The sequence below is a fragment of the Prevotella sp. HCN-7019 genome (assembly GCF_037890215.1).
Lineage (GTDB): Bacteria > Bacteroidota > Bacteroidia > Bacteroidales > Bacteroidaceae > Prevotella.
Genome location: NZ_JBBKBO010000001.1, coordinates 576716 through 807401 on the forward strand (window position 1 = coordinate 576716; position 230686 = coordinate 807401).

143 protein-coding genes and 1 tRNA gene (2 of these 144 cut by a window edge) are annotated in these 230686 nt (G+C 50.0%); 69 read left to right on the forward strand and 75 right to left on the reverse strand.

What is annotated here, in order from left to right; genetic code table 11:
• The 6 genes from WKT13_RS02025 to WKT13_RS02050 all read right to left on the reverse strand — a co-directional run.
• Positions 1-1518, reverse strand: partial view of a GH92 family glycosyl hydrolase gene (locus WKT13_RS02025; protein ID WP_340322605.1) — the start only. Its footprint begins 1650 nt before the window's first position; the window shows 1518 of its 3168 coding nt (coding positions 1-1518); the start codon lies at positions 1516-1518; its stop codon lies off the left edge, out of view.
• A gap of 361 nt (positions 1519-1879) precedes the next feature.
• On the reverse strand, positions 1880-3733 hold the full coding sequence (locus tag WKT13_RS02030; protein WP_340322606.1) for a 4-hydroxy-3-methylbut-2-en-1-yl diphosphate synthase: 1854 nt from the start codon (positions 3731-3733) through the stop codon (positions 1880-1882).
• Between the two features lie 84 nt (positions 3734-3817).
• Positions 3818-4324 (reverse strand): 5-(carboxyamino)imidazole ribonucleotide mutase, encoded by a 507-nt coding sequence (purE, locus tag WKT13_RS02035; protein ID WP_298619025.1) that lies wholly within the window; start codon positions 4322-4324, stop codon positions 3818-3820.
• An 86-nt stretch (positions 4325-4410) separates the two neighbouring features.
• On the reverse strand, positions 4411-5028 hold the full coding sequence (locus WKT13_RS02040; protein WP_340322607.1) for a phosphatase PAP2 family protein: 618 nt from the start codon (positions 5026-5028) through the stop codon (positions 4411-4413).
• A 49-nt stretch (positions 5029-5077) separates the two neighbouring features.
• Positions 5078-6583 (reverse strand): RNA polymerase factor sigma-54, encoded by a 1506-nt coding sequence (gene rpoN / locus WKT13_RS02045; RefSeq protein ID WP_340322608.1) that lies wholly within the window; start codon positions 6581-6583, stop codon positions 5078-5080.
• Positions 6584-6823: 240 nt separating this feature from the next.
• Positions 6824-7468, reverse strand: coding sequence for a hypothetical protein (locus WKT13_RS02050; protein ID WP_340322609.1), 645 nt, complete (start codon positions 7466-7468; stop codon positions 6824-6826).
• Between the two features lie 1341 nt (positions 7469-8809).
• Between WKT13_RS02050 and WKT13_RS02055 the strand changes: the two genes are divergently transcribed.
• The 4 genes from WKT13_RS02055 (at position 8810) to WKT13_RS02070 (ending at position 14311) form a co-directional block, all read left to right on the forward strand.
• Positions 8810-9466: a tetratricopeptide repeat protein gene (locus WKT13_RS02055; RefSeq protein WP_340322610.1), complete on the forward strand. Its 657-nt coding sequence runs from the start codon at positions 8810-8812 to the stop codon at positions 9464-9466.
• Between the two features lie 130 nt (positions 9467-9596).
• On the forward strand, positions 9597-12236 hold the full coding sequence (gene mutS / locus WKT13_RS02060; protein WP_298619014.1) for a DNA mismatch repair protein MutS: 2640 nt from the start codon (positions 9597-9599) through the stop codon (positions 12234-12236).
• Positions 12237-12392: 156 nt separating this feature from the next.
• Entirely contained in the window at positions 12393-13733 is a 1341-nt protein-coding gene (locus WKT13_RS02065; protein ID WP_340322611.1) for a cytidylate kinase family protein, read from the forward strand.
• A gap of 92 nt (positions 13734-13825) precedes the next feature.
• Entirely contained in the window at positions 13826-14311 is a 486-nt protein-coding gene (locus WKT13_RS02070; RefSeq protein ID WP_340322612.1) for a GNAT family N-acetyltransferase, read from the forward strand.
• A gap of 103 nt (positions 14312-14414) precedes the next feature.
• Here WKT13_RS02070 and WKT13_RS02075 read toward each other — a convergent pair whose 3' ends face one another.
• On the reverse strand, positions 14415-16895 hold the full coding sequence (locus WKT13_RS02075) for a glycoside hydrolase family 127 protein (RefSeq protein ID WP_340322613.1): 2481 nt from the start codon (positions 16893-16895) through the stop codon (positions 14415-14417).
• 147 nt (positions 16896-17042) lie between these two features.
• Here WKT13_RS02075 and WKT13_RS02080 point away from each other — a divergent pair, with 147 nt between their 5' ends.
• Positions 17043-19148, forward strand: coding sequence for a M6 family metalloprotease domain-containing protein (locus WKT13_RS02080; protein WP_340322614.1), 2106 nt, complete (start codon positions 17043-17045; stop codon positions 19146-19148).
• Positions 19149-20153: 1005 nt separating this feature from the next.
• Here WKT13_RS02080 and WKT13_RS02085 read toward each other — a convergent pair.
• From WKT13_RS02085 to polA, 5 genes are all read right to left on the reverse strand, one after another.
• Complete coding sequence (locus WKT13_RS02085; RefSeq protein ID WP_340322615.1) at positions 20154-22892, reverse strand: GEVED domain-containing protein; 2739 nt, start codon at positions 22890-22892, stop codon at positions 20154-20156.
• Positions 22893-23479: 587 nt separating this feature from the next.
• A complete protein-coding gene (gene lgt, locus WKT13_RS02090) occupies positions 23480-24331 on the reverse strand; it encodes a prolipoprotein diacylglyceryl transferase (RefSeq protein WP_340322616.1) in 852 nt (283 codons plus the stop codon).
• Positions 24332-24415: 84 nt separating this feature from the next.
• A complete protein-coding gene (gene ychF / locus WKT13_RS02095) occupies positions 24416-25522 on the reverse strand; it encodes a redox-regulated ATPase YchF (protein ID WP_298619002.1) in 1107 nt (368 codons plus the stop codon).
• A gap of 129 nt (positions 25523-25651) precedes the next feature.
• Positions 25652-26821 carry a hypothetical protein gene (locus tag WKT13_RS02100; protein WP_340322617.1) on the reverse strand — a complete coding sequence of 390 codons (1170 nt, stop codon included), beginning with the start codon at positions 26819-26821 and terminating at the stop codon, positions 25652-25654.
• Between the two features lie 365 nt (positions 26822-27186).
• Entirely contained in the window at positions 27187-29949 is a 2763-nt protein-coding gene (gene polA, locus WKT13_RS02105) for a DNA polymerase I (protein WP_340322618.1), read from the reverse strand.
• A gap of 201 nt (positions 29950-30150) precedes the next feature.
• On the opposite strand from polA, the gene WKT13_RS02110 reads away from it, so the two are divergent.
• A complete protein-coding gene (locus WKT13_RS02110; protein WP_340322619.1) occupies positions 30151-31128 on the forward strand; it encodes a polyprenyl synthetase family protein in 978 nt (325 codons plus the stop codon).
• A 347-nt stretch (positions 31129-31475) separates the two neighbouring features.
• On the opposite strand, the gene deoC is transcribed toward WKT13_RS02110, so the two are convergent.
• The 6 genes from deoC to mnmG form a co-directional block, all read right to left on the reverse strand.
• A complete protein-coding gene (gene deoC, locus WKT13_RS02115) occupies positions 31476-32408 on the reverse strand; it encodes a deoxyribose-phosphate aldolase (protein ID WP_298618994.1) in 933 nt (310 codons plus the stop codon).
• Between the two features lie 109 nt (positions 32409-32517).
• A complete protein-coding gene (locus WKT13_RS02120; RefSeq protein WP_298619209.1) occupies positions 32518-32838 on the reverse strand; it encodes a nucleotide pyrophosphohydrolase in 321 nt (106 codons plus the stop codon).
• Between the two features lie 59 nt (positions 32839-32897).
• Positions 32898-33350, reverse strand: a complete 453-nt coding sequence (gene dtd / locus WKT13_RS02125; RefSeq protein ID WP_340322620.1) for a D-aminoacyl-tRNA deacylase — start codon at positions 33348-33350, stop codon at positions 32898-32900.
• A 1143-nt stretch (positions 33351-34493) separates the two neighbouring features.
• Positions 34494-36329: an excinuclease ABC subunit UvrC gene (gene uvrC / locus WKT13_RS02130; RefSeq protein WP_298618991.1), complete on the reverse strand. Its 1836-nt coding sequence runs from the start codon at positions 36327-36329 to the stop codon at positions 34494-34496.
• A gap of 620 nt (positions 36330-36949) precedes the next feature.
• The gene (locus tag WKT13_RS02135; RefSeq protein WP_340322621.1) at positions 36950-37480 is read right to left on the reverse strand and encodes an adenine phosphoribosyltransferase; all 531 of its coding nucleotides are present in this window, start codon (positions 37478-37480) and stop codon (positions 36950-36952) included.
• Between the two features lie 48 nt (positions 37481-37528).
• Complete coding sequence (gene mnmG / locus WKT13_RS02140; RefSeq protein WP_340322622.1) at positions 37529-39400, reverse strand: tRNA uridine-5-carboxymethylaminomethyl(34) synthesis enzyme MnmG; 1872 nt, start codon at positions 39398-39400, stop codon at positions 37529-37531.
• Positions 39401-39611: 211 nt separating this feature from the next.
• Between mnmG and WKT13_RS02145 the strand changes: the two genes are divergently transcribed.
• The 5 genes from WKT13_RS02145 to WKT13_RS02165 all read left to right on the forward strand — a co-directional run bounded on the left by WKT13_RS02145 (position 39612) and on the right by WKT13_RS02165 (position 46721).
• The gene (locus WKT13_RS02145; protein WP_298618985.1) at positions 39612-40298 is read left to right on the forward strand and encodes a succinate dehydrogenase/fumarate reductase cytochrome b subunit; all 687 of its coding nucleotides are present in this window, start codon (positions 39612-39614) and stop codon (positions 40296-40298) included.
• A 37-nt stretch (positions 40299-40335) separates the two neighbouring features.
• Positions 40336-42318 carry a fumarate reductase/succinate dehydrogenase flavoprotein subunit gene (locus WKT13_RS02150; RefSeq protein WP_298618983.1) on the forward strand — a complete coding sequence of 661 codons (1983 nt, stop codon included), beginning with the start codon at positions 40336-40338 and terminating at the stop codon, positions 42316-42318.
• A gap of 24 nt (positions 42319-42342) precedes the next feature.
• Complete coding sequence (locus WKT13_RS02155; protein ID WP_298618981.1) at positions 42343-43098, forward strand: succinate dehydrogenase/fumarate reductase iron-sulfur subunit; 756 nt, start codon at positions 42343-42345, stop codon at positions 43096-43098.
• A gap of 751 nt (positions 43099-43849) precedes the next feature.
• Positions 43850-44392, forward strand: coding sequence for an outer membrane beta-barrel protein (locus tag WKT13_RS02160; protein WP_340322623.1), 543 nt, complete (start codon positions 43850-43852; stop codon positions 44390-44392).
• A 1414-nt stretch (positions 44393-45806) separates the two neighbouring features.
• Positions 45807-46721: an energy transducer TonB gene (locus tag WKT13_RS02165; protein ID WP_340322624.1), complete on the forward strand. Its 915-nt coding sequence runs from the start codon at positions 45807-45809 to the stop codon at positions 46719-46721.
• Between the two features lie 663 nt (positions 46722-47384).
• Here WKT13_RS02165 and buk read toward each other — a convergent pair.
• The gene (gene buk, locus WKT13_RS02170) at positions 47385-48446 is read right to left on the reverse strand and encodes a butyrate kinase (RefSeq protein WP_340322625.1); all 1062 of its coding nucleotides are present in this window, start codon (positions 48444-48446) and stop codon (positions 47385-47387) included.
• A gap of 84 nt (positions 48447-48530) precedes the next feature.
• Positions 48531-49445, reverse strand: a complete 915-nt coding sequence (locus tag WKT13_RS02175) for a phosphate acyltransferase (protein ID WP_340322626.1) — start codon at positions 49443-49445, stop codon at positions 48531-48533.
• A 248-nt stretch (positions 49446-49693) separates the two neighbouring features.
• Between WKT13_RS02175 and WKT13_RS02180 the strand changes: the two genes are divergently transcribed.
• On the forward strand, positions 49694-50368 hold the full coding sequence (locus WKT13_RS02180) for a M15 family metallopeptidase (protein ID WP_340322627.1): 675 nt from the start codon (positions 49694-49696) through the stop codon (positions 50366-50368).
• Positions 50369-50626: 258 nt separating this feature from the next.
• The gene (locus WKT13_RS02185) at positions 50627-52843 is read left to right on the forward strand and encodes a hypothetical protein (RefSeq protein ID WP_340322628.1); all 2217 of its coding nucleotides are present in this window, start codon (positions 50627-50629) and stop codon (positions 52841-52843) included.
• 482 nt (positions 52844-53325) lie between these two features.
• Here WKT13_RS02185 and WKT13_RS02190 read toward each other — a convergent pair whose 3' ends face one another.
• The 5 genes from WKT13_RS02190 to coaD form a co-directional block, all read right to left on the reverse strand.
• Entirely contained in the window at positions 53326-53733 is a 408-nt protein-coding gene (locus WKT13_RS02190) for a DUF4878 domain-containing protein (protein WP_340322629.1), read from the reverse strand.
• A gap of 36 nt (positions 53734-53769) precedes the next feature.
• Positions 53770-54378: a YiiX/YebB-like N1pC/P60 family cysteine hydrolase gene (locus tag WKT13_RS02195; RefSeq protein WP_340322630.1), complete on the reverse strand. Its 609-nt coding sequence runs from the start codon at positions 54376-54378 to the stop codon at positions 53770-53772.
• 276 nt (positions 54379-54654) lie between these two features.
• On the reverse strand, positions 54655-56535 hold the full coding sequence (locus tag WKT13_RS02200) for a glycoside hydrolase family 13 protein (RefSeq protein WP_340322631.1): 1881 nt from the start codon (positions 56533-56535) through the stop codon (positions 54655-54657).
• Between the two features lie 185 nt (positions 56536-56720).
• A complete protein-coding gene (gene ybeY / locus WKT13_RS02205; RefSeq protein ID WP_298618964.1) occupies positions 56721-57134 on the reverse strand; it encodes an rRNA maturation RNase YbeY in 414 nt (137 codons plus the stop codon).
• 61 nt (positions 57135-57195) lie between these two features.
• Positions 57196-57654 (reverse strand): pantetheine-phosphate adenylyltransferase, encoded by a 459-nt coding sequence (coaD, locus tag WKT13_RS02210; protein ID WP_298618963.1) that lies wholly within the window; start codon positions 57652-57654, stop codon positions 57196-57198.
• 210 nt (positions 57655-57864) lie between these two features.
• Between coaD and ruvB the strand changes: the two genes are divergently transcribed.
• Positions 57865-58899 (forward strand): Holliday junction branch migration DNA helicase RuvB, encoded by a 1035-nt coding sequence (ruvB, locus tag WKT13_RS02215; protein WP_340322632.1) that lies wholly within the window; start codon positions 57865-57867, stop codon positions 58897-58899.
• A 154-nt stretch (positions 58900-59053) separates the two neighbouring features.
• On the opposite strand, the gene WKT13_RS02220 is transcribed toward ruvB, so the two are convergent.
• Positions 59054-59941, reverse strand: coding sequence for a helix-turn-helix domain-containing protein (locus WKT13_RS02220; RefSeq protein ID WP_340322633.1), 888 nt, complete (start codon positions 59939-59941; stop codon positions 59054-59056).
• Positions 59942-60201: 260 nt separating this feature from the next.
• On the opposite strand from WKT13_RS02220, the gene WKT13_RS02225 reads away from it, so the two are divergent.
• Genes WKT13_RS02225 through WKT13_RS02235 form a run of 3 tightly spaced genes read left to right on the forward strand, consistent with a single transcriptional unit; the run spans position 60202 to position 65841 of the window.
• On the forward strand, positions 60202-61314 hold the full coding sequence (locus WKT13_RS02225; protein ID WP_340322634.1) for an efflux RND transporter periplasmic adaptor subunit: 1113 nt from the start codon (positions 60202-60204) through the stop codon (positions 61312-61314).
• 7 nt (positions 61315-61321) lie between these two features.
• Positions 61322-64462 (forward strand): efflux RND transporter permease subunit, encoded by a 3141-nt coding sequence (locus WKT13_RS02230; RefSeq protein ID WP_340322635.1) that lies wholly within the window; start codon positions 61322-61324, stop codon positions 64460-64462.
• A complete protein-coding gene (locus WKT13_RS02235; RefSeq protein WP_340322636.1) occupies positions 64459-65841 on the forward strand; it encodes an efflux transporter outer membrane subunit in 1383 nt (460 codons plus the stop codon). The genes WKT13_RS02230 and WKT13_RS02235 overlap by 4 nt, the downstream gene beginning before the upstream one ends.
• 107 nt (positions 65842-65948) lie before the next feature.
• Here WKT13_RS02235 and WKT13_RS02240 read toward each other — a convergent pair whose 3' ends face one another.
• The 9 genes from WKT13_RS02240 to WKT13_RS02280 form a co-directional block, all read right to left on the reverse strand.
• A complete protein-coding gene (locus WKT13_RS02240; protein ID WP_340322637.1) occupies positions 65949-67652 on the reverse strand; it encodes a phosphoethanolamine transferase in 1704 nt (567 codons plus the stop codon).
• The gene (locus WKT13_RS02245) at positions 67639-68820 is read right to left on the reverse strand and encodes a BamA/TamA family outer membrane protein (protein WP_340322638.1); all 1182 of its coding nucleotides are present in this window, start codon (positions 68818-68820) and stop codon (positions 67639-67641) included. Before WKT13_RS02245 ends, WKT13_RS02240 begins: the two co-directional genes overlap by 14 nt.
• Positions 68821-68852: 32 nt before the next feature.
• Complete coding sequence (locus tag WKT13_RS02250; RefSeq protein ID WP_340322760.1) at positions 68853-69821, reverse strand: PCMD domain-containing protein; 969 nt, start codon at positions 69819-69821, stop codon at positions 68853-68855.
• A 194-nt stretch (positions 69822-70015) separates the two neighbouring features.
• Entirely contained in the window at positions 70016-71029 is a 1014-nt protein-coding gene (locus WKT13_RS02255; protein WP_340322639.1) for a hypothetical protein, read from the reverse strand.
• Between the two features lie 35 nt (positions 71030-71064).
• Positions 71065-72039, reverse strand: coding sequence for a T9SS type A sorting domain-containing protein (locus tag WKT13_RS02260; RefSeq protein ID WP_340322640.1), 975 nt, complete (start codon positions 72037-72039; stop codon positions 71065-71067).
• 32 nt (positions 72040-72071) lie between these two features.
• Positions 72072-74621, reverse strand: coding sequence for a TIM-barrel domain-containing protein (locus WKT13_RS02265; protein WP_340322641.1), 2550 nt, complete (start codon positions 74619-74621; stop codon positions 72072-72074).
• A 208-nt stretch (positions 74622-74829) separates the two neighbouring features.
• Positions 74830-76356, reverse strand: coding sequence for a S41 family peptidase (locus WKT13_RS02270; RefSeq protein WP_298619204.1), 1527 nt, complete (start codon positions 76354-76356; stop codon positions 74830-74832).
• A gap of 135 nt (positions 76357-76491) precedes the next feature.
• The gene (locus WKT13_RS02275; RefSeq protein ID WP_340322642.1) at positions 76492-78447 is read right to left on the reverse strand and encodes a DNA topoisomerase IV subunit B; all 1956 of its coding nucleotides are present in this window, start codon (positions 78445-78447) and stop codon (positions 76492-76494) included.
• Positions 78448-78483: 36 nt separating this feature from the next.
• Positions 78484-79632: an N-acetyltransferase gene (locus WKT13_RS02280; RefSeq protein WP_298618939.1), complete on the reverse strand. Its 1149-nt coding sequence runs from the start codon at positions 79630-79632 to the stop codon at positions 78484-78486.
• Between WKT13_RS02280 and WKT13_RS02285 the strand changes: the two genes are divergently transcribed.
• Complete coding sequence (locus tag WKT13_RS02285) at positions 79626-79958, forward strand: hypothetical protein (protein ID WP_340322643.1); 333 nt, start codon at positions 79626-79628, stop codon at positions 79956-79958. The two genes, WKT13_RS02280 and WKT13_RS02285, sit on opposite strands and share 7 nt — an antisense overlap.
• Before the next feature lie 791 nt (positions 79959-80749).
• Here the strand turns inward: WKT13_RS02285 and WKT13_RS02290 are convergent.
• From WKT13_RS02290 to WKT13_RS02300, 3 genes are all read right to left on the reverse strand, one after another.
• Complete coding sequence (locus tag WKT13_RS02290) at positions 80750-81763, reverse strand: leucine-rich repeat domain-containing protein (RefSeq protein ID WP_340322644.1); 1014 nt, start codon at positions 81761-81763, stop codon at positions 80750-80752.
• 511 nt (positions 81764-82274) lie between these two features.
• Complete coding sequence (locus WKT13_RS02295; protein ID WP_340322645.1) at positions 82275-84281, reverse strand: hypothetical protein; 2007 nt, start codon at positions 84279-84281, stop codon at positions 82275-82277.
• Positions 84282-84334: 53 nt separating this feature from the next.
• Positions 84335-85597: a THUMP-like domain-containing protein gene (locus WKT13_RS02300; RefSeq protein ID WP_340322646.1), complete on the reverse strand. Its 1263-nt coding sequence runs from the start codon at positions 85595-85597 to the stop codon at positions 84335-84337.
• 382 nt (positions 85598-85979) lie between these two features.
• Here WKT13_RS02300 and WKT13_RS02305 point away from each other — a divergent pair, with 382 nt between their 5' ends.
• The 6 genes from WKT13_RS02305 (at position 85980) to WKT13_RS02330 (ending at position 94349) form a co-directional block, all read left to right on the forward strand.
• A complete protein-coding gene (locus tag WKT13_RS02305; protein ID WP_340322647.1) occupies positions 85980-86666 on the forward strand; it encodes a response regulator transcription factor in 687 nt (228 codons plus the stop codon).
• Positions 86663-88033 (forward strand): HAMP domain-containing sensor histidine kinase, encoded by a 1371-nt coding sequence (locus WKT13_RS02310; RefSeq protein WP_340322648.1) that lies wholly within the window; start codon positions 86663-86665, stop codon positions 88031-88033. Before WKT13_RS02305 ends, WKT13_RS02310 begins: the two co-directional genes overlap by 4 nt.
• A gap of 170 nt (positions 88034-88203) precedes the next feature.
• Positions 88204-90852 (forward strand): magnesium-translocating P-type ATPase, encoded by a 2649-nt coding sequence (mgtA, locus tag WKT13_RS02315; RefSeq protein ID WP_340322649.1) that lies wholly within the window; start codon positions 88204-88206, stop codon positions 90850-90852.
• Between the two features lie 16 nt (positions 90853-90868).
• Positions 90869-91912, forward strand: a complete 1044-nt coding sequence (locus WKT13_RS02320) for a carbohydrate porin (protein ID WP_340322650.1) — start codon at positions 90869-90871, stop codon at positions 91910-91912.
• A gap of 64 nt (positions 91913-91976) precedes the next feature.
• Positions 91977-93839, forward strand: coding sequence for a heavy metal translocating P-type ATPase (locus WKT13_RS02325; RefSeq protein WP_340322651.1), 1863 nt, complete (start codon positions 91977-91979; stop codon positions 93837-93839).
• 81 nt (positions 93840-93920) lie between these two features.
• The gene (locus WKT13_RS02330; RefSeq protein ID WP_340322652.1) at positions 93921-94349 is read left to right on the forward strand and encodes a Fur family transcriptional regulator; all 429 of its coding nucleotides are present in this window, start codon (positions 93921-93923) and stop codon (positions 94347-94349) included.
• A gap of 671 nt (positions 94350-95020) precedes the next feature.
• On the opposite strand, the gene WKT13_RS02335 is transcribed toward WKT13_RS02330, so the two are convergent.
• The 8 genes from WKT13_RS02335 to WKT13_RS02370 form a co-directional block, all read right to left on the reverse strand.
• Positions 95021-96217 (reverse strand): esterase, encoded by a 1197-nt coding sequence (locus WKT13_RS02335; protein WP_340322653.1) that lies wholly within the window; start codon positions 96215-96217, stop codon positions 95021-95023.
• 52 nt (positions 96218-96269) lie between these two features.
• Positions 96270-97259, reverse strand: coding sequence for a tRNA dihydrouridine synthase DusB (gene dusB, locus WKT13_RS02340; RefSeq protein ID WP_340322654.1), 990 nt, complete (start codon positions 97257-97259; stop codon positions 96270-96272).
• 11 nt (positions 97260-97270) lie between these two features.
• Positions 97271-98401, reverse strand: a complete 1131-nt coding sequence (gene dprA, locus WKT13_RS02345; RefSeq protein WP_340322655.1) for a DNA-processing protein DprA — start codon at positions 98399-98401, stop codon at positions 97271-97273.
• A gap of 65 nt (positions 98402-98466) precedes the next feature.
• Positions 98467-98865 (reverse strand): acyl-CoA thioesterase, encoded by a 399-nt coding sequence (locus tag WKT13_RS02350; protein WP_294459004.1) that lies wholly within the window; start codon positions 98863-98865, stop codon positions 98467-98469.
• Complete coding sequence (locus WKT13_RS02355) at positions 98849-100207, reverse strand: DUF2851 family protein (protein WP_340322656.1); 1359 nt, start codon at positions 100205-100207, stop codon at positions 98849-98851. The genes WKT13_RS02350 and WKT13_RS02355 overlap by 17 nt, the downstream gene beginning before the upstream one ends.
• Positions 100208-100305: 98 nt before the next feature.
• Positions 100306-101904, reverse strand: a complete 1599-nt coding sequence (locus WKT13_RS02360; protein WP_340322657.1) for a calycin-like domain-containing protein — start codon at positions 101902-101904, stop codon at positions 100306-100308.
• 16 nt (positions 101905-101920) lie between these two features.
• Complete coding sequence (locus WKT13_RS02365) at positions 101921-102679, reverse strand: porin family protein (RefSeq protein ID WP_340322658.1); 759 nt, start codon at positions 102677-102679, stop codon at positions 101921-101923.
• Between the two features lie 14 nt (positions 102680-102693).
• Entirely contained in the window at positions 102694-103854 is a 1161-nt protein-coding gene (locus tag WKT13_RS02370) for a PCMD domain-containing protein (RefSeq protein WP_340322659.1), read from the reverse strand.
• A gap of 157 nt (positions 103855-104011) precedes the next feature.
• Here WKT13_RS02370 and dapB point away from each other — a divergent pair, with 157 nt between their 5' ends.
• From dapB to WKT13_RS02390, 4 genes are all read left to right on the forward strand, one after another.
• Positions 104012-104767 carry a 4-hydroxy-tetrahydrodipicolinate reductase gene (dapB, locus tag WKT13_RS02375; RefSeq protein WP_340322660.1) on the forward strand — a complete coding sequence of 252 codons (756 nt, stop codon included), beginning with the start codon at positions 104012-104014 and terminating at the stop codon, positions 104765-104767.
• Positions 104768-104823: 56 nt separating this feature from the next.
• Entirely contained in the window at positions 104824-106272 is a 1449-nt protein-coding gene (gene lepB, locus WKT13_RS02380; protein ID WP_340322661.1) for a signal peptidase I, read from the forward strand.
• Positions 106273-106304: 32 nt separating this feature from the next.
• On the forward strand, positions 106305-106919 hold the full coding sequence (locus WKT13_RS02385; protein ID WP_340322662.1) for a WbqC family protein: 615 nt from the start codon (positions 106305-106307) through the stop codon (positions 106917-106919).
• Positions 106920-107052: 133 nt separating this feature from the next.
• A complete protein-coding gene (locus tag WKT13_RS02390) occupies positions 107053-107604 on the forward strand; it encodes a DUF3332 domain-containing protein (RefSeq protein ID WP_298618907.1) in 552 nt (183 codons plus the stop codon).
• A gap of 162 nt (positions 107605-107766) precedes the next feature.
• On the opposite strand, the gene WKT13_RS02395 is transcribed toward WKT13_RS02390, so the two are convergent.
• Positions 107767-109635, reverse strand: a complete 1869-nt coding sequence (locus tag WKT13_RS02395) for a DEAD/DEAH box helicase (RefSeq protein ID WP_298618905.1) — start codon at positions 109633-109635, stop codon at positions 107767-107769.
• A gap of 224 nt (positions 109636-109859) precedes the next feature.
• Between WKT13_RS02395 and WKT13_RS02400 the strand changes: the two genes are divergently transcribed.
• Both WKT13_RS02400 and WKT13_RS02405 read left to right on the forward strand, forming a co-directional pair.
• Positions 109860-110399, forward strand: a complete 540-nt coding sequence (locus tag WKT13_RS02400) for an LOG family protein (RefSeq protein ID WP_340322663.1) — start codon at positions 109860-109862, stop codon at positions 110397-110399.
• 48 nt (positions 110400-110447) lie between these two features.
• Positions 110448-111143: an SIMPL domain-containing protein gene (locus tag WKT13_RS02405; protein ID WP_340322664.1), complete on the forward strand. Its 696-nt coding sequence runs from the start codon at positions 110448-110450 to the stop codon at positions 111141-111143.
• A gap of 751 nt (positions 111144-111894) precedes the next feature.
• Here WKT13_RS02405 and WKT13_RS02410 read toward each other — a convergent pair.
• A complete protein-coding gene (locus WKT13_RS02410; protein WP_340322665.1) occupies positions 111895-112125 on the reverse strand; it encodes a hypothetical protein in 231 nt (76 codons plus the stop codon).
• Between the two features lie 304 nt (positions 112126-112429).
• Here WKT13_RS02410 and WKT13_RS02415 point away from each other — a divergent pair, with 304 nt between their 5' ends.
• The 8 genes from WKT13_RS02415 to WKT13_RS02450 all read left to right on the forward strand — a co-directional run bounded on the left by WKT13_RS02415 (position 112430) and on the right by WKT13_RS02450 (position 129032).
• Positions 112430-115603 carry a SusC/RagA family TonB-linked outer membrane protein gene (locus tag WKT13_RS02415; protein ID WP_298618899.1) on the forward strand — a complete coding sequence of 1058 codons (3174 nt, stop codon included), beginning with the start codon at positions 112430-112432 and terminating at the stop codon, positions 115601-115603.
• Positions 115604-115704: 101 nt separating this feature from the next.
• On the forward strand, positions 115705-117243 hold the full coding sequence (locus tag WKT13_RS02420; protein WP_340322666.1) for a RagB/SusD family nutrient uptake outer membrane protein: 1539 nt from the start codon (positions 115705-115707) through the stop codon (positions 117241-117243).
• A 23-nt stretch (positions 117244-117266) separates the two neighbouring features.
• Complete coding sequence (locus WKT13_RS02425) at positions 117267-119135, forward strand: hypothetical protein (RefSeq protein ID WP_340322667.1); 1869 nt, start codon at positions 117267-117269, stop codon at positions 119133-119135.
• 202 nt (positions 119136-119337) lie between these two features.
• Complete coding sequence (locus WKT13_RS02430; protein ID WP_340322668.1) at positions 119338-120420, forward strand: family 16 glycosylhydrolase; 1083 nt, start codon at positions 119338-119340, stop codon at positions 120418-120420.
• A 132-nt stretch (positions 120421-120552) separates the two neighbouring features.
• Positions 120553-121752 carry a glycoside hydrolase family 5 protein gene (locus tag WKT13_RS02435; RefSeq protein ID WP_340322761.1) on the forward strand — a complete coding sequence of 400 codons (1200 nt, stop codon included), beginning with the start codon at positions 120553-120555 and terminating at the stop codon, positions 121750-121752.
• Between the two features lie 63 nt (positions 121753-121815).
• Complete coding sequence (locus tag WKT13_RS02440; RefSeq protein ID WP_340322669.1) at positions 121816-124047, forward strand: glycoside hydrolase family 3 C-terminal domain-containing protein; 2232 nt, start codon at positions 121816-121818, stop codon at positions 124045-124047.
• A 76-nt stretch (positions 124048-124123) separates the two neighbouring features.
• Entirely contained in the window at positions 124124-126385 is a 2262-nt protein-coding gene (gene bglX, locus WKT13_RS02445) for a beta-glucosidase BglX (RefSeq protein WP_445323550.1), read from the forward strand.
• 958 nt (positions 126386-127343) lie between these two features.
• Positions 127344-129032, forward strand: coding sequence for a DUF6377 domain-containing protein (locus WKT13_RS02450; RefSeq protein ID WP_340322670.1), 1689 nt, complete (start codon positions 127344-127346; stop codon positions 129030-129032).
• Between the two features lie 197 nt (positions 129033-129229).
• Here the strand turns inward: WKT13_RS02450 and WKT13_RS02455 are convergent, their stop codons facing one another.
• The 4 genes from WKT13_RS02455 to WKT13_RS02470 form a co-directional block, all read right to left on the reverse strand.
• Positions 129230-130405, reverse strand: coding sequence for a dicarboxylate/amino acid:cation symporter (locus WKT13_RS02455; RefSeq protein ID WP_340322671.1), 1176 nt, complete (start codon positions 130403-130405; stop codon positions 129230-129232).
• Between the two features lie 135 nt (positions 130406-130540).
• Positions 130541-131734 carry an FprA family A-type flavoprotein gene (locus WKT13_RS02460; protein WP_298618885.1) on the reverse strand — a complete coding sequence of 398 codons (1194 nt, stop codon included), beginning with the start codon at positions 131732-131734 and terminating at the stop codon, positions 130541-130543.
• 21 nt (positions 131735-131755) lie between these two features.
• Positions 131756-132730 (reverse strand): carbohydrate kinase family protein, encoded by a 975-nt coding sequence (locus WKT13_RS02465; RefSeq protein WP_340322672.1) that lies wholly within the window; start codon positions 132728-132730, stop codon positions 131756-131758.
• 776 nt (positions 132731-133506) lie between these two features.
• Complete coding sequence (locus tag WKT13_RS02470) at positions 133507-134745, reverse strand: M16 family metallopeptidase (protein WP_340322673.1); 1239 nt, start codon at positions 134743-134745, stop codon at positions 133507-133509.
• A gap of 139 nt (positions 134746-134884) precedes the next feature.
• Between WKT13_RS02470 and WKT13_RS02475 the strand changes: the two genes are divergently transcribed.
• From WKT13_RS02475 to WKT13_RS02495, 5 genes are all read left to right on the forward strand, one after another.
• On the forward strand, positions 134885-136741 hold the full coding sequence (locus WKT13_RS02475; protein ID WP_340322674.1) for a GH116 family glycosyl hydrolase: 1857 nt from the start codon (positions 134885-134887) through the stop codon (positions 136739-136741).
• A 179-nt stretch (positions 136742-136920) separates the two neighbouring features.
• The gene (locus tag WKT13_RS02480; protein ID WP_340322675.1) at positions 136921-138408 is read left to right on the forward strand and encodes a helix-turn-helix domain-containing protein; all 1488 of its coding nucleotides are present in this window, start codon (positions 136921-136923) and stop codon (positions 138406-138408) included.
• Positions 138409-138519: 111 nt separating this feature from the next.
• Positions 138520-140898, forward strand: coding sequence for a thiol protease/hemagglutinin PrtT (locus WKT13_RS02485; RefSeq protein ID WP_340322676.1), 2379 nt, complete (start codon positions 138520-138522; stop codon positions 140896-140898).
• A gap of 32 nt (positions 140899-140930) precedes the next feature.
• Positions 140931-145067 (forward strand): choice-of-anchor J domain-containing protein, encoded by a 4137-nt coding sequence (locus WKT13_RS02490; RefSeq protein ID WP_340322677.1) that lies wholly within the window; start codon positions 140931-140933, stop codon positions 145065-145067.
• A gap of 22 nt (positions 145068-145089) precedes the next feature.
• A complete protein-coding gene (locus WKT13_RS02495) occupies positions 145090-145260 on the forward strand; it encodes a hypothetical protein (protein ID WP_340322678.1) in 171 nt (56 codons plus the stop codon).
• A gap of 965 nt (positions 145261-146225) precedes the next feature.
• On the opposite strand, the gene WKT13_RS02500 is transcribed toward WKT13_RS02495, so the two are convergent.
• The 8 genes from WKT13_RS02500 to WKT13_RS02535 all read right to left on the reverse strand — a co-directional run bounded on the left by WKT13_RS02500 (position 146226) and on the right by WKT13_RS02535 (position 162159).
• Positions 146226-147422 (reverse strand): MFS transporter, encoded by a 1197-nt coding sequence (locus WKT13_RS02500; protein WP_340322679.1) that lies wholly within the window; start codon positions 147420-147422, stop codon positions 146226-146228.
• A 142-nt stretch (positions 147423-147564) separates the two neighbouring features.
• Positions 147565-151455, reverse strand: a complete 3891-nt coding sequence (locus tag WKT13_RS02505; RefSeq protein ID WP_340322680.1) for a glycosyl hydrolase 115 family protein — start codon at positions 151453-151455, stop codon at positions 147565-147567.
• Between the two features lie 91 nt (positions 151456-151546).
• The gene (locus tag WKT13_RS02510) at positions 151547-153991 is read right to left on the reverse strand and encodes a DUF4982 domain-containing protein (protein ID WP_340322681.1); all 2445 of its coding nucleotides are present in this window, start codon (positions 153989-153991) and stop codon (positions 151547-151549) included.
• Positions 153992-155365: 1374 nt separating this feature from the next.
• Positions 155366-156538, reverse strand: a complete 1173-nt coding sequence (locus tag WKT13_RS02515; RefSeq protein ID WP_340322682.1) for an FN3 domain-containing metallophosphoesterase family protein — start codon at positions 156536-156538, stop codon at positions 155366-155368.
• A 73-nt stretch (positions 156539-156611) separates the two neighbouring features.
• Complete coding sequence (locus tag WKT13_RS02520; protein WP_298618865.1) at positions 156612-158729, reverse strand: S46 family peptidase; 2118 nt, start codon at positions 158727-158729, stop codon at positions 156612-156614.
• 41 nt (positions 158730-158770) lie between these two features.
• The gene (locus WKT13_RS02525; RefSeq protein ID WP_340322683.1) at positions 158771-160279 is read right to left on the reverse strand and encodes a lipopolysaccharide biosynthesis protein; all 1509 of its coding nucleotides are present in this window, start codon (positions 160277-160279) and stop codon (positions 158771-158773) included.
• A gap of 90 nt (positions 160280-160369) precedes the next feature.
• The gene (locus tag WKT13_RS02530) at positions 160370-160741 is read right to left on the reverse strand and encodes a four helix bundle protein (protein WP_340322684.1); all 372 of its coding nucleotides are present in this window, start codon (positions 160739-160741) and stop codon (positions 160370-160372) included.
• Positions 160742-160929: 188 nt separating this feature from the next.
• A complete protein-coding gene (locus WKT13_RS02535; protein WP_298618859.1) occupies positions 160930-162159 on the reverse strand; it encodes a nucleoside recognition domain-containing protein in 1230 nt (409 codons plus the stop codon).
• 871 nt (positions 162160-163030) lie between these two features.
• On the opposite strand from WKT13_RS02535, the gene WKT13_RS02540 reads away from it, so the two are divergent.
• The 7 genes from WKT13_RS02540 to WKT13_RS02570 all read left to right on the forward strand — a co-directional run bounded on the left by WKT13_RS02540 (position 163031) and on the right by WKT13_RS02570 (position 176384).
• Positions 163031-165292 carry a glycoside hydrolase family 95 protein gene (locus tag WKT13_RS02540; RefSeq protein WP_340322685.1) on the forward strand — a complete coding sequence of 754 codons (2262 nt, stop codon included), beginning with the start codon at positions 163031-163033 and terminating at the stop codon, positions 165290-165292.
• A gap of 172 nt (positions 165293-165464) precedes the next feature.
• A complete protein-coding gene (locus tag WKT13_RS02545; RefSeq protein WP_340322686.1) occupies positions 165465-166808 on the forward strand; it encodes an IPT/TIG domain-containing protein in 1344 nt (447 codons plus the stop codon).
• Positions 166809-166844: 36 nt separating this feature from the next.
• Entirely contained in the window at positions 166845-169934 is a 3090-nt protein-coding gene (locus WKT13_RS02550) for a SusC/RagA family TonB-linked outer membrane protein (RefSeq protein WP_340322687.1), read from the forward strand.
• A gap of 13 nt (positions 169935-169947) precedes the next feature.
• Positions 169948-171918, forward strand: coding sequence for a RagB/SusD family nutrient uptake outer membrane protein (locus WKT13_RS02555; protein WP_340322688.1), 1971 nt, complete (start codon positions 169948-169950; stop codon positions 171916-171918).
• A gap of 22 nt (positions 171919-171940) precedes the next feature.
• Complete coding sequence (locus tag WKT13_RS02560) at positions 171941-172918, forward strand: BT_3044 domain-containing protein (RefSeq protein ID WP_340322689.1); 978 nt, start codon at positions 171941-171943, stop codon at positions 172916-172918.
• A 247-nt stretch (positions 172919-173165) separates the two neighbouring features.
• Entirely contained in the window at positions 173166-175439 is a 2274-nt protein-coding gene (locus tag WKT13_RS02565) for a GH92 family glycosyl hydrolase (protein WP_340322690.1), read from the forward strand.
• 21 nt (positions 175440-175460) lie between these two features.
• A complete protein-coding gene (locus WKT13_RS02570; RefSeq protein ID WP_340322691.1) occupies positions 175461-176384 on the forward strand; it encodes an endonuclease/exonuclease/phosphatase family protein in 924 nt (307 codons plus the stop codon).
• Positions 176385-177367: 983 nt separating this feature from the next.
• Here WKT13_RS02570 and WKT13_RS02575 read toward each other — a convergent pair.
• Entirely contained in the window at positions 177368-177586 is a 219-nt protein-coding gene (locus tag WKT13_RS02575; RefSeq protein WP_340322692.1) for a hypothetical protein, read from the reverse strand.
• Positions 177587-177699: 113 nt separating this feature from the next.
• Positions 177700-178260: an RNA polymerase sigma-70 factor gene (locus WKT13_RS02580; RefSeq protein ID WP_294459050.1), complete on the reverse strand. Its 561-nt coding sequence runs from the start codon at positions 178258-178260 to the stop codon at positions 177700-177702.
• Between the two features lie 678 nt (positions 178261-178938).
• Between WKT13_RS02580 and WKT13_RS02585 the strand changes: the two genes are divergently transcribed.
• Both WKT13_RS02585 and WKT13_RS02590 read left to right on the forward strand, forming a co-directional pair.
• Entirely contained in the window at positions 178939-181293 is a 2355-nt protein-coding gene (locus WKT13_RS02585; protein WP_340322693.1) for a GH92 family glycosyl hydrolase, read from the forward strand.
• A 67-nt stretch (positions 181294-181360) separates the two neighbouring features.
• Positions 181361-184012: a family 78 glycoside hydrolase catalytic domain gene (locus WKT13_RS02590; protein WP_445323554.1), complete on the forward strand. Its 2652-nt coding sequence runs from the start codon at positions 181361-181363 to the stop codon at positions 184010-184012.
• An 18-nt stretch (positions 184013-184030) separates the two neighbouring features.
• On the opposite strand, the gene WKT13_RS02595 is transcribed toward WKT13_RS02590, so the two are convergent.
• The gene (locus WKT13_RS02595; RefSeq protein WP_340322695.1) at positions 184031-184273 is read right to left on the reverse strand and encodes a hypothetical protein; all 243 of its coding nucleotides are present in this window, start codon (positions 184271-184273) and stop codon (positions 184031-184033) included.
• Between the two features lie 344 nt (positions 184274-184617).
• Here WKT13_RS02595 and WKT13_RS02600 point away from each other — a divergent pair, with 344 nt between their 5' ends.
• From WKT13_RS02600 to WKT13_RS02620, 5 genes are all read left to right on the forward strand, one after another.
• A complete protein-coding gene (locus tag WKT13_RS02600; RefSeq protein ID WP_340322696.1) occupies positions 184618-185196 on the forward strand; it encodes an RNA polymerase sigma-70 factor in 579 nt (192 codons plus the stop codon).
• 60 nt (positions 185197-185256) lie between these two features.
• A complete protein-coding gene (locus tag WKT13_RS02605; RefSeq protein WP_298621295.1) occupies positions 185257-186246 on the forward strand; it encodes a FecR family protein in 990 nt (329 codons plus the stop codon).
• Positions 186247-187259: 1013 nt separating this feature from the next.
• Entirely contained in the window at positions 187260-190733 is a 3474-nt protein-coding gene (locus WKT13_RS02610) for a SusC/RagA family TonB-linked outer membrane protein (RefSeq protein WP_340322697.1), read from the forward strand.
• A gap of 88 nt (positions 190734-190821) precedes the next feature.
• Positions 190822-192693: a SusD/RagB family nutrient-binding outer membrane lipoprotein gene (locus tag WKT13_RS02615; RefSeq protein ID WP_298621301.1), complete on the forward strand. Its 1872-nt coding sequence runs from the start codon at positions 190822-190824 to the stop codon at positions 192691-192693.
• A gap of 317 nt (positions 192694-193010) precedes the next feature.
• The gene (locus WKT13_RS02620) at positions 193011-197246 is read left to right on the forward strand and encodes an endo-beta-N-acetylglucosaminidase (protein ID WP_340322698.1); all 4236 of its coding nucleotides are present in this window, start codon (positions 193011-193013) and stop codon (positions 197244-197246) included.
• Between the two features lie 552 nt (positions 197247-197798).
• On the opposite strand, the gene WKT13_RS02625 is transcribed toward WKT13_RS02620, so the two are convergent.
• Positions 197799-197999 (reverse strand): hypothetical protein, encoded by a 201-nt coding sequence (locus WKT13_RS02625; RefSeq protein WP_340322699.1) that lies wholly within the window; start codon positions 197997-197999, stop codon positions 197799-197801.
• Positions 198000-198120: 121 nt separating this feature from the next.
• On the opposite strand from WKT13_RS02625, the gene WKT13_RS02630 reads away from it, so the two are divergent.
• The 3 genes from WKT13_RS02630 (at position 198121) to WKT13_RS02640 (ending at position 202142) form a co-directional block, all read left to right on the forward strand.
• Positions 198121-199323: a transglutaminase domain-containing protein gene (locus WKT13_RS02630; protein ID WP_340322700.1), complete on the forward strand. Its 1203-nt coding sequence runs from the start codon at positions 198121-198123 to the stop codon at positions 199321-199323.
• A 141-nt stretch (positions 199324-199464) separates the two neighbouring features.
• The gene (locus WKT13_RS02635) at positions 199465-200679 is read left to right on the forward strand and encodes a transglutaminase domain-containing protein (RefSeq protein ID WP_340322701.1); all 1215 of its coding nucleotides are present in this window, start codon (positions 199465-199467) and stop codon (positions 200677-200679) included.
• An 83-nt stretch (positions 200680-200762) separates the two neighbouring features.
• Positions 200763-202142 (forward strand): SGNH/GDSL hydrolase family protein, encoded by a 1380-nt coding sequence (locus WKT13_RS02640; RefSeq protein WP_340322702.1) that lies wholly within the window; start codon positions 200763-200765, stop codon positions 202140-202142.
• Between the two features lie 91 nt (positions 202143-202233).
• Here WKT13_RS02640 and WKT13_RS02645 read toward each other — a convergent pair whose 3' ends face one another.
• Both WKT13_RS02645 and WKT13_RS02650 read right to left on the reverse strand, forming a co-directional pair.
• Positions 202234-202584: a cupin domain-containing protein gene (locus tag WKT13_RS02645; RefSeq protein WP_340322703.1), complete on the reverse strand. Its 351-nt coding sequence runs from the start codon at positions 202582-202584 to the stop codon at positions 202234-202236.
• Positions 202585-202737: 153 nt separating this feature from the next.
• A complete protein-coding gene (locus WKT13_RS02650; protein WP_340322704.1) occupies positions 202738-203127 on the reverse strand; it encodes a winged helix-turn-helix transcriptional regulator in 390 nt (129 codons plus the stop codon).
• A 299-nt stretch (positions 203128-203426) separates the two neighbouring features.
• Between WKT13_RS02650 and WKT13_RS02655 the strand changes: the two genes are divergently transcribed.
• Positions 203427-205595: a GH92 family glycosyl hydrolase gene (locus WKT13_RS02655; protein ID WP_340322705.1), complete on the forward strand. Its 2169-nt coding sequence runs from the start codon at positions 203427-203429 to the stop codon at positions 205593-205595.
• Positions 205596-205667: 72 nt separating this feature from the next.
• Positions 205668-207656 carry a glucosamine-6-phosphate deaminase gene (locus tag WKT13_RS02660; RefSeq protein WP_298621320.1) on the forward strand — a complete coding sequence of 663 codons (1989 nt, stop codon included), beginning with the start codon at positions 205668-205670 and terminating at the stop codon, positions 207654-207656.
• Positions 207657-208729: 1073 nt separating this feature from the next.
• Here the strand turns inward: WKT13_RS02660 and WKT13_RS02665 are convergent.
• Positions 208730-210661 (reverse strand): exo-alpha-sialidase, encoded by a 1932-nt coding sequence (locus tag WKT13_RS02665; protein ID WP_340322706.1) that lies wholly within the window; start codon positions 210659-210661, stop codon positions 208730-208732.
• Positions 210662-211817: 1156 nt separating this feature from the next.
• On the opposite strand from WKT13_RS02665, the gene topA reads away from it, so the two are divergent.
• The 6 genes from topA (at position 211818) to WKT13_RS02695 (ending at position 218695) form a co-directional block, all read left to right on the forward strand.
• Complete coding sequence (topA, locus tag WKT13_RS02670; protein WP_298621325.1) at positions 211818-214154, forward strand: type I DNA topoisomerase; 2337 nt, start codon at positions 211818-211820, stop codon at positions 214152-214154.
• Complete coding sequence (locus WKT13_RS02675) at positions 214151-214681, forward strand: shikimate kinase (RefSeq protein WP_340322707.1); 531 nt, start codon at positions 214151-214153, stop codon at positions 214679-214681. The genes topA and WKT13_RS02675 overlap by 4 nt, the downstream gene beginning before the upstream one ends.
• A 98-nt stretch (positions 214682-214779) precedes the next feature.
• On the forward strand, positions 214780-216672 hold the full coding sequence (speA, locus tag WKT13_RS02680; RefSeq protein WP_298621330.1) for a biosynthetic arginine decarboxylase: 1893 nt from the start codon (positions 214780-214782) through the stop codon (positions 216670-216672).
• A 111-nt stretch (positions 216673-216783) separates the two neighbouring features.
• Positions 216784-217557: an acetylglutamate kinase gene (gene argB, locus WKT13_RS02685; RefSeq protein WP_340322708.1), complete on the forward strand. Its 774-nt coding sequence runs from the start codon at positions 216784-216786 to the stop codon at positions 217555-217557.
• A 156-nt stretch (positions 217558-217713) separates the two neighbouring features.
• Positions 217714-218226 (forward strand): RNA polymerase sigma factor, encoded by a 513-nt coding sequence (locus WKT13_RS02690; protein ID WP_298621332.1) that lies wholly within the window; start codon positions 217714-217716, stop codon positions 218224-218226.
• Positions 218216-218695 carry a pyruvate ferredoxin oxidoreductase gene (locus tag WKT13_RS02695; protein WP_340322709.1) on the forward strand — a complete coding sequence of 160 codons (480 nt, stop codon included), beginning with the start codon at positions 218216-218218 and terminating at the stop codon, positions 218693-218695. The genes WKT13_RS02690 and WKT13_RS02695 overlap by 11 nt, the downstream gene beginning before the upstream one ends.
• A gap of 947 nt (positions 218696-219642) precedes the next feature.
• Here WKT13_RS02695 and WKT13_RS02700 read toward each other — a convergent pair.
• The 7 genes from WKT13_RS02700 to WKT13_RS02730 form a co-directional block, all read right to left on the reverse strand.
• Entirely contained in the window at positions 219643-220422 is a 780-nt protein-coding gene (locus WKT13_RS02700) for a CPBP family intramembrane glutamic endopeptidase (RefSeq protein ID WP_340322710.1), read from the reverse strand.
• Complete coding sequence (locus WKT13_RS02705; RefSeq protein ID WP_340322711.1) at positions 220419-221363, reverse strand: bifunctional riboflavin kinase/FAD synthetase; 945 nt, start codon at positions 221361-221363, stop codon at positions 220419-220421. The genes WKT13_RS02700 and WKT13_RS02705 overlap by 4 nt, the downstream gene beginning before the upstream one ends.
• Positions 221364-221404: 41 nt before the next feature.
• Positions 221405-223993 (reverse strand): calcium-translocating P-type ATPase, PMCA-type, encoded by a 2589-nt coding sequence (locus WKT13_RS02710; protein WP_340322712.1) that lies wholly within the window; start codon positions 223991-223993, stop codon positions 221405-221407.
• Between the two features lie 282 nt (positions 223994-224275).
• Positions 224276-226315, reverse strand: coding sequence for a DUF5686 family protein (locus tag WKT13_RS02715; protein WP_340322713.1), 2040 nt, complete (start codon positions 226313-226315; stop codon positions 224276-224278).
• 77 nt (positions 226316-226392) lie between these two features.
• Positions 226393-226466: transfer RNA gene (locus WKT13_RS02720), tRNA-Ile, on the reverse strand.
• A gap of 687 nt (positions 226467-227153) precedes the next feature.
• Positions 227154-228377 carry a hypothetical protein gene (locus WKT13_RS02725; RefSeq protein ID WP_340322714.1) on the reverse strand — a complete coding sequence of 408 codons (1224 nt, stop codon included), beginning with the start codon at positions 228375-228377 and terminating at the stop codon, positions 227154-227156.
• Positions 228378-228428: 51 nt separating this feature from the next.
• Complete coding sequence (locus WKT13_RS02730; RefSeq protein ID WP_340322715.1) at positions 228429-228965, reverse strand: NUDIX hydrolase; 537 nt, start codon at positions 228963-228965, stop codon at positions 228429-228431.
• Between the two features lie 129 nt (positions 228966-229094).
• On the opposite strand from WKT13_RS02730, the gene WKT13_RS02735 reads away from it, so the two are divergent.
• Positions 229095-229919, forward strand: a complete 825-nt coding sequence (locus WKT13_RS02735; RefSeq protein WP_340322716.1) for an alpha/beta hydrolase — start codon at positions 229095-229097, stop codon at positions 229917-229919.
• Between the two features lie 113 nt (positions 229920-230032).
• Here the strand turns inward: WKT13_RS02735 and WKT13_RS02740 are convergent, their stop codons facing one another.
• A protein-coding gene (locus tag WKT13_RS02740; RefSeq protein ID WP_340322717.1) for a TlpA disulfide reductase family protein crosses the window boundary here: on the reverse strand, positions 230033-230686 show its 3' portion. Its footprint extends 522 nt past the window's final position; the window shows 654 of its 1176 coding nt (coding positions 523-1176); its start codon lies beyond the right edge, outside the window; the stop codon is at positions 230033-230035.

Here is a 230686-nt window from a genome sequence, read left to right on the forward strand (position 1 = left end):
GCTGTCGTTTGTCCATCCGTTCATGGACTCGAACGGTTTGCTGAACTGCAGTACGAAATACAACGTGTATTCCTGCTCCAGCGAATAGCCAGTGAATGCGTTGTAATAGGTTGCATATCCGTATATCTCGCTGTCGCTTTGCTTTGTTACAACGGCTTCCTTCAGGTTGTGAGGATATTCGTTGGGTGCGAACAGGTCAATCAATATACGTGAGTCGTCTCTTTCAGGGAACGTATAGCGCTGCATGGCGGCGCGGCGGGTGGATGTTATTTCTGCCTTAATATGTGTGTCGGTCATGTAAACAGAGTATTTGCCCACCCTGGCATCCTCTGTTGCTTTGTCTATACGCGAGCGATAGCCTTCGTCCGGGAAGTCCTCTCTGCCGGGATTCACCTGGAGCTGACCGCATGTCGGCTGCATGATAAAGCCGGTCATGGTCCAGTCGCAGAAATGATTGAAGCCCATGATATTCTCTATGCTGTATTCGTAGCCGGCCTTCCATATCTCGTCTTGGTTGTCGGGAGCTATCTGCACCATGGCCAGCGGCAATGTTGGCGACGGCTTGAACATCCATCTTGAGTTTCCTGTTCCCATCAGCAGGTCAACATAATCCGCATACGTATGAAGCGGTTGATGGCTCCGTTCTATCTTTCCTGTGAATATAACCTCATTGTCTGCTTTGATTCGGAATGTCTGTGTACGTTTTCCTTTTACGGCCGGAAGCAGTATTTCCTGTATGCTTTCTCCCGGTTCTATTTTTCTCGTACAGCTTTTCATTCCCTTGGTCTCAAATGTAAGCGTCCGTGCTTTGTCATATTGTATCATGTCCACCAGTACCGGCTGATAGTATTTTCCGTCGCGTTTGTATTCGAACGGAGCTGCCTTTACGGATCGGATCAGACTTGATGTCGCTTTCTTCAGACGGCATTTGTCGGGCGTGTTCAGTTTTATCTGGTCAAACACACACCAGTATCCTTTTATAATACCCAGCTGTATGCGGTTCATTCCTTGCTTCAACCATCCGACGGGGAATTCTATTGTCCATTCTTCCGGTGCGGCTTTTTCTTCTCCCTTGAGCATTTTGGCCGATGAACGCCCTTTGAAGTCTTTTTCAAATCTGTGTCCGTTTATCTCTACACGCCATCGTGTTGTGGAAATGTTGTTTATTCCGGCGAACGAGATTACAAGACTGCAATTTCCTTCCTGTGCCAGTTTCTCCAGTTCAAACTGTATCACCGGGAAATGCCTTGGATGATAACCGGACCAGTAACCGCCGCCTCCCCATCCGTCCTGTGGTCCCGGAAAGGCGTATGGCCAGTCTTTTCCTGCATCGGAATATCCTATGTAGTATGTTTTCACACCACTGTTTTTCATCAGAAATTTCTTGTATTGGTCCGGTGCCAGTGCAAACTCCGAGGCAGCCCCGTCTTTCTTTCCTATTTCAAACAAAACATGGTTGGCTGCAGTGGCATTCATGCTTAGCAGCAGAAAAGCTACGATACTTAATATCTGTTTCATGTTGTGTTGCTGTTGGTACGAATCAACACCGGTCACTTCAGCGGCTGATTCACGGTTTGAAGTTATTGACTTTTTAGATTTATAATGCGGTTTACAGGTTTTTTCTGTGTCTGTTTATGCAGAGTATGATATTCTTGTGTGAATTGTATGTATTCATGAAGAATATGTATGTGGAGGTTTTTTAAATCATTCAGCCTGTCAAATGGGTGTTTAACAGGCTGAATGATAACCCTTAATACGGTTGTATTTCGGTTGTTCCGGATTTGATGAAGCGACAGACACACATTGTTTCTGCTGATTGTCAGGTAGTCTTTCAGACAGTGTTTCTGTGGTCTGTCCTTTCGGTTTATTTATTTTCCGTCTATTGTTGTGCCTTGCGGTCGCTGTAGATGAGTGCGAGCAGATGCTCCACAGCCTCTTCCTCCAGAATGTTTTTCTCCACACACTCCTTGCGGCGGTAGAGCGAAACCTTCCCCACTCCGGCTCCCACGTATCCGTAGTCGGCATCGGCCATTTCGCCCGGACCGTTTACAATGCACCCCATAATGCCTATTTTCAGTCCGCGCAGATGTGCCGTTGCGGCTTTTATGCGTGCTATGGTGGTGCGCAGATCGTACAATGTGCGTCCGCATCCCGGACAGCTTATGTATTCGGTCTTCGATGTGCGGAGTCGTGCGGCCTGCAGAATGGCGAATGCAGTGTCGGCAATGTCGCGCAGTGCAATGTCGCCGTTGTTCATCAGCCACAGTCCGTCGGTCAGTCCGTCGGCCATGAGGGCGCCCATGTCGGCGGCCGCCTCAAGCTGCAGGTCTGCCTTTTCGGCTGCGCTGTGGTTATACATCTGTGCAAAGACAACGGGATTCTTCACTCCTGCACACATCATTTCGTGAACCAGTGCGCGCTGTTCGCCCGTACGGTTCTGGTGGTTGCTCATGCATACGGCCACCACTTCCGGGTGAGCCTTCAGACATGCCGTGTATTCCTCAACAGGTGTACCGAACTGCAGCACGAGGAACTTCAGCGGAGCTTTCACGAGCGATATGAACGGTATGGCGTTCGAAGGGAACACCGGGAATACGTTCTCGCTGCCGTCGTAAGCACCGAAATCCACAATGTATCTCATGCCTTCTATGCGGTGTTCGGGCAGAGTGGCGCCACAGTATATGTAGTCTGGTGTAGTGTCCGTGCCGAAGCTGTCTGCCGTTTCGTTGCCTGTTCCGTTCACAATCACTACAGGCACGCGGTCGCCTCCCACGTTTCCGACTGCGGTTGTGGCGCGGCGTTCCGGATGCAGCCAGTCGAATGACGGTGCTGCGGTGCCCGGTATGAGCATGTGTCCGGCGCGTTGTGTCATGTAATCTACCAGATGTTTTGCTACCGGAATCTCGGCTTCGGGTTCTTCGCTGAGCGAGACACGTATGGTGTCGCCTATTCCGTCGGCCAGCAGAGCACCCATTCCTACGGCGCTTTTTATGCGTCCGTCCTCACCCTCGCCTGCTTCGGTCACACCGAGATGCAGCGGATAGTGCATGTCCTCTTCGTCCATGCGGCTGACGAGCAGGCGCACCGAGCGCACCATAACCATGGTATTGGACGCCTTTATGGATATCACCACGTCGTCGAACTTCTCGCGTTTGCATATACGCAGAAACTCCATGCAGCTTTCCACGATGCCTTCGGGCGTGTCGCCATATCGCGACATGATGCGGTCGGAAAGAGAACCGTGGTTCACTCCTATGCGCACAGCCGTGTGGTTTTCGCGGCATATATTGAGGAACGGAACGAAGCGCGCCTCTATCTTCTTCAATTCGGCGGCGTACTCTTCGTCGGTGTACTCCAGCTTCTTGAATGTTCTAGCCGGATCGACATAGTTGCCCGGATTCACGCGCACCTTTTCTGCGTAGAGCGCAGCCACGTCGGCCACGTTAGGATTGAAGTGTACGTCGGCCACGAGTGGCGTGTCATAGCCTTTGGCACGCAGTCCGGCGTTGATGTTCTTCAGGTTCTCTGCCTCGCGCGTACCCTGTGTGGTGAGTCTCACGAGTTCGCCTCCGGCCTTTATTATGCGTTCTGCCTGAAGCACGCATGCCTCGGTGTCGTTGGTGTTTGTTGTCGTCATCGACTGTACTCGTATCGGGTTGTCGCCGCCTATTGCGACGCATCCGGCCTGTGCCACGGTCGATTCGCGACGTTTATAGTTGAACAAGTCTGTCATTCCGTATTTCCTCCTGTATCTTTGTTGTGGATTGTCTTGTGCCGCTTTGGGCCATCATTCGGCTGCCGCCTGTGTGTGCGGTTGTCAGTTTGTCTTGAAGTCGTACTTCACTTCGGCCAGTTCCTTGTTGGCCTTCTCTATCTTTGCGCCCAGTCCTGCCTTGTAGTCAGCCAGACGTGCAGCCACTTCCTCGTCGGCCAGAGCTATCATCTCCACGGCCAGTATGGCAGCGTTCATAGCACCGTTCACACCTACTGTCGCTACAGGAATTCCCGGTGGCATTTGTATTATGCTGAGCATTGCGTCCAGTCCGTCGAGCATACCCTTGATAGGCACGCCTATAACGGGCAGTGTTGTCATTGCTGCTATCACTCCGGGCAGTGCGGCTGCCATTCCCGCACCTGCTATTATCACTTTTATGCCGCGTCCCTTTGCTTCCTTTGCAAACTGCTCCACGGCCTGCGGAGTGCGGTGTGCAGAGAGTGCGTTCACTTCGAAGGGAATCTGCATGTCGTTCAGAAACTTGCATGCTTTCTCCATTACGGGCATGTCGCTTGTGCTGCCCATGATGATACTTACTAATGGTTTCATGTGTCGTTATGTTTTTATGTTGTGTTATTTTATTCTTATTAAGAGTGTGCCTGTGCTGTTTTCGGGGCGTGTCCCCTGCCCTGCCGCTAAACTATGAGCACTGTCCAGTAGGCCAGGAACCATCCTGTGACAAATCCCGTGACCACCTGTGCGAGTGTGTGCTGACGCAGAATCATGCGGCTTGTGCCCACTGCTCCGGCCAGTACGAGCACGAGGCAGAGCCACCATATGGGGTTGAACATGAAGATGAAGGCGAAAGCCATGAGTGCGCCCGCCACTCCGCCTATGGCCGCTGTATGGGTGGATATCTTCCACCATGTGTTGATGAGCGCGCACACAATCTGTATGAGCAGTGCCGCTATGAGTATGCTTATCATGAAATGCGGTATGTGGAACAGCGCCATTACGTAGCAGCATGCGAAGTAACACACGATGGATATGACGTAAGGCACGGCGCGCCGCTCCTTCACTCCAAGCTGATGCAGAGTCCATCCGCGGTTGCGTCGGTAGACACGGATGAGCAGTGTGGGCGCGAGAATGGTGAAAATGTAAACCAGCGCGAGCACCGTGAGTTTGTATTGCCATGGCAGCAGACTTAGATAACTGAACGTGAAAAGAGCTATCAGTCCTACCAACGACAGATAGAACGGTGTGAAAATGATGCTCATTATCCTTGCTGCCAGAATTATTGTTTTTCCTTCCATTTGTCTATTGCTTGTGTCACAGTTGTTGCCGTCTTGCTTTTGCGGGCCGTCATTTGCGCAGGCGTGCCACCGGTATGCCCAGCTGCTCGCGGTATTTTGCCACGGTGCGCCGTGCTATGGGATAGCCCAGTGCGGCCATTTCCTTTGTTATGGCGTCGTCGCTCTTGGGTTTGCTCTTGTCTTCCTTGGCAATGATGTCCTTGAGAGCCATCTTTATCTTGCGCGTGGACATCTCTTCGCCGTCACCCGTGGTGTAGCCGTCGGAGAAGAAGAAGCGCAGAGGGAACGTGCCCCAGTTGGTCTGCACGTACTTCACGTTGCTCACACGCGATATCGTAGAGATGTCGAGTCCCGTCTTGTCTGATATGTTTTTCAGAATCATCGGGCGCAGGTCGGCCTCGTCGCCGTCGAGGAAGAACTTGCGCTGCCAGTCTATTATGGCCTGCATGGTGATGCGCAGAGTGTGCTGACGCTGCTTCACTGCCTCGATGAATCCCTGCGCACGGCTCACCTTCTCCTTGGCATAGAGCAACGCTTCCTTGTCGCGGCGTGTCATGTTCGCCTTGTTGTTGCGGTAGGTATCCACGAGTTCGGCAAACGATGGCGACACCTTCAGCTCGGGTACGTTGCCCGTGTTTAGTGTGAATGTTATGTCGCCGGCGTCGCTTGTATCCACAATGAAGTCGGGAGTTATCTGCTGCAGGTTGCTGCCCTGCGTCTCGCCGAGCGACGCTCCCGGCTTGGGATTGAGGCGTCGCAGCTCGTCCTGCAGACGCTGAGTTGTGGTATCGTTTATGTCGAGTGCGGCCTGTATCTTGTTCCAGTGTTTCTTCGTGAACTCGTCGAAGTGGTTTTCCACCACCTCCCTCATCAGTCTTTTTGTCTCGCTGTCGGGTCTGCGCTCTATCTGAAGCAGCAGACACTCCTGCAAAGAGTGCGCTCCTATGCCCGCCGGATCGAATGTTTGCAGTATGGCTACTATGCGGTCCACCTCTTCGGGCGTCACGTCGATGTTGTAGTATATGGTCAGCTCGTCGCTGATGCTCTCCGAATCCTTGCGCAGCAGACCGTCGTCGTCGAGCGAACCGATGATGTATTCCATCACCTCGGTGCTCTTTTCGTCGAGGTCGGTCTCACCCATCTGTTCCTTCAGTTTGTCATAGAATGATGTGGTGTCGCCGTATACCTTCTCCTCATACTCCGCTCCGTTGTTCTCTTCGCGGTTATACAGCGCCGGCATCTCGTCGTCGCGGCCTATGTTCTCCAGCGCGTTGTTGAGCGCATCGTCGCGTTCTTCGCGTTCCTGCATGGTGTCGAAGTCGCCTTCCGAGGCATCGCTGTCGTCGTGGTCGTCGCCTGTGTCGGCCATTGCGGCAGCCGAATCGTCGTGCGGCAGTGCTTCGAGTGCGGGGTTGTCGTCAATCTCCGCGTTGATGTTCTCCTCAAGCTCGGCCAACGGCATTTCGAGAAGTCTCACCTGCAACATCTGTTGCTGCGAGAGCTTCTGCACCTGCTGCAGTTTCTGTTCCTGTGACTGTATGAGTTTCTGAGCCATGTATACGTGAAATTGATGTTTGTAAAAAGACAGTGCCGGCCTGCCCTGTGCGGATCTGTTTCCTTATTGTCGGGCGCAGACTGTCTTTTGCAAAGTTATAAAAATTATTGTGGCTCATCAAAGAAAATAATGAAAATAATGTTTAAGCAAGGCGGAAGGCGCGGCGGCACTGGATGCGATGGCTTTCCGGCTATGGCTGGTTGCCGTGTGAGGACGGCCAAAAGGCGGGGCAGGGGTGCGTCATTTGAAATAGGTACGCATCTGTGCCGCCGTGGCTGCGAGCTCTTCGGGCTCTTTCGATATATACCTGCGCCATATCTCAAGACACGGTTTGTAGAGTGGCAACGACGTGTCGCTGTGCTTCATGCAGGGGTCGCACACAAGGAAATTGTGCATCACTTCTACCACAAGCTGTGGCGATATGCGCATCAGACGCGCCAGTTCGTCCACCTCGGGCGTCTCCGCCACCATGGTGATGGGTGTCAGACGGAAATACAGGTCGAGTATCATTGTCAGCATCATGGGCGTGAGCCGTTGGTCGGCTTCTATCGGCCGGTAGTCGGTTTCGAACGAATCTACTGTTTCCACACCCTCATAGAAAGCACCCGCCGTGCCGAATCCGTTCATCTGGCGCAGCCGCTTCACGTCGCGCGACAGCTTGCGCGGGTTTGCCGAATAGCTCTGCCACAGGTGTTGCAGCGACGGCGTGTCAGGCCGGCGCAGTCTGAACATCTGCGCGTATAGATGTTGCGGCTCGATGTGAAGTTCGAGACTCAGCTGTATGAGTGGTCGCGAGTAGAGTGGTTTCACGCCTTCGGGCTTTTTCAGATAAAGCTGCATCAGCGGCAGCCACATATCGTCGGACCATAGAGGATGTTGTGTCATGATGCGTCGTGGTGTTGTTTGGTTCAGTATGTATGTCGTGTTTAGGGGTGCGCCTGTGGTGGTTCCGGTTGTGTGCGTGCCGTGTTCGGAGCCATGCCGCGCGGCGTAACAGCGGTGCTAATATAGCAAATAATTTTCAAAAACGGGCGGTTGCGGTAGTGTTTTTTGAAACAGTGGTGGCTGCGGGACGCCTTTGCGGCTTTTTATTGTGCCGGCCGTTGAAATATTGAATGCTGAAAGTGGTGAACGGTACTTTATGTTTTCGTCTCTTTATGAGTGGTGGAGTAGAATTTCAGAAAGAAAGGGTTTTGATAAAAGAGGGTGGTTTCGGTTACGTATAAGCGATGTCTTCGTATGCTGAAACGAATGTAATATGGGCGACTTTCAATTTATAACCGGATTTTGATTTTTCCCTCCGGGTTTCCGGTTCTACCCCGTTTATTTTTCGCGTATTTGCGGACTGACTCTCGCACGGACGCAAATACGCGAATTATTAGAGGTTTTTATAAGACACTGAATGTCAATAGCTTATGTCTGAGGGATATTCCTCTGCCCTGCGATAAGCACCATTCCGGCATGCGATATAGCCTATATCAGGGGCTGAAACGGTCCAAACCACGCCCTGATATGAACTTAATCAGACCATAAAATGGGCATTATCGGAGTGTCGTTTGAACTTTCCGGTACCACGTTGCAGGGGATATGACATTGCCGTACAGTCTGAAATGGCCTTTATAGTGCCGGATTGGATGTTCCCGTACTTCTATTTTGAGATTTTATTTTGTCAAAATAAAGTCAAGAAAAATCGTAAGTTGGCTCCGCGGGTTTTCTTTAAAAACGCCGATATCAGGCGTGGGAAAAGGCACCGGAAATATGAGTCCGGCGTGCGGTGACGGTTTATTGGTTTTGGTAACAGGAATTTATTGTCATGCAGGCAAATGTGTTGTCATGTTTATTATCACTGTTTGTTATCATAAAAAATTCCGGTGTTCGATGTCATTTCATTAATAAAACCGCTTCGCGCAGTATTCCTGTTTAGTCCGACGACACTTTTTTCTGATGACTGTTTAATGAATATTTTCTGATGATTCTGTGTAATTGCTCCTGTCAGACAAAACACGCAGACTATCAGCAGGCATACGATAAGCATTACATAACTATCGCAGGACGGTAAAAAACATTTCTGCCGCTTGACTTGTATGGTTTTATTTTATAAATTTGAAGCCGTTTCATGGCGGCATATATCTTCGGAGCGGTCGGGAAATAATAGCGCTTATCGGCTCTGTGTACGATTGAAACAGCGTATGCCCCGTATGTATGAATAAATCTAAACCGTTGATTATGAATAAAATTCAAGGGATATTTGGCGTGCTGTTGGCCTTGCTTTTGATAATGTGCAAGGTCGGTTGCGCAGACAGACACAAGCAGGCGATAGAGTTGAACAACGAGGCTGTGGACATGATGAATACGTTTCACCGCGACTCAATGAACATGGCACTTGCGCTATTGGATAAAGCCATTGCCCTTGATTCTTCCTATGTGATGGCTTATTCCAACAAAGCAAAATGTCTGACGTATCTCGGTCAGAGAAAGCAGGCCGTGGAGACATACGCCAGATATAGGGATGTGACGGATGTCAGTTTGGATAAAATGAGATGTTGGACGGCCATGGGCGTGAACTACGATGTTATGGGTTACAGCGCGAGAGCCGACTTCTGCTATCGTAAGGCCATAAGTCTTGAACCTGACATAAAGAAGGAAGGTAAGTACGATATGAACGCGAAAGTAGATCTGTTGTTTGTTAAAAACCTTCTTGGTATGAAACGTGAAGTGGACAAAGAGTGGGAGACGTTTCGTAAAGGAAATACATACAAGCTGGACTCTTATGCGTTAAACTTTTACCATGAGTTTATAAAGATGGACCGTCGGCAGATGATTGAGAAGGAACGTAAGAAAGATGAGTCAATCAAACAGATAATAGATTATCGTACTCATTGACCCCCTGACGCTCTGTTTCTTTCGTTCCGCAGACGTATTTTGTCGTCAGTCAGATGTTTAATGTGAGCCGAATGTTGTCTTTTTTCGCTGATTTTGTGTAATTTTGCGTGTTGAAAATCAATACACTGACATGTCTGCAAAAAAGAAAGATGACGGCCTCACGCCGATGATGAAACAGTTTTTCGACCTCAAAGCGAAGCATCCCGACGCGCTGCTGCTGTTCCGCTGCGGCGACTTCTACGAGACTTATTGCGAGGATGCCATTGCTTCGTCGAAGATACTGGGCATCACTCTCACGCGGCGCAGCAACGGACGCTCGCGCGAGACGGGGCAGGCTACGGAGATGGCAGGCTTTCCTTACCATGCGCTCGACACCTATCTGCCCAAGCTCATAAGGGCGGGCAGACGCGTGGCTATATGCGACCAGCTGGAGGATCCCAAGCTTACGAAGACTCTCGTGAAGCGCGGTATCACCGAACTGGTGACTCCCGGCGTGGCAATGGGCGACAATGTGCTGAACTATAAGGAGAACAACTTCCTGGCGGCCGTGCACTTCGGACGGTCGGCATGCGGTGTAGCGTTTCTCGATATATCCACCGGCGAGTTCCTCACCGGCGAGGGTACGGCCGACTATGTGGAGAAACTGCTTGGCAGTTTCCAGCCCAAGGAGGTGCTCTACGAGAAGTCGTGCCGTCAGGAGTTCGAACAACGGTTCGGCTCCCGATGGTGTGTGTTCGAGCTGGACGAATGGATGTTCACCGAGCAGAGCGCACGACAGAAGCTGCTGCGCCACTTCGGCACACACTCGCTGAAGGGTTTCGGCGTGGAGCATCTGCGCAGTGGAGTGATTGCCTCGGGCGTCATCCTGCAATATCTCGAGATGACCCAGCACACGCACATCTCTCACATTACTTCGCTCGCACGCATAGAGGAAGAGAGGTATGTGCGGCTCGACAAGTTCACCATACGCTCGCTCGAGCTTCTTCATTCCATGCAGGAGGACGGAGCGTCGCTTCTTGACGTCATCGACCGCACCGTAACACCGATGGGCGGACGCATGCTGAAGCGCTGGATGGTGTTCCCGTTGAAGGACGTAAGGCAGATAGAAGACCGTCTGGACGTGGTGGAGCACTTCTTCCGCAAGCCGGACTTCCGTCAGATGGCCGACGAGCAGCTCCACCGCATGGGCGACATCGAGCGCATCATATCCAAGGTGGCGGTGGGAAGAGTGTCGCCGCGCGAGCTCGTTCAGCTCAGGGTGGCTCTTCAGGCAATGGTGCCGCTGAAGTCGGCGTGCTGCCATTCGGGCAACAGGATACTTGAGAACATAGGCGCGCAGATGAATCTTTGCGAGAACCTGCGCGACAGAATAGAGCGCGAGATTCAGCCCGACCCGCCGCAGCTCGTGAGCAAGGGTGGGGTAATAGCCGACGGTTTTTCGCCCGAACTCGACGAACTCAGGGCCATATCGCGCGGCGGACGCGACTACCTTATGCAGATACAGGAGCGCGAGACCGAACAGACGGGCATAGCGTCGCTGAAGGTAGGCTACAACAATGTGTTCGGTTACTACCTCGAGGTGCGCAATACATACAAGGACAAGGTGCCGTCAGACTGGGTGAGAAAGCAGACACTGGCAAACGCCGAACGCTACATCACGCAGGAGCTGAAGGAATATGAGGAGAAGATAATGGGCGCGGACGAGAAGATTCTCGCCCTTGAGACGCGCCTGTTCAACGAACTCGTCATGGCCGCCGGCGAATATATACCGCAGATTCAGATAAATGCCAACATCGTGGCGCGCCTCGACTGTCTGCTCTCGTTCGCCAAGACGGCGGAGGAGAACAACTATGTCAGACCGGTGGTTGCCGACGACGACGTACTGGAGATAAAGGGCGGACGCCATCCGGTGATAGAGACACAGCTGCCGGTGGGCGAGCGTTATGTGCCCAACGACATAGAACTGGACACCGAACGCCAGCAGATTGTTATAATAACAGGTCCCAATATGGCCGGTAAGTCGGCTCTACTGCGTCAGACTGCGCTCATAGTGCTGTTGGCCCAGACGGGTTGTTTCGTGCCGGCAGAGAGCGCGAGGATAGGTCTGGTGGACAAGATATTCACCCGTGTGGGCGCATCGGACAACATATCGTTGGGCGAATCGACATTCATGGTGGAGATGACCGAGGCGGCTAACATACTGAACAACGTAACGCCGCGCTCGCTGGTGCTCTTCGACGAGCTGGGACGCGGCACATCGACATACGACGGCATCTCCATAGCATGGGCCATCGTGGAATATCTGCACGAACAGCCCAAGGCGCGGGCACGCACGCTTTTCGCCACACACTACCATGAACTGAACGAGATGGAGAAGAACTTCTCACGTATAAAGAACTACAACGTGAGTGTGAAGGAGGTCGATGGAAAGGTTATCTTCCTGCGCAAGCTCATGCGCGGAGGCTCCGAACACTCGTTCGGTATACACGTGGCGGAGATTGCCGGCATGCCGCGCAGCATCGTGAAGCGTGCAGGAGTGATACTGAAGGAGCTCGAAGCGGACAACTCTCAGGTAGGACGCGTGGGCAAACCTTCGGCAGACAAGATAAACATGACGCGTGAGGGAATGCAGCTCAGCTTCTTCCAACTGGACGATCCTGTGCTGTGTCAGATACGCGACGAGATACTCGGACTCGACATAAACAACCTTACACCTGTTGAGGCTCTCAACAAACTCAACGAGATAAAGAAGATTGTGACAGGTAAGTGACGCGGTTGCGTCGCTGCAAATGTTTGTTTTCCGTTTTTATTCACATGCGGCAGGACACGGCGTCCTGCCACAGCAATACGGGCGCATGGCGTCCTCAGACTCTGTATAACATAAAACCGGCAGCGTGCCGGACCGACAATAATAAATCATTAAATCATGCAGACATCAAAGAAATATCTAACACGACGCTATCTTCTCTTCCTTTTTTCAGTATTTGTTAATGCTTACGGTATAGCATTTATCACACGGGCGCTGCTCGGTACGTCGCCCATCACGAGTGTGAACTACGTGTTCAGCATGTTCACTCCGCTCACCATGGGCCAGTGGACCATTATTGTGAACATCCTGTTCATGCTCATGGAGCTGCCGCTTATGAACCGCCGGCAGTTGCGTTCGGACCTCCGCATGTATCTGCTGCAGCTTCCCATAACGCTGTGTTTCGGTACTTTCATCGACATTTCCATGTCGTCGCTGTCGTGGCTTGTGCCCGACAACTACTTTTTCCAGCTGATGAGCATGTTGGCCGGATGCGTTATTCTTGCCATAGGCATAACACTTGAAGTGAAGGCCGACATAGCAATGGTGGCCGGCGAGTTCTTTGTAAGGGCGCTGGCACGCCGTTTCAAGGGCGACTTCGGCTACGTGAAGCTGGGCTTCGACATATCCAACGTGGCCCTGGCGTGCGGTTTCTCATGGTTCTTCCTGGGCAACATAAGCGGTGTGCGCGAGGGAACGGTGGCCGCGGCGGTGCTCGTAGGGCCTATCGTTCATTTTCTTACGCCTTTCACGCGCGTTCTCGACCGTGCGCTGGGATATACCGGCAGATCCGTTGCTGAGGCCGTAGAGAGCCGCAGACACACTGTTGTGACCATTGCGCGTGAGTATGGAAGTGGTGGCCACAGACTGGGAGAGATGTTGTCGGCAAAGCTTGGTATAAAGCTCTACGACAGCGAATTCATCACCATGGCGGCGCAGGACAGTGGCATGGACGAGGAATACATCCGTAAGAACGAGCAGAACATACCGTCTTTCTGGCTCAAGTGTATGCTTTCGCAGGGTTATGGAACGCAGGCCGGACGCGGACTTTCCGACGACGATGTGCTGTTTCTTGCCGAGAGTAAGATAGTGGACACGCTGGCGGAGAAGGAGCCGTGTGTCATCGTCGGGCGCTGTGCCGACTTCGTGCTGAGAGAACATCGTGGAGTGGTGCGTGTGTTCTGCTGCTCCGATGAGCCTGATGCAGTGGAACGTTGTATGGAGGAATACAACATGGACAGGACAAAGGCGGAGAACGAAGTAAGGCGTGTGAACCGTGCCAGAGCGACACACTACGAGTACTATACGGGCCAGAAGTGGGATGATCCGCATCATTACGACATAATGATAAACACTGCGTGCATAAGTCTTGAGGATGCCTGCGACATGATAGCAGGTATGTACAGAAAGGCCGAACGCACTCTGCAGGCGGACGGAAAGACAGCTCCGGCGCAGGCATAATGGCGTGGCGGACCGGCCGTTGGAGCGTTATGATAATTCTGCGACGCTCTTATGGATGATGTGTGACCGCATAGTGAAACAACAGAAATATTATGATAAGATTTGTAGAAGACCGGGATGTAAGGCGGATCACCGAAATATACAACCGCTACATCACCGAAGGCGTGGAGACGTTTGAGACGGAACCGCTCACCGAAGAGCGGATGGCGCAGCGTGTGAAGGACATTGCCGCCACGTGTCCTTATCTCGTCTATGAGGAGAATGGGGTGGTGGAAGGCTATTGCTACGCCCATCCGTGGAAGGAGCGTGCGGCTTTTGCCAATACGTTCGAGACCACGGTGTATGTTGCCCACGGCTCAGGCGGGCGCGGTATCGGCTCGTCGCTCATGCGCAGACTGATAGAGGAGTGCCGCCGCAAGGGCTGCAGGGTACTCGTGGCATGCATCACCGGCTGCAACGAACCGAGCATAGCGCTCCATAAGAAATTGGGTTTCGTGCAGGCGTCCCACTTCCACAACGTGGGCTACAAGTTCGGACGGTGGCTCGATGTGGTGGATCTTGAAATGCAGCTTGGCTGACGTGCTGAGGCGTTGAGGCCGGAATGGGAAAAAGAAATGTCCGCGACGGTGTGTATGAAACCCGTTGCGGACATTTCTTTTTATGCTTTTCTGTGCAGTGTTTTTACTTCACTTCCTCTATCTGCACGCTCAGAATACCTGCCGCAGCGTCGGCTTTCGGCACGATGTGCAGTCTGAATGCCTCGGCCATGATGTCCTCGCCGGGGTGTACCATGTTGTACTGGTCTTTCAGTACACGGTATTCGTCTGTGACGTAGATTGGGAACTTCTTCCACTCTCCGTTCTCCTTGTATTCCAGAGTCCATGACTCCGGCACCTGTACTCCGCCTTTGTCGTCGTACCAGTATACCGAAAGGCTCTGCAGCTTGAGCGGACGTTTGAGTGTCAGTTCCACGGTCTGTTCCTTTCCTTTCTGCGGCCAGCTTGTCCAGCGCGGTATGGAAGTGTCGAACGAACTTGCCGGATATCCGTTTGTTACCATGGCGAGCACATCGTCCTGATCGAATGTGTGTGTTGCCTTGACATCTGAGATGTATTCCGGTATGGTTGGTATGGATGCCTTTGCCAGTTCGTCGTTGTCGGCCATCCACACTATCATGGCGTCGTCGCCGCGGTTGTCCCATGCGTAGTATGGCACCATGGTGAGGCTGCCGTTGCCTTCCTCCTGGACAGAACGCGCCTTAACCGTCACGAAGTCTATGCCGCGCATGATTCCGCTGTCGGCTTTCTTCACGCTCGTTCCGGCCTCAGGTGAGAGCACATAGCTTGCCGGCATGGCAGTGTTGTCCACAGCTTCGGCACAATAGACGAGCGGTCCTCTTGTGACACAGAGGCGTCCTCTGTCTGCCTCAACCTGCGGCAGTGCCTTGTTGAAATGTACGTCCATGGGCAGACGCAGCTCCACGCGGTCGCCCTGTTTCCATGTGCGGTCGATGGTGACGAATCCTTTCTCGGGTGTGGCTTCCACTTCCTCGCCGTTCACCAACAGCTTCCAGTCGGCCGGGCGGGCGTTGACATACGAGTAGAGTTTGCCCGGAACGAACTGTGTACCGGCCCATGTCGGGATGCGCAGATGCATTGCGAACTTCTGGCTTTTGCCTTCTGGATTTATCTCGAAACGTATTGTCTCGTCGAAAGGATATTCGGTCTGCTGTGTCACACTGACCTTTCCTTTCTTCAGTGGCACCACAGTGGATGTGCCGGCGTAGAATGTGCAGTATATCTCATCGTCGGTGTAAGCGTACATCATGCCCGGAATCTGCGGTATGAGTCGTGCTATGTTCGACGGACAGCAGGCTGTGCCGAACCACGGGGAGCGTCCTTTCACACCCTGGTTGAACGCCTGACGGCTGTCGGTCTCGAGCGGATTGACGTAGAAGAATCTGTTACCTTCGAGATTGACGCCCGCGAGCACGTTGTTGTAGAGCGCCACTTCGGCCACGTCGATGTACTTGGCGTCCTTCTCAGCCATGAACATGCGGTAGTTGAACATCACGTTTCCTACTGCCGCGCACGTTTCGTTGTAGGCGTCCTTGTTTGGCAGCAGATACTCCGGACCGAATCCTTCGATGCCGTGTACGGCACCCAGTCCTCCGGTGATGTGCATGCGTGTGTCAACGATGTTGGCCCAGATGCTGTCGAGTGCCGGGCGCAGTGTCTGGTCGCCTGTCTGTGCCATGACATCCGCCATGCCAGAATACAGGTATGTGGCGCGCACGGCGTGGCCCACAGCCTTGGTCTGCTGGCGTACCGGCAGGTGCTGTTGCGCGTAGCTCGGGCTCATCACTCCGTCGCCCTCCGGCTTGTATGTCACTCCTCGTATGTCGATGAACCGCTTCGCCATGTTAAGATACAGCGAGTCGCCTGCGGCATGGAAAAGCTTTACAAGCGCCAGTTCTATCTCCTCATGTCCCGGAGCCTGGTTCACGGGTTTGCCTCCGTTGTATTTCGGATCGCCTTCGAAGAACACGTGGTTGATGTGTCTTGCGTTCTTCTCGGCTATCTTCAGCCACTTGTCTTTGCCCGTTGCCTGATAGTAGGCCACGGCACCTTCGTACATGTGTCCCATGTTGTAGAGCTCGTGGCTGTGCACCACCCATGAGTAAGGTTTGTCTCCCATGCCGGCTCCGCCCCAGTGTTCGTGGTTGGCCGACACTCCTGTCGTGTGCGACTCATACAGATAACCGTCGGCTTCCTGTGCACGTCCGATGAGGTCGATGATGCTGTCCATTGTATGTTCGAGCGCCGGATCCTTCTCCAGCGTGAGCAGATATGCCGCGCCTTCCATCACCTTGTAAAGGTCGGAAGCCACGAAACGGTGAGGGAACGGCAGCTCGTCCTTCACTCCGTTGAGATAGTTGCCGGTCTTGCGCAGGTTGTCCATGGCGGGACGCACCTTGTCGAGTGCGAATGGCACGAGCACCTCTTTCTGCGTTTTGAGGCGCGGCAGCCAGAAGTTGTCCTGCAGAGTGACCTTCTGGAACGGGATAGACTGGAGCACCTCGTCGCTTGAGTTGTTGCGGTTGGAGCACCCGACAAGCATCAAAGCGCCGATTACCGGCATGATAATTTTATAAGTTTTCATTTCAAATGATTTTGTATTTAGATTGTTGAGTGAGCAAAATTACAAAAAAAGACGCTAATTTGTTAGCTTTTTTCATTATATAGTAAATATTTTGTAGCTTTGTGGCGACTTTTCTGATAGACTTAATTATTCAAAGCATTTGTATATATGAAAAAACTTTTTATCTGTTCTGTTCTGCTCTCTTTGGCATTGGGCGTGTCTGCCGTACCTGCCAAACGGGGGCTGTGGAAAACTCTTCGTCTGGCCGACGGGCAGGAAGTACGTGCCCAGCTTGCGGGAGACGACATAGTGCATTATTATCAGTCGGAAAGCGGTGAGTGCTATGTAGCTGATGCAAACGGTGTGTTCAATAAGGTGGACAGAGCCGTGCTGGCAGCTCATGCCAAGGCTCGCCGTGCAGTATTCGACAAAGCCAACCGTGCAAGAGCGCGCAAACTTACCGGAGGAAATGGTAGAGTTTTCGAAGGCAAAAAGAAGGGATTGATAGTGCTTGTTGAGTTCAGTGACAAGAAATTCAAAACTGATCACGACCTGGAGTTCTATAAGAAAGTTGCAAACGAACCGGGTTTCACCACAGAGGACGGTTTTAACGGCAGTGTGAGAGACTATTTCAAGGCTCAGAGCAATGGTGTGTTCGATGTGGAATTCGACGTTGTAGGTCCTGTTGCCATGCCTAACGGATATGCATATTATGGCAGGAATGCTGGTCTGGGTGGAGATGCTCATGCCGGCGAAATGGTGGCCGAGGCATGCAAGGCTATCGACGGCGAGGTGAATTTCGCAGATTATGACTGGGACGGCGACGGCGAGGTGGATCAGGTATTCGCACTTTACGCCGGAATGGGCGAGGCAGCCGGAGGATCAGCCAATACAATATGGCCTCACAAATGGACATTGTCAGACAGTGACTACGGTCAGATGCTGAAGCTCGACAATGTGAACATAAACACTTATGCATGCAGCTGCGAGATGACTCTCGACAACGAGAATGGCTACAAGGAAACTGTGGATGGCATCGGAACAATATGTCATGAGTTCTCGCACTGTCTGGGTTATGCCGACGTGTATGACACTTCGATGTATGGTGCAAGCAATTTCGGAATGAACGTATGGGACTTGATGGACTACGGAAGCTACAACAACGGTGGATTCACACCTTCTGGTTACACAGCATATGAGAAATGGGTGGCAGGATGGATAACACCTGTGGAGCTGACTGAAGATACGGAGGTGAGCGCTCTTGAGCCTACAAGCAAGGGAGGCAACGCATACATAATATACAACAGCGGCAATAAGGATGAATTCATACTGCTGGAGAACCGTCAGCAGAGCGGATGGGACGCAGCTCAGCCTGCATCAGGACTTATGGCCATGCATGTGGATTATGATGAAGCTGTGTGGAACAGCAACACTGTGAACAATGACGAGGATCGTCAGCGTTACACAATATTCCATGCCGACAATTCTGACGGACTGGATCAGGATGACCTTGCCGGCGACCTTTATCCGTTCGAAGGAAACGACTGTCTGAACAGTATCTCGTTCCCGAAACCGCTGTGGTACACAGACAATGCAGACGGACACAGAAGTCTTGGCAAGTCTGTCACAGACATAACTCTCAATGACGATGGCACCGTATCGTTCAAATTCACAGCCACTCCGGTGGAACGTGAAAACTATCTGCTGCTCGAAACATTCGATGACAACTCGAGCCAGGGTGGCAACGACGGCATATGGAGCGGTCTGGGAGGTTCTGCTCTGAAGAGTGACCTTGAAGGATGGACAGGCGTGAAGCATTATGCAGGCGCACAGTGTGCACGTTTCGGCACAAAGAGCACACCGGGATCGCTCACCTCACCTGAGTTTGAGGCTAAGGAAGGAGCTGTGCTCACATGTCTCGTTGGTCCGTGGACTGGTGAAAAGAGCACCATGACTGTTTACTTCGTGGACAGCCAGACGGGCACGGAAACAGAACTCGGAAAGTTTGATATAGTTGAGGAGAAATGGACAGAGTGTGAGATGACGATTAATGTGAGCGGCAAGGGACACCTGAAGTTCGCATCATCCATGCGTCAGTTCCTCGACGAAGTGAGAGTATCTGTGCCTGTTACAGACGGCATTGAGGACATCACCGGCGACCAGAAAGTTTCAGACAAGCGTGTGTACAGCATCGACGGACGCTATCTTGGCGACGATATAGACAGCATGGGACGCGGTCTGTATATCGTAGGTGGAAAGAAAATACTTAAATAAAACGCAATAGAGGCGTTCTCCCGCGTTTATATGCACCATGCGGTGTAGTTGACGGGAGGACGCCTTTTCTCTGCTTATACGGCAAATATATGCCTTTTCTGCGACTTTCAGAACGTAAAGGCTTGGTGCGACGGCCGTAACTGCAAGCACCTACATTGATTTTGCGCGTACGGAATACATTTGTTTCATATCCGTAGCATGTTTCCTTAATCTTATCCAAAGCATAATTTCCGTGGCTGTTATCACACGCTGATATCAGCGTTTTTAAAGGAAACCCGCAGGACCGACTTACGATTTTTCTTGACTTTATTTTGACAAAATAAAATTGCAAAACAGAAGTACGGGAATGTCCAATCCGGCACTATAAAGGCCATTTCAGACTTTACGGCAATGTCATATACCCTGCGATGTAGTACCGGAAAGTTCAAACAACACTCCGATAATGCCCATTTTGTGGTCCGATTCAGTTCATATCATTGCGTGGTTTGGACCGTTTCAGTTCCTGATATGGCCTTAATCGCATGCCAGAATGGTGCTTATCGCAGGACGGAAGAATACACCTCAAATATAAGTTATTGACATTCAGTGTTTTATAAAAACTTCTCATAATTCGCGTATTTGCGTCCAAGAGAGAGTCAGTCCGCAAATACTCGAAAAATAAACGGGGTAGAACCGGAAACCCGGAGGGAAAAATCAGAATCCGGTTATAAATTGAAAGTTGCCCATATTACATTCATCTCTGCATACAGAAACAATGCTTATCCGTGACTGAATCCGAGGGCTTTTTTATTGTAACGGTTCCCACTGGATTTCTGCTAATTCTGAATATTCACTTCCGGTTGGCGTAATTGATAGGGGAGTACATGATAAGAGAAATTGTATTTGGGCAAAAAAGAAAATGGAGAGTCCGCCGGATGCGGGCTCTCCATTGATGTTTCATATCATCGTGTCGTGTCTGAGTGGCGGTTGACGTATGGTCCGCCACACAGAACATGACGTGGTGTATTACTTCAGTACAGGCACCTTGACAGATACTGATTTGCCGTCGGTGTAAGTAGCAGTGATGATATATACACCCTTGCCGAGCGAACCGAGGTTCACTGTAGTCTCTTCAGAGTTGACTTTGGCTGTCATCACGCTGCGGCCGGACAGGTCGCTTACGTTTACTACGGCGATGGTCTTGTCGCTCTTTATTGTTACTGTAGAGCCGTTGAGTGTAACGCCGAGATTGTCTTTCTCTACAGAACCGATGGCAGTCAGTTCGCCGTTGAGCATATATACAGGTATTCTGGTGAACGAGTTGAGCGGATCGTTGGTGCTTATTTCAAGGTAAGCCTCGTACAGTCCGTCCTTCAGGCCCTGCGGAGTGAAGTTCACGTTCAGTTTGCCTTCTGTTCCTGCAGCTACCTCAAAGCTCTTCTTGTCTGTGCTGAGCCAGTTGATTGCTGCTGTGCGGTTGCCGGTAACGTTGGCGCGGATACAGTAGTTGTAGTTCAGACCGAGGTCAGCCATTGACCACCATGTATCGCCACCGATGTTCACGATGTCGCCGAAGCCTACTACGGCCGGTCCTTCGTCTGCACCAATGTAGTAGCCGCTTGCATTGATGTTGTTCATCTTAACTCCGATCCAGAGGTCAGTTGTTCCGATTTCCACTGGCTGGTCGAGTACGATGCGGTTCCATGACTGCTCTTTTGGAGTGAATGCCTTTTCAGCGATGAGGTCACCGCATACGGTCTGTTTGTTCTGTCCGTAGATAACGATGCTTGCGCTCTTAGGTACATCACCCACATATACGTCAACGCTGCTTATCTTCATGCCTTCGAGGCTTGAGAGCATGGCTCCAGGATAGAGACTTGCGAATATGGCGCTTTCTGCGTTTCCGATACCGATGCAGTCGCGCATGTCGCTGTCATATTTCAGCACATACTGTGTGTTGGCGTCGGTTTCAGGAGCTTTCTGCTTGCCTGCATTCATACGTGCAGCCTTGATCTGTCCTTTGAATTCGCTCTTCGGTGCTGTCTTAGCAGCATAGTTGCTTGTCGGAGCGTTTGGCAGAACATACTTGATGTCGATGTCGGCATTGAGAGTTCCGTTTCCGTTGTTGGCTACAGTGAGTTCGCTTGTAGCGTCCTTGCCGTCTGTCTCCTGTTCGATGACGGTCTTGTCTACTGTAGCAATCGGATCTTCCGGAGAAGCCTCTACCACGATGGTGTAGTCTTCTACTTCACCTGTGTAGTATTCGCCGGTCGGTTCTGGAGTGTTGTAGTAAGCCAAAGCCACCAGACGCATGCGGTGTTCGCCCAGCTTGGCATTTTCCGGTACGCTTATTGTGGCTACAGCCTTGCCACTGTTATCATCTGATTCGTATGAGTCGAATTTCACAGCTTCGTCACTGCTGAATGCGTAGTCGCCGTTCCAGTCGATGAATACACCGAGTGACGGTTCGTAATCTACAGTATTTATTGTGACGTTAAGAGTCTGTTTGTCTCCAAGATGGAATGTAGTCTTCTGTGATGTGAAGTCGCTGTATGTAGATCCTTCGCTTGTATTGTTTATTTCGCCCAGTGATACATTTGTGATGTTTATAACATTAGGAACGTTTACAATACAGTCTGGATATTCGCCTGCTGCTGCAGATTCTACAGTCTTTGTTATGCTCTGGTAAGACTTGTTTTCGTCGCCCGGAGTCACATTCTTCACGGTAATATCGTGCTTGCCGCCTGAGCAGTCAACACGTGTGTTGAATGTGTATTTGTAGCTTTCGAACGATTCAATTGTTGTATTTACATCCTCTACAGCCACGAGTTTACCGTCAACATAGAGTTCGAGTTTTGCATCGTTTATTGCGTTCTTACCGATATTGACGAGCTCTACCTGTACTTTCTCGTATTTTCCTGAAGCTGATGCCATCGGAGTCATGAAGCGCTGGATCTGCAGTGCCTTGTTGGCATTGTAGCTTCCGTCGCCGTAGAGGCAGAATGCGCATGCGTTCTGTCCTGTGTACTCTTCATTTATGACGTCCTTCTGGTAAGCAAAGGTGTTGCCGCCTATAGTGAATATAGCAAACCAGCATGAAGGATTGTCGCCCATGTCTTTGGCATTGATCTGTATGAAACCGTGTTCAAGATTGATTGTCTGACCAAGTGGTGCGCTGAATTCGTATATGTTGGTGCTTCCTGCATCACCGTATCCTTCAAGCACAACATTTGTCTTTTCTCCGATTAACTCGATGTCCTTCTGCATTACGCATTTTCCAGGCAGACCATCTTCACCCTCTTCGTAAACGCCGATTGTGAATGTGACGGGTTTTGTCATGTCAAAGTTCTCGTCCATTTCACCACGCTCATGACAGTATACCCATTCGTAGAGATCAGGATTCCAGTAGTTGAAGAATCCGAGGAAACGTACTTCATTGAAGGTGTAGAAGCAGTCGTCGAAGTGCTGATAATACTCCATCCCCATTTCCGGACGTCCCGCATCAGCACATGCAGATCCTGTCCATGCGGTCTGTTCTGTGTACTCATTGCCGAAAACAGAGCCTTCCTTACATGAAAGAATGTCATAGACACTTTCTTCTTCCATTGGCTTTATTTTTCCGTCACTCACTTTGTAGAGATGTCCTTTGCTTTCAACAGTGAAGCCATACTTGTTTGAAAGCTCGGCCGGTGGTGTGAAACCACGCTGTGCGAATGCTGTGGCCGCAAATGTTGCAGCCATGGCCAAAATGTAGAGTTTTTTCATAATAAGCTGTTTTTCCGCGTTGATGTAGGTTTTTAAAAATTTGTTTTCTGATTGAGAAACCTTCCCGTATGACGGATACCGCGGATATAACCGATGTTTACGGGTTGATTTCGAAATTTGCCCGCAAAGGTAATGAATTTTGTAGTATAAGACAAATTGTTATGTTTATTTCTTTAAAAACTTACAAATTAAACGAATATAGACGTCAAATGTTTTAATTGTAAAGATATTGATTCCCCGTTGGCCGGCTATTCTGGGATATTCCGAGTATATCTGAGAAAGTGCAGATATGTAGTGTGGAAAACATGAATGTAAAGATAAATTCTCAGAATAATTCCTGGTGTATATGATTTGTCCGTATGGTCTATAATTTTATCTGTGCATCAATAATAAAGGGAGGAATATAAGGGATGATATGATTGTTGTTTTGGTGAATAGTGATGAACAGAGTGTTTTTATATTATTGATGGAAAACGGAAACATATATAAACGGAAAATAGAGGAACGTTTCCGAAAAGTTCCTCTATTTTCTCTTATTTCTCTTTGTGTGTTCCTGTTCTGGTGGTGTTGCCGGACAGTTCTTTCCGTCACTTCTCCGCACCCAACCGCTTCATCCATTTGCCTCCCACCATGCAGGCGATGCCTATGGCTATGAACGGCAGACTAAGAATCTGACCCATGTTGATGGGCAGTGCGGCTTCGAAGGGTTCCTGTATCTCCTTGGTGAACTCTATGAGGAAGCGTGCCGTGAAGATGTATGTCAGGCATAGTCCGAAGAAGTAGCCTGTGCCCACACGCTGCGGACGGCGGCGGTAGATGGTCCATCCGATGAACATAAGTACGGCGTAGGCCAGTGCTTCGTAGAGTTGTCCGGGATGGCGCGGCAGCATATCGACCTGCTCGAAGATGAACGCCCATGGTACATCGGTGGGTTTGCCTATTATCTCGGAGTTCATAAGGTTACCTATACGGATGAAGAACGCCGTGGTGGGTGTGGCTATCGCTATGTTGTCGAGCACGCGCCAGATGTTCAGTTTGGTCTTTTTTACATACAGCCAGAGGGCGAGCATCAGTCCGAATGTACCGCCGTGAGAAGCCAGACCGCGGTAGCCGGTGAAGTGCCAGTCGCCGTTGCCGTTGAACTCTATGGGCAGAATCATCTCCACGAAGTGCTGCCACGACGAGAGATATACGTCGGGCTGATAGAACAGACAGTGGCCCAGACGTGCTCCGACGAGTATTCCGATGAAACAATAGAGGAACAGCGGGTCGAACAGTTCGTCCTTTATCTTCTGCTCTTTATAAAGCCTTCTTACGATGAGATAGGCCAGGACGAGGCCGATGAGCCAGCAGAGTGAATACCAGTGCATGGCGAAACTGCCTATGCGGAGCGCTGTGTCGTCCGGATTCCACAGTATGTATGATAGGTTTGCGTTCATAATTTGCTGTTTGTGTGGTTGGTTTTCTTATGTTCAGTCTGCGTGAGGCTCATGGCCTTGCGTATGCTGCGGTTGTGCGACGACTCAGACGTTGAAGCGGAAGTGCATTATGTCACCGTCCTGTACCTCGTATTCCTTGCCTTCGATAGACAGTTTTCCGGCTTCGCGCACGGCTGCTTCTGAACCGTATTTGATGTAGTCTTCGTACTTGATTACCTCTGCACGGATGAATCCTTTTTCGAAGTCGGTGTGTATCACTCCGGCACACTGCGGAGCCTTCCAACCCTTGTGATAAGTCCATGCCTTCACTTCCATTTCGCCGGCAGTGATGAATGTCTCAAGGTTGAGCAGCGCGTAGGCTTTCTTTATCAGACGGTTTACGCCACTCTCTTCCAGTCCGAGCTCCTCGAGGAACATCTGCTTGTCCTCATAGGTGTCGAGTCCGGCGATGTCTTCCTCGGTCTTGGCTGCTATGACGAGCATTTCGGCGCCTTCTGTCTTGGCCACTTCGGCCACTGCATCTGAATATTTGTTACCGGTCTTTGCGCTTGCTTCGTCTACGTTGCACACGTAGAGTACGGGCTTGGCAGTGAGCAGGAACAGGTCGTGAGCTACTTTCTGCTCCTCCTTGCTTTCGAAAGTCACGGTGCGTGCATTAAGACCTTTGTCGAGAGCTGCCTTGTAGGCTTCGAGCACACCGACGGCTATCTTGGCGTCCTTGTTGCCACCAACGGCTGCCTGTTTCTGCTGTTTGGCGAGTTGGCCTTCGATGGTTTCGAGGTCCTTGAGCTGCAGCTCTGTGTCTATTATCTCCTTGTCTTCCAGCGGATTGACGGCGGCACCGCCCTCGCGTACGATGTTGTCGTCGTCAAAGCAGCGCAGCACGTGTATTATGGCGTCGGTCTCACGGATATTGCCCAGGAACTTGTTGCCCAGTCCTTCGCCCTTGCTTGCGCCCTTCACCAGTCCGGCTATGTCCACAATTTCGCAGGTTGCGGGCACGATGCGTCCCGGATGTACTATCTCGGCGAGGCGTGTGAGCCTCTCGTCGGGCACTGTTATCACGCCCACGTTGGGCTCTATGGTGCAGAAAGGAAAGTTGGCTGCCTGTGCCTTAGCGTTCGACAGACAGTTGAAAAGAGTCGATTTGCCCACATTAGGCAATCCGACGATACCACATTTTAATGACATTTCTTAAATACGTATTTAATTGAATTCGGGTGCGAAGTTACTACTTTTTTCCGATATGGGGGCAATGGCGCGTGCTAATAATGCGTGAAATTGTTGTTGCAGTGATGTTTATGGATGCGCAATAAGGGCTTATGCGTGTTGTTGTATGGCCGAGTTTGCGGTGTCGAGCATGCGGCGCATCGTGCAGATGTCGGCCTCCACCTCGCCAAGCATTATGTAGCGGTCACGGTTGTTTTTAAGGTTTTGCAGTATGGTTTCGGCCTTCTGGCGGTCGTGCTCCAGACATAGCGCCACGGCGCAGAGCAGGCGCGGTTTGGATGAGGAGTAGGACGAGGTGTGGCGTATGTAGGCGCGCAGGCTGTCGGTGAGCAGCCGGTCGGCTTCGTCGTTGAGGCCGAGCATGAGCGAGGTGAACGCAATCTCGCAGTCTATCTCCTTGTCGTACATGTCGGGAAGGGTGGGGCGGCGGTTGCGTATGGCCAGAAGCATGTCACGGGCTCGGCTGTAATCGCCCTTGTCAATCTCACTTGCTATGGCCAGCATGTCTGTGACGGCGTTCATCAGACCGTATCCGCTGTCGTGACTAAGGCCTTCGAACCATGACTGTGGAAAGTCTTTCGGACGCATACCGTTCTGACACAGGGCGTGCAAACGCAGCTGTAGGATGAAGTGGCGGCGCGCTTCCGGCTCGCGATACATAAGTCGTATGTTGCCCGCATCGTTGCACATGCCGTTTATTTTCAGCGGAATACCGTTTAGCAGTGCCGTCCACAGACCGGCAATGGCTGTGAAAAGCGTGAGCAGGAAAAAGAATATGCCGCTGTCGTCAATGTATATGAAAAAGAGCGTGGCGGTTACAATGGTGAGCAGTATGTTGGCAGCTACACCTGCGGCATTGTATATCACGAACGGCACATCGGCTGCGTCGCCATCCGGCGGCAGCATGATGCACTGTCCGCCTGTGCCGGGTATGTTGAAGCGGCGCACTATGAAGCGGCCGTCGCGGCGCAGGAGTGTGAGGGTGAATATTCTGAACGACACGAAGCGGTAGCCCGTGAGAAGACCTCCCACGAGATGTCCGCCCTCGTGGACTATTATCTGCAACACGAAGGCTATGAAGAGTGCTGCGAACGACAACAGGCAGTTGGCTATAACAGGCATGAATCCTTTGTTTGCCAGAGAGTTGAGAAACTGCATCGGACTGATGTCGGTGAAGAGCAGACAGCCGATCATCACCAGTGCGAAACCTGCCAGCGAGCCGATTATAATGGCTTTCAGAAAGTTGAATATCTTTTTCATGTTATTGGGTTTACAATGCAAATGTAATGAATTATTTCTGATTTCATGGCTATGGCGTGCGTGTATGTGGATGTAGGAAAGATGTTATGCCGACGGATTTTTCCTTATATGGCAGGTCGTTGTGCCGTGAATGAGTTGATTATCATGGCTTTAACGACAAACGAAAAAGCAGAAAATGACAGATTGTGACAGTGAAAAATAAACATGGGACTGCGCTTTTTATCGTGCAGTCCCATGCCTGTTGTTTGTCGTGAAAGTGTGATTCTTTTTATAAGAAAGACACTCCGCTGTTGTTGTTTCCTTGTGGTGTGGTGTCGGAAAGACACTGTTTTGTGACAACCGGCGGTTCTGTTGAAAACCGGAAATCAGTGTGCCTCCAGCCAGTTGGCGCCCCATCCGCAGTCGGCCACGAGCGGAACACTGAGCGGATAGGCGTTCTGCATCTCCTCGAGAACTATGCGTTCCACCTTCTCCTTCTCTTCCGGCAGCACGCTGAAGTTGAGTTCGTCGTGCACCTGAAGTATCATCTTCGACTTTATTCCTTCGGCTTTGAACCTCCGGCTGATGCGTATCATGGCTATCTTTATGATGTCTGCGGCCGAGCCCTGTATCGGGGCGTTGATGGCGTTGCGCTCGGCGAAGTTGCGCACGGTGGCATTGTGCGAGTTGATGTCGGGCAGATAGCGGCGGCGATGGAAGAATGTCTCGGCGTAGCCCTTGGCTCTTGCAGTCTCCTTGCTCTGCTCCATGTATTGTGCCACCTTGGGGAACGAGGCGAAGTAGTCGTCTATCAGCTGCGACGCTTCCGCACGGCTTATGTCCAGACGCTCGGCAAGTCCGAAGACGGTTATGCCGTAGATGATGCCGAAGTTGGCGCGTTTGGCCTTGGTGCGCTGGTCGCGCGTCACGTTGTCGATGTCCTCCTTGTATATCTTCGCGGCCGTTGCGGCGTGTATGTCGTGGCCCAGACGGAACGCCTCCGCCATGTTCTCGTCGCCGCTGAGGTGTGCCATGACGCGCAGTTCTATCTGTGAGTAGTCGGCAGAGAAGAACAGACAGCCTTCCTCGGGGATGAAACAGCGGCGTATCTCCTTGCCGTCCTCGCCGCGCACAGGGATGTTCTGCAGGTTGGGATCGCTCGAGGAGAGACGTCCGGTGGACGTAACTGCCTGATTGAACGACGTGTGTATGTGTCCAGTACGGCTGTTTATCAGTTTGGGAAGTGCGTCGATGTATGTGCCGAGAAGCTTTTTCAGTCCGCGGTGGGCGAGTATGTCGTCCACGATGGGGTTCTTGTGGCGCAGCTGTTGCAGTACTTCCTCCGACGTGACATACTGTCCCGTCTTGGTTTTCTTGGGTTTGTCGACAATCTTCATCTTTCCGAACAGGATTTCGCCCACCTGCTTCGGCGAGGCGATGTTGAACTGTTCGCCCGCAGCCTCGTATATCTGTGTCTCAAGCTGATGCATGCGTGAGGTGAGGATGGACGACGTCTCGGCGAGCGATGCCGTGTCGATGCGGATGCCGTTGAGCTCCATCTCGGCCAGCACAGGCATGAGAGGCATCTCTATTTCGTAGAACAACTGTTCGGCGCCGGCCTCTTTCAGTTTCGGACTCAGCACGTTGTAGAGTCGCAGGGTGATGTCGGCGTCTTCGGCGGCATACTCATACACTTCGGCCGGAGACAGGTCGCGCATGTTGCGCTGGTTCTTGCCGCGCTCGCCGATGAGCTGCTCTATGTGTATGGTGCGGTAGTTGAGGAGAGTCTCGGCCATGTAGTCCATGTTGTGACGAAGTTCGGGTTGGATGAGGTAGTGGGCTATCATCGTGTCGAACATCGGTCCCGCCAGATGAACGTCATATTTGTAGAGCACCTCGAGGTCGTATTTCAGATTCTGTCCTATTTTCAGAATTTCGGGGTTCTCATACAGCGGTTTAAATATATTTACAATTTTTTGCGCTTCTTCACGATTGGCCGGCACAGCCACATAAAACGCCTTTTTTTCTTCGACAGAGAAGCTCAGACCCACCAATTCTGCGTCGATTGGGCTCGTTGAAGTTGTCTCCGTGTCTAGACTGAGAATTTTTTTTGTCAAAAAAAAGTCAAGAATTTTTCGTGCATCGTCCTCATTTTCAATAAGTTGGTATTCGTGAGGTGTCGTCTGAAGTGCCTCAAAACTCGCGAATTTTGAATCTTCCGGCTTATCGGTCGGAAATTCTGCAAAGAAATCGAGTTGTTGATTAGCGCTTTTTTGCTTATTTTTTGATTTGTTAAGAAGCTTGTCTGCGAGCGTCTTAAACTCGAGTTCGTTGAATATTTCGCGCAGTTTCTGCTCGTCGGGTTCGGCGAGCTTCATGCTGTCGAGGTCGAGCTCGATCGGAACATCGGTGCGGATGGTGGCGAGAAACTTCGACATGCGTATGTCGTCGACGGCGGCCTCCACTTTCTCGCGCAGCTTGCCTTTGATGTCGGCAGTGTGGCTGAGCATGTTCTCCACGTCGCCGAACTGGTCTATGAGTTTCGCCGCCGTTTTCTCACCCACGCCCGGACAGCCCGGGAAGTTGTCGGCCGAGTCGCCCATGAGAGCCAGAAGGTCGATGACGCGGAGTGGGGAGTCGATGGCATACTTGGCGCACACCTCCGCCGGTCCCATCTTCTCGTAACCGCCTCCGTGGCGCGGACGGAAGATGAATACGTTGTCGCGCACGAGCTGTCCGTAGTCCTTGTCGGGCGTGAGCATGTAGGTCTCCACACCTTCGGCACCCGCTTTGGTGGCCAGTGTGCCTATGACGTCGTCGGCCTCGAAGCCGTCGGCCTGCACGGCAGGTATGTGCATGGCGGCTATGATGTCCTTTATCACCGGGACGGAGCGGCGTATGTCTTCAGGCGTCTCCTCGCGCTGGGCCTTGTACTGAGGGAAAGCCTCGTCGCGGAAGGTCTTGCCGTGGTCGAAGGCTACGGCTATGTGGGTGGGCTGTTCCTTGGTCATTATCTCGTTGAGCGTATTGACAAAGCCCATTACGGCCGACGTGTTGAAGCCTTTGGAGTTGATGCGCGGATTCTTTATCAGCGCATAATAAGAGCGGTATATCAATGCGTAGGCATCGATGAGAAACAGTTTGTTCATAACGGTTGATGTTTTATAAAGGGACGTGAGGCCTGGTGCGTTGTGCCGCAGGGCTGTCGCGGCCGTTGCGGCGGGCGGGCGTATAAATGGCGGAGAGTGGCCGCCGGTGCTGCCTCACGGTTGCTTTTTGCCGTAAAATTACTAAAAATATGGTACTAATCCCGATAAAATAATTAATTTTGTGTCAAATTTTGGATTAGTATGGATTACCTGTCAGTCATAAAACAACCGGTGCAGGCAGAACTGGCCGATTTCATTGAACTTTTCAACCGTTCGCTAACCCACGAGGACGGCATGCTCGGAAGCGCGCTCGAACACATCAGACGGCGTGCAGGAAAGCGCATGCGGCCTATGCTCATACTGCTTATGGCGAAGTCGTACGGACACGTGACGGACGTGACGCAGAACGCCGCTGTGGGCCTCGAACTGCTCCACACGGCATCGCTCGTGCACGACGACGTGGTGGACGAGAGCGGTGAGCGTCGCGGACAGGCCTCGGTGAACGCCACTTACGACAACAAAGTGGCTGTGCTGGTGGGCGACTACATACTCTCCACGGCTCTGCTGCACGTGTCGTTCACCCATTCGGAGGACATCGTGCGCTATCTGGCCGAGCTGGGACGCACTCTGTCTGACGGCGAGATATTGCAGCTGTCGAACATCGGACGCCGCGAGATTTCGGAGGAGGTTTACTACGAAGTGATACGCCAGAAGACTGCCGCGCTCTTCGAGGCATGCGCCGGAATAGGCGTTCTGTCGGCCGGAGCGACGGGCGACGACTTCGAGAAGGCACGCACGTTCGGCTGTAATCTCGGTATAATATTCCAGATAAGAGACGATATTTTCGACTATTACGACTCGCCGGAGATAGGCAAACCCACCGGCAACGACATGCTGGAAGGCAAGCTGACGCTGCCGGCCATATACGCAGTGAACAACGGTGGCGACAAGGCCATGCTCGAACTGGCATACAAGGTGAAGGAGCAGAGCGTGACGCAGGAGGAGATAGACACTCTGGTGGAGTATACCAAGAGCCACGGAGGTATAGAATATGCCGAGCAGCGCATGGAGGAACTGCGCCTCAAATGTATGGAATACATAGAAAACGCTGTGAAGGACGAGGAGATAAAACGCGCTTTGACGGCTTATCTCGACTTCGTTATACAGCGCACGGTATAGACGCGCGAAAGCCGCAGACTACGGAAATCCTGAAGCATCATGGTGTGTTTCAGGATTGTTTTTTATCCGTTGTCTGCGGCTTTCTTATTTTGTCTGATGCGGGTATGTTACCGACCGCTTTGCGATAAAGCCCGAAATGTGTTGCGAAAGAGCCCGTTTCAGGCTCCGAAATGGCCCATATCATCGTGCGAAACGGCCTATATCAGCACACGAAACGGCCCGTTTCAGAAGCCGGAATGGTGCATATTGAAACGGGCCGGATATGATACTGGCATATGTAGTAGATATAACGGCCATATCGTATTCTTACGGCCGTCTGTCAGACCCACATTGTTTGTCCGATAAGTTTAGAAGAACTTGGTCTCTTCGCCCACAAGTTCGCTCAGCAACAGGTTGGCCAGACGGCTTGTACCTATGCGGAACCACTTGTTGGTGAGCCATTTCTCGCCCAGAACTTCTTTCACGATGGTGTAGTAGATCACTGCGTCCATCACCGTGTTGATGCCTCCGGCGGGCTTGAATCCTATCTGAATGCCCGTCTCGTCGTAGTATTCCTTGATGGCCTGGCACATCACGTAGGCAGCCTCCGGCGTGGCCGATATTTTCTCCTTTCCGGTGGATGTCTTGATGTAGTCGGCTCCGGCGTACATTGCCAGGATGGAGGCCTTCTTTATGTTGGATGCGGTGCCCAGGTCGCCTGTCTCGAGTATCACCTTCATGGCGTGCTCGCCGCACACCTGCTTCAGCTCACCTATCTCGTCGCTCACGCCCTCATAGTCGCCGCTGAGGAACTTGCCCACGGGCATAACGATGTCAATTTCGGTGGCGCCGTCCTTTATGGCAAGGGCTGTCTCGGCCACTTTTACCTCCAGCAGGGCCTGTGACGAAGGGAAACTGCCTGATACGCAGGCTATCTCCACGCCGTCAACCTCGAGCGACTGGCTCACTACGCTTGCAAAGCACGGATAGACGCAGAGAGTGGCGAAGTGGGGCAGGTCGGGGAATCGGTTGTCATACTCGTTCACACGTTCGGTGAATGCCAGTACGCTCGTCTCCGAATCGGTGGTCTTGAGTGTTGTCAGCTCGATGCTTCCCATGAGGAATCGCTTCACCTCCGGGGTGTCGTTCTCGTGCACTTTTTCGGCTATTATATTGCGCACTGCCTCGCTTACGGCTGCGTCGTCGATGTCGAGGTTGTATTTGCTCATAGCCTCTTCGTATTTGTTTTGTTTCGGAGCGTCATGATGATGATGCTCGCAGTGTGAGTTTGTTGTAGCCATAATTTATTGATGTTTAGAGTGTTTCGTTGTTGTAGGGGTGTTTGTGCGGTGTCTTTCCGTGTGTCTGCTGGCAGCTATGTGCTTCATCCGGCAGCCTTCCTTCCGCGCGTCAGAGCTTGGGATTGTTGCGGTGGCGGTCCTTGTCGCGCTGGGTCTTCTTCTCGATGTTGCGGCGCAGTTCTTCGGTGAGGTCTATGCCCGTCTGGTTGGCAATGCAGAGAAGCACCCACAATACGTCGGCCATCTCGTCGCCGAGCGAGTCTTTCTCACCCTTTTTGAAGCTCTGGTCGCCGTATTTGCGCGCCATTATGCGCGCCATTTCGCCCACTTCCTCGGTCAGTACGGCCATGTTGGTGAGCTCGCTGAAGTAGCGCACGCCGTAGGTGTGTATCCATTCGTCCACGAGCTGTTGCGCCTGGCGCAGTGTTATGTCGTTTTCTGTCATATCAGTGTCTTTTTTTTATGTTGCAGACAAGTGCTATAAGGCATTTATTCGCGGTTGCGGCTGTCCATACAAATGGTCACAGGACCGTCGTTGAGCAGTTCCACCTTCATGTCGGCGCCGAACTCACCGGTGCCCACAGGTTTGCCTATCGCCTCGCTCAGACGGGCACAGAACTCCTCGTAGAGCGGTATTGCTATGGAGTGGGGAGCGGCGTGTATCCACGAAGGGCGGTTGCCTTTCTTGTATGATGCCATGAGGGTGAACTGGCTGATGACCAGTATCTCGCCGTCAATGGCCGTTATAGGGAGGTTCATCACGCCCTGTTCGTCGTCGAAAACGCGCAGTGCGGCGGTCTTTTTTACGAGCCATTCCATGTCTTCGCGGGTGTCGTCGGAGGCTATGCCGAGCAGTATCATAAAGCCGCGGCCTATGGCTGACTTCACCTTACCGTCTATTGTGACAGATGCGTGGCTCACACGCTGTATGACTATTTTCATTTGTCTGTTTCTTATGTGGCGCTTGTCGCGCCTTGGTTATTGTAATTCAGGATAGTGCAAACGGGCGGAAAGAAAATGAATTTTATGTTTTCCGCGTGCCGCCTATCTTATTGCAAAGATAGTGCAAACGAGTGGAAAGAAAATGAATTTTCAATTTCCAGAGTGCTGCCTATCTTATTGCAAAGATAGTGGAAAATGGTTTTAACTCAAAATAAAAACACCTTTTTGTTATAATGCGGAAACAATGGTATGTGCAGAGAGATTGATGTCGGAAACATGTTGATATTTACGGTGTTTTCATTGCTTTGGCGGTGATACACAGCACTTTGCACTTTTATGTTGTTTTACGTCGTCGGGATGAACGGGAAACGGCGCAATAATGTCCTTGTTTAAAGGGTGTAGAGATGCATAATATTGCGTTTCGCGGGCGTTGTGGGCCGTTCTTCGTGTGTGTTTAGAGATTATTCGTTGATTGTATTTATCGTCCGTTATACGCAATATTTTGAGCTTTTACATGTGTTTGAGTCGTTGGTCTTTTCTTAGGTCTTGTATTTCTGTGTTATGTATGTCTGATGTTGGATATATAAGGTTTTGGACGCCACGTGAAAGATTGCGTTACGGGGGGATGAAATAATTCACAAATTATGCGGCTTTGTTATGTTGTTTATGTCTCAGAAACATCAGTGTTTCGTAGTATTTTTAACTTAAAAATCGGTTGTATTCAGTCTGTAAAAATTTTGATTTTTGCGCGTAATGCGCTGTTTTATTGCATGTGGATAAATGTAAGTCGATGGTTGTGAAAACCCGTGAGAGGCCTTTAAATTAGCTGAAACGGCCTTTTGAGGCATAAGCCTGCATTGTCTGTACAACGGAATGGTGGTTTTAGTCGCATCAGAAAAGCTCTTTGAGCGTGCGAAAAGCCCTTTTCTGTGATGCGAAACAGGCTTTATCGGAAGGGTGTAAAGCGGATGTTGAAAGGCAGAAAATGCTAAACGGTTAGTTATCAGATGGTTAGCATAATGCCTTATTCCTGCGTTATTTGTGGCCGAAGACAAGTCCGACCGCAAATACGCGGATTTTTAGGGCATGAAATTTAATAAATAAGGGTTTATAATTGCTTTGTGGCAACCATCAAACAAGTGTTTAGAGGGCACCGTCGAAATGGTGTCTAACTATCTCGGCACGTGCTTTTCCTACCACCTCGGCTATGTCTTCGAGACTGGCTTCGCGTATTCGTTTTACGCTCTTGAAGTGGCGTAGCAGTGCCTCTGCGCTTTTTGGACCTATGCCGCTGATGTTGTCGAGCTCGCTGTGCAAGGCGTGGCGCGAGCGCTTGTCGCGGTGGAAGGTGATGGCGTAGCGGTGAACCTCATCCTGAATCTTCGTCAGAGCGTGGAAAAGTTCGCTGTCGGTCTTCAGCGCTACTACCTGTGGCGGAAAGCCATAGAGCAGTTCGTTGGTGCGGTGACGGTCGTCTTTTGCCAGTCCGGCGATGGGTATGGATAGTCCGAGCTCGTCTTCCACAACCTTGCGCACCACTTCCATCTGGCCGCGTCCGCCGTCGGTTATGATGAGGTCGGGCAGGGGTTCTCCCTCTTCGCTCATGCGTCCGTAACGGCGGCGCACAACTTCCTGCATGGATGCATAGTCGTCGGGCCCGCATACGGTGCGTATATTGTATTTTCGATAGTCTTTTTTCGAAGGTTTCATTGCCTTGAACACTACGCATCCTGCCACTGCGTCGGTGCCTGAAATGTTGGAGTTGTCGAAACATTCTATGTGGTATGGCAGCTTCTCCATTTGCAGTTTTTGCTGCAATTCCTTCATCAGACGGGTCTGTTTTTGCTCCGGATTGAGCTTTTCTGCCTGTTTCAGACGGTCGAACTTGTATTGCTTACAGTTCATTTCGGACAGTTCGAGCAGATGTTTTTTGTCGCCGCGCTGCGGCACTATGAAAGCTGCCTCACGCAGTTTCCAGCTCATCTCGAAGGGGACAATTATCTCCGTGGCCTTGCTTCCGAAGCGTTCGCGTATCTCCGGAATGGCTGTTAGGAGCAGTTCTTCGTCTGTTTCGTCGAGTTTTCGTTTGTATTCGAAGGTGAAACTCTGGTTTATGGCGCCGTTCTTCACGTGTATGAAGTTGATGAATGCGTTGCGGCGGCTGTCGTCATCAGCTATGCTGAATACGTCTATATCTGTGATGGTGTGGCTCACCACTTCGCTTTTGGCGCAGAAATTCTCTATGAGCATATACTTCTGTTTGAGTGCTTCGGCCTCCTCGAACTTCATTTCGGCTGCTTTCTGCATCATTTCGTCGTATATGGCACGGCTTATCTCGCGCGTGTTACCTTTTAATATTTCCTTCGCCTGGTTTATGTTGGCACGGTAGTCTTCCCATGTCTGGCATCCTGTGCAGGGAGCGTTACAGTTGTGTATGTGGTATTCCAGACAGGGTTTGTACTTGTTTTGCTCTATTCCTTCCTTGGTTATCGGCATGCGGCATGTGCGTGGCTTGTATAACTTCTTTATAAGATCAAGTATCGCATACATGCTTGCCAGATGACTGTATGGACCGTAGAATGTGCCGAACTTGCGGTTTATCTGTCGTGTTTTGAATATTCTCGGCAGATATTCGTTGGTTATGCATATACTGGGGTAGGTCTTGCCGTCTTTCAGCAGAACGTTGTAGCGTGGGTTGTATTTCTTTATCAGACTGTTTTCCAGAAGCAGTGCGTCTTCCTCTGTGTTCACTACGGTGTAGCTGATATCACGTATCTTGGAGACGAGCACCTTTGTTTTGAATCGGTCAACCTCCTTATGGAAATAAGAGGATACGCGTTTCTTTAGACTCTTGGCCTTGCCTACGTATATTATAGTGTGGCTTTCGTCGTAGAACTGATAGCTTCCCGGCTTGTCTGGCATGCTCTGCACGATAGCCTTTAGCTTGTCTGTTATCTGCTGTTTTTCGTCTTTGTTCATGATGCGTAACTTGTTTATATAGAGCGTATTTAAGTGTTAAAGTTTCACGTGAAACCCTAAGCGTACATTTACTGTTCCACGTTCACTGTCCGTCGGTAGCTCTGTCTCCAGACGACAAAGTTATGGGTGTACTGCGTTCGGACTGTCGTGCCTTCGTGCAGGATGTGTAAGCGGGTGGTGAGAGGTCTGTATGGCACTCTTGGTCACGATGCCTGAGGACGGATTTCTTCTGTTCGTTTTTGTATGACGTCTGATGTCCCTGTTTGCTGATCTTGCATGTCGTTGTTATTATTGACGACACTTTTCGCTTTTGCAGGCAATGTATCTCTTTTGACTCTCTTTTCTTTCAGTTTCCTTACAGTAGTGGGTCTTTGTTCTGAAAATTATATGTTTTGTTGGAAATAGTGGTGAATCGTTCTGGAGGATACTTTTTTCTTGCTGCTAATACAGAACTTTTGTTTATTGATGATGCAGTATGCCGATTGCTTGATATTTATTCCTGTTTTCTCGTGAAATCGATGTTTTCGCTGCATAAAAGCGAAAACCGGTCGGCTGACGCAGGTATGACAACACTTATGTGTGTCCGTTCTGCATTTCAGCTGACCGGTTTTGTGAAATACTTAAATCTGTATGAGTGATGTTACTTCGATGTCTTTATCAAATGCATCACGACCGTTCAGATCTTCATTTACGAGCTCTATGATAAAGTTGCAGTATACTTTCTTTGGATTGAACTTCTTTACCAGATCGCATGCTGCCTTCATTGTGCCGCCGGTAGCCAGCAGATCGTCGTGTAGAAGAACTACGTCGTTTTCATCGATTGCATCTTTGTGTATTTCGATGGTATCGGTTCCATATTCTTTTGAATACTCCTGCTGTACGGTGTCGCAGGGTAGTTTGCCCGGCTTACGGCACAATACAATTCCTGCACCAAGGCGCAACGCGATGGCGGAAGACATGACGAAACCGCGTGATTCGATTCCTACAATTTTGGTGATACCTTTGTCTTTATAAAGGTCATACATTTCGTCGTTGATTATCTTCAGGCACTCCGGGTTCTTGAACAGGGTGGTGACGTCTCTGAAGTTAACTCCTTTCTTTGGCCAATCCTTAATACAGCGGAGATTGTCCAGCAATAGTTTGTTGTTCATTTTCAATAAGTTATAGTGTGTTTGTTATTTATTTTGTTTCACGTGGAACTATCTATGCATAAGCACGAGCAGTACATTGATGTCGCTCGGTGATACTCCGGGTATGCGACCTGCCTGTGCCAAAGTCTCCGGATTTATTCTTTCGAGCTTTTGTCTTGCTTCTGTGGATAGCTCGTGCAATTCAGAATAATTGAAGTGCCCCCTTATTTTGATGTTTTCCAGACGATGCATTTTGTCTGCAATCAGACGTTCACGTTCTATATATCCTTTATATTTGATACAGATTTCTGCGGCTTCTGTTGTTTCTTCTTTGCGTACGTCTATCGAAGAAATCATCTCTTTCAGCGATGGAATGATCTCGCTGAGATTGTTCATCGTTATTTGTGGACGTGATATAAGATCTGCAATACTGCATCCCATACGGAGAGGTGCGGTACCAAGATGTTCGAGTGCGTCGTTTATTTCGCGCGGTTTCACCGATGTATGATTGCAGAAATCAATGATTTTATCGATGTTTGCTTTTTTCTTTGTCCATACATCGTAACGTGGTCTTTTTACTATGCCGAGGTCGTAACCCATCTGTGTGAGTCTGGCGTCAGCGTTGTCCTGGCGCAACAATATGCGGTATTCGGCGCGTGAAGTGAACATCCGATAAGGTTCATCCACTCCTTTGGTCGTAAGGTCGTCGATTAGTACACCTATGTATGCCTCGTCGCGTTTGAGTACTATCGGATCGCTGCCTGTACATGCCAGTGCAGCGTTGATGCCTGCCATCAGTCCCTGACCTCCGGCTTCCTCGTATCCGGTGGTGCCGTTTACCTGACCAGCCATATAAAGACCTTTTATTATTTTCGATTCAAGCGAAGGATAAAGCTGTGTCGGATCGAAGTAGTCGTACTCTATGGCGTATCCGGCGCGATAAACCTTCACGTCGCGCAGTGCGGGGATTTTGCGCAGAGCTTCTATTTGCACATCCATGGGCATGCTCGACGAAAATCCGTTGAGATACATTTCGTTGGTATCTTCGCCTTCCGGTTCGAGAAAGAGAGGATGCTGGTCTTTGTCCGGGAATGTCACAAGCTTTGTTTCGATGGACGGACAATAGCGTGGACCGGTGCTTTGTATCTGTCCGTTGAAAAGGGGAGAGTCGGCCAAACCTGATTTGAGGGTGTCGTGCACTTCCTTGTTGGTATAACATGTCCAGCAGGGAAGCTGCTTCAGAGGTCTCCGCTCGCTTATGTAACTAAAACTATGATGATCGTTCTCGCCGGGTTGCTCGTCCATATCTTCAAAGTGTACGCTGCGCTTGTCTATGCGTACGGGTGTGCCTGTCTTCATACGCATGGAACTTATGCCGTGACGGGTGATGCTTTCGGTGAGGTTGAACACTGCTGGTTCGGAGCAACGTCCGCCCGGAACCTTGTGGCGTCCTATGTGCATCAGACCGTTGAGGAAAGTTCCTGCCGTAATTATAACACAGCGGGCGTGCAGTTCAACGCCCCATATGGTGCGTACACCTTCGGTATGTCCGTCCTTGACAAGCAGTTCTTCGGCCTGGTCCTGCCAGATGTCGAGATTATCTACTGAGTCGAGCACGTGTCTCCATTCCCAAATAAACTTCTCCCGGTCGCATTGTGCCCTGGGACTCCATACGGCCGGACCTTTGCCTCGGTTGAGCATTCTGAATTGTATTGAGGCCGCATCGGTCACCAGGCCCATGTATCCTCCGAGCGCGTCAATCTCGCGCACGATCTGTCCTTTTGCAATTCCTCCTACGGCGGGGTTGCAGCTCATCTGTGCGATTTTGTTCATGTCCATTGTCACAAGACATGTTTTCGCTCCCATGCCGGCCGCAGCGGCTGCTGCCTCGCATCCCGCGTGGCCGCCTCCGATTACGAGTACGTCATAAAATAAATTCATTATTTGCTGGAAAATTTGATGTCGCAAAATTAAGAATAAAAATCGATTTTTGCTTTAAAATAGTTTGATTTATCATTAAAATATAGTATTTTTGCATTCTGTATGGGGCAGCTGTTACCTATAAAAAGGTAACGGGGCGCGTGTGCTTAACTGCTATATTATGAAGAATCCAAATAAATCTAACAGTTAAATAATTAAATTTCAATCATTTATGTGGTTAATCAATTCTTCTATTGGTAGAAAAGTTGTGATGTCGGTAACCGGTGTCGCGCTTATTCTATTCTTGACATTCCACATGTCAATGAACATTGCGGCTCTCTTCTCAGGAGAAGCCTACAACATGATTTGTGAGTTCCTGGGTGCCAACTGGTATGCCTTAGTGGCAACACTCGGTCTGGCTTTCCTGGCAGTGGTGCACATCGTTTACGCTTTCTGGCTTACGATGCAGAACCGTGCTGCACGCGGTAGCGAGCGCTACACGGTGACAGTACGTTCCAAGAAAGTGGAGTGGGCGTCTCAGAACATGCTTGTGCTGGGTATCATCGTACTGCTCGGACTTTGCCTCCACATGTTCAACTTCTGGTACAACATGATGTTTGCAGAGCTCACCGGTATCACAGTGGCACACGATCCTGCTGACGGCTTCGCCTACATTCAGGACACATTCGCCAATCCGGTTTATGTAGTGCTCTACATCGTTTGGCTTGCTGCTATCTGGTTCCACCTTTCTCATGGTTTCTGGAGCGCAATGCAGACATTCGGCTGGAACGGTAAGGTGTGGTTCAACCGTTGGAAGGTTATCGGCATTGTTTACACAACTCTTCTGATGCTCGGTTTCCTCGTTGTAGTACTGGCTTTTGCTTTCAATCTTGCTCCGAGCCTGAACTGCTGCTACTAATTCATTCATAAAAAATAACTCATAATTCATAAAAGTTATGGCAAAACAACTTGATTCGAAGATTCCTGCCGGCCCCGTGGCTGAGAAATGGACAAATTATAAGGCTCACCAGCGTCTGGTGAACCCCAAGAACAAACTGAAGCTCGATGTTATTGTTGTCGGCACCGGACTTGCCGGAGCCAGTGCAGCTGCCTCTCTCGGCGAAATGGGCTTCAATGTCCTGAACTTCTGTATTCAGGATTCACCGCGCCGTGCTCACTCTATCGCAGCACAGGGTGGTATCAATGCTGCAAAGAACTATCAGAACGACGGTGACTCAGTATATCGCCTGTTCTATGATACAGTGAAAGGTGGCGACTATCGTGCACGCGAAGCCAACGTATATCGTCTGGCTGAAGTGTCAAACAACATCATCGACCAGTGCGTTGCACAGGGTGTTCCTTTTGCACGTGAGTACGGCGGTATGCTTGCCAACCGTTCGTTCGGTGGTGCTCAGGTTTCACGTACATTCTATGCAAAGGGTCAGACAGGCCAGCAGCTGCTGCTCGGTGCTTACTCTGCACTCAGCTGCCAGATACATGCAGGACGTGTGAAACTCTACACACGCTACGAGATGGAGGATGTTGTAATCGTTGACGGACGTGCACGCGGTATCATTGCAAAGAACCTCGTGACAGGTAAGCTGGAGCGTTTCTCTGCAAATGCAGTGGTTATAGGTACCGGTGGTTACGGTAACACATACTTCCTTTCTACAAACGCTATGGGTTGTAACTGTACAGCAGCTATGGCTTGTTACCGTAAGGGAGCTTACTTCGCTAATCCTTCTTATGTTCAGATCCACCCGACATGTATTCCTGTTCACGGTGACAAGCAGTCTAAACTGACTCTTATGTCTGAGTCACTGCGTAACGACGGACGTATCTGGGTTCCGAAGAAACTTGAGGATGCAAAGGCTCTGCAGGCCGGAACCAAGAAAGGAAGCGACATTCCTGAGGAAGACCGCGACTATTATCTGGAGCGCCGCTATCCGGCATTCGGTAACCTCGTTCCGCGCGACGTTGCCAGCCGTGCAGCAAAAGAGCGTTGCGATAAGGGCTACGGCGTAAACAACACAGGTCTGGCCGTATTCCTCGACTTCTCTGAAAGTATCGAGCGTCTGGGTATCGACGTTGTTCTGCAGCGTTACGGTAACCTCTTCGACATGTACGAGGAAATCACTGACGTAAATCCGGGCGAACTTGCCAACGAGATAAACGGAGTGAAGTATTACAACCCGATGATGATCTTCCCGGCTGTACACTATACAATGGGTGGTATCTGGGTTGACTATGAATTGATGACAACAATCAAGGGACTCTTCGCTATCGGTGAGTGCAACTTCTCAGATCACGGTGCAAACCGTCTGGGTGCGTCTGCGCTGATGCAGGGTCTGGCCGACGGATACTTCGTTCTGCCTTATACAATCCAGAACTATCTTGCCGATCAGTCTATCTGGCCGCGCATCTCAACAGATCTGCCTGAGTTCGAAGAGGCAGAGAAGGGTGTTCAGGCTGAGATCGACCGCCTGATGAACATCAAGGGTAAGCGCTCTGTTGATTCAATACACAAGGAACTCGGACACATCATGTGGGAGCATGTAGGTATGGGTCGTACTGCAGAGGGCCTGAAAGAAGGTCTTGAGCTTATCAAGAAAGTACGCAAGGAATTCGAGACAAACCTCTTCATCCCAGGATCAAAAGAAGGTCTTAATGTCGAGCTTGACAAGGCCATCCACCTCCGCGACTTCATCACAATGGGCGAGCTCATCGCTTACGACGCACTTTCCCGTAACGAGTCTTGCGGTGGACACTTCCGTGAGGAGTATCAGACTGAGGACGGCGAGGCTAAGCGCGACGATGAAAACTACTTCTACGTAGGTTGCTGGGAGTACCAGGGCGATGACACCAAAGCACCTGAACTTATCAAGGAACCGCTTGAGTATGAAGCTATTAAGGTTCAGACACGTAACTACAAGAATTAATAAACAACCACAGAACATACAATTATGGACAAAAATATAAGTTTCACACTTAAAGTTTGGCGTCAGAACGGTCCCAAGGCAAAAGGCCATTTTGATACCTTCGAGATGAAAGATATTCCAGGTGATACTTCTTTCCTCGAAATGCTTGACATTCTCAACGAGCAGCTGATCGAAGACGGCAAGGAACCTTTCGTGTTCGACCACGACTGTCGTGAGGGCATCTGCGGCATGTGCTCGCTCTACATCAACGGTCATCCACACGGACCGGCTACCGGAGCAACAACATGTCAGCTCTATATGCGTCGTTTCAACGACGGCGACGTGATCACAGTTGAGCCGTGGCGTTCAGCAGCATTCCCTATCATCAAGGACTGCATGGTTGACCGTGGCGCATTCGACAAGATCATCCAGGCCGGCGGATATGTCACAGTACGTACAGGTCAGCCGCAGGACGCCAACGCAATCCTCATCCCGAAAGAGGACGCCGATGAGGCAATGGACTGCGCTACATGTATCGGCTGCGGTGCTTGCGTTGCTGCATGTAAGAACGGTTCTGCAATGCTCTTCGTATCATCAAAGGTTTCTCAGCTCGCACTTCTGCCGCAGGGACGTCCTGAGGCTGCAAAGCGTGCCAAGGCAATGATCATGAAGATGGAAGAGCTCGGCTTCGGTAACTGTACCAACACCCGCGCCTGCGAGGCTGAGTGCCCGAAGAACGAGAGCATCGCCAACATCGCCCGCCTGAACCGCGAGTTCATCAAGGCTAAGCTGGCTGATTAATAAGAATTATCATTCTATAGCTAATCACAGGGCGGAGATTTCGGTCTCCGCCCTGTTTTTTTATTCTTTCATGCCGTAATTGTGGCTTTTTCTTGCGTCAGACGGCTTTTCTCCGTTGCGGCGGATGATTGTCCCATCAGTCCGTTTTGTGCGCTTAGAACGGACTGAAAGGTTGTTTTACAGCATTTATATGATGCCGACAGCCTGCGTATCATATAATTTTGTATATTGATGTTAAGTTCTTAAATCTTCATATGCTGCTGCGGACAGTGTGCAGTGAAGCGGTATGTGGATATGCCACTGATTATGATTCGCTGGTGCAGACATAGATGGCGCATATTCCGGCAGACCTTTTCCGTATAGAAATACTTCAGACAACAGCAGCCCAGGTTATAGGAAAGTATCATAATGAGCATGCATTCATCCTTTGATATGGTCGAGGCACGGTGATATAAGCGTTTTTATTGCGTGTCTAAGAATATATTTTTATACCATAGTACCAAAAACTTGTAAGACTGAAAATCAGCGTAGCCAAATCATCTCCCATACAAAATAATTCTATAATTTTGCTTTAGCCGATTATGGCGATTATTGTTTGTAATCTTTTGTAAATCAGTATAATAAAGTTATAATAATTTTCTTTGATTACCAAATTTACAAGAACTTACAATTATTAAAGCTCACGTTCAAATAGGGATATTAATGATATTATGCGTTATTGTAATAAATCATTGATTATAATAACTGTTTTATGAAGATTATCTATTTATTTTCTATCAGCTCACTGCTTATGATAGCAGGGATAAAAGCGAGTGCTCAGGAAGTAAAATCTGTGAAACCGTTTGAAGTTGAGATATCGGCAGGTGGTACTTACGGTATTGACAAGTATGTAGGCAAAAAACGGGTAGGTCCTGCTTTTGCCATTGAAGGCAGATATAATTTCCCACAAAATCCAATGGACTTAGGTTTGGAAATATATGCCGGAAGTACAACAAGAAAGTATGAAGGTTCAAACCTGTCAAACAGAATTATATCACTATCTGCTTATTCAGACTATAATTTTAATAGAGGAAAGAATTTTTCACCATTTATCGGAGTAGGTGTTGGTGTTGCATCTTGTAAGGTAGTCCAAGGTTATTATGGAAACGATGCGGTTAAAGCAATATTTACGCCACGTATTGGTATTGAAATGTTTAATCATTTTAGACTAACAGCCTATTCTAAATTAGGTTACAGAGGTTATAATAATTTTGGAATATCTGTAGGATACGCATTTGGTGGTGGCAGAAAATAGATTCATTCATAATGACAGATGACCTTAAAATTACGTGACTCCGGTATAAGAAAACGCATATAGAAATTGGTGATCTTACAAATATTTATACATTCTTATTGCTGAAAATCAAATAATTACAAACAACATAAGTGATGATTACCAAGGACATAGTTACGGAATTTTCTGTACCCTTGATGAATCTGATAAGAAAATCTGCATCTGCTATCACCGGCCAATGCCTGCATTCTTTTGAAAGGTGATGCCGGAATACTTTCCTGAAGAATACAGTATGGGCAACTTTAAAATTGTAACCGGATTCTGATTTTCAGGTCTGAGTTTTCAGTTCTACCCCGAAAAATAAGCGAGAATTTGCGGCCTGACTCTCCTTCGATCGCAAATCCGCGAATTATGAGAGGCTGATATAAAATATTGAATATCAATAACTTGTGTTTAAGAGCGATTCTATCGCCCTGCGATAAGCACCGTTTCAGCATGCGATAAAGCCCGTTTCTGGGGCTGAAATGCACCAAACCACACCATGATATAGGCTGAATCAGACCATGAAACGGGCATTATCGGAATGTCATTTGAACTGTCCGGCACTACATTACAGGGTATATGACACTGCCGTACAGTCTGAAACAGCCTTTATAACCCTTGATTTAACATTTCTTTACATCTCTTTCGCGAATTTATTTTGTCAAAAAAAAGTCAAGAAAATCTGTAAGTACGCCGCCTGAGTTTTCTTTAAAAGAGTTGATATCATTCTTAAAATGCAGACATGTTTTTCCTTAATAATTCCGGTATGAGGCGCGGGGCAATACACGTGGAACATGTGTCTTGCCTCCGATGATGTTTTTCCGGTTGTGCCCGTGCGTAATGGCTAATGCCTGTCGTGGGCTGCATCATACCGCGATGTCAGGGCGTTTTCCGCTGTTCTGTGACACTTCATTGACATAACCTGTTCCCACGGTTCTCCTCAAAACCGCTTTTTCTTGCGCCAGACGGCCTTTCTCCTCCGTGGCGGAGAGTTATGCCGTTGCCTCGCTTTGTGCATTCAGAACGGGCAGAAAAGGCCTTTCTGCCGCATTTCTGTGCCATGGACAGTTTGCCGGCCGCATAATATTTGTATCTTTGTATAAGATAGTATGCGGCTCGGCGAAGCCAAGACTTGTTAAACTATGTTTTTCGTTCTTGTCGTTGCTCTCGTCTTTCACTATATTTGCGGTGTGTTCATGCGTCTTCATCGGCTGTGGACCGTATGTCGGGAAGCACTGTGTGGAGATTCTGATTATGATCCGGTGTGCGCAGACATAAACTTTCGGACATGTCGTCATGCCTCTGAATGGACGGTGTATCCCTGCTGTCAGCCGGAATGTGTTATTGTGAAAAGGATAAAATGCTTTTATAGCAGGACGAAAATTCAAGCATTATGGTATATCGCAAATCATTATTGATAACAGTGTTCGCGGTTGCAGGCGCTCTTGTGTCCGTCTTTGCCGGTGGAGTGGAGTATTCCCGGCTTATGGACAGCCGACGCACAACCGGTGAATGCATCACCACCTGCGGTTCTCTTTCTGCCGATACTCTTTCGCAGATGTGTTTTCTTGCCGACAGTCTTGCGCCCGGCGATGTGCCTCCGGCCTTTCCCGGCGGCGACGAAGCCTTACGCAAATATGTCAACGAGCACCTCATCTATCCTACAATTGCGCATGAAAACGGCATCGAAGGCTGCATTCCGGTGCTTTTCACCGTCATGTCCGACGGTAGCGTGAGCGACATACGTCTTCTCCGCACCATCGATCCGTCGCTCGACCGTGAGGCTCTCCGTTTCATGAAAGCCATGCCCCACTGGACTCCGGGCCGCAGACATGCCGGCGGCGGCAAGCCCGCTGCCATGCGTTGCGTTATCATGCTTACGTTCGGACAGCCAAATCATACGGGGCTTTCACGCACCGTTTCATACACACCTCTTTCCACCGACGCATTCTCGCAGATGTTCTCGCTTACAGACGAGCTCGCTCCCGGCGATGTGGCACCGTGTTTCCCCGGCGGCGAAAACGGACTGCGGCAGTATATCAGCGACAATCTCGTCTATCCTACCATTGCACGTGAGAATGGTATCGAAGGCAAGGTTCCGGTGGCTTTTACCGTCATGCCCGACGGCACTCTGGCCGATATACAGCTTGTCCACGCCATCGATCCGTCGCTCGACCGTGAGGCCCGCCGTCTTGTGCGCGCCATGCCGCTGTGGACTCCGGGACGCAGACATGCCGCAGGCGGCAAACCTGTTGCCATGCGTTGCGTGGTTGTGGTGACGTTCAAACTGGCAGATGAGGAACCCTGAATCTCTATATGCTGCGGCGCATGGCCATAACTTCGGACCATGCGCCGTTGTTTTTATTTCCCTGTATCGGGGATGACAGTTTAAGGAACGTGCCTTTGGTGTTACGGTTAAGGCCGTTCCGCTTTATGATAAAAGCTTTATGGTGCAGCGAAACAGGCTGTTTCTATACGTCATAAGCACCGTTCCGGCATGCAGAAAAGGCTTTCCCGTGAGCAAGGGGAGAGGGAGATGAATAAAAGGTTATGACTGTATGCCAGATATGCCGCACATAATGAAAGACATGCTGCATATCATGAAAAATACAAAACTGTGTATAATTATGGCCGGAAGGCCGGACAATGTGATGGCGCGCGGCCGGAATGTCATCTTACGTCTGTGGCGGATATTAAAAGTCCGTGATTATTTCGCATGACGTCACGTGCTGAACTGCGGTCTTTCTTTGTGCGGCCGGCGGTCTTTTGTGCATGTTCGTGCGTCGTATCACGCGAAATATCACGGACTGGTTATGAAAAAGTGTTCTGTGTGTATAGTGCAAATCAACATCCGCCGCCGCTGTTGTTGTATGTATTTTCCTTTCAGATGCGCTTCTTTTTCCGTCTGTGTGCGTTTCTTGCCGTGCGTGCCCGATTGTGCCGCCGCGGCTTTTTCGCCCGTCAGAAGGCTTTATTTGTACTCCTGCACGGGCAGTTCGCCGTTGAGTGCTCCCAGCGCGTTGTAGGCCAGCGACTCCATCTCTCCCTCGCCGGGCATCACTATCACCGGCGCGAGATAGTCGGTCTGTCTCTTCAGCTCGTTCACGCAGTATGTGCTGTAGGCTATTCCTCCCGTCAGGATAATGGCGTCCGCTTTTCCTTCGAGCGCCACATACATTGCGCCAATCTGCTTTGCCACGGTGTAGAGCATGCCCTCGAGCACCGAGTGCCACGGCTCTTCGCCGTCCTCAGCCTTGCGCGACACGGTTATCATGTCGTTCGTCCCGAGGTGGGCCACAAGTCCTCCCTGTCCGCTGAGCATGGCCCTTATCTGTTTCTTGCTGTACTCTCCGCTGAAACACATCTCCACAAGCTGGCTTGCGGGCAGCGTTCCTGCGCGTTCGGGCGAGAACGGACCTTCGCCGTCGAGCGCGTTGTTCACGTCTATCACCTGTCCCTTGCGGTGTGCGCCTACGGATATGCCGCCTCCCAGATGAGCCACTATGAGATTCATGTCCTCATACTTCCTTCCCACCGACGCGGCGTATTTGCGCGACACCGCCTTGCTGTTCAGTGCGTGGAATATTGATTTCCGCTCTATGCCCGGCAGTCCGGTGAGCCTTGCCTGCGGCTGCATCTCGTCCACCACCACGGGATCTGCGATGAACGCCGGGCAATGACACTGCGCCGCAATCTCGTCGGCTATGAGCGCACCTAGATTGCACACATGCTCGTGCTGTGCATGACGGAGGTCGTATTTCATCTGCTCGTTCACGGCATACACACCTCCGTGCAGCGGTTTCAGCAGTCCTCCGCGGCCTATCACCGCGTCGAAATCCATCTCAATGCCCGCTTCCCTGAGGTTGCGCAGGATGTAGTTGCGGCGATACTCGTACTGGTCGTTCACACAGCGGAATGCTGCCGTCTCGGCGGCAGGGTGGTGTCCTCCCGACATCCATACCACTTTCTCGTCTTCGAATACAGCGGTTTTGGTGGACGTCGAGCCCGGGTTTATAACGAAAATCCTTTTCATTGTGTTGAGGATATGGAATATATGTCAGTTTCTTTCTTGATTAATGTTTTATGTCCTTCTGTCCGTATCATGCCGTACGGTATGTCATGCCATGTTGCACGCCAGGAGCAGGCTGCCCATCTTGGCCTCTGTCGAGTCGGCCCTCGATGCAATCACCACCGGCGCCACGGCTCCGCAGAGCATTCCTGCGGTTGTCGCTCCGGCGAAGAGTGTTATGGTCTTGTAGAACGTGTTGGCTGCTTCTATGTTCGGGAATATCAGTATGTCGGCCTTTCCCGTCACGTCCGAGGTCAGACCTTTTATGCGTGCGCTCTCGCTGTCGCATGCCGTCTTCACGTCCATCGGGCCGTCTATGGCCATGCGTCCGTATCGTCCTTCCGCCGCACGGCGTTTCAGTTCGGCGTAGCTCAGCGTGTGCGGGAACTTATCGCTCGTCTTTTCCGTACAGTGTATGAGTGCCACGCGCGGTGTGCATTCATATCCGTTGAGACGTCTGAACACGTTGAGCGCATATTTAAGTATGGCGTCAAACTGCTCGGTGTCGGGGCGGGGAATTACCGCCGCGTCGGCAAACAGCACCAGCTTCTCGTATTGCGGAATGTGTGCCGCCGTGATATGGCTCAGTGTGTGGCCGGGTATGAGCAGTCCGTTCTCCTTGTCGAGCACGGCGCGGAGCAGCACGTCGGTGTTCAGCGTGCCCTTCATCAGCACGTCGGCACGTCCTTCTCTCACCGCAGTCACAGCCATGCGTGCCGCCTCTTCGGGCGTATCCACCATCACTGTTTCGGCATGTCCCGGGCTGATTGCGGCCAGCTCTTCCGCTCTTCCGGCCTTCTCACGGCGCGCGAAGAGCACGAAGTCGGCCATGCCTTCCCTCAGACATCTGCTTATCACCTCACCCGTGTGTTCGTCCTCGGGTGCCGCCACGGCCACTCTTTTGCGTCTGTCGTCCTGGAGCAGCCTTTTTGCCATAGCTTCAAAATCAAGTCTTTCTTTCATAAATATCCGACTTTTTTACAAAAATAGTGTATTTTTCCGAATCCATATCCGCCGCAATAAGAATTTTATTGTAAGTTTGCAGTTAAAGAATCTTTATCGACCAGAAATGAGGAAACAACGGATACTTTCCACAGCATTGTTTTCTCTGTCTGCGGCATGCGTTTCCGCGAAAGTGCGGTCGGTGCGAGATAGATTTCTTATACCGTCGTTACGGTGTGTGAAAATGATTTATATTTCATAATGAAAAAATGAGAAACATATTATTGCTTTTAGCATTCGCCGCGTCTGTACTGACCGCGACGACCGACGACCGTCTGAGCGCCACGGCTCTTTCGCTCGAGAAGCGCGGTTACGTGAACGTGAAGAAGGCCGACCCTTCCATATTCGTGTCGCTCATGTATAGCCGAGCCGACAACTTTACGGGTGAGGTGCTTTATACCGACCTGCGCGAAGCCTATCTTCATCCCAAAGCCGCCGCTGCGCTTGTCAAGGCACAGAAACGGCTGAAGCAGTTGCGTCCCGACCTCAGTCTGAAAGTATACGACGCTGCGCGTCCCATGTCAATCCAGCAGAAAATGTGGGACAAGGTGAAGAACACGCCGCAGTATTTCTATGTCAGCAATCCTGCTCGCGGTGGCGGACTCCACAATTACGGTATGGCCGTTGACCTTACCCTCTGCACGCTCAAGGGCGACACCATACCTATGGGCACCAAGATCGACTACATGGGCGCTGCCGCCCATATAGACAATGAGGCTTCGCTCGTCGCCTCCGGCCGCATATCCAAGGAGGCACTGGCCAACCGCCGGCTGTTGCGCGAGGTGATGCAGTACGCCGGATTCAAAGCGCTGCGCACGGAGTGGTGGCATTTCAACTATGTGTCGCGTGCTACAGCGAAAAAGTATTACAAGGTAATAAAGTGACGGCATCCTGCTTTTTCAGCCGTCACATCGGTTATATCAAGGCTCTGGAACCATATTTTTGCGTTCCGGAGTCTTTTTTATGGATAAATGGACTTTAATGTCATTTTAATGACTGAAAGTCAGTCGGTTCCAAATATAATGTTTATCTTTGCGGACGTATGCGTGACGAAGCGTGAGACGTATATCTCAAAACAGATTTCAAAACCGTAAATCAATATTTTTTTATACACATCTATTCAATAATCAAACTTAATTCTTATGAGAAAACTTTTACTTTCATGCATGATCTTGCTCTCCGCCGGTATGTCTGCGCAGGGCATAAAGTTCGGCAAGCACTACATGGAACGAAGTCAGAATGCACGCAAGGCGGTTGTTGCTTCCGAAGAAAAAGCCGGGATGCGCACACAACGCAAAGGCGGTGTCATGCTCGACGAGGCATCCGAGATTCAGGGCGATTACTGTTTCCGCTTTGTCTATGCATACAACAAAGACAAAGAACGTTCTTCCGAAACCATCTACATGCGCGAGAAGATTGATGGAAAATGGAGTGACGAAAAACTCTATGATGTCGGCAGATACACTTACGAGTACGACTCTGACGGTCGTGTCACAGTAAAAGACGTGGTTTACGACGATGGCACCGGATGGTTTGCCAACTATCGTGTTATGGTGGAGTATGGAGATGGAGTGACATCATACACCAAGTATGAGAACTACAATGACGGCGAAGGCTATCAGATTGTGGAAGGCTGGAGCTACTATGACAACGGTCAGATGGCTTCACATACATATTACGAAACCAAAACCGGTCATATTGAGCAGGAAATGCGTTTCACTCCTGAAGGCTATATCTCCGGCATACAGAAGGATATGTACAAGCACACTTACACAGGTTCTGTAAACGACTCAACAATCGTTTCATACAATAGTGAATATAGTGAGGATAAAGGATATTATTTCACAGATCCGTGTATGACCGAGCATTATAAATATGACAGCACCGGCAAATTGTTGGAGTACTGTCGTTATGAAATGAACGGATATGAAAGTTATGAAGACGATTGCAAGTATGTTTATTCGTACGATTCATTAGGACGTATTGCAAAGATAACCAAATACAACTTAGGTGACGAAAACTCTGGTGTTGTAGCCAGCCGTGCAGCCGGAGAGCCGGAGTGGGTTGAGGATTATACAGAGACTTACACATACTTCAATGATGATGTGTACGGTATAGGAAATTCATGGCATGACGTGTTCGACTTCGACGGTCCGCTCACCAGCATGATCGTAAAAGGATCTGATTACAGTTCTGAGATGAAGGCAACACGTGATGCGTCAGGTAAAATAACGGCCATAAGTTTCAAGGAAGCTCCATCCTACGGTAGCTCGCCGGTGCATGAATTCACTATTGATGCGGCCGGTCATATCACAAAATACACCAGCGTCACTACAAACGATTGGGACCCCGATTATCGCAATGAATTCGTGCGTGACTACACATGGTCTGGAGAAAACCTGGTGAGAGGAGAATATCTGGATAAGACAACGGACAAAGCCGGGTCATACGAAAGTTCCTGGACTGCTGACTACAGCTATGGACCAAATTCTTTCACAATTATCGAGACCAACCATTATGGTACCAGCAAAACATACATGGAGCAGAAAGGCAACCGTTTCTATGCGTATCTGGACGATTCTGAAAATGCTCTGCGTGAGGACCGATGGGTGAACATACGCGAGGTGCAGACCGAGGACGTGAAATTCGTGCGTCCTAATGTGATGAAGGATTACGACGGATTCTCTACCGACAGCACTATCATTGTTTCAGTGGCAGGACGTGTGGTTTGTCTCAATGCAAATGACATTAATTATGATGGAGGCTATGGCTTCACAATGGGTATTGACAACAAGGACATGTTTTCCAACATTGTTCCGGAGGCTTACTTCTCTGTCAGCCACGATGGCGACAAGACTGTGTGCAAGGATATGGAGGATCGTCCGGTGTACATACTGGAGGGCGACCGTCTGATAAAGGAATACATATATTTTGAACCTTCCTATGAAGTACAGCCGGGAGAACCAAACGAGGTGAAGGGTAGTGCTGCCAATACCGCCGCTCGTTCTGAAACCGACCCGCAGACATTGTATGAGGAGGTGACATATCACTACGCCGACAACGGCCTGCCTACAGGACGTACTGTTGTTGCTGTGGACGAGAACGGCAGCCGCACAGAGGAGATCAGCATAGAATACAAATATGATCCGACCAGCGGTATCAATGCTCCAGAGTTCTCTGCAACACAGGGCGCATCACTCAACGGCCGTACTCTTGGCATTGCCGACGGTGGAGTGTTCTGCGTTTACGATGTACAGGGTCGTCTGCTTGCAGCCAACACAACATCATACACATTCGCTACAGCCGGCGTTTATGTAATAACAGTGAACGGAAACAGCTTTAAGATGAGCGTGAAATAAATAGAGAACGTGTCTTTTGAGGACACATCCTGGAATATCCTGGCGCGGGACGGAACGTGGTTCTGTCCCGCGCTTTGCGTATGCAGTTGCATGTATAAATATGCAATTCCTGTTTTCTTTATGCATAAGTCTTTCATCTAAACTTCTCGAGAGTGTCCGCGCTTTGCGTTGATGCATTGTTTTTCTTGTATTCCTATTGTATTTTCATGCGTGTATCATACGCTTCTGGTGCGTTTTTCGTTTATATTTCGCAAAAAAATGTCCGGATTTTTACTGTCTGCGAACGTATATTTATGAAGACGCAGCATGTGCCTGTATTGTCCTGTCAGACTTTTTCAAATCCTTACGGCTGCTTTCTTGTGTGCGCGCAGTGTCTGTTCTGTTGGAGGAAAATTCGGCTGTCACGCGCAAAAAAAATGCCCTTGAGGGCGTGCTTTCTTCATGTCGCACTGTCTCAAGGGCATATATCGCTGTAGGACGGCTTATTTCCCGATATCCATCTTCCATTTGCCGTTCTCGTCTTTTATCATCTTGCACTCTTCTTCTTTTTCTTCGCCATTGCCGAACACCATCTTTACCGTCACCACAGCTTTGTCTCCGCTCTCGTCGATGGTTTCGGAGAGAATCTCATAAGATTTGAATCCGCCTTTCTTGCCATAGGTACTCTCGGCTTTGCTCTGTAACATTCCGGAGATGGCTTTCTTGGCAGCCTCGGGGTCTTCACCCTCTTTCACCTTGATATAGGCACAGTCCACGAACTTGTCGTAGTTCTTGCTCTGGAGTGCTGACATGGCTTCTTCTGCTACACTCTTGGGTGAGTTGCCACCGCCGCAGGCTGTGAACGCGAACATGGTCGCTGCTACGACCAGCATCAAAAACACTTTTTTCATAATCATATAAGTTTTAGAAAGTTAATAAAGTTATGTTTAGAAATAGATTATTCTCTCAAATTTTTCGCTTTTGCAAAGGTCGGACGGCAGTATGCATCTCAGTTTGAGGCCGGGCAATCTTATGTCGTGTCTTTTACTGCCGGCTATCGGTAGTCCGGCAGTTCTGTAGACATGCTCTATCAGTTCGCAGCAGTACATACGGGTGGTGTCGGAGTCGTCGTACTCGTGGTCGAACAGAGTGCCGCGCCGGTATATCTCTACTGCGTGCCGCGCGGCTCTGGCAGCTGTTGCCGTATCACCTCTTAGTCTTTTCACCTCGCCCGTTTTGGCATTGATGGAGAGAAAGAACTTTTCGGGTGTCTCCATTTTCACGCGGTCCACATCGCCTTTGAAGTCGGGTTCGTCGGGCACTGCATGCACCACCATCATCGTACCGCACGAGTCCACCACTATTCCCACATGCGAGTAGTTGCCGTTCCGGTCTGCCATAAGGACCGCATGGCTCGTTAGTCCGTTGCCACGTCGGAATACCAGATCGCCTGCCTTCAGCCGGCAGTCTTTGGGCAGAATGCTCACAAATCCCGTCTCTGTGCACGAGGCGAGTAGGGCTGTGGTCATTATGATTGTGAGCATGAAGTTTTTCATAAGATGTCGTGTTGTACGATATATGATGGGAGTGTGCATCACGGCAAGGATTGTAAGCTTTTATAATCGGTATCCGCCTGTGCCGATCCACATTCAGTATTTTACAAATATAAGTAAAAAAAACAATTTACTAATGTATGTTGTTAATATATCACAACAAAATGGCGGATTCCCGTTAGCTGTTCGATGTATATATTTAAGAATTACAAGAGAAAGCGCGACGTGGAATGTTCCACGTCGCGCTTTCTGTATGTCTGTATCCGTAACAGGCTGATATCAGAACTCGAGAATCATCACCTTCCGTGGTTCAAGCTGTGTGTCGTCTGTCAGCGACACGGTTCTGTCCGTCAGCACGTCCTTGGCTTCTGTGTTGTTTCCGATCACTTCGGCATAGCGCTTTACGGCAAACACTGTTGTCCTGCCGGTGCCGTTGACCACGGTCATTACGTTTTTGCTGTTGTATCGGCGTGCTATGACATAAACTCCGTTGTAAGGTATGAACTGTGTCTGTGAGCCCTTTGTTATCACGTCGTTTCCCTGTCGCCAGTGGAGCAGACGGCTCAGCCACGTGAACATGGCGTTCTCTTCCGGCGTGCGGCCTCCGGTGGTGAAGGCGTTGTGGTCGTCGCCGGGAAATCCTCCAGGGAAGTCCTTGCGCACGTAGCCGTCAGTTTTCTCCTTGGTGCCGTTCATTAGAATCTCCGTGCCGTAGTACAGCTGCGGTATTCTTTTAACGGTCAGCAGTATGGCCATTGCCTGTTTGAGTGCCGCTGTGTCGCGTCCGTTGCCGAGGAAGCGGTCTGTGTCGTGGTTCTCGACGAATGCCATCACGCTCGACGGATCGGGATAAAGATAGTCGTAAACGAAGTTTTCGTAGATACGGTTCATACCGTTGCCTGAACCGTCGGTGTCCTCGTACTTGGCCTGATTAATCTTTGCGTGGAAGCTGAAGTCCATTACTGTTTTCAGATAGCTGTTTCTTTGCGATATTTTCGAGTCTTTCTGCCATGCGGCCGTATATGGCGGATCGCTTACCCATGTCTCTCCCACGACGTTGAAGTTGGGATATTCCTCGTCCATCGTTTTCATCCACAGAGCCATCGCGCCGGCGTCGGCGTAAGGATATGTGTCCATGCGTATGCCGTCTATACCTACTGTCTCAATCCACCATATGCTGTTCTGTATGAGATATCTTATGACATGCGGGTTCCTCTGGTTGAGGTCGGGCATAGACGGCACGAACCATCCATCGACTGTTTCCTTGAGATCGATAGCGCTTGCATAAGGATCTACGGTAGGTGTCAGTTTGTAGGTGGTCTGCATATATTTTCTGTTCACTTCGGCTTTGGTCTTATCTTTTCGGTCGTAAAGCCATTCGGGAGTGTTGAGCCAGTCTTTCGATGGCATGTCGTTTATCCACGGATGTTCGAATCCGCAGTGGTTGAATATCATGTCCATTACGATTTTCAGTCCCTTGGCGTGGGCCTCGTCTGTCAGCCGGTAGTATTCGTCGTTTGTTCCGAAGCGCGGATCCACGCGGTAGTAATCGGTTGTGGCGTATCCGTGGTATGATCCTCCGGGTGAGTTGTTCTCAAGTACCGGCGTGAACCACAATGCGGTCACGCCCAGCTCCTTGAAGTAGTCGAGGTGGCGGCGTATGCCTTCAAGGTCGCCGCCGTGGCGCTGGTTGGGCTGCGAGCGGTCGGTCTTGTAAGGGTTCATGCCTTTTATGTCGTTGTTGTCAGGGTTACCGTCGGCGAAACGGTCGGGCATGAGCATGTATAGCACGTCGGCGTTGGTGAATCCCGTGCGCTCCTCACCGCGTTTCTCGCGTGCCTTCAGTTCGTATTTTACTTTCTTTACTGCCTTGCCGTTCTTGAAGTTGAGGGTCATCTCTCCGGGTCTCACTCCTTCGAGGTTGAGATAAACAAGCAGATAATTTGGACTGTCGAGGCGCACTATACTGTCGATTTTCACTCCGTCATAGTCTGTTGTAACGTAGGCCTGGCGTATGTTTTCACCGTAAACCATGAGCTGTAACGAGGTGTTTTTCATTCCGACAAACCAGTTTGCAGGGTCTATACGGTCGATTTTGACTGCGGCGTGGATTGTCATGACGCATAGAATCAGACTTAATGGTAAAATAATTCTTTTCATGGGTATTTTGATTATTTTAAAGTAAATCACGTTGACTGTTGGTGTAGTGGCGGGTCGGTGTTGCTGTTGGGGCGACGCGTTTCATAAAAAAACGTGGATGCGGACATACGGTTTGTTGTTTATGTCTCTATGCCTGCATCCATGTTTGTCGGATTGTGTTTCGGCGTTTCCGTCTTCTGTTAGTTTCATATCATCATCGACAGAGCGCGGTTCTCGGCGCGTTCCATTATCTCACGCTCGCCCGGTCCCTTGTCATTGATGCCGCAAAGGTGCAGAATGCCGTGTATGATTACTCTGTGCAGTTCCTCCTCATAGCTTTTTCCGAACTGCTCTGCGTTGGAGCGCACGGTGTCGAGCGAAATTACTATGTCGCCGCTTACGATGTCGTCCTCGTCGTAGTCGAAGGTTATGACGTCTGTGTAATAGTCGTGTCCCAGATATTCGCGGTTCACTTCGAGTATCTTTTCATCGTTCACGAACATGTAGCCCACGTCACCCACGCGCTTGCCGTAGGTGGCGGCCACAGCCCTTATCCATGAGGTGACGGCTCTTTTCTTTATTTTCGGCATTTCCACGCCGTCGGTATTATAAGATATCATAGTCTGGTTTTTAATAAATTTCAATATGTTGCGTATGGCCGTGCTGGTTTGTTCCGCCGGCTCAGTCGTCAAGGTCGCCCTTACGTGGCAGCAGTGACGATACGTCCTTTCCGAAGTGCGACAACTCTCTTACCACCGTAGAACTCACGCTGTCGAGTCCCGGTTCAGCCGGAAGCAGTATTGTCTCCACTCCGGTGAGCATGCGGTTGATGTCTGCCTGTTCGCGTTCGGCCTCGAAGTCTCTCACGCTGCGCACTCCCTTCACAATGTATGCCGCGCCCATGGTGCGTGCGAAGTCGGCCGTGAGTCCCGAGTATGTCATCACCACCACGTCCTCCTCATCCTCGAAGAGTCGTTCTATGGCTTCCTTGCGTTCCAATGGTGTCATCATGCACTGCTTGTGTTCGTTCACGCCAATGCCTATTATCAGTCTGTCGAACAGTGGCAACGCACGTTTCACTACCGACATGTGGCCGATGGTGAACGGGTCGAAACTGCCTGCGAATAGTCCTGTTTTCATTAGTCAGCTGTCGTTTGATATATATTGCAAAAATACATATTTTCTATGAAACACGCCAAATTAAAGTGGCTTTATGTTAAGTGAAATCAGATTTTTGCAGTATCTTTGCATATGATATAGCTGCACTCGGGAAATTGAAAAATGGATATTCTTTTCGCTTTCCATTTATTTGCGTTATTCAGCATACATCATTAAACGACAGCGATTATAATGACAGACGATTTTGACATAAGACAGGAAGGTGCGGTCTCGGGCGAAAAGGAGTTCGAGAACGCACTGCGTCCGTTGCGCTTCTCCGACTTCAGCGGCCAGCAGAAGGTGGTGGAGAACCTTGAAGTGTTTGTCGAGGCTGCCAAATATCGCGGCGAGCCGCTCGACCATACGTTGCTGCACGGTCCTCCGGGATTGGGAAAGACCACTCTGAGCAATATCATTGCCAACGAGCTGGGCGTGGGATTCAAGCTCACCAGCGGTCCGGTGCTCGATAAACCCGGCGATCTGGCCGGCATACTTACATCGCTTGAGCCGCGCGATGTGCTGTTCATCGACGAGATACACCGTCTGTCGCCTGTTGTCGAAGAATATCTGTACTCGGCAATGGAAGACTATCGCATTGATATAATGATAGACAAAGGTCCTTCGGCACGCTCGATACAGATAGATCTCAATCCGTTCACGCTTGTGGGAGCAACAACCCGCAGTGGTCTGCTTACGGCACCGTTGCGCGCCCGTTTCGGTATAAACCTGCATCTGGAATATTATGAACCGGAGACGCTCGTGAAGATAATACGTCGCTCGGCAAGCATTCTGAACGTGCCCATCGACTACGATGCAGCCGTGGAGATAGCAAGCCGCTCACGCGGTACGCCTCGTATAGCCAATGCGCTGCTGCGTCGTGTGCGTGATTTTGCGCAGGTACGCGGCACCGGACGCATCGACACGGCAATAGCAAGCATGTCGCTCGCCGCGCTCAACATAGACCGTTACGGTCTGGACGAGACGGACAACAAAATACTGCTCACCATTATCGACAAGTTCAGAGGCGGTCCGGTGGGTGTCTCTACCATTGCCACGGCCATCGGCGAGGATGCCGGTACGGTGGAGGAAGTATATGAGCCGTTCCTCATAATGGAGGGATTTATCAAGCGTACGCCGCGTGGACGTGTGGTGACGCCGCTTGCCTACGAGCATCTCGGCCGCAACCCTTACAAAGGAAACATCATGGAGCCGCATCTGTTCGACTGAGAACAGTGTATGATAAATAGAGAAATGCCCGCGGAAGATGTTTGAATTCTTCCGCAGGCATTTCGTATGTGGTGAGGTTATGTTTTTTTATTGCGTCTTGGTTCTACTGTGTTGTTTTTCGTGTTGTTGTTGCATAGGCAGCATGATTGTCGCCTTATTCCTTCTCGAATGTCTTGCTTTTCATTCTGTATTCCATTGGTGATATGCCTATTTGTTTTTTGAAAAATTTGCAGAATGCAGCTTGGTCGGAGAAACAAAGACGTTCGGATATACTTCTAACCGACATTCTGTCGTCTTCTAGAAGAGCCATAGCCTCGTGTGTTAGCTCGTCACATATTATGTTGTGTGGAGTCTTTCCAGTAAGTTCTTTCACCATTCTAGCCAGATGCTTGGGTGACACGTTGAGTTCCTGGGCGTAGAATCCTATGCTGTGTTCGCGTGCAAAATGCTTTGTGACGAGCTTCATGAAATTAAGTGTTGCAAAGTCCTTACGGCTCAGCTTTGTTTCCGGTTTGTCTTTTGTTTGTGAAGAAGCCATTATGGCATTGCCCAGTTCCAGACAGAAACTTTTGTAGAACAGCTCGCTCAGTTCCTTATGATAAAAATGTTCTTTGTTGGCTACGGCTGAAGCAAGCAGGGTTAGCTGTTGTTCAATGATGGCTGTGGATTTCGGCGACAGCGACATGTTTTTCGTTATTATAGGTTTACCAAGATGGTCGAAAGGCACTGGCCGCATGTTCTTCAGCGACTGTCGTGCAAATTCGAAAGTCACCATTACGCACCACGCCCTAAGACTGCTGTCGCAGCGTTTTATATGTATTGTTGTAGTGTCTATGCAGTCGAAGAACATGCCGCTTCCGGCTATGCACTCCTCTCCATTGAGTAATATGTCCATTTCCCCGCTGCACACCATCATGAAGATTCTGCTGTTGTTTATCGTAACGCCCTCAAGTCTTCTGAACTCTTTGGGATTGACGATGAGAATGTGTTTGTTGACATAACATGCCGGCGGAAATTTCGGCATCAGTTCCTTTGTTGTCATAATGTGTCTTTTTGTTGTCTCAGTATGATACCCATACCGTATGCTGAAGTGTCTTTATGTTTGTTTTTGTGCAAAATGTATGTGCAAAGATAAATATAAGTGTCCTTTTTAGACAATTATGTAAGATAAATAGACATACTAATTACAAATTTGTCTTAATAATGTCTTATATGAACAAATCATTAATCCCATTTTACAAGAGACCGTAATTCTGTGTGGCTATTTTTGCGGCGTTAATAACACAAATACAAAAGAATGATATGAAACTGAGATTGATTTTGATTCTGTGCAGTCTTTCGTTTTTGACTGGTTGCCGCAACGGTTCCGACGGAAAGATTGCTTCAGGAGGTGACTATCCGCTCATGACGCTTAAGACGGAAAACCGTACATTGTCCGTCAAGTATTCAGCTGTGACGGAAGGTCGTCAAGATGTAGAAGTACGTCCGCAGGTTTCCGGAAAGATAATGGAAGTGCGCGTTAAAGAAGGTGCACGCGTGCGTAAGGGACAGGTGCTGTTTGTGATAGACCAAGTTCCTTACCGTGCGGCTGTTACAAAGGCCCGTGCATCTGTAGCCACGGCAGAAGCCAATGAGGCTACATCAAAGCAGACACTGGAAGGCAAACAGTCGTTGTATGCAGACAAAGTTATCTCTGACTTTGAACTACGTACGGCACAGAACAGTTATAAGAGTGCGCTGGCAGCCTTGAACCAGGCAAAGGCTGAACTGACCGATGCATTGAACAATCTGTCTTACACCGAAGTTAAAAGTCCGGTGGATGGATATGCTGGTATGACGTCGTTCCGTGTTGGAGCACTGGTTGACGCTTCAATGACAGAGCCGCTCATACGTGTGTCGGACAATTCGGTGATATATGCATACTTTTCTCTTACCGAGAAACAGGTGCTCTCTCTCACATCTCAGTATGGTTCACTTGACAAAGCGATAAGTTCTTTTCCGGAAGTGTCGCTTGAATTGAGCGACGGGTCGGTGTACGACAAAAAAGGCAAGGTAGATGTGCTCAGTGGCATCGTGGACAAGACTACCGGAACGGTGAGTGTGCGCGCCGTGTTTGAGAACAGCGGACGCAGGATAATGAGTGGGGCCCAAGTGAATGTGGTTGTGCCTTACGACCGCCGCGGCTGTATCGTGATACCTCAGGAAGCCATTTATGAACTTCAGGACAAGGTGTTTGTATATAAAGTGATCCATGGTAAGGCGGTTTCGACACCGATAAAAGTATTTGAAATAAACGATGGAAAGGAATATGTGGTGGAAGAAGGTCTTCGGCAGGGAGATGTGATAGTTTCAGAAGGTGCTGGACTGCTGAAAGACGGAACGGTGGTGAGTTCTTCCGAAACCCAAAAAAGATAAATAACCTATGAAGCTTCAGAAATTTATAGACCGTCCAATCTTGTCGATGGTCATATCGGTGGTGATACTTGTCGCCGGGTTGATAGGACTTTACGCGCTGTCAGTGGAGCAGTATCCTGACATTGCACCGCCGACTATAAGTGTCTCAGCCACTTATAGCGGCGCCAATGCGGAGGCTGTGCAGAAAAGTGTGATAGTGCCTTTGGAGGAGTCAATAAATGGTGTGGAAAACATGACCTATATGACTTCTACGGCCAGTAACACTGGTAGTGCGCAGATAACGGTGTATTTCAAGCAGGGCACAGATCCGGACATGGCTGCTGTGAATGTGCAGAATAAGGTATCGACAGCGACATCGCTGTTGCCGGCAGAGGTGACGAAGGGTGGTGTGACGACGATGAAAAGACAGAGTAGCATGCTGATGATATTTGGTCTGTACAGTCCTAAGGGCACTTACGACGAAACATTCCTTACCAATTATCTCAACATCAACGTGAAGCCGCAACTGCAGCGTATATCAGGAGTGGGCGAAGTGAATGTCATGGGTGGCGACTACGCGATGCGTATATGGTTGAAACCGGACGTAATGGCCCAGTACGAACTTGAACCCTCGGATGTGGAGGTCGCGCTGTCAACTCAGAACATCGAGGCTTCGATAGGTTCGATAGGTGAAGATTCTAAAAATGTGTATCAGTACACGCTGAAATATCGTGGACGTCTTGAGAAGGAAAAGGAGTTCGAGGATATTATCATCAGATCCTATGATGATGGAAGGGTAGTGAGGCTGAAAGACATCGCAACTGTGGAACTTGGCTCTCAGAGCTATACATACACAGGGGCCGTGAACGGAGCGCCTGGCACGACATGTATGATAAATCAGACGGCAGGTACTAATGCTAACGAAATAATAACCAGCATAAACGAGTATCTGGAAGAGTTGAAGTCGTCGTTGCCAGATGATGTGGAGGTGGTGGAACTTATGAGTACGAAGAACTTCCTTGATGCATCTATAAACGAAGTGATAAAGACTTTGCTTGAAGCCATTGTATTGGTAGTGCTGGTGGTTTATGTGTTCTTACAGAATCCACGTTCAACTCTCATTCCTACTATAAGCATCTTTGTTTCTCTCATAGGAACATTTGCGGCGCTTTATGTTGCCGGATTCAGCATAAACCTGCTCACGCTCTTCGCTCTTGTGCTTGCCATCGGAACAATTGTGGATGATGCCATAATTGTGGTGGAGGCAGTGCAGACTCGTTTTGATGAAGGTTATCGCTCGGCATACAAGGCTGCTGTTGACGCTATGAGCAACATATCTTCGGCCATCGTGACTTCAACACTTGTGTTTATGGCAGTGTTTGTGCCTGTGACGTTCATGGGAGGCACTTCGGGTGTATTTTACACCCAGTTCGGTGTGACAATGGCCGTGGCTGTAGGCATATCTGCTGTAAACGCTCTTACGCTCTCACCTGCGCTGTGTGCTCTTATATTACGTCCGAACGAGGAGATTGTGGATGGTCGCCGTCCCGAATTTTCCACACGTTTTCGTATGGCCTTCGACGCGGCTTTCAGTCGTATTGTCTTGAAATACAAGAAAGGTGTAAAATTCTTTGTCAAACGCAAATGGATTGCCTGGACATCATTGGGTCTTGTCTCTGTTTTGTTGTTCTATCTGATGTCAACAACGAAGACCGGCCTTGTGCCGTCGGAGGACACCGGCTCAATATTCGTGAGTCTTGATGCTCCGGCCGGTAGCACGCTTGCAGAGACAGCCGAGATAATGGGGCGTGTGGAAAAAGAATTGAAAGAGATACCACAGATAGAGAATTTCAATAAGGTGGCAGGCTTCGGTATGGGTTCCGGAAGTGGTGCTTCTCATGGTATGTTCATCGTGAAGCTGAAACACTGGGATGAACGTAAGGGCAAGGAGAACAGTGTCGATGCCATAAGTAACGAGATTTACCGTCGTACGGCTGGTATCAAGAATGCCACCATATTTGTGTTCTCACCGCCTATGATCGCAGGCTACGGTACTGGTAACAGTTTTGAGATGTATATACAGGACCGTAGTGGCAAGGGAACGGAAGAACTGAGCAAGGTGACTGACGATTTTATTGTGGCGCTCAACAAGCGTCCGGAAATAAAGATGGCATTCACATCATTCAGTTCGAAATTCCCGCAATACAGGGTTGACATTGACGAGGTTCAGTGTCAGAGAGCTGGTATCACGACAGAAGATGTTATTAATACGTTATCAGGATATTTCGGAAGTATATATGCTTCAAACTTCAATAGGTTTACAAAGCTCTATCGTGTGATAATACAAGCTCCGTCAGACAGCCGTAAGAATATGCAGGCTCTTGATAACATTTATGTAAAGACGTCTGGAGGAATGGCTCCGGTAAGCCAGTTTGTGACATTAACCAAGACTTATGGTTCGGAATCGTTGACGAGATTTAATCTTTTCTCAGCCATCAACGTACAGGGTATGCCTGCCGACGGCTATAGTTCGGGTGACGTCATAAATGCAGTCAAGGAAGTGGCGGCGCAGGCTTTGCCTACGGGTTACGGTTACGAGTTCTCAGGTATGACGCGTGAGGAAGCTCAGATGGCTGGATCTCATGATACGGTGATAATATACTGTATATGTGTGCTTTTCATATATCTTATCCTGTGTGCTCTTTACGAAAGTCTGTTTGTACCAATGGCCGTCATCATGTCTGTGCCGTTTGGACTTGCAGGAAGTTTCTTTTTCGCCCGTCTCTGGGGACTTGAGAATAACATTTATCTCCAGACCGGTTTGATAATGCTTATTGGGTTATTATCAAAGACTGCTATTCTCATAACTGAATATGCCACGGAACGTCGCAGAAACGGAATGTCACTTTCGCAGGCGGCCATAAGTGCGGCATCAGTGCGTTTCCGTCCTATATTGATGACAGCCCTTACAATGGTATTTGGCATGTTACCGCTGATGTTTGCCTCTGGTGTGGGAGCAAACGGCAATCGATCGCTCGGAGTAGGCGTGGTGGGCGGAATGCTGATCGGTACAGTGGCTCTGCTATTCATAACTCCGGCTTTCTTCATCGTATTCCAGTATGTGGAGGAACGTGTGATGGGTAAACGTAAAAAGGAAAGAAAATTATGAAAAAAATACATTGTGTATATTTGATGATTTGCTGCTTTGTGATTAGTGGCTGTGGTATTTACGGCACGTATCAGCGTCCCGATGGTCTGCCTGTTGACAGTCTATATCGTGATGCCGTACAGGAATCGTTGAAGACGACTGATACGTTTTCGCTGGGAAGTATGCCTTGGCGGCAACTCTTTCAAGACGGACACCTTCAGGAACTGATAGATTACGGTTTGTCCAACAACACCGATCTGCTTGTGGCCATGTTGCGTGTGGATCAGGCTCAGGCCCAGCTTAAGGCTGCCAAACTGGCTTTTCTTCCGTCATTTTCACTTTCTCCGCAAGGTTCTCTGACATCTATTGACGGGAACAAACCTTCGAAGACTTATGAATTGCCGGTTGAGGCCAGCTGGGAGGTTGATCTATTCGGTAACCTTCGCAATGCTAAAAAGGGCAGTCAGTCTTCACTATTGCAACAGAAAGCTTATCAACAAGCAGTACGTTCGCAACTGATAGCAATGATAGCCATTGACTATTATGCTCTACTTTCGCTTGACAGCCAGATAGAAATAAGCAGTTCGACACTTGATATATGGCGTGAGCAGGTGCGTACCATAGAAGCTAAACTGAAAGTGGGAGAGGAAACTGAAAATGCACTTACGCAGGCACGTGCAAATGTATGTGAGCTTGAGGCTAAGCACAACGACCTGTTAAGGCAGCAACGTGAGGCGGAGGATGCTCTGTGCACATTATTGGGTATGACATCACGTCATATTGAACGAGGCCGGCTCTGCGATCAACGGATGCCAGAACAGCTTGGCATAGGGCTGCCTGTAAGTCTGTTGTCGAAAAGACCTGATGTTGTGCAGGCAGAAATGACTCTCGCCTCGGCATACTATTCTACAAATCAGGCAAGATCTGCTTTTTATCCGAGTTTGACATTATCGGGAAGTGCAGGTTGGACAAATTCGGCAGGACAGGCAGTGATGGATCCGGGAAACTGGATTCTCTCGGCATTGGCATCGCTCACCCAACCGATATTCAATCGTGGAAAACTGGTATCCAATCTGCGTGTGGCTAAGGATGAACAACAAATAGCATTGATCGAATACAAACAGACGTTGCTTGATGCCGGGCAGGAAGTGAACAATTATCTGTATGCGGCTGAGTCAGCACAGCGCAGTGTGGAGAGTCATAGCAGACAGTGTGAGGAACTTGAACGTACGGTGGTGACTTCTGAGAAACTGTATCTTACGGGTAATGCCACTTATCTTGAACTGTTGTCTGCACGGCAAAGTCTGCTTAACGCACGTCTCAGTGTGATAACAGATATATATACACGCTGTGAAGCAATAGTGAATCTTTACAGCGCCTTAGGTGGCGGGTGTGAATGATGAAAATCCTTTTTTTAATTTTCATAGCAGTAGGTTCGCAGTGTATTCACTGCAAGGGGCTGTACAGGAATTCCTGTACAGCTCCGATTTTATTATGTCGATGGATATTATATGCCGTTAATACCTTTAAGTCGGAACATTTCAAAATCTTCATCGTTCATACCGGTTTTGTCAAGTGTAACAGGAAGGTTGTGATCGTTGAGATAGTGGCGGCGCCCGGAGAAGTAGTGTCTGCTTGCCACCGACAGGCTGTCGCGACGGTATTTTGTCTTTATACCTGCAAGATGGAGCATTGTGTGGAATGTTGTAACACTGTTTTCAACGTCTTTTGTCCTGTTGGTCGTCAGACTTTTTGTAATGTTTGGGAATTCTGTTATATAAGACTGTGATGTCCATACAATGAATGGCACGTGAAGATCGTAGTATGAAGGCACGGGCGATGCGTGCAGGAATAGCTTGCGACTGTCGTCGAAGATGTTCTCACCATGGTCGGATGTGTAGAGCATGGCCGACATTGCGCCGCTTTTTCCGAGCATGGATATTATTTCGGCAAGCAGACGGTCGGTCTGTCTTATGGTGTTGTCGTAGGCATTAATGAGCTGTGGACGGTTGACTGCTTTTGCCTCTGTGGCATTGTCTGGTTTGAAGAATGCCATGGATGCTGGGTAGCGTTCGCGATAATTGAAGTGCGAGCCGTACGTATGAATGACGATAAATAGCTTTTTATGGCCTTCTGACAGCTTTTTTGCTATGAGCGGTAGTAATTCTTCGTCCGGAGTGTTTGATGCGCCCTGCGGCCCGTTTTTGATAAATTTCCAGTCGTTCGCTTCCATTCCGAAGATGTCGATGAATGAATGATTGGGTTTCTGATTGGAGAAGAATGCCGTGTGGAAGCCTGCTTCGCGGAAGGCGGTGATGATGCTGCGCTCACGGTAGATGCGGTCGTAGTTGCTGGCGTCGGCGGCAGAAAGCAACATCGGAACGCTTTTGTGTGTTGTGTTCGACTGTGTGAGAGCATGGTTGAAGGCTGTAAGCCCGGGTATGTGTTTCATGAGTGGAGTGGTGTCGCGGTTGTAGCCATAGATGCCGAAGCTGGCGGCACGCGCCGTTTCGCCAATGACAAGAACATAAACCTCGCTGCTGTCTGCAGGATGTACGGAGCTGGCATTGAAGGAGAATCCTGCTGATGTCTGCTCATATTTTGCCGTGGCATTGGAGCGCTCTATTGCAAGTACGAGATTGTAGCACACATTGACGGGATAGATGTCGTTCTCAGTCTTGAAATATTTGTCTGTGAAAATACAGACATTAAGACTTATCACTCCGACAACAATACCGATGACACTGTATTTGCGCTGTGCTTTTATGAATGTTCCGGATAGTGCGCTACGGGCTTTCATCGAGCATATGGCGAATACGAGTAATGGAAGGTATACCACAATGACGCCTGCTACAGCCGGAAGCAGATTGTTGAGCAGTTCGGTGGCTTCACCGGGATTGGTGGTCACAAGGTTGAGAAACATGTCGACCGCGATGACCGAGCGCCCAAATAGGTAGAGTAATACCATCTGGAATGCGGCGAAGAATATTAACGGAAAGAGTATCCATACCATTTTCCCGGTCTTACGGCTGAGAGTCATCAGAAACCAATAAACCGCGACAGGAAGGATAACATTTGCGATGCGTGTGGTAAACGATACACTTTCGGTGAACGCAAGTACAATGTTTGGCAGTGCCAGAGCTATGATAGTGGCTGTGAACAGCACGTGCGGTGACGTGCAGATATCGTATGTTTTTTTAAAATGCTTCATTTATATTGAATATGAATCCTGACTGTCCGCCTTTGCCGAATCCGTAATCAAGGCGAACGTTAACGTCTTTCTTGAATTCCCAACGGTAGCCGATGCCGAAGTTGGGCAGTACATGAGACATTCGCATGGAGCTGAATTTGTCGAATACAGTTCCGGCTCCCACCCATGCCACGACACTGTTGCGCTTCCAGATGTGCTGGCGCAATTCGGCCTGTGCTTCTATTTTGTGCTTGTCGCGATAGCGTCCTTCGTAGTAGCCACGCATGGAATAGGAGTTGCCGAGCAATGCCATCATACCCCATGATGGGTTACCGAAGTTGAACTGACTGCGCATGTCTCCGGCTATTACGCCTCCTTTCCAGACGCGACGGTAGGCGTTGAAACGCAGGTCTGTTGTGGCGAAGGCATGGTCGTTGCCGAGAAACTTCGGACGGAAACACTGTGAAAGATTAACATAAAATCCACGTTTGGGATTTGTGGTGACATCACGAGAATCGTAAACGAATGTAAGACCAACTCCTGTGTTGCGTGTGATACGGTCCATTCCTTCAAGAAGTTCCGGTTTTTTGATATCCTTTCCTTCTATGAAATCGAATGTCAGCATTGGACCTATGTATGTATTTGGAGCGACCCTAAACATGAAACTTGCTTTGGCTTGTGCCTGCCAGCGTTTCATGTCGGTTTCGTTGTCATCATTGTTGCCGTTGTTATAACCGATGCCCCAGTATTTGCATGGGAATGAGTAAAAATACAATGTGTAGTCCAGACGATATTTGTCGTGTGGGAATATGTGCAGTCCGCGTACTCCGAGCATGTAGAATCCTACGGTAGACACATCGCCGAAGAGACTCATGTTGGACGGAGGCAGTATGGTATCGTTGCGGTCGGTACGGTATAGTCCGGCCGCAACGAGTCCGAGACCAAGTTGTGTGTCTGTGCTATAATGCGGTCCTCCTATGATGCTGAAATCGAATTTTTTGCTGTAGTCGGTTTTGTTCGCATCATTGAAGTAGTTAAGAATCTTGTTTATGAATCCTTTTTTCTTGGCAGTACTGTCTGCTATGACTGTTTTGACAGTATCGTTTTCGATATGCTTGAGGTTGTCGGCAGCCAATACTGGTATTGTAAAAAGAGCTGTAAGCGCGAATGATATAAATAATTTCTTCATTGTGCCTGCATGTGTAAAAAAATATATATCTGTCAATAAACAAGTTTCACATTATCAACCCAGAATGTGTTTCCTGGCGTTCCTATGTAAGCTCCTCCGTGACTTGAAGAGAATTGGAGTGCAAGATGAGTCGGCTTTTCGTCTGCATCAGCCCAACCGGTTTCTCTCACAAGAACACTTTTTCCGTGACTGTTCTTTGCGTAGTCACATTGTCTGAGGCCCATGAGGTCGGCATTGTATTTCGGATTGTTTCTTATGTCGCCGTACATTATTTCGTACGTGGCGCCGTTTACCCATCCTCCGGTACTTCTACCGTATCTTACAACCATTGTTCCTACGCGTTTTGCCGTTATGTTTCCCTTAGCATCTTCTGTTCGTTTCTGAAGAACAAGTACAGTTATAGCGTAGTCTTGTCCGGGAACGCTTGATGGCTTGCTGAATCCAGTCTGTTTTATTCTGTTTTTTGCACCGGATACAGCTACCCGATAATCATATTTTATAGCTTTTGGTCTTTCTGTAAACGGGATACCCCAGTTGAGGCTTTTGGGGCCGTCCTTAGTACTTGTAATAGGTTCTGTCATACTGCCGAGGAATAGTGAGCCTGCGGCAAGCACATTGATGTTCATAAGACCTAACACTTTCACGCTTTCTATGTGTGTTGTCATCTTGGCACAATAGCCGCTGTCGTGTTTGTCCCTGGTTACTGAACAGTTTGTCTTTACCACTCCCATAACCTTTGCCATAACGTTTGATGTGGCCCATGGCGAGTTACCCGTGTTATGGTATGGCTTGTTACCGTTGATTGTCTGATTCGGTCCGATTTCATACAGAGTTTTCGTGTTTCCTCCAATAACAGCCGATTCATTAATGTTCCGGATTACCCAATGATTCATGTCACCGAATGGTATGAGCTTTTCCTTATTCTGAGCCGTAACGGAACTTTGCGGTCCGAAAAGAATAGCTGCTGCAAATACCACAGATGACAGTTGGCTTTGATTCATCATTTTATCATTTTTAGTGAGTTGCAGACGGCAAATATAGGTTAATTAATGGAAATGAGAAAACCAAAATAAAGAAATCAGTTTTTATATATGCATATTTTATACATATTAACAAATGGCGCTTTTTATTAACGAAAAGACGGCTGTGTGGTATTTATCACCACACAGCCGTCTTCAAATAATGTATTTATTTATTATTTCACAGCTATTTTCATGGTTCTTGTGCCTGTCTTGACAATGTATATTCCAGGACTGACATTTACGGATGTACTGTTTTTGCTGATTATGGATCCGTTTACGGTCAATATTTTAACTTGTGATGGGTCTCCGTCTATAATGATACAACCGTTACCTGCATGTACGTTAACATTTTCGGATGTTGTTGTATTGATGCCTGTGGACACATTGTTGAATGTGACTTCGCCTTTATTCATATCAAATACCACATCGTACCAACCCGGAGCAAGCAACCATTTGCGATCGCCGTAGTATCTGGTGCAGTGTGCGGTTTCACCGGCTTGCAGCACTTTAAGATCCTCGCTGCTACCATAACGGCCTTCATCCCAATTGTTGTCTCTTTTGTGCTGGTATGTGGCAAATATGGTGGCTTCGGCGTAATCTGGATTATTGACACCTTCAAGCAGGTGTACAGTGCCTTTGTATACACCGCCTCCGACATGTGGAAGGGATTTTCCGCGAAGGCCCCAATATTCTTCATAATTGGTTCCTACAAGGAAAACCTCAGGCATCCATGCGATGTTTTCGATATCAAGAGGAGTGATTTTTACGGTCATGGCCTTTAGATCCACATTTACAAAATATTTTCCTCCGTTGGTTTGATAGAGATTTTCCGGTTTTGAATATTCTTGTAGTGGACCTTCGCATATGGCTGGTGTAAGAAATCTTTCAATGTTGCTGTATGGACATGAAAGAATGCGATTATCATCATTGCCGTAACTGAAAAAGAGGTCACTGCGGTTGCCGTAGAAGTCGCTGCTGTCTTCGTTTGACGGATCAACGTCCACAGTACCTTCGTATTTGCCATCGCCGACATGATTGAGAGGATAGTTCTTTGTCGGATTCCATGCCGATTTGTCGGCCAGTCCGCCACGACAATAGAGTTTGTCCGGCCAGTTGTCTTGTGCTGTGATGTGCATGCAACATAGTGTCATGGTCACAGCTATGAGGGATTTCAGAATGTATTTCATATCATTTTATTGTTTAATATTCCGTTTGTTATGTTTCAGATTATTACTTTACGTACAGTGTTTCCATTCTTGTCAGTTGCTTTTACAATGTAAATGCCCTTTTCGGATATTTTTATTGTAACGTCTGTTCCTGTTTGTCTTGTAATATGCAGACCTGATGTATTGAACACATCTACAGTCAGATGCTCATTTCCTTTTACAATAATGTCATTGCCTTGTAAAGTGATTACTGGTGCAGAAGCATTATTGTCTGTAGATGTTATGCCTGTGGGCTCTTCAGTGCCAAGGTATTCACAGTTGAAAGACTGTAGGAAAATGTTTACAGTAACTTTGTAATATCCGTCTTTATCAATAGCCCATTTATAATCATCTGGACAGTTTATCATCAGTTGCGATGATGTTGTTACATCTTCATCCTGTGTGTACGGATGCAGGCTTTTGGGCCCCCAATCATTCTGTCCCAGAATTTTGAAACGTTTTGGTTCTACGTTTTCTGGTCTGTTTTTCAGTTCTCCCACCCAAGTCCATGTGTAAGGGTCGTTTTCGTCCTGAACAAATGCAGGAGCTTCGCCAGCTTCCCATCCACATTCTACACATCCTCCAGCTATATACAGTTCAAGCCAGGGTGAAAAAAGTTCTCCGCTGACCTTGCGTGTTGAGGTATTTACGGTGAATTTGTAACGGTCGTCATCGAACAGTACAACCCATCCCGGATCGGATGCATCGGTTGATGTCGTATATGCCAATCCGTTGCTGACAATGTTTGAGTCAACGTAACGTGGAGTGAGATATATTGTATTGTCATTCACACCTTCTGTGTTTATTATCTTTACTTCGCCGTCAACGAGTTTTCCTGCAAATCTGAATTGATTGTCAGGAAATTTCTCGAGTTGCTGTAAGCCTCCGGGAACTGCGCTACCTGTTATCCATAGCTGGTCATAAGCTTGCGCGTATATTGCTGCATGTGATATGATTGCTGCAAATATTGATATTATATGTTTCTTATTCATTTTCTTTTTGTTTGATTGTAGTAATGATGTGTTTACTTTACTATCTTGCGTGTTACGGTCTTGCCGTCAGCCGTGATGCGGCAGATGTATGTTCCGTGTCCAAGGGTTGACACGTCTGTAGAGAGACTGTTACAGTTGTTTCCTGTTGCAGAACATGTTTCGGTACCGTTTACAGATACAATTTCCAGTTTTGCGTTCTTTGCAATATTGGCAAGATATGCTGTCACAGTTCCGGTTTGTGCGTCGTATTCTATAGATGTTGTTCCGTTTTCAGTACTATTGATTCCGGTGAGATCATTCTGCAGCAGGGCATATCTTAGTTCGATAGATGTTGCTGCGTCGCATGATGTGGTCGGTACGTTCACGATAACAGTTCTGGTTTTGTTGTCAAAACTCCATGTCTCGGATGGTGCATCAAAGCCGTTTATGATAACCTTCTCCGGTTTCTCACAGCCGAGGAATTCTATTCTGTAAGCCCTTTCATCGAGCATTCCAGGATAAACACCTACACGTGCACCTATATTGAGCACCACGCTTTGCGCGTTTCTTGTCTGTGAGAATTCAGTACGTGAGAAAACTCCTTCTTTGTAAAGTTCTGTATCGCCTTCATCTTCATAAAGTGAATATGTTCCATTGTCTCCGGGAACCACTTTGAGTATTAATGTAGATGCTTTTGTGGTAACGCTTTTCTGTGGCGGGTTGTTTACGATTATGCTTCCTGCCTTATAGAAATAAGGAATATCTTCCTGACCGTAAATATCACTGAAAGTCACATTACCGTCCATCAATTTGGATCTGCATACATTCCACCATTTGCCTTCCGGCAGCCATACTGTACGTTTAACTGTTTTGTCTGCGTCAGCGCGTGTTACGATGGGAGCGACAAGAATGTCATTGCCGAACATGTATTCATCTTCGTACTTATATGCATTTGCATCTTCCGGATTATCGTAGTACAAAGGTCTGCACATGGAAACGCCTGTATCGTATGCTTCACGCGCAGCTGTATATATGTATGGAAATAACGCATAACGCAATTCTACGGTTTTGAGCAATGATGGGAAGTTTTCATATTTCCATATACGACGTTCTATGTTTTCCCAGTTTGTAGCATGTGTTCTGAATATAGGAGAGAAAGCTCCGTACTGCATCCATCTGAGATACAATTCAGGATCATTGTCTCCTGGTTGATTATGTCCGCCGAGGTCATGTCCCCAATATCCGTATCCTACGTTTGAAGCTGTAGCTGTGAAATATGGCTGGAAGGCAAGTGTGGGGAATGTTGAGTATGTGTCACCAGAAAAACCTATCTGATAACGATGACTGCCGAGTCCTCCCCATCTGTGGAATATCACAGGACGATGTTCCGAACGATTGAGGCGCATGTCCTCATAGAATACATGATTACACCAGAAGGTTTCACCCAATCCTTCCATATTGTTGTTGGTAAGATGCTGTTGCCAGTCTATCCACCAGAAGTCAACGCCCTCACTTTCACGAAGACGTATGATGTTTTTGAACATGGCTTTGTAGAAATTGTAGTCTTCCAATTGCCATGGTATGTTGGTTGTCGATCCAGGGTCTTTCCCAAGATCAGCGCACATCTGTGCGAAGTTGTCTTCATAATCGTTTACGCCGTCAGCCGGATGCAGATTGAGCGAAACCTTAAGTCCGTGCTGATGCATCCAGTTTATAAGACCTTTTGGATCGGGGATGAGGCTTGTGTTCCAGCTCCAGCCGGTCCATCCGTCTTTGTGCCAGTCCATGTCCATGATCATTATGTCCAATGGAATTTTGTTGTTTTCAATATCCATTGTAATATCCATGAAGTCCTGTGCTGTATATCGTTGGTATTTGCTGTACCAGTATCCAAACACGTAATTAGGCGGCATCGGTATTCGTCCGGCAATTTTTACATAATCACCGAGAGCTTTTTTATAATCATGACCATAGCAAAGGATATACCAGTCAGTCGCAGACTCATCTGCTAATAGTTGTACCCAGTCCATTCCTCCTTCTTCCATTGGTTCAAAAGCAAAGGTACGGCTGCCGTCACCACGTTTTGCTTTAGCTGATTCGTCTATAAGAGCCCATCCTCCTCTTGACAGAATACCGTTTTCGAGTTCACTACGTTTTGAATCACCACGTGCGCCGTCAAGTGTACGTGTTGTACCTTTAAGATTAAGTGCATCGTCTTTTCCTGGATACCATACGATATCATGTCCGTTCATATTGAATGTAACGCTGAGGAACTCGGGTCTGTTAAGCAGTGTTGTCGGATTACTGCCGATTCTGTATTTAAGCGTCAGAGCTTCCGTTTTTATATAAAGATATCCGCCATCTTCGTTTGTTGTGAATGCAGGTACAGGCAGTTTTCTGTTGACAATGGCGAATGTTGCCCTGTCTTCAAAAATTTTCTTACTGCTGTACTGGATTCGGATCATCTGTGGAGTGAGAACCGTGAATCTCATGTTTCCCGACTGTACTATTGCTGCGGGATCTGCTACAGGATCTAGTGTCTCCTGTGCATTTGATTGCATTAAGGTTAATAATGCAATTAAGAATGTAAACAGGTACTTCATTAAAAATAGGTTTTGGTTAATAATTAAGTAGTTTTTTATATTTTGATATTTTTGTTATCTGTTTATTATGTAGTCCGGATTTCTGTTTAAGGTGAAGCTTATAGCTTGCATGTGAATTTATAATTGTGTTGTTCTTTGTGTTTTTAGAATTACTAAGGATTTGTTTTTCAGTCCTGCGGAGATGGTATGTTCCGCAGGACTGATATTTTTATTTCGAGATAATTTCCACGGCTTTCATAACAATGTGGTTGCTTGTGTTGATCACTTGGAAATATTCGCTCATATCCCATAGATCACGTGCCACAAGAGCCTTCATTTGTAGTTTCAGTTGTGGAAGTGTCTGTTTCAGTTCATTCTCGTCTTTAGGTTTTATTTTGTCCTTCTCCGCCTCTTTCAGCATGTCGTCAATCACACTCTGAGGTATCTCGAACTCTTTGTTGAACTGTTCGAATGAGGTGTATTTCTTGCGCAGTGCGTTACGGTTGTTGTCAACGTATTTCAGGTTTGCGTTGATTATGTAGCTGCGTGCGCTCAGTTGACGGTGAAGCGGTGTGTATTGTGTTGTGTCCAATGGCACAAAATAGTCCGGCATAATGCCTCCGCCTCCATACACAGTGCGGTGCTTGCGTAATGTCTGATATTTCAGGGAGTCTGCAAAATGTATGCTGTCAGCACTATACAGTTCACCGTGCCTGAACCGTTTTTCTATATCCATGGCATATTCTTCGTTGTCTCCTTTCTGGTATGGCTTCTGTATGCATCTGCCTGCTGGAGTGTAATAATGTGCAATAGTAAGACGCATCATTGAACCATCAGGAAACTCTATAGGCCTTTGAACAAGTCCTTTTCCGAATGAGCGTCGTCCGACGATCTCTCCACGGTCCTGGTCTTGTATTGCACCACTAAGAATCTCAGCTGCTGACGCTGAATATTCGTTTACGAGCACAATTACCTTCCCGTCGAGTAGTTTACCGTTTCCTCTTGCGCGATACTCTTCTCGTTTTGAAGTACGTCCCTCGGTATATACAATCAGATCTTTCTTTGCCAGAAACTCATTTGCCACGAGCACAGCCGCCTGCAGATATCCTCCGCCGTTGTCCTGCAGGTCTATTATTATGTTTTTCATGCCGTGGCTTTTCAGAGAGTCCACACATTCCATGAATTCCTTGTGTGTGGTGGCTCCGAAACTTCCAATACGTATGTATCCTGTTTCCGGTGTTATCATGTATGAGGCATCGAGCGTTTTCACCGGAATTTTGTCGCGAGTCACTATAAATGTCAGCACATCGTTTATGCCTCTTCTGACTATTCCCAGTTTCACGTCCGTACCGCGTTTGCCTCTCAAGCGTTTCATTATCTCCTCACGGTCCATCTTCACTCCGGCAATGGTGGTGTCGTTCACGCTCACAATGCGGTCGCCTGCCAGTATTCCCACTTTCTCAGACGGTCCGTTCGACACGGGCTGTATTATCAGTAACGTGTCCTCCACCATGTTGAACTGCACACCAATGCCTTCAAACGAACCTTGCAGCGATTCCTGCATCGATTTTGTTTCTTTTGCCGTGGTGTATGACGAATGCGGATCGAGTTCCTTCAGCATTCCTCTTATTCCGTCTTCCACGAGCTTTTGTTCGTCAACGCTGTCCACGTAAAGATTTGTGATTGCCATTTCGGCTATCTGTATTTTACGCATCGGGCTATTCTCTCCGAAGTTCAGCCGTATCTGTGCTTCCATGTCGGTTATTGCAGAAAAGCACAAAACGGTGGCAACGGCAACAGCTTTTGATATTATGCTCATAGTGTTTGTGATGTCGTTTTTATGTTTCGCGGTCCTACCGTGTGTTTTTAGAAGATATATGTATTTCTTATTTCAAAGCTGATCTTCTGGCAGATCTTCTTCTACTACAAGATTGTCGATTATGAAGTTCTGGCGCTCCATGGTATTCTTTCCCATGTAGTATTCCAGCAGTTTCTGCACCTGGTCGGTCTTATGCAGCGTAACCTGTTCGAGTCGCATCTCCGGTCCGATGAAATGTGCAAATTCCTCCGGTGATATTTCTCCCAGACCTTTGAATCGTGTAATCTCCGGATCCGGTCCGAGCTCGCGTATTGCTTTCAGTCTTTCTTCTTCGCTGTAGCAGTAGCGCACAACGAAATCCTTTTTCTTTTCAGTCTTTGTCAGCTTGCTGTCTGCCTCGGCCACGATGGTCTTGTTCTTTATCTTCGAACGCTTGTTTCTCACTCTGAACAGAGGTGTCTGCAATACATACACATGTCCTTTCTTGATCAGATCCGGGAAGAATTGCAGGAAGAAAGTTATGATCAGCAGGCGTATGTGCATACCGTCCACATCGGCATCGGTGGCAACAATCACCTTGTTGTATCTCAGTGAGTCGAGTCCGTCTTCTATGTCGAGCGCAGCCTGCAGCAGATTGAATTCCTCGTTCTCGTAAACGATTTTCTTTGTCAGTCCGAACGAGTTCAATGGTTTTCCTCTCAGTGAGAATACAGCCTGCGTGTTTACGTCACGGCTTTTTGTTATGCTTCCGCTTGCAGAGTCACCCTCAGTGATGAATATCGAGCTTTCTTCCTTGCGGTCGTTCTTGGTGTCCGAGTAATGTATACGGCAGTCGCGCAGCTTGCGGTTGTGCAGATTGGCTTTCTTTGCCCTTTCGCGCGCCAGTTTTGTCACGCCGGCCATTGCCTTGCGCTCTTTCTCGCTTTCCTGTATCTTCTGCTGCATCACTTCTGCGACATCGGTGTGTATGTGCAGATAGTTGTCCACTTCGGTTTTTATGAAGTCGCCCACATACTTGTTTATGCTTACACCGCCTCCCGGTTCCATTGTCAGCGAACCGAGTTTTATTTTTGTCTGGCTTTCAAACATCGGTTCCTCTACGTTTATGGCAATGGCTGCTACCAGTCCGTTGCGTATGTCGGCATATTCATAGTTCTTGCTGAAGAACTCCTTTATTGTGCGCGCTATGTGCTCCTTGAATGCGCTCTGGTGTGTTCCGCCTTGTGTGGTGTGCTGTCCGTTGACAAATGAGTGGTATTCCTCGCCATACTGATTGGTATGTGTGAATGCAATTTCGATGTCCTCACCCTTCATGTGTATGATGGGGTAGAGGCCGTCGTTTGTCATTGTGTCGTTCAGAAGATCCTCCAGACCGTTACGGCTTAATATCCTGTGGCCGTTGTGCATTATGGTCAGGCCGGTGTTCAGGTAGGTGTAGTTTCTGAGCATTGTTTCCACATAATCGTCGTGGAAAGAATAATTCAGAAACAGCGTATTGTCCGGTTCAAAGAATATGTATGTGCCCTGTTCGTCGTTGGTGTCTTCTGTTACGTCGTCAACAAGATTTCCTCTTTCGAAGGTCAGTTTCCTTACCTTCCCGTCACGATACGAGTGTACTTCGAACTTTGAACTGAGAGCATTCACTGCTTTTACGCCCACACCGTTCAGACCTACGCTTTTCTTGAACGCCTTGGAGTCGTATTTTCCTCCGGTGTTGAGCACACTTACGGCTTCCACGAGTTTTCCCTGTGGAATACCACGGCCGTAGTCGCGCACGCTCACTCTCAGATTGTCCTCAATGTCGACTTCGATGCGTTTGCCGGCGTTCATCTTGAACTCGTCGATTGAGTTGTCTATCACTTCCTTGAGCAATACGTAGATACCGTCCTCCGGAAGCGAACCGTCACCCAATCGGCCGATGTACATGCCCGGTCTGGTGCGGACATGCTCCATGTCAGACAGATGTCTGATGTTTTCGTCCGTATATTCTACGGTTTGTATTAATTCGTTTTCGTTTGTTTCTGGCATGTTCTTGTTTTAGTCAATGACGGGATGTTTCCTTTTTCAGGAAATCTTTTTCACATAACATTTCCTTCTTTTATGCATTACGGGATTCAGAACCTCCCATTGGCTTTGTACGCCTTCGTTTGTTTCCATTTCAACCTGACTCTCGCCCCATTCAAATCCGTATTCCTGATATCTCGGAATAAGATCGGCGAACATTAGCGCGTTGGTGCCTTTGTTGCGGTATTCGGGCAACACACCCATGAGCAGCAGGTCTACGATGTTTGTCTTATGGTATTTAATGGCCCTGAGCAGATGCCACCATCCCGTCGGAAGCATGCGTCCCCGTTTGCATTTCTGCAATGCTTTCGACAGTGAAGGTATTGTTATTCCCACTCCAACGAGTTTCTTGTCGGCGTTCCAGTCCTCCACGAGAGTTATGAGGTTAAGGTCGGCCAGCGGCAGATACATTTCCACATACTGGTTTATCTGTTTCTCGGTCAGTTCGGAGAAACCGTAGAGATCCTTGTATGTTTCGTTTATGAGTCTGAATATTTTCTGTCCGTATCCCTTTTTGAATATGTCGGCACGTGTCAGTTTCTTTATGTGCAGATTATATCTTTTCTGTATCATCTGCGCAATCTTCGCGTATTTCTCCGGCACTGTATCCGGTACGTAAAGTTTGTATTCCACATATTTGTTGTCAACTTCGAAACCTCCGAGTGTCTCCATGTGTTTCGGATAATATTCGTAGTTGTATATTGTCGGCATCGTTCCGAGTTGGTCGAAGCCCCATGTCAGCATTCCTTCCGGATCAAGGTCGGTGAATCCGAGTGGTCCTACCATTTCCGTCATTCCTTTGTCCCGGCCGTAGTCTTCAACTGCTTTCAGCAGTGCGGCCGACACCTCCATGTCGTCGATGAAGTCTATCCATCCGAACCTTACACGTTTCTGCTGCCATTTTTCGTTGGCGCGGTGGTTTATTATTGCTGCTACGCGTCCCACCATATTGCCGTCCTTGAATGCCATGTAATATTCGGCTTCGCAAAACTCGAATGCCGCATTCTTGTCTTTTCTCAGTGTATTGACATCATCGGTGTACAGGTTTGGTACATCGTAGGGATTTCCTTCGTAAAGGTCATAGTGAAATTCAATGAACTTTTTAAGGTCATACCTCGATTCCACTTTCTTTATTTCTATGGATGACATTGTTTATTTTTTTATTTTATACTGAAAGTGCAAAAGTACTGAAAATCATGCTAATTACAAAAAATATGCCACATATTTATGATTATTTTCAACATGAAGCCCTGCGGGTGTATTCCCTTGTTACGGCGTTTCGGATATTATCACGAACCGTCCGTGTGCATGCTGGGTTGCGGATGCTGTCTGTGGCAGTTGTTATGCCGCGTTCCGGAGCTTTTCGTGGCGGCATATTTAGTCGTGCTCATTCTGTATCAGCAGAATCCGGTGGGATTGGCTCAGATGAAAAAATGTCGCGCTTTCAATTCCGGACAGGCGTTGCGGCATACTGAAGGAAGGGAAACCACGAGGGTATTCCACACCCTATGCTTCGGGTGATTTTCTGTCTGAGTTTTCTGTTCTACCCCAAAAAATAAGAGCGAATTTGCGGGCAGACTCTCCGTCGGACGCAAATACGCGAAAAATGAGAGCTTTACGCAATTTGTTGAATATCAATGATTTGCGTTTAAGATGGCTTTTCCGGCCGTACAAAATGCACCGTTTCGGCACGTGATATGGCCCATATCAGGGCCTGAAACGCACGATATCACACCCTGATATAGACCAAACCGGAGGCTGAAACAGGCATAATCGGAATGTAAGATTAATTATCCGGCATTCCATGGCAGGGTATGCGGCAAGATGCTCCGGACCGGAACGGGCTTTATCTTGTTGTATTTAACATTTCTTCACATCTCTTTTGCGATTTTATTTTGTCAAAAAAAAGTCAAGAAAATCCGTGTGCCCGCCGCTTGAGTTTTCTTTAAAAATGCAGGTATGGCGCGTGACGAAACACACGGGAAATATATTCCGGTTTTGCGTGATGATTTATAGTCCGTGGTAAGGTGGATTTATCATCACTTGAGGAAACGTGCTGTTATTGTTTATTCTATTCTGAGTTGTAAGTAAGTTTTCCGGTATTATATGGTACTTCATGAATAAAAACACTCACCGCAGAATTTATACCGAAGCCTCGTTATGTCGTTCATGCCGTTGTCTCAAGGATGAAATATATTATGAAACAGGGCGGCCTAAGATGAATCAGCATCCCGACCGCCCTGTTTCGTTGTCTGTGTTTATTTTATCACATCGCTATTTTCACCGATGTTTTTCCTGTTCTGACGATATACACTTCGCCGGTGGGTACCGACAGAACCGTGTTGCCGCAGCATCTTGCCGTCTTTACCGTTGCGCCCGAGAGACTGTACACGGTCACATCGCCGGTGTAGCCGCTTATTGCAATGTCGCCGTGTCCGGCTTTTGTCACGCGGCATTGTGATGTCTCGTTGTTGTCTATACCTGTCAGATCCTCCTCGACTATATTGCCGAAATCTTTCCATTCCGGCGCGTTGCGGTAAGCCTCGGCAGAGCCTATGGGCACGGTGAGTGTGGCGTTCTCTTTGCTGACACCGTATAAAGCGTAGCTTCCGACTGTGGGTGGTACAGGATTCAGCATGTTTATTTTCTTCAGATTGGAACAAAGTTGGAATGCTCCTAATTCTATTGTCTCGACTGCTCCGCCTATCGTCACTTCCTCAAGCTGTGGGCAATACAGGAACATAGATGTGCTTATGGTTTTGAGTGAGTTGCCGATGACCGCTTTTTTAAGATTACCGCATGATGATATAGCCCCGAGACCGATTGTCGTCACGGAGTTTGGAATGGTTATCGATTCGATGGATGAATTGTAGAATGCTTTTTCGTCAATCAATACAACCGAGCTGGGTATCTCGATTTCGGTGAGACTCGAAGAGGAGAACGCTTGAATACCTATCTTGGTCACAGTGTTCGGTATGGTTACGCTTGTGATGTTTTCGTTCGAGTCGAATGCGCAGGTGCCAATTGCTGTGACGGTGTATGTCTTGCCGTCATATTCCACCTGCTCGGGAATTACAATGTCGCCCGAATATCTGTGCTCCTTGTCAGGATCTGATACGGAACATGTCGGATTGTCTCCGTCCGGCGTAAGGATGTCGTAGTACAAGCCGTCCACGACAAAATCGTATTTTCCATAGTCCGATGTGTCGGCTTGTGCTGTGCCGAATGATAATGTGAGAACCATCATGGCGACAGCTTTCATGGTGTAGTGTTTTCTCATAATGGTGGTTTGTGTTGTGCCTTTTGTTCCCTGTCAGGCTTGTTGGTGTGTGGATTATAGGAACAGAAACAAAAAGACGTGGGAACATCACCTGTCTGCTCATCCCACCCTTCATGGCTCTGGCATTGCCCGATTTGTCAGGACGAGCAACGCTGAAGCCCACGCCGATATGTATGGTCATACCTGCGCACAGCCTTTTGCAGGCTGTGTCGCTCAGGTGGCATATATACATACCTTCACTGGACATCTACCGTTGCCTTGTCTTTGACAAATTTATGAACTGCCAGATTCAGAAGGGTCAAGAACAAAGCGTTACAAAGTAAACGCCTTTCCATCAATGTCCGTCACAGCCTTCCGCCCACTTCGGGCTTCAGCGTAGGTGACGGTGCAAAGATAATAAAAGTCTGGGAGAAAGCACAAATGTTATGCTTACAATTTTATTGAATATTTTTAATAGTGTCATCACTGTTATCTGTGACTTTGAGAGATCTCCGGTGATGCTACTGTTATACTACTTTTGCCACCTGTAACGGTAGTTGAACCGCCTGTTCGGTGCCGTGTCGCCGTCTGTGCAGAGCGATATTGGCGTGTCCAGACTCTGCGGATTGTCTGCCCATTTGAAGTCGAACGTCATGCTGTCGCCCGTCAGTCCCATGAGCTTCCGCGGTATTCTCAACTCCATTTCGTTGTTGTTCACAGCATAGTCTATTGTTGCTGCATCGGTCCATCGGTTGAGCTCCGCGTCATATCGTTTCAGTGTTGTCTTCCTGTCGCTCTTTACCTCGAGGTTTACAATGAAGTCATAGCCGTACCATCCTGTGTTGCTGTTTTGGTCGGCGTCGATGAGCAACAGCATCCAGTTCTTGTCTGTGTAAGGTGTCAGCGTACTGTCTGTGCGCACATAGAAGTTCACGTATTTCCTGTCTGTCGTGACCTTTGCTTCCACTATGTCGTTGCGTCCGCTGTTGTTGGTGTATTTCAGTCCTGCATATCCGTTGTGGTTGCGGTGGTAAGTGTCGCCTTTCGTGTCGAGATAATACGACTTCACGTCCTTCCATTCGTCCGTTCTGCCGTCCGGCTTCGACTTTCTCAGTCCGCTGTTCCGCGGTATTTCCCTCACGCCTTTATATTTTCTGATGTTCTCCACCATCTGCATGTAGTAGTTGTCGGTGTATTGTCCTTTCGCAGGCTGTATTGTCCGGTTGAACTCAGCGTTGTATTGGTCAACGAAATAAAACGTGTTGTTGTCGCGTCCCAGGAATGTAGTTGGTCCGGGAAGTTCCGAACCCGGAGCCTTGCCCGTTTTATATTTTCCCGCCGTCCATTCGTTCCAGTCGTTCAGGTAGATGAAGTCAGGGTCTGTCTGCAGTGCTTCGTCCCATCTGTCCTGGAAGTATATGCCGTATCCTTCGGGATTTTCCACTTCCTTTCCGAGCCACGGCACGAATGTCTTTTCCGGCATGTCCTTGTCGTTCAGTTTCGGTTCGCCGGTGCCGGGACGCCAGCTCTTGCCCGTTATCGACAGCGGGTGCTGCGCCGGAGTCACTGCCATCTGCTCCATGCGTCCGTTGTGTGTGGCCGCACGCTGTTGTGGCGATAGAGCTGCCACGCGCTTGTCGTCCATCTGATAGCCGAAACTCCAGTTGTCTTCTGTTCCTACATATCGTTGTCCGCCCCAGTCATAATATCCCCACCACATGTTTCTCATCGTGAAGAAATCCTTCACTTCACGTGTATAGTCCTTGTAGAAAGGTTCCGCGTAGTCCGCGTCGCCGTAGTGAGGATTGGAAGGGTCGGTGGCAGCATGGCTGTCGTAGTTGGGATTAGGATTCTTCACTCCGCCGCCGTTTGCGTCGAGTTCCGGTCGCATGTTGCACAGCAGCAGCGGTTTTCCGTCCCAGTAGAACCAGAAATCCTTATATAGTCCTTTCTTGTAATAGCGTTCATATACCTGCTGCGTCACCGTTATCACAGCACCGTTGTATGTCCAGAAGCACACTTTCGGTACCTGGTTGCCCTCTTTCTTCATCTCCGTCATCACCTCAAACAGCGTGTCCCACTGCTGCCAGTAGCATACGGCGTTGGTCACATCGAGTATCAGTACGTCAACACCGGCGTCGGTCAGCATCGACAGGTCCTTGCGTATAACATACTTGTCGCAACTAAGGAAATATCCGTTTTCGGGTTCTCCCCAGTGATAGCTTCCTGCTGTGCTTGGTGGTCCCCACAGTCCCGTTGTATCGTCAAAGCGTGCGTCAGGATTGCTTTCGAGCGTTTCCGTCACGTTGCGGTAGTCTTTCGATGTGTTGTGCAGGCTCTCGTCGTGCCATGTCACGTAGAATATTCCCACGGTACGTTGTTTGTCCTTCTTGGGAAGTCCGGCTTCTTGTGCAGTCGGCATTATGCGTCCAAGTGCGTCGGTAGCCACCCATGTGTCGCTCATCAGGTCCTGTGCCATAGTGTCGGTGGCCATTGTTGCCATCGCCAGTGCGGTTATTGCGGTGAATAGTTTTCTCATGCAGGTTGTGTATTTTTTGGGTTTTTATGTAAAAAGCAGGTATGTAGTAATTGTTATTTCATTTTTTCGCATATCAGTAATAAGTGTTCTCCGGACACGGTTGTGCCGAAGATGTAAGTGTCGCCGCCGTCTTTCAGTTTCAGACGTTTGCGCAGCGCATCGGCCGTAAGCGGAAAGTTGCGCACTGCCACGTTGGCCTTATCGGTGTTGGCAAGGGCACGCTTCAGTTCCTTTTTGTTCATTGTCGTGACGTCTTTTATTAGGAAGGTTCTGCCCGGGAATGCTTCCGCTGCGCCGCGTGCCACAAAAAGATGGGAGTTCGCGTCCAGTGGTGCCACGTCCTTCTTTGCTGACAGCAAGGCGAAACATCCGGCTTTCATAACCGATGCATCCGGTATGTGCAGACACATACCTTTCAGAGTTGCAGCCACGTTGCCAATGGCTGCCGCTTCAGATATGAGAGCCGCACATGCCGCAGCCTCTCCTGTTCTGTCGGTGACGGCTGTTTCATTGTCGTTAAAAGTGAAGATACTGTCGTCGTTCACGCAGAAGGTTATTCTGTTTCCGTCTTCCTGACCTGTTATTACCACGAGCAGTTCTTTGCACTCGTTGCCTGTCGACACTATGTGTATCTCGCTCACGTGTGCCATCCCTGTGTTTTCGATTTCTCTTACGGTCTGCGATATGTCGAGCATAGGTGAGAGTTTCACCATCACTGCTTTTGATTTTGTGAGCATGAGCGGCAGCATGGTCAGGACATCCGGCGTACAGTCACTTATGGCATAGGTGCGTGCTCCGTTGCCGTCGCGTCGTGCCGGGTCTATGAAAAACATTGTTGTGTGCTTAGCTTCCGGCAGATAGGTGGTGCAGTCGGCGCATACCGTGCTTACGTTGCTGAGGCCAAGTTTCATGAAATTTGTCTCTGCTATGGCGCACAACCTTTCGTTGCGTTCTACATAAATACCTCTGCCGAATTCTCTTGCCATGAATGAGAAGTCCACGCCGAAGCCGCCTGTAAGGTCGGTGAGCACGGTCTCCGTGTCTTTTGTCTCTGTCGTCCTTTCCACAATACGGTGTGCCACCTCCGCCTTATAACGCGCTGTCTGCTCCGACGAGCACTGTTCCATCGACAGATGAGGCGGATAGGTCAGTCCGTCTGTCGCCGCCCATGAGGGCAGTTTGCGCCGTGCTGTCTGCCATCCGGCTATCTGTTCGAGTGCGAAGGTGAGATCTACACCTTCCGTGCCCTGATATTTCAGTGCGAGCCGGCGCACGTCGTCGTTACGGTGAGAGGCTATGAATTCGTCAGTAGTCATTGTATGTCTGTGTATGAAATGAAAATGATTTTGTGCAGACATTAGGGCGTAGCCTTGTCTGAAAAGCTTTAGTGGTCAATATTACTGATTACAAAGATATGAACTTTTTCGCATAATAAGTACATGCAAATCCTATAAAGGCGACAAATGGCGACATCTGGAAATCTGTGTCTTGTATACTTTCACTAAACTTTCATGTCATTTGTTTGCGTGTGTCAGGATTTTTTCCGAATATTGCAGATCTGTCGTGTGGACTTTTTCGGATGTACATCCCGGGCGGACAATCTTATAAACACGGCACAGCGGTACTGTCAGGATGACATCCTTCTTTTGAAATACGGATTCACATTGTCTTCAGGACAATAGAATATCAACGATTGTCATGCAAACAATACTGATTGTAGAAGATGAAAAGAGAGTTGCCGATCTGTTGAAAATAGGATTGGAGGAAAATGGTTATCAGGCCGTTGTTGCTTATGACGGCCTGATGGGGCTCCGGCTGTTCCGTTCCGGCACATACCATTTGGTCATCTCGGACATAATCCTTCCCAAGATGGATGGCTTTGAGCTTTGCAAGGAGATACGCAAGTGCAACGAACATGTGCCCATACTAATGCTTACGGCTCTCGGTTCTGCCGACGACAAGCTCGAAGGCTTTGATGCCGGGGCCGACGACTATATGGTGAAACCTTTCGACTTCAGGGAACTTAATGCGCGTGTCCGTGTGCTTCTGAAGAGAAGCGCGGAGCGTGTGGCCACTACTCCCGGACACATCAGCTATGCCGATATTTCTGTAAATCTTGATATGCGCGAGGTCCAGCGTGCCGGCGTCACCATAAAGTTGTCTCCCAAAGAATACAATCTGTTGGTTTATATGATGGAGAATGCCGAGAAGGTCATCACGCGTGTGGAGATTGCCGAGAACGTGTGGAACACCCATTTTGACACAGGCACCAATTTCATAGATGTCTATATAAATTATCTCCGCAAGAAGGTGGACAAGGATTTTGACAGAAAACTCATTCACACGAAACCCGGAGTAGGGTTCATCTTTTCAGACAAGATATGAAGATACGTACAGCCCTGACGCTGAAAAACACATGTGCCACGGCAGCTGTGTTTCTGGCCTGCCTCACAATGATTTATATTGTGAGCGAACACACACGCAGCAAGACTTTTTTTCATGATTTAAGTGGTGAGGCAATTACCAAGGCGCATCTTTTTCTGCGCGATCAGGTCGATGCTCGCACGATGCAGTCTATCTATCTCAACAACCGCAAGTTCATCAATGAGGTCGAGGTTGCCGTTTATACCACCGGCTTCCGCATGCTTTATCATGACGCCATACAGAACGACATCATAAAGGAAGACCGTAGCATGATAAACCGCATTATCCGGGAGAAGGAAATAAAGTTTTATGTCGGCAAGTATCAGTGCATCGGCATGCTCTATCATTTCCAAGGCCGCGACTACATCATCACGGCGGCTGCCTACGACGGTTACGGTTACAACAATCTTTATGAACTTCAGAAAGCTCTTGTGGTTTTGTTTCTTGTCGGACTTTCGTTGCTGTTTGTAGTGTGCTATTTTCTTGCACGTTCCTCACTTAAGCCTATTAGAGATATTGTGAAGGAAGCCGAAACCATAACGAGTTCGCAGATGGATCATCGCCTGCCTGTGAGAAACGCTCACGACGAACTCGGCGAGCTTAGCATAGCCTTCAATTCCTTGCTCGACCGTCTGCAGATATCGTTCGATTCGCAGAAGATGTTTGTCAGCAACGTGTCGCACGAACTGCGCACACCGTTGGCCGCGCTTATTGCCGAGCTCGACCTTTCCCTGCAAAAAGAACGTAGCGGCGAGCATTACCGCCGTGCCATTGAGAATGCCCTTAGCGACGCCCGCCGTATGACAAAGCTCATAGACGGACTGCTCAATCTGGCAAAGGCCGACTATCAGAAAGAACAGATACGCATGAAGGAGATAAGGCTCGACGAGCTTTTGCTCGATGTGCGCAGCTACATACTCAAGGCGCATCCGGAATATAAAGTCAACATCCTGTTCGAACAGGAGGATGCCGACGACGACCGGATGATAACCGTCATGGGAAACGTGTATCTGTTAAGCATCGCCTTCTCAAATCTCATTGAGAACAACTGCAAGTATTCGGCCGACAAGACATCGTTCGTGCAGATTTCATATTGGGACCGTTTTACCGTCGTTCGTCTTTCTGATGATGGCATCGGTATGACCGACACCGACAAGGAAAAACTGTTCACTCTTTTCTATCGCGGCAACCACGAGACAAATGTCGAGGGTCACGGCATCGGCATGACTCTTTCGCATAAAATCATATCCTTGCATCAGGGCCGTATAGATGTTCATTCAACACATGGTGAAGGTACTACGTTTGTTATAGAACTTCCACATGTCTGATGTGTTTTCATCATCCCGCTCCGTGTGTATTGCTTTTCGGTTCGGAGAAGATTTTTTCTAATGATTTTCTAATAGCGTTCTAATACATTTCTAACAGCCACTCCGATTGTTTCTGTTTACTTTTGCGCCGTTGAAAAATTAAAGTATTAACCAGACAAAAGTAGAGAACGATGTGGAAGAAAAGAAAAGGCAATTTAGTTTTTGCTTACGATACCGCGAAGGTATTCATGGCAGCGACGCAGCCGCTTGTCTCTGTTTACAGTTTATTTCAGACGTCCAGAATAGGACTGCGTGCCGAAGAAGTCGAACGCAGACGGTCGGTCTTCGGACGCAATGAGGTGGAGCACGAAAAGAAGAAGAATCCCTTTTCCACTTTCATAAAGGCTTTCATCAATCCGTTCATAGGTGTGCTCACGGTTCTTGTGGTGGTGTCGTTTATCCTTGATGTGCTCACGGCCGAACCGGGTGAGCAGGACTGGACTGCAATTATCATCATTTCGGTCATGGTTGTTTCGAGTTCCATTCTCAAGTTCAGACAAGAGTGGAAGGCTGGAGTTTCGAGCGAGGCGCTGCTCAGAATGGTTACCAATACCTGCTATGTGAGGCGTGCGGGTAATCATGATGAAGAGATCGACATATCCGAACTTGTGCCGGGCGACATTGTGATGATTGCTGCAGGCGACATGATACCTGCCGATATGCGCATCATTGAGGCAAAAGACCTGTTTGTGAGCCAGACATCGCTCACGGGAGAGTCCAACCCGATAGAAAAACATCCGCATGCACTGAAAGGCATGACGGCCGATAAGAGCATAGCCGAACTCGATAACATCTGTTTCCTTGGCTCTAATGTGGTCAGCGGTTCCGCAACTGGAATAGTGTTCGCAACCGGCAACGACACTTATATGGGTTCTATTGCCAAAGGCATCACCGGTCACCGTGCAGCCACTGCTTTCGATAAAGGCATCAGCAGGGTGAGTTTTCTGCTCATACGTTTCATGCTTGTGATGATTCCTTTCGTATTTCTCGTGAACGGTTTCACAAAAGGCGACTGGCTGGAGGCATTCATATTTGCCGTTTCCGTGGCGGTGGGTCTCACCCCGGAAATGCTTCCGATGATAGTCACTGCCAATCTTTCGAAAGGGGCCGTGGCCATGTCGCGCAAGAAAACCATTGTGAAGGATCTTAACGCCATACAGAATTTCGGAGCGATGGACATATTGTGCACGGACAAGACGGGAACGCTCACTTGCGACCAGATTGTGCTTGAGAAATACATCAACGCCGACGGGAGCGATGACGATGACAAGCGCATACTGCGGCATGCCTATTTCAACAGCTTCTTTCAGACGGGCTTAAAGAATCTTATGGACAAGGCCATCCTGTCGCATGTAAGGGATCTTTCGCTGGAATATCTGAAAGACGATTACAGAAAAGTGGATGAGATACCGTTCGACTTCACCCGTCGTAGAATGTCGGTGGTGGTGGAGGATAAGGCCGGCAAGCGTCAGATTATAACAAAGGGAGCCGTTGAGGAGATGCTCGCCATCTGCTCGCATGCCGAGTATAAGGGTGCGGTGCATCCACTTACGCCGGAACTGAGGGAGAAGGCACTGGAGATAAGCGGTCGTATGAACAGACAGGGCATGCGTGTGCTTGCGGTAGCGCATAAAAGTTATCTCAGCAAGGACCGTGACTTCAGCGTTGCCGATGAGAGCGGCATGGTGCTTATCGGCTATCTTGCCTTTCTCGATCCACCTAAACCCTCGGCAGCAAGCGCCATACGCCAGTTGCACGAGCATGGCATAGAAGTGAAGATACTGTCGGGTGACAACGATGCTGTGGTGCAGACCATAGCCCGTCAGGTAGGCATAGACACGAGTTGCGCGGTCAGCGGACCTGAACTTGAACACATGGATGCCTCAGAGCTGCGCAAGGCAGTACTGCGCACAAAGGTATTTGCCAGACTGACACCCGACCAGAAGACTCTTATCATATCGCTGCTTCAGGAACAGAACCACACCGTAGGCTTCCTTGGCGACGGCATCAACGACGCTGCCGCGCTGCGTCAGTCAGACATCGGCATATCTGTTGATTCGGCCGTTGACATAGCAAAGGAAAGTGCAGACATCATTCTGCTTGAGAAGGACCTTATGGTGCTCGAGGATGGCGTGCTGGAAGGAAGACGTACGTTTGGCAATATTACCAAATACATCAAGATGACGGCAAGCTCCAACTTCGGCAATATGTTCAGTGTGATGGCTGCCAGTGCGTTCCTGCCGTTCCTGCCTATGCTGCCCATACATCTGCTCATTCAGAATCTGCTCTACGACATATCGCAGACTGCCATTCCGTTCGACCGTATGGACGCTGATTATCTGCGCCGTCCGCGCAAGTGGGATGCTTCCGACCTGAGCCGGTTCATGATTTTCATCGGTCCGATAAGTTCCGTATTCGACATTGCCACTTATCTTGTCATGTGGTATGTGTTCGGCTGCGACTCGTCCGCCCATCAGTCGTTGTTCCAGTCTGGATGGTTTGTGGAGGGACTGCTCTCACAGACACTCATCGTGCATATGATACGTACGCGCAGAATTCCGTTCGTGCAGAGCCGTGCGTCGTGGAAGGTCAGCACGATGACTCTGCTCATAGTGACGGTCGGTATCCTCATTCCTTTCACGCCGTTGGGCGGTGCAATAGGTCTGGAACCTCTGCCTTTGGCCTATTTCCCGTGGTTGTTGGGCATACTGCTGTCATACTGTGTGCTGACGCAGATTGTGAAGAACTGGTATGTAAGACGTTTTGTGAAATGGCTTTAACCGGTGGAAAAGTGTCATGAGACATATGTTTTTGATTTTTGTTATGACGGCGGCTGTCTTTGGCAGCCGCCTTTCGGCTCAGGACGTCAGACTGAGCCACACTACCGAATTGCAGACCGCCTTCCGCGGTAGTTGCAACTGGGTGAACATGTTGCGTACAGACTGCAGTCTCCCTTTGGGCCGGCATCTGAACGCCAGTCTTGCTTCCGTCAGTATAGCACGGACATCTTCAGAGCGGTTGTTGTCCGACCGGCAGGTGTTCTCCAATATAGATGAAGCCAGTCTTCCCTTTGCTCCTGCCGTGCTTGGGTTGGAGTGGAAAGACCGCAGGGTGGCGTTGTTCCTGGGCATACGCAATGTCAATGAGGATTATTTCACGTCGCCGTGCGTCTCTCTGTTCACAAACAGTTCGTGCGGCATATTTCCCACGATATCGTCCAATTATCCTATAGCCAACTATCCGGTCGCCGCAGTAGGCGCGGATGTGAAGATAGACTTGGGACAATGGAGTGTTGAGGCTTCTGTTTATAACGGAACGGGCCACAACCGTCTTACGGGTCGTGAGAATGTTTTCCGCATATGTCCTGCTCACGACGGTGTGTTCGGCATGATGGCGGCGGGATATGAGAATGATGGCTCGTGCTGTTATGCGGGCATGGCCGTTTATCACGGAGTTCCTGCTGCCGACAGTGTGGAGACGGACAGGACGGCGATGTCGTCCGCCCAAGGGCTTTACGCCACATTGTGGGGCTACGCCGAACTGCGGGTCGGCCGGCATATGCACGTTCTTGCCCAGTGTTCGGGCAGCACGGTGACCGATGGCTGCCGTATGTATGCAGGCGGTGGGGTGGTGATGGAGCGGGACCGGGTGTGCGGCGGACTGTTTGCCGGATATGCCGGTTACGGCAATGAGAGTGAGCTGGCCTGTGAGGCTACGTGCCGTATAGACTGTGCGAAGAACGTATATGTGCAGCCCGCCGTGCATTTTGTGAGAAACTCACACGAGTGCGGTGTGGCGGCAATGTTGAGACTCGGCTTCAGTTGCAACTGGCATCTGTGACAATTGCAACCCGGTTGCACCGCTTTTGAGCTAATTTTGCCTGCAGAAACATAAACGAGAAAATATGTGTGAACATCATCATCATACTCATGTGTGGCCGATAATGGTGTCGGCCGTCATGCTAGCCGGCGGACTTGTAGCCTCGGGTGCAGGCGTTGCGTGGTTTGAAGGTATAGTGGCGCTGTTGTGGTATCTTGCAGCTTTCCTGCCGGTTGGTTCGGGAGTGGTGCGCTCGGCTGCCGTGCATGCCTCTCACGGCGACGTGTTCAACGAGTTCATGCTCATGGCTCTTGCTTCGGCCGGTGCCTTTGTCATAGGCGAATATCCCGAGGCGGTGGCAGTGATGCTGCTTTATCAGGCAGGCGAGATGCTGCAACATCGCGCCGTGGAACGCGTGCGCCGCAACATAAGCAGCATGGTGGCGTTCCGCCCCGACCGTGCTTCGGTGGTGAGAGACGGCGGTGTGGTGATGTGCACACCCGAGTCGGTGGCAGTGGGCGAGACCATAGAGGTGAGGCCCGGTGAGCGTGTACCTCTCGACGGCGAGCTGCTTACGGCCGACGCTCCGTTTGACACCTCGGTGCTCACGGGCGAGTCGCTGCCGCGTGTTATTGCTACGGGCGGCGAGGTGTCGGCCGGAATGATAGCCACGGGCAACGTAGTACGTCTGCGTGTGATACGCCCGGCGGGCGAGTCGGCCGTGGCACGCATACTCAGGCTTGTGGAGGAAGCGTCGGCCCGCAAGGCTCCTACCGAGCTGTTCATCCGCCGCTTCGCACGCATATATACGCCTGTGGTGTTCGGCCTTGCGGTGCTGGTGGTGCTTGTGCCGTGGTTGTGCAGTCTTGCAGGTGTGTGCGGTCAGTATGACCTCGGTCTTTGGTTCGGCCGCGCACTCATATTCCTTGTCATATCGTGTCCGTGCGCTCTCGTCATCAGTGTGCCCCTCGGCTATTTCGCAGGTATAGGTGCTGCGTCGCGTCGTGGCATACTGTTCAAGGGCGGAGGAAGCATTGACGCCATAGCAGGTGTTGACACCGTGGCGTTCGACAAGACCGGCACACTCACCCACGGACGCTTCAGTGTGCGTCGTGTGGAGGGACTTTCAAACTCCGACCTGGCCATGGTGGCAGCCATGGAGCGTTCGTCAACGCATCCCGTGGCACGCGCCATAGTGGAATATGCCGGACATTTTGCTCCGCCGGCCGCCATGCCCGACGTCAGAACCGTGGCCGGCTACGGTCTGGAAGCCGGCAACTGGCTCGCCGGCACGCCCCGTCTGCTTGTACGCCACGGCATAATCGTGCCCGAACTGCTGACAGACGAGCAGGGAACAATAGTCGCTGTTGCCGCCGACGGCGCGTACAAGGGTTGCATAATACTGGGCGACACGGTGCGTTCAGACGCCCGCGAAGCCATTGGCAGTCTGGGACTGCACACCGTGATACTGTCCGGCGACCGCCAGACTATTGTTGACGACGTGGCTGAAGCAACGGGTGCCGGCCGTGGTTACGGCGATCTGTTGCCGGGCGGAAAGGCCGAATACATAGCCTCGATGCAGCGCGACGGTCACAGGGTGGCGTTCGTCGGCGACGGCATCAACGACGCGCCGGTGCTCGCCACGAGCGATGCGGGCATAGCCTTCGGAGCAGGCAGTGCCGACATGGCAGTGGAGACAGCCGACATAGTGATACACAGCGAACGGCTGACGAAGATAGGCGAGGCCATAGCTGCCGCACGCCGCACGCGCCGCATTGTGAAACAGAACATCGTGATGGCCATAGGTTTCAAGGTGATGGTGATGCTGTTGGGTGTGTTCGGAGCGGCCAACATATGGATGGCAGTATTTGCCGACACCGGCGTGGCACTGCTTGCCGTGCTCAACTCGATGCGCATTTTTTCGCAGCCGCGCGGCCATAAGGCGTGAAAACATTTTGTAATGTGCGTTTATTTGGCTAACTTCGCAGCATGATACGTTGAAAACTCCTGACATATCACACCTGAAACAATGACCGACGAACAATTCTATCTTGATAAACTGAAGCACCGCGGCATACGCCCTACGGCCACCCGGCTGCTCATTCTGCGCGAGATGATACGCGGCGACGAAGCCGTTTCGCTGCCCGACATGGAGCGTTATCTGCCCACAGTAGATAAATCCACCATATCGCGCACGCTCTCGCTGTTTCTGCTCAACCGCCTTGTGCACGTCATAGACGACGGTTCTGGCTCGCTCAAATATGCTGTCTGTTCAGACGACTGCGACTGTTCGGTGGAGGACGAGCACACCCACTTCTACTGCACCTCGTGCCAGCGCACCTTCTGTCTGAAGCAGATAGCCGTGCCGGTGGTGGATCTGCCGCCCGGATTCACGCTGTCGAGCATCAACTATGTGCTCAAGGGACTGTGTCCGGAGTGTGCGGCCGGCGAGCGGTGAGAGCGTGGCTGAAACAATGGTAAACGCCCGGAAATTGCATAATTATGCAATTCTGAAAGTAAAAAATTTTGACAAAAATTTTTTGTGAAATAGAAAACGAGCGGCTGCGGGAAAGGCTTTTCCGCAGCCGTTTTGTGTATGCGCCACTGTGTGCGATGCATTTGCGGAAAGCACTCTTTTGTTCATTGGATTATGAAAAGCACCGTTCCGGTTTGCATTAAAGCCTTTATCAGAGTACGGAATGGACATTATCAGGGTGCGAAATGAACGGTATTAGGGCATGAAACAGACCGTTTCATGCCCTAATACTGGCTATATTGTGACGCGCGGAAAATGATGTCGGAAGTGGGCTGTAGCTAAATTATTGATAGTCAAAGCATTGCGTAAAGTCTCTGAGAATCGCGTATATGAATCCGCGGACACTTTTGTCGCCGGCGTTGGCACTCTCGTGAAGTTGACGTTGAATATTTATGCAATACCCCCAAACGCTTTTGTATAAATATGCAGAGTCGGTTTGTACCTTCACGACAGACAATAGAATGTGGCGGAAAGGCTTTTATTTTGCGTGTGACAATAAGAAAAACACCGGCGGCATGATTCATGCGTCACCGGTGTTTTATGCTGTCAGGCGAGGCGTAACGGGCCCGGCGCCTGACCGTATGGTATGAATCTTATTTCAGATTCTTGAACAGCATCTGTGAGAACATTGTGAGATATATGCGCCAGTTGCGCCAGAGATGACCTCCGTCGTTCTCGTAGTATTCGTATTTATAACCCTTCTCGTCGAAATATTCGCGCAGAATCTTGTTAGGTTCGTACAGGAAGTCGTCCTTGCCTATGGCTATCCAGTAGAGCTCGGGCTTGCTGTCGAAGAGCTTCTGCAGCAGATCGCATGTCTCCTTGTCGGCTCTCAGTTTTTCGGCAAAGTTGCTCAGGTCCATGTTGCCCCTTATCCACGGAGCGGCGGAGAACAGACCGTAGTAGTCGAACGTTTCGGGATAGAGCATCGATACGCCGAAGGTGTGGCCGCCGCCCATTGACAGTCCGCATACGGCGCGGCCTTCGCGTTTCTTTATGGTGCGGTAGTTGTTGTCGATGAAGTTCACTATGTCCATGAAGCTTTCCTCCATTGAGGCCTTGGCTTTTGCCTTTATGGTGTAGTGGCCCGGTATGTACATGCCCGCCGACCATTCGCCCGGAGCTGCGCTGCAGTTGGTGTTGCCGTTGGGCATTACGACGATCATCGGCTTGGCCTTGCCTGCGGCGATGAGGTTGTCGAGTATCTGTGTGGCGCGGCCCAGTTCGCTCCATGCGTTCTCGTCGCCGCCCATGCCGTGCATGAGATACATGACGGGATAGCGTTTCTTGCCGTCATATCCGGCCGGAGTATAGACGGTGAGGCGGCGCTTGAGGCCCAGCGTGGGGCTGTCATACCACACTTTGGCTACAGTTCCGTGCGGTACGTTGTTCACACTGTAGAGCGATCCGCGGTCGCCTTTCTCCTTAGAGACGATGAACAGGCTTGAGTAGGTAGTTATGTCGCGGTTCATGTATGTGTTGGACGGATCGACCATGCGCATGCCGTCAACGTTGAAGCTGTAAGAGTATAGCTCCGGTGCGAGCGGTTTGGTGGTGACTGTCCACATGCCCTTGTCGTTCTTTGTCATCGGTAGAGTCATGCCGCTTATCTGGTTGAAGTCGCCCGATACCTCCACTTTCTGTGCGTTGGGTGCGAAGAGGTTGAATGTTACGCTGCCGTCGGCGTTCTCCACCGGCGATACGGCCGAGGCCTTGTCCCACAGGGCCTGCTGTGCCATGGATGCCACGCTTAGTGCCATTCCGGCCAAAAGGATTGTCAAACGTTTCATATTTGTCTTGTTTTCGTTTTGTTATTGGTATAAGTATGTTTGTGTTTTCGTGTCATTGCTGTGCGCCGAGTCTGCGGCGGCAGTCCTCGAGAATGGCCGTCAGCTCCTCGACGGTTGTGGCGCGGAGCATTGCTATGCGTGTCTGGCGGAAGTCGGGTATGCCTTTGAAGATTGGCGTGGAGGCAAGATGGCGGCGGGTGTGTAGTATGCCGCGGTACTCGTCGATGCGTTCCACGTTGATGTGGAGCTGTTCCTCGAGAATGTCAATCTTGCGGTCGAGGTCGAGCGAAAGGTCCTGCGGACGGCCGTCGAGATAGTCGCGCATCTCCTTGAATATCCACGGGCGACCGAAGGTGGCACGTCCCACCATGACGGCATCCACGCCGTAGTCGTTGAAAGCGCGCTCGGCCTCTTCCGGCGATGTTATGTCGCCGTTGCCTATGATGGGTATGTGTATGCGCGGATTGCGCTTCACCTCGCCTATGAGCGTCCAGTCGGCGTTGCCGGTGTACATCTGTGCACGGGTGCGGCCGTGTATGGTGAGCGCCTGTATGCCGCAGTCTTGAAGCTGCTCGGCAAGGTCGGTTATGATGAGGTGGCTGCTGTCCCATCCCAGACGGGTCTTGACGGTGACGGGTGTGTGTACGGCTTTGACCACCTGGCGCGTTATGTCGAGCATGAGTGGAATGTTCTGCAGCATGCCCGCACCGGCTCCCTTGCCCGCCACTTTCTTGACGGGGCAGCCGAAGTTGAGGTCGATGACGTCGGGATGTGCCTCTTCCACTATCCTGGCTGCCTCCACCATGGCGTCGGTGTCGCGGCCGTATATCTGTATGCCTACGGGCCGTTCGTCGTCGCTTATGTTGAGTTTGTTGACTGTTGATTTGATGGAGCGTACGAGAGCCTCGGCGCTTACAAACTCAGTGTAAACCATTGAGGCGCCGAAACGCTTGCAGAGCTGACGGAAGCCGATGTCTGTCACGTCTTCCATCGGGGCAAGAAACAGAGGTCTGTCTCCGAATTCTATGTTTCCTATTTTCATTGTCTGTTGTTTTATTGCAGAAGATGATAAGTGCCGCCGGCGTACATTTTGACCACGCCTTTCATCTCGAGCGAGAAGAGCAGTGCCGACATGCGCTGTACGGGGATGCCTGTGCGCACGGCGAGCATATTGATTTGCATGTCGTTGGTCTTGGCGAGCGTCGAGACGATGAGCTGCTCGTCGTCGGTGAGTTCGGGAAAGAGCTGGCGCTCGATGCCTTGCTGGCGGGCGTCGCGCAGGGCGGAGTCGTTGTCCCACGTCATGGCGGCGGCAAGGTCGGCGGCGCAGGTTATGAGTGCCGCTCCGTTGTCGCGTATGAGGTTGTTGCAGCCTTCGCTGTAGGTCATTCCCACCGCTCCGGGGAAGGCGAACACGTCGCGTCCGTAGCTCTGGGCTATGCCTGTGGTGATGAGTCCGCCGCCGTGGCTGGCGCTCTCCACGAGAAGTGTGGCGTCGGCCATGCCTGCCACGATGCGGTTGCGGCGCACGAAGTTCACCTTGTCGGCGTTGGTGCCGGTGAGAAACTCGGTGATGAGGCCGCCCCGGGTGAGCATCTCGCGTGCCGTGTCCCTGTGGCTTGAGGGATAGATGGTGTCGAGACCGTGGGCAAGGACGGCGGCAGTGTCGAAGCCCGAGCGCAGGGCGTTGCGGTGGGCGCAGATATCCACGCCGTAGGCAAGGCCGCTTATGATGAGCACGTCGGGGCATATCTGCCGCAAGTCGTCGCAGAAGCGGCGTATGAGGTCCTGACCGTAGGATGTGCAGTGGCGCGTGCCGACGATGCTCAGGACGCGTGCGCGGTTGAGGTCGGCGGTGCCTTTGTAGAACAGCATGAGCGGAGCGTCGTCGCACTCACGCAGCCGCGACGGATAGCGCGTGTCGTTCATCGTGAGCGGTGTGATGCCGTGGGCCTCGTCATACTCCAGCTCTGCTTCGGCGCGTCGCAACGGTTCGCTCACGTCTTTCAGCGCGTCGATGAGGCGCTGTGTGGCGTCGGGCAGCACGTCGCGTATGTCGTCACGGTGGTCCATTACAGCCGTGGCGGAGCCGAGACGCCGGTATAGCTCGAGCATTCCGGCGAGGCTGAAGTAGTTGATGCGCGTGAGCGCTATGGTGTTGATTATTTCCTGTGAGTTGTCCATCGGCACATTGCTGTTGCGGTTTGCGTTGCCGGCATCACGTCCGGCTGTGTGCTGCGTGCGGTTGTTTAGATGTATTTGGCGAAGGCGCGGTCGTAGTCGTCGCTGTTGCCCAGGCGGCCGTTGATGAGGCACACCAGTTCGACAGTGGCGCGGAAGCACAGGCGCTCGTCGCTCTTGCGGAATATGTCCTGATTGAAGATGTAGCGCAGACCCTCCTTGTGCATCGCCAGGCGCGAGATGAACACGTCGTCGCAGCGCAGCGGAGTCTTGTACTGGAGATTCATTCGTGCCACCACGGCATCGACTCCCTTCTCGTGGAGTTTTGAGAAACTCACTCCGAGCGATGCGAGAAACAGATGTCGTGTGTGCTCGGTGTAGTGCAGATAGTTCGCGTTGTTCACTATGCCCTGGATGTCGCACTCATAGTCGCGGACCTCCATCTCGGTTTCAAATATGTATTCCATTCTTATCGTTGTTTTCTTTATCGGTTGCCGTATCAGCAGGCGTTGTGCTGCGTTGTTTAAGATATTCGTATCCGAAACGGCAGCGCAGGCAGTCCTTGCGGTCGCAGTAGTTTTTCTTCAGTTGTATGAGCGCCTGTGTGTCGCCGGCGTTCTGCACTTTCAGTCCGCATTCCTCCCACATGCGCACTATGTTGTTGCGTTCGGGCGCGAGCTGTTCGAGGAAATCGGTGGCGCGCCAGCACATTTCTTCAGACGATTTGTGGCGTCCGTAGGCAAACAGCATCGGCACTACGGTGTTGATGATGAGCAGGTCGATGGACTGTCGGGAGAGGCTTTTCGCACTCTCGCGGCTGGCATGACCGAAGGTGTAGTGGGTGCGCCAGTAGAGCGTTACGGACGTTGTGAGCATGTGGCGCGCGTCGTCTATGGTGTCGCATCCGGCTATAAGGCTGAGACCGGCACGGCGCGAATGGTAGAGCGATGCGAGCTGCGCGATGCGTATGTGGGGGAAGTTCTGCGGGCGGAGACGCAGGAATTTCCATAAACGGAAGTCGATGGGGTGGAGCGAGAACTTGTGGGCAAGATACTGATATTCGCGGCTCAGACGGACGAAATAGTCGTCGGCGAGTGCCGCCTCGCGCTGGCGTTCGGGCATGGCGTCGGCAGAAAGCAGTCCGGCCTGGCCTAGAAAAAGTGCCTCGGTCTGGAATATGTCGTCGCGGTGACGGCCGATGTGCATCATCGGCATGTTGAGAGCCCACGTCTCGAAGGCTTCGCTGTTGACACCGAAACCGTAGTTACGTGCCAGGGTGACGAAGAAGGCGTCTTCCCATGATCCGTCGCAGCGTTTCACACGTTCGGCTATCGCTTCTGTCTTCTGTTCAAGACGTTCGGTCTGAAGTGCGCTCATCCATGAATGAACGGTTATGGATGGCAGGGTGGGGATGAGCCTGTGGCAGGGCGGATACTTATCCTCGTGGAGCAGACGCTCGTAGTTTGACGTGACGCTTTCGGGCACGTCGAGCTGCATCTGCGGCAGTGTGTTGCCATGGCTTGTCCTTACTTCGGAGTCTATTGTCTTTGCAATATGGAGTATCACGTTGTCGTAGCGAGGGTCACGGTCGTGTCCGTGAGCGTACCAGTCGGACGACTTTTCGTGTATCTCGATGTTTCCCACCCACATGGTGCCGCCTATCTTCACTTTGGCGTTGAAGAAGTCGGGACCGGCATCGCTGTTGTGGAGACCCGGATCGATGACTTCCACGCTGAGGTCGTCGGTTGTCTCGAGCCTTCTAAGCGGAAAAAGCTTGTGTTTCCATATGTAGTGGAGGAGTAGTTCCATATATAGCAAAGACGAAAAGGAGTGATACAAAGCTACACAAAAAATCCCGAACTATCGACAGTCCGGGATTTTTTTCTTGATGAATATTCGTTCTTTGATTATTTCTTCAATACTTTCACGGTTTTGCCGTCGGCCTGACGGATGATGTAAAGACCTTTCTGTGACATGTTGTTAACGCGCTGTCCGTTTACGTTATAGATGGCAGCAGTGCCTTTGCCTGTTGTTGTCTCAATCTTGTTGATGCCTGTTGTTGTAGCACCTGTGATGTTGAGAGTGTAAACATTTGTTGTCTGGAGGTCGTTAGATGTGACTGTTATTGTAACTTTCACGCCTCCGTCAACATCTTCAACGCTCTTTGTAACATAAGCACCCTGACCGTCTGAAACAGCTTCGATATCGTCAACGCTGATTGCGCCTTCGGCTGTGAGATCGTAGTTGAACTCGTCTTTGTTGAAGCCTTCAACGTCAGCACCCTTTACTTTCAGTGAAGCAAGCTGTGAGTTGTAAACGAGTGAGAGGTCGTCAATGATAAGAACGTCGGGATTATTTGCTGATGAACTTGCCACACCCGGCTGTGCGTTGGTTGACATAGTAACGAGGATGGCTTTTGTCTCAGCATTGTTTGTTGCGAAAGAAGCGTAGTCGAACGGAATTGTGAGTTCCTGCCACTCGAAGCCTTTGCTCTCAATCTTGTCGTTCTTAGCTTTTGCAACGATGTTTGTATAGGTCTTGTCTTCCGGATCCTGATAGTATGTACCGTCTGTGATGGTTGCGCTTATTGTTGCGTATGGGTAAGTTTCATTTACCTCTCCCTGCTGATACTTCACCCAGACCTTGATAGCGTCAGGCTGGCCGTTCAGCAGTGTGTAGAATGGATCGCCGTTGCCGTCAACATCTTTGTTGGTCAGATCGAGGAATGAGTTGTTTTTTGTGTCGGTTGCAGTTAATCCTGCTGCTTTGAGCCGACCGGTTGTGATAGTTCCGTTTGCCGGCTGGAAACCAAGAACTATTCCTGATACGACTTTCACACTTTTCTTTCCTGTTGTACCCGGACGAACGTCATCTGATATATAAGTGTGAGTGTTGGAGCTTACTGCAGAGGCAAGACTTCCGGTGCTGCTCATGAATGAGTGCCATGCGTTTGGCTCATCGCTTTCGTACTTTTTATTGAATGCACCTGTATATGTGGCTTTGTGGAAGAGTTCGAAGTCAGAGTTTGTTATCTGATAACCACCGTTTCCGAATACAACTTTGATATTCATTTCCGAAAAGTAGATGTTGATTACGGTGTAGAACTTGTCGCCACGTATCTCACCAACAAGGTTTACTGGTATAAGTTCTCCTGTTGCAGAGAGTATTGGTCCCAACCACTGTCCTGCGAAGTTTGGATCATCACCTTCGGCTATTGTTATTTCCTGATTTGTCTTAAGTGTTGTCACCTCGCCATTGGCAGTTGCGCCAACATTCTCAAGTACGATGGTTCCTACAGGCATTGGTTCGCCTTCCATGTACATAACGAAGTTTTTCAGACTGAGAGTATATCCGTTCTCACCTTTGTCTTCGATTGAGATTGTGTTCTCTGTCGGTGTCGCCTGTACTCCGTTGACAGTGACAGTCATAATGTCTTTGTAGTCTGTTGCCATAGCAGATACGGCAAAAGCAACCATTGTCAGTAATGAAGTAAAAATTTTTTTCATCCTAAAAATCCTTTAATTAATTTAGTTTGTATGTTAAACCTATTGTTCCGTAGATCGGGTAAAGTGTCTGTTCTATTGTCTTGAAGTTCTCTTTGAATACTCCGGACAGTCCCCATGAAAGGTCGAAATAGGCTCCGAAGCGGCGTGAGAAATACCAATCTGCGCCCAAATCAACACCAAATTGCCATTTGCGCATGTAGTCGGAGAAATCGTATGTACCGCGTGAGGCTTCGTCTGTTCCCAATTCTATTTTCTCACCGGTGGGATCACCTACGCGCAGATAACCGTCGTAGGCGTAGCCATCGAATTTGTTCGAAAGAAGATAAGAGAAATATGGGCCGAACTTTACTCTTACTTTGTCATTGATGTCATATGTTGCCTGTAATGGAAGTGTTACCATCCATTCCTCTACTTTTGATACCACCTGACCGGTGAAGACACCTTTCAAAGACTCACCACCCTGACGCATCTCCATGCTGTAGTTCTTTACACGGGCATCGGTGTTCATTCCTTTGTTCTCAATGTGGAATCCGCCAATAAGTCCCCATTTGCCGTCGATGGGTTTGTAAGCATCGAGGCCGATAGTAGTATTTACTTTGATGGTATATTTTGACAGACTTCTGATGGTTGCCGGCATGCCGATCGGAGCAGTTCCTCCGATATTGTAACCAAGACGACCGTAGTATGTCAGGTTGTCGAAAATACTGCCACATACGGCATTGGACACACCTGCTATGAGGAGGAATAGTATCAGAATGGATTTGTTATAATTCATTTTCATCTTTTTTGTTATTCTGTTGTTTCACAAATAACTCTCACTTTGTCCACAAACATCGTACTGCCGATAGCTCCTTCGAAGTTAGCTCCTTCTATGCTTGATGAGAATACCACTGCAAGATTGTATCCGTAGTTGTTGAGCAAAGACTCGTCCACTTCCTGTGTATAATTGAAATCCACTTCAAACTCTGTCCATGTATCAGTATTCTCAACTTTGTCGAGTCGCGCGATTGCCACTATCTGCGGGCTTGTCAACACATTGTCACCATACAGCACCACGGGATTGCCGTTACTGTCGGTGTTTTTATAGAGCACAGCATAAATATCTCCAGTGTCTGTCTTGCCTTCAACAGGTTTTCCGTATTTGTCCTGATATACAGCTCCCGGTTTATATTTATAATTTCCCATGAGTTTTACAGGTTTCTTTCCTGTAGTGTATTTCAGTCCGAACATAGTAGCTTTCATCGCTCCTCCGGGCTGGATTGCTACTGTGGCATCGAAACGTCCGATGAAGAGATTGCCTGAGGCGATGCGCATGTTCTTGAGTGCTCCAAACGGACCCGTGTCAGATGTTGTCAGTTTAACGGCAGAGCCATCCAGTCCGTCAACCCATGGTGTTGTGGGATATTCCTCTGGCTTCGCAGTCGGTCGGCTGACAGCAAAACCCGGATTGCCGGTTGCCCAGTTGTAGGCTTCGGTTCCGTCAGGGTTCAGATCGCTCCAGATATAATATTTGCTCTTGGAGTTAAGAGCGTATCTTTCGAAGTCGTAGTAGATAGTGTCGCTAACAGTCTGTGTCTGAATATTTACCGATACATAATATTCGCGGCTCCACTGCCCGTCTTCCGATGTCACAGTGTATTTTACCGGACCATTGGAGAAGTCCTGCACAGAACCGTTTCCCGGCACAATAGTCGCACCCTCAGTTATTCTGAAACGTGGAGCAATTGCTGTCAGATCAGTTTCCTTCCTTACTTTGAAGTCGATATTATGTTCGTTGTAAAGAACTTTGATCAGTGAGTCTGACGCATTGAAAAACATTTCTTCGGGATTGTCTGCATGAATGTATGCCTCTTCAATGTCGCATTCTGCATTTAATGGTTCGTCTTTAAAACATGACGAAAGCATTCCGCAGCATACGACGGACATCAATAATACGTATGGGCTTCTCATTATTATAATTAAAAAAACGGTGTAAAGGTAAGAAAAAAACTCATTACATCCAAAAGTTTTTATAAAATATGGCTACTTTTTACTTATATATCCTAATAAATGTCACGAATGTGACAAATAATTAATAACTTTGCATAACTGTAATTTTTTATCTATTATGAATATAGCATTGATTGGTTACGGCAAGATGGGCCACATGGTAGAGGCCATTGCAAAAGCCCGTGGCCACCGTATAGTAAGCATTATCGACGTTGATAATCTTTCCGATTTTGACAGTGAGGCATTTGCATCGGCCGATGTAGCCATTGAATTCACAAATCCTACTTCCGCTTATGACAATTATCTGAGAGCTTTCAAGCACAATGTGAAGGTTGTCAGCGGTTCTACCGGATGGATGAAAGAACACGGTGAGGATGTACGCCGTCTGTGTACCGAAGGCGGACAGACGCTTTTCTGGGCTAGCAATTTATCTGTCGGCGTCGCCATATTCTCTGCCGTGAACAGATATCTCGCACGTATAATGAACAATTTTCCGCAATATGACGTTCATATGAGCGAGACACATCATGTGCACAAGCTCGATGCTCCGTCGGGCACTGCCATAACTCTTGCCGAGGAGATAATAGAAAATATTGACCGTAAGAACGACTGGACAAAGGGACGCCAGCTCCATGCCGACGGCACTGTGGAGGGTTCTAACGACGTTGATCCGTCTTTGCTGGCCATAGAAAGCCTGCGTCGCGACGAGGTTCCCGGCATCCACTCTATTGTTTATGACAGTCCGGCCGACTGCATCACAATCACCCACGACGCCCATTCGCGTGAAGGATTTGCTCTCGGTGCTGTTCTTGCGGCCGAATACACCAAGGATCATACCGGTCTGCTTACAACAGCCGATCTGTTCAAGTTCTGATACGGCATGACTGCAAGGCTGCAATAATATCAATATCTCAAAATAAGTCAGAAACAATGATAGACAAGGAAAAAGAAAGAATAAACATGAAAGTGCAGTGGGCCAAGTTCGCTGGTGTTGCCGTTCTTTATCTGCTCTTCCTCTATTGGATTGGCAGTTGGTGGGGACTTCTTGTCCTTCCGTTCATCTTCGACGTTTACATAACGAAGAAAATACGCTGGCAGTGGTGGCGTTATGCCGAACGTCCCGTACGGTTCGTCATGTCATGGGTCGACGCTCTTGTCTTTGCTCTTGTGGCAGTATATTTCATCAATCTGTTTTTCTTTCAGAACTATGTCATTCCTTCAAGCTCGCTTGAGAAGTCACTTCTCACAGGCGATTATCTCTTTGTGAGCAAGATAAGCTACGGTCCGCGCAAACCGAACACACCGCTTACCATGCCGCTTACGCAGCACACACTTCCTGTGCTCAACTGCAAGTCGTACATCGAGTGGCCGCAGTGGGGTTACGACCGCGCACCGGGTCTTGGCAAGGTGAAACTCAACGACATCGTTGTGTTCAACTATCCGGCCGGTGACTCGCTCTGCACAGCCGAGCAGTGGCAGACCCAGGACTTCTATCAGATGGTTTATTCGTTCGGTCATCAGATATATCAGGAACAATATCCGGATCCGGTAGATTACAGAAACCTTGATGCGGAAGCCCGTCTCAAGTTCTTCGACTATATTTACGCTATCGGACGCCGTTACATTGCTGAAAATTCGCAACTGTACGGCGAGGTGATATCGCGTCCGGTAGACCGTCGTGAGAATTATGTGAAACGTTGTGTCGGTCTTCCCGGACAGACACTCCAGATAAAGGACCGCATCGTATATGTTGACGGCAAACCCAACAAAGAACCGGACAACGTGCAGTACACCTACTACGTGAAGCTGAAGTCGTCTATGCCCGAAAACCTCATGGAGCAGCTCGGCATATCGATGGAAGATCTCATGAGCCTTAACGAGCGTGGTTATCTTCCGCTTACAGCCCGTGCTGCACGCATATTGAAAACACGTCGCGACATTGTCGAGAGCATTACGCTCAACACCGACGCCACCACTGAGGACATCTATCCGCTGAACGGCGCTACAGGATGGACACGCGATAACTACGGTCCGGTATGGATTCCTAAGAAAGGCGAAACCATCAACCTGACACTGGACAATATCGCGATATACGAACGCCCCATACGCGTTTATGAGGGTCACGACCTGAAGATAAACAACGGAAGCATATACATCGACGGCAAACTGGCAAAGACCTACACCTTCGCTATGGACTACTACTGGATGATGGGCGACAACCGCCACAACTCACTCGACTCACGCTACTGGGGATTCGTTCCTGAAGACCACATTGTGGGCAAGCCGATATTCATCTGGTGGTCGAGCGATCCCGACCGTCATGGCTTCAGCGGCATACGCTGGAACCGTCTGTTCCGCTTTGTCGACAATATCAAGTAAGGTAACGTCCTGTTCAAGCAATATTGTCCGTAATGACGCAAGCTTTACTTTCATCAGCATACTTCGGTCCGGTGCAGTGGTATCAGAAGCTGCACCGCTATGACCGGTGCTTCATCGAACGTTATGACAACTACGTGAAGCAGACCTACCGCAACCGTTGTGTGATAGCAGCGACCGGAGGTCCCCAAACGCTTACGGTCCCCATAGAACGCTATGAGGGCCGTAAGTGCCTTATGCGCGACATACGGATAAGCGATCACGGCTCATGGCGTCATCTCCACTGGAACGCTCTTGTGTCATCCTATGGAGAAAGTCCGTTCTTCGACTATTATGCCGACGACATACGTCCGTTCTTCGAGCGCCGCTGGGAGTTTCTGTTCGATTTCAACCTCGAGATAACCCATACCATCTGCTCGCTTCTCGACATCCGCCCGACCATAGAACTCACCGGCGAATACCTGCAGGCCGAAGATGTCTGCGCCGACGATTTCCGCGATGCCATCCGCCCGAAACATCCGCTGATTGATGCCACATTCAGTCCGCGCCCATACTATCAGGTGTATGCGCAGAAGCACGGTTTCATTTCCAATCTGAGCATTCTCGACCTTCTGTTCAACGAAGGTCCTGAAGGCATTTTCCTGCTTTGACACTTTATTTTGTTTTTTTACACATTCTTTTGCGTAAAAACAATATATGTTAAATAATAATGTGCACAAAGTTTCATTTTCATATATATTATATACCTTTACGTTAAATTGAACGTAAAAACTTTGTTGCAATATGAAAATCAATCATCTGAAAGTATCTGCCATTATCATGACGGGATGTCTGATGGCGAGTTCGTGTGTAGGTTCTTTCCAGCTGACTCACAAGCTGGCGATGTGGAACACCAGAGCGACGAACGAGAAGTTCCTCAATGAAATCATATTCCTTTTCATCAGTCCCGCCTATGCGGTGTGTGGAGTTGTCGATGCGCTTGTAATAAACACGATGGAGTTCTGGTCCGGCAGCAATCCGCTTGCCAAGAACGAGGGCAAGACGCAGACAATAATGGGCCAGGACGGCCGTTATTATGCAGTCACAACGCTCAAGGATGGTTATGAGATAAAGAAACCCGACGGCGAGATAATGAAGTTCCTCTACGACAGCAAGAACAATTCGTGGTCGCAGGTTGTCGACGGTAAGACCAAAGAGATATTCCGTTTCAATGACGACGGTACCATACAGGCATCTCTGCCCGACGGCGACAAGATAACAGTCACACCAGATGCGGCAGGTCTTTTCGAGGCCCGCATGGCCGTAAACGGCGCTACATTCTGGGCGATGAGATAAAAACGTCTGTGCGAAGCCACAGAAACAGGAAAGGGGCATATCCCTGCGGCGTCTGTTGTGACGCCCGGTGATATGCCCCTTTCGCTTTATTTCGTATGCTGCAACGGCTTTTCTGCCTTGTCTGCGCGTGTTGTCAATGCTGTGGCCTATTGGCTGTACGTGTCACTTCTTGCGCGGACGGCGGCGTGCCCATCCCTCTTCGCTGAAGTCCGGTTCGTCGCCCACGAGCTTTATGTCGGGATTGTTGATGAACTGTCGCCAGTCGTCCTTGCGTCCGCTCTCTCTGAACGGCTTTGCCTCTGCGCCACGGTCGCGTCGCTTCGACTTCTTCTCATATTTGCTGAAATCGTCGCGGCTGTCACCCTTCTTCGTGCGTCGGTCGCCACGCTTGCGGTCGTCGGCGTCGTTGCATCTCACGGTGCGTCCTTTGTACGACTTGCCGTCGAGCGCACGCATCACCTTTGCCGCATCCTCCTCCGGCACTTCTATGTATGAGAACTTGCCCATCAGGTCGATGTGTCCCACCTCCTGCTTTCCGCGCATGTTCTTGTTGAGGAACTGCATCACCTCGCCCGGATAGAATCCGTCGTCCTTGCCCAGGTTGATGAACAGCCGGCGATAGCCGCTTTCGGCCTTCCGCTGTCCGCGTGTTCTGGTCTTCTTGCCGTCCTTGCGTGCCTCGCCTCTCTTTGCGCGTTCGGTGGTTGGCTTCACTATCTCAGGCGCGTTGGCATAGTAGGCAAGGAAACGTCCGAACTCCAGACTCACGATTTTCTTCAGTATGTCCTCCTTGTCCACATACTCGAAATGCCTGTTTATGTCTTCCATGAACGGCGCAATCTCCTCCTCGTTCACGTCCACCTTCTCTATCTCGTCTATAGCCTTGTAGAGCTGTTTGGTGCATATCTCTTTTGGTGTAGGCAGCTCCCCGTCCACAAAACTCTTGCCTATCACCTTCTCAATGGCCTTCACCTTGTGGCGTTCGCGTGTGTGTATGATGCTGATAGACGTTCCCTTCTTTCCGGCGCGGCCTGTACGTCCGCTGCGGTGGGTATAGCTCTCTATGTCGTCAGGCAGTCCGTAGTTGATGACATGCGTCAGATCGTCCACGTCGAGTCCGCGTGCCGCCACGTCGGTAGCCACGAGCAGCTGTGTGAGATGCTGGCGGAACTTCTGCATTGTGAGGTCGCGCTGCTGCTGGGAGAGGTCGCCGTGGAGCGACTCTGCGTTGTAACCGTCGCGTATGAGCTTGTCGGCCACCTCCTGTGTCTCCACCTTCGTGCGGCAGAATATGATGGCGAATATGCGCGGATAATAGTCAACGATGCGTTTCAGTGCCAGATACTTGTCCTTGGCGTTCACCATATAATATATGTGGTTGACGTTCTCCGCACCCTCGTTGCGCGAGCCCACCACAATCTCCTTGTGGTCGTGCAGGTAGTTAAGGGCTATTTTCTCAATCTCCTTGCTCATTGTTGCCGAGAAGAGCAGTGTGTTGCGGTCCTGCGGTACGCCCTCGAATATCTCGTTTATGCTGTCCGAGAAGCCCATGTTGAGCATCTCGTCGGCCTCGTCGAGCACCACGTTGCTCACGTTGTCCAGCTTTGCCGCGCCGCGGTTCATCAGGTCGATGAGTCGTCCTGGGGTTGCAACGATGATCTGAGCACCGTGTTTCAGTGCATGTATCTGGTTTATGATTGATGTGCCGCCATATACGGCCACGATGTTTATTCCGTTGATGTATTTTGCGAAACTCTTCAGGTCGTCTGCTATCTGAAGGCACAGCTCACGTGTCGGACTCAGTATGAGCGCCTGTGTTGTGCGGTCTGAGGGATTGATGCGTTGCAGAAGCGGAATGCCGAAAGCGGCTGTCTTGCCTGTTCCCGTCTGCGCCAGGGCAATCACGTCGTTACCATTGCCGAGCAAAAAAGGAATCACTTCTTCCTGTACAGGCATCGGGTGCTCAAATCCGAGTTCTGTGATGGCGCGGCGTATTTCCTCGCTTACGCCTAATTCTTCAAATGTTTTCAATGCTGTGTTGTTTGTGAATGAAATAAATGGAGTGCTGTGCGATAATGTCGCACGCAATAGTTTTGGTCTTTATCCCGAATCCGGGTGCAAAGTTACTGCAAAAGGCAGACAATACAAAATATAATCATCTATTTTATTGTATATCAGTAAATAATTAATATCTTTGTGTGTTATCGTCCCCTGAATGGTGGCGTATTGACAATGATTTCAAAAAAGACAGATTTATGCATATAGGAGTTTTCTGTTCGGCCAACGCCGACATTGATGCCGATTTCTTCGAACTCACCCGCCGGTTCGGAGAGTGGATGGGCCGCAACGGCCACACGCTGGTGTTCGGCGGATGCAATCTGGGGCTCATGGAGTGCGTGGCCCGCGCGGTGCACGAAGCCGGCGGACTGTGCATAGGAGCCGTGCCCACCATAGTGGAGAAGGGCGGACGCACGTCCGACCATGTGGATGTGAAGATAATGTGCGACAACCTGAGCGACCGTAAGGACATAATGCTCGCCAAGAGTGATGTGCTCGTGGCACTGCCCGGAGGCGTGGGCACGCTCGACGAGATATTCACCGTGGTGGCCTCTGCGTCGATAGGCTATCATCGCAAGCGTGTCATTCTCTACAACATGAAGGGCTTCTGGAATCCGCTCCTCACCATGCTCGACAGCATGAAGCAGTCGGGAGTGATACGCCCAGGTTTTGAGGACCAGCTGCTCGTGGCCTCCACTCAGGACGAACTTGTGGAGATGCTCTCGTGTGAGGGATGACGTGTGCGGCTGACGGAATAGCGAACAATTAATGAATATAAAACAGATATGAGACGATTGTTGTTCATCGCAGCCATGATGCTGCTGTCGCTACAGGCCTTTGCCGGCGACGAGGGCCGCTACATTGAGGTGAGCGGTACGGCCGAAGTGGAAATCGTGCCGGACGAGATACACTACATCATCGAGATGAAAGAATACTTCGAGGAGGAATTCGACGGCAAGTCGAAGCCGGAAGATTTCGCCACCAAGGTGCCGCTCGATGTCATCGAGCAGCAGGTGAGGCGTGTCATAAAAGACGCCGGAGTGCCTGCGGACGCTGTGCGCACCGAGGAGATAGGCAACACATGGCGCGAGCGCGGCATGGACTTTCTCGTGTCGAAGCGTCTGGACATAACGCTCAGTGACTTCGAGACCATCGAACGCATACGCAAGGGGCTCGACACGCGCGGCATCAACGCCATGTATATAGGTGAGCTGAAGAACAAGAACATGGCAGAATGGCATGAGAAAGGACGCACCGAAGCCCTCAAGGCCGCACGCAACAAGGCCGAATATATGGCTTCGGCCGCAGGATGCAGACTCGGCCGTGTGATGCGCATTGTGGAAGGGAGTGGTGCCGGAATGCCGATGCCCTTGACTCAGACCAACGTAATGGCTTCGGGCGCATCGCCGGCAGATACTTACCGCACCATAAAAAAGACATACACCGTGCTTGTGAGATACGAATTGGCCGACTGGCTATGACGTTGTCGCATGATGAAAAATTCTGTGTCCGTCTGCTCCGCCATGTGCGGTGGCAGGCGGACTTTTGTTTTCCTGCCTGCCGTAGTGCGTTTGCTGTGAGTTGAGGCGGCACTGCGGCTCACATAACAATAAATTCACGTTGCCGCCATTGACGAATCTTCACCGCAAGAAGGGTCCTGTCTCACGTGTGTTTCCTTACGTCATATGGGCGTTTTTCAAGAAAACTCGGACGACGAACTTACAGTTTTTCTTGACTTTTTTTTGACAAAATAAAATCGCAAAAGAGATGTAAGAATTTGCCGAACATGATGCGATAAAGCCTGTTCCGGCTCGTAGCGTCTTGTCGTATATCCTGTTGTGGAGTGCCGGCCGGCTGGTTCTGCGTTCCGATTTTGCCCATATCAGCCTCCGTTTACGACTGTTTCAGGGTGTGATATCGTTTGTTTCAGGCCCAGATATGGGCAATATCACGTGCTGAAATGGTGCATTTCGCACGGTCGGAAAATCTGTTCTTAATACAAGTCTTTGATATTCAACATTTTGCGTAAGGCTCTTATTTCTCGCGTATTTGCGTCCGAGGGAGAGTCCGCGCGCAAATTCTCTCTTATTTTTTGGGGTAGAACTGAAAACTCAAGCGGAAAAACCGCAGGATACTGAAAATCTGTAACTACACCCTTTGGCTTCTCTTCCTGCTGAAGATAACAACGCCTATGCGGGACTGATGCCGCAATGGTTTACACCCCGATTACCGTTACATCCCTACAGAAACTGCAAACGGCGTAGCCGTGACTCCTCCGCCATGTTGTGTGAACACGCGGAATTTCATGCAGTTTCTGTTTTTCAGATTTCCGTTGTCTGCATGTTTCATAGCGCGGATGTATGAATATTCATCTCCGCCATCCCTCAGCCGTTGTACCTTAAAGCCGTTTCCGCGCATCCCTCCGATGCCTTCGCACTGACGCTTCCGTTGTCTCTGCGCCATGTAGCGGTTATGTCGCCTCTCTGGTGCCGGAAATGCCGTTTCACGGTGTCCTCACGATAGAGTCACAACTCATTTTTCGTGGTTTTTCCGCCTTTAGTGTGGCGTATGGCAGTTATCTTGCGTCCACTTTTTTGCGAAAGCCTCGTTTTTGTAAGATATTGGTTTTCAGGCAAATCCGTTTTTATATAGGGCCTTTGTAATCCACTTTTTGTATTTGTGCGCTTTTTTCTGATTTTTTTAATCAATAAATTTGCGAAGGTTAATTCATGAACGTACCTAAACAAAACCAAAAGTAATAAACTTTATGAAAAAATTTAAATCTTTCATTCTGACGTTATTGGTTTCGTTGGTGTCAACGGCAATGTACGCGCAGGAGTTTGTCTGCTCCGGTACGATCGTTGACGATTTGGGCGAACCGATAATTGGAGCGTCTGTCTTCCAGAAAGGAAGCAAGAACGGCGTTTTCTCCGATATAAACGGAGAGTTCAAGTTAGCAAAGGTGCCGGAGGGCAGTGCCATCACTATCTCGTACATAGGTTATAAGACTATCGAGACAAAAGCCGCTGCCGGTATGCACATAGTGATGCATGAGGACAACGAGATGCTTGGCGAAGTGGTTGTCGTGGGTTACGGTGTGCAGAAAAAGAGCGTCGTCACAGCATCAATCGCAAAAGTGTCGGCCGACGACCTGGCCACCACAGCGCCTGTGCGTATGGATAACGCCCTTAAAGGTCTCGCAGCCGGTGTGACTGTCACATCATCGTCAGGTCAGCCGGGAGCCGCAGCGCAGATACGTGTGCGTGGTATAGGAACCATAAACAACTCAGATCCGCTTTATATTGTCGACGGTATGCCTATTGAGGGCGGCCTCGACTATGTCAACCCGAGCGACATCGAGAGCATCGAGGTGCTCAAGGATGCAGCTTCGGGAGCTATCTATGGTGCGCGTGCCGCCAACGGTGTTGTGCTCGTCACCACAAAATCAGGTAAGAAGGGTAAGGTGAAGGTGAACTACAACTTCTCTTACGGATGGCAGAGCAAATGGCGCAAGCGCGACGTGCTCAACGCCACAGAGTATGCAGTAATGATGAACGAAGGATACATCAATGCCGGCATGAAGCCGTTGTATTCAGATCCGTATCATCTCACCGACGCAATGGGCAACGTAATCACCGACGGAACCGACTGGCAGGACGAACTGTTCAACGACAACGCACCGGTGACAAACCACGACGTGACCATCAGCGGAGCTTCGGACAAAGTGAATTATTATCTCTCAATGGGCTACTACGAGCAGGAAGGTATCATCGGCGGCAACTTCGACCGTTCCAACTATCAGCGCCTCTCGCTGCGCAGCAACACGAAGTACAACATGTTCGACATGTCGAAGGAACGCAACTGGCTCAACAAACTCGACATCACCGTTAACCTCTCTTACGCACGTGTGAAGTCGAAGAGCATCGACGCCAACTCGCAGTGGGGTTCTCCGCTGGGTTCGGCTCTCTCGCTTTCGCCAATCCTTACACCTACTCTTACGGGCGCAGCTGCCGATGCTCAGGACGAGTTCTACCGTCAGACACAGCCCGACTATCCCGGCCCGATACTCTCGCCGAACGGCGATCCGTACACCATCGCCGGTACTACATACAACGAAATGGTGAACCCGCTGGCCGCACTCTCGCTGCCGGGAGCACAGAACTGGAGTCATAAGTTCGTCACCAACTTCGCTGCCGAACTGCAGTTGTGGGACGGATTGAAGTACCGCATATCTTATGGAGCCGACATGTCGTTCTGGGGCAATGAGAGCCACACTATATTGTATTATCTCACAACCAACAACAAGGCCACTCACACAAGTGCATCGCAGGAGAGCGACCGTGGCACCGTATGGCAGCTCGAGAACGTGCTGACCTACGACAAGACCTTCGGCGACCACACATTCAACGTAGTGCTCGGACAGTCGGCCATGAAGAACACCGGCTGGACACTCGGTGCAAGCCGCTGGAACCTCATCGACCTTAACAAGCCTTACATCAACTTCGCGTCTGGTCTGGCCGAGAACGGCGAGCGCGACGGATGGGGTGGCCCGTCAAATCCGCATACACTGTCGTCTATGTTTGCCCGTCTGAGCTACAACTACGCTGAGCGCTACATGTTCCAGGCAACAGTTCGCCGTGACGGTTCGAGCCGTTTCGGTACAAACAACAAATATGCTACATTCCCTTCATTCTCTATCGGATGGAACATCACCAACGAACCGTTCATGAAGAACGCTCCGCAGTGGCTGTCAAACCTGAAACTCCGTGCCAGCTGGGGTAAGAACGGTAACGAGAACATCGACGACTTCCGCTATGCTGTCTTCACATCTACGGGCAATAACTACATACTCGGACGCGGTGAGTCTGTGATAAACGGTGTGAAGGCAAACGGACTTTCAAATCCTGACCTCAAGTGGGAGGAGTCGGAACAGACTGACATAGGTCTTGACTTCGGATTCATGGACAACGCCCTAACATTCACTGTTGACTACTATAAGAAGAAGACCAACGGCATGCTTATGACAATGGCCATACCTTCTTACGTTGGAGAGACAAAGCCTATCGGCAACGTGGGCAAGATGGAGAACTCCGGCGTTGAGTTCGAACTGGGTTATAAGTTCCATGTGTCTGACGCACAGTTCAGCATACGAGGCAACGCTTCTTATTTGAAGAATAAACTTGTGGAACTCGGAAACGATACGGGCTGGGCTGCCTACGACTCGTTCCAGGGTGTGGGAACCATCACACGCGCCATGAACGGCGAACCGTTCCCTTACTTCTACGGACTGAAGACAGCCGGCATATTCCAGACACAGGAGGAGATAGACTCTTATGTTGGTCCTGACGGAAAAACTCCTATACAGCCGGATGCAAAACCGGGTTATGTGAGATTTGTGGATATCAACAATGACGGTGTGATTGATGATAACGACCGTACGAAGATAGGCAAGGGTATGCCTGACTGGACTTTCGGCGTGAACTTCTCGGCTGCATGGCGCGGATTCGACTTCAACATGATGTGGCAGGGTACTGCCGGCAACGATGTGTTCGACGCAACACGCCGTATAGACATCAACTCAAGCAACCTGCCGTCATGGATGCTCGACCGCTGGACTGGCCCGGGCACATCTAACAAATACCCGATCTTCATCGTGGGCGACTCTTCAGACAACTGGAAATCTTCAGATCTCTACGTGTATGACGGCTCTTACCTGCGCCTGAAGAACATCGAACTGGGTTACACAGTGCCTGCCAAGATCACACAGAATGTGTTTATCAACAGACTCAGACTGTACGTTTCGGCAGAAAATCTTCTCACATTCACAAAATATCACGGCTTTGATCCTGAGATATCTTCAGGAGGAACGTCACTCGGCGTTGACTACGGTGTGTATCCACAGGCCCGAGTATGGCGTATAGGCTTCAACCTGGAATTCTAAACTTAAACAATGTTTTGACGGCGAAGGGCGAAAGGACCGCGGAGCGATGGCTCCCGGACCTTGTAACCCGGAAACCGGAGAAATCTTAAAACAAGATAAAAATGAAAAAGTTCAATATATATGCCGGCATGCTTTTAGCCGCATCACTGACGTTTTCGGGCTGCAGCGACGACTTTCTGGATGTCACTCCGCCAACGTCCAATCCTATAGAGGAGTATTTCACAACAAGGGATCATGTGTACGAAGCCCTTATCTCTGCCTATGCACCGTTGCAGTGGCCGGACTGGGCAATGAACCAGTACAACCCCATAAACATCATGAGCGACATTATGGCCGACGACATCTGGCCGGGTGGTTCAAGCAGTACCGACAACCAGTTCTGGCATCTCATGATGAACTATGACGCCAATCCGGAGAACTGTATGTCAGGACTATGGACATGCGAGTACAGCGGAATAAAGCGCTGCAACGACGTGCTGACTTACATAGGATGGGCTGGCGACAACATCAGCGAGGACGAACGCAACTCATGGATAGCACAGACACGTGTGCTGAGAGCTTATTACTACTGCAATCTGTGGAAGTTCTGGGGAAATATTCCTTTTTATATGGAGAATTTGGAATTCCCTTATCTTGCAGAGCAGTTGGCTGCCGACGATGTTTACGACAAGGTGATAGCCGATCTGGAGGATGTCATCAATATGAATGTTCTTCCTATGAAGTGGGAAGACTCGGTGGGCGAGGACAATGTAGGCAAGGTGTCACAGGCCATGGCTTACATGCTCTATGCCGAAATGGTGATGTATAAGAACGACGAAAGCCGCTATAACAAGGCTTTGGAATATATGGATGAAATAATCAGCAGCCAGCAGTACGATCTTATGCCAAGCTATGCCGCAATATTCGAGGAAAGCGGAGAGTGGGGCATAGAGTCTATTTTCGAAGTGAATTATAAGGATGACAACGCCGTACGTTCGTGGAACTCTCCACTCGTTTCCGGTGGTACGGTTCTGCCGCGTCTCATCAGTCCGAGCGCTTGGGCTGCCAACGCTGGTGACAACAGTGGTGTGACAAACGGCTGGGGATTCGCTCCTGTACGTACGGAGACATTCCAGATGTTCGCCAACGGCGATCAGCGCCGCGATGTGACATGCTTCGACGCCAACGCACACGGCACTTACGAGCATCGCTATCAGGATACTGGCTACTTCCTTGGCAAGTATATTGCAAAATCGGATAACAACAAGGATCAGGCAGCTGATGGTGATCTGAACTTCAACAACAACCTGCGCGTTTATCGTTATGCGGAAACACTCCTCAACGCTGCAGAACTCCTGCTCCGCACCGGCGGTGATACAGGATTGGCTGAATCGTATCTGAATCTTGTGCACAACCGTTCGGGACTTACCGATCATGTAAGTGCGACGATTGACAACATAATCAACGAACGCCACCTTGAGTTTGTGGGCGAAGGCAAACGCTACTGGGACCTTGTGCGTACAGGAAAGGCTGCGACAACACTTGTGCCCGATAAGTACGGTTATCGCACAAATACGTGGAGCGAGTCGAAGAAGTATCTGCCGATACCGCAGTCAGAGATAGACGCTGCACAGGGTACTCTGACGCAGAACAATTATTAAACCAACAATAACAGTGACAAATTATGAAAAAGCTTAATTATATATTGGGCGCGTTTGCCGCAGTGGCAATGTCACTCGCATCGTGCTCGCCCGACGACTTCGAGGGTGTGAACGAAAACGGACTTCCTATCGCAAAGGATGCAAAGGTGACCGTCGACGTTGACCAGACAATAAATCAGGCGACGTTCAAACTTGAGGGTAACGGCGTCTATCCTATATGGATCATGGACTGGGAAAGCACCAATCCTTATTCAACCCAGAACGAATTGAAGAAAATTTTTGCCAATACCGGCGATTATGTTTTGAAATATCGGGTGGGCAACCGCAACGGATTCAGCCAGGGCATAGGTTCTGTGACTTTCCATATTGATAATTCTCTTGTCGATTACGATATGTATGCTACAATGCTAAGTGGCAAGACTTGGCGCATAGCAAAGAGCGAAGAGGGACACCTCGGATGTGGTGAATCCGGCAGCGACGGACTCGGATGGTTCTCTGCCGCACCTAATGAGAAGGAGGGCACTGGTCTTTATGACGATGAAGTAACCTTTACTGCCGATGGCACATATACTTATAGTCCAGGTGCTGACGGTCTCGTGTTTGTGAACAACGGATGTACACTTTTCCCGGAAAATCCGGGTAACGGAGATGATTTTGACGCAGCCGTACAGGAACAGACAGCACAATACAAGATAGAGGGCCGTGGTAACGACGTGTATCTTGTGCTTGATGATCAGACATTGTTCCCGTATGTATCCGGCGACAATCAGTATAACAAACCGGAATTCCGCATTGAGAGCATAACTGGCTCGAAGCTTGTGCTAATTTATGATGACGGTTCTGTGGCATGGCATTACATTCTTACGAGCAAGGCTGACGAACAGAGCTTTGACGGATTTGATCCGGACAGCGAATTCAATATGTTCAAAGGATGTACATTCACCAACGAGTTCTTCTATGCTCCGGGCTGGACACAGATAGCTGATCCTACACTTACAGCAGACGGAAACTCTTATACCATAAGTCTGCCTACTGCTACTAGCGAGACATGGCAGGCTCAGGTGAAGTTCCTCACCGATATGAGTACCAGCGCTGCATCGAACTATGACTTCAGCTGTAAGTTTACATCGAATACCGATCACAACAATGTGACTGTGAAACTTGTGAAGACCGGCGATGACGACACATACTATTTCCAGGAGACTGTCAAGCTTAAGGCTTATGAGGAATATGTGTTCTATAAGAGCGATATGCCAGGAATAGATATGGACAAGGTGTCTTTGGTGCTCGATTTCGGCGGTAACGCAGAAAACACACAGGTCACTGTGAGCGATATTGTGCTGAAAGATCATGCCAACGACGATGGAACAGTCGTACCGTCTGAGGATGAGGACAAGACAGTTTATACATATGATTCTGAAAATAACCTCTGGAAGGTGAACGTGGACGACACAGATGCTTATTCGACAGAGTTCTATTATGCTCCGGGATGGACACAGATAGCTGATCCTGGATTTGTCAAGGACGGTGGCAACTACACCATTACACTGCCGTCAGCGACATTCGAACAGTGGCAGGCTCAGGTGAAGATTAAGACTGGCATACCGGCTGATGCGGATGTAGCTTATGACTTCAGTTGCACGCTGATGTCAAACAAGGAACTCAAGGGTGCGACAGTGAAACTCACAGATAGTGCGAATGATGCTGACAACTTCTTCTTCGCAGAGCGTGTGGATCTTGCTCCTTACGAGGAATATGTACTGAAGGTTCCTGCTTCCAAGCTGGCCATAGGTGCGTCTCAGGGACTGATGCTTGTCTTTGACTTTGGCGGATGTCAGGATAATACCACGGTGACTGTAAACAACATCGTGTTGCAGAAGACGGCACAATAATACGAATCAACCTTTCTTTTAATGTATCGACAACCTTGTTTGTGCAAGAGACGTCTTTTGAATCTTAAGAGACATTTTTCATAACCCTGAATACGTCTGGTGGGGAAACGGAAGACGTTCTCTTGCAAACCAGGGTTTAGTCGGAAGAAAAAGAAAAGGTGAAACAAAGTTATAATAACAAACGTTCTTAAAATACGGAAAAATGAAGACCAAAATGATATTAAGCATATTTTTTGCCGCGGCTGTTGGAATGGCGTCCTGCAGCGATGAGCGGGAGACGGTTTTTGCACCGGACAATCAGCAGGTGACGCTGTCGGTAACGGAGAAAGACATTGATGCCGGAGCAACATCGTTCACAGTGGATGTGGCGACCAACCGTGAATTTGCCGCTTATGCTACTGTTGACTGGCTGACGGTGACACCAGACGGTTCGGTAAATCAAAACGAGACTCTTACTGTAACGGTGCAGGAAAACACAGATACAGAAGCACGCAGTGGCGAAGTTATAGTATGGTGTGGTGGAACACGCCGTGCAGTCAAGGTCAATCAGGCAGGAGTATCAAATGATACGGAGATTGTTGCTCCGGACGGCTATTCGCTTGTGTGGAATGATGAGTTTGACGGAACTGAACTTAGCAGCGACTGGACCTTTGAAGTGGCCGGTCCGGGTTTCGTGAACAATGAGTTGCAGAGTTATGTAAAGGGTAATGATGTTGCCGAAGTGTCTAATGGAACACTGAAGATAAACCTGTATAAAGATGGCAATGACATCAAGTCGGCACGTATATATGCAAAACGTAATCAGGGCTGGAAGTATGGTTATATCGAGGCAAGCATCAAACTGCCGGAAGGAAAGGGCACATGGCCTGCATTCTGGATGATGCCTGTCAACTTTACAACATGGCCTGGCGATGGTGAGATAGACATAATGGAGTCGGTGGGATATGATCCGAATGTTGTAGTATCGACAATCCATTGCAACAAGTACAACAACGGTGGAACAGCGATAGAGAGTGCCCGTACTTCTGTTGCCACTGCTTATTCGGACTTCCACAAGTATGCTCTTGAATGGACATCCGAGAAAATGGTGTTCTATGTTGACGGACAGCAGTTGCTTACTTATAACAATGACGGCACCGGTAACGACGCCTGGCCTTTCGACGCACCGTTCTATGTTATACTCAATCTTGCATGGGGCGGCTCGTGGGGCGGTCTTCAGGGTGTTGACGAAAGCTGTCTTCCGGCAACAATGGAAGTTGATTATGTGAGAGTTTTTCAAAAATAACATAATAAGCTGAATAATTAAGTTGAAGCCGCTTGCGACCGATAAGCCGCGTGACATAAACTCCGTGGATTGCGGCCGTGGGTGGCTTTTATTCTAAAACTTACGTAAATGCGAAGAATTCTGTCTTTTCTGATGCTTTGTGTGTCTGTCATCACAGTGTCAGCATCCGGACGCTTTGTGCGTGTGGACGGCGAAAACCTGGTCAGACCGGACGGCACCAAGTTGTATATTACCGGAACAAATCTTGGCAACTGGCTTAATCCGGAGGGTTATATGTTCGGTTTCCAGAAAACAAACAGTGGATGGATGATCGATCTTATGTTCAGGCAAATGATAGGTCCGGACGATACGGCAGCCTTCTGGCAGGCATTCAAGGATAATTATATCACCCGTGACGACATCCGTTTCATTGCGTCCACCGGTGCCAACACTATCCGTCTGCCGTTCAATTACAAACTTTTCACCGATGAGGATTATATGGGCCTTTCGTCTGCTCAGGACGGATTTGCCAGAGTGGACAGTCTTATCAACTGGTGCAGGGATTATGGCCTTTATCTGATTCTCGACATGCACGATTGTCCCGGCGGCCAGACCGGCGACAACATAGACAACAGCTATGGCTATCCGTGGCTTTTCGAGAGCGAGGCCAGCCAGCAACTGTTCATCAAGATATGGTGTGACATAGCATCGCGTTACAAGGATGAACCTGTCATTCTCGGATACGAACTGATGAATGAACCGATAGCCCACTTCTTTACAAATAAGGACGAACTTAACAGAAAGCTTGAGCCGTTATACAAACGGACTGTGAAGGCCATACGCGAGATAGACAACAATCATGTGATATTGCTTGGAGGAGCGCAGTGGAACAGTATTTTTACCATGTTTTCCGACAGGAAATTCGATACAAACATCATGTACACATGCCATCGTTACGGCGGTCCTGCCACGGCAGATGCAATAAAGGATTATATCGAATTCCGCGACCGCACGGGCTTGCCGATGTATATGGGAGAACTGGGACATAACACAGACCAGTGGCAGGCCGATTTTGTAAAGGTATTGCGCAATAATAATATAGGTTATACGTTCTGGCCTTATAAGAAGGTTGACAATTCCTGTATGAATGCCATAGTACGTCCGGAGGGATGGGATAGTGTTGTTGTGAAGTTCTCTGAGGCGTCACGCACCACTTTCGAAGACATACGCAAGGCTCGTCCGTCGCAGGATGAGGCACGCCGCATACTCAGACAGTTTATAGAGAATGTCAAGTTTGCAAATTGTCGTCCTCAGAACGCATACATAAAGTCAATCGGTCTGAAGGCCGACTGACCGTATTATACGATGTGGTAATATTGATAAGGAAACAGAAAGACCCGATAAATGAAATATATAATGAACAAAACAATCATGATGGCTGCTTTTGTCGCTTTCACCGCAACGGCAGCCACGGCTCAGTCGCTTCCTGTATATCTTGATGCGACAAAACCGGTTGAGCAACGTGTAGAAGATGCTCTGAAACGTATGACGCTCGATGAAAAGATAGCGGTAATACACGCACAGAGCAAGTTCAGCTCTCCGGGTGTGGCCCGTTTGGGCATTCCTGAGTTTTGGACCGACGACGGTCCTCACGGCGTACGTCCCGATGTGCTTTGGGACGAATGGATGCAGGCAGGACAGACAAACGATTCCTGTGTGGCGTTTCCTGCGCTCACATGTCTCGCTGCCACCTGGAATCCGAAGATGGCAATGGCTTACGGCAAAGCCCTTGGTGAGGAAGCGCTTTATCGTGGCAAGGACATGATTCTCGGTCCTGGTGTGAATATTCTGCGCACCCCTCTCGGTGGACGCAACTTCGAGTACATGGGCGAAGATCCATATCTGGCATCTCGCATGGTAGTACCTTATGTTCAGGGACTTCAGTCCAATGGTGTTGCCGCATGTGTGAAGCATTTTGCGATGAACAACGATGAGGAATACCGCAATCAGGTGAATGTCGTTGTTGACGACCGTGCCCTGTATGAAATATATCTTCCTGCGTTCAAGGCCGCCGTTACCGAAGGTCATGCATGGGGACTCATGGGTGCATACAATCTTTATAAGGACCAGCACAACTGCCATAACAAGTATCTGCTCTGCGACATTCTCAAAGGAGAGTGGGGCTTCGACGGTGTTGTGATTTCGGACTGGGGTGGAACGCATGACACACGCCAGGCTGTCGAGAACGGCCTCGACATGGAATTCGGCACATGGACCGACGGTCTTTCCTTCGGTGCATCCAACGCATACGACAATTATTATCTCGCCCGGCCATATCGCGAAATGATACAGAAGGGTGAATACACGACCAAGGAACTCGACGACAAGGTGCGCCGCGTCCTGCGTCTGTTCTTCCGCACTACAATGAAGACCGACCGCGGCAATGGCTCGATGAACTCCGAAGCCCATTATGCCACAGCCCGTCGTATAGCGGATGAAGGCATTGTGCTTCTCAAGAACGACGGCAATCTGCTGCCGCTCGACACTACGAAGACACTCCGCGTGCTTGTTGTGGGTGAGAATGCCATCAAGATGATGACCGTAGGTGGCGGTAGTTCTTCGCTGAAAGTACAGCGTGAGACTCTCCCGATAGAGGGTATGCGCAACTATCTTGGCAATATGATCAAGGTTGATTATGCCCGCGGTTACGTTGGTGATACCATCGGCGAGTATAATGGAGTCGTTGCCAAGCAGAAACTTTATGAGCCACGCTCTGCCGATGAACTCATTGCCGAGGCGGTGGACAAGGCTAAGAATGCCGACTGCGTGGTATTCTTCGGAGGTCTCAATAAAAGCGATTATCAGGATGCCGAAGGTCACGACCGCAAGGAATACGGGCTGCCATATGGTCAGGACCGTGTGGTTGAGGCTCTGGCCGCTGTCAACAAGAACATCGTGTTCGTAAACATCTCCGGCAATCCGGTGGCTATGCCCTGGCGCAACAAGGTCGAGTCCATCGTACAGGGATGGTTCCTCGGTTCCACTGCCGGCGAGGCTCTGGCCGATGTACTCACAGGCCGTGCCAATCCTTCGGGCAAACTGCCTTACACATGGTGGCAGAAGCTTGACGATGTTGCCGCACACAAGCTGAACAGCTATCCCGGCACATGGCGCGACGACAAGAAAATCATCGACGAAGAATATAAGGAAGGCATATTCGTAGGCTACCGTTGGGCAGACAAGGAAAAAATCAAACCGGTGTTTGCCTTTGGTCACGGCCTAAGCTACACCACCTTCAAGATAGGCAAGGCTACGGCTGACAAAACAAAACTAGCACAGGGCGACAGCATAACATTCACCGTAAGCGTGGAGAATACAGGCACAAGAGCCGGCTCTGAAGTGATACAGCTTTATGTGCGCGACTGCAAATCGTCTCTCGTCCGTCCTTACAAGGAACTCAAGGCTTTCAGTAAAGTGAGTCTGAAGCCCGGCGAGACAAAGGAAGTGAAGCTCACCATCGGCACAGATGCACTGAGTTTCTTCGACGACAAGGCCCATAAATGGACTGCTGAACCCGGCGACTTCGAAGCTTTGATAGGTAACTCTTCCGATAATCTGAAACAGAAAGTGAGATTTGTTTTAATGTAATATTCTGAAGACAGAGACAGACAACGGCGGTTGACTGTCCGCTGTCTTCCTTTTGTTTATTAAAAATATTATAACGATGATATCAGTAAAGAAAACATTGACAGCCATGGTGTCATGTGTGTTTGCGCTGACAGCGACAGCACAGGATGCCGATATGGACAAGTTCGTCAGCGACCTTATGTCGCGTATGACACTTCAGGAGAAGATCGGCCAGCTCAATCTTCAGGTGGCCGGTGACATCACAACAGGACAGGCACAGGACACTCAGGTGGCCGGACTTATCAAGTCCGGAGGCATGGGCGGAGTGTTCAATCTGAAGGGAGTAGACAAAATCAAGGCCCTGCAGAAGGTGGCTGTTGAGCAGAGCCGCCTTGGCATACCGCTTCTTGTCGGCATGGATGTGATCCATGGCTACGAGACCATTTTCCCCATACCGTTCGCACTGTCGTGCAGTTGGGACATGTCAGCCATAGAAGAGGCTGCCCGTATAGCAGCCAAGGAGGCTTCAGCCGATGGCATCAACTGGGTTTTCAGCCCGATGGTCGACATCTGTGTTGACGCACGTTGGGGCCGTGTATCCGAAGGCAACGGCGAAGATCCTTATCTCGGATCGCAGATAGCAAAAGCAATGATACGCGGTTATCAGGGCGATTACAGCAGCAACGCCAACGTGATGGCCTGTCTGAAACATTTCGCTCTTTACGGTGCCGTTGAGTCGGGTCTTGATTACAACACCGTCGATATGAGCCGTCTGCGTATGTTCAATCAGTATTTCCCGCCATACAAAGCTGCTGTTGAGGCCGGTGCGGGCAGTATCATGTCGTCGTTCAACGTTGTTGACGGCATCCCGGCCACAGCCAACAAGTGGCTGCTCGACGATGTGTTGCGCAATCTGTGGAAGTTCGACGGCTTCGTAGCCACCGACTACGGTTCGATAGGCGAGATGATCACCCACGGTGTGGGCGGCGACCTCAAGCGGGCCTCTGCCCTTGCGCTCAATGCAGGCACCGACATGGATATGTGCTCCATGGGATTCATCGGCACATTGGAACAGTCTGTCAAGGATGGCACCGTGAGCGAGGAAGCCATCAACACCGCCTGCCGCAGAGTGCTCGAGGCAAAATACAAGCTCGGACTTTTTGCCGATCCATACAAGTACTGCGACACCAAGCGCCGCAAACGCGACATATTCACTGCCGACAACCGCGCCGCCGCACGCCGCATAGCCGCCGAGACCTTTGTGCTGCTGAAGAATCAGGACAACCTCCTGCCGCTGAAACGTGAGGGCAAGATAGCCCTTATCGGTCCGTTGGCCAACACCCGTGCCAACATGGCCGGCACATGGTGCGTGGCTTATACGCCCGACAAATACTCTACACTCAAGGAAGGTTTTGAGCGCGCGCTCAAAGGCAAGGCCGAACTTCTCTATGCTCAGGGCTGCAATCTCATGGCCGATTCTTTGCGCCAGCGTGCCGCTGAGTTCGGCAAGACCATTGAGCGTGGCGACGATGCAGCCCTCAAGGCCGAGGCGCTTGCCGTGGCTGCCCGTGCCGACGTCATTGTCTGCGCCATGGGCGAGAGTGCCGACATGTCCGGAGAGTGTGCCAGCCGTTCCGACCTCCGGTTGCCCGACGTGCAGCGCGAACTGCTTGCCGAGCTTGTGAAACTCGGTAAGCCCGTTGTGATGCTCAACTTCTCCGGACGTCCTACAGTGCTCACATGGGAACAGGACAATGTAGATGCCATTCTCAACGTGTGGTTCGGAGGCAGCGAGACAGCCGACGCCGTATGCGACGTACTGTTCGGCGATGTAGCCCCGAGCGGACGTCTCAGCATGACTTTCCCGCGTGCCACAGGTCAGCTGCCCATGTACTACAATCATATGAACACAGGCCGTCCTGTTCCGGAAGGCACAAAGGATTTCCGCAAGTACGCCACCAACTGGCTCGACAACGTCAACGATCCGCTCTATCCGTTCGGTTACGGTCTTACTTATACAACCTTCAGCTATGGCAAACCCGTTGTCACAGGTTCAGGCCGCAACTTCAAGGCCTCTGTAACAGTGACCAACACCGGTTCGCGCGACGCTTATGAAGTGGTGCAGCTCTACATGCGCGATCCTGTAGCTTCTGTAGTACGTCCTGTCAAGGAGCTCAAAGGCTTCAGCCGCGTGATGCTCAAGGCAGGCGAGAGCAAGGAAGTTGTTCTCGACATTACGGAGAAAGAACTTTCATATTACAACGCCGAGGGACGTCAGGTGTTCGAACCTGGCAAGTTCGACATAATGCTCGGCCACGACAGCCGTTCGCTCCAGAGCGTAAGTATCACGGCAGAGTGATGTCGGAGAGTGTTTCCTGAGACTTAAATATACAATACCGTCTTCCGTCTTATGTCAGCAATGTCTTTCATAAGGCGGAAGATTTTTTATATGATAACGGCCCGGTCGGTAAGCCCGGCAGACATTGGCTGCAATCAAGAACGAGGTGTCAATCCCGTATAGGCGTTGTTATCTTCTGCCGGAAGAGAAGCCAAATGGCGTAGTTACAGATTTTCAGTAGCCTGTGGTTTTCACACCCGAGTTTTCAGTTCTACCCCAAAAAATAAGAGAGAATTTGCGGGCAGACTCTCCTTCGGACGTAAATACGCGAGAAATTTTAGTCTTGTGCAATGTATTGAATATCAGTGGCTTGTGTTAAGAATAGATTTTCCGACAGTGCGAAATGCACCATTTCGGCACGTGATATTGCCCATATCAGGGCCTGAAACACACAATATCACACCCTGATACGGGCGAAACCAGAGGCTGATATGGGCATTATCGGAATGCAATATGGATTATAGGGGATTATGAAACAAAGTATGCCGTAAGGCAATAAAGCCGGAACGGGCCTTTCAGATGTTGTATTTAACATTTCTTTACACCTCTTTCGCGATTTTATTTTGTCAAAAAAAAGTCAAGAAAAACTGTAAGTACGTCGTCCGGGTTTTCTTTAAAAACGCCGATATTGCGGGTGGGGGAGACATTCGAGACACGGCGCCTTTCTGTGAGGATTCATCGGTTGTGACAACGTGTATTTATTGTTACTTGTATGGATGCGCCGCTGTTGTTCATGACGTTACGCACTGTCCGTGTTTTTTTCTTCATACGGTGATGCTCCATTAATAAAACAATCTCCACAGAATTTCCACGGAGTCGAAAAAACCACGTGTCCGTCTTTTGTCATTTCATGATATTGTTTTATCTTTGCAATATTGTGATTTAAAGCCTTTTGTTCCATTTGTGACTTGATAATGATATGAGAATCCTTATCTTATTGCTGTTGTTGTCGGCTCCGTTCGGACATGCTGCGGCATCCACCCGCGCCGATTCGCTTTACAGCTGCCTTGATGATGCTATTGCCAATTCGGACAGATATGTGTCCAAACGTGAGAACTACATACGTCATGCCCGCAACATGTACGCCACAGCAGGTGCTGCGGCACGCTATTCCATAGCTCTCGAACTCTTCAACGAATACCGGGCCTATATGAGCGATTCGGCTCTTCTCTGGCTCGATCGTGCCGAGGCCATAGCCCGCAGAAACGGAGACCGTGCGGGAGAGAACCGCTGCCGTGTGCTCAAGGCTTACCAGTGTTCCTCGACGGGCATGTACACCGAGGCCGCCGACATACTGGCTACAGTAAGCAAAGCGGAACTCGATGCTGCCGGACTTGTGGATTACTACAAGTCGTGCAACCATTTGTATGGCGAACTTGCATACTACAGCAAGGTGGATAATCTCAGAAAGAAATATTCAGCCATGTCGCGTCTTTATGCCGATTCGCTCATTGCCATTGCTCCTGCCGACAGCGATATACGTCTGCAACTACTCGAGACAAGGGCCTATGGCGAAGGCGACTACGCCAAGGCTTTGCGTTATAACGACCGTCGCATGAAACTGGCGGCCAAAGATTCTCACAGAATGGCCATCGTGGCTTTCTATCGTTTTCTCGACTACAAGATGCTCGGCGACACGGAGCAGTGGACATACTGGCTCGCCATGTCGGCGCTCAACGATGTGCGCAACGCCGTGATGGACCAGGGAGCGTTGTGGGAACTGGCCAATGCCATGTACACCATGGGCGACATCAAGCGTTCTTACCGCTACATAAACTTCGCTTCCGACTGTGCCGCCCGGTTCGGTACACGTCTCCGCTATCAGCAGATAACGCCCGTCATGCAGGTGGTGGACAAAATGTATCAGATGCGTGGCAAGCGCGAGAATACTTATCTCAAGACAGTCATTGCCGTGTCTGTTGTGTTCCTTCTCATAGTGCTTGCATTCCTTTTCTATCTCACACGCCAGCGCCGCAGACTCACCCGGACACAGACTGAGCTGAGCCGTAAGAACGAACAGCTCACTGCGCTCAACGCAGAGATGAAGCAGACGCTCAAGAATCTCGACACTCTCAACCGCCGTCTTGTGGCTACCGGCGACCATCTCAACGAGGCTGTGGCAAGTCTCGACGAAAGCAACCGTGTGAAAGAGAAATATATCGGCCTGTTCCTCCGTCAGTGTTCGTCTTACATCGACCGCATGGATGCTATGCGCCGCGACATGTTTGTCATGATAAAGGCAAAGCGTTACGCCGATCTTTACAGCGTTGTGAAGAATCATAACTTCCGCGACCGCGAGCGTGCCGAGCTTTTCGAGATATTCGACTCCACGTTCATACGTCTTTTCCCTACATTTGTCGATGAGTTCAACATGCTGTTGCGTCCTGAATGTCGCATTGTTTTGACCGACCAGGCAAAGCTCACCACCGGTATACGTATCTTTGCTCTCATACGTCTAGGCATCGACGACAGCTCCAAGATTGCCGAGTTCCTGCATTTCTCGGTCAATACTATATATAACTATCGTGCCAAGATAAAGAACGGAGCGGCCATAAGCCGCGACGAGTTCGAGGATTATGTCAAAGCGATAGGGCTGCCCAAGGACTGACGGGCGGACGGTTGCGGAGGCATTACTCATACATAATGTTCCCGTTTGTCGTTAAGTATTGCAGCCGGTCATGCTCCGTTGTGCGCCCGGTTGATATGACGACAGCCTGTGACATCATCTGCCACAGGCTGTCGCTGTTTTTATATTGCCGCGTCCGCTCCGTTGTGTGTTGTTTCAGGAGCGGCTTTTCCGGCTTTCTATGTATGCTTTACGCTCTTGCGACCGAATATGCGGTCCACTATCAGCGCCACCGCTCCGTCGCCCGTCACGTTGCATGCCGTGCCGAAACTGTCCATGGCTATGTACAGCGCAATCATCAGCGCCTGGTCCTGTTCGCCGAATCCCAGTACCGATGCCAGCGGTGCCAGTGCCGCCATTATGGAGCCTCCGGGCACTCCCGGTGCGGCCACCATCATGACAGACAGCAGCATCACGAATCCCGTGAAGAGCATAGCGTCGTGCGGCATGCCCTTTATGATGCATATGGTCAGCGCGCAGGCCGTTATCTTCATCACCGATCCCGACATGTGTATTGTGGCGCAGAGCGGCACTGTGAAGCCAGCCACGTCGTTGCTCACGCCGTTCATCTCTGTCTGACGCAGCGTAACAGGTATCGTGGCTGCCGACGACGATGTGCCCAAAGCCGTGAAGTAGGCCGGCAACATGCGCCACAGCAGCTTCAGAGGATTGCGCCGCGTCACTGCTCCTGCCACGCAGAACTGGTATAGTAGTATGACAATGTGGAGCACGAATATCACTACTATTATCTTGGCAAACACGCTCATTATGGAGTAAGCCTCGCCGTTGGCTGTCATGTTGAGGAATATACCGAAGATGTATGGCGGCAACAGCGGTATGATGGCCTTGCTTATCACCTTGCCGGTGATGTCCATCACCTCGTCGGCCCCCTTTTTCAGCACCTCCGCTTTGCCGTAGGCTATGCCCAGACCCATTATGAACGAAAGCACGAGAGCGCTCATAACGTCGAGTATGGGCGGTATCTTGATGGTGAAATACGGTTCGATAGCCTTGCCGGCGCCGCCCGATGCCGCCATCGACAGTCCCTCGGTCATGCCCGGGAACAGTGCACTGCCCGTGCCGTAGGCCAGCATGCCGCACATCACTGTGTCGGCGTAGGCTATCGCTACCGTTACGAGCAGCATCTTGCCTGCTGTCTTACCGATGCCTGCTATGGCCGGAGTGACGAGCCCGACGATGATTATCGGTATGAGAAAACCAAGAAACTGGCTGAATATGGCGTTGAATGTGACGAACGGCCTTATCCACGGTTCCGTCATCACGTTGCCCAGGACTACACCCAGGACAATGGCTATGATTATGCGGGGCAGCAGCCCGAATCGTATTTTTTTCATGTGTGTAAGGTTTTGTTTTAAACAATACAGGCAGGCTCGCAGTCTGTATGCGGGCTTGCCTGTGTCTCTCCGGCCGTCAGACGGTTATGGTGCCGTCAGGCCGTTTGTATGTCGGTTCTTTCGTTTGCCGGATGTTCAGGCTCTGTCTTCCTTCAGTCTCTCAGCCATGTCGCGGCCCAGTTGTTCGCATGCCGCTGTTGTCTCGGCGTTGAGGCTCTGGCAGATGTCCACCGGAGTGCCCACCGGTTCGAAGTGCAGATGGTGCTCGTTCCAGTCGTTTATCTTGGATACGGCCTTGCTTGCCCATCCATGGCTGCCGAACCATCCCAGATAATGGTTCTTTATGTCGCGTCCGGCCAGCTCGGAGAGCAGCACGTCCATCTCATGATAGAGGCCCGTGTTGTAGGTCGGTGCGCCCACGATGAGTCCGCGGTAACGGAACACGTCGGCTATGATATACGAGTGGTGTGTCTTCGATACATTGTGCATCACGATGTTCTTTATTCCTGCCTCGCTCGCTGCGTTGGCTATTACTTCGGCCGCACGTTCGGTGTTGCCGTACATGGTGCCGTAGCATACCACGATGCCCTCGTCTGTATCGTATCTGCTCATGCGGTCGTACATTCCTGTAACCTTGCCGATATGCTCATGCCATACAGGTCCGTGGGTGGAGCAGATGTACTTTATGTCGACGCCGGCCAGTTTTTTCATTGCGTTCTGCACGGGTATTCCGTACTTACCAACGATGTTGCTGTAGTAGCGCACCATCTCCGGCCAGAAGCCGTCGCAGTTGATCTGAGCATCTATCACTCCGCCGTTGAGTGCTCCGAAACATCCGAAGGCGTCGCCTGCGAACAGCACGCCGGCTGTAGTGTCGAGCGTCATCATTGTCTCGGGCCAGTGAACCATAGGTGTGAGAACGAACTTCAGCGTGTGGCTTCCGAGGCTGAGAGTCTCGCCGTTCTTTATCTCCATCGTGTTGCTGTCTATGCCGTAGAAACCCTTCATCATGCCGAAGGTCTTCTTGTTGCCTATCACCTGCACGTCAGGATAGTATTGTCTGAGCAGTGCGAGCGAGCCGCTGTGGTCGGGTTCCATGTGGTTCACCACGAGATAGTCCACCTTGCGGTCGCCTATCACGGCGCGTATGTTCTCGATGAATTGGCTGAAAAAGCCCACCTCAACGGTGTCTATGAGGCACACTTTTTCGTCGTTGATGAGATAAGAGTTGTAGGAAACTCCGGCGGGCAGCGGCCACAGACCTTCGAAAAGGTGCTTGTTGCGGTCGTTCACGCCTACATAGTAGATGTTGTCTGTAATCAGTTTCATGTACGTATTTTTGTTTTTATGTTATTGTCCGTTGTTGTTTTGTTCCAGTTCTTGCCTCATGTGCATGCCGAACTCCCGGCTTATGTTGTTGCCCGTATGGGTGCAGCAGTCGGCGGCGAACGCTGCGGCACATTCCGCTATCCGCTCCCAGCATATTTTGTCGGGACGAGTAGAGAGGTCGTCGCGACTTATTCCGTGGCGTATGAGGGCATATATCATGCCTGCGTTGTAGTTGTCGCCGGCTCCTATTGTGCTCACTGCCTCCACCTGTCTCACGCCGACTGTCATCGGCGCTGCGGCGCCTGTGAATATCTGTACGGGGCGTTCGCCGTCGGTGCACACCAGTATGCGGCAGTGTCCGGATATGTGGTTGCGGTATGCCTCGGCCGCATCGGCAGTACCGAATACCGTCATGAGGTCCTCGGTGCTGGCGCGCACTATGTCGGCACGGCGCATGTTTTCCGTCATGTTCTGTATCACATCGGGCAGGTCGGCCTTGTGTGCAGGTCGGAAATTCATGTCATATACCACCATCGCTCCGGCCCGCCGTGCCTCGTCGAGCAGCGGAACTGTCATGTGACGTGTGGCAGGACTCACCGCATGGAACGAGCTTAACATCAGTATGTCGCCTTCGTCCATCGGTTGCGGACGGCCGTTGTATGGCAGCGGACGGCTGTCACGATAGAATGTATAGGATGCGTTGTTGTGTGAGTCGAGTACAGCCAGCGACACGGTAGACCTCATTTCTCCAGCCGTTTCCACTGCCGTCACGTCCACGCCTTCGGCTGCGAGAAAGTTCCGCATGCGCTGTCCGGCGTAGTCGTTGCCTGTGGCCGACACGAAAGCCGTACTGATGCCGGCCCGTGCGAGCGACACTATGGTGTTGAGTGCCGAGCCTCCCGGCACTGCGTCGACAGGTGTGTCGTTCTTGAAAACAATGTCAAGTGCCATCTCACCTGTTGCCGTTACCCTGCGTCTTTTGTCTTTTTCTGTCATCACTTCTGTGTGTTAAGCTGTCTGCACCATGTCTGTCCGGCATTCAGTCTTGCCGACTTGTGTGGTTCCCGAGTGCAGCTATATCTTATGCAAAGATATTGCCAGCGAGTGGAAAGAAAACTTGTTTTCAATTTCCCGAGTGCAGCTATATCTTATGCAAAGATAAAAATAAAAAACGACAGTTATGCAAATAACTGTCATGTTATGTTTTCGCTTTTATCTAAAAAAGCATTCTGCGTAGGCCGTAGTGACGGCGATTAAGCCTGTATAGGATCGTGTTTGCATTAACATTTTTAACGTCCGCAGTGTCCGAATTTAACATTCTGCGATCCGGTCCGGCCGTGAGTTTGAGACGACGGAGAACGATGAAATGGACCATTTTGTGCTTATGGCTCTTCGGCTTGCAGATTATTTCACTGTCGTTTTCTGATTGTTGCTTTGCGATTTTGCCTTTTCTGCGTTGTGGTATTGTCTTTATTGCATGCTGATTTGGTCTTTTTCGAGCGGTGAAATAGTCCATATCAGGGTGTAATAAAGCCCTTTTTGCAAAGCGGTGGGAGGACGGGTGGCAAACTTAATGTACTGGTATAATCTGTGTTCTTTGTTTATTTTGTTGATAATCAAGAGGTTATGGCTGTATGGACGAAAAGCGGACGTGTGGCGTTATTTTTTAAGAAAAATGACGACGGAGCGGAGCCGCTCGGTTTTAAATGTTAAAACGACCACCTGTATGGCGGCCGTTTATGTTCGAGAGAGCAATTATAACTCTTGTGTTTTCATTTTATTATGAGCGTTGTCATGAGCTCCGGGGCGAATGTCTCCTGCGCCACATGTTGTATCATCTGCGGTGTCACCGCGTCGATGTTGCTGTAGAGCCGTGCCACGTCCTTCTCCCATCCGTAGTGCAGGAAGCTCTTGGCGAAGTCGATGGCGAAACTTTCGCGACTGTCGCATGCCACACCTATCTGTCCCTTTATCTGTTTTTTGGCGGCGCGCAGCTGCTTGTCGCTCAACGGAGTCTCCATCATGCGGTCGAGTTCGCGCCTTACGAGTCGCATGCAACGGTCCACCTGGCGCGGATCACATCCGAAGTAGGCGGCCCACACACCCGTGTCGGAGTAGCTCGCCATTGAGCTTTCCACAGTGTAGACAAGCGCGTGTCGCTCGCGCAGAGTCAGGTTGAGGCGCGCCGTCATGCCCGGTCCGCCCATTATGTTGTTGAGCAGATAGAGAGCCATACGGCGCTGGTCGTGTATGTCGTAGGCACGGTTTCCGGTCATCACGTGTGCCAGATGTGTGTCCATGTTCATCGTCCTTTGCGACGGAACGTATTGTGGCAACGGCCGGCGGCGCATGTCGTCGGTGGCGGGAAGAGGCGAACCTGAGGCTGGAGTGTCGTGTCCGGCGCGTGCGAGAGCCTTGACCAGACGGGTGAAATCAATGTCGCCGTAGGCAAAGAATATGGCGTTGTCGGGGCGGTAGAGGCGCGAGGTGAAGCGCTGGGCGTCGGCAGTGGTGTATGTTCGCAGGCGTTCGGCCTGTCCCAGAATGTTGTGACCGAGCGGGTGACCGCTGAAAACCATATTCTCGAATTCATCGTATATCAGTTCGGCGGGCGAGTCGTTGTAGCTTTCTATTTCCTCGCAGATGACCTCCACTTCCTTGTCTATCTCGTTCTGCGGATATGTGCTGTGGAACACTATGTCGGTGAGCAGATCGACGGCACGCGTTATGTGGTCGCGCAGAACGGCGGCATGATACACCGTGTCCTCCTTTCCGGTGAAGGCGTTGAGGTCGCCGCCCACGCTCTCCAGGCTGTTAAGGATGTGCCATGCACGGCGCCGTTCTGTTCCTTTGAAGGTGATGTGCTCGCAGAAATGGGCCATTCCTTCCTCTCCCGGCGTCTCGTCGCGGGTGCCGGCGTTGATGGCGTAACCGCAGTAAACCACCGGCGAGGCCGACGGCAGATGTATCACGCGCAGCCCGTCGGCCATTGTATGTGTGTTGTATTTCATTTCGTGTCCTTGTGTTGTTATAGTCCTGAATATGCTGCAAAATTACTTATTTTAGTCCATACAGTGTCGTTTTCGGCAATAATTCCTTACTTTTGCAATCATATATTGATGATAAACACAAACCTTTTGATTATAACACATGGACATTAGAAAGATAGTTGCCGTCGTGGCGGCACTCTTCGTATGGTGCACGGACGTGACGGCACAGCAGCCTGCGGAGGTTGACGGATATCCGTTGTCCAACTTCGCACTGACGGTGAACGCCTCGCAGGACGGAGGTTTCTTCGGACAGATAATGCGCAATCCCGGCCGTATAGGCGAGTGGTTGCAGGATAAGGGCGATGTGGAGTTCTTTGTAGAGAAGGACGGAAGGCGCCACAGTTTCTCGGAATTCAGGAAAAAGACGGTGGACCGTGCCTTTCCGTTTGTCCGTAACACCTATCACGGGTCACCACTCACTAAGACATCGTTTGCCGTTACGGCCTTCTGTCCGCTGGCAGTGAACGATGCGCGCACGTCGGCCCTGCCGCTGTTGATGGTCGAGATGGAGTGTACCAACACGCGCAGGACGGCTGAGACGTTCGATATTGTGGCTGTTCCGGCAGAAGGTATTGCACAGGGCATGTCTGCGGTCAAGGGCAACGGTTATTCGGGTGCGGGCGACGGAAAGTGTGTGGAGTTGACTGCTGATGTTCCAACCTCGTGGGATGGCGGTGCACTTCGCATGCACCTGAACCTTGGAGCGAAAGAGAAACGCACAGTGAGAATACTGCTGGCGTTTCACGACAATGAATGGGTGAGCGCGCTTGACTATGCTTCGCCTGACATACTTACGGCCTATGGCCGCGCTGTATGGCCGGTTTTGAAAGACAAGACCGAAGGTTTCAGCCGTGCAATTCCTGTCACCGGCGACGATGAACTCGACAGTTTTCTGCGTTGGTACATGGTGTCGGGTGTGTCGCTCACCAAATGGACGCGCAACGATGAGGTGGTAACTATGGGCTATCGTGAGCTGAACCAGCGCGACAGTTACTGGACTTCGTGGCTCCATCTCGTGATGTTCAAGGACTTGGAACGCCGTATGATAGAGGAAAGCATCGCATGGCAGCAGCCGTCGGGCAAGATTCCTACGACCATACTTCCGCTGATAGAGCGAAACGATGATCTCGACATCAACGCTTTCTTCATACTCCGCGTGGCGCGTTTCTGGCAGATGTATCATGAGCAGCAGAACCTTCAGAAGTACTGGCCGGCACTGAAAAAGGCGATGGAATGGCTCATTTTGCGCGATAAGGAGCACGTAGGCTTGCCCATGCAGGTGTCGTTCTGGGGCGACTGGAAGGACGTCGGCGGTGTGGAAGGCCGCAAGTATTCGCCCTTCAGTTGTCTTGTCTATATGGCTGCGTTGAAGAAAATGGAACTCATGGCGGAGGCGTGCGGCGACAGTAAAGCCGCCTGTGAATATGCCGGAGCTTACGACAGGGCCTTCAGACGTGTGAATATGGACGTGAAGGACGGCGGACTCTGGAACGGCGAATATTATTGTCAGATATGGCGCGACGGCAGTGTGAACGACCGTTTGCTGCAGGATCAGACCATAGGCATACTGTTCGGTGTGGTGCCCGACGACCGCGCCGCTAAAATTTTCGGGGCTTTGAATGAGCGGAGTCTAACGCCGTATGGTGTGGCGGAGACTTTTCCGTATTACGATGAAAGCTTCGGTTATCCGCCTGCTACCTATCACAACGGTGCCGTGTGGCCGTGGGTGAGCTTCATGGACTGCTGGGCGAGAGTGAGGATGGGCCGCAGGGATGAGGCTGTGGAGTTGGTGAAACGTGTCGGAAGAGCCGATCTTGTCGATTCGGGCGACTGGTCGCCCAACGAGCATATCAACAGTCTGACGGGCGAGAACCTCGGTTTTCACATTCAGGGCTGGAATGCCGGACTCTTCGGGCTGGTGTATTTCGGATTGGTGAACACCGGTGTCATCGATTGATAAACGCACAGGGCGGACATCCTCAAGGTGTCCGCCTTCTTGTTTTGTATGCATCCGGATGTCACGCTGGTCTGCTGATAGTGGCGCGTGATGTGTTGATTATCAGCTTTTTTTCTTATCTTTGCATCGGTGGTTTCATCTTTTTTGTGTTGCCGGCCGCATTTTCCTCATTTTACAATATGACGAGCAGAAGACTTATATACGTGTGCCTGGCACTCATTTTTCATTTTTCAGTGCTCCTTGCCGCATCGGGCGGGCAGGGCGCAAGCGGGACACCGGACGAGCTGAAGGAGGCCAAGGCCTATCTGCGCAAGAGCGATTACAACAGTGCTTTGTCCAAACTGCTCCAGTATATACAGAAAGAGGAACATTCGAAAAACTTCGACACTCTCAATCTTATGAATGCCTACTACGACGTGGGAGGCGTATATTCCGTCTATTCCAACTTCGCACAGGCTCTCGACGTGTATGAGAAAGGTTATCGTCTCAGTACGCAGTCGGGCAATGCGGGTATGCAGTTCAAGTTCCTTAACAACATGATAGGAGCCGGATGCAACATAGGCAATGTGGAGTATGCCTCACGTCTTAACGAGAAAGTGAAGGTGCTGAAAGGTGTTCCGCGTGGACGGCTGTTGTTCTATTATTATTTCAATAAGGGATTTATTGCCGGAATACGCGATGAAATGGGCGAAAAAACACGCTGGATGAACGAAGCTGTGGCTGTGGTGGACAAATACGGACTGCCGGGAGAGATGAAAATATATCCTTATTCGGAGGTTTATCAGTGCTATGAGAAGCAGGGCGACCTGACGAAAGCGCTCGAAGTGTTGCAGAAGTACGACTCACTGGCACAGTTGAAGAACGAAGCCTATCTCTACGCCGACTGCTACAAAGGCATGATGCGTGTCTATACAAAACTGGGAAATAAGGAGAAAGCACTGTTCTATCAGAACGAATTTTTCAGATATACAGACTCTTTGCTCAACGTGAATGAGTTCTCGCAGATAAAGAACCGTTATCAGATACACGAGAAGAAACTCGATCGCCAGACCATAGACAATCAGAAACGGACGATATTCTATCAGAATGCGGCGCTCGTTCTGCTGCTGCTCGTAGTGGCGGTGGCATGCACCGCGGTGGTCATGGTGTGGCGTCAACGTCGCAAACTGCATGTGGCTTATGTGGCGTTGTTTGAGCGTAACAGGGAACTTCTCGAAATAGAAAGCCGCTATCGCGATATCGTCGATAGGCAGAAAGCGCGCATCGACGAGACAGATAACGCCGACGAACGCCAGGATAAGAGTGTGGCACCGGTGCCCAACAGCGAAGAACTGCTGCAGCGCATCGACGCTGTGATGGAGGATGAGAACGCTTTCTGCAGTCCGGATTTCAGCCTGGCCGTGCTTGCAAGGCTTTCGGAGTCGAACACCAATTATGTATCTCAGGTGATAAATTCTACATATAACAAGAATTTCAGGACTTTCCTGAACGAGCGTCGCATCAAAGTGGCGATGAAACGTATGATGGACACCGGCCGCTATGGGGCATACAGCATGCAGGGTATAGCCGAAAGCGTGGGTTACAAATCGGCTTCAAACTTTATTGCAGCGTTCAAGAAAGTAACAGGAATGACGCCGTCATTATATCAGAAAATGCTCAGAAACTGAGCGTTCTGATTTTTAATTTATGAATTAGAAAACATTGTTTTGTGACTTTTTGTTAGTTTTTGCGCCTTTTTTCTATTTTTGTAAGCGTGAAAACCAAATAAAAATGTCATTATGAGAAAACTTACTCTTGCTGTTTTATTATTGTTGCCGGGGCTGTTGTCTTTTGCCGGAGACATCACGCAGCCGCAGGCTCTGAAAATCGCACAGTCGTTTCTCCGCGACAATGTGACGTCGATGAAGTCACAGCAGAAAGGCGGAAGCGATGCGTTGAAGCTGGTATATACAGCCGATGATACGAAAGGACGCAGCTGCGTCTATGTTTTCAATGCAGGCCAGGACGGCGGATTTATTCTTGTTTCGGCCGAAGACAGAGCCACGCAGGTGCTGGGCTACAGCGACATGGGCAGTTTCGACTACGACCGTATGTCGCCGGAGATGCGCAACTGGATGGCTGGTTACGTGGACGAGATAACTTATATAAGAGACAACAATGTGGAGTTCGCACAGGAAAACCGTGCAAACGACGGCAAGAGAGTGGCGCCGCTGCTTGGAAACATCATGTGGGACCAGAGCGCGCCTTATAATAATATGTGTCCTAATTATGACATAAGTTCCAGATGTGCGACGGGATGTGTCGCTACGGCAATGGCACAGGTGATGTACTATCACCGCTGGCCGGAGGTTGGAAAAGGTTCTTACACCTATGCGCCGGCCATACTTGGCGGTCGCACTCTGACCGCCGACTTCGGTTCTACATATTATGCCTGGGATGATATGCTGCCTATGTACGACAGTAACAGCAGCGAAGCCAGCTGCGATGCCGTGGCTGAACTGATGCTTCATTGCGGCATTTCGGTGAGCATGAACTATTCTTCCTCAAGTGGAGCTGGAAGTGATGTCATACCTTACGCACTGTTCAATTATTTTGATTACGACAAGGGTGTGGCCTACCGACAGCGCGATAACTACAGCAGTGAGGAATGGCAGCAGATCATCGAGAACGAGATTGACAACGGACGTCCCGTGATTGCCACCGGCCGTTCGTCTGCCGGCGGACACGCATTCGTGTTCGATGGATACGATGAAAACGGTTTTGTACACGTCAATTGGGGCTGGAGCGGCATGAGCAACGGCTATTTTCGCACGTCAGCTCTCAATCCGCCGTTGCAGGGAACGGGCGGTTCTGAAGGCGGATACAACTACGACCAGCAGATAATAACCGGTATCCAGCCTCCGCAGAGCGGCACTTACGAAGATGTAGAGCTTGTTTCTACCGAAGGACTTGTGCCTGCACAGAAAACCATAGCCAACGGAGGAAGCACCGATATTTCTCTCCGTGGAATGATATACAATGCCGGATGGAAGACTTCGAAGTTTGAATATGCCATGCTTCTGACCGATGCACAGGACAAAACTGTGGAAGTTTATCTCACAGACATAGCTTATGAACTTGAGAAGGATTACGGTTTCTACGGTCCGATGACAGCAAACGTCAAGTTCGGAAAGCTTGCCGACGGTGAATACAAGCTCTATCCTGTTTGTCGCCAGTATGGTTCTGACGGAGCGTGGAGCCGCATCCGCGACGAATATGTGGGCTATCCCAACTATCTGAATGTCAGTGTAAGCGGTGAAGAGATAACCTTCATTTATCCCGATTATTTCGATCTGAACATCGATGAAATGGACGTTCCTGCAGAAATATATGCCGGAGTGCCGTCGTGCACAAGGGCCACTGTAGTGAACGGAGGCGACGTAAACTACCTCGGCGAGGTGATGGTGACCATCTACGACAAGAACACCCTGCGTCCGGTAGCGTCCGGCTCTAAGTACAAGATTGACCTTGCTCCGGGAGCAAGTGTTGATGTTGAGTTCTTCGACACATTCAATTTGCCGGCCGGCGACTATATGCTCACCGTGACGGACGATGACAACCGCCTCATAAGTACCATGCGCGAGGTAAGCGTTGAGAACGCTCCTGCCGAGACGGCTGTACTCACTCCGGCTGCCAAACTCTCGTTTGCCGACAACGCCAACGTCGATGCCAGTTCAATGAACATCACTGCCAGCCTGAAGTGCGAGCAGGGAGTGTTCGGCGGATACGTTTACCTTTACATATTCAACGAGAGCGGAGCTGTTATCCGCGGATGCCTCGAGCCGCAATATCTGATGCTGAAGAGCGGCGAGACAGCCGACGTGACATTCAGCGGAGCGTTCGAGAACGGCGTACCGGGAACAGTATATCTGGCTGCGCTGCTGGCTTACAACGGAACATCTTACGGCTATCTCAATCCGATAGAAAATTCAACCTGTTACTTCATGTTGGCTCCTGAGACCACAGGAATAGACAATGCCGTTACCGATGAAATGGACGGAAAAGTGAAGATATACGACATGAACGGACGCCTCCGTCCCGAGACAAGCACAGAAATGCTGCCAAAGGGCATGTACATAGTGAAACAAGGAGAGCGCACACGCAAGATAGTGAAATGACAATATAAGTACGAACAAAACAAAACCGATATATGAACAAGAAACGTTTTATTGATATCGCCGTGGCAGCAGTGTTCTTCATGAACGCTGCCACCGCCGGCGCACAGACAACGGAGCAGTCGCCTCTCACGGCGCGCAAGCCGGGCCCGATGGCTGTCACACCCATAGGCGACGCAGCCGTAAAGGGCAACACTGTCACAAGAATACTCAAGTCTGGCGCCAGAAAGAAGGCCGCAGATGTTTCTGCATTTGAAGGCCGTAAGCTCTACTGCGCACTGATAAACAGCACAGACTGGGCATCCTCTTCTATAACAGACGTGCCTTACGGCGTATACTCGTTCAGTATAGGCGATGAAATGGCTATGAATCCGCACTGCACATCCTTCATATACGACTTCCTCGCAGGTGCTTTCGGCCGCAACACGTTTGTCGGTATAGCTCCGATGAGCATCATGGGTGTGCTGAACGGTGCACGCTATGTCACGATAGACACCGACAACTGGAACGAACTCAAGTGTGTGCTTTACGGAACGGAAAACAAAGGCTATTCGCTTCTGTCTTCCTCGATGGCTTACAATCCGATAGACAACAGGACATATTCGCTCCAGTACAACGACGAAATGTCCGGTATGGACTGGTGCATATACAATGAGGATTACGATGAAATGGACAAAATCGCTGCTTTCCGCGGCAAATACAATGTCCTGACGCTTGCTGCCGTGCCTAGCGGAGACATGTATTTCATCAACTGGCTGGGCGATCTGTACCGCATAGACAAGAAGACGGCACGCCCGACACTCGTGGGCAGCACCGGCATAATGCCTGTTATGTACTCGCAGTCGATGATATACGACGGCCGTACAGGACTCTTCATCTGGGCCGCACAGACTGAAACGGGAAGCGAACTCTACGCAGTCAATCCTGAGACAGCCGAGGCAGGACTCATCGGAAAGTTCACCAAGAACGAGCAGATCGTAGCACTGAAGGTGGACGAGAATGCAGCCAAGGACGGTGCACCGGCCATGGCAGAGGGCCTCGATCTTGTGTTTGATGCTGACGGAAGCCTTGGCGGAAAGATAGAATTCACCGTTCCGACCCTTACTTACGACGGAGCGGCTCTCGGCGATGCCGTGCTCAACGTGTGGCTCGACGGCGAGAATCTCAAGGGCGTGAGTGTGATGCCGGGCGAAAAGGTGTCGATACCTGTGACACTGACCGAAGGCAACCACTATGTGGCCGTGAACATGAGCAACGGAGCAGGCTATTCGCCGCTTGCATCGACAAGAAAATATGCAGGATATGACATCCCTGTGCAGGTGGGCGACCTCAATTTCGAATACGACGCCGAAGGCAAGCAGAACATCGTGAGCTGGAGTGCACCGGCTGCCGGAGTGAACGGCGGATATCTGGACAAGGCAAACCTCAGCTACACAGTGGTGAGAATGCCAGACAGTGTGACTGTGGCCGACAACTACACACAGACCACCTTCATCGAAAACACGCCGGAGGCTATGCACAACTATTCCTATCGCGTGTATGCAAACAACAACGGCAAGCGCAGCGAATACGTGGAGTCGGACAAACTGATATGCGGCAACGCCTTCACGGCACCTTATTCCCAGTCGTTTGCAGATGCGTCGGTGTTCAACGAATATTTCACAGTGGTTGACGCAAACAATGACGGCAACACATGGAGAGCCGGATTCAACAGCGACGTTCGCATCGATATCAATGCCAACAGTTATCCTAAGGGTGACGACTGGCTCATAACTCCGGCCATCTCTCTTGAGGCAGGTATGAAATACCGCTATACTATCAACATGAAGACATTCACCTTAGGATATCCCGAGTCGTTCGAAGTTTATGTCGGAACAGATCCCGACGACCTCTCCACTTTCCGTAAGGTGGCCGAGGAGGAAGCCTTCGAACTGTATGTGGAATTCGGCGATTACAACGCATATTTCGTCAACGAGACAGCCGGAAAATACTATGTGGCACTGAGATATACGGGTGACAGTTCGAAGAAGGCATCCATGATGATGCTCAAGAAAGTATCGTTGAGCGCAGTGGGCGCATCAAAGGCTCCTGCCGCTGTAGGCTCACTCGAGGTTACGCCCGGTGAGGACGACGCCATGACAGCCACCGTCAGCTTCGACGCTCCGACTGCAAATCTGGAGGAAACACCTATAAACACGCTTTCCAAGATCAGCATATACAGAAACAAGGAGACGGAGCCTGTGCACGTGTTTGATGCGCCTGCAGTGGGCGGACACCTCACATGGACCGACAACAAGGTGACAGCTGTGGGCATGAATACCTACACCGTTGTTCCCGAAAACGAATATGGCACGGGCGAGGCAGCAGCCGACTCAGCCTTTGTGGGTGTATATACCGCACCTTATCTTGAAACATTCGACACCAAAGGTGCCGCAGATCTTTACAAGACAACGCTCGAAGGTATCGACCTTGAGTCAAATCCGTTCTACGGCTGGCAGTACGATACCAACAACAAGCTGATGAAATTCTCGGCCTTCGTACAGGAAACACCGGTTGAGGCTTGGATTTACACACCGATGATAAGACTCGACGCCGATGCAGTATACGAACTTTCGCTCGGTGTTAGCACGGCAGTCTATTCGGAGACAGTCACAAACAAGGTGTATATGGGCACTGCTACTGAACCGGAAGCACAGAAAGTATTCGTAGGCGACCTGCCCAAGAACACTGCCTACAAGATGACTAACGTAGCCTACAACGTCATAACCGACGAGGGTGGCAAATACAGTTTCGGTATCAACTCAAAGGGTACAAGTCAGTATGATTTCCTCGACACGCAGCTCGACGACGTGAAACTGACCTATCTGAAGTCGGCCTTCTCGCCATACGCATTTACCGATTACGTTTCGAAAGCGGCCGAAGACGGCAGCCTGAAAGCCGAGATGACGTTCAAGGCACCGGCCGTTGACTATCACGGCAACGCGTTGAAGGAGAACATCAAGATTGAGATATTCCGCGGACAAAGCCCGACTCCGGTCTACACACAGACCGACGTGGTGCCGGGTGCAGCCATGACATGGACCGACACACAGCCGCTCCACGGACAGAACACCTACATGCTTGTGGCATCCAACGACTACGGACGCAGCGAAGTGTTGCTCGACACTCTCTTCGTAGGCCGCGACGCACCATCGTCCGTGACCGGTCTGACCGTCAAGGGCAGCTCCGACAACATGAACGCCATACTTGCCTGGGCAGCTCCTTCGGCAGGAGTGAACGGCGGAGTGGTGGTAGACGATGAACTGCAGTACCGCATTTACAGCTACAATCCTGACGAACTTACATATACTCTGATTGCCGACAACGTGAAAGGCAATACCTACACCATCGAACCCGAACCGTTAAGCAGCCAGCGTCTGTTATATTATGCTGTGGCTCCGTTTACCAACGAAGGCATAGGACAGCCGGTTGTCGGTTCGGTGGTGCTCGGTCCGCTCTACACATTGCCTTACAAGGAGTCGTTCGCCAACAGCGAGGCAGAAACCACACCGTGGCAGATCATCTCGACATACACTGGTGGTTTCACATGGGGCGTCACCAATCCTGACGGCACATACAACCAGGCTGCGCCTCAGGACGAGGACGGTGGATGTGCCTACATGTACAACGGAAGCATGTACGAGCAGTATGCCGGTGCCGGATTCGTATCGCCTAAGGTTGCTCTCGACGGCCAGGACAACGTGCTGACGTTCTGGGTTTACAACATTGCGACAGCCTATCCGAACAACAAACCTTCGCTCTTCGTGTTCCTGCGTGGCGACGACGGCGAGTATGTTGAGGCCGCAAACTACATTGTGGGTGGCGACACCGAGGACGGATGGCAGAAATATGAGGTGTCGCTCGACGCTGTGAAGAACTGCAGTCACATGAGCTACGCATTCTACGCATACACCGGTGGAGGCAACGATGTGATATATCTTGACAACATCAGAATTGAGAAGAACACGTCGACCGGTATCGGTGGCGTTACTGAACAGGCGAAGACAGTGGAGAGTGTAAGATGGTATACGCTCGACGGACGCGAACTCAACGCTCCGGTGAAGGGTGTAAACATCAAGACGGAGACCTACACCGACGGCACAAGCCGCAGCGTCAAAGTGGTGAGACGGTAGTTTCTTGATATATATAGTTGATATGTTAAATTTGGGAGCTGTGGCGGCCGATGTGTGCCGCCACAGTTTTTTTGTGCTGCGCAGCCCCGTTGTGCATACCGTTTCCGACGGCTCCGCCGGCAGTTTTTCAGGTGGTGAAACTGTATATTTACCCATTTCATCGGTAAAAAATCTTGATATGGCAAATTCTTAAACCAACATTCGGAGAGCGTCGGAAGCGTTTTTGCGGCATTGTTTCGTGGCTTCTGTATGCCGTTTCCCGGACCGGTAGAAGTTCGGCCGGGATGGGTTCCAATAAAAGGCTGTGGCTTTCATACCGGACCGGCATTATTTCCTTCAGTTGAAAGAAAAGCTATCGGGGCAGTTACAATTTTTCAGTAGCCTGCGATTTTTCCGTCCGGGTTTTCAGTTCTACCCCAAAAAATAAGAGAGTATTTGCGCGCGGACTTTCCTTCGGACGCAAATACGCGAAAAATAAGAGTTTTTCTCAAGACCTTGTATATCAATAGCTTACATCCGGAAACGATTTTTTCGTCACACGAAATGCACCGTTTCAGCACGTGATATGGACCGTATCATGGTCTGATATGCACAATATCACACCCTGATATAGACAAAACCGGAGGCTGATATGGGCATTATCGGAACGCAAGACGGATTATACGCTATTCCGAAACAGGATATACGTCAAAGCCGTTCGGACTGAAATGGGCTTTATAATATCATATTTAACATTTCCTTACATCTCTTTTGCGATTTTATTTTGTCAAAAAAAAGTCAAGAAAAATTGTAAGTCCGCCACTCGGGTTTTCTTTAAAAGTGCCTATATCAGGTGTGATAGATAACACTGGAAACATTTGCACGGTCTGTGGGGATGATTCTTCGTCTGTGGCATACAGACTTTGCTGCGGTGCGTAAAAAGCCGTTATGCAAGGTCTGAAAGCCATTCTCGCGCTGCCGTATGCAGACCGTCGGAACATGAAAAAATAAAAGCTGCTGATGGTCAGCAGCTTGTTCTGATGGCTCAAAGTCCGTGTGTTTGCAGATGTATGGTCTGTAGTGCGGTCTGACGGTCGTATCGCGGACTTGCACCGTATATTCATTCATCCGCAGATGAGCGCTTCTGCATGGTCGTGCATTGCCGCGCCTGTCTTCCGCTCAAGCCTTGCGGCCTTTGCTTGCGGCAGGTCCTGCCGCAAGCGTTATTACAAGCGAGAGAAGCGCAAACAGCGCGCCCGTGAGGCAGACTCCGCCCCATCCGCACAAGTCCCAGCCCACGCCGGCACTGAGAGTGCCCAGTGAGCCGCCGATGAAATATACGGTCATGAATATGGTGTTCACGCGGTTGGCTGCCTCTGGCATCTGTTGTATGCAGTCGCTCTGGTTGCTCAGCTGTATGCACTGTGCACCGATGTCGGCCAGGATGATGGCTGCTATGAGTCCGGCGTAGCTGTCGCCGAGGAAGAAAGCCGTAGCCCATGCTGCCAGTTGCAGCAGTGCGCCGGCAATGCTGAAGCGGTGTGTGCCGTAGCGCGGCACCAGACGGCCCATGCCGCTTGCCGCTATCGCGCCCGCCATGCCGCACAGTCCGAGCACTCCGGTCATTGTTGCACCGGCATGGAACGGCTCACCGGCCAGATGGAAGGCCATGCACGACCATATGGCAAGCATCGAACCGAAGGCCAGCGCCGAACGCACGGCGTTGAGACGTATGCGCGGACGGGTGCGCACTATGCGCCACACGGTGTGCATGAGTTGCGGATAGGTGCCGCTGAAGTTCGACTTCATGGCCGGCATCATGCCCATCGACACCACAAGACACACCACCATCAGTGCGGCGGATATGAAGAACATGGCGCGCCAGCCCAGTCGTTCGCCTATAAAACCGCTTATTACGCGCGAGGCGAGAATGCCCGTGAGCAGTCCGCTGAGCACATATCCTATGTTGCGCGACTTGTTCTCCGGACGCGAGTATTGGCCGGCTATCGGTATGAACAGCTGCGGAATGACCGAGCACATGCCCATGAGTAGCGACGCGCCCCATATCAGACTGAGGCTGCCGGAGGTGGCGATGATGAGGTCCATCACGGCTGCCGTGGTCAGAGTGACGGCTATTATGCGTCGGCGTGAGTATAGATCGCCCATCGGAATGATGAAACACAGGCCGAGGGCATATCCCGCCTGTGAGATGACGGTGATGAGATTGGCCTCCACTTCCGTGGCGCCGATGTCGGCGCGGATGAGTTCCAGCAATGGCTGATTGTAGTAAAGGTTGGCCACAGTGAGGCCCGCTATGATGGACATCATCAGCAGTATTTGCCGTGGTATGCCCTGGTTTTCCTTCAGTTGTATCATAGTGATTTGTTGTTTTCGGTCTGCAAAGTTATCTATATGTTGCGTGCCGCGCAACTGTTTTGGGCATAATTAACACGAAAGGCGGCCTCCATGGAGAGGCCGCCTTCCTTGTTTTTCTGTTGTCCGGAGCCATACGGTGTGGTCAGCGCACCACTGTCTTGCGTCCGTCCACCACGTATATGCCGCTCGGCAGGTTGTGATTGTCGCTCAGTTCGGCGCCCACCTTCTGTCCTTTTATGTTGTACACGCCCTTGGCGGTTCGGCCTGTGCCTGCTGTCGGTGTGCCGATGCCGTTGGTGTCGTCCACCTTGTGTATGCGGAAAAAGTCGGTCTTGAACCATCCGTTCTTCACGTCGGTGCCCTTGGTGCCGTCGGCGTTGGTGTTGCTCGAGCGTATGCCGAACTTCAGGTCGTCGCCTTCTTCTATGTCAACATATACATACATGTCCTGCAGCACGAACGTGTTGGGCGCTCCGCCTATGTATCCGGCGAAGGTGTTGTGCTCGCCCGGTGTCAGGTTCTTGTCGTAGTCGATGTCCATTCCGTAGTATTGCACGTTGTCGTTGGCGAACAGGCGCACCGTGGAGAGGAATCCCTCTTCGGCCCAGAGGCGGCAGCATATCATGTAACGGCCGGGAGTGAGCTTGTCGGCAGGTATGGTCTGATAGAGCGCGAAGTCGTCGGGCATGTTGCCGTTCTTTGCCTGGAACCAGCACACGTTAGTGGCGTGAGGGTTCGATGCGTCCTTGTTTATGCCGTAAGAGTCGCCCGGGAACCGTCCGGCCACCTTCCATCCGTGTATGCCGTAGATGGTTCCGCGGCGCGTATCGCCCGATGTGTTCTCCTTTATCGTGCCGTTGTCGTCGTAGAGTTCGAAGTCGTAGTTGGTTATCAGCTGCTTTGTCAGCGTGAGATCTTCCTCCTGCGGTTCTGGCATACCGCTCACTTTCTCTATGCGGAAGTTGTCTACCTTGAACCATCCGGCGTTGTCCGTGGCTGTGGTTCCGTCGTTGCGCTTGTTGCCGGAGCGTATTCCCAGCTTGAGGTCTTCTCCCTCGGCCACGGTAACATATACTTCCATTGGCATCAGGTTGAACGGTCCTGCGCCGTTTTGTCCGGCATGTCCGGCGTAGGTGTTCACCTCACCGGGTGTCAGCAACCGGGTGTAGTCGCTCTCGCTGCCGTAATACTGCACGTTGTTGTTGGCAAAGAGGCGTCCAGAAGCCTTCTTGTTCTCTTCCATCCACATCATGCACGACACGCGATAGGTGCCCGGTTCTATCTCCGATGCGGGTATTGTCTGCGACAGTTCGAAGAATTCCGGCATCGGGAACGAGTTTATCCAGCACACGTTTGAGCCGTGCAGGTTGGCTGCATCCTGGTTTATTCCGTATGACGGCAGTCCGTTCTGTCCGAGTGTCAGTTCGCCCGTGTGATCCCATCCGTACGGTATGCCGCGGTCGGTGTTGCCCTGCGGGTTGGGCGTTCCGTCGGTACGGAGTTCGAAGTCGTTGTTCTTTATCAGCTTCACGGTGAGTGAATTGTCGGCCGATTCGGGCAGACGGTTGTATATTTCGCTCAGCACAACACCCGGATCGAGCATATATACACGCACGCTGACGGTCTTGTCCTCGTCGGCGTTGTAGGTCACGGTGGCGTCGTTGAAGCCTTGCAGCACTGTCGTGTTCCACTTGCCTTCGGTCGCTGTGGTCTTGAGCGAGCACACTTGCGGCTCACCTCCGTCCACAGATATGGCTACGCGCAGGTCGAAACTGCTGTTTATCGGGAATGTCGGGAGGCAGCGTGCCGAAATCATGTTGGCGCCGCTCTTCACCTCTACGTCGTATTCCGCGTAGGGAGCGCTGCCTGCCTTGTCGGCAGAATACACCGTTTCGTCTATCGGCCATACGGTGACGCTGTTGCCGCCTACGCCCAGTCCTTCAAGAGTAACGATGTTGCCTTTGGTCGATGTGTATTTGTCGGCAGCCACGGCGAAGGTCTGTTCTTTCTCTATTTCCTTCTGCACACTGCTTATGTTGGACAGTGTTGCGGTCTCAGGCATGTAGAACTGCGACTGCTGGCGTGGCTTTGAGTCCATCATTTCGTTCCATTTGCCGCCTGCAATCTCGTTGTTGTATTTGTTTGTTATTTGCTCTATCTGTCTGTAAGCCTTGCGTGCCTCGGCGGCATACTCCAGCGCCTTGTCGCGCTGTCCGGCCTTTGCCAGCACGAGACTCTGCGCTGCGCGGAATGTCTTTACGTTCATATAGTAGGCGCCTTTTACAGGATATTCTATCATTTCGAAGTAAGCATCCTGCAGCTCCGACGGTATTCTCGCCTTGAGATTGTCCACCTTGTCCACGATGTTTTTGTAGTCGGCGATGCGGCGGTCTTTCTCTTCGTCGGTGTAGCTCACGGCGAATATGTGCTCCGGTTTGCCGCCAGCGCCGAGACGATAGTATTCCTGTTTGATGTCACTCAACTCGTCGGCATATTCCTCACCGAAGGTTTTCGCGGCCCAGTAGCGGCTGTACTTGTGTGCCTCTTCCGGATTCCAGCGTTCAACATCCCATGCAAGGTCCATGCAGAATTCCAGTTCTGCCTCGGCAGGCTTGATGTCGCCCACGTTGATTATCCACAGAGTGCGTATGCCGTAGTCATATCCTTTGCTCAGCTCATAGCTGATGAGCGAAGGCGATGTGGAGCAGAGCCACAGATAGTCTTGCGGTGTTCCCCAGTAGGAAAGATGATAATAAATGCCGTTTCCACCCGAACGCGCCTGCTCACTCTTTGTAGGCATCTGTCTGATGTAGCCGTGATTGTCGTCCACCCATGTCAGAGTGATGTCCTCGGGAACCTGTAGTCCGGCGTTGTAGGCCTCGAGAACTTCCTTGTAAGGTATGAATATCTGCGGCACGGTGGTCGGGTCGCCGATGTGCTTCTCGAGCAGTTGACGCTGGAAACCTATTATTTCCGTGAGTCCGCGCACCTTGTCTTGGGTGGTAGGATAGCCGCTTATGCCCCAGTCGTGTACGCCGCGCATGCCGGTGGTATACATCGCATCGAAGCCCTTGCTTTCTATAACGCGCTCCTCCCAGTACTGTTGTATCTTCTCCTTGTTGGTCACATAGTTCCAGTTCTCGTATGTTCCGGTGCCGTCACCCCAGCGTCTCCATTCCCATTCATTGTCGCGAAGCATCTGTTCGCAGTGGCTTGAGCCGAGCACGATGTCGTATTTCTTCGCCACGGGAAGGTTGGCCTTGTTTGCCCAGAAAGCCTCCGAGCACAGGTGCATGGCTGGCCACAGCGTGTTGGCACGCAGGCGAAGGAGCAGCTCCATCACCTTGGCGTAGCTGTTGGGACCTACATTATTGCGGTCGGGATCCATGTTCTTGGCAGCCCACGGCTGGAATCCCCAGTCCTCGTCGTTGATGAATATGCCGCGGTATTTCACCGAAGGCTCACCCGTTACGCTGCGTCCTGCCGAGGCATAAAGCATGTCCTTATGCGCCGGAACGACGTCGGCCCACCAGATGTAAGGCGATACGCCCATCAGACGCGACACCTCGAAGATAGCGTAAGCCGTGCCGCGGGGTGTCGAACCGAACAGAACCAGTGCGCGGTCAACGCCTTCTGCGGGATTATCTACGGTCTGAAGGCCGTATGCCTCCCATTTTCCCTTGACGTCGGAAACGTCTATCTTGCCTTCGGCAGCGAGACGGTCGATGAGTTCGGATGAACCTATCGTGCCCGCGATGATTGGCGAACTGCCGGCAGTAAGCTCTGTTCCGACCTTGATTTCCTTACCGGTCACGGCCTTGATGTCGCCTGCGAGTGCCGTGGCAGCGGTCTCAACGACCTGAGCGTCGTTCTTCTCGAACACGATAGTGGCGGTTGTTCCGTCGTCACCAACTATCGGGAAGCTGCCCGATTGCTCTGTTTCGCTCACTGTTATGGCGTTTTGCGCACAGGCATTGCCTGCCGTCAGAGCCGTCATAGCAGCAATGAAGATGAATGAAAAGATTTTTCTCATAGCGGTTTTATTAGTGAATGATATTGTTGTTTTGCAGTAATTTCCGAAAGATATGGCCGGATTTGCCGGCCGTTATGGTGTCTGTGGCCGGTCATTTCACGTCGAAACTCATCTCGGCAGACTTCAGTCCGGAAGCCTTTGCCTTGAGAGTGAGGCGGCCGGAACGCTCGCTTGACTGCACTATAGCCGTAAGCATGCCGTTGAAAGCGTGCATCTGCGGCTTCTGGAACGGTTCGAGACAAGTGGCGTCGCCGTTGGCTACGGCACGGAATGAGCCGGCCCCGCTGACGCTGAATCGCACGGTTCTGTTGTCCGTAGGGCAGAGATTGCCGTCTTTGTCGGTCACTTTCACCGTGACATAGGCCAGATCCTTGCCGTCGGCCGACAGCTCCGTGCGGAGGCATTCAAGCTCAATGCGATACGGCTTTCCTGCCGTCCTGACCGTCTTTTCGGCGGCGGGGCGACCGTCCTTGTCGTAAGCCACCACGCGAATCTCGCCCGGTTCGTATCTCACGTCGTTCCACATCAGTCTGTAACGGCTTTTCAGCGAGCTGTCGTTCTTCTCGCGTCTGCCCTGGCTCTTGCCGTTTACGAACAGCTCGGCAGCCGGATAGCTCGTATAGACGAACACCGGCGTGACCTCGCCTTCGCGTCCCGGCCACGTCCAGTGGGGCAGTATGTGGAGCGTCGCATCGTTGCGGTTCCAGATGCTGCGGTACAAATAGAAACGGTCCTTGGGCAGACTCGCGAGGTCTATTATTCCGAACATGGAACTGTGGTTGGGCCATGCGTCGGTGTCGTAGGGGAACGGTTCGCCCAGATAGTCGAACCCGGTCCACACGAACTGACCGAGAGTCCAGGGATGGTCTTCGGCGAGGGCGAAGTCGATGTCGGGCAGATTGCACCATCCTCCTGCCTCCACGTCGTATGACGACGACTGATGATCCTCGTATGTCGCGCCGTTCTTGTCCTCGACGGGGAACTTGTAAACGCCCCGCGAGCTCACCGTCGATGCCGTCTCGCTGCCGAGCAGCAGGTTCTGAGGCAGTATGCGGTAGCCGTCTTCATAGCGGTGGGTGCGGTAGTTGAAGCCCGGAATGTCGATGACTGACGCGAAACCGTTGGACAGCACGCAGTCTATCTGGTCCATGCCACAGGTCACCGGACGTGTAGGATCCTCGCGATGGCAGATGTCCTGAAGGAATTCCGCCACACGATAACCGTCGGGACGGCACTGCGTGGGCACCTCGTTGCCGATGCTCCACATCACCACGCACGGGTTGTTGCGGTAGTGTCGCAGCATGTTTACCATGTCTTTCTCTGCCCAATCATTGAAAAAACGGTGGTATCCGTTCTCACATTTCGCCACGTCCCATTCGTCGAACGGCTCGATCATCATCATCATTCCGAGCTCGTCGCACAGCTCCACGAGTTCCGGGGCAGGCATGTTGTGCGATGTGCGTATGGCGTCGCAGCCCATGTCTTTGAGCATTAGGATCTGATGTTTCAGTGCAGCGCGGTTCACGGCTGCGCCCAAAGGACCGAGGTCGTGATGGTTGCACACGCCCTGGAACTTGCGTTGCCTGCCGTTGAGGAAGAATCCCTTGTCGGCCACGAACTCAATGCTTCTGACGCCGAAGCGCGTGGTGCACGAGTCGGTGAGCTGTCCGTCGGCATATATTCTTGACACGGCCTTGTAGAGCGCAGGAGTCTCTGGCGACCACAACGACGGGCGGTCGATGATGAAATTCTGCTCCACGGGACGGTCACCTATTATCCTTGTCTCATAGTTCTTGTGCGCGACCACCTTTCCTTCGGGCGAGATGATGCGCGTGTCGATGTTTATCTTCCTGTCGGCGGCGCCGGCAATCTCGGTCAGGAGACGCACGGCGGCATAGGTGCTGTCGGCATGCGGGGTGGTGACATATGTACCCCAGACGGGCACATGGGTCTTCTCGGTGATGATGAGATGCACGTTGCGGTAGAGCCCTGCGCCCGGATACCAGCGCGACGACTGCGGTCTGTTCTCCAGTCTCACGGCCAACGTGTTTTTCTTTCCGTCGTGACGGAGTAGGGAAGTGACGTCGCAGTGGAACGAGTTGTAGCCGTACGGCCAGAAGCACGCCTCCTTGCCGTTTACATATACCCGCGCCTCGCTCATGGCACCGTCGAAGAGCAGCGTGACCGTCTTGCCCTCGGGAGCGCTGAACGACGTGCGGTACCATCCGCAGCCGGTGTAGGGCAGTCCGCCCGTGCGGCCCGTCTTGAGCGACGACTGAGTCTCAAGGTTCTGCGTGATGGCTACGTCCTGCAAATCGTTTTTTATGTCGAACGGTCCGTATATGGCCCAGTCGTGCGGCACGTATACCGTCTGCCAGCGGCTGTCGTCAAATTCAGGCAGTGCGGCGTCCTTGAAATCGCCTTTTGAGAACTTCCAGTTTTTCTCAAGCAACGTCTCGCTTCGTTGTGCGGACAGTGTACCGGACAGCATCAGCAGAAGCACTGCCAAGACTTGTCCTGTGAGTTTTGTGCTCATATCAGTAAGTATGTTTTAAATTAATTCAGGTAATATGGTTTTTAGTTCTGCGCATGTCGCAGATACATTCAAGCTTCGATTATTGTTCAATATCAGTGGAAGTGATGCACAAATGTAGCAAAACTCCGTTGCAAAAATAATAAAAATGCCCGATATTTCATATTTCCGTACAATCTATATTGCGATGCATCATATTGGAGATAAAGCAAGAAGGCCGCACTGTATGGACGATAAGCTACTGTTCCAGCTTGCGGTTGCATATGGAATGAAGCGTCAGTAGGGCTCTGTGGAAATCCTGTGGAGGATTGGTTTTATTCATGAATCAGCACTGAATGAAGGAAATATTCCGGGCAATGTTGAGTGGCAGGAATAGTGGGGAACGCATGTTGGGGTAATAACAAATTCACGTTGCAGCGACAAATAAATACTCACCGCGAGAGGAGCACACGTTTTTCGTATGTCTCCTTATTCGTCATATAGGCGTTTTTAAAGAAAACCCGAGTGCTGGACTTACAGTTTTTCTTGACTTTTTTTTGACAAAATAAAATCGCAAAAGAGATGTAAAGAAATATTAAATATGGTATTATAAAGCCCATTTCAGTCCGAACGGCTTTGACGTATATCCTGTTTCGGAATAGCGTATAATCCGTCTTTCGTTCCGATAATGCCCATATCAGCCTCTGGTTTCGTCTGTTTCAGGGTGTGATATCGTACGTTTCAGGCCATGAAACGGGCCATATCACGTGCTGAAACGGTGCATTTCGTGTGACGAAAAAATCACTTCCGGATGTAAGCTATTGATATACAAGGTCTTGAGGAAAACTCTTATTTTTCGCATATTTGCGTCCGAAGGAAGGTCCGCGCGCAAATATTCTCTTATTTTTGGGGGTAGAACAGAAAACTCGGACGGAAAACTCGCGGGATACTGAAAAATTGTAACTGCCCTGATTATTTCTATTTCTGCGGAATGAAACAATGCCGATATTGGACGGGAGTTGCTGTTTTTAATTATAACCAGTCACAGTTGAATTTCTGCGGAGGCATCAGTAATATAATTATATGGTGAATGTCATTGGGCTGAAGGTGTAAGGATAACACGATGTGCAGCCGGAATTGCGGCGCTTGGCGAATGATGTGATGGGAAAGGAATGACTGTTATGCCATGGCGTATGGATGTATGGAAAGAGCGGGAAAAAGGAAAACCGCCGGAGCATGGGATGAAAAGCCATGAGCTCCGGCGGTTTTTTATCAGTGGATGTTCTTTCTTGTGCGATTTGCCTTTTGCCTTGTTGTCTGCCGTAGTGCATTGTCGTGCGGACGGAGAGGCTGTATGTGGCCTGATGGCCGTTGGGGACGCGTACTGCGGACAGCCCCTTATCTGGCAAACGTCTTCCTGAACTTGTTCTTTCCGTCAAGTCCTGTTATCGAGATGTCGATGCCCTCCTGTGTTATATCGGCGGCAAGGACGCTCTCGTTGGAGTTGACCACGACGGGAAACTTTATGATGTCTCCCGCCTCCTCATACACATTGTGGTGAAGGTGTGCGCACAACATCAGATCGACACCGAGACTGTTCAGAGCAGGGACAAACTTCTCGAGAACCTCTTTCTGTCCGTGCCATATGTCCTTCGAACGTGATGGCGGCATGTGTGCTATGACAATTCTGTACTTGGCACCGGTCACCAGTTTGTTGTCGGAAAGGCTTTCCAGCCACTTCTGTTGCTGCGTTCTGTAGTTGTCGTAGTCGGTTATGCCGCTGTATTCTATGTCTGAGTCGGGCTTGTCTTCGCCGGTATCAAGAACGATGAAGCACGCCGGACCTTGTCTGAACACATAATATAGATGTGGTTCCTCGGGCGAGAAATATTCCTGGAACGACGTGGCGAACTCGCCTCTCGTCTCATGATTGCCGCGTGCATAGTACATTGGCTTCTGCGAGGCGAACAGTTCAACACTCGTGTTCATGAACCCTTCGAACACCGATTTCTTGTCGGCGAACGACGATACCATGTCGCCGTTGAACACCACGAAGTCCTTGTCGTCGTATGCGGCGAGCCCGAGCAGCTTCGGAATGAGGTCGCTGCGTCCGTGAATGTCGTTGAGCATGACGAACGAAACGGCATCTTTTGTGTAGTCGCTCGTTGTGAACTTCAGCGGTTGTTTTCTGAAAACATTGGTCGCCGCAACGTCTCCGTATATCACCTTTGTGCCTTTATGAGACAGGATTTCCTTTGAATAGATGCGGTAGCGGTAGGTTGTTGCAGGCTGCAGGCCCTCTATCTTCACGGTGTGCACCGTAGAAGCGTTCTTCACACCGTTGGTGGTGTCGAAATACTTCGTACGCTCCTCACTGTAGAAATGGGTGCCGTCGTCGGGCGCAATCTCAACCCATCCCACGGAAACCGTGTCCGACTCCCACACTATCGTGGCCTCGTCGGCCTTTATGTTCTGCAGATACGGACCGTACAGTATCTTTATTTTGGCGTCCGCACATACTGCCGATATCATGCAGATAAGCGCTGTTGCAAGAATCTTTCCTGTTCTCATAGGGTGTGTATGTTGGTATTTGTTGGTTGTATAAGGAAAAATCCGGTGCGGGAACGGTGTTCCCGCCGGATGATTATCGTGCGTTGATTTCTCTGAGCAGACGGTCAGCGTGTCCCCACTTGTCCATCATGAACAGCACGTAGCGGATGTCTACGCCGATGCAACGTGCCAGGCGAGTGTCGAAGTGGATGTCGCTTGAGAGAGAATCCCAGTTGCCGTCGAATGCGAGTCCGATGAGTTCGCCTCTTCCGTTGAACATCGGCGAACCGCTGTTACCGCCGGTGATGTCGTTGTTGGTGAGGAAGCAGAGCTGCATCTTGCCTGTTGTCTTGTCGGTGTACATGCCGAAGTCCTTGCTTGAAAGCAGTTCCTTCATTATCGGTTCGGCTGCATACTCGATGTTCTCGTCGGCACGGTTCATCTTCTCAACGATGCTCTCGGCTGTTGTATAGTAGCCAGACGGTTTGCCGCCGAGCTCATATCCGCCTACCTGACCGTAGCTCAGACGCATTGTGAAGTTGGCGTCAGAGTAGTGGGGAAGGTCCTGCTCCATGCGGAGTTTGGCGTCGCAGAGATAGCGCTCCTGCATTTCGATCTCGTCGTTCACCGGTATGAGTTCCTCGCGGAGAGCTCCCAGTGCCTCGATGAGGTCTATTCCGTACTGTACGCCCGGATCTTTCTTGTATGATTTAGAGTTGAAGTAGATCTTCTCACCCTTCTTCATGATTACAGACTTGCTGTAGAGATAATCCACGTATTTTGTGTAGTCGCCCTTGAATTTCTTTTTTATGGTCTTGTAGAAGTCGGGCAGCTCAGAGGGATCAACCTGTTCTGCGAAGTTCTTCAGCAGTGCGGCCATCACCTCTTTGTCGAGAGCCTCGTCCCACTCTTCGCTGTTGTCGGCGAATTCAACGTATTGTTTCTTAGGATTGTCCTTCGGACCTTTCACCTCCATGCCGTTGGAGAGCATGAATGCACGTGTTGTGAATTCGTTTGTACGGCCGAAAGTCTCGCTGAAGAGAGTGAGCGTACGCATCACGTCGAAGCGCTTTTTGTAGAGTTCTGCCATCTTGTCGAAGTCGAGTTTGCCCTTGAGTATGCCGGTCTGTTCCTGATACTGGCGTATGCGCTTCTCGTATTCCTGCTTCTGGTTGATGATTCCGATGCTGTCGATACATTTGTTCATACCGATGGAGTTCTTCCAGTAGTTGGAGCTCTGAGCGTATTTTGAGTCGTACTTGATGCGGACAGCCTCGTTGGCGCGCATGTGGCGTATCATTATTTCCTGCTTGATGCCGCGCACCTGAGCACGAGGAGCGTTCTGTGCGTCGCGCATTTCATGTATTCCGTACGATGAGAGGTAACGCTCGGTAGAGCCCGGATAACCCATTGTCATGGCGAAATCGCCGTCCTTGTAACCGTCGAGCGACACCTGTGCCCAGTGTTCCGGACGGTAAGGCACGTTGTCCTTTGAGTATTCGGCCGGACCGTTTGTCTTCGGATCGGCGTAGATGCGGAATACGGAGAAATCGCAAGTCTGGCGCGGCCACATCCAGTTGTCGGTCTCGCCACCGTATTTACCCATCGACTTCGGGATGGTGAAGACCAGTCGCAGGTCGGTGAAGTCGCGGTAAGTTGTGGCATAATATCTGTTGCCTTCGTAGAAAGGCTTTATCTCCAGACGCAGAGTGCTGTCGTTGGCCTTAACGTCTTTCGACATGGCGTTCTCAAGAGAGTCGAGCAACTGTTCCTGACGGTCGATGCTCATTTCCTGTATTCCGAATCCGTTGACGTAGTCGGTGATGTCCTTCTGGTCGACCATGAAGCTGACGAACATATCCTCATTGGGCAGTTCCTCCTCATAGCTCTTGGCGTAGAAACCGTTGAGCATGTAGTCGTGCTCTACTGTTGAATGGCTGCGGATTGCCTCGAAACCGCAGTGGTGGTTTGTGAACACCAGACCGTCCGGTGACACAACGACACCCGAACAGAATCCTGAGAAATTCACCACAGTATTCTTTATCGCGTCATTGCTCGAATATAAGTTTTCGTATGGCAGAGCGAAGCCGTAGCTCTGCATCTGTTCAAAGACAGGCTTTGGCAGATCGAAAAGAGTCCACATGCCTTCATCGGCGTGTGCGGCCGTTCCCGTAGCGAGTAGTGCCGACAATAATAATGTCTTGATTTTCATAAATCCTTTGTTTGATGTTTTGTTTAATGTATTGTGTTTTATTATGATTTGTTCTTTCTGAAATATTTGCCTATGACGGGCAGTCCGCTCAGAGGCAGGTCACGTTTCACTATCATGGCGGTGAAGAGCAGTATGAGCAGCGTGTTGACAGCAAGCGCGGCCCATACGGGCAGGTTGGAGTTTGTCTCTGTCATGGCGGCGAACATCACCAGCGCCACGCCTGTGTAGAGCGCCATTTCCTTCACCGGATAATTGATGGGATAGTGTTTCTGACCTACAAAGTAGGAAAGAAGCATTGCTGTGCCGTATCCGGCGAAGCCTCCCCAGGCGCATGCCATGTAGCCGTAGCGCGGTACGAAGATGACGTTTACGAGTATAAGCACAAGGCATCCTGCACCCGAGAACCATGCGCCCCAGATGGTCTTGTCGATGAGTTTGTACCAGAACGACAGGTTGAAGTAAACGCCCATCATGATCTCGGCGGCCATGACGATGGGCACAACCTTAAGTCCGCTCCAGTAGTCGCGGCCGATGAGATGGCGCAGAATGTCCATGTAGCCCACCACGACGAGGAATGCCAGCAGCGTGAAGATGAGAAAATACTTCATGGCTTTGGCGTAAGTCTCCCGGTTGTCCTTGTCTTTCGATTTGCCGAAGACGAACGGCTCGTAGGCGTAGCGGAATGCCTGGGTTATCATTGCCATTATCATGGCTATCTTGCTCGCCGCACCGTAGATGCCCAGCTGGGCGTGGGCGTCAGCGTTCTTATATATGTATGGGAAAAGAATCTTATCGGCAGTCTGGTTCAGGATGCCCGCAATGCCGAGCACAAGAATAGGCCAGCTGTATGAAAGCATGCGGCGCAGCAGGGCGCGGTCGAGCACATAGCGGAATCCGATGAGCTCTTTCAGCAGACAGAACATGAGCGACGCGGAGCAGAACAGATTGATGTAGAATACGTAGCCCACGCCAACCTCCGGACTATAGATTTTTCCTACCAGTGAGTCGGCGCCGCCGTTATCATAGAGTGCGGGCAGAAGGAGGAAGAACACGAGGTTGAGTGCTATGGTGAGCACGATGTTAAACAGTTTGAGTGCCGCGAACTTCACCGGGCGTTTCTTGTAGCGCAGATAGGCGAAGGGTATGCACTGGAAGGCATCGAGAGCCACGGCGATGGCCATTACCCATACATACGACGGATGGTCGGCATAGCCCATGGCGCCGGATATCGGCCCTATGAATGTCAGAACAATCACGACGAACAGCAGCGATGTGAAGCCCACGGCTGTCAGTGTGGTGGAATATACCTTCTTCGGGTCCTCGCCCTCCTTGTTGGCGAAGCGGAAGAAAGTGGTCTCCATGCCGTAGGTCAGGATGACGAGCAGCAGCGCCGTGTAGGCATAGACATTGGTTATGACTCCGTAGCCGCCGCTTGCTGCCGACAGCTTGGCCGTGTAGAGCGGCACGAGCAGATAGTTGAGGAAACGCCCAACGATGCTGCTCAATCCATAAATAGCAGTATCTTTTGCAAGAGAAGATAGTCCAGCCATATTCTTAAATGTAAAAAAGTAAAACGGTAAAAAGGTAAAGCACAGAAGATAATACATATTTGTATGAAACACTTATGCGTCTTTGTGACATTACTTTTTATCGCATTTATCCTTTAATTTATTAATTATGTTTATCAATGTTCCTATTATTGTGTTCACATCATTCAGCAATGATTCGTAAGCCTTGGCGGTTATGAAACCGGCTTCATGTAGAAGCTCAAGCCAGTAACGTGTTTCGCTGGCTTCTTTCAAAGCTATTTTCAGTTTGTTTATATAGTCAGCATCACTTTGCGCAAACACGCTTTCGGCTACATTTGCGCCGATGCTTGTTCCACTCCGGTATATCTGTCGAGACATGATCTGCTCATGTTGGCTGTCGCGCAAGAACACACAAAGGCGTATAATTCTCAATGCGAATTTCTTGCATAACTTATATATCGTGTTCTCTTTATCGCCAGTCATAAGCTTTTCCGTCTCTCTTTTTATTCTTTATCGTTTTATTTTCTCCAGTTTTTTCTTTCTCTCTTTAATTCTTTATTATTTCAATCTCTTTCGCTTTCCGTTCTTTTTTATTTTTCCTCGCTCTATATATGTGTCTTTTCCCGCTCTTAATTTAATTTTTTACCTTTTTACTCTTTACTATTTTACCTTTAAAAGAACATGTAGCATACGGCTATCGCTGCCAGAATACCGGCAAGATCGGCTAACAGTCCGCAGGCCACGGCGTGGCGAGTGTAGCGCACTCCCACGCTGCCGAAGTAGACAGCGAGTATGTAGAACGTGGTGTCAGTGGAGCCTTGGAACACGCAGCTCAGACGTCCGACGAACGAGTCGGCACCGTAAGTGGTCATGGCGTCAACCATCATTCCGCGTGCTCCGCTGCCCGAAAGGGGTTTCATGATTGCCGTTGGTAACGCACCGACAAAGTCGGAGTTGCCTCCGCATGCCTCTACAATCCAGCGCACACCATTGATTAGCACGTCCATGGCGCCAGAGGCACGGAACACTCCGATGGCCACGAGCATGGCGATAAGATAGGGAATGATGCGCACGGCGGTGGAGAAACCATCCTTCGCACCTTCTATGAAGGCGTCGTAAACATTTACTTTCTTCCTTACGCCGGCCAGAATGAACACTATGATGATGAGAAACAGCAGTATGTTGGCTGCCGATGTACTCACAGTACCCATCGTCACCTTGTCCATGCTGCCGAAACCCCATATTATCGCCGCCACAGCCACGCACATACCGCCGAGCGTGAGCACCATGGTGCGGTTGAGCAGATTGATGCGCTGATAGAGCGAAGTGGCGATGATGCCGGCCATAGTAGAGCAGAAGGTGGCGAGCAGCAGTGGTATGAACACGTCGGTGGGCTGCGCCGCGCCCATCTGCGCACGGTAAACCATGATGGATACGGGAATTATGGTCAGTCCCGACGTGTTGAGCACGAGGAACATTATCATGGGGTTGGTGGCCGTGTCCTTGCGCTTGTTGAGCGTCTGGAGCTGCTCCATGGCCTTCAGTCCGAGTGGAGTGGCGGCGTTGTCGAGGCCCAGCATGTTGGCCGCGATGTTCATGAAGATTGATCCTGTTGCGGGATGGCCCTTGGGAATGTCTGGAAAAAGACGCGTGAACACCGGCGAGAGCACCCGAGCCAAAGCGTTGACCACTCCGCCCCGCTCGCCAATTTTCATGATGCCGAGCCACAGTGACAATACTCCCGTGAGTCCTATTGAAATTTCGAACGCCGTCTTCGACGTGTCGAAGGTTGAATTCATGATTGCGGGAAAAACCTCGGTGTCGCCCATGAACACCAGCCGCACCACGGCAATGGCGAAGGCTATGACGAAGAATGCTATCCAGATGTAGTTGAGAACCATCGGTATGGATGTGTTTTTAAGTAAAAATATGAGAACTGTGCCGGCTTTGACCGCATATCGGCATGTTCTCCAGTATGTTACGTTTCGAACTGCAAATTTATGAATTAGTTTGCAAATGGTAAAATATTTTATATTAATATTATTAATGTGACGGCCGATATGACATCGGCGGATATATTGTAACGGTGGCCGTTGAAGGTGGAAAATGAGGGTCGGACAGAAGGGAGAGTGTTAAAAAATACATGGCGTGGGAGGGCTGAAAATCGATTTTTCGGGAGCGAATGAAGGTTTGCGGCTGAATTTTGCAGTTTTTGTGATGTTCGTGTATTTTGTTGACAGATAGGGAGTTATGTCTTCTTAGATAAATGCCGCGTGCTTTGTGTGCTTGTAAGAAAGGCCGTTTCATGGTGCGATATGGGCTTTTTCATGTGATGGAATAGCCTGTATCATCGCCTGAAACGGGCCATACGGAGATGTAAAAAAGACTCTTTCGTCCTGTATACTCCGCTATGGTGGCATGAGATATGGTTTCTCCGTTCTGGAAAAAGGCATATTATGTGGCTGCGGCGTTGTAGATTTCGAAAAATGATATGTTAAAAAATTAACATCCGTTAGCACGGCGTGGCGTTTTCGGTCTGCTTTTTGATGATGCCGTAAGGAGCATGGACTTGTGTGTTTGCTGGGCGCCTCATGATTGCGTAGGACGGCAGTGCGACAACATTTATGGTATTCTTTTTTCGATTTTTCTTGTTTTCGGTTGTTCTGTCATATATACCCATTATGGTTTTGTGGCCTTCCGCGCTCCATGCATATGTCTGTATTGCTTAGGATGCCGCTGGTCGCGACTTCACCAGAAAATCTTCTGTACGCTATGAAAACAATGAGCATACATACGCTTTATATTCTTTTGTCGTTTGCGACGGCATGTCTCACTGTGCCGTTGCAGGCTGCGGAGCGCGTGCCCCTTAAGTTGTGGTACGACGAACCTGCCGTGGAGTGGATGACGTCGGCCCTGCCTGTGGGCAACGGTGATATGGGAGCCATGTTCTTCGGAGGTGTGGCTCATGAGCAGGTGCAGTTCAACGAGAAGACCCTATGGTCGGGCTCTACGGAAAAACGCGGTGCATACCGCAACTTCGGTAATATATACATGGATTTCCAGACACCGGACACGTGTTCCGGATATTGCCGCGAACTGTCGCTCGACGAGGGCGTGGGGCGTGTGAGCTATACGATAGGAGGAACGCGATATGTGCGTGAATATTTTGCCAGTCATGCCGACAGCGTCGTTGTGATGAGGCTCAGTACTCCCGGCAGCCGCGGACGTCTCAATCTTGCATTGCGCATGGTGGACGGCGAAGGACGGCAGGCCGTGACGGGTGGCAATATGTTTGTTGTGAGCGGACGCCTCGATCTGCTGCAGTATGAGGCGCAGGCAGTTGTGAAGGCTGAGGGTGGAACGGTGCGTACGGAGGACGGACGGCTGGTCGTTAGCGGTGCCGACGCTGTGACAGTGGTGCTTGCTGCTGCCACGGATTTCGACCTGTCATCGCCAACATATACCAGCGGTGACGCGCGTGGAGTACATTCCCGCGTGTCGGCACGTGTGGAGCGTGCGAGTGCCTTGGCATACAAGAAACTGCGTGCACGCCATGTGGAGGACTACAGCCGTCTGTTCGGACGTGTGGATCTGGAACTGACGGACGACGTGCCTCAGATGACCACCGACGAACTGCTGCGCAATCACAAATATAATAACTATCTCGACATGCTCTGTTTCCAGTATGGCCGCTATCTGATGATAAGTTCGTCGCGCGGCGGTGCGGTGCCATCCAATTTGCAGGGACTGTGGAACAACGTGAACAATCCGCCATGGGAGTGCGACTATCACAGCAACATAAACATACAGATGAACTACTGGCCGGCAGAGGTTACGAACCTTGCCGAATGTCATATGCCGTTCATCAACTATGTCAGTACCGAAGCCATGAAGCAAGATGGCTCGTGGCAGCGCGTGGCGCGCAAGGACGGGTGCCGCGGTTGGGCCGTGCATACGCAGAACAATCTGTTCGGTTATACCGATTGGCTCATCAACCGTCCGGCCAATGCATGGTATTGCACTCATCTGTGGCAGCATTATGCCTACGGTCTCGACCGCGTATATCTGCGCAGTGTGGCGTGGCCGGTGATGAAGGAGACATGTCTTTACTGGTTCGACCGCCTGAAGATGCAGGACGGACGACTTATAGCGCCCGACGAGTGGTCGCCAGAACATGGACCTTGGGAGGACGGCACAGCCTACGCGCAGCAGCTCATACACGAGTTGTTCGCCAACACATTTGAGGCCGCCGAAGTGCTGGGCGAGAACGACAGTTTCGTCGCTCAGTTGCGTGAGAAGTATGCTTTGCTCGACAACGGTCTGCACATAGGAGGACAAGGACAGTTGAGGGAATGGCTGAAAACCGACGATACGCCCGACGACCGTCACCGCCATCTGTCGCATCTCATGGCGCTCTATCCTTGCAGCGGTATTTCTACTCTGACCGATCGCAGTCTGGTTGAGGCAGCAAGGGTGTCGCTCAACTGGCGTGGCGACGGTGCCACTGGTTGGAGTCGTGCATGGAAGGTAGCCTGCTGGGCACGGTTGAACGACGGTGAACGTGCATATAGCTTGCTGAAAAAGGCTCAGAATATTACTGATGTGACAGTGGTGAGCATGGACGACAACGCAGGTGGCATGTACGGAAATCTTTTCTGTGCACATCCTTCATTCCAGATAGACGGCAACTTTGGTACTGCAGCTGCCATAGCCGAGATGCTTCTGCAGAACACAGTCAAAGGTGTGTGGCTCCTGCCGGCACTGCCCGAAGCATGGAACGACGGCAGTTTCGAGGGACTGCGTGCGCACGGTGGTTTCACATTCGGTGCGGAATGGGACGACGGACGTCTCACGGAAGCAAGCGTGAAGTCGGAGACCGGAGGCATATGCCGGTTGTATCTGCCGGGTGTGAAAGTGCGTAAAGTGACGGGAAAATACGGACGCAGGATGAAATGTAAGGCCGTAGAGGACGGCGTTATGGAGTTTATGACCAAGCCCGGACATACTTATCGTATATATGTTCAGTCCTTATAATATACTGGCATTATAAGAAATTTGTCCGGACGTTGCAATTGTGTTAAAATGAAAACGAGTTTTAAAAAAAATTACAGTGCGTTTTAATTTTTTTATTTTTAATTGTTATATCCTTTAAATAACCAAAATAAATAAACCCTAACTATTAAAATCTTTTATTAACTTAAACTTTATGAACGGATTGTTTAAATTCTCGTTTATGTTTGCTTTTGTCGCCGCAATCTTCCTGGCTTGCGCCGATAATGACATTGCGGAGGAGAGACACGTTGTTTATCCGCCTGATGCAAACAAGGAATCAAAGTTTGTGTCGTTTTCTCCTGACAGTGGAGGAGTAGGCACACAGTTGATAATCAAAGGCGAAAACCTTGGAACTGACACAAGCTATCTGCGTGTGACGGTTAATGACAAGAAAGCCGCGATAATCGGTGTGAGAAACGACTACATATATGCAGTGGTTCCTGCACGTGCTGATACAGGTCTTGTGAAACTGTATGTAGGCAAGGGAGACAACGTGAAGGAGTTCGTTTCAGATGTGGAATTCCGCTATAAATACAAACGTAATGTTTCTACCATTGCCGGACAGAACGGAAACGCAAGTCGTGATGACGGCGAATATGACGTTGCTACATTCCAGCGTCCTTGGGCTTTGTTCCACGACAGCGATGACGTGATTTATGAGATAGACGAGGGACGAGGAACAGATAAGAACGGAGCATTGCGTAAATTGTATGAAGGACTGGTTGAAACACTTGTCCAGAACAGTTCTGGTCCATTCCAGTCCCCTACAGCTGCAGCGTTCAATCTTGAGGAAGACACAATCTATATGGTACATCTTTTTGCCAACGAATGTACATCTAAAGCAGGACTTGTCGGTATATCACGTGCAAGTGGTTTTGTTGATGTGAAGCCTTTGGTTAGAATGGATGATCCTAAGTTTACTGGTGTTGCTGTCAATCCTGTAACCGGTGATGTTATTTTCAATAACCAAAGTGATGGCTATTTATATCGTTATGTTGCGAATGCAAATATAGATATTGCCTATGAACGTTTGATTCAGGTGAATAATGCAACAAACACAGAATTGAAACTTGCTTTCAGTAATGATGGAAAATATCTTTATGCGGCAGTGAAGAACCGTCACTGTATATTCCGTATGCCTTATGACATTACAACAAAAACTCTTGGTGAGTCCGAGTTGTGGGCTGGTCAGTGGGATACGTCAGGTTATCAGAACGGTATTGGAACTTCTGCTCTGTTTGATACTCCGAGTGCCATCGAGTTTGATGAGGACGGAAACCTTTATGTAGCGGACAAATATAACCACTGCATCCGTAAGATTGCTCCTGACGGAGAAGTTACACTCTATGCCGGAATGCCGCGTACAAGCGGATATAAGGACGGTCTGCCTGATGTGGCAATGTTCAACTGCCCTGAGGGACTTACCATTTTGTCGGACCAGTCGATTATCGTTGCCGACAGAGAGAACCACGTTATACGTAAGGTAGTCGTGGAGTAATTACATAACATAACAAACACAAAAAATAGAAGTATCATGAAGAAATTATTGTTACTGATGCTCCTGTGTCTTGTGCAAGCGGCGGTTTATGCCCAAGACAATTCTGTCACCGTGAAAGGTGTCGTACAGGATAATAAAGGCGAAGCAATAATGGGTGCGGTTGTTATCGTGAAGAACCAGCCTGGTTTGGGTTCGTCAACAGATATAAATGGTCGATTCAAGATTACGACCGGAAAATTCGAGGTTTTGGAAGTGAGCTACTTGGGATTTGAAAAGAAGGAAGTACCTGTAGTAAGCATAAAGGATCCTGAGAATGTTGTGATTGTGCTTGAAGAACAAAGTCAGAAAGTGGACGAGGTAGTCGTTACTGCCAGCGGTACACAGAAGAAGAAAACTGTGACAGGTGCATTCACTACGGTTGATGTGAAACAGCTCAATGCTCCTTCAGGAAACCTTTCCAACTCTCTCGGTGGTGTCGTTCCGGGTATCATCACACAGCAGCTTTCTGGTGAACCGGGTGAGAACCAGTCAGACTTCTGGATCCGTGGTATCTCTACCTTCGGTGCCAATGCGAGTGCACTTGTGCTTGTCGACGGTATTGAGCGTAGTCTTAATGAAATTCCTGTCGAGGATATCGAATCATTCTCAGTGTTGAAGGACGCATCTGCCACAGCCGTATACGGTAACCGTGGTGCCAACGGTGTGGTTCTTATCACAACCAAGAAGGGTGAAAAAGGAAAGATACGAATCAGCGGTAAGTTGCAGTATGGTTATAACCAGACTGGTAAGTTGCCTGAATATGCAAGCGCCATAGACTATGCACGTTTGGCCAATGAGGCACGTCTGGCACGCTACCAGTCACCTCTTTATTCAGACGAGGAACTTTACATCATACAGAATAATCTTGATCCGGACCTTTATCCAAACGTAGACTGGCAGGATCTTATGCTTAAGGACGGTGCGTCACAGTATCGTGCACAGTTGAGTTTCACCGGTGGTGGTGACAATGCTACATATTATGTTTCTGGTGCTTACTTCAATGAAGACGGTATATATCGTACACGTAGCGCTGAGAACAAATACAACACAAACTCTACTTATGAGCGTTACAACTATCGTGCCAACACCACTATGAACATCACACGTACCACTGTGCTTTCTGTAGGTATTGGCGGTTACCTTATCAACCGTACGCAGCCTGGTAGTACTTCTGCTGACATTTGGCAGGCTTTCTCAGAGTACACTCCGCTTACAACACCGAGAAAATGGTCTACCGGACAGTGGCCTATTGTAAACGGCAAGAAGACTCCTGAGTTCCTTATGACACAGACCGGATACCGGACAATATGGCAAAACAAGATGGAGACAAACGTAAGCCTCGATCAGAAACTTGATTTCATTACAAAGGGTCTTACATTCTCTGGTACATTCGCATTCGATACATGGAATGATAATACTATCACACGTTCAAAGTCTCCTGAACTCTGGAGCGCTCAGAACTATCGTGACGGTTACGGCAAGCTTATCCTCAAACGTGAGCAAGATGTACAGCCGATGACTCAGAGCTCTTCTACATCAGGAACTAAGCGTTACTATCTGCAGGCTAAACTTGAATATGACCGCCTGTTTGCCAAGAATCATCAGGTGAACGGTTTGCTTATGGTTTATCAGGAAGAAAACTCTGATACGAATCTCGGCAGCGATATCATCGCTTCGATCCCAAAACGTAACCTTGCTTATTCAGGACAGGTGCGTTATGCTTTCAAATCCCGCTATCTCTTTGAGTTCAACTTTGGTTACACCGGTTCTGAGAACTTTGAGAAAGGCAAACAGTTTGGTTTCTTCCCCGCATTTTCTGCAGGATGGGTTATTTCTGAAGAACCTTGGGTAAGAAAGGCATTGCCTTGGCTTGAATTCTTTAAAGTAAGAGGATCTTGGGGTGAAGTTGGTAACGATAAGATTGGTGGTGACACACGTTTCCCGTACATATCTCTTATTTCTGAGATGGGAGCTGATGGTAGTTATGCTTTCGGACAGTTCGGCAGCAACTACATCACAGGTTATCGTATGACAACAGTAGGTACACCGAACCTGACATGGGAGAAGGCCACAAAGTGGGATATCGGTGTTGACTGGTCTATTTTCAACGGAATGTTCACAGGTACTGTGGATTACTTTAGAGACAACCGTGACGATATCTTCATGCGTCGTAACAACATGCCTTTGTCAACAGGTCTTGCCGACCAGACTCCTATGGCTAACGTAGGTCGCATGCGTTCTTATGGTTTCGATGGTAATATCGCATTCAATCACAAGATAGGTGAGGTTAACTTCACACTTCGTGCCAATATGACATATCAGAATACTGAGATTCTCGATCAGGATGAGGCAGCAAATGAATTCTGGTATAAGATGAGCCGTGGCTTCCGTCAGGGACAGACTCGTGGATTTATTGCTCTCGGATTGTTCAAGGACGAAGAGGATATCAAACAGAGCCCGTCACAGGATGCGTTGGCTAACTTCCCGATTATGCCTGGTGATATCAAGTATAAAGACGTGAACGGTGACGGTGTCATAACAGAGGACGATATCGTGCCGATCGGCTATCGCAACGTTCCAGGACTCATCTACGGTTTCGGTTTCAGTGCAGCATGGCGTAACTTCGGTATGAACCTTCTGTTCCAGGGAGCAGGTAAGCGTACATTCTTTGTGGGTGGTAATGGTCCTCACGCTTTCCATGATGGTGCTACTGGTAACATTCTGCAGCGTATGGTTGAAGAAGACAGATGGATACCGAGCGACATTTCCGGAACAAAGGATACAGAAAATCCGAACGCTCCATGGCCGCGTCTGACTTACACCAATAATAATAACAACAACCGTGCATCTACCTACTGGATGAAAGACGGAAGTTATCTGCGTCTGAAGAACCTCGAAATTACTTATGACGTTCCAAGAGAGATCATACAGCATCTTCGTCTTACAGGTCTTCGTTTAGGCTTCATTGGTGAGAATCTGTTTACATGGAGTCCGTTCAAGTGGTGGGATCCGGAAGGAAACAACGAAAGCGGAAATGCTTATCCTATCAGCCGGACATTCTCTTTCTATCTAAGTTTCAATCTCTAAAAACATCATAGTCATGAAAAAGATCTTATTATATATATTTTTGCCGATCGTTGCCGGCGGAATGTTCTCGTCGTGTTCTGACTATCTGGATGTGGACAAATATTTCTACGACCAGTTGTCGATAGACTCGGCTTTCTCGAAAAGAAAATATGTTGACGGATGGCTGTCCAATGCATTCGAACCTATACAATATATAACTGAAGGTGAAGGTGTGCGCAGATGGATAAGCGACGATATTGTAAAATATGAAGGCCGTGATATTCAGAACGGTAATTACAGTGCTTCAACAAATAATGGTGATAGTGAGACTTTGTTGTATAAGGCTTATGAAGCCATACGTAAGGCTACGACTTTCATAGATAATGTTGACCGTTGTGGTGAACTGACCCAAGTGGAGAAGGCTGATATGAAAGGACAGATGCGTTTTATTCGTGCATATGCTTATTGGTCTCTTATCCGTCATTTCGGACCGGTGCCTCTTGTTCCAGAACATGGACTTGACGTAAGCTTGTCTTATGAGGAACTGTCATTACCGAGAGCATCGCTTGATGAGATTGTTGAATTTATTGATCAGGACCTTGTGATTGCTGCTCGTTCATTACCGATGGTGCGTACTGTCAACAACATGGGACGTCCTACACGTGGAGCGGCTCTTGCCCTTCGTGCAAGAATAATGCTATGGGTGGCAAGTCCTCTTATGAATGGAAACAAAGACCTCTTCAATGTCAAAGACAATCATGGACGTCAGCTCGTTCCGCAGGAATATGATGAATCAAAATGGGCAAGAGCTGCCGCTGCCGCTAAGGAAGTGATGGATCTGGGTATATATGAACTTTATACGATAGAGCCTGATCCAGAAACTCCGGAATATGAGCGTCCTCCGTATAATGAGAAATATTCAGACAAGAACTTCCCGGACGGATGGGCAGACGTGGATCCTTATCTCTCATATAAGTCAATCTTTGACGGAACAATTATCGGTTCAAAGAATCCTGAACTTATCTTCACACGTACAAGTCGTGGTGGTGATCAAATAAATTATTGGGTGTCTAACTGTATGCCACGAACTCTGAGTGGTTCTAACCTTATCGGAGTATCTCAAAAATTGGTTGATGCATATTACATGGATAATGGCCAGACTATACAGGAAGCTGAGGCGACAGGATATTATAAGGAAGATGGTTTCACGACTTCAGATAATCCTACGAACCCAGGTGGTGCTCCTTTCCTTCCGGCAAATGTTTCTTGGCAGTATGCACACCGTGAACCGCGTTTCTATGCATCAATCGCATATTGTGGATCAATTTGGGCATGCGAAAGTGCAAATGAAGCACAGTATCGCAACAAGCAGATATTCTATTATCGTGATCTGAACGACGGAAAGCAGGGATTTAAGGAGGATTGTCCGCTGACAGGTATCGGTTTCAAGAAGTTTGTGAACGATGAGGATGCCTTCACACAGGGTGGATACCGTATGGATAAGACAGAAAACACAATACGCTATGCGGAAATGTTGCTTATCTATGCTGAGGCTCTCAATGAGTTGACACCGGGTCAGTCTTATACAGTTGAAAAGTATAACGGTGAGACAATGACTGTTCAGCGTGACGTGAATGAAATCCGTTCGGCAATGAAGCCTATACGTATGCGTGCCGGTGTGCCAGACTTCGATGACGTGGTTTACGAAAATCAGGAACTGTTCAGAACAGCTCTTAAACGTGAACGTCAGATTGAGCTTGTCGGTGAAAATGCTTTCAGATATTATGACCTCCGTCGCTGGAAGGACGCATTGCTCGAAGAAAATCAGCCTCTTATGGGATGTAATATCAACATCAGTGATGACGTTACACGTATACAGGAGTTCTATCGTCCGACTGTTGTGGCTTCAATGCCGAAGGTGTTTACTCAGAAGATGTATTTATGGCCGTTCCCTGTTAAGGAGTTGAAACGTAATGTGAACCTGACACAGAATCCAGGCTGGTAATAAATTAAACACATTGACAATCATGAAAAGAATACATATGAATAAGGTTATGAAAGGTCTGGCCGCAGCCGTACTTCTCTTTGGTGCCGCATCGTGCAGCGATGACCTTGATTATGAGTTGTTCACCAAATATACTTACCTGATGAACAACGGATGGCAGGAAAATATTGAGATGGAGATAAACGATGACAACACTGTTGATCTTCCTGTTTATTTCGGTGTGAACGGAACGACCGGCAATAAAAAGGATATCACCATTTCTCTTGCTGTGGACGAAGATACTCTGGCAGATTATAACTTTGACAAGAACAAATATGATGAGGAATCATATTATCTGCTGCTTCCGGAGGATTGCTATACGTTTGACAAGTCTTCATACGTTATTCCTTCTGGTCAGTTGAATGCCGGAGCTCTTTGTAAGATCGATTTGAACAAACTGCGTGAGCATAATATCTATGCAGAGTATGTGCTTCCTATAAAGATCGCATCTTCTGAAGGAGAACCTGTCGGACCGTCTAAGTACACCAAGGCTCTTTATTTCCTCAATCTGAAGAATGAATATTCTGGCGTTTATTCAGGTAATGGAAATATGCAGCAGATAGGTACATCGTACACAACACAGGCTACAGGAAAGCAGCTTTATGCAATCTCTAAGAATGAATGCTACTTGTATGCAGGAAATGTAGACCGTACGACAAAAGGACGTAAAAATTTCATTCTTAACCTGCATTTCAATGACGACGGAACTATAAGGATGACCGCTTTGAACAACGCAATCGAGTTAAATGAGATAGCAGGAACATACGAATTCAAGTTCTATGAGAATACTTCAGATTCGCGTAAACTTGTTATGATGACTAAATTATATCTGAAATATGAATATAAGGACATCACAATTGAAGACCGCGATGTACGCTACAGCTATGAGGCAACTCTGACAAAGAGCGAAGACGTATTCAAGGTTGATTATCCTGACGCTGATATCGAAGTGGAAGATTAATGTTTATAATTTATAAGTTATGTGTAAGAGCCGCTGTCGTGAGACACCGGCTCTTTTTGTTCTGGAATTGTATGATATGAATTTCTGATTAAAATACGCCTTTTGTTGGGCTGTACCGGATTTTTGCATTACCTTTGCCTGTGTGAACCGAAATATTGTCGTCGGCCCTGTATTATGTGAGCCGACAACCGGAATAGCCTTTTCTGATTTCTGACAACTAAACAAACAACATAAAACCGGAAAACAAATGAGGAGATTTTTTTTATTCACAGCTCTGTGTATTTGTACGATGTTGCAGACAAGAGCTGCCGACGAAGTGGATTATGTAAGCACACTTGTTGGTACGGCATCCAAGTTCGAACTTTCCACCGGTAATACTTATCCGGCCATAGCCATGCCCTGGGGCATGAATTTCTGGGTGCCCCAGACAGGAAAAATGGGCGACGGATGGACTTATGTCTATTGGGCCGACAAGATCCGTGGATTCAAACAGACTCATCAGCCCAGCCCGTGGATAAACGACTACGGTCAGTTCTCTGTGATGCCGGTTACGGGTGAGGCTGTGTTTGATGAGGAAAAACGTGCCTCATGGTTCTCACATAAGGCAGAAGTGGCACGTCCTTATTATTATAAAGTATATCTTGCCGATCATGATGTCACAGCCGAGCTGGCGCCGACAGAACGTGCAGTGGCCATGCGTTTCACCTTCCCGGAAACAGACAAGGCTTATATCGTGCTCGACGCTTTTGACAAAGGTTCGCATGCTGAGATTATTCCGTCGAAGAATATGATTGTAGGCTACACCACGCGTAACAGCGGCGGTGTGCCGGATAACTTCAAAAACTACTTTGTACTCGTTTTTGACAAACCATTTACTTACACCGCTGCCGTTGCTGACGGAAAAACAGACGCCTCTTCTTTAAGTTCAACGAGCAATCATTCCGGTGCCATCGTCGGCTTCAAGACAAAGCGTGGCGAACAGGTCAATGTACGTGTGGCTTCGTCGTTTATAAGTTCCGAACAGGCGATTCTCAACCTGAAAGAACTTGGTGATGACAATATTGATGAAATATCTGCCCGTGGCCGTGCCCGTTGGAACGAGGTTCTGGGTCGTGTCGAGGTGGCCGACGGCAATATAGATCATCTCCGTACGTTCTATTCCTGCCTTTATCGTTCGGTTCTCTTCCCACGCAGTTTCTATGAGATAGATGCTGATGGCCGTGTGATGCACTACAGCCCTTACAACGGCAAGGTGTTGCCGGGCTATATGTTCACCGATACCGGTTTCTGGGACACATTCCGCAGCCTTTTCCCATTCCTCAATCTGATGTATCCGTCGATGAATGTGAAGATGCAGGAAGGTCTTGTCAATGCATACAAGGAGAGCGGATTCCTGCCCGAGTGGGCCAGCCCCGGCCATCGCGGATGTATGGTGGGCAACAACTCCGCATCTGTTGTGGCCGATGCTTATCTTAAAGGTCTGCGCGGATATGATGCAGAAACGCTGTGGGAAGCAGTGAAGCATGGAGCCAATGCGGTTCATCCAAAGGTTTCATCAACGGGCCGTCTCGGTTTTGAAGAATACAACAAGTTGGGTTATGTGCCATGCGACAAGCACAGCCAGAGCGTCGCACGCACTCTCGAATATGCCTACGACGACTGGTGCATATACCGTTTCGGTAAAGCATTGGGCAAGTCTGATAAGGAATTAAAGCAATATTACAAGAACGCGATGAACTATAAGAACGTGTTCGACCATTCCTTCAATCTCATGCGTGGCAAGAAAGCCGACGGCAGTTTCGAAACTCCGTTCGACCCGACAGCCTGGAGCCGAACCTTCACCGAAGGTGACAGCTGGCACTGGAGCTGGTGTGTTTTCCACGATCCGCAGGGACTCATCAATCTGATGGGTGGAAAAGACGTGTTCAACAGCATGCTCGATTCTGTATTTGTTGTCTATCCCGACGTAAGCAGCCGTGGCATAATACACGAGATGCGCGAGATGCAGGTGATGAATATGGGCCAGTATGCCCACGGCAATCAGCCCATACAGCATATGATTTATCTTTATGCTTATTCGGGACAGCCTTGGAAAACGCAATACTGGATACGCGAGGCGATGGACAAACTCTACAATGCCAATCCTGACGGTTATTGCGGCGATGAGGACAACGGACAGACATCGGCGTGGTATGTGTTCTCGGCGTTGGGCTTCTATCCCGTTTGCCCGGGTTCCAACCAGTATGTGCTCGGCACGCCTTATTTCGACAAGGTGACGCTTCATCTTGAGAACGGCAATACAATGACCGTCACAGCCGATGGCAACAGCCCGTCAAACCGCTATATAAACGGTATGACTCTCAACGGCAGCCCTTACACGAAGAATTATCTTACACACGATGCTTTGATGCAGGGTGGCAATATTGTCTATACCATGTCGGCCGAACCCAACCGCAGCCGTGGCACATCGGAGGCAGACTTCCCTTATTCATTCACAAACGAAATAAACAAACTTAAATAACAAACAAAATATCCAGACATTATGAAACGTTGTTCTTTTCTATTCGTATTGCTGGCTGTAGCCTCTTTTGCATGCGCCCAGTCGCTCTTTGTTGGTACTTACAACATCCGCAATCATAACAGTGGCGATGATGCTGCCGGCAATGTATGGTCAACACGTTGCAAGGTAATATGCGATCAGGTGAATTTCGAGGATCCCGACATCTTCGGTACTCAGGAGGTGCTTCATGAGCAGTTGGGCGATCTCACCGATGCACTCGACGGTTACAAATACATCGGTGTCGGCCGTGATGACGGCAAGAAAGCCGGTGAGTATTCTGCCATTTTCTACAAGAAAGACCGTATCAAACTTCTCCGTAAGGGCAATTTCTGGCTTAACGAAACTCCAGATACTCCAAAACTCGGATGGGATGCAGCCTGCATTCGCATCTGCACATGGGGTGAGTTCCAGCAGAAAGATACTAAGTTCAAGTTCTATTATTTCAACCTTCACATGGACCATGTAGGTGTAGTGGCCCGTCGTGAGGGAGCGAAGCTCGTTGTGAAGAAGATAAAGGAGATAGCAAAGGGTGCTCCGGTCATTCTTACCGGCGATTTCAATGTCGATCAGAACGATGAGATATATGAGATATTCACCAAGTCAGGCATTCTCAAAGACTCTTATGAGTGTTGCCGTCTGCGTTTCGCTGAGAACGGAACGTTCAACTCGTTTGATTCAGATCTGAAGACAGACAGCCGCATCGACCATGTGTTTGTTTCTCCGGCGTTCGATGTAGACCGCTATGGCGTACTCACAAATGCCTATTGGACACCTGTTGCAGGTTCGGGAGACAATTCGCTCAAAGGCAAGGACGCTCCTGCTGAAATAAGTTTCGGCAAATATGACCGTCGCACTCCGTCCGATCATTATCCTGTTTTTGTCAAGATGCGTTACAAAGGCAAATAAGCTGATTATAACATACTGATTATTCCCGGATGCGGTGACGACATGCGTTATGGTCGTCCCTGTCCGGGATTTTCTTTTCAGTAGAAATCCGGTGGTGATTTGTCGCAATAAGAAACAGCGGCTTCAGTCACGTATCGGTGTTGTTGCTTTCAGCAGAAAGAGAAGCCATATGGGCCGTTTACAGATTTTCAGTAACCTGCGGTTTTCACGTCCGAGTTTTCTGTTCTACCCCAAAAAATAAATGAGAATTTGCGCGCGGACTTTCCTTCGGACGCAAATACGCGAGAAATGAGAGACTTACGCAAAGTATTGAATACCAGATATTTATATCTGAAAGAGATTTTTCTGCCATGCAAAAAGCACTCTTTCGGCACATGATATGCCCCGTTTTATGGCCTGAAACGCACAATATCACACCCTGAAACAGACGAAACCAGAGGCTGATATGGGCATTATCGGAACGCAAGACGGATTATCTGCTATTCTCAAACAGAATATACTACAAGGCAGTTCGGACTGAAATAGGCTTTATAACATGATATTTAACATTTCTTTACACCTCTTTTGCGATTTTATTTTGTCAAAAAAAAGTCAAGAAAAACTGTAAGCACGTCGCCGGAGTTTTCTTTAAAATCACCGATATGAGGCATTGGCAAAAGCACGGGAAGTATATGTCCTTCTTGCGGTGAGGATTTATCTGTTGGGGCAACGTGGATTTCTTGTTACGTGAATAGATGCGCTTCACCGTATATTATACCTCGTGTTGTCCGGAATTTATCCTTCATATCGCGGTACTTCATACATAAAACCTGTCCCCACAGAATTTCTACAGGGTCGATTTTCCGTTTTTATATTATTTTGTTAGAGATATGGCTTTTTACTGATAGTTGCAGACCTGCTGCTTATAATGTTTTTAACTTTGATTCTTTGTTGTTTGTCATGGTTTGAGTCTGTTGTTATCCTGCCATTTATTCTGTATTAATTTATCTTTGTTTCATTTTTTCTTTCAATTCCTCCCAGGCTCTTTCTGTTTTTATGTCCGGTATGTGTGATTTAGCCCAGTCGTTTTCCCACTTGTCGAAAATTATCTTGTTCTGTGCCGATTCCTTTATGAAATCAAGCACTCTCTGCTCCTCTTCGTCCGTTGCTTTGCCTTCGAAGTAAAGCAGTGCCAGTTTTTTTATCAAATTGTCGTTCTGCATCTTAATAACAACAGAACACGCAAATTCTTGCTTTTCATGGATAGATTTTTATTGTTTTTATTTATGTTTAACATTATCGGACAACAAACCGCATTTTTTTCTATATTATCATCTTATGAGTTATCCAACTGCTGTTTTATTGTTGTCATCGCAAGCTTCAGGTGTTTGTTCACGTTGTATAATGACATGCCGGTCTGTTCGGATATTTCTTTTTGTTTCAGATTTTGTTCTCTTGACATGATAAATATTTTCTTTGTCGTTTCCGGCATGCTGTTTATGGCAGTTTCAATATTGTGTTCCAATTCTTCTATTATCATGTCCGAACTCTTTTCATATTCGAAGTCCTCGTTGTACAGTTTTTCTCCCGGGCATTTCTGCAGAATGTCTGATATGTGTTTCTTTATTATGAGTTCGTGTTTCATGTAGTTCAGACACAGATTCCTCACCATAGTGAACAACATTGATTTCAGTGATATGTCTTTCAGCTCACCGTGTTTTTCATACAATCGTATGAAACATTCCTGCACGAGGTCCTTGGCTGCGTCGTCGTTCTTTACGAATTTTATTGCATATCCGTAAAGTCGCGGATAGAACGTCGTGAATAGAAATCTCATCGCTTGTTCGTCTCCACGGTTTATTAGGTCTATCACCGTTTGGTTTTCTGCGAATGTCATGTTTAAGTAGTTTTGTCGTAGTTTTGGTAGTCGTTCGGTTCTCGCCTTTTAGGGCAGTATGGTTTAAGTTCTCTTCTCTTTTTCCGGGTGAATTGTCTAAAAAAAAGACGTGGGAAATCTACTCTCCGCTTATCCTGCGCACAGGCCTTCGCAATGCCCTCATCAGGGATAAGCAACGCAGTTAGCCCACGCCGTGATATATTCTACTCTAGCATGGCACGGGCCGTGGCCCGTGTCCATTGAGTGAAAATACACCCGTCGTGAACGTTCCGTTGCCGCATCTTCCTGATAATCGTCCAAGTTTGCGAAGTTTGTACGCAGAAGATGACGTTCGTAAACGTCCTTTTTTTCTGACAAAATCAACCCACCAGCCCATAACGGGCTAACTGAATCGGAAACAAAGGTAAAAAAAACAAATGTAAAAACAAAAAATGAGAGTTATTATTTGCCGTAATTTTATGATATGTTTTCATTAAAACCACATTTCGGGGAAATTGTAACATAAATGAGAACTTTTTGTATTCATATTTTTGATATATGTGATATTTTTGTCCATATATCTCGTTTTTTTGACATGTCTTTGCACTAAAACTTTTTATGCAGCTTTTTTTTAGTATATTTGCATGTCGCCGCGCCATTCAGGAAGGCGTCGTATTACTATTTAGCCATTACCATATTATGAAATTATCTTTCTTACATGTTTTTCGCGTTTCAGTCATGTCCGTTGTGGTCTTCATGCCTTCCGTGCTCATGGCTCAGGGTAGCCGTCCTGCCGATTCAGTCAATCCGTTCATCGGAGCCAGCACCAATGTCGATGCTGCCGGCGCTTATCACGGACTGGGAAAGACCTTTCCCGGTGCCGCCACGCCTTTCGGTATGGTTCAGGTAAGTCCCAACACCATCACCGGTGGTGACAATGGTTCGGGCTACAGCTACGAACATACCACCATAGAAGGCTTTGCCATGACTCAGATGAGCGGAGTGGGGTGGTATGGCGATCTCGGAAATTTCCTCGTCATGCCTACCACCGGAGCCGGCATAAAGACCATAGCCGGGACTGCCGACGGTTCGGTGCCGGGCTATCGCTCGCGCTATGACAAAAAGACGGAGACCGCCAGCGCCGGGTACTATTCGTGTTTCCTCACCGATTACGGCATCCGTGCCGAGTGCACAGCCACACAACGCTGTGGCCTGTTGCGCTTCACCTATCCGGAGAACAATGCCTCGCGTATTCAGATCGACCTAGCCCGTCGTGTCGGCGGCACCTCCACCGAGCAGTCGGTGCGCGTTGTCGACAGCCACACCATCGAGGGCTACATGGTCTGCACGCCTGAAGGTGGAGGCTGGGGCAACGGCGACGGCAAGGCACGCTATACTGTTTATTTTCACGCCCGTTTCAGTAAACCGCTCGAACATTACGGCTTCTGGACGGCCGATATACCGTCAGACTGGTCGCGCAAGCGCGACGATGTGGTGAGCCGGCGCTATCTTGAGCGTGTGGTAGCAGCCCGCATCGTGCGCGATACGGTAGCCATGAGCGGACGGCATATAGGCTTTTTCACCGAGTTTGCCACAAAAGAGGGCGAACAGGTGGACATGAAGGTAGGTCTTTCGTTTGTCGATATTGAAGGAGCACGTCGCAATTTCGAGACTGAGGTTGCCCGTCTCAGTTTCGACAAGGCACAGCGTCGCGCCGCCGACAGCTGGAACAAAGCCCTCTCGCGAATCAGCGTCGAGGGTGGAACGGCTGACGACCGTGCCGTGTTCTACACTGCGCTCTATCACACAATGATTGATCCGCGCACCTATGCCGACTGCGACGGCCGCTACGTTGGCGGCGACTACAAAATCCATTCTGCCGACGCAGGCTTCACAAAACGCACCATCTTCAGTGGCTGGGACGTCTTCCGCTCGCAGTTTCCGCTCCAGACGCTCATCAATCCGCGCGTGGTCAGCGACATGATCAATTCGCTTACAAGTCTCGCCTGTGAGAGCGGTAACGGCTATTACGAACGCTGGGAGATACTCAACGCATATTCCGGATGCATGCTTGGCAATCCGGCTATACCCGTGATGGCCGATGCCTGGGCCAAGGGCATACGCACATGGGATGCCGATGAAGCCTACCGCTACGCTGTGGCCACTACAAAGAAGTTCGGCAACGGCACTCTTGGTTATACTCCCGGAGGCCAATGTCTGTCCTACACACTTGAATATGCTTACGCCGACTGGTGCTTGGGACGTATGGCGGAAATGCTCGGTCGTCCCGAAGAGGCTGCTAAATCCTACGCCGCTGCACAGGCTTACCGTAACATTTTCGACTCCGAAAAAGGTTGGTTCCGACCGCGTGAGGCTGACGGTTCGTGGCAACCGTGGCCTGAGGAAGGCCGGTTGAAGGAATGGTATGGCTGTGTTGAGTGTAACCCTTTGCAGCAGGGATGGTTCGTACCGCATGATCCTGACGGCATGACAGAACTCATGGGAGGCCGCGATAAAGTGATAGCCGACCTCAACGATATGTTCGAACGCACACCAGACAACATGATGTGGAACCTCTATTACAATCATGCCAACGAGCCGGTTCATTTCGTTCCATATCTCTTCAACCGCATAGGTGCGCCGTGGCTCACGCAGAAATGGACGCGCCATATCTGTCGCAAGGCTTACTCCAACAAGGTGGAAGGACTCTGTGGCAACGAGGACGTGGGTCAGATGTCGGCATGGTACGTGCTTTCGGCCATCGGTTTGCATCAGTATTGTCCCGGAGACACACGTGTGGAGATAACCTCGCCGGTGTTCGATAAAGTAACTGTGCAGCTCGATCGCGATTATTACAGTGGCCGCCGATTTGTCATAAAAGCTGTTGACAATTCGCCAGAGAATATCTACATACAGCGTGCTGAGTTGAACGGCAAGCCTCTCGACGCATGTCATATCGACTTCAGCGACATCACCGCCGGTGGTGAACTCGTGCTCTACATGGGCCCGCAGCCTAACAAGAACTTCGGTACTGCCGACACTGCAAGCCGCTGAGCCTCTGCCGGCATGTCCCATCCGCTTTCTAATAAAGAGAAATAAAGGATTATAAAACATAAGGATGATGAGAAACAGAGTTTATGCCCTCCTTCTGGCCGTACTGTCCTGCGTCTTTATGCAGGCTGCAGTCAAGTCGTCGCCGTTCACCGTTGACGGCCTCAAGTGTGAGAACATGAGTGCCCCTTTGGGTATCGACAACACCTCGCCTCATTTCAGTTGGCTGCTCCATTCGTCTGGTCGGGGCGACTGCCAGACCGCTTACGAAATACAGGTGGCGTCAGACGCGGCGCTGCTTTCCGCCGGACAGCCCGATATGTGGGCATCGGGCAAGGTGGAGTCCGGCAAGAGTGTGATGGTGGAATACGCCGGACGCACGCTCATGCCGCGCTGCATATACTACTGGCGCGTGCGTTCGTGGAACAAGGACGGTGTGGTGTCGGCATGGAGTAATGTGTCGCGCTTCGGTGTGGGAGCACTCGGCGGACTCACTGGACGCTTCGTGGGCATGGCCAATGGCAACGGTGACATGCGCTCGCCACTCATCCGCAAGAAGATAAAGGTTACGCCCGGTGCCACCGTTCTGGCCCATGTCAACTCGCTGGGTTATCATGAACTGTATGTCAACGGGCGCAAGGTGGACGACAGTGTACTCTCGCCGGCCGTGTCGCAGCTCGACCGTCGCTCGCTCATTGTCACCTACGACATAACTTCCTGCCTGTCTTCCGGCGCCTCAGAGGCCGACATTGTGATATGGGCGGGGCAGGGATGGTATAAGCCGACGACGTTCGGCGCCATATATGAAGGCCCGCTCGTGAGGGCAGACATCGATGAGGTGGATGGTTTGCGTTGGCGCACCATAGCCCGTACTGACACTACATGGACTGCTGCGTCGGGCGGATATGCCGATACCGGCACGTGGAACGCCTTGCAGTTTGGCGGTGAGCGTGTGGACGGACGCATCGTTCCGACTGACATGAGTACCGAATCGCTCGACCGCCGCGCGTGGTATCGTGTGGCCGAAGTGGCTGTACCGGGTATGCAGGCCACGCCACAGATGTGCGAGGGTAACAAAATTATAAGCACCGTACAGCCTGTTTCGGTCACACAGATGGCTGACGGCGGGTGGCTCATCGATATGGGCCGTGTGTTCACAGGCTGGCTAAGGCTCAGTCCGGGCGACATGCCTGCCGGCCGAGAAGTGCGTATGGAGTATGCCGACCATATATTTCCGGACAAAGGTTTTGAATCGCAGGGCGAGAGTGACATATACATCACCGCCGGACGCGAGGGTGAGACGTTCTGCAACAAGTTCAATCATCACGCCTTCCGCTACGTCCGTGTGAGCGGTACAACAAATCGTCCTGTCTGCACCGGACTGCAGATATCCGGCGGATATGAGGCTGCTGCGAGCTTCGAGTGCTCCGATGCTGACCTCAACGCCATACACGACATGATATTCCGCACCATGCGTTGTCTGACCTTCAGCGGCTATATGGTGGATTGTCCTCATCTTGAGCGCACGGGATATGGCGGTGACGGCAATTCATCGACAATGACTTTGCAGACCATGTATGACGTGGCACCGTTCTACTATAACTGGCTTCAGGCATGGGGCGATGTGATAGAACCGGATGGATCGCTGCCCCATGTGGCTCCGGCAGGCGGTGGCGGAGGTGGACCATACTGGTGTGGATTTATAATCAAGGCTCCGTGGCGCACCATGCTCAACTATGGCGACGACCGCATCATGCGCCGCCACTACGACGACATGTGCAGCTGGCTGTCGTATGTAGACCGATACACAACCGACGGACTGCTCGGACGCTGGCCCGACACGCACAATCGCATGTGGTATCTGGGTGACTGGCTCACTCCGGCAGGCGTGGATGCCGGAGACGGACGGTCGGTGGATCTGGTGAGCAATTGCTTTGTGAGCGACTGTCTTGCATCAATGGTGCACATGGCGCGCATCATGGGACGCACTGCCGATGCCGACGCTTTTGAACAACGGAGGCTGAAACTCAACCGCACCATACACAACCGATTCTACAATGCAGCCGATTCCACCTACGCCACAGGTTCGCCGCTCGACATGTCGTATGCCATGCTCGCCGGTGTAGTGCCCGACTCGCTTTATGAAGGCGTGCACCGCAAGCTGGTGGAACTGTCGCGCGGAAAGTACCGCACCCACATAGCAGTAGGACTGACGGGCGTACCTATATTCACCGAGTGGGCCACGCGCAACCATGAGACCGAACTGATGTACGACATACTGAAGCAGCGCGACTATCCAGGATATCTCTACATGATAGACAATGGAGCCACAACCACATGGGAGAGTTGGAATGCCGACCGCAGCCGTGTGCACAACTGCTACAACGGTATAGGCACATGGTTCTATCAGGCTTTGGGCGGAATAGTTCCCGACGAGGATGCACCGGGATGGAGCCATGTGATAATCGACCCGCAGTATGCCGGACATCTCGACTGGGCACAGGCATCGCGCAACACTCCTTACGGTCGTCTGGCCACCCGTTGGCAACGCACCGCCGAAGGCATAAGTCTCGAAGTGGAGTTGCCCGTAGGCGTGACGGCCACGCTGCGTCTGCCCGATGGCGTTGAGAAATGCACAGTCGACGGCCGCCGTATCAGCCGCAAGGCACGCACGACGGAACTTGTACAGGGCACCACACACATTGAATTCACCATGCGCTGAATCTCCCCGTATTGTGCATTATGCGCCTTTCATGACAGTGGTGATATGCGGAAGTGCATGAATATAAACTTTTGGTTTGACTCGATTTTTATAAAATAAAAAAGCGGAACAGAGAAATGCAAGTCCCTGTTCCGCTTTTTTTCTTTCCGATAGTGGGTGTTCCATGAACTGCATTTTATTCAGAAAGGGCCGTTCCGTGGGTTTTCTGTTTTCCGGAAACGGCTTTTCTGCATGTTCTGAAAGCCTTTTTTGTGCTGCCATATAGCCTTTTCTGTCGTTCCATATAGCCTTTTCTGTCGTTCCATATCGCCTTTTCGGCCGGCAGAAGAAGGCATTTTTATGCTCTGTTTTGGATAAAAATGGTTGACAGTCAGAATGTTATGCTATGTTGTCAGAAACTCTTGTGTACGACCACAGGACGGTGTTTGCTTGGTGATATGCGGAATATGAGTGGCAGACGTTGTATTTTTATTCATCAGAGTGTATTAATATGCGGTTTTCGCTATGGTAGAGACTGTCAGAAAAAAAGTTGCTGACAGATTTTGCTTATCGCACTTTTTTTATATATTTGCAAAATTCTTACATCCCATAAATAATATAAGTACATGCGTGAAAACAAAAGTATAGTGTTTGACTCTATCTTCCGCAGGACTTACTCGAAACTTTACTTCTACGCGCTCAGCCTGCTTACCGACGAAAGCGATGCCGACGACGTGGTGGAAGAGGTTTTTGTCGAACTGTGGAAACGTAGGGACGAGATAGATTTGGGCGACAAAATCGACTCGTTTCTTTATCGTGCCGTGTACACAAGGTCGCTCAACACGCTGAAGCGCCGTAATGTGAATGCAGGACGCCTCGCAGCGATAGACGACATAAACAGCAAACGCATGGAATTCTACAGCGGTGCTTCGGACGACCCGATGCGCAAGATGGAAGATGCCGACCTGCGCCGCATGATAAACGACACCATCAATCTGCTGCCGGAGAAGTGCCGGCAGGTGTTCTGTATGAGTTATCTCAACGGAATGCGCAACAGCGACATTGCAGAGGAGCTGCAGCTGTCGGTGCGCACTGTTGAGGCCCACATGTATCGCGCCCTGCGTTTCCTGCGCGACCGGCTCGGAAAATTTCTTACTGTGGGTGTAGTTTTTTTTCATTTTTTGATTAGGTGTTTTTGCGAATAGGATTGTTATAAATGTAAAATCCTTTATTATTGTCTTTATTTTATAGAAAAAAGTATCGTAATGAAAGAACCGGACGAGAATGTTATAATAAGGTTTCTAACAGGATGCTGTTCCGATCAGGAGCTTGAGGAAGTGAGGGATTGGATAAACGCTTCGGAGGATAACGCAGCCGAGCTTTTCAGGCTTGAGGAGATGTACCGTCGAATGAGCGGACTGACCATGTCGGGCAGAGAGGTGGAGAAAGCGCTTACGAGTGTTCATACGCGCATTCGCCGTGCTCGTGCACGCGAAGTCAGTATGATGCGTATTATCCGCTATGCTGCTGCGGCTCTCGTTCTCGTTATGATGAGCGCAGGTATGTGGTATCTGGGCGGCGGTATGGGAAAACTCGGTGCGACTGACTATATCGTGGCCAAGGCTTCTATGAATACGCCGCGTGAGGTGACGCTCGACGACAGCACTCATGTATGGCTCAACGCCGGTTCTTCGCTCAGATATCCCAAGACTTTCGACGGAGAGGTGCGCCGGGTGGAACTCCACGGCGAAGGCTACTTCGAGGTGGCGAAGGATAAGACACGTCCTTTCATCGTGTCGGGTGGTGCGGTTGACGTGAAGGTTCTCGGCACCGTGTTCGACTTCGACATCGACAGCGACCGCAAGATGGCCGAGGTGAGCCTGATAGAAGGTTCTGTCGAAGTGACCGAACGTCATTCCTCCGGCAAGGTTATGCTGACACCTGGACAGAAGGCATGCGTGGATTACGAGACAGGCCACATCATGGTGAAGAACGCCGACGTGCGACTCGAAGCTGTATGGCACAACCGTCTCATACCTTTCTATAATGCCGATGTGCGTCAGATAGCGAATACGCTCGAACAGCTTTATGGCGTCAAGATAGTTGTGGATGCCGGAATAGACGGCAGCCGTACATATTCCGGACAGATAATGCACAAGAACGACATAGACAGTGTACTTGAATTGCTGAAAAACACACTGCCTGTGAGCTATCGTAAGGATGGCGGAAAAATATATCTCGTGCCTAATGAATGACGGCGTGTGGCTCGCTGCACACCGCAGGACACGACAAACAGAAGACTGTCAGACCGTCACAACTCACGGAGTTGTGGCGGTCTGGCCGTTTATGGGATAACGTGCGATGTACGGAGAAAATGGTTCTGCAGGAATCATGTTGGGAGAGGTTGCAATAAAACAACTGTGTTTTAAATTCCGAACCGGCGTTGTCGCTTTCTGTTGAAAGCAAATAATCCGGGCTTTTCCACACCCTCTGAATTCTGTGGTTTCCCGCTCGAGTTTTCTGTTATACCCCAAAAAATAAATGAGTATTTGCGAGCAGACTTTCCTTCGGACGCAAATACGCGAAAAATAAGAGTTTTGCACAAATGACTGGATATCAGAGATTTACATTTCAAAGCGATTTTTTCATCCTACGAAATGCACTGTTTCAGCACGTGATATTGCCTGTTTCAGGGCGTGAAATGCACGATATCACACCCTGATATAGACCAAACCGGAGGCTGAAACAGGCATAATCGGAATGTAAGATTAATTATCCGGCATTCCATAGCAGGGTATATGATAAGGCTGTCAGGAATGAACAAGCCTTTATTATATCGGATTTAACATTTCTTTACATCTCTTTTGCGATTTTATTTTGTCAAAAAAAAGTCAAGAAAATCTGTCAATCCGTTGTCTGAGTTTTCTTTCGAAACGATGATATGACGTGCCGGGAGTACCACGGAAAATGTGCGCATGTCTTGAGATGAGGATTCTTCGACTGTGACAATACGGATTTGTCATTACGTGCGAAAATGCACTGTCGTGTCTCATATCGTCCCGTGTTGTCTGGAGCTTTTCCTGCGTTAAATGATACTTTATTAATAAATGTTCCCACATAACTTCTACAGGACCGGGAGAAGTGTGATGGATACTTTTTTTAAAAAAAATGTCATGGTGTTTAAGTAATTTTATAAAAACTTTTGTTCTACTACCAAAGACTTCTACTCAAGATAATTAAAAAACTAAATATAACTAAACAATTATTTATGAATAACAAGAATCAGTGGAGTAAGAGGATGGCGCGTGGCTTCGTGGCCCTCATGTTCGCAGTCGCACCTATGCAGGGAGCGTTTGCGCAGGTCACCCTGAACACTCCGAACACCACCCTGGGTGTGGTAATAAAGAAAATCCAGGCACAGTCGAAATTCAAGTTCTTCTATGACGACGATCTTGCCGACATGCAGGTGAAGGCGATCGACGTGAAAAGCGCTACACTCGAGAAAGTGCTTACACAGCTGCTCAAGGATAAGGGCGTTACATTCAAGGTGGATGACAAAGTGGTGTATCTGAAACGTAAGGAACAACCGCAGTCACCCAAAAAACATAGCGGTGAGAAGAAGAAAATCACCGGACGCATACTCGACGAGAACGGTGAACCGCTGATCGGCGCAAGCGTTACTATAAAAGGTACGACAGACCGTGCCGTGACAGATATGGATGGAAACTACACAGTGATGACTGATGTGGAGAATCCGGTGGCACAGTTCACTTATCTCGGATATAAACCTCAGGAGGTTGCAGCCGACAAAAGTGGCGTGGTGAACGCAAAGATGGTGCTCGACTCACAGTCTATCGACGAGGTTGTGGTTACAGCGCTCGGTATAAAGCGTGAGAAGAAGATGCTCGGTTATTCAGTGCAGGACATCAAGAGCGACGCTCTCAACACCACCGGCGATCCTTCTGTGACAGGTGCTCTTGAAGGCAAGGTGGCCGGTCTGCAGATGAACACTGCAAGCACAGGTCTGGGAGGTTCTACTAAGATAACCATCCGTGGTAACTCTTCTCTCACAGACAACAACCAGCCGTTGTGGATCGTTGACGGTGTGCCTTTCACCGACGATCAGACTTCAGACGCTTCTGCATACGGCGGATACGACCGTGGTGGTACATCGTTCGACATCAACCCGGAGGACATCGAGTCTATCTCTGTGCTCAAGGGTCCGAACGCTGCGGCTCTCTACGGTTCGCGTGCCGGTAACGGTGTGATACTCGTTACTACAAAGAAGGGTTCTCACAAGCAGGGCTTCGGTGTTACTTATAACGGAAACTTCACATGGAGCCAGGCTGCAGAGACAATAAAGATGCAGAAAAAGTACGGTCAGGGTTCAAACGGAAAGATAAACTATCTTTACGACGAGGACGGCAACAAAACAGCCATTACCGGTGAACTTTCATTCGGTCCGGCTCTCGATGGTCATCTCGAACCGTCATGGCTTGGCGAACAGATACCTTATAAATATTATGGCGACAAGCTGAAGGATTATTTCAATACTGGTTTCTCTCAGTTCCACACAGTGGCATTGGGCAATACAACAGAGAAATCACACTTCCGTGTATCTGTTGGTTTCAACGGTAACAACGGTCTTTTCAAGGACGAGACTCTTGACAAACTGACTACAGACCTTAACGCTGGAACAGTGATAAACGACTATCTGTCGTTCGACGGTAAGATTTCTCTTTCTCATATGAAAGCCGAGAACCGTCCTTATACAGGTCTTAACGGCGAAGTGGCACAGTTGCTGCTCATCCCGGGCAACGTAAGACTGAGCGACCTTGCCAACAACTACACATCGTCAGACCGTCTGCACCAGAACTGGTTCGGTCCGGACCAGCAGTATTCTAACCCGTACTATGTTCGCCATCGCTATCAGAACTCTGACGAAAGATGGAGAGCGTTCGGTTACTATTCTGCAAACCTTAATCTGACAGACTGGTTGAAGTTCAATGCAAAATATTCATTCGACTACTACCGCACACGCATTCAGACAAGCGACCTCGGACTGGGCGACCAGGCCATAAGCACTCCGGACCAGAGCTGGGAGGAAATGCTGACCAACGACAACATGCAGCGTGGTGAGGAAAACCACTTCGAGCAGAACATACAGTTCCTCTTGATGGGTGACAACCAGCTCACTCCGAAACTTCGTCTTGGTTATACCGTAGGCGCAAACATAATGTATCTGAATTATGAGATACTCAATGTCGGCGTTGAGAACATGCTTGACAAAGACAACTGGATATTCAATACAGGTTATCGTCTGGTTTCTGCCAACAACGACGGACACGAGCGTGCGATGTATTCTGTATTCGGATCTGCACAGCTCGCATACGATGAGTATCTTTCTCTCGACCTTACAGCACGTAACGACTGGTCATCAACACTGCCGGCAAAGAACAATTCGTTCTTCTATCCGTCTGCAAGTGTGAGCTACGTGTTCTCAGACTTCATGCGTTCTATCAACAAACCGCTGCCTTCATGGGTTACTTTCGCAAAACTGCGCGTGTCTGCCGCACAGGTAGGTAAGGATCCTTCACCATACAGCTTGTACAACACACGCAAGTTTACATTTGACATGGGTATCCGCAAACCGGTGGTCAACACAATTATGATGAACAGAAACCTCAAACCGGAGATCAAGACTTCGTACGAGGTTGGTCTTGACATGAAGTTCCTGAACAACCGTCTCGGCTTCGACTTTACATATTATTATAACAGCACGAAGAACCAGGCAATGCTCGTTGATGCTTCCGCACCTTGGACACAGCAGTGGGTTAATGCCGGTAAGATCACAAACTCCGGTGTTGAATTCATGCTTTATGGTACTCCGGTGAAGACAAAGGATCTCACATTCGACTTGACAATGAACATCGCACACAACCGCTCGGTAGTGAAAGAACTTGCTGACGGTGTGAACAGAGTTTATTTCAACGGCGACCCGAACATGCCTGTTAAGGTTGGTGCAGTGGCCGGTGGCAAACTCGGCGACATCTATGCTAACAACCTTATGAAGCGCGACGAGCATGGAAACATCGTTGTTGGTTCTAACGGTCTGCCTCAGCCGGAAAACGGAAACGGCAATCTGGAGCAGTATCTGCTCGATCATCCTATCGGAAACATACAGCCAGACCTGCTCATGTCTATCACTCCTACATTGACATACAAGGGTTTCAGCCTCACAGCAATGTTCGACATGAAGTTCGGTGGTGATGTTGTTTCAGTATCAGAAGGTATGGCTACAGCTGTCGGAACATCAGAGCGCACAGCTTATCGTGGTGAATACAAAGAGGTGAACGGCGTTTGGGATTATTATCTCGTAGTTCCCGGTGTTAAGGAAGACGGAACTCCGAACGACATTCCTGTAAGCGCACAGTCTTACTATTCTACAATCGGTCTGTACAAATCACAAAGAGGATACGCTGAAGAGTTCGTTCATGATGCTTCATACATAAAACTCAAGGAACTTGCAATAGGTTATTCGTTCCCGCAGTCGATGCTCAAACGCACTCCGCTCACATCGCTCAAGATGTCGTTTGTAGCACGCAACCTGTGCTTCCTGATGAAACATACTCCGGGTAACCCCGACGGTGGATATGACACGACAATGTTCTCACAGGCACTCGACTATATGGCCGTGCCTTACACACGTACATTCGGTTTCTCAATCAATCTTGGATTCTGATGACGTAATCGGACATACGCTTGTGGCGATGGACATTATCAATATATAATAAAGAAGCAAAAAGCAATTCTTAAAACTTAAAACAACAATGAAACGCAAAATAATATTCAATGGATTTCTGGCACTGACCATGGCCTGCACCGTCAGCTCATGCTATGATCTCGACGATATGAGCCACAATCCTTACGAAATAGAAGACAATACCGGAGCAGGAGGCGATATCGACAATCCTGATGAGGACAATACGAAATATGCCGATGTGAACATCAATTTCACTGTAAGCAAGGAAGACTCGGCCACACTCAAGACAGCGTTGGCTGATGCTCCTTCTACATTCCGCAACTTCCTGTATGAGGGATATTATAACGATTATCAGATCACAACCAACCTGAGCCATGACATCTATGCCGGTTATGTTGCAAACAACCAGCCGAAGCACTCGATGAAAACACCTGACTACAGTTATGGTGACGGATGGTCTGGACAGCGTTGGGCACACTTCTACAATGAGCGCAGCTCTGAATACCGCACACTGTTGAGAGCATACAAGTTCAATGACAATCCGGAGAAATACAAGAACATGTTCTATATCACACGTATATATTATGTGTTCCTTGCTCTGGCAAATACAGATACATACGGTGCAATGCCGTTCCGTGAGTATGCACAGGCACGTATTCCTGAAACAAACAATGTGAAGTATGACACACAGGAAGAGGTTTACGATGCTATGTTCAGAATGCTTGAGCAGGCAGTGGACAGCATCAAGCCGAACGATGCTTCACAGTATAAGATCGATCGTGAGGATATCTGCTACTTCGGTGATGTGAACAAGTGGCTGCGTTTTGCCAATACACTGCGTCTGCGTCTGGCTCTCCGTATATCAAATGTCGCTCCTGAGAGAGCAAAGCAGGAGGCTGAGAACGCATTGAACAATCAGTACGGACTCATGCAGAGCAATGATGACAACATGCAGACAGTTCCAAGATACGCTCCAACGGAAATGGGAGGTAATGACTCTGGTGGTGATGAGAACGCTCTCGCAATGTGTTCTGTTGCATACGGAGGCGAAAGTGTTATGTCATGGGATCTTGAACAGATGTATCGTAACCTCAGTACCGGTGGTGGAACTTATCAGATAAAGACCGGCCGCAACGACTACGTGGAAAAGACAATCGACCCGAGATGTCTCGTATGCTGGTATCGTGCCAAGATGACTTCCACATCAATTGCTGCCGGAGAGGAAAGCCTTCGTGAAGACTTTGCTGGCTGCAAGCGTGGCGCACAGGCTCCGGAAATTGACATGGGTATATTGAATTACAGTATCACACGCACAGAGCCGAAACCGGCTTCAAAGATTCTGAACAAGGATTTCTGGTTCAACTATGCACGTCCTACTGTATGGCTGGGCTATTCGGAATCGCTTTTCCTCAAGGCTGAGGCTGCTCTCCGCGGATGGACCGGACAGGATCTTACAATGGATGCAGAAGGATATTTCCGCGCAGGAGTACAGGCTTCCATGGATTATTATGAGATTGACTCGGAGGCTGCACAGTCTTACATCAGTGGTCTGAAGGTTCTCAATGACGGTACTTTCAGCAGTGGTGACAGGGAGAAGATACTCGAGGCCATCATCACACAGAAGTGGATGGCAGTATTCCCCAATGGTAATGAAGGTTGGGCTGATTTCCGCCGCACCGATTATCCGGCTCTTGCTAACCAGCTCACCAACTCATCCGGAGGCGATGTTCCTGAAGGCAAGATGATAAAGCGACTGCTCTATCCTAACAGCGAAAGCTCTAACAAATATTTCAATGAGCACGAGGAACTCAAGGCAGCCAACACTCAGGGTACAAGACTGTGGTGGGACGTTGCTGATACAAATGACGGCAGCGGCAACAGACAGCAGCCAAACAACTTCAGAAGTACGGCTTCAACATCATCAAAAATAATGAGGTAATTGTAATAGTACGGTTTTTTTAGTGTTATTAATTGTGGAGGGACGAGCTTGTTTTGAAAGTTCGTCCCTTGTTTTTTTGTTTATTTTCTGCCTGTTGGTCCAATATTCCAATAATATATGGTCGGCATGAAGATGGTTCGGTATAAATTTTCAGTATTTATAAAAAAAATATCATATGGTGGTAAGTATTTTTTGAAAAGGGATTGTTATGATTATGAAAAGACTGAAAACTGCCTACTGCATCTAAGGATGCTACTGACCGGAAATAAAACCAAAACAATAAATAATATATTAACTTGTTATTAATCTTTTAATTTATGAAGATCAAAAAACTACTTGTCATGACGTTCTTGTCACTTTTTGCAGCGACTGGCGTCAACGCTCAGCAGCCTTATAGCGGATGCTGGCATCCCGACGACATCAAGAACTGGTCTCCGGAGACCGATCCTGATGCGAAGTTTAACCGTTCAATGGTGCCTTTGGCAGAACGTTTCAAGGAGCCGGAGCTAATGAAGGCTAACAAGAATCAGTTCTACGAGGGACAAATCTGTAACGCTACAATTTTGTATCCTACTTGTTCAATGTGTCCTTCACAGGGTGCGAACAACTTCCTTGGCTATCAGCCTACATACTGGCAGTACATGGATAAGCTTGTTTACTGGGCAGGTTCGGCAAGTGAAGGTATCATCATTCCTCCTCCAGCAGCTTCTACTGACGCAGCACACCAGAGCGGTGTGAAGTCTTTGGGACAGATATTCTTCCCACCTTCGGCTTACGGTGGCAAACAGGAATGGGTTCGCCAGATGCTCACAAAGGAGAACGGCAAATACATTTATGCTATTAAATTGTATGAAATAGCAAAATATATGGGCTTTGACGGTTGGTTCATCAATGAAGAGACCGGCGGTGGTTCAACCTCAGAGTGGGTCGCATTTATCCAGGAATTCAACAAAATCGCTGACGAGAATGGCGATACACAGATGGAAATCCAGTGGTATAATGCAAGCATGAGTCCTAATGTAACAATCCTCAAGTCTCACAAGAACACATCTCAGTTCCTTGAGTACGGTTCTCCGGGCGACTACCGTGGATACGCATCACAGCTTGGCTGCACCGAAGCTGAGACTTTCTCAAAGATATACGGTGGTGTACAGGTTGTATACGGCGGACACACAGGATATAAAACTTATCTTGACAGAGCAATGCCTACAACCGGTCACGTAGGTTCACTTGACCTGTTCTGTCCGGAAGAGCGTATCTGGAAGGATAATGTAAAGAACCTTCTCGGTACACAGGACGAGTGTGGCGAGCGCGCATATGCTGCCATAACAAAGACATTCCAGAACGAAGAGCAGATGTGGGTTAACCTTCAGGGCGACCCGTCTTACGTTGCAGAATCAGGATGGCCGGGACTTTCTGGTCGTATGATCGAGCGTTCTGTTATCACCTCTATGCCGTTCGAGACTTCTTTCTGCGTCGGCGTTGGTAAACATCGTTTCGTAGAAGGTGAAAAGCAGGGCACACAGGACTGGAACCACAGTGGTGTTCAGAGCATCATGCCTACATGGCGTTGGTGGATTGAGAACAAGGGTGATCTGAAAGCTGCAATCAACTGGGACGATGCATACAACTTCGGTAGCTCTATCAAGATCACCGGTAAGCTGACATCTGGCGACCATCTGATGCGTCTTTACAAGACCATGATCCCTGTTAATGCAGGTGGAACACTCCGTCTGGTTTACAAGACAAACACTGCCGGTTCTGTAGAGGTTAAGCTCGCTACCGAAAGTAAGGTTGACGGAGCAATGACAACACTCTCTGACCCGACAACATCAGAAAAGAACGGCTGGACCGTAGCTGAATACGATCTGTCTTCTCTCAACGGAAATACAATCTATATGATAGCCCTCAACCTGAAAGCAGGTTCTGACGTGGCTGCATACGAACTGTCACTTGGTGAACTCGCTGTACTGCCTGCAGGTTATGCTCCTGCTTCAGTAGTTGTAAGCAACCTTGCTACAACAAGCGTACTCGGTGAGGAGAAGGGTGATATCCGTGTTACATGGGATTATGACTACACTGCCGATTTCGATCACTTCGATATCTACAAGGAAACAGCTGACGGCACACGCACACTCATCGGACAGACACGCGGTCAGGGATTCTATATCCCGACATTCGAGCGCAACGCCAACGACGAATATGTCAACGTGCTTGTTGTTCCTGTAATGAAAGACATGAAGCAGCAGCCGGCACAGACTCTGAAAGTCAACTATCCGGCTCCTACAACTCCGGTTGTTACATTCAAACTCTCAAAGAGCTACATCAATGTAGGCGAGACAGCTACTATCTCTGTTAAGGGTACAGGCAAACCGACCGCATGGAAGTGGACTCTTCCGGAATCTCTCGAGCTTGTTGAAGGCGAACTGACCGACAGTGAGATCACTGTTAAGGGTCTGAAGAGCGGCCGTCAGAGCGTAACTGTAGAGGCTACCAATGTTGTTGGTACATCAACAACCACTAAGGAAGTTCTCGACGTTATGGAAACCGGTGAGGAAAAAGAGGTTTACAATGTTGTAATGCATAAGACTGTAGTTTCTTACAGTGGTTCTACAAACGAGACTGAAGTTCCTGAAAGAATTATCGACGGCGTACAGAGACCGTCAAGCACAAGCCAGAAGTGGTGTAACGTCAGCGCCGACAACTGGGTTATATTCGACCTCGAAGGTGCTTACCGCATCTATGGCTTCCGCATCTACGACGCTAACTCAGGACCTGAAAGCGGTTGCGACCAGATCCGTTCTTACACAATCGAACTGTCTAACGACGGTGAGAACTGGACAACTGTAGTTGATGAGGAGAACCGTGAGAGCGAGTCTATCAAGACCGATTACATCGCTCCTTACAAAGCACGCTATGTACGTCTGTCTCCGCACGTTAACGGAACACTCCGTATCTGGGAATTCGAGGTTTACGGTAAGGACGACAACAATCTCACAATAGAGACTTCACCGGCAGAACTCAAACTGAATGCTGGTGAGACACAGAACATTGAAGTTAAGTACAACCTCAATGGTGACGAGCGCGCTGAGGAATTCACTTGCAAGGTTGTTTCTGAAAAGGGCAATGTTGTTATAGGTGAAATCAAAGAGAATGCAGCTGAAAGCACATTCACAGTGCCTGTAACAGCCGGCAAGGTGATTGGTGAGGACAACCTGAAGATCACTGTAAACAACGGTGGTTCATACAAGGAGCGCACTGTAAACGTTGTGATCGACTCAGAGGAACAGCCGAACATTCTGGCAGGAACAGAGGCTACACTGCGTCATTACAAGTCTGACTATTCATTCGAGGCTGAGTATGATGAGTACAAGGTCAACACTCTTACCGATGGTAACAAGACAGAAGAAGGATGTCTCGTAATCGAAACTCCGTCAATGTACAAGCAGGACTTCTGGTCAATATTCACTGCTCCGGAAGGAAAGAACTGGAACCTTGCAAAGGTTAAGGTTTACATCCCGGGCAACAACCAGGCTGAAAACGACAACGGTAAATTAGGTGCTGCTAACAACGAAATCAGCATCATGATGGGTAATGACCTTACCAACCTGACAACAGTCAAGACATTCTCTGACCTGAATGAGGTTTCTGAACTCGAATATGTACTTCCGGAATACAAGAACTGCAAGTATCTCGCAGTAGTATGTACTCTGAATCCGTTCTTCTATCCTTCACTTGCTGAGGTTGAGGCATTCGAACAGTTCGAAGAGGCTATTCCGGTGAACGGTCCTGTAGCAGTGACTGGTTGGAACTATGACGTTATTGCTGAGAGCAAACCGTCTGCAGAGTCAACAAATGGCGTTCTCGACGATCAGGGTTGGGTTCTTTACAGCTCAGCTGTTCAGGAGAAGGGCGCACTTGCCGGTGACGACCACATCGTGACAACATCTGCCGGTACAGAGTTCAAACTGGCTGACTACGCTCAGAACAACGGACTCGTACTCAAGAGCTATGGCGAAAGCAAGGAACTCGTATTCGACGAGCCGGCTAACTGTGAAGAGCTTTACTTCCTCGTGATTTCTGCAAACGGTCAGTCAACACTTGAGGCAGTAGCCAACTATGAGGACGAAACACAGAGCGAAGCACAGACATTCGCACCTGAAGACTGGTGGAGCAGCTATCCTTCTGGCAATGAGGCTGTATATGGCATAAGCCGCATCCTTACTAAGAGCGTACAGGGATATGCAACAGACGAGATCGACGACAGATATCAGTTCCGTCTGTTCGAATACACTCTGCCTACCGACAAGAGCAAGAAGGTTAAGTCTGTCACATTCACATCATTGAAGAGCGGCAGCTATCCTACAATCCTCGGTATCGCTAAGAAGGGCTTCTACGTTCCGACAGGCATCGATTCTACAGAAACTGAAGGTGGCGTACGCGAAATCTCTGGTATCTATACCATCAACGGTATGAAGCTGAATGCTCCGCAGAGAGGTATCAACATCATCAAGTACACCGATGGTACAGCTAAGAAGGTTATAATCAAGTAATCAGCGGAAAACACACAACTGATTAATCATAACGAAGTGAGGGCATATCCGTATGTCCTCACTTTTTTTGTGCCGTTACGCAGCCTGCCGACGTGAATGTGCTTTCATGTTTCCGCACCATTTCCGTTCCGCCTGTCTTTCTCCGTCCTGTTGTCCGTGCACATATACGCCTTTGTTGCATACGGAACGCGCCCTTCTGCGGTCACGACAATTATTGCATATTTATACAGTTTCTTTCTTGGCGATGAATATTTATACATCGTCAACTCGCTGAGAGTGCCGCTGAAATCTCCGAAAGTATTTCCGGCTGCAAATATTCAATTCTCAGAGAGTTTACGCAACTCTCTGTCGTACAGCAGCTTACGCTTTCCTGTGCATCAACAGACTCTTTGTTGCGTTGCGAAAGAGTCTTTCTTAGGGTGCGTTATTGCCCGTTTCGTGTGCTGATATCAACCAGATCACCACCTGATATGCACCATATCACACCCTGATAAAGCCTTTTCTGTTTTCCGGTCTGAAAAAGATCGCTATTTTGTCTCGTCCCGTCGCCGGTCAGATTTTGCTGAAAGTACCGTTTCGCGCGTTTTCGTCCGCCTGCCGATTTCTATTTTGCGAAAAATTTTTGTCAAAATTTTTTACTTTTTGTTTTGCATAAATATTCATTTCCAATGCCCATAACGGCTTTTCCGCTGCGCGCTGCCACTGTCGCCGGAGCAGTGGTGGTGTGTCATGCTGTTGGCCGTCTGCCCACATTGTTTTTGTGACATGTCTGTCCAAAACGACAGGCATGCAGTTGTGCCGTTGCGATAAATTTCGTAATTTTGTCTCCATCCGGACAGGCCGGGACAAATCCGTTACTATAACTGAAAATATTATGAAACACACATTCATGGCTTTATGCCTGGCGCTCGCGGCCCATACCGCATTGGCGCAACGCACATACGACATCAAGAACTCGCTCGTGATAAGAAACCACGACTGCACGCTCACACGCCTTTGTGCGGTGATGCCCGTGCCGGAGAGCAATATCTATCAGGACATAGAACAGTTCAGCACGACTGATGGCGAGCTATGCCGGGCCGCCAACAACGACAATATGTACCTGCGCACTGTACGTACCGCTGGCCTCCCTGCGCCGGGCGACTCTCTCGTTATTGCGGAGCGGTTCAGCGCCACGCTCTATCCCATGCGCATAGACATGTCACAGTTCACGACGATATATCCTTACGATACCACCACCGAGCTTTACAGGAGATACACGGCCGACCTCGGCAAAGACATAAGCACTACCCATCCTGACATAGTTAAGATTGCAGGAATGCTGTGGAAAAAGGCGAAGGGCAACGTGCTCGAGTATGCACGGTTGTGCTATGAGTATGTTCCTCGCAATTTCAGATACATCAATCCGGGCTTTCACAACATCCCCGATATAATGTCAGCAGGCGGAGGCGACTGCGGCAATCTGTCGGCGGTGTTTGTCAGTCTGCTGCGCTGCAAGGGAGTGCCTTCGCGCATTGTGGCAACGGTGCGGCCCGACGGAAGTTATCATGCGTGGGCCGATTTCTACCTTGAACGTTATGGCTGGGTGCCGGTGGACGTGACAATGGAACACGACCGGCCTGATGGCGACTACTTCGGCTATTGTGCCGGCGACGGCATTGTGATGTCGTTTGATCTTTGTTCAGAGATATCCTATGACGGTACAACGCCGTTCAAGACAGACATTCTGCAAGGCTACTTCTATTGGTATTGGTTCAGTGCCGGCTCGAAGATAAGCGCCAGCCACAGAGTGAGCAATCGTCTGACAGCGATGGCAACAGCACTTGAGGTGTACGAAGCCACCGAAGAGCACGTGTCGGTGGGCTGGGAAAAGGTCGTACAGGCCTCAGGATACAGACTGTCTGTGAGCAATCAGAATCACACAGTCTTCACTTGCGATGTGGATGCCGACTGCACGTCATACATATTCCACGGACTACGTAAGGACAAACCTTACGAAATAGCGGTCACACCATTGCGTCGTGTCGATAACATTGTCACAGAAATGATACCCCGTCTCGTCACCATACGCATCTGATACGGTGCTGTCGGCAAGTTCCGAAGGTGTGTTCCCAGTCGTCAAATATGCGTATTGGGGTTGTGTGATTGGGACGAATTTATTAATTTTGTCTCCATCCGGACTGTCCGTACCTGAACTGTTACTATAACTGAAAATATTATGAAGCACCCATTCATGGCTTTATGCCTGGCGCTCGCGGCCCATACTGCATTGGCGCAACGCACATACGACATCAAGAACTCGCTCGTGATAAGAAACCACGACTGCACGCTTACACGCCTTTGTGCGGTGATGCCCGTGCCGGAGAGCAACATCTATCAGGACATAGAACAGTTCTGCACGACTGACGGCGAGGTGTGCCGGGCCGCCAACAACGACAACCGCTATCTGCGCGCCGTACGCACCGGAACGCTGCCTGCGTCTGGCGACTCTCTCGTCATCGCGGAGCGGTTCAGCGCCACGCTCTATCCCATGCGCATAGACATGGCGCAGTTCACGGCGATATATCCTTATGACACCACCACTGAGCTTTACCGGAGATACACATCTCCGATAGGTAGTTACGTCGATATCACGCATCCCGACATCGTCCGCACTGCTGACTCATTGTGGAATCGGGCCGCCGCCAATCCTTTGGAATATGCGCGGCTGTGCTATGAGCATGTGGCTGCCAGATTCGGTTATCTCAATCCCGACACAGGCATACACACCATCACAGAGACAATGGCCGCCGGCGGAGGCGACTGTGGCAATCTCTCGGCCGTCTATGCCAGTCTGCTGCGCTGTAAGGGCGTGCCTGCGCGTCTCGTTGTCACGGTGCGTCCCGACGGCACACACCACGTATGGAACGATTTTTTCCTTGAGCGCTACGGATGGGTGCCGGTGGATGTGACGATGAAACACGACCATCCCGACGGCGACTTTTTCGGATATTGTGCGGGCGACGGCATTGTCATGTCGTTCGACCTGTGTTCCGAACTGTCTGCCGACGGCCTCACGCCTTTCACGGCCGACCTTCTTCAGACTTTCTTCTACTGGTACCGGCGCAGCGCCGGCTCGGAAGTGAGCGCGGCTCAGAGGGTTGATAGCCGCCGCACTGACAACGGATTCAGTGTCGGTGTGCGTGCCGGTGCGGACAGACAGATGGTGGTAGAGTGGAGCAGTGCCACAGGAGCGACGGGCTACAGGCTCTGTGTGAGCGAGAGTGGGACAGGCCGTGCCGTAGTCACACAGACTTTCGGTTCCGATTGTACGTCGTGCACTTTTGACGGACTTCAGCCGGAACGAACATATGACGTGAACGTGACACCGCTGCGGCGACATGACAACATAGTGGCGGAGATGGTCTCATGCACCGCCGGCATACGTCTCTGATAGTCGCGTGTTGTGCCTTCTGGCTCCCTGTGAGCACGGCGTGAGGCGTCGCGTGGAATGAATACAGATTATAAACCTAAGATATGAGAAAATTATTCATGTTTCTTTTTCTGCTCCTCCCGCTCAGCGGTGTGGCGCAGCAGGTGGCGCCTTTCAGGAGCGGCGACCGCGTAGCATTCGTCGGAAACAGTATAACCGACGGCGGACACTATCATTCGTACATATGGCTCTACTACATGACGCGTTTCCCTGAGATGCGCATGCAGATGTTCAACTGTGGTGTGGGTGGTGACACAGCCCTCGAAATACTGCGCCGTATCGATCACGACGTGTTCTCCAGGAAGCCGACCGTGCTCACACTCACGTTCGGTATGAACGACAGCGGATACTTTGAGTATAACGGAGATAATCCTCAGGCGTTCGCCGACAGCAAGGTTTCGGAGTCGCGCCGCAACTTTCTCGAGATAGAGAAAAAGCTGAAAGAGCATACGTCGGTGCGCAAGGTGATGATTGGTACGTCGCCCTACGACCAGACGTCGCGGTTCAACAACGACATATTCAGGCGCAAGAACGACGCCATGCGCCGCATCATAGCCTTCCAGGATTCGGCGGCGCAGGCCAACGGATGGGAGTTCCTCGACTTCAACGCTCCCATGTGTGCCATCCACGAGCGTTTCCAGACCGTTGATTCCACGTTCACTTTGTGCGGCAGCGACCGCGTACATCCCGACAATGACGGCCACATGGTGATGGCATATCTCTTCCTGAAGGCACAGGGCATGGCCGGTAAGAAGGTGGCGGAGGTGTCGGTTGATGCCGCTCGGAGCAAGGTGCTGACTGCCGGCAACTGCAAGGTGACAGGATTGAAGGTGAAGGACGGCAAGGTGACGTTCGACTATCTGGCGCACGCTCTGCCTTATCCACTCGACACGGTGGCGCATGGTTGGGGCTTCACCCGTCCGCAGTCGCGCATCACAAAGATTGTTCCTGAGTTCATGGACGAGATGAACAGCGAACTTCTCACCGTCAGCGGACTGTCCGGCAACCATCTGCTCACCATCGACGGAGAGCCTATCGACACGCTCACTGCCGGCGAACTCGCTTCGGGTGTCAATCTCGCGGCTTACCGCCACACACCGCAGTATCGTCAGGCCATGACCGTTATGGCTCTCAACGAGGAACGGTGGGAGATAGAGCGTCGCTTCCGCGACTATGCGTGGTTGCAGTACAACTTCTTCATGAAGCGCGGTATGCTCGAGGCAAACGACGAACGTGCGGCCCGTGCTTTCCGCGAAGGCCAGAAGAACGACGCCTGGGTGGCAGCCAAGCGCGATATGTATAACAAGATGATACACAAGGAAGTGCGCGATATGTACACGCGCCAGATGGACATGATTGTCGATCGCATATACGAGATAAACCGTCCGCTGAAGCGCTGTATAGAGCTTCTGCCTGTGGAATGAGAATAAAAAAAGCGGGACATCCGCAAGATTTTCTCCCTGTGGAGAGGTCTTTTCCGGATGTCCCGTATTCTGTTTTTGTGCGACAGTGTGCTTAAATTATTGCGTCTGTGGCTGTCATCTGCTCCAGCGAACCTTCCTTCACCTGAATGCAGATGTAGCTCACTGCGCTGCCGGCCGCTGCTGCCAGCTGTCTCTTTACGCTCGGAGCAACGCGCAACCAGTCGCCTGTGTTCAGCTCCACGGGCTCGCCGTCGAGTGTCATCACGGCCTTACCGCTGAGCATGCCGTATATTTCCTCGTTTTGTTTGTGACTGTGAACGAACGGTACTGATGCTCCTGCCGGCATGCTGTTGATTGAAATCTCTGCGCCCGTGAGTCCCAGTTTGTCGTGCAGTTCGGTTCTCGGCGCGTCGCCTACTGAAATTTTCTGATATTTCTCCATACTGAAAAACGTGTTTTGTAGCTTTGTTGTTATTGTTCTTTTTGTGTTGCAAAGTTACTCAACACACCTTTCTTCTGCAAGAAGTTACTCCGCCGTAACAAAGTATCATATACGAAACAAATGCTGATTTTCAGCTTTTTACGCGGCAGAGGTTTATGTATTATTAAGATTTTCAGCCTTATTGCGCTGTCTTGTATCGCGGTCGCGCAGTATGGCCTCCATGTTTCTTATGGCCCAGTCGGTGAGCGGCTGCATGGCTTCGAGCATCTCTATGCCGCGTGCGGTGAGCGAATATTCCACCCGTGGCGGAATCTCTGGATAGGCCGTACGGTTCACAATGCCGTCTTCCTCCAGTGTCTTGAGCGACGCCGACAGCATTTTCGGTGTGGCGTCGCCTATGGCATTGCGCAGTTCTGTGAAGCGCATCGGTGACTTCTGCGACAGTGCGTGCAGCACCAGCATCGACCATTTGTCGCTTACGCGTGCCAGTATGTTCCTTATCGGACAGTCGGGATATATGGCATTACAAGTGTTATTTTTCATATTTTCGTGTCTGGTTGTTGTGCAAAGATAGCGTTTTCGTTGTGAAAAAATGTCGGTTACATGCTTTTATTCCGCAGCTACGGCAGAGTTATGTTTTGTGCTTTTGTGGCTGTTGCGCCCTGTTCCGTCTGACTATGTATCTCCTGTGGCGCTCCGGTCCTTACCGCCTCGCCGGCCTGTCGCCGGCAGAGTACGTCATAATAAAGCGCATACGTTGATTTTTTTATGAAAAAACCTTTGTCCCACTAAGCGAAAACACCGTATAATTTGTTATATTTGCAGTTATTAATAACTAAATTATGAGAACAAAATCTACTTTCCTCTTATCAGCCATTGCAGCACTCTTTTTAGGAACTGCAAGCATGGCGCGGACTGCCGCAGACGGCCTTACGCGCTACGTTAATCAGTATATAGGCACGGGAGGCCACGGCCATGTGTTTCTCGGAGCCAATGTCCCGTTCGGACTCGTACAGCTCGGCCCAACACAGATCACACGCGGTTGGGACTGGTGTTCGGGTTATCATTACAGCGACTCGGTGCTGATAGGCTTCGGCCACATGCATCTCAGTGGTACGGGAATAGGCGATTTGGGCGATATAGCCCTTCTGCCTGTGTCAAATGCCTCGCAGCGCGAGCTCGTCTTTTCTCACAAGGATGAGAGCGTGAAACCGGGCTATTATTCGCTGAAACTTGCTGATCCGGGTGTTAAAGTGGAGCTTACAGCTTCGCAGCGTGTGGGATTCCACCGTTACACATTCGACGGCAACAGCGGCAAGGCACTCATGCGTCTCGACCTGGTGCAGGGCATCGGATGGGACAAAATGACCGACTGTCTCATCACACAGGAGAGCGCTACACGCATAACCGGTTACAGACGTTCGGAAGGATGGTCACGCGACCAGCGCATTTATTTCTCAATGGACTTCTCGAAACCTGTCACCATGGAGAACCGCGACAGCACCGGTGTGGCCATATTCTCTGTAGAGAAGGGTGAGCCTCTGCTTGTCAAGGTGGCACTTTCGCCGGTTGATATCGACAAGGCAAAACTGAATATGGAGGCCGAAATGCCGGGATGGGATTTCGACGCCGCCGTAAAAGCCGCCGATGATGCATGGAACAAACAGCTCGGACGAATCGTTTTGACCGACAAGAACGACAAACGCAAGGAGATATTCTATACGGCGATGTATCATCTTATGACCGCTCCGTCACTCTTCTGCGACGTCGACGGTGCATACCGTGGAGCAGACGGCAAGGTGCGCAAGGGCGATTTCAAAAACTACACCACCTTCTCGCTCTGGGATACATACCGTGCTGCTCATCCGCTCTTTACGCTCATATTCCCTGATATGCAGAGCGACTTCGCATCAACATTCATGAACATATTCGACCAGCAGGGCAAACTGCCTGTATGGCACCTCATGGGCTGTGAGACAGACTGTATGGTGGGCAACCCCGGCATACCTGTTCTGGCTGACCTCGTGCTCAAAGGATTCGTGAAAGACAAGGAAAAGGCTTTTGAGGCCATGAAGACTTCGGCTATGCTCGACGAGCGTTCGCTCGGACTGCTCAAGCAGTACGGCTACATTCCTTACGACAAGGAGCCGAGCAACGAGACCGTGGCAAAAGCTCTGGAATACTGTCTGGCCGACGACGGTGTGGCCAAGACAGCCAAACTGTTGGGCAAGACCGACGATTACAACTACTTCTTCAAGCGCAGCCGCTCCTATGCTACATATTTCGACAAGGAGACTGGATTCATGCGTGCGGTATCGTCTGACGGCAAGTTCCGTACTCCGTTCGACCCGATACAGGCCGCACACCGTGTGAACGATTACACTGAGGGCAATGCATGGCAGTACACATGGCTTGTTCCGCACGACGTTCACGGACTGGTGAACCTCTTCGGCAGTGAGAAGAAATTCGTCACCAAGCTCGACTCTCTATTCATCGTTGAGGGCGATCTCGGTGAGAACGCATCACCGGACATCAGCGGACTTGTAGGTCAGTATGCTCACGGCAACGAGCCTAGCCATCACGTCATCTACATGTACAACTACGTGGGACAGCCGTGGAAGGCCGCTCCTCTGCTCCGCAAGATGATGAACGAGATGTATTTCAACGAGCCCGACGGACTCTGCGGAAATGAGGACGTAGGACAGATGTCGGCATGGTATATCCTGTCTACAGTAGGTCTGTATCAGGTTGAGCCGTCCGGCGGCCGTTACATCATCGGTACTCCGCTCTTCAACCGCGCCGACCTCAATGTTGGTAATGGAAAGACATTCAGCGTAGTGGCACGCAACAACAGCGACCGCAACATATACGTGCAGAAGGCTTACCTCAACGGACGTGAGTATAAGAAGTCGTATATCGATTTCGCTGACATCAAGGCAGGCGGAAAACTCGAGCTTGTGATGGGCAGCAAACCGTCGAAATGGGGTACCAAGGTGGCCGACCGTCCTTGAGGCGGTGGCCTAATGTGCGGTACACGCACTGATAACAAACATAACAGACAATAATGCAAAAACAATAGCGGTATGAAAATGAATTTAAGTTCGCACATCGTACTGAACAACGTACCCGAACAATTCTACCGTCCGCGCACGGCAGTGGAACGCTCGGAGATTACGAGGTGCGAGAAAATAAGCACGGAGATTTTCTCCAAGTCAGAAGAGGGTGTGACACTCATTGCCGACACTGTAGAGGCCGAGATGAAACGCTGCAAGGCCGAAGGCCGCAACTGTGTGCTCGGTCTGGGCACGGGACAGTCGCTTGCTTCGGTATATGCGGAGCTGGTGCGCCGTCATGAGGAATGTGGGCTGAGCTTTGCCAATGTGACAGTGTTCAACGCCTATGAGTATTTTCCGCTGCGTCCGGACAGCATGCACAGCAGTCTCGGTCAGCTTCGCAAATACATCCTCGACCATGTTGACATCAATCCTGAAAACATATTCTCGCCCGACGGCACCATACCGCAGGACGAGGTGCTTCAGCACTGTCGTCAGTATGAGCAGCTGATAAAGGAAAAGGGCGGCATAGACATAATGCTGCTTGGTATCGGACGTATGGGCAACATCGCCACAAACGAACCGGGAAGTTCGCTCACATCAGCGTCGCGAATAATCCTTATCGACTCAACCTCGCGTGAAGAGATGACCCTCAGCTTCGGTTCACAGGAGCCTGTGCCACCGTGTTCAATAACAATGGGTGTGAGCACGATTCTTTCGGCACGCAAGGTTTTCCTCACAGCGTGGGGCGACGATAAGGCCGACATCATTCAGAAAACCGTTGAAGGCCATATCACCGACGCCATTCCGGCTTCGTTCCTTCAGACACATAACGATGCGAAAGTGGTGATCGACCTGGCAGCCGCCGCAAAACTGACACGTATCATCCACCCGTGGCTTGTGACAAACTGCGAATGGACCGATAAACTGATACGCTCGGCGCTGGTATGGTTGTGCGGTGTGACAGGCAAACCAATCCTGAAGCTCACCAACAAGGACTACAACGAGAACGGACTGAGCGAACTGCTTGCGCTTTTCGGATCGGCATACAATGCCAATATAAAGATTTTCAACGATCTGCAGCACACCATCACAGGATGGCCGGGCGGCAAACCCAATGCCGACGACACATATCGTCCGGAGCGTGCCAATCCTTATCCGAAGCGCGTAATCGTATTTTCTCCGCATCCTGACGACGACGTTATATCGATGGGCGGCACTGTAAACCGTCTTGTACAGCAGGGCCACGACGTGCATGTGGCTTACGAGACGAGCGGAAACATAGCTGTGGGCGATGAGGAAGTGACACGTTTCATGCACTTCATCAATGGTTTCAACCAGCTTTTCGCCAACGATTCCGATCAGGTGATAAAGAGCAAGTATGAGGAGATAAAGGCTTTCCTGGCCAACAAGAAGCAGGGCGACTGCGACACGCGCGACATTCTCACCATCAAAGGACTCATCCGTCGTGGCGAGGCACGCACCGCATGCACCTACAACCGCATACCGCTCGACCACGTACATTTCCTTGATCTGCCGTTCTATGAGTCGGGTAAGATAGAGAAACTGCCGATGTCGGAGAAGGATGTGAACATCGTTCGCAAGCTCATAAGCGACGTGAAGCCGCATCAGATATACGTGGCCGGCGACCTGGCCGACCCGCACGGCACTCATCGTAAGTGCACCGACGCTGTCCTTGCAGCCATAGACATGGAGAAGGAAGCAGGTGCAGAGTGGCTGAAGGACTGCCGTGTGTGGATGTATCGTGGCGCATGGGCAGAGTGGGAGATAGAGAACATCGAGATGTGTGTGCCCATGAGCCCTGAAGAACTCCGCGCAAAGCGTAACAGCATCCTGAAACATCAGTCGCAGATGGAGAGCGCTCCGTTCCTCGGCGACGACGAACGTCTGTTCTGGCAGCGTGCCGAAGATCGCAACCGCGCCACTGCACGACTCTACGATAAGCTTGGTTTGGCATGCTATGAGGCAATGGAGGCTTTCGTGGAATACAAGCCGTGATGAAATGATATAAATGGCGGAAGACACTCTTACGCTGTTTTATGACAAGTCCGTGAGCCGTGGCTGCAAGATGCAGAACGGATCACGGACTTTCCTTTTTTATGTATGCCGCATCCTGTTGAAGTCCTGTGACGAGAGAATCGCAAGACGCCGATGTATGGAAAGAGAAATCATTATGGATCAGTAGAAGCTCTGTGGGGATTGGTTTTGTTTATGAAGCATGACGGGATGAAGGAGAATTCCAGACACAACCGGGGACTATGAAGAGTGACAGAGCGTCTGTCCATATAACATAAAGTCACGTCACCGCAACCGGCCAATCATCGCCACAAGGCCGATGCATGTTTTCCGTATCCTTCCCTGCACGTGATATCAGCCTTTTTAAAGAAAACTCAGGCGGCGTACTTACAGATTTTCTTGACTTTTTTTTGACAAAATATTTTCGCAAAAGAGATGTAAAGAATTGTTAAATACAACACTCCGAAGGCCTGTTCGGGCTTTACAGCCATGACGTATATACCGTAACGCAATCATGTATAATCCGTCTTTCACTCCGATTAAGCCCGTTTCAGCCTACGGTTGCGCTTGTTTCAGGGTGTGATATTAAGCATTTCAGCCCCTGATATGTACTTAATCGCATGCTGAAATGGTGCTTATTGCAGGACTGAAAGATATCTCTTAAAGATAAATTATTGATATTCAATATTTTAAGCATAGCTCTTATTTTTCGCGAATTTGCGTCCGAAGGAGAGTCCGCCCGCAAATTCTCGCTTATTTTTCGGGGTAGAATTGAAAACTCGGATTGGAAATGCGCAGGATACTGAAAATTTGAAAGTGCCACATATTGTCGCCTTCCGCCGGAAGGCGACAACGCCGGTAAGGAATTGATGCCGCTGTTTTTTATAGCTGTCAATCCACACCTGGTTTCTACTGAGCCAGAATTATAGCACATGTATCAATAGTCTGTGTAACGTGGATGACGGATTTTCCCGTACTCTATAATATGAACAATCCACGGCAGATGATGTCTGCCGTGGATTGTTGTGCTTTGCTTTATTGTCCGGAACGCTACTTCAGAATGTCGTTTTCCGGCTTATGTTCTTTCCGTCGGCGAGAAGCATTCTTACAACGGCAAATCCTTTATGTCCTATTCTTGTATTGAAATGCATGCCGGGATTGGCAAGTCTTGCCACAATCTGTCCGTCGGCAGAATATACGGTCAGGTCTGTCACGGCCTTGCTGCTGTTCACGGAGAGCGTATTCTCGCTCACATGCATTTTTATTCCGTCATTATCCGCACTTTCTGTTGTTTTAATTCCGTCGGTGGTTTTGTCGCCGGTTATGCGGAATTCCATGTATGTCCACGACGCGTTGCGCTGTGCATCGGGTATACGTTCGGCTGATGATCCGGTTTCTTCCACGTTTTCTATCTCCAGTGTAGCAGCCATGCGTTGTCCTGCGGGTGGTTCGCTCTTTCCCAACGCACTCCATGGTATAGCGGCCTCCACAACGTATGAAGACTCCGTCGAACTCACCTTCATGTTTATTTGTGAGGCGTCCACAGCCTTCCAGCTACCATTTTCGCCGTGCCATGCCTTGCATTCGTTGTCGCGTCTGAACGAGAAACAGTACATTCCTTTCTGTGGTGATGATTCCGAAATGTTGTCGGCGTCTATCATCAGACGTATGTTGTCCGTGGTGCCTCTTCTGCTGACGAATGTAGGGTCGGCTATCTGCGCGATGAAGTAGAGTGAGTCTTCGTCGTGGGCGAAGTCGGCCGATGACTGTATGCCGGTCTGTGTGCCGAGCATTATCTGCGATGCATTGGGACGCATATATCCTTCGTCTGTTGTCGCCATACCGTCGATGACAGGGTGACCGTACGGAGCCAGAAGCAGTCGTGTGGGATATCCTTTTATCATCTCCACCCGACCGTTCACACCGCCTACGGCAACCACTACGCCGGTATCGATTACAGCCACCGAGTTCCACAGTGCCTGGTCGGTTTCTGATGTGACAAACGGGCATGACATTGCCTTGAATCCGCGGGCCTGTTCGTTGCCTACGGCGGTGAACATAGTGTTGGTAGAGCCGTGATTATATTTCGATTGCCACGACAATACTGTCTCGCCCCATGGCAGCACTCTCAGATACGGTGCGCCTCCTTTGGCCAATGGACAAAACGACAGATCGAGCGTCTGGTCACGGTTCTCGCTGTCGCCCGTCACACAGTAGCGTACCCAGTTTTTCTCCAAACTGCATCTCACTGTTGTAGGAAAGAAATCATTGTAGCCCGGCCAGCCGTTATCCTCTATGGCTACTACTATCGTCTCTTTGTCGTTGAGCAGTACCGGCGACGGCATACCGTCCCTGTAACCTGCCCGGAACGAAATTCTGTTGGTATTGCCCCAAGTCTGTCCGCCGTCATAAGAGCGGCATATGGATATCTGTTGTTCACCGCTGCTTGTATAAGGGCCTTCGTCGGCGAAATAAACCTGTAGCTCGCCAGAAGGCAATTCGAGCATCGACGGCTCCCAACATCCGTCGGCAAAGGTGTGTTGGGCGTCGTAGATGAATATCTCGTCGCTCCATGTCCGGCCATTGTCTGTGCTGCGCTTGCATCTTATACCGAATTTACGGTCTACCGTGTAAGGCTCCGCCGGCCGTGGATTGTACGCCACGATTATGGTGCCGTCGGTCAGTTGTATGAGGTCTGGCACACAATTGGGGGTGTTGTTACTGTTTGTCACAATCTTCACAGGGCTGCTCCATGTGTTGCCCAGGTCGTCGCTGAACGATATATCGATGCCATTGCTTTCGCACACAGCCATCAGACGTCCGTCCTGCAGCTGTATCATACGTGAATATCCTCCCGAATTGAATACGGTGCGGCGTGACGACATGTTCCAGAATATGCGTGAGCCGCTGTACGGAGTTGTGTTGTCTGCCATAACGGAACATACTGCAGACAGAAGAGTCAGAACAATAATTTGTAGTTTGAGCATTGTTTACGGTTTTTTTACAGGTTATGTTGAATGTTTTGGTATAGCTTCGTGATGATATGCTCGCCGGTGTATTAATTCTTGGATAGATTTTTTACGGCAAACCGCCAATCATATACTACATAAACGTATAAAACCGAGATATATTCTTTTTGAAGCATTGTTTTTTCAGAGAAAGCAGTATTGGGGTGTATATACTTCATATTTTTGTCGTGTGGAGTTGTCTTGATGTGTGCGCATTGTTGCGTGACTCTGTTTTATGTTGGGGATGTGTGGTGATGGATAGTTTGTATATATTATGTTTTGTTGTCCGATCGCAATCCGATGGAATGGACTTTTTTATGAAAAATAAGCCATTCCATCGAGTCGTACTATTGATTGTATGTATTTTGTTAGTGTACGTATTTGAGAGATGAGGCCTATGATACGAGAGGGTGTGTAGCGGCGTCTGAAAACATGGAGAAAACTGAATTTAAGCATAAATAAACAGAATTGAGAGTAAAAGATTCTTTACATAAGAAATCACGAAAGGGAATTGTGGAAGGGATGTGTAGAGGTATTGTGGGCTGGATTAGGGTGACCTGGAACGGGCCGGAATGTGCCTTTCGTGGTGTTTCGCACATTGTTGTGTAACAGGAATGGCTCTTTCGTGTTGTGAAAACGCCTTTGTTGAGTCATGAAATGGACTGTATTGCATGATGGAATGGGCCGTTCGGGAATGTGAAACGGGCTTTTCTGCAGAGCAGAATATGACGCGTAAATGGGTGGCTTTGCGTAATCTGTTGGTTTATAATAGTTTGCTGTTATGCTCTGAAAGTCGCGAATTTGCGTTCGGACGTGTTTTACTGCAATCTGAGGCCATTCTCGCGAGATTGACGTTGCATGTATATCCATTTCTCTTTGTGGCGCTTCATAAATATGCAAATATGCGGACTGCGGTATTCCGGTGATGGAATGGTGACGGCTGCGTGAGTGTGGCGACAGATGACGTGTGGTGTGTGAATAAGTGGCGTTGATGCTTTCGAATTGGTAAAATATTGAAAAATAAATGTAATAAAATTAAAATCTGTAAAAATGCGCGATTTTTTTCGGCATATAAAAAGGTATAAGTGAAAGTTCTGTCTAATTTTGCACCTTATATAAAGTGTAAAGGCAAAATATGCAAGAGAATTTAGTCATCGTGGAGAGCCCTGCAAAGGCTAAGACGATAGAGAAGTTTCTGGGTTCGGATTATAAGGTGATGTCATCTTACGGACATATCCGCGACCTGAAGAAGAAGGAACTGAGCATTGACGACAAGACGCTGACACCTGATTATGTCATACCGAAAGACAAGCAGGAGATAGTCAAGAAACTGAAGGAAAATGCGGAGGCTGCCGGCAAGGTGTGGCTGGCTTCCGATGAAGACCGTGAGGGAGAAGCCATATCGTGGCACCTGTGTGAGGTGCTCGGGCTGGATAAGGACGAGACCAACCGTATCGTGTTCCACGAGATAACCAAGCCTGCGATACTCGCGGCCATAAAATCGCCGCGGCGCATAGACATGAATCTGGTGAACGCCCAGCAGGCACGCCGCGTGCTCGACAGACTGGTGGGATTCAAGCTTTCGCCGGTGCTCTGGCGCAAGGTGAAGCCGGCGCTTTCGGCCGGACGTGTACAGAGCGTGGCTGTCAGACTGATAGTGGAACGCGAGCGCGAGATACACAAGTTCAAGAGCGAGCCATACTACCGCATCAACGCAATATTTGCCACAACCAATCCCGACGGTTCGGCTTCAGAGGTGAAGGCCGAATTGGACAAGCGTTTCGCCACCCACGAAGAGGCACTGGCATTCCTTGAGAAGTGCAAACAGGCGGAGTTCAAGGTGGAGTCGGTCACTAAAAAACCGCTCAAACGTGCTCCCGCAGCGCCGTTTACAACTTCGACGCTACAGCAGGAGGCCGCCCGCAAGTTGGGATTCTCTGTGTCGCAGACTATGATGGTGGCACAGCGGCTTTACGAAAACGGATACATCACATACATGCGTACCGACAGTGTGAATCTCTCAGCCCTCTGCATCAATGCGAGCAAGGAGGAGATAACACGTTTATATGGTGCCGAATACAGCAATCCGCGCCAGTATCACGTACATTCCAAAGGCGCACAGGAAGCCCACGAGGCCATCCGCCCCACATACATGAGCAACGCCTCTGTGGACGGAACCATGCAGGAACGCCGTCTGTACGAACTGATATGGAAGCGCACTGCGGCATGTCAGATGGCCGATGCTCTGATAGAGAAAACCACGGCGACGATAGGCGTGAGTGGTGCGGAAGAGAAGTTTGTGGCCAACGGTGAGGTTGTGAAGTTCGACGGATTCCTCAAGGTTTACCGCGAATCCACCGACGACGATGACGCCCGCCAGGACGATTTCCAACACACTCTGCCCGAACTGACCGAAGGTGGCACTCTCACACGCCGCGAGATAACTTCAACAGAACGCTACTCGCAGGGCCCGGCACGCTATACTGAGGCAAGCCTCGTGCACAAACTGGAGGAACTGGGTATCGGACGCCCGTCTACCTATGCTCCGACAATCAGCACCATACAGCAGCGCAACTATGTTGTGAAGGGCGACAAGAAGGGCGAGGAACGCAGCTACACAATCGACACGCTACGCGGACTGGTCGTAAACTCTATGCGCAAGATAGAGATGGCCGGCAACGACAAGGGCAAGCTTCTGCCTACCGACATAGGCACGGTGGTGAATGACTTCCTTATGGACAACTTCCCTGTCATAATGGACTATAACTTTACGGCCACCGTGGAACAGGAGTTCGACCGCATAGCCGAAGGCAAAGTGATGTGGACCGATGTTATGCACCACTTCGACAAGGAGTTCGAACCAACGGTTGACAAGGTGATGAACGCCCGTAGCGAACACAAGGCCGGCGAACGTCAGATAGGAACAGACCCGAAGACCGGACATCCGGTGTTCGTTAAGATAGGCCGTTACGGTCCTGTAATACAGATAGGACAGGCCACTGACTCCGAAAAACCGCTCTTTGCGCAGCTCCCGGCCGACAAGAGCATGGAGACCATAACGCTGGAAGAGGCTCTCGAACTGTTCAAACTGCCGCGCGAGGTGGGCGAGTTCGAAGGTTCGCCCGTGGTTATCGGAACCGGAAGATTCGGTCCGTACGTCATGCACAACAAGAAATATGTGTCGCTGCCGAAGGATGAAAATCCGCTCACGACAACACTTGAGACGGCCGTACGCCTGATAGAGGAGAAGCGTCAGCAGGAAGAGCAGCGCCATATCAAGTCGTTTGAAGAAGACGACAAACTCGAGCTGCGCAACGGAAAATACGGTCCTTACATAGCCTACAACGGCAGCAACTACCGCATACCGAAGGATCTGCACTCCAAGGCGGCCGAACTGACGTATGAGAAATGCATGGAGATAGTGAATGCAACGCCGGAAAAGAAGAAACCGGCATCACAGCGCAGAAAATGAACAGACCTGTAATATTCCTCGGATACATGGGTGCCGGCAAGACCACCGTAGGCAAGGCGTTCGCACAGGACACCGGAAGGCGGTTCTACGACCTTGACTGGTACATTGAGAGCCGCATGCACCGTACAGTCAAACAGATATTCGACGAGTCGGGCGAAGACGGTTTCCGTCGCATAGAACGCAACATGTTGCACGAGGTTGCCGAGTTCGAGAACGTGGTGGTAAGCTGTGGAGGCGGCACGCCCTGCTTCTTCGACAACATCGATTACATGAACAGTCGTGCCGAGACCGTGTATCTCAAGGCGTCGCCGGAGGTTCTTTTCGAACATCTGAAGATGGGCCGCAGTGTCCGTCCGCTGCTTTTGGGTAAGACTCCCGATGAGGTGAAGACATTTGTAAGAGAGCAACTTGAACTGCGCGAACCATTCTATGCCAAGGCCATGCACACGTTCGATGTGAGCCTTCTCGACAACTATGAGAAAATAAAAACCACCGTCGGACAGCTGCGCGAGATACTCAGCATCTGACGCCGGAGCGTCTGCACAGCCTGACGTATAAAATAACAACATACAATATAATATTAATGATATAATCCTAAAGCCGACTTACGAAAAAAACGACAGCAATGAAGAAATGGACAATTGAAGACGCGAAGGAGCTGTACAACATCAACGGATGGGGTACTTCTTATTTTGGCATCAACGAAAAGGGTGATGTTTACGTCACACCATGCAAGGACGACACGCAGATCGATCTGCGTGATGTGATGGACGAGCTCGCATTGCGCGACGTGACGACGCCGGTGTTGCTGCGTTTTCCCGATATTCTGGACAACAGAATCGAGAAAACGGCTAACTGCTTCAATATTGCCGCAAAGGAATATGACTACAAGGCCGAGAACTTCATCATCTATCCTATCAAGGTGAACCAGATGCAGCCCGTGGTGGAAGAGATAATCTCGCACGGACGCAAATTCAATCTGGGACTCGAGGCCGGCTCAAAACCTGAGCTGCATGCAGTCATCGCGCTGCAGTGTCAGAGCGATTCGCTCATCATCTGCAACGGATACAAGGACCAGAACTATATAGAACTGGCGCTGCTTGCGCAGAAAATGGGCAAACGTATATTCATTGTCGTCGAGAAACTAAACGAACTCGACATCATTGCCAAGGCTGCGCGTAAGTTCAACGTGAAGCCGAACCTTGGTATAAGAATAAAACTTGCATCGAGTGGTTCGGGCAAGTGGGAGGACAGCGGCGGCGACGCCAGCAAGTTCGGACTGACGTCCAGCGAGTTGCTCACGGCGCTGAAGATACTCGACGAGAAGAATCTGCACGATTCGCTCCGTCTCATCCACTTCCACATCGGCAGTCAGATAACCAAGATACGCCACATACAGACGGCGCTGCGCGAAGCCGCACAGTTCTATGTACAGTTGCACAAGATGGGCTATAATGTCGATTTCGTAGACTGTGGAGGCGGACTCGGCGTCGACTACGATGGCACACGTTCGCCCAGCAGCGAAAGTTCCGTCAACTATTCCATCCAGGAATATGTCAATGACTGCATCTATACTTTCGTAGAAGCAGCCAACAAGAACGGCATAAACCATCCGAATATCATAACCGAGAGCGGCCGCTCGCTCACTGCGCACCACTCGGTGCTCGTGATAGACGTGCTCGAGACAGCCTCGCTTCCGGAGATGTCGGAAGATTTTGAACCAAGCGATAAGGACCACCAGCTGGTGAAAGACCTTTACGAAATATGGGACAACCTCAATCCTCGTTCAATGCTTGAGGACTGGCACGACGCAGAGCAGATACGCGAAGAGGCACTCGACCTGTTCTCACACGGCATCGTGGACCTGAGAACACGCGCCGAGATAGAGAGCATGTACTGGAGCGTGTGCCGCGAAGTGAACAATCTGTCGAAGTCGCTCAAACACATGCCGGAGGAGCTCAAGCGTCTGGACAAGATTCTTGCAGACAAGTATTTCTGCAATTTCTCGCTCTTCCAGTCGCTGCCTGACTCATGGGCCATCGACCAGCTGTTCCCGATCATGCCTATACAGAGGCTTGACGAGCGTCCTACACGCAACGCGACGCTGCAGGACATCACGTGCGACTCCGACGGAAAGATAGCCAACTTCGTGACCAACCGCAACATTTCAAGTGTGCTTCCTGTGCATACACAGAAGAAGAACGAGGACTATTATCTCGGAGTGTTCCTCATCGGAGCCTATCAGGAGATACTCGGCGACATGCACAATCTGTTCGGCGACACCAATGCCGTGCACATCAGTGTGAAGGACAACGGCTATCACATCGACCAGATATTCGACGGTGAGACCGTGGAAGAGGTGCTCGACTACGTTCAGTACAACCCGAAGAAACTGGTGCGGCAGCTTGAGACTTGGGTGACAAAGAGCGTCAAGCAGGGACGTATCTCGCTCGAGGAAGGCAAGGAGTTTCTCTCCAACTATCGCTCCGGTCTGTACGGATATACTTATCTTGAATAAAACAATAGCGAAACTTCACGGGCAGGACGGTTCACACCGGCCTGCTCATCGTATTTCGCACACCGGCCTGTATGTCTGCCGGGTGCTTTTCTCACAATAAAACAGGATGTTATGAATAATATTACAATAGTAAAGGTGGGTGGAGCCGTTGTTGAGGACGAGGCACGGCTCGAGGCGTTGCTCGACGATTTTGCGGCGCTTGAAGGACCGAAGGTGCTTGTCCACGGTGGCGGAAGACGCGCCACGAAGGTGGCCGAGGCTCTCGGCGTGGAGAGCCGCATGGTGAACGGCCGGCGCATAACCGGCAAAGACATGCTCGAAGTGGTCACCATGGTTTACGGCGGGCTAATCAACAAGAACATAGTGGCCCGTCTTCAGGCACGCGGTATCAATGCCGCCGGACTTGCGGGAGCCGATATGGACGTGATAAGATCGGAACGCCGGCCGGTGGTGGACGGTGTCGATTTCGGCTTTGTGGGCGACGTACGGCGTGTGGATGCCGACCGTCTGAAGATGCTTATCGACGCCGGCATTACGCCTGTTGTTGCTCCGCTGACCCACGACGGCCACGGCAGCATGCTCAACACCAATGCCGACACAATAGCTTCGTCTGTGGCAACGGCTCTTGTCGGACACTACGACGTCACGCTGGTATTCTGTTTTGAGAAGAAGGGAGTGCTGCGCAATCCTGACGACGAAGACAGTGTGATAGAACGCATCACACGTACTGACTATGAGAAATATGTAGCCGACGGAACAATCTCCGGCGGTATGATGCCGAAGATAGAGAATGCACTCAACGCTGTCGATGCCGGAGTGAAACAGGTTGTCATAACTCTTGCCACAGCCATCGGCAAGGATTCGGGCACAATAATCAGCAAATAACAGCCCTACGGTCTGTCCTTCGCAACGTGCTGGCATACAGAACAGTAAGTATGGTAAGCCTTGTTGTGCTGCAGACGAAACAATGTTAAAAGGTGTAAAATATCTCGTAAACCTGTAACTTTTTATTTCAACAAACGTCATTTAAACAGATATCAGATGAGAAATATCAGTTTCCGCAACGATGTCCTGCCGCTCAAAGATATTCTTTATCGGCTTGCATTGCGCATAACGATGGACCCTGAAGAGGCGAAAGATATCGTTCAGGATACACTGATTAAAATCTGGAACCGGCGGGAGAGCCTCGGTGAGATTGAGTCGATAGAAGGATTCAGCCTTACAATATGCCGAAACATGGCTTTGGATAGGGTCAGGCTGCTGAAAGGAAAGAACAATCCGCTCGACAGCGGATATGCCGAGAAGGCCGACAATGCCTCAGACCCGCTGGAGAAAACAACTCTCAAGGACCGCATCTCGATAGTAAGGCAGTTGCTCGATAGTCTGCCGGAGAAGCAGAAAAGCTGTATGCAGCTTCGCGATTTCGAGGGAAAGTCATACAAGGAAATAGCCGCTGTGATGGGAATAACCGAGGAACAGGTGAAGGTAAACATATTCCGGGCCCGTCAGACGGTGAAACAGAAAATACAGGAATACGACAATTATGGACTATAAATATATTAATCAGCTTCTGGAACGTTATTGGGCGGGTGAGACATCGCTTGAGGAAGAGCAGATACTCCGCGCCTTTTTCAGCCAGGCTAATGTGCCCGATGAGCTGAAGCAATACCGTTGCCTGTTCATATACGAGCAGACTGAGCCTGCCACCGATGTGCTCGGTGACGACTTCGATGAGCAGATTATGTCCATCATATCGCGTCCGGAGCCGGTCAAGGCGCGCGTGCTCACAATGGGACAGAGATTTGCCCCGCTGTTCAAGGCGGCTGCAGTAGTGGCCATAATCCTTACGCTGAGCAATGCCGCACAGTCGTCTTTCCATGAGGACGATTACACCAACGTGACGAGTTTCGAACGTCCGGTGCAGGGCATTTCGGTAGCGCTGAACGATTCGGCACGCACTGACACACTCAAGCAGTCGGGTATGAGCAGCATGAAATATGACGCGCCGACGCTCTTAAAGTAGATTTTTTCTATGCTTTCTATATAATCATGTTTAGTAAAACAAAAAAGATGAAACTGTGAAGTTTCAAGTTCTCTCAAATTTTTCATAACATACTAACGTTGAAAACCGCCGGTACAAAGTTGATGTGCCGGCGGTTGTTTTTTATATAAGACCTTTTATGCCTCTGGCTTGCAGAGGTCTGTGTGGACGGGTCTTGTTCATGATGCATCATGGAATGGCGCAAAACTCCTGACAACGCGCTATGGCATGACTCCGCGAAGCCATTTCCTCACGTAGTGATAAAATAACATTGCCGCAACCGGTAAATTATCCTTCAAAGACATGCGCGTGCTACCCGTGCCTTTCATCAAGCCTCATATCAGCGTGTTTAAAGAAAACTCAGACGTCGGACTTACAGTTTTTCTTGACTTTTTTTTGACAAAATATTTTCGCAAAAGAGATGTGAACGAATGTTAAATCCGATATAATAAAGGCCATTTTAGTCCGTACCGTCTTTTTATATACCCTATAGCGTAGTAAGGAACAATTCATTTTGCTTTCCGATAATGCCCGTTTCAGGGCCTGATTCAGTCTGTTTTATGGTGCGATATGGTTCGTTTCATGCCCTGAAACGGGGCATATCACGTGTTGAAACGGTGCGTTTCGTGAGATGAAAAAATAGCTTCGGAATGTAAGTTGTTGGTATCCAACTGTTTGTATAAAACTCTAAAAATTCGCGTATTTGCGTCCGAAGAATAACCGGTCCGCAAATACGCACTTGTTTTTTGGGGTAGAAGAGAAAACTCAGACAGGAAAACCTCAGGATGCTGAAAATCTGAAAGTGGGCTTGTTTGTTTCCCTTCAGTAGAAGGCTGCAACGCCGATCCGGGATTGGGGTTACGGTTTTTACATAAGAGCCAATCCATACGGAATTCCCATAGAACTGTTTTCCGTACGTCTGAGGCCTTTTATCTTTTCAGACGGATAGTCAGCTGATAAAGCGACGGAATGAGCACACAGAGCGCGCAAACCATGAATATGGCTATTTTCTTTGTGTCTCCTCCGCAGAACTCGCTTATTGTCATGTTGTATGTACCGGGCATGAGCTTCATCATGACAAACACAACAGTGTTGTTTGCCCAGTGGAATATGATGCCGGGAACGATACTTCCTGTGCGGTAATACATCCATCCGAGCAGCAGGCCGATGATAGTCGCGTTCAGTCCCTGTGCCAGATTGCCGTGCACTATGCCGAAAAGAAGTGCCGAAACGAATATTGCAACCCAGTGCATGCGCTTGTCGAATATCTTAAGAAGGCTGCGCAGGATGGCTCCGCGGAAGACAATCTCCTCGGCAACGGGTGCCACCATGCCTATTACGATGTAGCCCAGGTCGTGGTTTATCATGTTGGCGTAGCGGCGTACCGCCTCGTCGCTGATGCGCAGATCGCATGTCTCAAGAATGAACGATGCCACGGGTATCATGCCGATGGCGGTTGTAACAGTCCAGAAAAAGGTGTTCCACGGACGTGTGTTGATGTAGTTGCGAGAGAGGACCGCCCAGCGTCGCCACACAAACAGGGCTATGGTGATGATGCTGGCAACCAGCGAGCTTACGACAAGTGCCGTAGCGTTGAACGCCATGTTGTCCACTATCAGTGCTGCACACTGCATTACGGCGAACTGTATGATGATGAATGCCACGAAGCACAAGGCGGCCTGCATGGCTTGTTCCAGAGATGTTTTCATTCTTCCTTATCCTTGTTAAATTGTTGTTCTACCATTTTTCTGTCCATACACAGCTGTTCCTGAAGTTGTGTAAGGCTCTCAAACTTCTGCTCGCCGCGTATTCTGTGGATGAACGAAACGAGCATCAGTTTGCCGTATATGTTTTCGCTGAAGTTGAATATGTTTGTCTCCAGCGACACGTCCTCGCCTCCGAATGTGGGGCGCGTGCCTATGTTCATCATCGCCGGACGCATGGCCATGCTCTGCTCTATGCGTGCCGTCACGGCGTAAGCGCCGTGTGCCGGTATCATCTGTCCGACGGTTGCCGGGTCGAGGTTGGCCGTGGGAAATCCCAGCTGACGTCCTTTCTGGAATCCTTTTTTCACAATTCCCGCGATGGTGTACGGATAGCCGAGGCATTTCTCTGCCATTTCCACCTCACCGTCCTGCAGGAATCTCCGTATGACGGACGAACTGACGTTGTATCCGCACAGGCTGAACGCATTGCCCTGAACCACCTCCATGCCGACTTCCCGGCCGTAGCGCACATAGTCGGCGAATCCTTCCGCACGGTTGTGTCCGAACCGGTTGTCGTAGCCGATGATGAGTTTGCGCACGTTGAGCTTCTCTTTCAGAATGTCGGTGATGAATTCCTTTGCGCTGAGAGAGGCCATTTCGCGGTCGAAGGGCAGCACCACGGCGTTGTCCACACCGGTTTTGGAGAGCATGAGCAGCTTCGATTCAGGTGTTGAGAGCAACTGCGGGATGTAGTCGCTCTGCAACACCTGTCGCGGATGGCGGTCGAAGGTGATGACTGTCGATTCCAGTCCGGCTGCGCGAGCTTCGTCAGTCACCTGTCTTATGAGATATTGATGCCCCCGGTGCACGCCATCGAAGAAACCTATGGTGGCCACGCATGGCTGCACGGGCTGCATGTCTTTTTCCAAACGTATTGTCTTCATTACAATCTGTTTACAAGCCGCATCCCATTGCGGATGTATTGTTATTGTCTGTTCTTTGTGAGGAGGCGTTTCACACCTCTTATTATCTCACCGATCCAAAGCACAACCGATGTGCCGGCGATTATTCTGAACCATTCGTCGCCGGTGAGCGGAACGGTGCGGAACATCTTGCCTCCGAATGTCACGATGATCCACTGTCCCACGAGGATGATGCAGAGTGTGAGCAGCAGTCCCGGATCCTTCAGCAGTCCGTGGAAGGCAGAGTGGTTGGTGCCGAGTGTCTTGGCGTTGAAGAGGTTCCACCATTGTATCATCACGAATGCCGTGAAGAATATTGTGAGAGCCTTGACACTGATGCCGTCAGGACCTGAACAATACTTGTCGCAATAGATGAGCATTCCTATCATCACGCAGAAGAAAAGCACTCCCAGAATCCATATGCCGTAGGCCATGCTGCGGTTTATGATGAATTCGGTCTGATTGCGGGGCTTCTCTTTCATCACTTCGTGCGAAGGAGGCAGTGAGGCCAGTGCCATGGCGGCGAACGTATCCATGATGAGGTTCACCCAAAGTATCTGTGTGACAGTGAGTGGCAGTGCCGTACCTATGATAGAACCGCCGAGCACGAGCAGCAGAGCCGTCACGTTGACGATGAGCTGGAAGAAGATGAAACGCTGTATGTTGCGGTAGAGCGAGCGTCCCCACATCACGGCCTTTACGATGCTCTGGAACGAGTCGTCTATCAGGGTGATGTCGCTGGCATTCTTTGCAACGCTTGTACCCGAGCCGAGCGAGAGTCCCACATGGGCGTGGTTGAGCGCCGGAGCGTCGTTTGTTCCGTCGCCGGTAACGGCAACTACCTCGCCGTGATCCTGCAGAAGCTGTACCAGACGCTGCTTGTCTGTAGGACGTGCGCGGCTCATCACCTTGAGCGATTCCACGCGCTTGTAAGCCTCTTCGTCGCTCAGAGCGGCGAAGTCGGGACCTGTTATCTGATCCTCGGCCGGTGTGTCTTCCTTCCATATGCCGATCTGGCGTGCTATCTCAACGGCTGTTGCCGATGTGTCGCCGGTAACAATCTTCACCTTGATGCCTGCCGAGTGACATTCGCCTACGGCTGCCGGCACGTCTTCGCGCAGCGGATCGCTTATCGCGGCCACTGCCTGCAGTGTGAGGTCTGCCACCTTCATCTCGCCTGTCTGTCTGCATGCGAAGGCCAGTGTACGCATGGCCTTGTTCTGATATGCGCGCAACTGTGTGGTTATCTTGGCTTTCTCGTCGTCTGAGATGTTGCAGAAGCCCATCACAATCTCAGGCGCACCCTTCACGAAGAGCCATTCCTTGCCGTCCACTTTGGCTACTGTCGCCATGTATTTTCTTTCTGTAGAGAACGGCAGACGGTCTATTATCTCGGCCTTCTGGCGCATTTCCACATAGTCGAGTCCCTTGTCCTTCAGACGGAGCAGCAGTGCCACTTCCGTAGGGTTGCCTATACCTTTGCCTTCATTGTCGATGTTGGCAGTGGTGTTGAGGGCGATGGCGCTGCCAAGCAGTTCCTCATGACCTGTCACAACCATGTCGGCCACCTGCATGCGGTTCTGTGTCAGTGTTCCGGTCTTGTCGGTGCATATCACTGTTGCCGCACCCATTGTCTCGCAGGCATGCAGTTTGCGCACAAGGTTATTGCTCTTGAGCATGCGGCGCATGTTGAGCGCCAGGGCTAGTGTTACGGCCATCGGCAGACCCTCAGGCACGGCCATCACGATGAGTGTCACAGCCATCATGAAGTAGTTGAGTGTCACCTCGGCCATTGCCAGATAGTCTGTGCCCTGCCACAACGGGTTGGTCATGATGTCGTGGGTGAGGAATATGACGAAGGCAGACACCGAAACGGCTGTTCCTATCTTGCTTATGAGCTTCGCCAGCTTGCTGAGCTGTATATTGAGTGGAGTTTTCACGGCTGTCATTTCGGTTGCCTTGCGTGCCACCTTGCCTATCTCCGTGTTGTCGCCCACAGCTGTCACGACTGCCACACCGTTGCCGTTCATCACCATTGTTGAGCGCAGCACTGTGTCAGACGGATATGTTGCTTCCTTGTCTGTCGGGTTTTCGTCTGTCACCACGTGCTTGCTTATGATGGGTTCGCCCGTGAGCGACGACTCGTCTATCTGAAGGTCGGTAGAGGCTATGAGGCGTCCGTCGGCCGGAATTTCATCGCCCACCTCAATGATGATGACATCGCCGACCACTACATCCTTGCGCGGAATCTCCGTTACCACGCCGTTGCGTCTCACCTTGACTGGCGATTCCTCGCCCAGTGCCGTGAGTACGTCGAACTTCTTTGCGGCGTCGCGCTCGAAATAGAAACCGATTGTCGTGGCAAGAATTATGGCAAGCACGATGCCTATTGTCTCGATGAAGTCGTTGTGGAAGAAAGCCAGCGCGAGCGAGGCCGCTGCCGCAACGAGCAGAATTTTGATTATAGGATCGTTGTATTTCTCCAGATAAAGCCTAAGCAGTGATGTGCGCTTGGGCGGTGTGAGTACGTTTTCGCCGTGTTGGTTGCGGCTTTGTTCCACTTGTTGGTCGTTCAGACCTTCCGAAAGGTTTTTCTGTGTTTCTGTGTCCATATCTTTTTTAAAAAATGAGCGTATTTGCTTACGTTGCCATTATGCGGCTTCATGCCTTGTTTTCTACATGCGAATATGGCGCAAACGGGCGGAAAGAAAGCTTGCTTTCAATCTCCCGGGTGCTGCCTATCTTCTGCAAAGATAATGCAAATAGGGTGCCGGACAAAATAAATTTATTTATTTTTAAGATGTCGTCAGGCTTCTTATGACATGTGTTGCGGACATGCTGACGGCATGTCACTCGTCGGACTGTATGGAGCGCAGGAGTGTCGCGCCCGCCGCTCACCACTGTCTGAACAGTTCGACACCGAAGCGGAAGCCTATGCCGTCGAACTTGCCGTTCTTCTGCGACACGAATATGCCGGTGGAGAAAAGCCGTGTGGTGAAGCCGTAACCATATTCCATATAAGGGTGAAGATCCTTCACTGTGAGTGCGTTGACGTATATGCGTTCTTTCTCTATGAAGTGTCCGGCCAGCGGAAGCCATGCAAGAATCATCAGCGGAGATTCATACGTGAGGTTGGCCCTGACGTAGTATTGCGACGAGTTGTACCAGTTGGAGTTGAGCAGTTCGAAGTCGCAGGCCCAGTCGTCATACCATCCGCCCGGCAGGTTGTTCTCATGGAAGTTGCTGTAGTCGAGGAAGAAACGGTCCTTTCCGCGGTGAGTGTAGAATCCTGTGCCCGCTCTCATCTGCAGCGACTGCAGTGCCGAGATGTTCCATATGTACTGTCCGTCTATCTCGTAGCGTTCGTAGTCGAGATTGGCTCCCATCAGTCCTTTGATGCTACGTTCGTAGTTGGCTGTCAGTACAGGACCGCCGAAGCCCAGCGGACGGTATTCTACTTCGAGCATCGGTGCCACGGATGTGTATGTGTCGGGCATACCCAGCTCGCTGAAAGCCTTTTCGTTGAGTGCTGAACGGCGGTGCATTATCATACCTGTCTGCAGGCTCAACTTTTTCGAAAGGTCGTAGTGGGCTACGAGTCTCATGTTGAAGTCGTTGAAATAAGTCATACTCTTCAGGCTGGAGGCGATGGAATCGCCGAACATGTTGTTCACCGTTTTGAGTACTCTTGAGTTTGATATGCGGTTACCGTTGGCCACTTTCAACTGTATATAGCCGTTGCGCCGGCGGTTGAAGTAGTAGTTCACCGGCAATTCGAAGTAGAACCTTTTCTGCTTGAAGGAGTATCCGGCCTTCATTCTCAACGACAACAGACTGTTGGTTGAGAAATAATAGCTGCCCCTTACGTCGAATTTATATACGAAACCCTTATTGCCGCTGTATCCGAAGTAGAGCGGATTGAGCAGTGGATTTATTCGCACCGACCCCTGGTTGTTGGTACCGAAGTTCGACTTTATGCGTCCGAGCAGATGCTCGCCCACGTTGTCCCACAGTATTTCTGTCAGTTTCTGCTTCTTCTCATACTTCGTTGTGTCGGCTGCGGCCGCGGCTCTTGCACTGTCCTGCTCGTGAAATACGCGCAGCTCGTGGGGCGAAAGTTCCTCCGGTCTTATGCGGTTGAGCAGTGCAGTGTCGCTCTTGTTGGTCACGGAGTCGGTGATGAGTCGCGGCAGTCCGTGCATAGACGTGTAGTCCATCGATATGTCGTTGCCCATGAACTTGAACCGTGCTGTCAGTCCGCACCTCTCTGGTATTAGCGTCCGCACGCCGCGTTCGCCCATCTTTATGTCCATGCTGAACTTCACCATGTCGTATTCGCCTTCGACATACATGGTTATGATTCGTCCTGCGGCCACGTCTACAGTGGCTGTTCCTTTCACCAGACGCGTGTTGTCAAGCTTCGGACTGAACGATATGTGTGCCGTTCCGTCGTTGTGGCGTGTCACGCGGTAGCGGTAGTAGCGCCTGTTGCGGCGGTAGAAAGGCGATAGGATGTTTTTGTCGATAAGCAGTTCGCCGTAGATATCGGGTATGAGATATTTGAGCATCGTGGGCATTATCTTCTTGCTTCTCGGTATGGTTGAGCGTGAGAGTATGTTGGTCACGTCCATGTCGTTCATGCTTCTGAACACCATTTTGGCATAGCTTTCGCCCACATATTCTCGTTTGCCGCCGTGCGCCACGGCGTACATTGAGGGCACAGCCATCAGTATTGCGTTGCGCCGGCGTGTCCTTATGTCGAACTTCATGTATGAGTATAGTTCCGAAGGAGAGAACTTTATGGTGTCCATGGCCGAAGCATAGGCAAACACGCGCTTCATGAGCAGCGCGTCGTCCTTGTTGGCTGCCTTTGTAGGGCATGCCGTAAGGCACAGCATAAACAGTATGACAAGATAGCTTCGTGCCGTATTCATCGACGGCAAAGATATGCAATAAATTGATAAAAACGACAAATCCGCAAAGAAAAATATCTTCGCGGATTTGTCGTTTGTGGGCCAACCTGGGCTTGAACCAGGGACCTCCAGATTATGAGTCTGTTGCTCTAACCAACTGAGCTATAAGCCCGAGAAAACCTGTTTGTAAGGATTTCGGCTGCAAAGTTACACAGTTTGACGCAAACTACCAAATATTTTTCGAAAAAAATGATGCTTCCGTGTTGTTTATGTCGGTTTTTATGGTTGCATGGGCTAGTGGTAGGGAGGCTTGAAGGAGATGTGATACACATTGTGCTACCGTTAGGAGAGCGGTGTGGCGAGATGTTGGTCGTGGCATGTGGACGCTGGACGGGGGGGAGTAGTGGGGTGAATGGATATGCGAGAATGATGAATTAATAAAGTGACGAGTGTTAAAAATAACCTCGCGAGAATCGTCTGTACGCGAACGGAGATTGACTTGCTCGCGAATAACTCAGAAATAAAGAGTTTATATAATATGCTTAGAATCAATGATATAGTTGAGTTGTTTGCCAGGTATGCTTTTTCTTGTGTTCTGAAAAAGTCTGTTTCGCAGTTCAGTTTAGCCTGTTTCGCATGCTGATATAGCACGGATGACGCTTCGATATGGCCTTGGTCGAGGGATGAAACAGGCTTTATGACGCACTGAAGGCGGAAAAGTACCGGCCTTGTTGCCGTCTTTTCCGCCTTCAGCGTTATGTTTCCGGTCTCTCAGAATTCTCTTTCGTCTGTCGCGGTGGAGAAAAAATCTGCCTGCTGTTTAAGTTAAAATTTAACATTTGGCATGCCGTGGCAAGTCTCATCTCACCATTACCTTCATGCTCTCTCCCGCGTTCTTCACGATGAATATGCCTTCGGTCGGCATGTCGGCGCTGGTCACGTTGTGTGCCACCATCGTTCCGTCTGTCTGATAGACGGTCATCGGTGTTTCCGAGCTTATGGTCTTATGGTTCACGCTCACCTTGGAGTCGGCCGTAGTATTGTCGGTGATGCCGGTGGTAAGGTGGGTGTATCGCGAGTTCTGCGCTATTATGGCATTCGTCAGTTCGAGTCCTTTCACGTTGTATGATCCCGATTTGTCTGTTCCGGCATAGTCCATCATGATGATGCCTGTGGCACCAGGTTCGGTGTCGGACGAGTTGAGAACGCCGAGCAGTGCCTCGCTTGTCTTGACCGCATTGTCGCGGTAGCCGTCGGAGCTGGCGTTCTTTGTGTAACCCGAGGCATGGTTGATGCACCAGCGTGTGGATGTGGCCGCCATTCTTATATTGAGCATGTAGAGCATTGAGTTTATCTTCTTGTCAATGCCGTCGCTGGCGGTGCAGTCGTAGAAGTCCTGCACGAGGGCGCGCTCGCTGCTGCCGTCAGGACCGCTTATGACGGCTTTGGTCTGGTCCTTGTATTCGTTGCTGTGGCTCCACGAAGTGATGTATGCTCCGTGAGGACCGTTGTCGTAGGTGTCGCGGCTCATCACAAGAATCTTTCCTCTCATGTCACCGATGGTGAGACCCGGGCGGAAGTCGATGAGATATCCGGCCAGAGCTTCCGAGTGGAGATACTTGTCCATGAGCGCCGGCCACTGGTCCTGTATGTTGCTGTTGGCGTCGCTCTCGTGGCGCATTATCACTATGGCGAACTCACCGGGGTTCTCCTTCAGTTTGTCGCGCAGGGTGAGCAGGGCTTTGTCGAAGGTCATGGCAGTCTTTATGATGCCGTGGTATATGTGCAGATAGGTTCCGTCGCTGCTGTTTTCCACTGTCGGGCGCAGATCGAATGCACGTATGCCGCAGTCCCACTGTTGACTGATGGTGAGATCCTGTGTCTGTGCCATGCTCTTTCCCAAGCCTCCGAGTATTCCTTCGAATCCCTCGCCGGTTGCCGAGTCGTGGGTTCCCGGTATGGACATGTCGCTCACGTAGATGTTGTCGGCCAGCGGAGTTATCCAGTTGTCGGCCGTTGCCGTGCTGGCAGATGCCATTGCTGTCATGACAACCGCCATAATGCGTAGTAAGTTTTTGGTCATAGTGTATGGTTTTTATAGGTTTTTCGGATTGTGTGGCGGGCGGCGCACAGGTTATGGCAGCTGCCCGTTCTTCAGCATGTCGATGAACAATGACAGTCCATGGCGGATGGAACTCAGTCCGAACAGTTCGGTGTGTATGTCGTCGATGTCGCACCAGAAACATTCGGCGGCGTCGTCGCCGGCACGGAGCATGGTGGTGTCATCGGCCTTGCAGAGGAAGAATAGGTCGAGCGTAGGTATGTCGATGCCGCTGTAACGGTAGGTGTTGGGCAGACTGAACAGATATTGCGCCTTGCTGATGTCGAGGCCCGTCTCCTCCTTCACTTCGCGTATCACGCCCTCTTCGGCGGTCTCTTCGGCATCGGCGAATCCTCCTGGCAGATCAAGTGTGCCCTTGGCTGGCTCTCTGAGGCGGCGCTCAACGAGCAGTCGGCCGTTGTCGTCGAGAATGAAAGCTACGTTGGAAGAAGCCGGATTTACAAAATATTCGAATCCGCAGTTGTCGCATTTCTTGCTTTTCTCGCTTTCTGTCTTGAAGTGGCTGCTGCCGCATATCGGACAGAAAACGAATTTCTCCGTTATCTGCATGATGATGAACTGTTAGGTTTTAATGTTGTTTTTTGTTTCGGACGGCCTTTAGTCGCCCTATTGTTCTGCAATATTATGAAAAAAAAGTTATCTTTGCAAGTAAAAGGTTTTAATATTTATCAAGACAGTATGAGATTGAGATTTATGGTATTGGCGTTGGCATTGTCGGCCGCATGGCTTGCCGCGCCGGCCCAGAGAGTGTTTGACATGGACTTGTGGCAGGGCAAGGCGCGTGTGGAAAGCGAGGATAAGGCCGACACGGCACGTGTGAGAGTGTTTCTGCCCGATGCGAAGACGGCCACAGGCCGTGCGGTGGTGATATGTCCCGGAGGTGGATACGAGCATCTGGCGCTTGGACATGAAGGCTACGACTGGGGACCTTTCTTCAACGATATGGGCATAGCGGCCATCGTGCTGAAATACCGTATGCCGCACGGCAATCCCGATGTACCGGTCAGCGATGCCGAGGAGGCGATGAAGATGGTGCGCCGCAATGCTGCCCAGTGGAAGATAGACCCGACAGACGTGGGCATAATGGGATTCTCGGCCGGAGGGCATCTTGCCTCGACCATAGCCACACACTCCACCGGCGACGCTTTGCCTGACTTCCAGATATTGTTCTATCCGGTCATAACAATGATGCAGGGCTACGCCCATCAGGGCTCGCGCGACAATCTGCTGGGCACTGATGTGAAGAAAAAGACGGAGCGTATGTACTGCAGCGATATGCATGTGACGCGTACAACTCCACGTGCATGTATCATATTGAGCGACGACGATGATGTGGTGCAGCCGTCCAACGGTGTGAACTATTACAGCGAACTGTTCCGCTACGACGTGCCGGCAGCGCTCTATGTGTATCCTTCGGGCGGTCACGGATACGGATTGCAGAGCAGCTTCAAATATCATGTGGAGATGATGCTCGACCTTAGAGCGTGGCTGCGCAGCTTCTGACGGAGCTGCAACCGGCGTTCCTGAAGGAGCATAACGCGGCAGGGGGCTGAGACACCGATGGTCTCAGCCCCCTGCTGTTTGTATATGTCGGCATGCTGCCGCTGTGTGCCGTATCAGAGAAGAGCCTCTATCTCGGCGTTGATGTCCTTTATCTGAGCGTCGCGTTTCACTACGTTCACGTTCTTGTTGAGAAGGAAGAATGTGGGTACAGCCTGTACGTTGTAGGTGTTGAGCACCTTGGCGTCGCGGTCGCCAACACGTACGCTGATCCACGGCAGGGCTGCAGTCTTGGTCTTCCAGAAGTGTTCGTCGGTGTCGACTGACACCTGGTATATCTCAAGTCCGCGGCTGTGATACTTGTTGTATATGTCGCGCAGCATCATGATGCGGTTCGCAGAGCCGTCGCCTGAGAAGAGATGGAAGTCGAGCAACACCACTTTTCCCTTGAGATCGGACAGACGACGCACGTTGCCCTGGTTGTCCTTGAGCACTATATCGATGATGCCTGATGTGTCGATGACCTTTGGATCGATTGTCTTGGCCTGCTCGCTCTTTACTATGCGCACGTTCTTCATGCCCTCGATGGCTATGTTGTGGAGATTGGCTCCGCGTTCGGCTTCAGGATAGAAAGTGTCCCAGCTTGTGGCTACGGCGGCGAACACCTTCACGTCGTCCTCGCTGCTGCGCGGGTTGAAGATGAGCATTGTCTGGTAGCCCATGTTGATTGTCTGGAAAAGTGCGAAGTAAGCGTATGCCTTCATCGGCTC

Coding starts and splice junctions, on each gene's coding strand:
- WKT13_RS02030 (WP_340322606.1), bottom strand. CDS start 3,733: ATGACAGACTTGTTCAACTATAAACGTCGCGAATCGACCGTGGCACAG.
- purE (WP_298619025.1), bottom strand. CDS start 4,324: ATGAAACCATTAGTAAGTATCATCATGGGCAGCACAAGCGACATGCCC.
- WKT13_RS02040 (WP_340322607.1), bottom strand. CDS start 5,028: ATGGAAGGAAAAACAATAATTCTGGCAGCAAGGATAATGAGCATCATT.
- rpoN (WP_340322608.1), bottom strand. CDS start 6,583: ATGGCTCAGAAACTCATACAGTCACAGGAACAGAAACTGCAGCAGGTG.
- WKT13_RS02050 (WP_340322609.1), bottom strand. CDS start 7,468: ATGACACAACATCCTCTATGGTCCGACGATATGTGGCTGCCGCTGATG.
- WKT13_RS02055 (WP_340322610.1), top strand. CDS start 8,810: ATGAATAAAATTCAAGGGATATTTGGCGTGCTGTTGGCCTTGCTTTTG.
- mutS (WP_298619014.1), top strand. CDS start 9,597: ATGTCTGCAAAAAAGAAAGATGACGGCCTCACGCCGATGATGAAACAG.
- WKT13_RS02065 (WP_340322611.1), top strand. CDS start 12,393: ATGCAGACATCAAAGAAATATCTAACACGACGCTATCTTCTCTTCCTT.
- WKT13_RS02070 (WP_340322612.1), top strand. CDS start 13,826: ATGATAAGATTTGTAGAAGACCGGGATGTAAGGCGGATCACCGAAATA.
- WKT13_RS02075 (WP_340322613.1), bottom strand. CDS start 16,895: ATGAAAACTTATAAAATTATCATGCCGGTAATCGGCGCTTTGATGCTT.
- WKT13_RS02080 (WP_340322614.1), top strand. CDS start 17,043: ATGAAAAAACTTTTTATCTGTTCTGTTCTGCTCTCTTTGGCATTGGGC.
- WKT13_RS02085 (WP_340322615.1), bottom strand. CDS start 22,892: ATGAAAAAACTCTACATTTTGGCCATGGCTGCAACATTTGCGGCCACA.
- lgt (WP_340322616.1), bottom strand. CDS start 24,331: ATGAACGCAAACCTATCATACATACTGTGGAATCCGGACGACACAGCG.
- ychF (WP_298619002.1), bottom strand. CDS start 25,522: ATGTCATTAAAATGTGGTATCGTCGGATTGCCTAATGTGGGCAAATCG.
- WKT13_RS02100 (WP_340322617.1), bottom strand. CDS start 26,821: ATGAAAAAGATATTCAACTTTCTGAAAGCCATTATAATCGGCTCGCTG.
- polA (WP_340322618.1), bottom strand. CDS start 29,949: ATGAACAAACTGTTTCTCATCGATGCCTACGCATTGATATACCGCTCT.
- WKT13_RS02110 (WP_340322619.1), top strand. CDS start 30,151: ATGGATTACCTGTCAGTCATAAAACAACCGGTGCAGGCAGAACTGGCC.
- deoC (WP_298618994.1), bottom strand. CDS start 32,408: ATGGCTACAACAAACTCACACTGCGAGCATCATCATCATGACGCTCCG.
- dtd (WP_340322620.1), bottom strand. CDS start 33,350: ATGAAAATAGTCATACAGCGTGTGAGCCACGCATCTGTCACAATAGAC.
- uvrC (WP_298618991.1), bottom strand. CDS start 36,329: ATGAACAAAGACGAAAAACAGCAGATAACAGACAAGCTAAAGGCTATC.
- WKT13_RS02135 (WP_340322621.1), bottom strand. CDS start 37,480: ATGAACAACAAACTATTGCTGGACAATCTCCGCTGTATTAAGGATTGG.
- mnmG (WP_340322622.1), bottom strand. CDS start 39,400: ATGAATTTATTTTATGACGTACTCGTAATCGGAGGCGGCCACGCGGGA.
- WKT13_RS02145 (WP_298618985.1), top strand. CDS start 39,612: ATGTGGTTAATCAATTCTTCTATTGGTAGAAAAGTTGTGATGTCGGTA.
- WKT13_RS02150 (WP_298618983.1), top strand. CDS start 40,336: ATGGCAAAACAACTTGATTCGAAGATTCCTGCCGGCCCCGTGGCTGAG.
- WKT13_RS02155 (WP_298618981.1), top strand. CDS start 42,343: ATGGACAAAAATATAAGTTTCACACTTAAAGTTTGGCGTCAGAACGGT.
- WKT13_RS02160 (WP_340322623.1), top strand. CDS start 43,850: ATGAAGATTATCTATTTATTTTCTATCAGCTCACTGCTTATGATAGCA.
- WKT13_RS02165 (WP_340322624.1), top strand. CDS start 45,807: ATGGTATATCGCAAATCATTATTGATAACAGTGTTCGCGGTTGCAGGC.
- buk (WP_340322625.1), bottom strand. CDS start 48,446: ATGAAAAGGATTTTCGTTATAAACCCGGGCTCGACGTCCACCAAAACC.
- WKT13_RS02175 (WP_340322626.1), bottom strand. CDS start 49,445: ATGAAAGAAAGACTTGATTTTGAAGCTATGGCAAAAAGGCTGCTCCAG.
- WKT13_RS02180 (WP_340322627.1), top strand. CDS start 49,694: ATGAGAAACATATTATTGCTTTTAGCATTCGCCGCGTCTGTACTGACC.
- WKT13_RS02185 (WP_340322628.1), top strand. CDS start 50,627: ATGAGAAAACTTTTACTTTCATGCATGATCTTGCTCTCCGCCGGTATG.
- WKT13_RS02190 (WP_340322629.1), bottom strand. CDS start 53,733: ATGAAAAAAGTGTTTTTGATGCTGGTCGTAGCAGCGACCATGTTCGCG.
- WKT13_RS02195 (WP_340322630.1), bottom strand. CDS start 54,378: ATGAAAAACTTCATGCTCACAATCATAATGACCACAGCCCTACTCGCC.
- WKT13_RS02200 (WP_340322631.1), bottom strand. CDS start 56,535: ATGAAAAGAATTATTTTACCATTAAGTCTGATTCTATGCGTCATGACA.
- ybeY (WP_298618964.1), bottom strand. CDS start 57,134: ATGATATCTTATAATACCGACGGCGTGGAAATGCCGAAAATAAAGAAA.
- coaD (WP_298618963.1), bottom strand. CDS start 57,654: ATGAAAACAGGACTATTCGCAGGCAGTTTCGACCCGTTCACCATCGGC.
- ruvB (WP_340322632.1), top strand. CDS start 57,865: ATGACAGACGATTTTGACATAAGACAGGAAGGTGCGGTCTCGGGCGAA.
- WKT13_RS02220 (WP_340322633.1), bottom strand. CDS start 59,941: ATGACAACAAAGGAACTGATGCCGAAATTTCCGCCGGCATGTTATGTC.
- WKT13_RS02225 (WP_340322634.1), top strand. CDS start 60,202: ATGAAACTGAGATTGATTTTGATTCTGTGCAGTCTTTCGTTTTTGACT.
- WKT13_RS02230 (WP_340322635.1), top strand. CDS start 61,322: ATGAAGCTTCAGAAATTTATAGACCGTCCAATCTTGTCGATGGTCATA.
- WKT13_RS02235 (WP_340322636.1), top strand. CDS start 64,459: ATGAAAAAAATACATTGTGTATATTTGATGATTTGCTGCTTTGTGATT.
- WKT13_RS02240 (WP_340322637.1), bottom strand. CDS start 67,652: ATGAAGCATTTTAAAAAAACATACGATATCTGCACGTCACCGCACGTG.
- WKT13_RS02245 (WP_340322638.1), bottom strand. CDS start 68,820: ATGAAGAAATTATTTATATCATTCGCGCTTACAGCTCTTTTTACAATA.
- WKT13_RS02250 (WP_340322760.1), bottom strand. CDS start 69,821: ATGAATCAAAGCCAACTGTCATCTGTGGTATTTGCAGCAGCTATTCTT.
- WKT13_RS02255 (WP_340322639.1), bottom strand. CDS start 71,029: ATGAAATACATTCTGAAATCCCTCATAGCTGTGACCATGACACTATGT.
- WKT13_RS02260 (WP_340322640.1), bottom strand. CDS start 72,039: ATGAATAAGAAACATATAATATCAATATTTGCAGCAATCATATCACAT.
- WKT13_RS02265 (WP_340322641.1), bottom strand. CDS start 74,621: ATGAAGTACCTGTTTACATTCTTAATTGCATTATTAACCTTAATGCAA.
- WKT13_RS02270 (WP_298619204.1), bottom strand. CDS start 76,356: ATGGAAGCACAGATACGGCTGAACTTCGGAGAGAATAGCCCGATGCGT.
- WKT13_RS02275 (WP_340322642.1), bottom strand. CDS start 78,447: ATGCCAGAAACAAACGAAAACGAATTAATACAAACCGTAGAATATACG.
- WKT13_RS02285 (WP_340322643.1), top strand. CDS start 79,626: ATGACATTGTTTATTTTTTTATTTTATACTGAAAGTGCAAAAGTACTG.
- WKT13_RS02280 (WP_298618939.1), bottom strand. CDS start 79,632: ATGTCATCCATAGAAATAAAGAAAGTGGAATCGAGGTATGACCTTAAA.
- WKT13_RS02290 (WP_340322644.1), bottom strand. CDS start 81,763: ATGAGAAAACACTACACCATGAAAGCTGTCGCCATGATGGTTCTCACA.
- WKT13_RS02295 (WP_340322645.1), bottom strand. CDS start 84,281: ATGAGAAAACTATTCACCGCAATAACCGCACTGGCGATGGCAACAATG.
- WKT13_RS02300 (WP_340322646.1), bottom strand. CDS start 85,597: ATGACTACTGACGAATTCATAGCCTCTCACCGTAACGACGACGTGCGC.
- WKT13_RS02305 (WP_340322647.1), top strand. CDS start 85,980: ATGCAAACAATACTGATTGTAGAAGATGAAAAGAGAGTTGCCGATCTG.
- WKT13_RS02310 (WP_340322648.1), top strand. CDS start 86,663: ATGAAGATACGTACAGCCCTGACGCTGAAAAACACATGTGCCACGGCA.
- mgtA (WP_340322649.1), top strand. CDS start 88,204: ATGTGGAAGAAAAGAAAAGGCAATTTAGTTTTTGCTTACGATACCGCG.
- WKT13_RS02320 (WP_340322650.1), top strand. CDS start 90,869: ATGAGACATATGTTTTTGATTTTTGTTATGACGGCGGCTGTCTTTGGC.
- WKT13_RS02325 (WP_340322651.1), top strand. CDS start 91,977: ATGTGTGAACATCATCATCATACTCATGTGTGGCCGATAATGGTGTCG.
- WKT13_RS02330 (WP_340322652.1), top strand. CDS start 93,921: ATGACCGACGAACAATTCTATCTTGATAAACTGAAGCACCGCGGCATA.
- WKT13_RS02335 (WP_340322653.1), bottom strand. CDS start 96,217: ATGAAACGTTTGACAATCCTTTTGGCCGGAATGGCACTAAGCGTGGCA.
- dusB (WP_340322654.1), bottom strand. CDS start 97,259: ATGAAAATAGGAAACATAGAATTCGGAGACAGACCTCTGTTTCTTGCC.
- dprA (WP_340322655.1), bottom strand. CDS start 98,401: ATGGACAACTCACAGGAAATAATCAACACCATAGCGCTCACGCGCATC.
- WKT13_RS02350 (WP_294459004.1), bottom strand. CDS start 98,865: ATGGAATACATATTTGAAACCGAGATGGAGGTCCGCGACTATGAGTGC.
- WKT13_RS02355 (WP_340322656.1), bottom strand. CDS start 100,207: ATGGAACTACTCCTCCACTACATATGGAAACACAAGCTTTTTCCGCTT.
- WKT13_RS02360 (WP_340322657.1), bottom strand. CDS start 101,904: ATGAAAAAAATTTTTACTTCATTACTGACAATGGTTGCTTTTGCCGTA.
- WKT13_RS02365 (WP_340322658.1), bottom strand. CDS start 102,679: ATGAATTATAACAAATCCATTCTGATACTATTCCTCCTCATAGCAGGT.
- WKT13_RS02370 (WP_340322659.1), bottom strand. CDS start 103,854: ATGAGAAGCCCATACGTATTATTGATGTCCGTCGTATGCTGCGGAATG.
- dapB (WP_340322660.1), top strand. CDS start 104,012: ATGAATATAGCATTGATTGGTTACGGCAAGATGGGCCACATGGTAGAG.
- lepB (WP_340322661.1), top strand. CDS start 104,824: ATGATAGACAAGGAAAAAGAAAGAATAAACATGAAAGTGCAGTGGGCC.
- WKT13_RS02385 (WP_340322662.1), top strand. CDS start 106,305: ATGACGCAAGCTTTACTTTCATCAGCATACTTCGGTCCGGTGCAGTGG.
- WKT13_RS02390 (WP_298618907.1), top strand. CDS start 107,053: ATGAAAATCAATCATCTGAAAGTATCTGCCATTATCATGACGGGATGT.
- WKT13_RS02400 (WP_340322663.1), top strand. CDS start 109,860: ATGCATATAGGAGTTTTCTGTTCGGCCAACGCCGACATTGATGCCGAT.
- WKT13_RS02405 (WP_340322664.1), top strand. CDS start 110,448: ATGAGACGATTGTTGTTCATCGCAGCCATGATGCTGCTGTCGCTACAG.
- WKT13_RS02410 (WP_340322665.1), bottom strand. CDS start 112,125: ATGGCGCAGAGACAACGGAAGCGTCAGTGCGAAGGCATCGGAGGGATG.
- WKT13_RS02415 (WP_298618899.1), top strand. CDS start 112,430: ATGAAAAAATTTAAATCTTTCATTCTGACGTTATTGGTTTCGTTGGTG.
- WKT13_RS02420 (WP_340322666.1), top strand. CDS start 115,705: ATGAAAAAGTTCAATATATATGCCGGCATGCTTTTAGCCGCATCACTG.
- WKT13_RS02425 (WP_340322667.1), top strand. CDS start 117,267: ATGAAAAAGCTTAATTATATATTGGGCGCGTTTGCCGCAGTGGCAATG.
- WKT13_RS02430 (WP_340322668.1), top strand. CDS start 119,338: ATGAAGACCAAAATGATATTAAGCATATTTTTTGCCGCGGCTGTTGGA.
- WKT13_RS02435 (WP_340322761.1), top strand. CDS start 120,553: ATGCTTTGTGTGTCTGTCATCACAGTGTCAGCATCCGGACGCTTTGTG.
- WKT13_RS02440 (WP_340322669.1), top strand. CDS start 121,816: ATGAACAAAACAATCATGATGGCTGCTTTTGTCGCTTTCACCGCAACG.
- bglX (WP_445323550.1), top strand. CDS start 124,124: ATGATATCAGTAAAGAAAACATTGACAGCCATGGTGTCATGTGTGTTT.
- WKT13_RS02450 (WP_340322670.1), top strand. CDS start 127,344: ATGAGAATCCTTATCTTATTGCTGTTGTTGTCGGCTCCGTTCGGACAT.
- WKT13_RS02455 (WP_340322671.1), bottom strand. CDS start 130,405: ATGAAAAAAATACGATTCGGGCTGCTGCCCCGCATAATCATAGCCATT.
- WKT13_RS02460 (WP_298618885.1), bottom strand. CDS start 131,734: ATGAAACTGATTACAGACAACATCTACTATGTAGGCGTGAACGACCGC.
- WKT13_RS02465 (WP_340322672.1), bottom strand. CDS start 132,730: ATGACAGAAAAAGACAAAAGACGCAGGGTAACGGCAACAGGTGAGATG.
- WKT13_RS02470 (WP_340322673.1), bottom strand. CDS start 134,745: ATGAAATACAACACACATACAATGGCCGACGGGCTGCGCGTGATACAT.
- WKT13_RS02475 (WP_340322674.1), top strand. CDS start 134,885: ATGGACATTAGAAAGATAGTTGCCGTCGTGGCGGCACTCTTCGTATGG.
- WKT13_RS02480 (WP_340322675.1), top strand. CDS start 136,921: ATGACGAGCAGAAGACTTATATACGTGTGCCTGGCACTCATTTTTCAT.
- WKT13_RS02485 (WP_340322676.1), top strand. CDS start 138,520: ATGAGAAAACTTACTCTTGCTGTTTTATTATTGTTGCCGGGGCTGTTG.
- WKT13_RS02490 (WP_340322677.1), top strand. CDS start 140,931: ATGAACAAGAAACGTTTTATTGATATCGCCGTGGCAGCAGTGTTCTTC.
- WKT13_RS02495 (WP_340322678.1), top strand. CDS start 145,090: ATGTTAAATTTGGGAGCTGTGGCGGCCGATGTGTGCCGCCACAGTTTT.
- WKT13_RS02500 (WP_340322679.1), bottom strand. CDS start 147,422: ATGATACAACTGAAGGAAAACCAGGGCATACCACGGCAAATACTGCTG.
- WKT13_RS02505 (WP_340322680.1), bottom strand. CDS start 151,455: ATGAGAAAAATCTTTTCATTCATCTTCATTGCTGCTATGACGGCTCTG.
- WKT13_RS02510 (WP_340322681.1), bottom strand. CDS start 153,991: ATGAGCACAAAACTCACAGGACAAGTCTTGGCAGTGCTTCTGCTGATG.
- WKT13_RS02515 (WP_340322682.1), bottom strand. CDS start 156,538: ATGAGAACAGGAAAGATTCTTGCAACAGCGCTTATCTGCATGATATCG.
- WKT13_RS02520 (WP_298618865.1), bottom strand. CDS start 158,729: ATGAAAATCAAGACATTATTATTGTCGGCACTACTCGCTACGGGAACG.
- WKT13_RS02525 (WP_340322683.1), bottom strand. CDS start 160,279: ATGGCTGGACTATCTTCTCTTGCAAAAGATACTGCTATTTATGGATTG.
- WKT13_RS02530 (WP_340322684.1), bottom strand. CDS start 160,741: ATGACTGGCGATAAAGAGAACACGATATATAAGTTATGCAAGAAATTC.
- WKT13_RS02535 (WP_298618859.1), bottom strand. CDS start 162,159: ATGGTTCTCAACTACATCTGGATAGCATTCTTCGTCATAGCCTTCGCC.
- WKT13_RS02540 (WP_340322685.1), top strand. CDS start 163,031: ATGAAAACAATGAGCATACATACGCTTTATATTCTTTTGTCGTTTGCG.
- WKT13_RS02545 (WP_340322686.1), top strand. CDS start 165,465: ATGAACGGATTGTTTAAATTCTCGTTTATGTTTGCTTTTGTCGCCGCA.
- WKT13_RS02550 (WP_340322687.1), top strand. CDS start 166,845: ATGAAGAAATTATTGTTACTGATGCTCCTGTGTCTTGTGCAAGCGGCG.
- WKT13_RS02555 (WP_340322688.1), top strand. CDS start 169,948: ATGAAAAAGATCTTATTATATATATTTTTGCCGATCGTTGCCGGCGGA.
- WKT13_RS02560 (WP_340322689.1), top strand. CDS start 171,941: ATGAAAAGAATACATATGAATAAGGTTATGAAAGGTCTGGCCGCAGCC.
- WKT13_RS02565 (WP_340322690.1), top strand. CDS start 173,166: ATGAGGAGATTTTTTTTATTCACAGCTCTGTGTATTTGTACGATGTTG.
- WKT13_RS02570 (WP_340322691.1), top strand. CDS start 175,461: ATGAAACGTTGTTCTTTTCTATTCGTATTGCTGGCTGTAGCCTCTTTT.
- WKT13_RS02575 (WP_340322692.1), bottom strand. CDS start 177,586: ATGCAGAACGACAATTTGATAAAAAAACTGGCACTGCTTTACTTCGAA.
- WKT13_RS02580 (WP_294459050.1), bottom strand. CDS start 178,260: ATGACATTCGCAGAAAACCAAACGGTGATAGACCTAATAAACCGTGGA.
- WKT13_RS02585 (WP_340322693.1), top strand. CDS start 178,939: ATGAAATTATCTTTCTTACATGTTTTTCGCGTTTCAGTCATGTCCGTT.
- WKT13_RS02590 (WP_445323554.1), top strand. CDS start 181,361: ATGAGAAACAGAGTTTATGCCCTCCTTCTGGCCGTACTGTCCTGCGTC.
- WKT13_RS02595 (WP_340322695.1), bottom strand. CDS start 184,273: ATGGCAGCACAAAAAAGGCTTTCAGAACATGCAGAAAAGCCGTTTCCG.
- WKT13_RS02600 (WP_340322696.1), top strand. CDS start 184,618: ATGCGTGAAAACAAAAGTATAGTGTTTGACTCTATCTTCCGCAGGACT.
- WKT13_RS02605 (WP_298621295.1), top strand. CDS start 185,257: ATGAAAGAACCGGACGAGAATGTTATAATAAGGTTTCTAACAGGATGC.
- WKT13_RS02610 (WP_340322697.1), top strand. CDS start 187,260: ATGAATAACAAGAATCAGTGGAGTAAGAGGATGGCGCGTGGCTTCGTG.
- WKT13_RS02615 (WP_298621301.1), top strand. CDS start 190,822: ATGAAACGCAAAATAATATTCAATGGATTTCTGGCACTGACCATGGCC.
- WKT13_RS02620 (WP_340322698.1), top strand. CDS start 193,011: ATGAAGATCAAAAAACTACTTGTCATGACGTTCTTGTCACTTTTTGCA.
- WKT13_RS02625 (WP_340322699.1), bottom strand. CDS start 197,999: ATGTGGGCAGACGGCCAACAGCATGACACACCACCACTGCTCCGGCGA.
- WKT13_RS02630 (WP_340322700.1), top strand. CDS start 198,121: ATGAAACACACATTCATGGCTTTATGCCTGGCGCTCGCGGCCCATACC.
- WKT13_RS02635 (WP_340322701.1), top strand. CDS start 199,465: ATGAAGCACCCATTCATGGCTTTATGCCTGGCGCTCGCGGCCCATACT.
- WKT13_RS02640 (WP_340322702.1), top strand. CDS start 200,763: ATGAGAAAATTATTCATGTTTCTTTTTCTGCTCCTCCCGCTCAGCGGT.
- WKT13_RS02645 (WP_340322703.1), bottom strand. CDS start 202,584: ATGGAGAAATATCAGAAAATTTCAGTAGGCGACGCGCCGAGAACCGAA.
- WKT13_RS02650 (WP_340322704.1), bottom strand. CDS start 203,127: ATGAAAAATAACACTTGTAATGCCATATATCCCGACTGTCCGATAAGG.
- WKT13_RS02655 (WP_340322705.1), top strand. CDS start 203,427: ATGAGAACAAAATCTACTTTCCTCTTATCAGCCATTGCAGCACTCTTT.
- WKT13_RS02660 (WP_298621320.1), top strand. CDS start 205,668: ATGAAAATGAATTTAAGTTCGCACATCGTACTGAACAACGTACCCGAA.
- WKT13_RS02665 (WP_340322706.1), bottom strand. CDS start 210,661: ATGCTCAAACTACAAATTATTGTTCTGACTCTTCTGTCTGCAGTATGT.
- topA (WP_298621325.1), top strand. CDS start 211,818: ATGCAAGAGAATTTAGTCATCGTGGAGAGCCCTGCAAAGGCTAAGACG.
- WKT13_RS02675 (WP_340322707.1), top strand. CDS start 214,151: ATGAACAGACCTGTAATATTCCTCGGATACATGGGTGCCGGCAAGACC.
- speA (WP_298621330.1), top strand. CDS start 214,780: ATGAAGAAATGGACAATTGAAGACGCGAAGGAGCTGTACAACATCAAC.
- argB (WP_340322708.1), top strand. CDS start 216,784: ATGAATAATATTACAATAGTAAAGGTGGGTGGAGCCGTTGTTGAGGAC.
- WKT13_RS02690 (WP_298621332.1), top strand. CDS start 217,714: ATGAGAAATATCAGTTTCCGCAACGATGTCCTGCCGCTCAAAGATATT.
- WKT13_RS02695 (WP_340322709.1), top strand. CDS start 218,216: ATGGACTATAAATATATTAATCAGCTTCTGGAACGTTATTGGGCGGGT.
- WKT13_RS02700 (WP_340322710.1), bottom strand. CDS start 220,422: ATGAAAACATCTCTGGAACAAGCCATGCAGGCCGCCTTGTGCTTCGTG.
- WKT13_RS02705 (WP_340322711.1), bottom strand. CDS start 221,363: ATGAAGACAATACGTTTGGAAAAAGACATGCAGCCCGTGCAGCCATGC.
- WKT13_RS02710 (WP_340322712.1), bottom strand. CDS start 223,993: ATGGACACAGAAACACAGAAAAACCTTTCGGAAGGTCTGAACGACCAA.
- WKT13_RS02715 (WP_340322713.1), bottom strand. CDS start 226,315: ATGAATACGGCACGAAGCTATCTTGTCATACTGTTTATGCTGTGCCTT.
- WKT13_RS02725 (WP_340322714.1), bottom strand. CDS start 228,377: ATGACCAAAAACTTACTACGCATTATGGCGGTTGTCATGACAGCAATG.
- WKT13_RS02730 (WP_340322715.1), bottom strand. CDS start 228,965: ATGCAGATAACGGAGAAATTCGTTTTCTGTCCGATATGCGGCAGCAGC.
- WKT13_RS02735 (WP_340322716.1), top strand. CDS start 229,095: ATGAGATTGAGATTTATGGTATTGGCGTTGGCATTGTCGGCCGCATGG.